Here is a 224,963-nt window from a genome sequence, read left to right as displayed (position 1 = left end):
AGCGACTAATCGTTAATTAGCAGCCATCGTTTGCGCCGTAGCCCTGTACGATGCAGACGGAGCCCGGCGTGTCCTGAAGGACGCTACGGCGGATCGTGTAGGTTTTCGTGCCCTTCTCGACCGGCTTGATCGAGCCGGTGGTGATCATGTCGAAGTCCTGCTTGACCGTTGCCAGCCGCTGCTGGTCGTCGTGACCGGCGAGCATCGGCGTCACGATCAGCGCAAGCGCAACCGCAGCGGTGCCAAACAGCAGAGCAATATTGAGGGCGCCGGTCCTACCGGATCTGTGCTTTGCCCGCTGGCGGGCCTGCACAGTTTTCCAGAATTCGTCTTCCATCGCTGAAAAGCCTCGTCAACGCAGTCACTGATACCCCTGACGATGCCACGATGGGCTGAATTAAAGGTTAACAGGCTCTGAATTCGACTGCGCTAATTCGACTGATCTCGATCAGACAAGATCCTGAATGATCGGGATCAGAGGCTCGTCGGCGGGCGGCATCGGATAGTCCCGAAGCGCGTTCGGCTTGACCCACTTGATCGCCTGCCCCTCGCGCCCGTGCGGAATGCCCTCGAAACGGCGACAGACATAGAGCGGCATCAACAGATGGAAGGTTTCATAAGTGTGGCTCGCAAATGTCAGCGGCGCGAGGCAGGCTTCCTTCGTCTGGATCCCGAGCTCCTCGTCGAGTTCACGGATCAACGTCTCCTCGGGCGTTTCGCCAGGCTCCACCTTACCCCCCGGAAACTCCCAGAGCCCGGCCAGCGACTTGCCCTCAGGGCGCTGCGCAAGCAGGATGCGGCCATCGGCATCGATCAGCGCGCAGGCTGCAACGAGAAGAATTTTCCTCGACATGAGATCGGTCACCCTTTGCGCCAGTAGCGGTATTCATAGACCTTGCGAAAGCCGAACTGGCGATAGAGGGCAATCGCCGGTTCGTTGTCTGCCTCCACCTGCAGCCATGCCGAACGGGCGCCGCTGACGCGGGCCCAGCGCAGTGCCGAGGCAAGTATTTCCGAGCCGATGCCCTGCCGCCGAACCGTTTGCGACACGGCAAACGACATGACGCCCGCAAGATCGTTGTCCTGCACGCAAAGCGCCACGGCGACGGCGCCGTGACGTGGGCTTTCCTTGATGAAGAAGCCCGATTGCGGCTTGATGGAACTGAGGATCTCCGCCAGTGCCGGCTTCAGCGCTGCGTCGTCCTGCCCCACTGCAATGCAGGCATCGACGAAACGGCCGATATCGTGGCTGGGAAGATGACCAAGCGTCGGCGGCAGCGGAAGGTGGGCGAGATCGCCGATCATCACATCTGCGGTCTCGAACATCTGCCAGCCATCATCCTCCAGATGACGGATCAGGTGGGGCGGTGCGAGCGGCGTTTCGCGCACCACCAGCGATCGTCCGTAATCGGCAAAACGCTTGCGGGCCTTCGACAACCGCAGGTCCATGTCCCGGTAATCCGACGGATCGAGCGGCACGATGCAGTTGAGACGCTTCGACGGATGGCTCCCCGTCAGCCGAACCTGCCAGCTGCCGTCATAGACCACGGACGCCGCGGGCCAAGCCCGGAAGCCGACCGCTTCCAGCCTTCGAACCAGGGGCAGATCGGCTTGAACGGGAGATGCGGTCATATCCGTCATCAGCTCCGGTAATCTCCGTTGATGGCGACGTATTCCTTGGTGAGGTCGCAGGTCCAGACGGTGGCGGTGCCGGAGCCAAGTCCGAGTTCGACCTTGACCGGAATGTCCTGTCCCTTCATCACGTTGGACGCGGCCTCTTCCGAATAGGCAGGATCGCGTTCGCCATTGACGGCAACCCGGACATCGCCGAACCAGATCGCCAGCTTGTCTCGGTCCGCGGCTTCGCCGGCCTTGCCGACGGCCATGACGATCCGGCCCCAGTTGGCGTCTTCGCCAGCGGCTGCGGTCTTGACCAGCGGCGAATTGGCGATCGACAGTGCGATCGTCTTGGCGGCGGCATCGCTTTCCGCGCCCGTGACGGTGATCTCGAGCATCTTGGTGGCGCCTTCGCCATCGCGGGCAACCTGGATCGCCAGGTCCTTCAGAAGCGCGTTCAGCGCATCCCGGAAAGCGGCAAGCGCCGGATCGGCGGGATCGGTGATCTGCGTCTGGCCGTCGGAAGCCGCAGCCCCCGTCGCAAACAGCATCAGCGTATCGGATGTCGACGTATCGCTATCGACCGTCATGGAATTGAAGCTTGGCTCGACGCCTGCAGACAGAAGGGACTGCAGCACCGAAGACGAGATATCTGCGTCGGTGACGACAAAAGACAGCATCGTCGCCATATCAGGCGCGATCATGCCGGCACCCTTGGCAATGCCGTTGATCGTCACACTGACGCCGCCGATCTCGGCCGTGCGGGTCGCGACCTTCGGATAGGTATCCGTGGTCATGATCGCCTTGGCAGCCTCCTGCCAGAAATCGCCCGTGGCCGACCCGTGCATATCGCCAAGCACGCCTGCAAATTTCGTGGCATCGAGCGGTTCGCCGATGACGCCTGTCGATGCGAGGTAAATTTCATTCTCGCTGCATCCGACAGCAGCCGCTGCCGATTGTGCGGTAAGTTCCGTTGCCTGGCGGCCCTTGGCGCCGGTAAACGCGTTGGCATTGCCGGAATTGACCACCACGGCCCGCGCGGTGCCATGGGCTAAGTTCGCGCGGCAGAAATCCACCGGGGCCGACGGGCATTTCGACTTGGTGAACACGCCAGCCACCGCTGCCGGTGCGTCGAACACCATCAACAGCACATCGGTACGGTTCTTGTATTTGATGCCGGCGGCGGCCGTCGCCATGCGGACGCCGCGCAGGGCCGGCATTTGGGGATAGGACTTCGGGGCGAGCGGCGAGACGGAAGAGGACATCTGAACAACCTGGCTGAATAGGAAAGGGCCCGGATATACCGGGCCCAGATGCGAATTTTACTGCTGTGCCGGTGCCGGCGCTTCTGCACCGTCCTGCATCTTGCTCACGTCCTCGTAGCCCTTCTTCAGGCCCTCATCCATGATCTCGATCTTCTGGTCGGCCTTCGCCTTTTCGATAATGGCGACATACTTGTCGCGCATCACGAGCTGCTTGACCTGGTCCTCGACCTGGTCGAGTGCCGGCGGAGCGGCTTCGCGCTTGTCGAGAAGCTTGATGACGTGGAAACCGAACTGGGTCTTGACCGGGGTCTTGGTGTAGGCGCCCTTTTCGAGGGCAAACGCGGCCTGCTCGAATTCCGGAACCATGCGGCCCTGGGCAAACCAGCCGAGATCGCCACCTTCGTCCTTGTTCGAATCCTGCGACTTTTCCTTGGCAATGGCTGCGAAATCGCCACCCTTGTCGAGGTCGGCAATCACGGCCTTTGCTTCATCCTCGGTCTTTACCAGGATATGGGCAGCATTGACCTCTTCCTGCTTCGGGATCGACGCGATTTCCTTGTCGTAGCGTGCCTTTACTTCTTCGGGCGTCGTGGCATCGATCACGTGCTTGCGGAAGTAGGCGTTGTGCAGCTCGCGATCGCCGATATAGGCCATGCGCTTCTTGTAGTCCTCGGTGTTACCAAGGCCTTCGGCGGCAGCACCGCTTGCCAGAAGCTTCACGTCGATTGCGCCGGAAAGGGCCGCAACCTTCTTCTGTTCTTCGGGAAGCTGGGCCAGCTGCGGGTCGAGGTTCTGGACCGCGACGTCGAGTTCGGCCTGAGTGATGTTCAGGCTGCCCACCTTGGCGACGACCGTATCGTCAGCGGCGAAAGCCGGGGCCTGGACGAAGATCGCAGCGGCAAGAGCAGCCGATACGAGAAGTTTGTGGCGCAGCATCGAGTTACCTTTCGATTGGTGAACCGGATCCAGAACGTCTGGCACCGGCCGGAAAACCTTCACAAACACCGGATTGTGGCCATTCTGTATCGGCCGTCACCGTTGACATAATTCGGACCCCCTCTTATCTGTCACGCAACTTCGCGTCCAGAAGCTTTGCGGGCGCCACGGGTTGAATTGTCAGAGGCGCCGCCGTCCGACAAGCTCAATCGTGGTCTCGACGAGTGACATCAGGGACTGACATCAGAAAGGGCCATTCGTATGGTCAGCTTTGGCGGCATTGCCCGCAAACTGTTCGGATCTGCAAACGAGCGCCGCGTGCGGGGCTACAAGCCGATGCTCGAGAAGATCAATGCAATCGAGGAAGCCACCAAGGCGCTCACCGATGAGCAGCTCGCCAACAAGACGGCGGAGTTCCGCCAGATGCTGGCAGACGGCAAGACCCTGGAGGATATCCAGATCCCTGCCTTTGCGGTGCTTCGCGAAGCGGCCCTCCGCGTTCTCGGCATGCGACCCTTCGACGTCCAGCTGACCGGCGGCATGATCCTTCACGACGGCGCAATTGCCGAGATGAAGACCGGCGAAGGCAAGACGCTGGTGGGAACCCTGCCCGTCTACCTCAATGCACTGTCGGGCAAGGGCGTGCATGTGGTGACCGTCAACGATTATCTCGCACAGCGCGACGCCAGCATCATGAGCCGCCTCTACGGGTTCCTTGGCCTTTCGACCGGTGTCATCGTCCACGGCCTGTCGGACGACGAACGCCGCGAGGCCTATGCCTGCGACATCACCTATGCGACGAACAACGAGCTCGGCTTCGATTATCTTCGCGATAACATGAAATACGAGCGCGGCCAGATGGTGCAGCGCGGCCACAACTTCGCGATCGTCGATGAAGTCGATTCGATCCTGGTCGACGAAGCCCGCACCCCGCTGATCATCTCAGGCCCGCTGGACGACCGTTCCGATCTTTACAACACGATCGACGCCTACATTCCGTTGCTGTCTCCGGAAGACTACGAAATCGACGAAAAGCAGCGCTCGGCCAACTTTTCCGAAGAGGGAACCGAAAAGCTCGAAGGCCTGCTGCGTCAGGCCGGCCTGCTGAAGGGCGAATCGCTCTACGACGTCGAGAACGTGGCGATCGTCCACCACATCAACAACGCGCTGAAGGCCCACAAGCTCTTCACCCGCGACAAGGACTATATCGTCCGCAACGACGAGATCGTCATCATCGACGAGTTTACCGGCCGCATGATGCCGGGCCGCCGCTATTCCGAAGGTCAGCATCAGGCGCTGGAAGCCAAGGAAAAGGTGCAGATCCAGCCGGAGAACCAGACGCTCTCCTCGATCACCTTCCAGAATTACTTCCGCATGTACGACAAGCTTGCCGGCATGACCGGTACGGCGCAGACGGAAGCGGAAGAATTCGGCAACATCTACAAGCTGGAAGTGGTGGAGGTTCCGACCAACCTGCCGATCCAGCGTATCGACGAGGACGACGAAGTCTACCGGACGTTTGAGGAAAAGTTCAAAGCGATCATCGTGGAGATCAAGGCCGCCAGCGAACGCAACCAGCCGGTTCTGGTCGGTACGACCTCGATCGAAAAGTCCGAACTTCTGGCAACCATGCTGCGCGAGTCCGGTTTTGAGAAATTCCACGTTCTGAACGCCCGCTACCACGAGCAGGAAGCCTATATCGTGTCGCAGGCCGGCGTGCCCGGTGCCGTCACGATCGCCACCAACATGGCCGGTCGCGGTACCGACATTCAGCTCGGCGGCAATATCGACATGCGCCTTGAGCGCGAGCTCGAAGGCATCGAGGACGAGGGCGAACGCGCTGCCAAGGAGGCTGCCGTCCGTGCCGAGGTGAAAGAACTCAAGGCCAAGGCTCTGGCAGCCGGTGGCCTCTACGTAATCGCCACCGAGCGTCACGAAAGCCGCCGCATCGACAACCAGCTGCGTGGCCGCTCCGGCCGCCAGGGTGACCCGGGCCGCTCTAAATTCTACCTGTCGCTCCAGGACGATCTGATGCGCATCTTCGGTTCCGACCGGATGGATTCGATGCTGCAAAAGCTTGGTCTCAAGGAAGGCGAAGCGATCGTCCACCCCTGGATCAACAAGGCGCTCGAGCGGGCCCAGAAAAAGGTTGAGGCGCGTAACTTCGACATCCGCAAGAACCTTCTGAAATACGACGACGTCACCAACGATCAGCGCAAGGTGATCTTCGAACAGCGTATCGAGATGATGGATTCGGAAGACGTATCCGAGACCATCGAGGACATGCGCAACGAAGTGATCGAGGTTCTCGTTGCTAAGCACATCCCTGAGCGGGCCTATGCCGAACAGTGGAGCGTCAAGGAACTGCGCGAAGACGTTGATCGCCTGCTGAACCTTGATCTTCCGATCGAAGACTGGGCGACCGAAGAGGGTATCGGCGAAACCGATATCCGCGAGCGGATCACCGCCGCCGCTGAAGCTTCCGTCAAGGATCGCCGAGAGCGGTTTGGTGCCGACGTGATGAACTACGTCGAACGCTCCGTGGTGTTGCAGACGCTGGACGCCCTGTGGCGCGAGCATATCGTCAATCTCGACCACCTGCGCTCCGTCATCGGGTTCCGCGGCTATGCGCAGCGCGATCCGTTGCAGGAATACAAGGCGGAAGCCTTCGAGCTGTTCCAGGCGCTGCTTGCGAACCTGCGCGAAGCCGTGACCGCCCAGATGATGCGCGTCGAGCTTGTGCAGAACCCCGAGCCGCCGGTACCGCCATCGGTGTTCGAGGAGCATCATTTCGACCCGACGACCGGCGAAGACCAGGTGTCGGGCGCAGACGGCAGCGACTTCATCGCAGCGCCTGCCGATCGTCATCCCGAAGACCAGTCTACCTGGGGGCGCGTCGGCCGCAACGAGGCTTGCCCCTGTGGTTCGGGCAAGAAATACAAGCACTGCCACGGCGCCTTCGAACAGGCCTGATCGGGCAACACCAGTGTTATCGATAGAACGCCGCCTTCGGGCGGCGTTTTTCGTTTGCGGGATCGTCGCCGTCTTAACGTTCGGGTCGGCTGAGCCAACCGTTTCTTAACCCTGCTGTGGCAGATTTGCGAGCATGGCTCCTGTAGCGTAACGAGTATTGCGTGCCCATCATGGCGGTGATCGAAACAGCGGAAAGACTGCTTCCGGCCGGTTTGCGTGCCAGAGTCGCACCGCTGACGGGCAGGATCAGAGCCACTGTGACCGAAAACAGCGATACGGCGCGGGCGCAACGCCAGGCCATGACCGCGTTTGCGATCCGCATTTTCAGCGCCGCTATCGCCTTCCTGTCCCAGATCGTCATGGCCAGGCTGATGGGCGAGTTCGAATACGGGTTGTTCGCCTTCGTCTGGGTGATCGTCATCCTCGTCGGCAATCTCTCCTGCCTCGGCTTTCACACCTCGATCATCCGCTTCATCCACCAGCATTCGGCAGAGGGTGAAAACGGCGAGATCCGCGGCTTGAGCCTTGCCGCCTGCCTTGTCGCGCTCGTCACCTCGACCGTGATCGGCGGCCTCGGCTTCGCCTTCCTCTGGGCATTCGGCAGCAGCATCGAGCCCTACTACATCGTGCCGGTTGCGATCGCTCTTTTCATCATCCCGCTGATCGGCATCGGCGACATTCTCGACGGGCTTGCCCGTACCCATGGCTGGACGATATCGGCGCTGGCGCCAACCTACATCCTCAGGCCCATCCTGATCCTCACTTTCATGACGGCAGCCGTCCTGTCCGATGCGCCGCGCGATGCGCAGACCGCCATGCTGGCCGCGCTTGCCGCCACATACGCCACAACGTTTGCGCATCTGACCCAGCTCATTCTTCGGCTGAAAGGCAGCTACGGCAATGCATCGCGGCGCTACCGGCTTGGCTCATGGATCCGATACTCGATCCCGCTATTTGTGGTCGACGGCATCGGCTTCCTGCTGACCAATGCGGACGTGGTCGTGGTCGGCATCTTTCTGCCGCCGGACGATGTCGGGATCTATTTTGCGGCGTCGAAAACGATCGTCCTCGTGCAGTTCGTCTACTTCTCCATCAAGGCGGCCGCGGCTCCCCGTTTCGCCGCCATCATGGCGGAAGGCGACATGACGGCGTTGGCCACATTCGCGGGCCAGACCGTCCGCTGGACCTTCTGGCCGTCGCTCGTCGTCGGGTTGACCACGCTTGCTGCGGGTGAACTGCTTCTGTCGCTGTTCGGCGACGCTTTCACTTCAGGCTATATCCTGATGGTGATCCTGTTTGCTGGCATTCTGTCCAAGTCGCTCGTCGGCCCCGGAGAAGTTCTGCTCAGCATGGCGGGCAGGCAAAAGCTCTGCGTTGCAGTCTATACGGCAACGCTTGCCGGCAGCATCGTCCTCAATGTCGTGCTGATACCACATTATGGGCTGGTCGGTGCGGCGATGGCGACCGCCGGCGCCATGATGATCGAGGCGACGTTGCTGCACATAGCAGTACGCCGCACGCTCGGAATCGTGCTATTCGCTTTTTCCGATCCACTGCCCAGACCCTCGTTCAAGGTTCGATAGACACAATGGCTCTTCCCCCGAACAGGAGCGAAAAGGAATACGACGACGTCACAATGCCGAACGTCGCGTCGCGTCTTCGTGCAGACCGCCCGGATGCCGATACACGGGTAGAAATCGGCCGGCCCGGCCGCGAATTTTGCCTCTATCCGGCAGGTCTCGGTTACGATCTGCAGGAAGAACTCGAATTTTTGTCTCACCGCGCGATGGAGCCCAACATCTTCTTCTCGGCGCGGCTTCTTGCCCCCGCCATGCCGCGCATCGATGACCGCCAGGTGCGACTGGCGCTTATCCGTGACGAAGGCGAAAGCCATAGCCGCCTTCGCCTTCTGATGCCGTTTACCGTGGAGAAACCAGGCTTTGCCATGGGTGCTCCGATCATCCGCGTCTGGTCCAATCCGTTCGGTCCGCTCGGTACGCCACTGGTGGATTCCGAAGATGCGGCCGAAACCATCGACAACCTCCTGGAGGCCCTGACTGCCCGGGAAGCAAAACTTCCCTCCGTTCTCGTTCTGCCCGATGTGCGCTTAGGCGGCCGCTTTGCCCAGCTTGCGCGCGCCGTTGCCATCGGCCGCGACCTGCCCGTTGCCGTCACCGACAGCTTTCGCCGGCCGATGCTGGAAAGCCTTCAGGACGGCGAAACCTATATGAAGGCCTCCGTCTCGCCGCACCATTACCGCGAGATGCAGCGCCAGTGGCGAAAGCTCGGACAGCTGGGAAGGCTTGAATACGCCGTCGCCCGTCAGCCGGAAGAGGTGCGCCAGCGGATGGAGGAATTCCTGGCGCTTGAATCGACCGGCTGGAAAGGCCGCAAGCGTTCGGCCCTGATCAACGACCGTTACCGCGCAGCCTTTGCTCGCGAAGCGATCACCAATCTTGCCGAAGTGGACGCCGTGCGCATCCACACGATCAATCTCGACGGCCGCGCGATCGCCTCGATCGTGATCTTCTTGATGGCCGGCGAGGCCTATACCTGGAAGACCGCCTATGACGAGAGCCTCAGCCGCTATTCGCCCGGCAAGCTGTTGGTCATGAAGCTGACCGACTGGCACCTTGATGATGCCAACATCCTGCGCACCGACAGCTGCGCCGTGCCCGACCATCCGATCATGAGCAGGCTATGGGAAGAGCGCGAGGAAATGGGAACGCTGGTGATCGGCCTTGCCCGCAACAGCGACCGCGACGTGAGACAGGTGGCGACACAGCTTCACCTCTACCGCAACACCCGCAACATGGCGCGTCTGCTGCGCGAAAAGATCCTGGCGATTGCGGGACGCAATGCCTGACATCGCGGTTTGCAGCGATCCGAATAGTTCTTCTTGCATCCGCCGCCGAGGCCATGTTAGAGGCCTTCACCATACCCTCCGTGCCCCATTGGCGGAACTGGTAGACGCGCTCGACTCAAAATCGAGTTCCGAAAGGAGTGCTGGTTCGATTCCGGCATGGGGCACCACGCACTTTTTTGACCATTGTTTTTACAGTGAAATTTGGTCCTAAACGTCCAGAAAACTTAAACTACCTGAAAAAGCTGGACACTTTTGTTCTTATTTTCCCCCTTTGCTCCTTTCATCGATGTCGTCGAACAGGCTGATCGCGCTCTCCGCCAGTAGCTTCTGATTTGCCGCCTTCGTGTATCGAGAGACCTCTTTCGAGGTGGTATGACCGGTCACCGACATGATCTGTTTTTCGGTGGCGCCTCTCTCAGCTAGCCTCGCCGATGCAGATTTTCTCAGTCCGTGCGCGCTGCAATGTGGAAGGCCCGCATCATTGCACTGCTTGCGAAACCAATTGCCGAACCCTGCGGCGGTGAAGCCCTTGTTGAATTCAGTCACGAGGAACGTGAGATCGCCGACCGGCGATGCATCAATGATCTTCTGCAGCTTCGGATGTACCGGGATCTCCAACGTGATCGGCTTCTTGTTCCGGCCTTTGAACTGCGTGAATTTGAGACTGCCGCTGCTGACATGCTGTCGCCCAAACAGGATGATGTCGCTACGGCGCTGGCCGGTGTAAAGCATCAGCGCCAATGCGAGCCGAGGCTTCGTCCCGATCTTGTGCTTCTCCTCAAACTTCGCAATCTCGTCTTCGGTCCAGGAATGATAACCGTCGCCCTGTTGAGCGAAGAAGGACACGTCCCTGGCAGGGTTCGTCAGCATCAGTTCGACGTCGCTTTTGCACGCCCATGCGAATATCGCACGCAGCGCCTTAATCCGACTGTTCGCCGCCTGAGGTTTCTCCGCCTTGCGGTCCCTTAGAACGCGGACAGCTTTCGCCGTGATGGCAGCGATCGGCATGTCTTCGAATAGCCGGCTGCTGTCCTTCTTCAGTGGTTCGGCCCACATGTGCTCGATGATCAGTTTGCGGACGTGGCGGGTTCTCTGGTCCAAGCGCCTGTATTCGGCCGACTGGAAGTATTGCTCGCAGAGCCAACGAAGAGAGTTCTTCGTGGATAGTTTTGGCCCCCTCGCCTCTTCGGCGATAGTGCCGTTCATAGCGGTATAGTAAGCCTCGTTGAACTCGTCGCTGCCCGGTACGCCTGGTAGCCGGATCTTCTTCTGGCCGCGCTTTCGGAAATAGAAGCGCAGCACGCCATCCGTGCGATCCTCAATCACATACTTCTTTGCGAACTTCTTCGGCATCACACTTCCACTGACCAGTCGTCTGCGTCGTCAGGATCGCCACCGGGCAGACGCGTAAATGCCCGGTCAAGCGCCACGCGGTCCCATATCGTACGGGCGTTCGCTCTCTTTGGCTTAGGCATTCTGCCATCACCAACCATTTCATCAAATAGGCTGGAAGAAACCCCAATGTAAGCGGCTGCCTGCTCACGTGCCAAACCGCGAGGAGGAAGTGAGATTGGCAGAACCTCTACGCGCTGCGCTCTCATCTTTCCTCACCTTCATCATCTCTGGCGAGCGTCGTTGACGGCTCGTCCGAAGCAGTCCATGAGGTACGTGCTTCAAGTTGTGAGAGACGAGAAGTGGTCGGCAGGCTTGCTTCCTTCAACAGTAGCGAGCCTGCCTCCTGGTTCTCGGGTGATGGGCTTTGACCAAGAGCAACGCGATACCGATCCCGCATTTCACGCGACATCATCTCGATATCGAGTTTTATGCTTTTGCCTATGGCGGCTTCCAAGCGTTCGCTCATTCCCGGCTCTTTCGTTTCGGGTGATGGGTTGCGGACGACGCGGCGGAAGTGGTGAGCGTAAGCGCCTACAGCCTTCCAGTACGCTGCCATGGGCCCCTTATTCTTCACCCAGGACTGTTGTGCTCTCGTCCTGGCATCAATGACCAAGTCGCCAAGAATATCGGCAACAATGGCGCGTGTTTCAGGCGAAAGCTCGTCTAGGCGCTTTACGGCAGGCAGAGACAGGACGGGATTGCGAACCTCGCGGCGATTGCTGCGGTCGGTCATGCTCCACCGCCTTGCAAACTCAGCGCGGACTGATCTAGCGTGTCAACGAGATCGGCCTGGAGAAGCAAACCATGAAAATCGACGATGATATGGGCTACTGGATGGGCTGGATCACAGCTGTTGCCGTCGCTGTCTTCTCTATCGCAGCTTTGGGCGTCTTTATGTTCCTGAGGCAAGAATTCTGTACCGGCGCTGAAGACGAACAGTGCGTTCGGGAGTGGACGGCTGCATTGGGAGGGTGGGCGGCTGTTCCCGCCGCGGCCGTAACCGTCATTTTCTTGTCGCGACAGATTGCGTCGGCAGATGCGCACCATCGCGAGAATGCCCGACTGGCAAAGCAACCACTGCATGGGCTTATACGGAGGGCCTTCGACCTGAGTGCAGAGCTCGCCGGACAGTGCGCAGCTGTTTCGGACCTTGCCGATCTGGAGGATCGGCATGAAGCTCTGCAGCGTGCGGTGATGAGTTTTAGGACAATCAAGCAGCTTCTTGAGCGTGGGACATTTCAAGCTCTTGAGAACAACTACGGCTTGATTGCGAGATTTTCTGCAGATTTCCGGCTTAGAGGTGTTGAGGACGTAATCATTCGGCTGGAAAGTTTGACTGGGAAGCCTGTCGATAGATACCCCGCTGAAAGTTGGAAGGCCCTCTATAGTGCGGCGATAGGCTCCGCCCCTGTTGGTGTCCGTGAGTTCGCCGAACAAGTACGGGACCGATGTACCGAGCTGATAATGGAAGAAGACATCGAATTTCGTGGCAAGTAAACACATCCCGCTCATCCTGCCGTGCCCTCCGTGTTGGCGAGGGCCGCACGGCCGGCGTCCGTCAGGCTGTACATCATGCCTCCTAGCTCGATGCCGCGTTCCGCCGCAAAGTGGTTTTCAAGCGCTTCCTTGGTGACCGGGACAAGCTCGATGAAGCCTGCCGCCTCCATGCGGTCGGCGAATATGTCACTGCCTGGGAACGCATCTGCATCGCAGAAGCTTGACCAGTGCTGACGCAACAGCTCGGCGCGCCGCGCGATTATCTCCGGAAGGTCAGACCGCCACGTCGCAGCCTGTTCGGGTTTCATGCCCTGCTGGGTCGCTTCAATCAGCCGATCCATGCTCTTCGGATCGAGGTAGTGGCAGCCTTCCATGGCCCACGAGAACGCGTTCTCGATCAGTTTGTGAATGAAGTCATTGCCCACCAAATGCGTCTCGGGTGCTGGGGTCTTGGTGTTGGTCATGCTGATTTCCTCCTGCGCACCTGCGTCACCGCATGTTTCAGCTTGGCGACGGCCATCATGGTCGGTTTGATTTCGGGCGAGGCCTGGTCGTAGTTCATGCCAAAGCGGCCGGTCAGCCGTGGCAAGACTTCACGCGGGATCAACTCCCAGTTCGAAGGGTCGCAGTTCGTCCTGTCTTCGCCTGTGCACTTGAGCACAAAGCCGTCCGGTATCGGGCCGTGCGCTTTTTCCCAGAGCCAGCGGTGCTTATGAACAGGCCTGGTCGCAGCGCCGGTCCACGGGTTCACCTCATCAACGATAATGATGACGTAACCGTCCTTGCTGTCGACCCGCTCATGACCGGCGCCCTTGAAGGTATGCGGGACCTGTCCGTGTCGGAACTGGGTGCGCTGCGCGTTCGGGTGACGACCGCCCTTGCCGGGTTCGCACGGCACGCCCTTATTGAACGGGGTGCCGCCTTTGGCGAAATGACCTGTGCGGCCTGTTTTCCAGCCCTTCCTCTTGCGCAACGCATGGAGGTTTCCCGCTGAGACGTCGTGGCGCGAGAACTGCTGGCAGAAAGCCGCGTGATACTCGGTGATCGGCAGGAGGCGGTTGGCCTCAAGCCATCCCATCTCAGCGGCACTATACTGGATCCGCGTGCCCTTCATTTTTCGCTCCCATCAGTGAGCGCCTTGCCTTCGATGGTTTCCGGCGGACGGAAGATCGTAGGCAACATCGGCTTGAACCTGTCGCCGTGGTTGGCAACCAGAGTCGCGGCCTTGAGGGAAAGCTCCGAGTTCCTGATCAGCTGCTCGCTAACGGCGACGATAGCGTCCGTGCGCTTCACCTCGTTCTCGATCTGCTCGGTCGTGAGGCTTTCTTCGCTCAAGCGCTCAAGCTGAGAGAACAGGTGATTATTGAGGTCGATAAGCCTATTCTTCATGGTCTGTCTCCGTGGCTGGAGCCGTATCGAAGCCGGCACCTTGTCCGCTCTCGTCGATCGCATACGGCGTGAATACTTGGCCGTGCGCAGCGGCTTCGGAAGGCAGCGAGTGCTTCGGTGCGGGTGCAGGCTGCTCCATGACCTCGCTGTAGAGGTAGGTGTCGACCTTTCCGTCCGGCAGCTCGTCTCCTGTTTCGAGATCGACGACCGGCGAACCTTCCAGGCATTCCGCATGGCAGGTGCCTTCGGTGATGTCGTCGGCGCAAACATCGTCCGCTTTGAAGGGCACGGCGCAAATCGGGCAGCGGTGGATATCGTCAGTCATGGCTCTGAACCTCTTGGCAGACGAGAGCAGCCCTGCGCGCTTCCCATTGGCGCAGGATGTTTCGTTTGCGGGTGACGAGTTGAAGGTGATCCTGCTCGGGCCGCACGCAGAGACGGTTTCGGCAGTAGTGGTCGATCTCTTTCTTTCCAGGGATGTAGCCGTGCTCGTTGGTCCACATGACCAAGTGCACGGCGACCGTCTGCCCGCCTAAAGACATGCGAGGATATCCGGCGCCTCGACCTTCCTTGCCTGATGTCGGGCCAGTCCAAGTCCAGCAGCCGGTGCGATCGTCGATCTGAACACGGGCCATGACCTTCTCGCGGATCTGATCTCTTCGGCTCATGCTGATTCCTTCCATTCGCGGAAGCGTCCGAGTAGGACGTCCCAGCGCTTGGCGGCGGCAGGGTGCGTGTTGAGTTCAGATCGGGACTCGATTGCCAAGACCTTGCGGACACCGGTAGCGAAGCGCTCGCGGTCGTCGGACGGGATGCCGTGCTTTTGCAGCATGAATTGCTTGAACTGCGTGTCCTCGCAGATCCTGCCGCATTCCTTCGCCAAGTCCGGTCGCGGCTGCTCCTGAAGCTTCTGCAGCTCGCGGATCTTTCTGAACGCGTCTGCCAGCATGCGGAGCAGGAACAGAATGTCTCCGTGTGCGTGCAGGAGAAAGTTGCGGTCCTGATACCCGCACTCTTCCGTCAGCGTCACAAGGGCGAGCGCGGGCTGGCTTGGTAGCAAGCGAGCTGTCAGCTGCTCGCCATGAACGGCGCTGTCGATCGCTCTCCAGTCGGTGCTTGCCTCGCCGTGGCGCGCGCGGATGGTGTCGAGCCGTTCTTTGTTCTGGGAGCTGCCCATCATGTCAAACTCCGGCCGGCCGGTTCGAAATCGAAGCCTGCAAGATCGTTGACCGCCGTCGCGACCAGCGCAGCGATCATCTGCACCTTCCGGTCGTCGCGCATGCCGTTGCTGTCGACGGTCAGCACGTCGGCGCCTTCATCGTCGAGGATCACGCCGACGTCCTCGTCGGAGAGGCGCAAGGGAAGCTTGACGCCCTGATCCGCAAAAGCGGCGCGAACTGCATTGGCGGCTGGAAGATCTGCCACGTTCAGGCCTCCCGCTGCGCTAGGCGCGAAAGCAGAAGATCGCGCAGCGGGCGGTCTGCCTGGAGGCATCCACTAAGGGTCAGCGCATGAAAGAGCGCGGCCTCAAGCGAACGCGTGCCTTCGACGATGGATGCCTCGTCGCTCGCGCGGTCGGACAGCATTCTGAACCTGCCTGCGGCATCGTTCAGATTGGCTGCGACTGCGCCGAGCTCGCGCTGAAAGAAGGAGGCCGGACGGGTCTCGACGGCGCGCGGGGCGGGGCGGACTGGCAGGCGTAGGATGGTCGCGCTCATACCGCCTCCCGCGCATAACGTGTTTCAAACTCCCCGACGCGCTGGCCGGCTAGTCCAGCAGCGGCGCACATGCCGATGATCGAGATCACGACGGCGAAAGCGATGGTGAAGCGCGATGGGAGGTATTCGAGGCGGGCGCGTCCCGATCCGGTGATAGCGATCGTCGAAGGACGAACACCCGGATCATCGACAATGAAAGGTGCGTTACGCCGTTCGGCTGCATGGCGGCGGACGATTTCCGCTTCCACTTCCAACCGCATCTCTATCACGATTTCAGCCGATATGCCCCAACGTTCATTGCTGGCGATTTCAGCTGTCCAGAATGCGAGTTCTTCGTTCAGCTGCAGCATCGTCATCTGTGACAATGGCAGTGTAGTAGGCATTTGCTGAGGGTTTTTGACGGCTGACATTGTGGCCTCCGATCCGTTTCGGATGCCGTCTGCGCGGCTCACGCCGGGGGTACGCAGACGGGCACCGAAGCGGATCAGGCGGCAACGCGCTCGTTGCAGAGCTGAGCGTAGATCTCGGCAGCTTTGAGGATATTAGATTCGGAAAGCTGGTCGTCGGTGTAGCCGAGCGCCTTGAACTCGGAACGCGTCAGCGCGTAACCGCGTTCGCGCTGGATCTGTGCCAGTTCGAGCGGAATGTTACGGGCTTTGACGGGGTTGTAGGGCTTCATGCAGATCTCCATCCGTTAGACCGGGATAGCTGATGCGCAGCATGGGCTAGTGCGCATCAGCTTGCCGGAGGGCAATCCAAACACATGCCGTTTGGATGGAGAGTAGGTACAATATGCACCTAATAGGATCAAGCGAAATATAGGTGCCGTTTGCACCTACGCGGTTAAGGCTCTGAATCTAGGTGCGTAATTCACCTTTTACGAAGTGTGATTCGTGCCGGCGAGCGTTTACATTTCAATTATCGACCGTCGAACGCGGCCTATGACGGTGACCGAACCTTCCATCTTTGGTGGTGGAATTTCTTTATAGGACGCCGGCTGGAACGGCGGATCATCGTCAGGGCGATACCGTTTGTAAGTAGCTGCGCCTGTCTCATCGGAAACAACGTAGCAGGCATTTGGAGCTAGTCGTCTATCCTTCCGGTTGACGAAAATGATTGAGTTGGGTGGCGATATTTTGTTCATTGAATCGCCCTCGACCCGCAATGCAATCCAATCGCCGTCTGGCAAGTCCAATGCTGATATGGTTGGCGACTCGCCAAAGGTTATCATTCCGGGCTGCTCGCTAAGTTCGCCTGCGCTCACCCATGAGATTAGCGGAACGTCAGTCGCGATGACCGGTTCGAGGTCGACATCACCTGGCTCGCCAATGCCCATGAATAACCACTGAGCAGAGACCTTGAATGCTTTCGCGTACTTGCGTGCATCGACTAGGCCGAAGCTGCTCTTGGCTTGCTCATGGCTTTTGTATGTGTTTTCGTTCCAGCCAAGCAAATTCGACAGTTTTCGATAGCCGCCCAGCTTGGATAACAGGCGCGCCTCCTTAAGGCGTGCGGCGCGGTTCTCTCGTTCAAGTCGTTCGTTCGCATTCTTCATGGTGCGAGATGTACCCAAAATCTGGGGTGAAAATCACATCCATTGCTCATTGACAAAGTTAGGTGCATGTTGCACCTATTGCGGCCATGACACACGCGGACCTCATCAGCCTTTGGCCCACGCTTAGTGATTTCGCAGCGGACATAGGAGCCGCTTACGAGAGCGCGAAGGCTATGCGCCGCCGTAACTCGATCCCTTCTGGTTACTGGAAGTATATGGTCGACGCTGCTCGTGAGAGACGGATTGAGGGTGTCACTTATGATTGCTTGGCCAACGCCGCTGCGATCTGCAGGGAGGCTGCTGAATGATGGGCCTCTTCTACGATGTTCCCCCTGGTGGCGGCTGTTCCTCCCCGCCCGCCACCAAACACCGCTCGGCGCAGGTATTGCGTTCACGCCGCGCGGCAACTCGGCCGGAGCAGACCCTGTCTGGCGGACCGTTCCGGCCGATTTCTTTTCTTGAGCTTCGCGCATGTGGTCCCCCGTGATCTGATGTCGCGACCGTAGCGGGCGACCTCGCCAGTTTCACGGAATCCTTTCCGATCCTGTTTTTCCTTGACCTCACCCAGGGCTGTTTTCGTGCGCACTATTTCCGACCTTCATGCATCTACCATCAAAGCCGCAACGGCTGCAGCCTATGAGGCCATGGGCGGTGTCAGTCGCGCTGCCGAGGCTCTTGGCGTCGGCTCGTCGACGCTCACCAAGTACGCGTCGACCGGCGCTGAGTGGGGGCAGAACTTCATTCGCTTTGACCTCGCAGCCGAGCTGGATCGCCGCACCGGCCACCCCTTCCTGCTTTCGGCACTTTCGCGGATCGTCTCGCAGGAGCAACCGACCAGTTTCGGGGCTGTGACAGCGGCTGCCATCCTTCGGCTCGACGGCGTGCTCGACGACGTAGTGCGCACCGTGGCTCTCGCGATCGAGGACGACCACATCGACGCCGCCGAGCGGCAGGCCATTCGCCAGCGGATCGTTGCTGCGAAGCAGTACCTGGCGCGCCTCGATGCCATGATGGTTGGAGGGTGCTGATGCCAAGCGAAGAGGAAATGCGCAAAACCTTTATGCAGGCGACAATCGAAAGTCTGCCTTTCGATGATCCCATGAAGGTCACGACTTTGATGCTCACGACGTCGGCTGTCGTCGTCGCATCCTGCGGTTTTGATGACGACCAAGCTATGCGCGGGTTTGCGGCTGCGTTGCAAGAGTGCCGGGCACGCGGTGTCGGTGAGGAGCACCACTGATGGCGCGGGCTCCTCAACGCCAGGTCGGGATCACGCTTTCTATTCCAGAGCGCGCGAAAGTGACGCTCGATCGTCAGGCCAAGGAACGTGGCGTTGGCTCGTCGATCTGGGCTGGTCAGGTGTTCGACCTCGGCTTTGCGGCAGTGTGCGCGCGCGAAAAGGATATGCCGATCACCGACGCGGATCTTGACGCGATCGTCGGCGCCACGCTGCTCCTCTGGGAGCGCGGTGAACGGGATAGCGCATCTATTTCCAAGGGGCTTGGTGTCTCGGAGGCAACTGTCTCCCGCATTCTCGATGGCTGGCGTAGCTATCGGAGGGCGTCATGAGCGCCATCGTCATTCACGACGCTTCGGAACTCGTGACGTCGATAGAGACCGCGCGCGCGTTGCTGGATGCCGGCGATGTCGAGCGCGCGCTCAAGCTTTCGTCCGTGGCCTATGATCAAGCGAAGGCTGTCGCCGGTTCTGCCGAACGTGTGAAGACCTCGCGGGACCTGGTCGACAAGGCGCGGCGGATGCAAGCGGAAGCGCTGAAGATCGAAAGCCTCTGCTATGTGGCCATGGCGGACGCCGTCGACGATGCGCAAGCGAAGGGGCAAATCGCCCGTCCGGGTCGGCCATTAAATATTCCCGACGAGAATATTTTCACTCTCCAAGACGTGGGCTTGGATGCAAAGCATCTCCATGAGGCGCGCAAGCTACGTGACCACGTGCGCGACGAGCCTGACTTCGTGGATCGCGTCATCGAGGTGCGGATGTCCGAAGGGCTGGAGCCGAGCCGCGCGGCACTGAAGAAGGCGGCGCGGCACGCGACGGGCACCAAGACGGCAACCAAGGAAGAACGCGGCCACGATCTCTACGAGACGCCGAGCGAAGCAATGCGGACGCTGCTGGCGCTGGAAAGCTTCACCCTGAACGTGGTGGAACCTAGCGTAGGCAAAGGTGCGATCCTGCGTCCGCTGGAGTCTGCGGGCTACGAGGTGACCATATCCGACCTCGTCGATCGCGGCGTCACGACGCAGCATGGCGAGTGCCAGGGCGTCGGCGACTTCCTTATTTCCGTTGGTCAAGATGGCGGCTGCGACATCGTCACCAACCCGCCCTATGGCGTGGCGAATGCGTATGTCGCGCATGCTTTGCGCGCTCACAAGCCGCCCAAGATGGCGATGCTGCTGAACCTCAACTTCCTTTGTGGTTTCGATGATCCTGACAGGTGCTTCGTGATGGACGAATGCCCGCCATCGCGGGTTTACGTCTTCACCCGGCGATTGCCGATGATGCATCGCGACGGCTGGGAAGGCGACAAGGCCAGCTCTCAGATGAATACGGCCTGGTTCATATGGGAGCGGAACGACGACGGCAGCTATGGCGTCGGTCATCCGCAGCTTATCCGCGTCGACTGGAAAGCCTACGAGACGGCTGACCCACTGACGCCTGGTGCCGGTGGGTTTGTTTCCCCGCTGCTGTTCGATGTTCCGGATGACGAGTTCACCCGCACCACGCCACGCAAGACGCTGGAAGAACGCTGCGATGAAGAGACGGCACGTGCGCTGGTGTGGGTGGCAGAGAACCCGGGCTTTGACGCGGCACGGCTGCGGCGCGGCATTGGTGTTCGGCCATCGCTTTCCGACGCGCTGATTGCGGATCTCGCTGCGAAGGGTCTGATCTGGGCCGGCCACGGTGATGACGGGTGGCAGATCTCTCCAAGTGGCATGGCTGCGCTCAATGCCACGGCTGCGGTGCTGCTCGGCGCGACACTCGACGAGGTGGCGGCGTGAACCCTGACTTCTCACCCGCCATGCTGCGCGGCTTCGTGAACGCACGCATCCAGATGGCCGGGTATCGCGTGGCATTTCCGGACGAACGCAAGAGCGCTCGCCGCAAGGCGCTGAGCTTCGACAAGGCCTGCGCCGCTGAGCGCGCTCACCTCATTCGCCGTGCGGACATCACGCCGGAGCAGCTGGATCTGGTTCTGTCCGGTCGCCGCATTTCGCCGGCGCCGCGCGAGCGGCTTTGGAAGGCGCTGAACGCGGACCCCGGTCGGTTCGGCATCCGCCTCGTCGGCATGACAGAACAGGAGATAATTCGATGATCCCCGAAATCGATCGCGATCGTTTGGCGATGGACACACGCGACTGGCTGAAGTCGACAGGCCTCTCGACGCGCAACGCCTCATCTGCGCATGAAGGACTGAACCCGGCGATGATCTCGCGCGCGTGCAGCTGTCAGGTTTTGTCGGCAGCAAGCCACCTCGCGTTATGCACGGCGATGGGTGTCGATCCTTCCGACTATCTCGTCTTCCGTGATCGAAGCCAGCGGAATCAGGCTGTTACAGCATATGCGCAACGTGAAACACCGAGGGCGGTCCCGTGAATCCCATCCTCGATATTCTGGCGGGACTGCAAAACGACCGGGCGCGGGCTGTATGGCTTTCGACCATTCCGCTCGGCGTCATCCAGCGCGACCACGCCGACATTGCGGCTGTGCTGGGAACTGCCGGCTTCTCAGGCGGGCTCGCCTATCTCGCGGCGCTCGTCGCTCACGTCAATTCGGTGCGGCTGGAGGACGGGTCGATCCCGATCGAGACGCGCCAGATCACGGATCATGCCCGCAAACTGATGTGGGGCGCCGTGAAGCAGGGGGAAATGGTGGAATGACATCTGAGCCCCGTCTCTCGATCATACCGGGATGGATCGTTACGGACCCGCGCTTGAAGGGCAAGGATCTGCAGGTGATCTGCATGCTGGGCCGGAACGCCAACACCCGCCACGGCTGGTGCCGGCGAAGCCAGGTGAAGCTTGCGGAGGCACTGTCGTGCTCGCGCTCGACTGTGCAGGCGGCGATTGATCGTCTCGTGGAAATTGGTGCGCTGGAGCGCCGCAAGGTGGAAAGCGCGAGCGGTCGCGACAGCGCTCATTGGTATCGCGTCATCTACGATTCAGCCGTCGATAGCTCTGCATTTGACGCATGGGACGCCGACGACAAAGAGGAATTTGATCCTAATCCGGCGGCTGCAGCTGGTGCACCCCCTGCCGGTATACCGGCACCCCCTGCCGGTCCAGAGTCGGCACCCCCTGCCGGTTCTGGACCGGCACCTATTAACGCCTCTACCTTAACGCCTCCTGCAAAACGAGAAGAGAGAGAGCGCGCGAGCGAAGACGATGAAGGGGAAGAAAATCCCAAAGCGCTGGAACGGCGTTTTCGGAAATGGTGGTCATCGTGGCCGACATACGCCATCGACGCAGAGATGCCGACACGGCGTGCTTGGCAGGATATGGCGCCGGAGCAGCGTAAAGCCTGTGAGGAACGGACCCCGGATTATCTCGCTGCGGCAAAAGCCAGCGGTCGCAAGTTCTCGAAGGCTGCGGCGACCTATCTCTCGGAACGGGCTTGGGAGCGTCTAGACGACAGGCCTGCAGCTGCGGCGACACCTGAGAGGCACAATCCATATTCGCGCGCCTGGAGTGCGCTGCGGCTTGCGGAGCTATCCAAGCCGCCTGTGCATCTGACGCTGACACCGCTGGAAGCGCAGATCATCGACACGAAGCCTGAAAAGGAAGCGGTGATCTGGCGCGACAAGCGGGAAAAGTTCGGCTGGCCAGAGGCGGTGAAGCTGAACGAAGGCGCTCGTGAGCGTCGGCCTGTCTTCGTTCATCCGCGCATCGTCTCGATCTCGTCGAGCTTCGACAAGGTCGAGGTCGGCGGCAATATCTGGGACGCTTGGAAGCGGCTTCATGCTGATCGTTGCTGGCCGTGGTTGCCAGAGCCGAACGGGCTGCCGTTCGTGCAGTTCCCTGCATTGCCGGATGGCATCGAAGATCCTGATGAGGCGGTGGCTGCTGCCCTTCGCGAGTTCCAGAAGAAGCTGATCGAGAGGCGGGACGATGATGCAGCATAAAACGGTGATCGGATCGCCAATCGCAAACCAAGGCAGAGAGCGCTTCGAAGACAGAATGCGCCGAATCGCAGCTAGAAACCTGAAGGAAGCTTCCATGCAAATCACTGAGCAAAATCCTGATTCGGCCCGCTGGTACTGCCTACACGTGATGAAGGGGCATGAGTTCGCTGTGGAAAAAGAGCTGCAGGCGGCGGATGTTGAGGCTTACGTACCACGCGAAAAGGCATTGCAGGTTCGTCATGGGCGTAAGATTGAAGTCGAAAAGCCATACCTCGGAGGCTATCTGCTCGTCCGATGCGTCCCTTCATCAGCCGCCTTTCACGGGCTGCGGAGGCAACCATTTGTAATCGATATGGTCGGCGGGGTTAATGGCAACTACTACGTCATAACAGATGCAGAAGTAGCTGTATTCAAAGCTCTATTCCATGCGATCGACGTCTCAAGAATGCCTACGAATAAGTCCTTTGAAGATGGAGACAAAGCCGAGGTTACAATCGGCCCTTTTACTGGATTCGGCTGCTTGGTGACAAAGGTAGCGTGGTGCAGAGAAGCTTGGGCGTCTGTCGTGATCGAGGTGTCAGGAAGGGTGTTTCCAATCTCGCGAATCCCTCTTGCGTTCCTAAAGAAGCTGTGAGAGTCATTCATCCACTGGACGAGCAGGAAGTGCACACCCTCAGATGCCGGGACGTTGATCCCGCCAAAGCAGAGTTAGATCTGCAGGGAACAGTGTCTCTTGCCCCAGCCCTACAAGCCCCAAGATTGAGGCGCCGATTCAGGGCAAGTGCTACTGCTATGACTAGACGACGAGGCGGCCGGAAGGTCGCCTTTTGTCGTCTTAGAGTATGCCTCGTCTCAAGTCCCTTCCACCTCGACTGACCTCGATGCCGCCCCGACTAGGGCGTGCGCCTGGTGATGAGAAGGCTCGACTGAGAGAGCGTGAGATCAACACCCCGAACCGCAAATGGTATCACAGCGAACGTTGGAAGCAGCTGCGCCGGGATGTCTTGAAGCGGGACGACTACACCTGCCAGCAGACCGGGGCGGTCTGCCTCGGCAAGCATCCCGCGCCAAACAGTCCGGTGGTCGACCACGTCAAGCCGCATCGCTGGGACGAGCAGTTGTTCTGGGACATCGACAACCTGCAGACCGTGACCAAAGCCTACCACGACAGCGAGAAGCAAAAGCAGGAGCGGGCGCAGCCCGGATGGTGAGACAATGATACGTGCACCCAAGCCCGAGCAGCTTCAGAAGCTCATGACCATTCCAGCTAACAAGATATTCGCTGTCATCGTCGCAGTGTATGGCGAGAAGCTGGCCAACGAACTGGCTGAAGAGCTATTGAACGGCGAGGATCTACCCACCGTTCAATGGCCTCGGTTCTAGCTATTTACCGAACTTCTCCTGAAGCTTCCTTACAAGCCCAGGTATGCGTGCCGTTGCCAAGGTATCCCAGTAACCATCAGCGGCCATAGCCGATGGTGCTTCCGTGCTAGGCGGTAGAGATCTCTGCCTGGTATCGTAGTCACGCATCACATTCGTCTTGAAGAAGCTCTTTGCTTCTGGGCTCTCGGGATCGAGTTCGACCCCTGCTTCTTTGGATGCGATGTAGATCATCAATCCGTTGATCTGCGCCTCAAGCTCAAAGATCTTGTTCGCCATCTCTTGGTTGTTCATACGTTCCTCCCTTGGTTGCAGGGCCATACGATCAGAGATGGCCCGACCTGTCGAGAACGATCGCTGCATCGGTCGATACCATCGACCGGGAGGGGGGGGGGGCGAAAGTCTGGAACCCCTCCGCCTCCTGCACCCGCGTCCCCCTCACGTAGAGATTTTTTTCGGATGAGCGAGATATTTGACCTCTTCGGCCACCCTGTTCCGGACTGGAAGGGGAAGCGAGGTCGCCCGCCTTATGAGGCGACCGAGAAAGACCGAAACAAAATCAAGCTCTTGCTGGCGCTTGGCTGGTCTATCGATCGGATGGCAAACGGGATTGGCATCTCTCCAGCCACGCTGAAGAGGTATTTTAGAGCCGAGCTGAAGCAGCGTGATGCCATGCGGGACAGGCTCGACGCTCGGCGGTTCGAGATCGCGATGGAGCAGTCGAACGCCGGTAACGTCACCGCGCTAAAGGAACTCGGCAAGATGCTCGACAGCAACGATCGCATGGGCATGGACAGCCGGTTGCGCGATGCCCAGCAGAAGCGAGCCGTGGCGAAGGATGACACCGCGCCGCAGGGCAAAAAGGAAGTCGCCAAGGCGGCTGCAAAGACTGCCGGCGAAGACAGCCAGTGGGGCAGTGACCTGCTTCCGGGCATGGCAGGGAAACCGAACTGATGGACACGGCATGGATGCCGGCCGCCGCCTGGTCGACTGCTGTCCTGGACTGGAAAGAACGCATCCGGCTTCAGCATTCGTTAATCCCGGATCTTCCGCTCTTCGACAAGGTCGCGGAAAAGGCGCTCCGGATCTTCAAGCGCCTGCGCGTTCCGGATGTCATTGGCAATCCGACCTATGGCGAAGCCTGCGACGACTGGGTATTCGATATCGTCCGGGTCATCTTCGGGAGTTATGATCCGGACCTGAAGCGGCGCATGCTGCGCGAGTTCTTCTTGCTCGTGCCCAAGAAGAACGGGAAGTCGTCGATCGCCGCCGCCATCATGGTGACGGCCGCCATCCTGAATGAGAGACCTGAAGCCGAGCTGTTGCTGATCGCTCCGACGAAGACGATTGCCGGCATCTCATTCAAGCAGGCTGCCGGCATCGTTCGCCTGGATGCAGAGCTTTCCAAGCTCTTCCACATCCAAGACCACCTGAAGATGATCACCCACCTCAACACGCTGGCGGTGATCATCGTAAAGGCCGCTGCAGCTGACGTGATCACCGGTTCTAAGGCGACCTACATCCTGATCGACGAGACGCATGTCTTTGCCACCATGGCGAAAGCGGCCGACATCTTCGTCGAGATCAGGGGCTCTCTTGCAGCGCGTCCGGACGGGTTCCTGGCGCAGATCACAACACAGTCGAAAACGCCGCCGACGGGCGTCTTCAAGGCTGAACTGAAAAAAGCGCGCGACGTTCGGGACGGCCTTTTCGCATTCCCGATGTTGGCCGTTCTCTACGAGCTGCCGCCAGAGGACGCCGTCGATGGCGGATGGATGCGCCGCGAGCGGTGGGGCTTGGTCAATCCAAACCTCAATCGCTCTGTCGACGAAGATTACCTTGCTGGCGAGATCGCGACCGCTATGCGCGAGGGGCCGGAGAAGCTGGCACTGATCGCGTCGCAGCACTTCAACGTCGAGATCGGCCTCGGGCTGCACGCCGATCGATGGGCCGGCGCTGACTACTGGCTCGCCGCCGCTGTCCCAGGCATGACGCTCGACCGCCTTCTTGCCGACTGCGATGTCGCAGTGGTCGGTGTTGACGGTGGCGGTCTCGATGACTTGATGGCGATTGCTGTCATTGGCCGGCACAAGGAAAGCCGCAACTGGCTGCACTGGGGTCGAGCATGGGCGCATGAAGACGTGTTCCAGCGCCGTCAGGAAATCGCGCCTCGCCTTCGCCAGTTCGAAGATGAAGGCGACCTAGTCGTCTGCAAGGAAGTCGACGACGATGTGAAGGAAATCGCAGACATCTGCGAACGCATTCACGCTTCCGGACTTCTGCCAGAGCGTGCCGGGATCGGCCTGGACTCCTACGGGATCGCAACCCTGCTTGATGTGCTGGCAGAACGTGGTCTTGAGGGGGACCTCACTCTTGCCGTTGGCCAAGGTTGGATGCTTCAGTCGGCAATCACGACACTGCCGCGCAAGCTCAAAGATCGGACGATGGTTCACTGCGGACAGCCGCTCATGGCCTGGGCTGCGGGTAACGCGAAGACGGAGCTTCGGGGCTCTAACTATCTCGTCACCAAACAGGCCGCAGGCGCCTCGAAGATCGACCCGCTCATGGCGCTCTTCAATGCCGCCATGCTGATGTTTCTCAACCCGGAAGCCTCCGGCCGCTCTGTCTATGAGACGCGCGGAATAAGGATGATCTGAGCCGATGGGCATCATGGATTTGTTTCGCGGTAAGGCCGCGGCAGTGACAGCGTCTCAGCCGCGCGCAGAGGCGAGCGGCGGCGCTGGTTTCGTCTCGTTGGACGATCCATTGGTGGTCGAGTACCTGCGCACCGGCATGATGACGGCGAGCGGCTTCACAGTGAACCCGGAAACAGCTCTGCGAAACCCGTCAATGTTTCGTGCCGTCAGTCTCATCTCAAACTCGATCGGGATGCTGCCTCTCCATCTGATCGAACAGAAAACGAAGGAAAAAGCCAAGGGCCATCCCCTCTACCGGATCTTGCACCGCAAGCCGAACGGGTATCAGAGCGCTTTCGATTTCCGGGCGTCGATGCAGATGCGAGCTTTGGTTCACCGGAACAGTTACGCGCGCATCCTGCGCTCGACTGACCTGCGGACCGGTAAACCAACGATCATCGGCTTGATCCCGCTTGAGTCGAAGCGAATGACCGTCACGCTGAGCCCCAGTTGGCGCATGGACTATGTGTACCAGCCGGTATCCGGACCTCGGGTGCGCTATCAGGCGGAGGAAATTTTTCACCTTCGAGGCGCATCGCTAGATGGCCTCAACGGCTTCTCGCTCGTTGAACAGGCAAGGGAGGCCATCGGGCTTGCGCTTAGCGCTGAATTGGCTGCTGGCCGCATGTTCAAGCACGGCACTTTGGTTGGCGGCGCGCTTTCGCACAAAGGGACACTGTCCGATCCCGCCTTCGAACGTCTCAAGGCAAGCCTTGCAGAGAAGGAAGGCGCGGATAACGCCGGCAAGAACCTGATCCTCGAAGAGGGGATGGAGTGGAAGGCGTACGGTTCGAACGCAAAAGACTCGCAGATGACGGAGCTGCGCAAGCTCCAGATCGAAGAGATTGCCCGCGTATCAGGCGTGCCTCGGCCACTGCTGATGGTAGATGAAACGAGTTGGGGCTCCGGTATCGAGGCGCTGGGACAGTTCTTTGTCGCCTATGCTCTTAATCCTTGGTTCGAAGCCTGGCAGCAAGCGATCGAGCGTTGCCTCCTCGACGAAGACGAGGCCGATATCTACGAGGCCAAGTTCAATCCGGGTGCCCTTCTTCGAGGCTCGCTGAAAGAGCAAGGCGAATATCTGTCGAAAGCACTCGGCGCCGGTGGTCATCAGCCTTGGATCCACTACGACGAGGCTCGCGACACCATGGATCTTCCGGCTCGCGAGAAGCCAATCAATCCCATGATGAACCACAATGGCGGGCCACCGCTTGAGGGAGAAGGTAATGAGAACGCAGCGTAGTCGCTTCTTTGCCAAGATGCCCGCCATCGAAGAGAAGTTCTCTCGGCCGCAGGGTTTCAAGTACGAACCGGATCAGCCGTTGGCCGCTGCCTTTCGCGCTCGCTCCGGGGTAGAGAGTGGCGATCGGCCAACGATCAGCATGTTTGATTTCATCGGCGACGAGGGATTCTCGGACGCGCGAATGGCGGCAGCGCTGCGGACAATCGGAGCAGATACCGACGTCACGGTTGAAATTAACTCGCCAGGTGGCGACTACTTTCAGGGCGTCGCGATCTTCAACATGCTGGCGAGGCATCGCGGCAAGGTCACCGTCCATATCATGGGCATAGCGGCGTCCGCAGCGTCATTGGTCGCTATGGCTGCTGATCGTGTTCTTATCCCGTCAAACGGCGAGATAATGATCCACAAGGCATGGGGTATCACGGTTGGAAACTCCGACGATCATTCGTCGACAATCGAGACGCTGAAACACCTCGACCAGGCCATGGCTGAGACATACGCGAAGCGTGCCGGCCGTGAACCGGCTGAGATGCTGCGCATGATGGCAAAGAACTCTGGCGACGGAACGTACCTTCGCGGCCAGGCAGCCGTCGATATAGGCCTGGCCGATGCGCTTCTCGATATTCACGCTCAGGCGCCGGTCTACGCCGAAACGTCTGTTGATCTCCCGGAATCCCTTCGGGGCTGGGATAAGAAACTAGCTGAGGGCGGGAAACTGACCAAAGCCGAGCGCAGATCTCTCTTCAACGACATTCGCGGCACGCAGGACGCTGTCGCACCCGCCATGCAGGACGCTGGCGTTCTCGCGAGCCTTCAAGCTCTCGCATCCACCATATCAATCAACGATTAGGAGACAGTAATGTCGATCATTCATCGCCCGCGTGCTCGCGGGCTTGTTGCTGTGCGTGCTGAAGCACCCGGTGACCTCAAGGCTGCAATCGAAGCCGTTAACCGCGGCTTCGAGACGTTCAAAGCTGAACACACGAAGCAGCTCGACGACCTGAAGAAGGGGAAGGCAGATGTCGTTCTCGACGAGAAGGTCGAGCGCATCAATGCCGATATCGGCACGATGCAGGCCAACATGCAGAAGGCCGTCGACGAACTCAACCTGAAGGTTGCGGCAGCCAGCGGCGGCGTGATCGGTGATATTCCGGGCGATCCGGAATACACGAACGCGTTCAAGGCGCACATGCGCAAGGGCGATATCTCCGCTGCCATGCAGAAGGGCACGGCGGAAGATGGCGGCTATCTCGCTCCAGTCGAGTGGGATCGAACGATTACCGGCAAGCTCAAGCAGGTGTCGCCGATCCGCGCGAACGCCCGGGTGATCACCATCACCGCGGCCGGGTTCAAGAAGAACTTTACAGACCGTGCAGTCGGCTCGGGTTGGGTCGGTGAAACGGCGTCTCGCCCTGCCACGTCGACTCCCCAGATCGGCCAGCTGGACTTCCCACTTGGCGAGATCTACGCAAATCCCGGCATCTCTCAGCAGCTGCTCGACGATGCGGCGATCGACCTCGAAGCCTGGCTTGGCGACGAAGTCGACACTGAGTTCTCGCGTCAGGAAGGGATCGCGTTTCTCTCCGGCAATGGCGTCAATAAGCCTCACGGTGTCCTGACCTACGTCGAGGGCGCCGCGAACGCTGCACGTCACCCGTGGGGGGCGATTGGGGTCGTCAAGTCTGGGGACGCCACGAAGCTGACGCCAGATGGCTTCCTGGATCTCTTCTACTCGATCCCCTCGGAGTTCCGTGCCGGTGCCAAGCTCTTCACGAACCGTCAGTCGCAGGGCGCCATGCGCAAGCTGAAGGACGGCCAGGGCAACTACCTGTGGCAGCCGTCCTACGCGGTAGGCCAGCCGGCAACGTTGGCTGGGGAATCGATCGTCGAAATCCCGGATATGCCTGCCATCGCCGCTGATGCCATCGCAGCCCTCTATGGCAACATGGAAGCAACCTATCTCGTCGTCGACCGAGTCGGCATTCGCGTCCTGCGCGATCCCTTCACCAACAAGCCATTCGTTCACTTCTACACGACGAAGCGGGTTGGCGGCGGCGTCTACAATCCTGAGCCGATGCGCGCTCTCAAGATCGGCGCCAACACCTGACGCTCGCAATGGGCGGATCTGCCGCCCATTGATTTCCACCCGTTATGCCCAAAACTCTAAGGAGGTCATCATGGCCACGAAGAAGGAAACTGCAGCGTCTGCGCCTACTGGTAAAGCTGCTGTGGCAAACCACGAGACTGAAACCGTTTCGGTCACCAATAGCGGCGACCTACCGTCCGTAGCCGACACGACGTCAGCAGTCGATGACGTAAATCGACCTGCAGACATCGCGCCCGCAACGACCGTCGATCCGTCGGGCGCACCGGTGCAGATCGTCCCTGACGTCGATCTGTCCCACCCTGCCGTGGACGCTAATCCGCGTGCCGGCACGACTGTTGCGCAGAACCAGATCGACTTCAACGATCCGACGATTACGGGCTCTCAGGCTGTAGCGAAGGCTCTGCGCGAGCAGGGCGTCGAGATCGTCGAAGATCCCTCCATCAAGTAAGGTCGCACCAATGGCAGACGTCGTCGTCCTGACTACCGGCCCGCTCTACACCCTTGACGAGGTTAAAGAGCACCTTCGCGTCGATGGCAGCGACGACGACGTAACCATTGCGGCCTACATGGATGCAGCTCAAGAGTCCGTGCTGCAATACTGCAACCTTTCCCTCGTTCCAGTGGGGAAGGAAAACACATTCAAGGTCGCGGCGTTGATGTACGTCGCGGCAATGTATGAGAACCGAACCGGTCTCGACGGACTCCCAAAGTCGGCGCAGCTGCTCGTGAACCCTTATCGTTGGATGCGGGTGTAGCGATGGAAGCTGGCAAGCTGAACCGGCGTGTTGCATTCGATGCGCCGAAGAAGGTCAAAGACGGTCATGGCGGCATCAAGAACGGCTTTGCCGACAAGGCCGATGCTACAGAGGTCTGGGCGAATTTCCGCTACCTTCGTGGGGGCGAAACGGTTCAGGCAGCGCGCCTGGCAGGGCGCCAGCCCATAGTTGTGACGGTTCGCAGCAGTTCGCAAAGCAAAGTCATCGATACCAGCTGGCGGATGCGCGACGGCGATGGCGAGATCTACAACATCCGGTCCGGACCTGTTCCTTCGGATGATCGGCTCTATCTCGAATTCACCGTAGAAGGCGGCGTGGCAGTATGAGCGTTTCCGTTGCCTTTCAGGACGTCATCCTTCGCCTGCTTAAGGAGAGTGCCGCCGTTCAGGCTATCGTCGGTGACCGCATTTACGACGGCGTGCCAGACGATGCAGTGTTTCCATACATCAGTTTCGGCCCTTCAGATTACAATCCAGACGATGCAGACTGCATTGATGGTCGCGAGGAAGCGATCCAGCTGGATTGCTGGAGCCGTGATGATGGCCTGAAATGGCCCTGCAAGCAGCTCGTCGATGCTGTGAAATCCGCTCTGCATGACCACGATGATGAACTCACGTCCGGCGCTCTCGTCCAGATGCGTGTCACCTTGGCCCGTGTGCTGGATGATCCCGATCGCATCACGGCGCATGGCGTCGTGCAGGTCACCGCTACCATAGAGGAATAGATCATGGCTCGCGTTAGGTTCACCAAAGATTTCGACTACAAGCCAAAGAGCCAGGTCACCATTGGCTACAAGGCCGACACGGAAATGACTGTGCGGCGAGAGTGCGCCGACGCGGCGATCGCTGCGGGTAAGGCCGTCGAAGTCGATGGCGAAGGCAGAGATGCCTCACCGGTATGAGCGCCAACATAGTCGGGCTTCGTCAGCTTCAAAAGAAGCTCGATGCTCTCCCTCGGATTGCTAAGGTCCGCATCCGAGAAGCGATGGAGCAGGGCGCTAACGAGATCGTCAATATGGCGAAGTCGCTTGTACCGGCAGAAAGCGGCGCACTTCGCGATAGTATCGGTTGGACCTATGGTCGAGCGCCAAAAGGCGCAATGGCTATCGGATCGATTCAGTCTGTCGGCGGCGATCTGACCATCACGATTTATGCCGGGAACAGCGAGGCTTTCTATGCCCGCTGGGTCGAGTTCGGCACATCACAGCATACTGCCGGAGGCAAGTTCGCCGGCGCAACAATCCCCGGCATTCCTGCTAGCCCGTATTTTTACGTCAGCTTTCGAGCAAATCGGAAGCGAGTGCGAGGACGGGTCACGCGAGCCATCAACAGGGCGGCAAAAGAAGTCGCCGCCGGCTGATCACGTCCACCCGCGGCTTGCCGCTGATCCCCGCCATATAGGAGCATATATCAATGGCACCTCCCGTAACTGCCCGATTTGGCAAGTTTCGCGTTCTACTTGGCAATGCTGCCAGCCCTATCGCTTACGCTGCACCCTGCGGCTTCACCTCGAAGTCCCTCTCGCTTGGGAAATCCCTCGCTGAGGTCATCATCCCGGATTGTGATGATCCTGATAAACCGAGCGCGACCGGCCGGGACGTGGAAAGTACAACGGCATCGATCGATGGCGAAGGCGTTCTTGCGGCTTCGGCTGTGACGACATGGCTGGATGCGTATGAGAGCGTCGACTCCATACCGGTCAAGGTTGAGGTCGAGTTCTCGAGTGGCATCGTCACGTGGACCGGCTACATGCATGTCGAAACGCTCGAGATCGGCGCGGAGCAAGGTGGGCGCGTCACCATCAACGTTTCGCTTCAGTCGGACGGCGAACTCGTCCGTACGGACACGTTCGCCTGATGAGCCGGGACGCATCAATCACTCTCACCTGGGCCGATGGCGACTTCAAGTTCCGACTTGGTTGGGGCGAGCTGGAAGAGTTGCAGGAGAAGACGGACGCAGGACCCTATGTGGTCCTGCAGCGCCTCCATAACGGCACTTGGCGCGTTCAAGACATCAGCAATGTCATCCGCATTGGCCTGATCGGAGGTGGCATGGCTCCGGACAAGGCGATACAGAAGATCCGCTTTTATGTGGAGCAGCGTCCTCCGATGGAGAGCATCCATCATGCCATTGCTGTACTCTCTTCTGCCTTACTGGGGGCGCCGGACGAGAAGCTGGGGGAGCCCAAAGCGCCAAAGCGGAAGAAAGGGAGGCGATCGACAGCCTCCCCAACGGAAAGCTCCGGTTTGGCGCCATCTACGGAACAGGCGCCGCTATAGGCTTCAGCCCGCAGCAAGTGCGTCTCATGTCGATGTGGCAATATCAGGCTGGGGTAGAAGGTTACGTCAAAGCCAACTCTGCTGACGACGGCAAGCTTTCCTCTGCAGAAGTGGACGACGTATGGCAGTGGATGCAGTCAAAAGAAGAAGTAGCGCCTACTGGATGACTACGTCGTACGCTGCCCATTTTCGCTGCTTCTCATCGTAGACTACGCGCATTGTGTATGTCGATCGCAGCATGGCGCCAAAGCTGTTCTGAGAGTCTACTTTACCAATGATGTCAAACTCGCAGCGCTTCAGCGCTGTAGCCATTGCACTGTTTGGAAAAGAGGCGCTCGAAGGCGCTTTCAAATATTCCCTCACGAGATCCGTGGATGCTGCGATTGCGTCGCTGCTTTGATCGCAGGGAGATGTCACGGTCGCGTCTTTGGTGGCGCCGCTCATCACGTAGGCCACCAGTCCGATACCCGCAAATCCGGCAATGGCTTTCCAACGTTCGCCCATAGCTAACCGATAAGGTAAACAACGGATGGCTGCAACAGATCTTGAACGCTTGGTAGTGCAGCTATCTGCTGACATCAAGAAGTATGAGAATGCCTTGAACCGCGCCAGCGGAGTGACGAACCGTCAAGCCCGCGCCATCGAAACGCGCTTCGCAAAGATGAACAAGACTATCGAGGCAAGTTCGGCTTCAGCGGCTGCCGGATTTGTGAAAGCCTTCGCCCTGGTCGGTGGCGTCCAAGGCTTTAAGAACCTAAGCGATTCCGCAACCCGTGTTGATAATGCGTTGAAGGTCGCAGGCCTTTCAGGTGCTGAGCTTGAGAGAACATATCAGGCTCTGTTTGCGGCTGCGACGAAGAACGCAGTCCCGATCGAAACGCTGGTGAGCCTCTACAGTCGCCTTTCCCTTGTTCAAGGTGAACTAGGGGTGTCTCAGCAGCAGGTTGTTGCCTTCACCGAGAACATTGGACTTGCGCTGCGAGCCGGTGGCACTTCAGCGCAGGAGGCTTCTGGCGCTCTCACTCAGCTTGCCCAAGCTCTGGGCGGCGGCGTGGTTCGTGCAGAAGAGTTCGCTTCGCTGATCGAAGGTGCTCCAACTATCCTGCAAGCCGCAGCTGCAGGCATTGAACAGGCGGGGGGATCTGTCGCCAAGTTGCGAAAAATCATGCTGGACGGAGAGTTATCTTCGCGAGCGTTGTTTGACGGTTTCCAAGCGGGGTCGGTCATTCTGGAGCAACGAGTGGCGGGCTCGGTTCTCACTATCGATAATCGCCTCACGAATTTGCAGACAGCCCTTATCAATGCCGCGCGCGAATTCAACACCTCCGCCAAGGCAGGGGAGACGTTTGGCAACGCCATCGATCAGGTTTCGGCTTTCGTCAACAGCATCAGCTTTGATGGTCTCATTGGACAGATCCAAGGGGTGGTCGGAGCCGTTAATACGGCCATCGGCGCAGCAAACAGCCTAGCGCAAGCCTATAGTCGACTTTCAGGCTATGAAGGCATTGGACGAGATATCGTCAATATGTTGCCAGGTGACGGTGCACAGAAAAGCTTCTTTGGCGGCGGCTTGACCGTTGGTTCGACCGCAGGAATCACTGATCGCATTAATCAAGCATTCGAAGGTGAGATCCAGAAAGCAGGTGATCTAACCACTGACGCGATCAAGAAGAGTGTTCTAGGCAACGGAGGGGCTGTAACCCCAAGTAAAGCCCCACGCGTTCCGGCTGCGCCGAAGGCTCCGACGATCTCACTTGCAGACCCTAAATACGCTGTTCCGGCAACACCGAAAAAAGGAAGCGGTGGTGGCGGCGGGCGTAAGCGCCGCGGCGCCGGCGGTGGTGCCGGCTCTGCGGACGAGTATCAGCGTGAGATCGAGCAAATCAAAGAGCGGACCATTGCGCTGCAAACGGAAACGACCGCCCTTTCGCAGGTAAATCCTTTAGTCAACGACTATGGTTTTGCACTTCAAAAAGCTCGCACAGAAAGTGATCTGCTTGCGGCGGCGCAGAAAGCTGGCCTTGCAATAACTCCAGCGCTGAAGGCCAATATCGAGCAGTTGGCCACTGGTTACGCGAATGCGAGCGTAGCGGCCGAACAGTTATCTCAGCGTCAGGATAATATTCGGCAAGCTGCCGATGACTTTCGAGATGGTGCGAAGGATGCCGTGTCGGGGTTTATCTCTGATGTCAGAAGCGGCACGAAAGCGACTGAAGCGCTAGGAAATGCCCTTACCCGTATCGGAGACAAGCTCCTCGATTTCGCCCTCGATGGATTGTTCTCCAAAGAAAGCCCGATTGGCTCCATCGTCAGTTCCTTCTTCGGTGGTATTAAACTGGCTGGCGGCGGCAGGGTCAAAGGACGGGGCGGTCCGACAGGCGATAAGATCCCGGCAATGCTCTCGGACGGAGAGCACGTGACGCGGTCTGCCATGGTGAAGAAACATGGCCCGCTACTCGATGCCATTAATGCCGACAGAGTTCCGCACCTTGCAAAAGGAACCCCTCCTATGCGGGCGCCGTCCATACCAAACATCGCTGGTGTTAAGAACCGATCAGCAGCTGCCCTCAACGTTCGAGGTGGCGATGTCATCATTCAGGGTGACGTCCGCAACTCGGCAACTGTGGAAGATATTGACCGGCGTGTTCGGGCGAGCGAAGCCAGGATCGCCTATGCTCAGCAGAATGGGTGGCGGTAGCAATGGTCTCTTACTGGTCTAGCGCCCTCGTTCCTCAGTCGGTCATGTTCCGGCTGAAGCCCATGAACGCGCGCGGCCCCATGACATTCTCTGGCAAGTCTCAGGTTGTTGGAACTGATGCAGGGTTTTGGGTCGCGACGTTATCGAATTTCATCGTTCGGACGCCAGATCATATACGAGAGTGGCGGGCACTTGTTGCCGATCTGCAGGGCGGTTTGAATGACCTGGTCATCGGCGCCTTCGACTGCAAACAGATCCCGCGTGTCGACGGGCTACCCGTAGTGATCCGATCGCCCTTCGCTGAAAACGGCGCACTTGTCGATGGTCCCTGGACCAGCCGTAATTCCATTCGTGTATCAGCGAACGGGGCGGCCAGCATGCGCTCGACCACACTCGTTTTGGAGGTCGGACAGGCCGGCCCGCTGAAGAAGGGCATGTACTTTACTATTCGGACGCTTATCGCAGGTGTGCTGGTTCCGCGTATGTACATGATTACTCGCGAACCTGAGGTGGTTGGTTCCAAGGCGACCGTGCGGTTCCTGCCGCCGCTTCGGCACGCCGTTGATGCTGGAGCTGATGTGGATTTCACGAATCCTGAAGTCGCTATGAACCTGTCGTCAGATGACGAGGGTGAGCTGGATATCCGTATGCGCCGCTTTTCCTCTCCATCTCTCAATCTGCAGGAGAGCTGGAATGGACTTTCCTGAAGCAATCAAGGCGCATCTGGCCGGCCGTGTGGTTCGTAAAGCTCGGCTCCTGGAGCTGAACTTTGTCAGCGAGCCAATGGGGTTGTGGAACGGTTTCGGAAAGCTGGTCACCAAGGATAACAAGGTCTGGCTTGGTGTCGGCGGACTGGGCAAGATTTCCGGCGTTGCCTCGACGATCGGTGGCAAGGCTCCCGAGTTGGTTTTCACGCTGTCAGGGGTAGACGAAACATTCGCGGCCAAGGCCAAAGGTGAGGCTACCGAATATTTCGACCGCGCTGCTGTCGTCTATGACCAGTTCTTTGATGAGGAGTGGGGCCTGCTCGATGCGCCTTACGCTGTGTCGTTCGGGCTTATGCGCAAATTCACGTCGACACGCGAGGCAAGGGAAGACGGCTTCGTTCGGACGGTTTCAATTTCTGCAGAGAGCCCGTTCGCGGCAAAGAAGCGTGCGAAGTTCGCCTACCTCACACCGCAAGATCAGCGAAACCGTCATGCCGGCGATGCCTTTGCTGATGACACGCCGGGTATCGACACCCGCCGGATCACGTTCCCGGATTTTTGATGCTCGAAACATTCCTGGCTGAGGCCGCTCGCTCCGACCATGTTTGGTCGCAGAGCGATTGCGCGATGACTGTTGCCAACTGGTGGCGCTTCAAACACGGCGTCGATCCTGTCCCAAATTTGCGCGGGAGCTATTCGACTGAGGACGAATGCCGTGCAGTCGTTGAGCGTGAGGGTGGCATGCTTGCAGCCATCACCGCGTGTGCGGCTCGCGTGAACGCGATTGAATGCGGCGACCCTCAGCCCGGAGATATCGGTGTCATTGCCGTACATGGCCTGGAGTTCGGCGCAATCATGGGTCCGTCCGGCCGCTGGATGGTCAAGTCGCGGCATGGCATTGCCGGCTATCGCTGCCAACACATCAAGGCCTGGAGAATTTAATGCCTGTCGCAGTTGTCGGCTTTATTGCATCGCTCGGCGTGCCTGGCCTCATCGGTGCAGGTGGCGCCTTGACGTTTGCTGGCAACCTGGTTGCGGGTGCCATTGGCCTCGGTATCAGCTTTGCGGCCAATGCGCTCTTTGGTCCAAAGCCTTCGAACCTTAAGCCTCAAGACGTAAAGTCGACGCTACGCCAGTCCGTGCTTCCCCGTCGCAAGCATCGCGGCATGGTGATGACCAGCGGCGGCTTTGCGTTCTACCGGTCTCGCAATGGCGGGCTGTATATGGTCATCTACCTTGGTGAAGGACCGTCGACAGAGTTCGTTCAGCATTACATCGATGATCGGCAAGTCGAGCTCGATGCGAATGGCTACATTCAGGGCAAGCCGATCAAGGGCAAGATCCGGATAGAGACGCGCGCCGGCCTGCCGATCGAAACCCACTATCAGAGTATTGCAACGGTCTTTCCCGAGATTTGGGGCGTCAACCACAGAGGCGACGGCTGTATCTCGGTCGCGATCACCGCAAGGGGCGCGAAGCAGGAAGATTTCAACTCGATCTATCCGAACCGCATTCCGCAGTACAAGGGGTTGAGGCGAGACGGCGCAGCGCTTGATCCTCGCACCAACATCAGAGCGTGGACTTCGAACCTCAATCTGATCTACCTCGATTATCTGAGTGATGCCGATGGCGCCGGGATCAGTGCCGACTACTTCGATGCGGATGACTTTGCAGTAGCAGCCGACGTTGCGGACGAGATCCTGCAGACAAACGGTGCCGGGACCGTGCATCGCTACCACGGCCAGCTTTCGTACGATCTGACCACAGAGCCCTCCGACATTATCGAACGCCTTGAGACGGCAACAGACAGCCGGATCTATCTCAAGTCGAACGGCAAGATCGGCATTCATCCTGGCGTCTGGGTCGAGCCGACCGTCCGCATTCACGACGGCTGCATCAACAACTTCGAGATGTCTGATTCCAGCGGTCCGTTGCGGGAAGCAAACGAAGTGACGCTTGAGTACACCAACCCGCTGGCAGGTTATTCGAGTTCGTCATGCGATCCCTGGCGGGATGAGGTGGATATCAGTGCGCAGGGCACGCGCACCATCCCGATCGAGGCCTACGAGATCCAGAACCATCATCACGGACGGCGCGTTCAGAAACTAAAATACGAGCGGGCGTCTGCTCGTTGGCAGGGAAAGATCATCACCGACCTGTGGGGAATTCAGGCCCGCGGGGAGCGCCGGATACTTCTTGAGATCAAAGAGCTCGGCATCGACTTTCAGCCATTCGAGATCGAGGATTACCAGGAGGACGACGAGACCATGACGGTGATGATGGAAGTGCGCAGTTGCCGCCCCTCTATGTACTCTCTGTCGTCGCAGGAAGAGGGAACCCCGCCACCTGTGCCGCCAAGCACTGAAGAGTCGGATCTCGATCCACCTTCAAACCTTGTCGTGATCGGGGGGCAGCGGAAAGTTTCGGGCAACAACAAGGTACCCGTCATCACCGCAACATGGGACCCTTATCCTGACAGGGATGACCTCACGGCCTATGCGCAGATTTCAGTTGCTGATCAGAACAAGTGGAACCCGATGAGCCTGGCCAAGAATGGCCTCGGCGCAGAGGCGCTGGGTCTTGAAGACGGGGCGCTCTATGACGTCGCGGTCGAATGGCGAAAGGTTGGCGGGACCGTATCCGAGCAAGCTCTGGTGGAGAACACCCGGGCAATCGCGGACGCAGATAAGCCTGCAATGCCGATTGAGTTGCAGGCTCCCGTCAGTGGGCTGACGGTGACTGTCAGCGCGCGCGCCTTCAACGACAACACCGCTTATCTGTCGTTCCGCCGCGGCACGGCCTTGCAGACTTTCGATCAGGCGACGGACATTTCCGGCAACCTGCGAGTAACCGCAAATGAAGTTCGCGCCTTTGCCGACAATCCCGGCATAGGCACCTGGCGCTATTGGGCGCTCTCGACCAATGGCTCCGGCGTCAAGTCGGATATGCCAGCCGGTCCAGTGACAGTCTCGGTGACATGATGCCTCAGATCGACTGGAGACACGAACAGCGCGCTGCTGAAGCTATGGCGAAGGCAGCAAAAACAGATGCGGACGAGGCGAAGTCCATTGCGCAGGCGACGGACAAAACGATCAAGTCCGCTGCGATCGTATTTGAGAAATACCTATCGATCACAAAGGGACCTCAACTGAGCGTCCTGGCCGCACCGCAAGTGGCGTCCTTCCAGATACCCGAAGTGAAGTTCAACGATATTGTCTTCGTCCACCGGGCTGGCCGTGCGACCAATGGGCCGCCTACTGCTCCTGTTGTGGTGGTAGGTGGCATCTCGCTCGAAAGCACAGGGTACGTGCCTGCCGATGGCGTCGTCGAGGTCTATTACTCAATCCCGACGATCGTCATCGCTCTTGGCGCCTCGCTTATAATTCCTCTGCGGCTACGCGGCTTCCGCGCTTCTTGAGCGCTTTCCTTGCCTGCCTTACGGCCCTGCGCCGGCTCGACACTGATTGGAGAACTGAATGCCTATTGATCCTGTAGGGCTCAACGACACGCAGGCGATCGCAAAGGTCAATGCCGCGATCGACCAAGCCAACAAGGTGGATGCAAAAGCCGACCAGTCCGCGGTCGACTATGCATTTGCGATGGAAGCGCTGGAGCGCGAGGCGGCCGCATCTCTGCTCGCAAGCAAGTTTGCGGCTGGCGACCTGAGCCGACCGGGAGAGGCTGAGATCTTCTGGACGCACCAGGTGGAAGGTGAGCCGGGCGCCGTGTCGCCGGTATCGCCGGACCTGGTGGCGATCGACAGCGACGGCGCGGTTCTTCGGGTTTCAGGCTCGGCATTCATCGGACCGACACGCGTTTATCGGTGCGAGCCCGGTCGTATCTACCGGGTCCGCTTTGTCGTGCGCCGCCGGCAAAACCCTGCTGACCCTGCCAACCACACAGTGCGCCTTGCCCTCCGCTGGCTCGCCCGGGGCAAAGGCGCGCTGAAGGAAAGCATGTCTGTTGTCGGCGATCTCAACGACTTCCTGGTCGCTGATGGTCGCACCGAGATCTCGGCGATCGCTGCGCGTGCGGTCGGGCAAGGCATCGACATTGTCGCGCCGGCTGGCGCTGTCTACTTCCGCCCTTTCGTCCAGACCTATGGCAACGACGGCGTTACCGACATCGAGGCCGTCGATGTTGTCGACGTCACGAACGCGATTGCGGTTCCCTCTGACGTCAGCCAGTTCGAAAGCCGGATGCAGGCTCTCGAATCGGCAGACGCACCGCTCCGGCTTAATGAGATCGAAGCGCAGATCGGCGGCGCGCAGCTGCGCGACTATCTCACGCGTGGCGCGGTAGAGGCTGCGACGATCTCGGAAACCGTCGATGCCATCCGTGTCATCCAGTATGACCTCATGTCCGCACCAGCACCCACGGTCTACGCTAGAGCTGCGATCGAACCAGCTCATGAGTTCAAGCTTCAGTCTGAAGACGGTGCCTGGTGGGCGTTGTCGATGGATCAGGTGTCGTCCGCCAACTTCGGCGGTAACGTTCAGGCGGCCGGTGCCTACGGGCGCAATAGGACCCTGTTCGTTGGCCCCGGTGAAACGGTCGACGTCGCAGCTTCAGGATGGGCCGATGTCAACGCGAAGCTCACGGAAATGAGCCGGTGGCTGATCGCCAAAGGCGGACTCGTCCGGATCGTACTTGCGTCCGGCGTCTACGCGTCCAACGTCAGCGTCAAGATCGATCACCCCTACGCCGATCGCATTGCACTGCAATCGGCTGAGGCAGACATCAGCTACGCTCTTACCGGGCTTGCAGGCGTGACGTCGGTCGGCGCTGGCAATCACGCGGTCAAGTTCTCTGTGGCAGATCCGACTGGCCTTGCCGTGGGAAGGTTCGTGCGCATCTCCAAAACCGTCGGGACGGGCGATCATATTGCCCTGAGAGGTTATCACGAGGTGACGGCCCTCGCGGGTAACCAGGTGACCGTAAAGGTCTGCGATAAGCGCACAGTGTTGCCAGCGATGACGCTGACCAGCGCGTCGATCGTGATGCATCCCTGCGAAGTGCATTTCTCCAACATCGTCGTGCCTGACGGGCAAGACTTCTACGCTCTTGAGCTGCTGACGAATGCCGCAATCGGAGCCTTTGGCGGTATTGGTCTGATCGGCGACGTCTCGATCACCGCCACAAGCGGTATTCGTGTCGGCGATGCGGCTGTCTTCGTCGGCATCCCCGAACGCGTCTCCGTCGCCAACTGGGGCCGCAACGGCATCTGGTCCTTCAGAAATGCGATGACCTATGCGGACACGGCCGTTGCGTCCAACTGTGTCACTGCTGCCTTCAACTCGATCCAGTCGGCGCAGGCAGAACTTATCCGATCGATAGCATCAGGATCTGGTGTCGGATTTTCGGCCGCAAATGCTGCCCGAAACAGTGCCAGCCAGGGCACGGCGACTGGCAACACTATCAACTGCTCGGCCAGCGACTACGGCCTGAACCTGATATCGGCAGGATCGGTCTGGGGCGCCTCGTCGATCGGCTTGCGCGCGACACAGAACGGTTACAACGTTGCCGCGAGCACCGCATTTGGCGAATGCCTGACCGCTGTCCGCGCGCAGTCGGGCGGACGTAACTATGTCACGACCCCAACCTTCACCAACTGCCCGACAACCTTCAATCCTCCTCTCAACCAGCTTGGTGTCGAGGCGGCTTTGAACCACGATGGCACGTCGACAGCGCTGATGCTTACCGAGTTGCGCGTCGGATCTGGTGGAGCAAAGCTATCCAAAATCCTGTTGGCCACCTCGACCTTTACCCTCGGCCAGGTGTTGGCTGATGCCGACAGCGCTGAGACGCAGGTGGCGGTACCTGGTGCAGTCATCGGGGATGAGGTGAGCGTGGAAACGACGGCAGGGGGTAAAGTCGCCAACACCGATATCAAGGGCAAGGTGACGGCGACTGACGTTGTCAGCATCTGGGCGCACAACAGCTCTCCAACGGCACCCGTGACCATCACTGCCAGAACCTACCGCATCACTGTCCGGCGGACCGACCCGTAACCAGAAGGAAAACAACGATGGCTTTGACAGGTCCTTATAGAGCCCCCGAAGGCTTCACCATCCCGAATGCTTACTTTCGCGCAAACGCAACCGGCCGCCTGACCCGACCTCTTGTTACCGTCGATGTTTGGGCTTCGAAGGAAGTCGCGGACGCCGTGGACAGTGGTGCGGAAGGCTCTGAAAGCTACGCTCCGATCACTCAGCTCCCGCTTGGTTTTCGAGAGATCGACCCAAACGAGCCAACGGGTGAGCAAATCTACGCAATTGTTAAAGCGGAAATGCCCGAGCTTCGGGATTCACAATAGTTGCTCTTAGCCGAAACGAATACTGTGTAGAGCGAACCGCGGGCCGGTGGAAAATAGGCCCGCGCCTAGCCTGTGCTGCTGGTGGGGTGCTTAGGTAAGGCAACTCCAAGCTACAGCTACACTATAATCAGTTTGACTCTAGCTCGCCGAAGACGGTCTTCTTCGCTGAATTTCCGAAGAAGCTCTTACTAACGCGTTTCGAACGCATGACCTTCGCTATTTCTTGAATGCTTTCTGAAACCGGCAGGCTTTTGAAGGCTTCAGCACCCTTTGCGTCCTTTGTGATCGTCGAGAAGAACAGACGGGACCCAGAAGACGTATGGCTCACATGCACTACTTTCGTCATATCAACCAAAAGATCGATCCCTGCTGGGGTCGTAAAAGTCACCCACATATTATCACTCCTCCTAATTTAATACATGAGCTTAACATGCCAGATTATTTTTAAAAGAAAAGATAATCTTCGCGGTAAGGATAACGCCGGTAGCGGGAGCTTCAGTTGCAAGGTCCATTGGCCTAAGACATCGCCTTGAACAACCGTACACTGTCACCGCCTCGCTCTAGAATGTGACGCCACTTAACATCGGAGAACATCATGAACACGAACGTGCCCACCGGCGCGGCGCTTGTCGTCGACTATGACGTGGCGATGGAAGTCGCCAGCCATGAGGCGATCATCCGCCAAGCCTATAAGGACAGTGAAGGCGTATGGACCTGGTCCGTGGGTCTCACCTCGGCTACCGGTCATGTCGTCGAGCGCTACATCGGCAAGCCGCAATCGCTCGAGCATTGCCTCCGCGTCTATGTCTGGGCGTTGGACAATTATGCCGACGCGGTCCGGAAGGCCTTCGCAGGCGTCGAGCTGTCGAAAGAGCAGTTTGCCGCGGCGCTGTCATTCCACTGGAATACCGGGAAGATCGGTTCGGCCACATGGGTCAAGCTCTTCAAAGACGGCAAGGTTGCGGAAGCCAAAAAGGCGTTCATGAACTACTCGAAGCCGAAGGCGATCGTTGATCGTCGCCAGGCCGAGCGCGATCTCTTCTTCACTGGCAAGTGGTCGAACACGGGGAAGATGGTTGAATACACCCGCATCACCGCGAAGGGAACGCCGGACTGGGGCAGCGACAAGCGCATCAACGTCGAGAAGGAACTGAAGGCGGCGCTGGCCGGCGAGATCCCGGCCGCTGACAAGGTCATCGTGACTCAGGAGAAGTTGGTGGCGGTCCCGGTCTCGGTCGAGAAGCAGGTCGTGCCACAGAAGGTTGAGGAGAAGGTCAAGGAGAAATCCAACTGGCTGACCTGGCTCACCGGCGGCGGCGGTCTCAGCACGATCGGCTTGGGCTGGCTGACTGGTATGAATTGGCAGGCAGTGCTCGCCGGCGGCATCATCCTGGTCGTCGTCCTGCTGCTGTTCATCCTGCTTCGCAGCCAGATCATCTCGGCCGTTCGCGAGATCAAGGCGGAGGTCGGCTGATGTCGTCCACTCTGCGCATTATCATCGCCTTCGCGATCGTCACCGCCATCATCAGCGCGGCGACCTGGCTCTACACCGCCGGCGGGGCGGGCACTCTCAACTCTATCGAAAGGCAGAACAATGAAGCAGGCAACGCATCTGATCGTGCTCGCAGCAGCTTTGATGAGTGCTTCGACGCTGGCGGGGTGTTCGACAGCAGCTCCGGCAAGTGCAGATGGCCTTAAAAGGGTTGTCGGCACGGACCTGATCGGCACACGCGGGCTGACCACGAAGGATAACCGCAACATTGGCCGCACCGTGGCCTCTCTTTGCGCAGCGTCCGTCTGGACCAAGGATCAGTGCCGACAGCACGACATAGCCATCCAGGCGCCCCATGACTAACTGCAATGAGGTCAGCTTCCCGGAGGAAAGCAACGCAGTCGGAGGGGGATTCACGCGAAGAAAAAGCCTCTAATTGCGGATGAGCCCTTTGAGGAAGCGGCTCCTCAACCTGTGCAGTAGCCCGAACGCAGCCAAGGCCGTTGCGCTCAGAAGGATCAACGCTATCGCAAACGCAATTAGCATGATCCACCAAGATCTAACGGCAGCATACGATAGCCGGCGGCAAATAACGTTGCCTTTGAATGCACCGGACCGAGTCGCTACCACTGTCGCTGCTCGTACGAGTCGGAGGTCTCTGGGTCCTGTCGATACTCCCAGCGCCCATCATTAGACCTTCGGCGCCAGAGTTGGCCGTGTGTGGTTGCTCTTTTGCCGTTTATCAATCGAGGCCTTCTGAATGGAGGCACTACACATTGATGCCATGAAAAAGCATCACCTGGTACAGGAGTTCTCCAGGCTAACAATATAAACTTCAGAACTGACAATGAGAGCGACCTTGGTTCTTGCTGGTCGCAAATTAAGCATGAACATTAGTGTGCTACAATACTACGCTATTGCTTCTTTCATGCCGAACCTGCGATCTTCGTTAGGGGCCAGCCGCTTGCCGGAGGCGTGGCCCCTAGTTTTTCCGCACGCTGGTCCAGCTTCTCGGCAGCCTTTGCCCGCGCGTCTTCGTATGTGTCGGCCGTCACTGTGACGATCCAACGACCGGCCCGAAAACGATACGTGTTCTTCGGAGGATACATCCGGTGTCTGGATCCTGCTACGAATGCCATCCACGCTACGCGCCGATCGATCCCTTTCTTGGTTTCGTCTGGAAGCAAGTCCCACCAGGCATTGAAGCCTGCACTTGTGTCCGATTTCGCCATGATACTCTCACTTACTCTGTTGGTCGTTGTCGCCGGCACTCAACGCAGCATCTCTGCAATCTCGGCCGCTTCGGTGCGCGCCTGGTTCGGTTTGTGCGGGTAATGCTCCCAGCACCACCATTGCGGCTCTCCGCGATTGTTCGAGAAGCCGAAGCCGCCCCAATCCCGGCATAACGGGGTGCTGCACCAATGGACGTAGAGGTTCGTCGGCCCTTTCAAGACAGTCCTGGTCTCGTCGCTCATCGGCGTGGCTCCCAGAGGATGTGTGCTTGCAAAAGGCAGGGAAACCTTGCGCGACATTTCTCAGTCCCGGCGTGCTCGCATCCCATCGCCAGCACGCGCCGGATCTGGACGAACTCCGCGTTGGCTCCGAACTTCTTGACTAGGCTCTTGTGGCTGAAAACGCCCTGCCGAGCGCAGGGGGTGCAGACCATCTCAATGGTCTCGGCGCGATAGTCTCGGAGCGTTGGAAGCGGCATAGCAGGTTTCGTCTGTCGTTCGGACACGGGTTCTCGCTCGCGCACGGTGCACGTGTTCGCCTTCATTGAGGATGGTGAGGCCGACGTCGTGCGGCGTTTTCGTTCTTACTATGTTCTCAATCTTTGACATGAGTCAACACCCGCCATAGGCGGAATTGCCAAGGGCTAGAAACGAATGATAGGGAGAAACGACATGCCAAACGGCAGCTTTGATCCGGAAGCGAAATACGCGCAGCTCGGCGAGCGCGTCGATAACCAGTCGCGGCAGATCGGCGACTTGGATACACGGATGAAGCAAGGGTTCTCCGAGATAGGTTCTCAGATCCGGAGCTTAATCGATGACATCCGCGGCGGCTCAAAGACACAGTGGCCGATCATCATTGGCTTCTGCTCGGTGACGATAACTGTCCTGGGCGGTCTCGGCTTCATGGCGCTGCAGCCCATCAAGGACAACATCACCACGATTCGCGAGGACATGCGCATGCGAGCGCTCGAGACAAAGGACAGCTTGTCGACGATCGTTGCAGGTATGGTCACGCAGAAAGAGATGGAATGGCGAACGGCTCGTGGCCAAGAAGACCGCCAGCGGACCGAAGCTGCTATCAAGGAGCTTCGGGAGGGGCTGGTGCCGAGAGACGAGCACGCTCGCGTCTGGGCCAACTATGACCAGCGGTTTCAAGATCAGCAGCGCCAAGTCGACGAGCTGAAACAGGCGCAAGGCAGTGTCTACGGCGCGAGAGATGTCATCATGGATCTAAGGCAACGCCTCGATCGCGTTGAACGGGAGCGGATCGGTCAGCCTTAGTCGTCACCTGGTTGGTTGTCCCTCAAACGTATGAGCAGATCCTGGAGTGCGTCCTTCTCTCCAAGCATGAGAGCGACCTCGTCGGCAACGTGAATGATAGCAGCCAGAACCTCGCCGTGCTCCCAGCCCGCGACATAGGCGTCCTCGAGTATATTTCGAACGCGGGCCTCGATCGCCTCTTGGCATTCGAGAAACCTGTCAGCTGATCCCAGTCTGGGTGGCTGTATATCGTCCATCACGATTGATTCCCACGATAAAAGGCTGGAACGCCTCTTCGTCATGAACATATCAGTCTTCCACGGTGTTGGCAGCCCGCCAGTGCTTACTTCCACCCTCACGCTCTAACGTAGCAACGCGCCAATCAAGCGTGGGGAATAAAAGATATTGTGACTTACGCTGCATCTAGCCGCGCCTAGTCTCTTGAACGAAAATTTTCGTGTTGGCATCACGGTCGGATTGATGTGCGTCGATAACAAAGTTTCGGTTTGCGACTGATCCGTTAGACAAAATATCGCGGAAAGTTACATCTCCGGCATAGCTGAATCCAAAACTAGGGGAGATACTGAGATTATCGCGCCTAGTGTAGTAGCATGCCATGTGCCGTTCGGTGATAGTTACAGTTTCACCGGGAGGTATGAGGCCGTATCGGAGAGGCCATTTACTTTTAACGAGCAATGCCTCGGGTAGCTCGTCAAATTCCGGAAAGCCGAGGGGTGCGCAATTTCTGTCGACCAACAAAATCCTGCCACAAATTGTGAAATCGAAAATTGGCGTCTTCCCCCAATTTCTAACCTCAAGCGCCGCTTCGCCCAAAAAAAAGAGTTCTTTCAGCCCTCCATCGAATGTTGTTGGGGCGCGTTGCATGGAAATCTCACGTGAGTCGATGGAAATTTTGATACTTTCAACCACGATCCCTGGAGTAAGTTCTGCCTCGGCAACCCTCCGAGAAACAGCGAGGCTCTGTGCGGCAACATCGAGCGAACTTTGGTTTGCAGCGTTTTGAACTTCGCCGATTGATCTAGTGTCGCTCGCCATTTCTTGTGTGGCGATGAGGGTTTTCCATACGAAAAACACGCCCAAGAAGGTTGCAGCAGCCATCCAAATTGTAACGATCAACATGCCAAGCGCCCATGCAGACATATCCTGTTGGGCCTTCAGATCATATTCTGCCTGCTTCTCGCTGCCGTCGGCGCTTAGACTATCAGCGAGACAAGTAAACCAGTCGAAGACGCCGCCTTTCTCCATAACGGCCCCGCAGGTCTCAACGCTGTGCTGCGCGGCGTTAGCATGATAAAAGGCAGCGTCTTTGCGTTCATTGGCTTGGCTATTTTGGTAGTTTGAAAATACTTCCCACGAACGCCACGCTAATATCGCTATTATAAGAATAAATCCAAATTGGTAGAGCAGTCTGCGTGTAAACATTGCAAAATCCTGCGGTAAACATCCCTCTGTTTATTTATTGCGCACATCGCGCCCCCTGTCCTCAATTCTATTTTGCGCTGTCGATTTCACTAGTTGGAAGTATGTCATACGCATGCTTAACTGCGACTTCGTGGTGCCGGGAGCGCCTGAAATTCTCAAGCAAAAACGAACGTGATTTAATACCCCTGAACGCTAGCAGATGCCATTGTTTTAAGTTGTGAAATCCGGCGTCTTTCGTTGTCCAATTGGGGCTCGAATGTTGGTAATCATTCAGTGGGCAAGCGCAGTCCGTCGCCCAGGTCGCGCAAGGAGACCCAGCGCCAATTGTCTGTTAGCTCGTTCCGCGCATGATCGATTAAACCCCGTGCGGGAAGTTGTTTGGATACGTGTCTAGCTGCAGCAACTTGAGCAGCTCGACCTATCCCGCTAAGATTGGGAAATAACTCGCGGGCAGGCTGATAAAACATATCTCCCATCTTCTTGGGATTTATGGCGGCATACCATGATATGAACAGCCCAATCACATAGTGGCTTCGCCCTGATGCCATCGAATAGTCGATACAAGCTGTGAGAATTACGGCATCGACGTCTTCAGAAGAGAGGTCGTCCGACAATGCATCAGGATCACGATCTGCATGTTTTGCGAAGTTTCTCGCAACGTTGATCAACGCTGCAGCTTCCTTCGGGCTCATGCCATGTACCTTCTCGATCTGCTCTCGGATCCGCAGCTTCCCCTCATTCCTCAACAGTGCGTCGCAAATTTCAGCCGCGTTGGCTGCAAGTTGGTTCGCTGCCATCGGCTCCAGGAGAAACCACTGAATATGGATGGCTGCCAAAAGTTGCCGCCTGGCAGCATCGATTTTTGAGATCTGCATCTGAGCGCTCTAAATCGCCCTAGTCAAAAATGTTGGGTTCGACAACTTCTTCATCGAGTAATGCGGCAAGTTTCTCAACTTGGATAGGATCTAGCTTGTGCGAGTGGTCCGCGAGTAGCTTTTGATAAAAGGATCTGACGTCGTCGTCGTTTATGATCCAAGTTACCTGGTTGTTTAGTTCCGCAGCCTCGACCAGTTGAGCTGCCTGAAGCTCACTAAACGCGTCTGTTTTGCTAAGCTTTGCGATCAAAGCATGGGTAGTTGCGTAGCTTCCGCTGGCTGATAGGCGAGCTATTAAAGAGTTTACGGCTACATCACTAGCGAGGTGGACCTGAGGAAAATTGTCCTTCAGGAAGGCAGACATGCTGGTGTAGAAAATGACGGAGCTCCCCTTTCTTTCAGCCCATTCTGCAGCAAGGTATGTGTTGAAGTTAGCTGTGTCATCATCTCTATAGTCAACATCCCCACTGACGATGTAAAGATCCTCGCCATCCTTGACTACAGAAAGGAGAGTTTCCCAATTTATCTCGTCTCCAATAGTCTCTTTCTTTTTGCCAGGGGGATTTCCACGTCTAAAGCGCTCAAGAGCAGCGGCGTATATTGCTTGATCTACGCTAACCAAATTTGCTTTTTCGAAAAGATTTTTTATCAGTGCATCGGCTTCCAGCGAACGAGCGGCGATGTCCTCTGAGACCTTTTTAACAAGCGCTGCATGAGCGGCGTTGGTTTGCTTCAGCAGGTCCCTAAAAGCCTCATATTCAGGGTAATTTTTACAGTATGCGGGGACGCTCTGCTGAAAGCGAAATTTGCGAAACTCATCAAATCCGCTCCTGATTTTGTCGTGCCGATTTCGGAGGAATTCATGCCAAACTTGGTCAGGCAGGACGAATGCAATCTCGCCAACGTCTGACAGTGCATATATTTTACGCAACTGCTCAATGTCCTCGCCGCTATAATGGAAGAAATTGAGAAAGATATTTGTGTCTATGTAGAGGTTCATATGAAGCTCGCTTGAATGAGCTTTATCTATCAGGTGTATTTCCACGCCTTGCAATCAAGTTTTCGGTGATGAGGCAGACGAGCCTGAAGGCCGCTCCTACACACCGCAGATGGTGCGGGCGGTTGCGCAAATAGCACAAGCGAATCAACGGGCTACAATAGCGCCGTGCGGGGATTCTATGTCATTGATTTAGCGACGACATTACACACCGGCATGAAGTCCCACCGGCTACACCAAGGATATCCAAGCCCTCACAACCCTACCGGATCTCGAAGGCCAGAGGGCAAGTGGCCCTGCAAGCAAAAAACCGAACAACGGAGGTCCCATTGTTCGGCGAGTTGAGTGCTGGACGCTGGAAATGGTGTCCACTTCCCGAGGTACAATCTGGACGTTAACTAGAGGTGAAAGGCTGACCCGAATACTTGAGTTCATTCGCCATCTTTAGTCAGACTACGTCGCAACCAACCATCGATTAGCAAGTGGTGGCAGCGGATCCACAGCTGAGCTTCTTCGAAAGGTTTGTGAACTGGTTATTCAGTGCGCCACCGAGCGTGGTCGCCCCGGCGATCAGCGCAACTGAGATAAGAGCGGCAATGAGACCGTATTCGATCGCAGTAGCGCCCGACTCGTCCTTCATGAAACGTGCAAAAACTGACATGCAATCCCCCGTAGTTCGTGTCGTGGAACGGGTTGTCCCAACGTGTCATGTTTCTACCTAGAGAACACATCCGTTCCGTTAATATGATTGGTTAAATTGTAGTTGTGTCGCGGTTTGGGATGCCTCATGCTCGTTCGACACATTTCCTTACGCGTTAGTGCATCTCCGGCGGCGGATAGCTTCGACCGATCGAAACGAGATACTCAGTGATTTCCTCAAGGAGATGGTCGCACTTACCGTAGGCATCCGTGATTTCGGATAGCTTCGGCATCACCTCCTCAAACTGGTCATCAGGAAGGTCCGCATCGCCGATCAGATATCCCACGCCTGCGATCCCCGTGATGTTGCAGCCGGTTGCGGCCACCTCCGCTACAAACGCGGGAATGTCTTCGGACTTCATTCTGTGCATCCTCTTCTCCTTCGGCTTGCTACCGTAGCAGTCGACGCCAGGATGATCGACTAGCAGTTCTGGCAGTGAGAGATCGACTGTACCCGCATGGAGAGCTGCCATCGTTAGTTGGTTGATTCTCGTTGCTCCGAGAATTATTCTTTCCCTGAAGGCATTCCGGCCTTCCCCAAACTAGCCCGCTGTCCCTTAGGGTTTGCGGGCTCTTTTTCGATTATGTCGAGCTACGGTCTGACGGTAGTCGTGCCTTCCCTGCTGCGGTGAGTGTGTACACGATGCCCCCGTTCCGTCCCCGGCCGACTGTTGCAAGGCCGGTTTCCACAAGCGAAGCGATCGCCGTCGCGCCGACCCGTCGAAGGATGAAGTCTCCCTTACTGACATGCTTGTAGCGGGCAAGGATTTTGAGAGCTTCATGAACCTGGTGATCCAGTGGCATTGGTTTCAAGGATGCGGGCGCCTGATACTGTTGGTTCTTAACGGCCAGCCGTACTTCTAGTCGGCATCGATGGCGTCACGAAAAACACTGAGATCTTGCGGCTTCCGCATCGGGGACAACGCAAGCGCTCAGAGACCCTATCGATCGGAAAGTCGCGGCCGCGAGTTGCGACCAAGGTCGTCATGTCGAGGTTGTACTTCCAGTCGCATTTCCGGCTGCTGCTGCCAGTATCGACAAGGCCATGACGGCAGGCGGCAGAGAGCTGCCAACCCTGATTGAATGCGTCGCCTATGGTTCCGATCTCGCTCATGCCGCGAACCTAAATCGGTCGCGTAAAAAGAACAAGGCAAGAACAAACTTAATATGAGACTATCGGCGGCTGTCAGGAAAGAGTGTGCCGGGGGCGCTCCCAGGAGGACGGTGCAGCGCGACGACCCCTGTAGGTGCGAGGAGGGGGCAAGGCCTCGTGCGATTGCGCCAGCACTTCAAGCCAAGCAGCAAGTCCAACGGGAACCTCTTCAGTGCCCGCTTCGAGCGCCTCTATCCAAGACAGATCACATTCCAGCAGAGAGGCGATGTTGATCGGGGTCCACCGTATAACGCGTAGGCATTCCCTGAAACGGTCAGGCGACATTACCCAAACCTCGGCAGTGGTGGTTGCATTGTCCTAAGGAAGACAAGCCTGACACGATTTTGGCGCACGTCAAGTATGCACTATATTACTGCCCGCTGAGAGCGGTCTAGAGTGTGAGGGCGCTGCTGGAGAGAGGGTATCGGCCCCCTCGGTCGACGGCCCTCCGGGTTGCGCCCCGAGTTCAGCGGTCACTCGCTTGAATTTATGTCCTCAACGTCTGGACACTTTTCAAAAAAACATAACGATCGCGTGGCGTCACCAAGTGTCCAGATGCTCACTAACCCCATTGTATTCATTGATTTCAGGTGCGCCGGCATGGGGCACCACTCGCTCTAGAGAGCGTTGATTTTGCATCCCTTCTGGAAATATCCCCCACCTGCATTCCGGCGCGAAAAGTACTGTCTCGATTGACGTCAAGCTGTCTCGAACGTGAACGAACGCGCTGTTTCACTCGTCAAATCGAGCTAGCCTGAGCTTGCCCTTGTCAGCGTCCAGTAGGCATCTCTGCCTGTTTCCACTGCGTCGAAACCGATACCGGACCTTTCATTCCGCTTTGGTTCGCCTATCCCACCGTTTCTCAGGCCGCCGCAGCAAGCATCGCCTTCGCGGAAGCCGGGATGGCGAGGTGTTCGAAGCTTGGCTTGGCGAGCAGGTAGCCCTGGATGAGGGACACGCCCAAATCCCGCAGGGCCGACATTTCGCCGACGGTTTCGACGCCTTCGCAGAGCGGCACGATGTTGAGTTCTTCGAGCATCCGCAACGTGTGCTTGACGATGGTGCGCCGGACCGGATCGGTGTCGATCCCTCTGATCATGTCCATATCCAGCTTGACGATATCGGGCTGGAAATGACTGAGGAGGCCAAGACCGGAGTGGCCTGAACCGAAGTCGTCGATCGCAGTTTTGAAGCCCATATCCCGGTATGTCCGCAGGATGTGAAGGACGTGCTTGGTATCCAACTCCTCGTTCTCGGTGAACTCGAAGATGATGCGATCAAGCGGAAAACCCGTCTTCATGGCCGTGGCAAGCGTCAGGCGGATACACGCCCGCGGTTCGTAGACGGCGTTCGGCATGAAGTTGATCGACAGTTTCACGTCGTCAGCGGGGTCGTAGAGCTGCGCGGCAAGTTCGATCGCCTTGACCCGGCACTGCTGATCGAACGCATAGCGGTTGTCGGCCTGCACCTGCGATAGAACTGACCCGGCACCTTCTCCGTTTAGACCGCGAACAAGCGCTTCGTGGGCGAAAATCTTGCCTGTTGCGATGTCGACGATCGGCTGGAATGCCATCGAGAACGGTAGTTCGAATGCTGCGCCGTCGCGGCAGCCTTGGCAACTCGTCGTCATTATGGAAAAATCTCCGTTTGCATCAGACTTAAGGCTCATCGATTAAACTTCCGTTTCCCGCATGCGTCGAAACCAAAGCGCTTTTCTTGCGTCACACACCCCTGCGGTGATATCCGGGCGGTGCCGTTTTGCGGCCTCCCGCACCCAACTCTGGATCCGGCAGCCTCTTCAATCGCGTGCGGCTCTTGAACGAAACTGTTTGAAGGTCGCAGACCGGGGGTATCCCGAAGACGCAGGAAGCGTATCGCAAGAATGACACCAGCCATTGTCGAGGGCCGCGCGTGCGGAACCTGCACCCTTTGCTGCCGGTTGCCGGACATTGATGATCTCAACAAGCCTGCGGACGAGTGGTGCAGGCACTGCGTTGCCGGACAAGGCTGTTCCATCTACCAGGATCGACCGATGCTTTGCCGCGACTTCGTGTGCCATTGGCTAACGCGCGAAGGACTGGGCGACGAGTGGGCTCCTCAAAGATCCCACCTGATGGTCTATGGGGAAGGACAGCAGATTACGGTCCTTGCCGATCCCGACTATCCCGATCTGTGGCGTCATCCGCCCTATATGCCGCAGTTCAAGGCATGGGCATCCAACGCTGAAGCACGCGGCGGCTATGTTATCGTCTTCTGGCGCGACGAGGTTCTAAAAATATAAGGCCGGAGCATCTGTGGATGCTCCGGCCAGAGTTTTGCATAACGATGCCGAGCGGATCAGCCGACCTGCGGCATGTCCCGCAGCAGCTTGTCGAGCGTGACAGGGTAATCACGGATACGCACGCCGGTTGCGTTGTGCACGGCGTTCGAAAGCGCTGCCGCCACACCGCAAAGGCCGAGTTCGCCAACACCCTTTGCCTTCATCGGCGAGGTGGTCGGATCCGTCTCATCGAGGAAGATGACATCCTGATGCGGAATATCGGCATGGACAGGAACTTCGTAGCCGGCGAGATCATGGTTGACGAAGAAGCCGCGACGCTTGTCGACGGCCAGTTCTTCCATGAAGGCGCCGCCGACGCCCATCGTCATCGCACCGATGACCTGGCTGCGGGCCGTGATCGGGTTGAGAATGCGCCCTGCTGCACAGACGCTCAGCATGCGCCGAACGCGGATTTCAGCCGTGTACATGTCGACGCCGACCTCGACGAAATGGGCACCGAATGTCGATTGCTGCATCTCTTCTGCAAGATCGCCATACTCGATAGTATCTTCCGCAACGACACCATCCTTGCCAGCTGCCTCAGCGAGAGCAATGCTGCGGTTGCCGGAACGGATCTGGCCGTCGGCAAACGTGACATCTGCGGAGTTGAAACCGACCTTTTGCGAGATCGCATCCCGCAGCGCCACGCATGCGGCGTAGACGCCGGCGGTGGAGCTGTTTCCGCCCCACTGTCCGCCCGATCCCGACGACGCCGGGAAGCGGGAATCGCCGAGCTCTACGGCAACCTTATCGATCGTTACGCCCATCATTTCGGCCGCGGTCTGGGCGATGATTGTGTAGCTACCCGTACCGATATCCGTCATGTCGGTTTCGACAGTCACGACGCCTTCGGAATCGAGCCGCACGCGGGCGCCAGACTTCATGTTCATGTTGTTGCGGAACGCTGCCGCAACACCCATGCCAACCATCCAGCGTCCATCCTTGACGCGACCCGTCTCGGCGTTGCGCTTGTCCCAGCCGAAGGTTTCAGCACCCCGGCGAAGACATTCGACCAGCTGACGGTGCGAGAACTTCCGTTCAGGCTTTTCCGGATCAACCTGCGTGTCGTTGATGATCCGCAACTCGACGGGGTCGAGGTTGAGCCGCTCGGCCAGTTCGTCCATAGCGATTTCAAGCGCCATGAGACCAGGCGCTTCGCCCGGTGCGCGCATCGCATTGCCTTCGGGCAGATCGAGTGCAGCAAGCCGCATCGAGGTCATCCGGTTTTCGCCGGCGTAGAGAAGGCGAGTCTGCGCCACGGCTGTCTCCAGGCTGCCACCCGGCAGGTTGCCGTTCCAGCTTTCGTGGGCAATCGCGGTGATCTTGCCTTCCTGCGTCGTTCCGATGCGGATACGCTGGATCGTTGCCGGGCGGTGCGTCGTGTTGTTCATCACGAACGGACGCGGAAGCGCGAGCTTGACGGGGCGTCCCGCCGCTTTCGCACCAAGCGCTGCAAGCACCGCATCCGACCGGAGGAAAAGCTTTGAGCCGAAACCACCGCCCACAAACGGCGACATGATATGGACCTTCTCCGGATCGATGCCGAGCGTGATCGCCATTTCTGACTTGTTCCAGGCAATCATCTGGTTCGAGGTCCAGACCGTAACTTCGTCCCCGTCCCACATGGCGAGAGACGAATGCGGCTCCATCATCGCATGTGACTGGTCGGGTGTCGTGTAGGTCTGGTCGAACTTAACCGCTGCCTCGGCGAACGCCTTGTCAAAGTTGCCGGCAGAAGTGTCTGCGTCTTCACCTTCGGAGCCCTCCGGCTTCTTGGCCGTGTCCTTCGCAGCTTCCAGATCGTAGGAACCGGGAGCGCGAACGTAATCCACCTTGATAAGGCTCGCTGCGGCGCGGGCCTGCTCAAAGGTTTCAGCGACGACGACGGCGATAGCCTGGTGATAATGCGAGATCTCGGGGCCACCGAGAAGCTTGGCCGCATTCATCTTGCCCTTGGAGAGCTTGCCAGCCGTTTCCGCCGTGACGACAGCCAGAACGCCCGGAGCGTTGCGGGCCGCCTGGATATCCATCGAGCTGATCCGACCCTTTGCGATGCCGGCGCCTACGGGATAGCCGTAGGCAACATTGAGGTTGGCGTGGTTCCATTCATAGGCATAGGTCGCCGTGCCGGTGACCTTCTTAGGGCCGTCGATACGCGTGATATGCTGGCCGACCACCTTCATCTGATCGATGGGATTGGTCGTGGCGGGACGATCGAATAGCATGGCTTACCCCTTGGTTTCTTCAAGGATGCCGGCGAGCGTGCGCTCCGCCAGTGTCACCTTGAACGAATTTTCTTCTGTTGGCTTTGCGCCGGCAAAGACCTTGGCCATCACGGCCTTGGATCCCTGCGGCAAGTCGGCTTCCGCCTCTTCGACGCGCCATGGCTTGGGCGCCACGCCGCCAACTGCAACGCGACCGGTGCCGTCAGGCTGGATGATCGCAGCGACCGAGACGAGAGCGAACGCGTAGGACGCACGGTCTCTCACCTTGCGATACACGTGCTTGCCACCCACAGGTGCCGGCAGCGTAACGGCCGTGATGATCTCGCCGCGCTCAAGCGTGGTTTCGATCTCGGGCGTATCGCCGGGCAGTTTATGGAAGTCGGCAATCGGGATCGCGCGTTTTGCGCCATCGGGCTTGACCGTCTCAACGGTTGCATCGAGGGCACGCATGGCGATTGCCATGTCGCCGGGGTGGGTGGCGATGCAGGCATCGCTGACGCCGATCACGCCCAGCTGGCGGGTCACGCCGCCGATGGCTGAACAACCGCTACCGGGCTTGCGCTTGTTGCAAGGCTGGGCGGTGTCGTAAAAGTAAGGACAGCGCGTCCGCTGCAGAAGGTTGCCGGCCGTCGTTGCCTTGTTACGAAGCTGACCAGATGCGCCTGCGAGAAGTGCGCGCGAAAGCACGCCGTAGTCGCGGCGGATGCGCTCGTCCGAGGCGAGATCCGTATTGCGCACGAGCGCTCCGATCCGGACGCCGCCGTCTTCACTCTGCTCGATCTTGTCGAGGTCGAGACCGTTGACGTCGATGAGATGGGTCGGTGATTCGATCTCGAGCTTCATCAGGTCGAGGAGGTTGGTGCCTCCCGCGATGAACTTGGCGTTCTGGTTGTTGGCGGCCTTGGACGCAGCTTCAGCCGGTGATGCGGCGCGTTCATAAGTAAACTGTTTCATGCCTGCCTCCCCGAAACTTCCGTGATAGCCGCAACAATGTTCGGGTAGGCCCCGCATCGACAGATATTGCCGCTCATACGTTCGCGGATTTCCATCTCGGAAACCTGCGTGGGGGCTGTCAGGTCTTCCGTCACATGGCTCGGGATGCCGGCCTTGATTTCTTCAAGAACGGCGACGGAGGAACAGATTTGCCCAGGGGTGCAATAGCCGCACTGGAAGCCATCGTGCTTGACGAATGCCGTCTGCATCGGATGCATCTCGTCCGGTGTGCCAAGGCCTTCGATCGTGGTGATCTCGGAGCCCTCGTGCATGATGGCAAGCGACAGGCACGAATTGATGCGGCGACCATCGACCATGACAGTACAGGCGCCGCACTGTCCGTGATCGCAACCCTTCTTGGTGCCGGTCAGGTGCAGGTTCTCACGCAACGCGTCGAGCAGGGTCGTACGGTTGTCGAGATCGAGATCCTGGCGTGTGCCGTTGACGACAAAACCCACCCGCGACGTCGCCGTCCCCGGCCGGGGAGGCGGTGTTGCCGCCTGCGCATTTGCAGCTCTGTTGCTGTTTGCCACGGCCACAGAGCCGGCAGCGGTTGCGACGAGAAGATCCCGTCGTGACATTTCAAACGAATTCGGACTCGACATGGGGGCTCCATCTTGACGACTACAGTTGACCCAATAACCACCAACTGCCCGAGTCTGTTCCGTCCCAAAGACCATTTCACCGGCGCCTTTTGTCACAGGCGATCACCGCACTCGACGATTTATCGGCGCCGGCAACGCATGGTTAATGTTTGTTTTATATCCAAGGACGTTCGTGTCCCAGATTTGTTCATATGGTTTCATTGGTGGCAATGCGTCTCACAGGCCCGCAATTTCGCGAAACTGACAAGCTGGAAGCCCAGGCTTCCGAACTGCCGGATACCGGCCACTCTCACCCCATAAATCCGCCTGAGCCCCCGAATGCGGGGCAACAGGTGGCTTGCGACATCGTGTCGACAGTCCAGATGCAGGCTCACGAGATCGAGGCGCTGCCGGACTGGCAGAAGGCCTTCATGTTGGGCCCGACCGTTCGCTTTACCCGCACGCCGGAGAAGACCATCTCCAGGCGTGGGGCACCCTCCGGCCCGGAAGCGGAGGGCGAAGCCGTCGCTTCCCACGCCGTCCCCGAGGCTGTCATTCCCCCTATGGCGGCGCGAGCCGTTCAGGAGATTTCCGAGATTACTTTCACCCAAAGACATGACGGCGACGCGCTGTCGACCTCTATCGCTAGCTTCCTGTCGCCTGAACCCGGCGCCCGCAATCTCGTCGGCACTCTCGATCAGGCGCTGAGGGAACGCCGGGCCACGTTTGCCCGGGAAACCGTTGAACCGGTGCTGGTCGCAGTTGCGCCGCCGCAGCCTGAAGCAGTGATTGATGCTCCCGTGATTAGCACTGAAAGACAGTCTCCGATCGCCAACCTGCCGGATCATCTGTTTTTCGAGGTGATGAGCCTTGGAGAGGCCACCGGCGAAGAGTTCGCGCTGACCCCGCCTCCCCCGCCAAAGGTCGAGCAGAGACCTGTGTTCGTTGCTCAGCGTCCGCTCCCGACCTATCCGAAACAGCCGGTCCGGCCCGAACCTGTGCGGGTTGCCCTGAGGGCGCCGGTCATTCGCCAGCCGATCGAGACCCTGACCAAACGTCTGGTCGAAGAAATTCCGGTGGGGCCGTCGCCGCTTGATCTCTATCGTTCGATCACGTTGCGCCAGGCCGGCCACGATGCTGCGCCAAATCCGGTGGTGCCTCCAGTGCAGGATGCGCCCGTCATCGCTGCTGCTGCTCCGGTCGTTCCTGAGCCTGTCATTCCTGAGCCTGTTCTCGTTGCGCCCGTCATCGCTGAGACCGTCATCGAGGCCCCGGCGCCTGCGGTCGCCCCCGTCGTGCCAGTAAAGTCGACGCGGCAGGTTGTCATGGCCACCCGCGCGATCTCTCCGATCCGGCCGTTCAACACCGAACCGCTGCATGCGTCCGACGACTACGAGTTCCCGTCGATCGAATTGCTGCAGGCACCGGTGGATGACCAGATCAGCCCCGTCAGCCAGGAAAGCCTGGAACAGAGCGCGGGGCTTCTGGAAAGCGTGCTGGAGGATTTCGGCATCCGCGGCGAGATCATCGACGTTCGTCCCGGCCCTGTCGTGACGCTCTACGAATTCGCCCCGGCACCCGGCGTCAAATCCTCCCGCGTGATCGGCCTTTCGGACGATATCGCCCGCTCGATGTCGGCGCTTTCGGCCCGCGTAGCTGTCGTTCCCGGTCGCAACGTGATCGGTATCGAACTGCCAAACCCCGTGCGCGAAACCGTCTATCTGCGTGAGCTGATCGAAAGCGGCACCTATGCGGGTACCGGCTTCCGGCTTCCGCTCTGCCTCGGCAAGACGATCGGCGGAGAACCCGTCGTCGCCGAGCTTGCGAAGATGCCGCACCTGCTCGTCGCCGGCACGACCGGTTCGGGCAAGTCGGTCGCGGTCAACACGATGATCCTCTCGCTGATCTACCGTCTGCGGCCGGACCAGTGCAGGCTGATCATGGTCGATCCGAAGATGCTCGAACTGTCGGCCTATGACGGTATCCCGCATCTGCTCACCCCTGTCGTGACCGACCCCAAGAAAGCGGTTCTGGCGCTGAAATGGGCGGTGCGCGAAATGGAGGACCGCTACCGCAAGATGTCGCGTCTTGGCGTTCGCAATATCGACGGCTTCAACGCCCGTGTGGCGGCCGCGTCCGCATCCGGCGAGGTCATCTCGATCAGCGTCCAGGTCGGTTTCGACCGTCAGACCGGCGAGCCGATCAACGAGCAGCAGGACATGGACCTGACGCCGTTGCCCTATATCGTCGTCATCGTAGACGAGATGGCCGACCTGATGATGGTGGCCGGCAAGGAGATCGAAGGTGCGATCCAGCGGCTTGCGCAGATGGCGCGTGCTGCCGGTATCCACCTGATCATGGCGACGCAGCGGCCTTCGGTCGACGTCATCACCGGTACGATCAAGGCGAACTTCCCGACCCGTATCTCTTTCCAGGTGACGTCCAAGATCGACAGCCGCACCATCCTTGGCGAACAGGGCGCGGAAAACCTGCTCGGTCAGGGCGACATGCTACATATGGTGGGCGGCGGACGCATTGCCCGCGTTCACGGTCCCTTCGTGTCGGACCAGGAAGTCGAGCGCATCGTTGCGCATCTGAAGACGCAAGGTCAGCCGCTCTATCTCGGCAGCGTCACGGAAGACGAAGAGGGTGAAGAGGTCGAGGAGGAAGACCAGGCGGTCTTCGACAGGTCCGCGATCAGCGAGGAAGACCGGGACGAGATGTACGAGCAGGCGATCAAGGTCGTCATGCGCGACAAGAAGTGCTCGACCTCCTACATCCAGCGCCGCCTGTCGATCGGCTACAACAGGGCCGCATCGCTTGTCGAACGCATGGAGAAGGATGGGCTGGTCGGCCCGGCCAACCATGTGGGCAAACGAGAGATACTCGACCAGCGCGGTCAGCCGACCGCGGTCGAAGAGCCTGAACAGTAATAGCTCAAAGATATGGCCGGGATTTCCCGGCCATATTGTTTTCGAACGCTAGTGGTGTTTTGTTCTGAAGAACCGCAGAACGATCCAGGTGGCAAGACCGCTGGCGAGACCCGAAAGCAAGGTACCCCAAATGATGTCGGCCACTGAAAGCAGCGTCGACCAGTTCTTCATGACCGCATGGTTGGTGAGATCGTAGGTCATGTACGACATGAACCCGATCGCCGCTCCCTGCCGCACCGCTGCTCCGACACCGCCTGCAATCAGGGCCGGACGCACTGCCATCAGCGTCAGTCCGCCGATGTAGAGAAGGTAGAAGATCACGGCAGGCGCGAGACGGAAACTCGGCAGAAGCATGTCGCCCATGACCGGCCGGTAAAGCAGGCTTGTCATCGTGCTGAGCCAGACGGAGTCTATCGCGCCGAACACGATGAACGTGGTGATGTAGGCAAGAGCCAGCGTCTTCAGCGAGATCTTCGCCATGGGTTCGTTCCCTCTTTCTGTGTCAGTCGATGCGGGACCAGTTGACGGCACGGCAAAGAATACCGCCAGCAACGCAGCCTTTCGTCGTCATCTTCTTTTCCGCGACAACGACCGTGATCTTGAACGTCATGTTGCGTTGCGGATCAAAGGCGGTACCGGAATAGGAGCCGTCAGCTGTCCGGTCGATCGTCATGACCAGCTTGTCGCCGGCCTTCTCGCTTCCCGATCCGGGCTTGATCCATGTGTTGGTGGCGCAGATCTGGGCGCCGCAAGGCGCAATCTCGACCTTGGCATTGCCGTCGCCACGAGCCCAGTTGCCGTCCAGATCAGCGGCAAGAAGCGGCCCTGCCGACAGTGACAAGAGTGCTGCGACAGCACCGCTTCGCAAACCCAGATTACGCATGTTCAATCGTATAGAAGCCAACATTGATCGCTTCCTCCTCGAAGCCAGCCTCGCAATAGCAAAGGTAGTAGTCCCACAACCTACGGAAACGGCCGTCGAAACCGAGTTCCGCAATCTTCGGCCAGGCGGCGTGAAACCGCGTCCGCCACTCGGCCAGCGTCCGCGCATAGGACGCGCCAAAATGTTCGATGTCGCTGACGACAAGCCCGGATTTCTCAACGGCTGCCGTGAACGCGCTGTCCGAGGGAAGAAACCCTCCCGGAAACACGTATTTCTGGATGAAATCCGGATTGCGCCGATAGGAATCGAAGCGGTCCTCGTTGATCGAGATCACCTGCAAAACCGCACGGCCACCGGGCTTCAAACAGCGACGGATGGTGTCGAAATAAGCTGGCCAATAGGCCTCTCCGACCGCTTCGAACATCTCTATCGAGACGATCCGGTCGAATTGCCCTGATGTATCGCGGTAGTCCTGCAGTCGGAGATCGACCTGTCTGTCGACGCCGGCCTGCCGGATGCGCTCGTTTGCAAAGGCCAGCTGCGAAGGAGAAAGAGTAAGGCCGGTGACCCGGGCATTGACGTTCTGTGCGAGATCCAACGCGAGAGCGCCCCAGCCGCAGCCGATCTCCAGCACGCTGTCGCCTTGGCTCATGGCGAGCTTTTCGCGGATACGCTCGAGTTTCTGACGCTGGGCATCTTCGAGAGACTGTCCCTGATGCTCGTAGAGCGCCGAGGAATAGAACATCGAAGGGTCTAGCCACTCAGCGTAGAACTCGTTGCCGAGATCGTAATGCGCCTCGATATTGCGTTTGCTGCCACGCTTGGTATTGGCGTTGAGAAGATGCGACAGGCGAACCGCGATCCGGCCGAGATAGCCCCCATGGGTCGCAAGCGTCAGCCCATGCCGGTTGCGCGCCGCAAACCGGATCACATTGGTAAGGTCAGGTGTCGTCCATTCCTGCTTGAGATATCCTTCCGCAAAACCGATGTCGCCCGCATGCAGAACGCGGCTCAGCATCCGCCAGCGCTTGATGACGATAACGGCGTCCGGCCCTTTTTCCGGCCCGGCCATCTCTATGGTGCGACCGGAAGGCAGCACAACGCGAATGGAACCGTAGCGGATACCGCTCAGCAGCCGGTTCACAACCCGCGCACCGAAGCCGGCAACGCCAGCTCCGGGTTTGCGATCGGTCGTTACGGAGGTGAATTCGTCAGATTGGCTCATGGATTTCCACTTTGCGTAGGGGAGCAGCAGGAGTGACGGAGACGGGGTTTCCCGGTGGCTTTGGACGCTTGCGCAAACGCACGCCCTTGAGCCAGATTTTCAGTGCCTCCCAATGGATGCCGCCGACGACCCGGAGCGTCAGGAAGGGAATGGCGAAGAAGGCCTTCAGAAGCGCCCGGTCTGTCAGATCACGGCGGTGCGCGAGATGACGGGCAGTCAGCATCGGCCCCTCGGCATCGAATGTATCGATCTTGATCGACAGCCGTTCGGACGGCGGCGTCACGCGAAAGGTATAGCGCTGGTCCATGTCCATGAACGGAGAGACATAAAATGCCTTGTCGCAGTGCTGGACGATCTCGCCGCCGACACGATTATCGGCCGGGATGAGGTAGCCATGGCGTTCCCCGAATGTGTTATCCACTTCCCACAGGATCGCCTTCACCTCGCCGTCGCGTCCGTAGCAGAAGAAGATGCTGAGCGGATTGAAGGCCCAGCCGAGTATTCTCGGCATGGTGAGAAGCTTGATCGCCCCGCCATCAGGCTCGAGCCCTGCGGCGCGCATCCATTGCTCTATCTGGCCCCGAAGATCGGATCCCGAGCGGTCGCCGCGATCTCTTTGTCGAAACGAGAATAGATTGAACCGGTCGACGGAAAACAGTTTCAGGCCGCGATCAAGCGCGTCGAGCTCATCGAGATCGATCAGCAGCGAATAGATCCTGTAGGCCAGCCGATGCTCTTTCGGCCGCATGCGTGCATGCGTGACATGACCGGGATAAAGCGCCGACCGAAACGAAGCCGTCATGCCGTGACCTCGATCGGAACGGTAGCGCCGAGCGGCCGGCGCACGATCCGGGCGCTTTCCTCGGCGACCTTCCAGGGGCGCCGAACGCCGCCAAGATCTTCCGCGACCGCCAGGCCTGCCTGGAGGCCGTCTTCATGGAAGCCCGAGCCGAAGTGGGCGCCGCAGAACCATGTGTTGCGAACACCCTGAAGCGACCAGATTTCCTGTTGTGCCCGCTCGGTTGCCATGTCGAAGATCGGATGCTCGTAGATCTCGCGCCGAATGACGGCGTCCTTGCGGGGCTGACGCGGGGGATTGAGCGTCACAAAGGTCGGCGGCGCATCGCCAAGCGGCTGCAGCTTGTTCATCCAGTAGGTGATGGCAGGCTGGACCTGCGCCTCGCCGGTCTTTGCCGAATAATTCCAGCTGGACCATGCGCCCTTGCGCCTCGGCATGAAGCTCTGGTCGCTGTGCAGAATCGCCTCGTTGCGGGAATAGCGGAAGGCACCCAGAATGCGTGTCTCGTGGTCATCAGCGTCCAACAGAAGACGACGTGCCTGATCTGCGTGGGTGGCGATCACCACCTCGTCGAATGCCTGCCATCCGTCCGGTCCGGTGGAAATTTCAACACCGCCACCGGTTCGCCTGATCGCCTGGACGGGCGTCGACAGGCGAATGCGATCGCGAAAGTCAGCTGTCAGGCGATCCACATATTCCCGGCTTCCGCCCGTCACCGTGCGCCAGATCGGCCGGTTCCAGAGTTCGAGCAGCCCGTGATTGCCACAGAAACGGACGAAGTTGACCGCGGGATACTCACCCACCTTACCCGCGGGCATCGACCAGATCGCAGCCGCCATCGGGTAGAGATGGTCGTCGCGGAACGCCCGTCCGTAGTGATGTCGGTCAAGGTAGTCATCGAGTGACAAACCGCCCATCGTCGACAGATCACGGGGAGCATTGCGGTAGAAGCGGACGAGATCGCGCATCATCGACCAGAAGCGTGGGCTGACGATGTTGGACTTCTGGGCGAACAGTCCGAACCCTGTGCCACCAGAATATTCGAAACCGCCATCGTCGAGCGAGACGGCGAAGGACATGCTGGAGGCCGTGGTTGGAACATCCAGATGACGGAACAACGCCGTCAGATTAGGATAGGTCACCTCGTTATAGACGATGAAGCCGGTGTCGACGGAAACGGTTCTTCCCGATGCGTCGAAATCCACGGTATGGCTGTGGCCGCCGATACGATCGGCTGCCTCGAACATGGTAACATCGTGGGCCTTGGCCAGAAGCCATGCAGCGGACATGCCGGATATTCCACTGCCGACAACTGCGATGCGTCGACGTCCCGAGGTCCTATGCGTCTCACGAAATGCCATACAATTCCCCCAGCTCCCAAAGCAATCGATCACCTGCCCTGTGGGCTCTGTAATCATTACGAGAGATTGAGATAGAGAGTTTCACGCAATATCACTTCTTTTTGCGACATTTTTTCCAAGCCCATGAAACTGATTGGCTATGTCAGCCGTAGAGGGACACAAAGAACGTGTCGGGCTTTCTACGTTCGAGGAGACCAATGGATTACATTCACCTCATTTTTCTGGCGATAGGCCTGTCACTGGCCATGGCAATCTCCTGGGCCGTACAACGCGCGACGGGTGCGAGCGGCTGGATAGACACGATCTGGTCGCTGGCCGTCGGCGTCGGCGGCGTGGCTGCGGCCTATCTGGCGGCCGGTCCCGTCGAGCGCCGGGTGACCGCGATCGTCATCGTTGCGGCCTGGTCGCTAAGGCTTGCCTTTCATATTGGCGCCCGCACGCGGCTCGGTGGCGAGGATCCCCGCTACGAAAAGCTTATCAAGGAATGGGGCGATCGCGCTTCCTTCCGCCTTTTCTATTTTCTCCAGATCCAGGCGGTTGCCGCCTTCATTCTGGTGCTTGCCGTCTACTGCGCCGCTTCGAACACGGCGGAGTATCCGCAGGTGGGCGATCTGCTGGCGCTTGCCGTGGCGGCGATTGCCGTTATCGGTGAAATGGTTGCCGATGCGCAGCTTGCCAAGTTTCGGAAGACCCCGGAAGCCAAGCGGGAAATCTGCCAGAAGGGGCTTTGGGCCTATTCCCGCCACCCCAACTATTTTTTCGAATGGCTGTTCTGGTGCAGCTGGCCGCTGATGGCGCTTCCCGCACTGGGCTTTGCCGCGATCGCGCTCCTCGCGCCTGTCATGATGTATTGGCTGCTGGTGCACGTCTCCGGCATTCCGCCGCTCGAGGAACACATGCTGAAATCCCGGGGTGACCAGTTCCGTGCCGTCCAGGCGCGCGTCAACGCATTTTTCCCCGGTCCCCGTCGATCCAAACTCTCAACACAATAAGGGAACGCCACGATGAACATGCTGGCCTTTGCCATCAATACGGCTGAACGAGCACCCTTAAGCGATGGCGTGACGCTTGCCGGGATCGACTTTCTATGCGGTCGCACCAAGCGGAAGCTGGCCTCCACGCCGGCAACCGCCGAGGACGCGTTCGCAAGGTCGATGGCCGACTTTCCGATCGCCACCCATACGGATGATGCCAACCGCCAGCATTACGAACTCCCGCCAGAGTTCTTCAGCCTCGCTCTCGGTCCACAGCGGAAATACTCCTGCGCATTGTATCTGGCTGACGATACCACGCTTGCGGAAGCGGAATCCTACGCGCTGGCCGAGACCGTGCGTCACGCGGAACTGAGTGATGGAATGGACATTCTCGAGCTCGGCTGCGGCTGGGGTTCGTTGTCGCTCTACATGGCCCAGCATTTTCCCAATGCCCGGATCACCTCCGTCTCCAACTCGGCCCCGCAGCGTCAACACATCCTCAGCGAAATCGAGCGGCTGAAGCTCGACAACCTCACCGTCATCACCGCCGACATGAACGACTTTTCGACGGATGAGACCTACGACCGGGTCGTTTCGGTGGAAATGTTCGAACACATGTCGAACTGGCGAGGCCTTATGGAGCGCACAAGAGGCTGGCTGAAGCCCGACGGAAAGCTGTTCCTGCACGTGTTCACCCACAAGGATCGGTCCTACCGGTTCGAGCACGACAACCCAGCGGACTGGATTGCCCACCATTTCTTCACCGGCGGAATCATGCCCGCGCACGACCTGCCGCGGCGTTTCGATGATATTTTCACCGTCGAACAAGACTGGCGCTGGTCGGGTCTCAACTATCGCCGCACCGCGATGCACTGGCTTGAAAATTTCGATCGCGAGATCGGGCAAATCCAGCCGATCCTGAAGGATGTCTACGGCAAGGACGCCTGCCTCTGGCAGCGCCGCTGGCGTCTGTTCTTCCTTGCCACTGCCGGATTGTTCGGCCATGACAAGGGAGAGGTCTGGGGCGTCGGGCATTACCTGATGACACCCAAGCGGTAACATCTGCCGGGGGGTCGCGTTGCGCACATCAAAGGTCATCCACATCGTCAGCTGCCATGCGGAGGGCGAAGTCGGGGACGTCATCGTCGGCGGTGTACTCCCGCCGCCGGGCGATACACTCTGGGACCAGTCCCGCTTCATCGCCCGTGACGAAACGCTGCGCAACTTCGTGCTGAACGAGCCCCGTGGCGGTGTCTTCCGGCACGTGAACCTGCTGGTGCCGCCGAAGGATCCGCGCGCCCAGATGGGCTGGATCATCATGGAGCCCGCTGACACGCCACCGATGTCCGGCTCCAACTCGATTTGTGTTGCGACCGTACTGCTCGACACCGGCATCATTCCCATGACCGAGCCGGTGACACGCATGACGCTCGAAGCGCCAGGCGGCCTGGTCGAGGTCACAGCGGAATGCCGCGACGGCAAGGCCGAACGGATTACGGTGCGCAACGTGCCATCCTTTGCAGACAAGCTCGCAGTGTCGCTGGAAGTGGCCGGCTTCGGAACACTGACGGTCGACACAGCCTATGGCGGAGACAGTTTCGTCATCGTCGATGCGGGTTCACTGGGGTTCGAGGTGAAACCCGACGAGGCACGCGAAATTGCAGAAGCGGGCGTGAAGATTACCGCGGCTGCCAACGAGCAGATCGGCTTTACCCATCCGGACAATGCCGGCTGGGACCACATTTCCTTCTGCCAGATTGTAACTCCCCTCACCCGGGAAAACGGCGTGCTGAGCGGTGCAAACGCCGTCGTCATCCAGCCGGGCAAGATCGACAGGTCTCCCACCGGTACGGGCTGCTCGGCGCGCATGGCGGTTCTCCATGCGCGTGGCGAGATGGCAATCGGCGAGACCGATATCGGCCGCTCGATCATCGGTTCGGAATTCCACTGCCGTATCGAGTCGACGACGCGTGTCGGTGATCGCGAGGCAATCTATCCGCTGATCTCCGGCCGCGCCTGGATTATCGGAACGCATCAATTGATGCTGGATCCGTCGGACCCATGGCCGGGCGGTTACCGTCTTTCGGATACCTGGCCGAAGCTCGGAGCGTGAAGCGGCGTCAAAAAACGACCGGATGGGTTTTGCCTGTCTGGACGTTGACGAGCCCCTCCGGCGCGTAATCGCTCGGGGCGACCAGAACCCAGCGCCAGGGTGCGCAGGTGAGCGTCGCAAAGGCGAGACGCTCCGGGAAACCTGCGGACCAGCGCGGATGAAAACTCGGCTCGAACATCCACTCGACCTTTTCACCCTCGGCATAGAGCGCCTGCATCTCCTCATGCAGAGCGTCGGCCGACCGGCAGCTCATCAGCCCCGCCACCTCGTAGCGAACCCGCGCGACGACCTTTCCATCGCGAACCAGTGCCCAGCCACCATCATTGGCAGCGACGGCGTTAACGGCTGCGGCCATGGCTTCATCCGATGAGCCGACGCACCAGATATTGTGCTTGTCATGTGCCATGGAGCAGGCAAGCCCCGTATCCGGGGTCCGCGGCCCGCAGCCGAGCCAGAACATTTTCGACACCGCTCCCTTGCCCGAAAACCGGTCGATGATCGAGAACTTGGTTATGTTGCGATCGGCATCCCGCTGAACGAGACCATCTTGGACAGGAAGGTCGATGGTCAGGAAATCATCGGTCCAGTGGAACGGCCGCAACACGGCAGCCGTCATCGTCTCGCGTCCGGGGTGAGCGGCGATTGCGAAATCCTCAGCTGTCAGCTCGCGGCCGATATTGATGGTCTTCGTTGCCCAGTCTGGCCAGTCGATTTTGGGCACCTCGGGCAGATAGCGCTTGTCGTCAGAGACCTGGATGCCATCGGCCCAGACCTTGGCTATCTCGAATTTATCGACGTCGGAGAGAAGCACGATATCGGCATAACGTCCGGGCGCGATCGTGCCCACCCACGGCGTAAGGCGCATGTGACGGGCCGGATTGATGGTCACGCACTGGATGGCTATCTCGGGCGCAAGGCCTGCCTCGATGGCGAGGCGAACGTTGTAAGCAGTGGCGCCGAGTTTCAGAGTATCGGAGGCGCTGCGATCGTCGGTCGTCAGGGCGATCTGCGACCAGTCGGCGAGGCCCTTCTCGAGGAGACCTGCGATGACCTCCGGCAAACTGTGCGGGCGCAGTTCCATGAACAGGCCGCGGGTCAGCTTGTCCCAGAACTCCTCGACCGTCCAGGCTTCGTGATCCGATGCCAGACCGGCCGCGGCGAAAGCGTTGATCGTTGGGATGTCGCGAATGCCCGCCGCGTGACCTTCAACGACTCCGCGCTTCTCGAACGTTGCTCGGATCATGCCCCAGAGGCGGTCGTAGGAAGGGCTGGTTCTGTCCCACACGCCCGGCCAGTCCATCACCTCGTCGAGACCCGCAACCATCAGGCTTTCGGTCATGAACTGCTTCTGCTCGTCGTAGCCGAGATAGCCGCCACCGTGCTCATAACCTGTGGGCGGCACGGCCGAGCCGGGCAGCGGAAAGATCTTGAGCGGCGAACCGGCCGCGCGGGCCTTCAGCCAGAATTCGAGCGTCTTTGCACCGTTGACGTTCGAAAACTCATGGCTTGCCTCACAGGTCCAGGTATTGCCGCGGGGAAGAACGAGTGCTGCTTCCCATTCCGGTGTCAAATGCGAGCTTTCGATATGCTTGTGCACCTCTCCAAGCCCTGGAATGGCAGCCAGATCGGGTTCATGCACCCGGTGAGCGACGGTGCCCGGATAGGATCCTGCATCGCCGACATAGGCAATGCGGCGGCCCTTGATGATGATTTCCTGATCGGTGCGCCATGTCCGGGTGCTGACATCAAGCAGCCGCCCTACCCGGAGCGCTGTATCCGCCGGCAGCTTGCCAAGTGCAACGAGCGTCAGTTCCTGGCGAACCGCGATCTCGACATCAGAATCGAGGCCAATATCGTTGATGGCGGGAGTATCCAAGGCGCGTTCTCCTCAAGATGAAATCGTTGCGGATCAACCGGCCGCGCGCTGCAAGCGTCCGAAGAAGATCGCAGCACCGAGAGACATGATTGCGAGCGCAAACCAGGTCAGTGCGTAACTCAGATGGCTGTTGGGAAATTGGATGACGGTCAGGCCGCCGACCGGATAGCCACCCGGGTTCGACGTTGCGTCCGCATCGATGAAATAGGGCATGACGCCCTGAAGACCACGCGACGCGCTGATCGCTGCGACATCGCGCGAATACCAACGCTCGTTGCCCGGATCGTTCTCGCGCAGGAAGCCGCCGCCGGGTTCGGAGAGGCGGACAAGACCTGTGACGGCGGCTTCGCCGACGGTCTGGCTTTCAACCCGGGTTGAGGGATCCCTGCGGTCAGGGGGCACGAAGCCGCGATTTATCAGAATCGTCCTGCCGTCTTCAAGCTTCAGCGGCGTCACGACCCAGTATCCGGGCCCGAGCTTCGTCACGGCCTGAACCAGCGCTTCCTTCGTGTGATCGAAGGACCCGGAGATGGCGACGTGGAGATATTCGATATCGTCAGGTGACTGGCCGGCTGCCGGAGGTGCCACCGGCGTTGCATGCACACGGGCGTCGACCCTTGCGATGAGATCGAGCTTCCAGAACAGGCGCTGAACCTGCCAGGATCCGAGCGCCACGAAAATTAGTGCCGCGAAGACCAGAAATGCCCGCATGATATGGGAGCGAGAACGGGAAAGTGGCGCGGAATGACCCGCGCCACTTTTATTGGTGTCTGTCTCAACCGGTCTCATGACCGCCTCAAGGCATGTTCTTCATCATCTCCGGCGACATGACCATCATGTTTGCATTGAGATGGTGCATGACCCAGAGCGAGCCGGAGAGAGCGATGACCACGATGACGATCGTGAAGATCAGTGCCATCGCCGTCCAGCCGCCTTCGGACTTGGTGTTCATGTGCAGGAAGTAGATCATGTGCACGACGATCTGGATGACGCCGAAGATCATAACCAGAGCGCCGGTGACAGCCTTGTTGTCGAAGACGTCGCCCATCACAAGCCAGAACGGTATCGCCGTCAGGATCACCGACAGGATGAAGCCGGTCGTATAGCTTTTCAGCGAACCGTGGCTCGCCTCGTGCCCGTGGCTATGGGCGTGATGCGCTGCGTGCGCATCTTCGTGCGCGGGTGCTTTGTCGGTCATCCGAGGACTCCCATGAGGTAAACGACGGAGAAGACGCCGATCCAGATGACGTCGAGGAAGTGCCAGAACATCGAGAGGCACATCAGGCGACGGCGGTTTTCCGGGATCAGGCCATGCTTGGAAACCTGCACCATCAGCGTGACCAACCAGATGATACCGAAGGTAACGTGCAGACCGTGGGTTCCGACCAACGTGAAGAACGCCGACAGGAACGCAGAGCGCTGCGGGCCGGCACCTTCGTGCAGGAGATGGCTGAATTCGTAAAGCTCGATGCCCAGGAAGGCGAGACCGAACACGCCGGTCACGCCCAGCCAGAACAGTGTCTCCGCCTTGGCGCCACGCTCCATCTGAAGCATCGCGAACCCGTAGGTGATCGACGAGAACAGCAGCATCGCGGTATTGAGCGCGACGAGCGGCAGGTCGAACAGATCCGCCGGCGATGGGCCGGCCGCATAATTGCGGCCGACGACAGCGTAGGTGGCGAAAAGGATCGCGAAGATCAGGCAGTCGCTCATCAGATAGAGCCAGAACCCAAGATTGGTGCTGTTCTCCGGATGATGATCTTCTTCCAGGTAGAATTGCGGGTTTTCCGCCGTCTCTGTTTTAGAAGCACTCATGGTTATCACACCTGCCTAGCGAGCAGTTCGGTCCGCTTGTTCTCTTCCGCGACAACGTCGTCCGCCGGAATGTAGTAGTCGCGGTTGTAGTTGAACGTATGGACGATCGACACAACGATGATGGCGATGAAGGACAGGGCAGCAAGCCACCACATGTACCAGATCAGGCCGAAGGCGAGTGCCACGCTGATGCCGGAGAGGATCGCGCCGGTGCCGGTGTTCTTCGGCATGTGGATCGGCTTGAAACCCTGAAGAGGACGCGCATAACCGCGGTTCTTCATGTCGTACCAGCTGTCGTGATCGTGGACCACCGGAGTGAAGGCGAAGTTGTAGTCCGGTGGCGGCGACGATGTCGACCATTCCAGAGTACGGCCGTGCCACGGATCGCCGGTTTCGTCCCTCAGTTCATCACGCTTCCAGACGCTGACGCCGATCTGAATGATGAATGAGGCGATACCGATGGCAATCATACCTGCACCGCAGGCTGCGATGATGAACCAGATCTGCAGCGACGGATCTTCGAACTGCGATACGCGGCGGGTGACGCCCATCAGGCCAAGAACGTAGAGCGGCATGAAGGCGAAGTAGAAGCCGACGAACCAGAACCAGAACGATACCTTGCCCCAGAATTGGTTCAGTTTGAAGCCGAACGCCTTCGGGAACCAGTAGTTGACGCCTGCGAGAAGGCCGAACAGCACGCCGCCGATGATGACGTTGTGGAAGTGGGCGATCAGGAACAGCGAGTTGTGGAGCACGAAGTCGGCAGGCGGAACAGCCAGCATGACGCCGGTCATACCACCGATGGCGAAGGTCACCATGAAGCCGACCGTCCAGAGCATCGGGACGTCGTAGCGAATACGACCGCGATACATCGTGAACAGCCAGTTGAACATCTTCGCGCCCGTCGGGATCGAGATGATCATCGTGGTGATGCCGAAGAAGGCGTTGACCGAAGCACCCGAACCCATCGTGAAGAAGTGGTGCAGCCACACGAGGTAGGACAGGATCATGATCACGCAGGTCGCGTAGACCATCGAGGCATAGCCGAACAGGCGCTTGCCGGAGAAGGTCGCAACGATTTCCGAGAAGATCCCGAAGACCGGAAGGATCAGGATGTAGACTTCCGGGTGACCCCAGATCCAGATCAGGTTCACGTACATCATCGGGTTACCGCCGAGGTCGTTCGTGAAGAAGTTGGTGCCGACGTAACGGTCAAGCGACAGCAGCACGAGGGTTGCGGTCAGGATCGGGAACGAGGCAACGATCAGGATGTTGGTGCAGAGTGCCGTCCAGGTGAAGATCGGCATCTTCATGAAGGACATGCCGGGAGCACGCATCTTCACGATTGTCGCGATCAGGTTGATACCCGACAACGTCGTGCCGACACCCGCCACCTGCAGACCCCAGATGTAATAATCGACCCCGACGCCCGGGCTGTAATCGGCGCCCGACAGTGGCGGATAGGCCAGCCAGCCGGTACGTGCGAACTCGCCGATGAACAGCGAGATCATGATGATGATCGCACCGGCCGTCGTCATCCAGAACGAGAAGTTGTTCAGGAACGGGAACGAGACGTCACGCGCGCCGATCTGCAGCGGCACGATATAGTTCATGAAACCGGTAACGAAGGGCATCGCCACGAAGAAGATCATAATCACGCCATGGGCGGTGAAGATCTGGTCGTAGTGGTGAGAGTTGAGGTAGCCCTCGTTGCCGTTGAAGGCGATGGCCTGCTGTACACGCATCATGATGGCGTCGGCAAAGCCGCGGAACAGCATGATGATGGCCAGCACAATGTACATGATGCCGATTTTCTTGTGATCGACACTGCAAACCCAGTCGCGCCAGAATGGCCCCCAGAGCTTGAAGTAGGTCATGAGACCCACCACGCCGATGCCGCCCAGACACACGGCCGCAAACGTCACGATCAGGATCGGTTCGTGAAACGGCAGTGATTCGAAGGACAACCTTCCGAAGATAAACTTCAGGATGTCAGGATTGGAAAACATGGGACAACCCGTTAATTGTTGATCTGCGCAGGCGCCGGATCGGCGTCGCCATTGTTCGTGTCCGGCATCGAGTGGTTGCCGTGACCTTGCTCATTGTGCGGCTGTTCATCGCTCTTGGCAGGTGTGCCAGTCGCGGGGAAAGTCGCGGCGTTTGTACCTTCCGCATCTCCGATACGACGATTGTCATACTGAAGTTTCGCGCGGTTCTCGTGGCTCTCGGTGCCGGCACCACCCATCATGTCGATATGCATCATTTCGTTCATGCACATCTTGCCCGGTTCGGCACACATGTTGAGGATCGCGCTGTAGAGATCCTTGTCGGCCGCCGCGAAGTAGCGGATCGGCTCGCGCTCGGACGGCTTCTCAAGCTTCAGATAGGCATCGCGGTTGAGTGCGGTACCCTGCTGCTTGACCTTTGCGATCCAGCCGTCGAAGCCTTCGGCCGTGTAGCCGTGAAACTTGAAGCGCATGTGCGAGAACCCGGCACCGCTGTAGTTTGCCGAAAGTCCTTCGAACTCGCCTTCCTTGTTGATGACGGCGTGCAGTTTGGTCTGCATCCCCGGCATCGCGTAGATCTGGCCGGCGAGCGCCGGAATGTAGAACGAGTTCATCACCGAGCTCGAGGTGATCTCGAACGTGATCGGGCGATCGACCGGTGCGGCCATCTCGTTGACCGTGGCGATGCCGTATTCCGGATAGAAGAACAGCCACTTCCAGTCGAGCGCCACGACTTGAACCGTCAGAGGCCGCGTTTCGGCGGGAACCGGACGTTCCGCATCGAGGCGGTCGAGAGGACGATACGGGTCGAGACGGTGGGTGCTGATCCAGGTGATCGCACCGAGCGCGACAATGATCGCCAGCGGCGCGGCCCAGATAACCACTTCGAGCCGTGTCGAGTGATGCCATTCCGGATCGTATTTTGCTGTGGTGTTCGCATGACGATAGTGCCAGGCGAAGTAGAGCGTGAGAAACACGACCGGCACGATGATCAGCAGCATCAGAACGGTCGAGACGATAATCAGATCTGCCTGCTGCCTGGCGATATCGCCTGATGGCGACATAACGACGAGGTTGCAGCCCGAAAGGGTGGCCAAAAGCGGCAGCAAAGCGATTTGGATGAGACGTTTCAACATTGGGAACATTGGTCTGCTCGAAACTTTCGATGTGTCCAGTCGGCCTAACGGAGCAAGCAACTGATCTCCATGAGGTGTTTCGTCGCAGTGCAATAACTTTTTCGCGCTGCAATGCAAGCGGGGTGTGTGGATTGATGATGGTCGTTGCAAAAACATCAACTCCGCCTCAATGTCCATCTGTTGCCATGGGTGCCTCAGAAAACACCAAAATCCGCCCAAAATATGCTTTTTGCGCGACGTCTTGATTGACAGCTGGTACGCCCGACATTCTCATGTGGAAACAGACGTGCAGGAGAACACATTCATGAGCCAACTTGCCAATCCTACATCCACAGAGATGGAACGGGATGCCCGGCAGATCCACGACGACAAGCCGGTCGAACCGAGCAATATTGCTATCGGGGTCGTCATCGGCAGAATGTCGGAATTTTTCGACTTCTTCGTGTACGGCCTCGCCTCGGTCCTGGTTTTCCCTCGAGTGGTCTTTCCGTTTGCCGGAGACCCGGTCACCGCCACGCTTTACTCGTTTGCGATCTTCTCGCTCGCGTTCATCGCGCGTCCTGTTGGCTCGGTGGTCTTCATGTGGGTCGACCGTACCTATGGACGCGGCACGAAGCTGACAATTGCGCTTCTCGTGCTCGGTGGCTCGACGGCCTCGATCGCCTTCCTGCCCGGCTATGAGACGATCGGATACTGGTCGCCGGCTCTGCTGGCGCTGTTCCGTCTCGGCCAGGGTTTTGCGCTGGGTGGAGCCTGGGACGGTCTTGCATCGCTGCTGGCACTGAATGCACCCCCGAACCGCCGCGGCCTTTACGCGATGATCCCGCAGCTCGGCGCGCCATTCGGGTTTGCGCTCGCGAGCGTCCTGTTCGGCTATTTCGTCTTCAATCTCTCCGACGCCGACTTCCTGAGCTGGGGCTGGCGCTATCCGTTCTTCGTCGCGTTTGCCATCAACGTTGTGGCCCTGTTTGCTCGTCTGCGCATTGTTGCATCGAAAGAGTTCGGCGATGCGCTCGAAGCGCACGAATTGCAGGCAAAGCCGGTTCTGGAAGTGCTGCGCGTTCACGGGGGCGACGTCGTTCTCGGCGCCTTTGCCCCGCTTGCAAGCTTCGCGATGTTCCACCTTGTAACGATCTTCCCCCTGAGCTGGGTGACACTTTTCGGTGGCCAGAGCGCCGGGAAATTCTTGTTCGTCCAGGTCATCGGTGCTTTGCTCGGTCTCGTTACGGTCGTGATCTCCGGTCTTCTTGCAGACAGGATCGGTCGTCGCCGCCAGTTGATCATTGGTGCGGTGATCATCGCCATCTTCAGCTTTACGGCGCCGTTCCTGCTGAATGCGGGCGGTACCGGCCAGGATGCGTTTATCATCATCGGCTTTGCCATCCTCGGCCTTTCCTTTGGTCAGGCCTCCGGTTCGGTTTCGTCGCGCTTCAGCCAGCCTTACCGTTACACCGGTTCGGCCCTGACCTCCGACCTCGCATGGTTGGTCGGCGCAGGTTTTGCGCCACTGACCGCGCTCGGTCTCGCGAGCCAGTTCGGCATCATCTTCATCGGTGGATACCTGATTTCGGGTGCCATCTGCACGATCGTCGCCCTGATGCTCAGCCGTGCACCCGACAGGTCGGCCGACAGCCCGCAGGGTGTCGCGACCTGATCGAACGGGTTAAAGCCTATAGACAGACGAAAAGGGTCAGCCAGCGCTGGCCCTTTTTATTTCGGGCACAGCTTACCCGGCCAATTACCGTGCCAGGGCGACGGTCTTGATCACCGCATAGACGGGCAGTCCGGTTTGAAGTGCAAGGCGCTGCACCGACAGGCCGGTGATCCGGGCAAGAACCACGTCTTCGCCACACCGGATCTTGACGCGCACCATGCCCTCCCCTTCAGCATCCATCTGGGCGATCTGCCCTTCCAGAATGTTGAGGGCGCTCAGGCCTTCGGGTTTCCTGGTGGCGAGCATCACATCTCGCTCCGGCACATGGAGCCTGACGCTCTGTCCAACCTGCGCCCGCGCGTTCGAAACGACGAGAACTTCGGACGAAAGCCGCACAGTCGCCAAGCCATGCGCCGAATCGATTGCTTCGACGGTTCCGGAAAGCACCACGCCGGCTTCGCGGCGCTCTGTGGCCAGCACTTGGCTGCCGGACAGCACGTCCGACGGTGTGCCTGATATCTCCACCCGACCGTCGCTCATCATCACGACGCGGTCCGAGAGCCTCGCCACTTCCGCGACCGAATGGCTGACATAGACGATGGGCATCGCGGTCTCATCGCGCATCCGCTCCAGATAGGGCAGGATTTCGGCCTTTCGCTCGTCGTCCAGCGCTGCGAGTGGTTCGTCCATCAGGAGCAGTCTGGGTGACGACAAAAGCGCTCGGCCGATCGCCACGCGCTGCTTTTCGCCACCGGAAAGATTGCCCGGCCGACGCTCGAGGAGCGGACCGATGCCGAGCAGTTCGACGACATGCGAGATATTTCCGACCTGCCCTGACTTGGGCGCGAACCATTTTCCGTAAAGAAGGTTCTGACGGACGCTTAGATGCGGGAAGAGCCGTGCTTCCTGGAAGACATATCCGAAGCGACGCCTGTGCATTGGCACGAAGATGCCACGTTCGGTATCCAGCAAGACATCGCCGTCAATCTCGATCCGTCCGCGCTGCGGTTTGGAGAGGCCGGCAATGGCGCGCACCAGCGATGTCTTTCCGGATCCCGAGCGGCCGAACAGCGCCGTCACGCCGCCTGTCGACGTGAAGGATGCGTCGAGCACGAAGCTCTTGAACGACTGCCGCACGTCCACGATCATCGTCATTCGACCGCCACCTTTCGTCCGACCAGATAGGCCATGAATTCGGACGCGAGCAGCGCCGCAAACGAGATCGCGATCGCTACGATGGTAAGACGCATGGCGCCGACATCACCGCCGGGAACCTGCGTGAACGTGTAGATCGCTGCCGACAGCGTCTGCGTTTCGCTGGGGATATTGGATACGAATGTGATCGTCGCACCGAATTCACCCATGGCCTTTGCGAAGGCGAGGATCATACCGGCGATAATGCCGGGAAGAATGAGCGGCAGGGTAACGGTCAGGAAGACCCAGAGGGGACTGGCGCCAAGCGTTCCGGCCGCCTCCTCCAGCTTCCGATCGACAGTCTCGATCGACAACCGGATCGAGCGGACCATCAGGGGAAATCCCATCACCCCGCAGGCAAGGGCGGCACCCGTCCAGCGAAAGGAGAGGACGATGCCGAGATAGTCCGCGAGGAACGAGCCCACCACGCCACGTCTTCCGAAGACGATGAGCAACAGGAACCCGGTCACAACAGGCGGCAGGATCAGCGGCAGAAGCACGATGCCGTTGAGGATCGATTTGCCCCAGAATTTTCCGCGCGCCAAGACATAGGCGACGAGAATGCCGAGGGGCAGGCTGACAAGGACGGCCACGCTCGAGACCCGAAGGCTCAGGCGCACCGCCGTCCATTCCTCCTCGCTGAGTACCAACCAGTCCAACGCTGCTTCCCTTCAGACATCAGCCCAAGGGGCCCAAGTCAAACTGGCTTACTTCAGAACCGTAAAGCCTTCCTTTTCGAAGAAAGGCGCGGCTTTGGCGGACTTCAGGTAATCGAGATAACCCGCGGCATCCGGCGATTTTGAATCCGAGAGAATCGCAATCGGGTAGATAATCGGCGCGTGGCTGTCCGCAGGGAAGGTTCCAACCACCGCGACACCCGGATCGGCAGCGGCATCGGTTGCATAGACGATGCCGTAAGGCGCTTCGCCGCGCGACACCAGCGCGAGCGCTGCCCTCACACTTTCGGCACCGGCGACGCTTTTTTCGACCGAAGACCAAATGCCGAGCTTTTCCAGCGCCGACTTTGCGTATTTGCCCGCAGGCACCGAATTCGGCTCACCCATGGCAAGCTTGCCGCCGTTCAAAAGCCGGGCAAGGTCGAGACCCCTGATGATATCGACCGGTGCGGCATTCTCTTTGGGCGCGACCAGCACGATTTGATTTCCGAGCCAGTTGGACTTTGTGTCTTCCTTCACCAGAGCCTTGCCGGACAGATAGTTCATCCAGTCGAGATCCGCGGAGACGAACACGTCTGCCGGCGCACCGCTTTCGATCTGCTTGGCGAGCGCCGAGCTTGCCGCATAGGAGGCGGTCACCGGCTTGCCATAGGCCTTGTTGGCAGCGTCGAGCGCATTCTTCATGCTGGCTGCAGCAAACACCGTCACCTTCTCATCCGCCGCGGCCGGAGCAGCCAGCACGGCGAGAGACAGGGAGACTACGAGGACGGTCATCAACCCTTGAAAAACATAGCAACGTCGAGTCTTACCATTCATCCAATCGCGCTCCCAAGCATAAGCAAGATATCCATCTCGATATATCGTACGCGGAATTTTTGCCAAGGGATATATTCGGCGAAATATCTCGCTGGGTAAGCCAATCCAGAACGCTCCACAGCAATCGGCCCCAAGCACCAGCATCGAGTGCAGCACCGATGGTCTCTATCACCGGTGCTGCTTTGCGGGTTCAAACAACGCGACCGAGCCGGTGGTACAGGTTCGAGTATTTTACCGCTTCCGGCTGCTCCTTGATTTCCTGCAGATAGTGACTGATCGCGACCCGGATCAGTTCGAAGTCCTGGTTTGAGAAGACGGCTCTCGATCGTTCGGGTTGTGACGTCTTGATCTCAGTATTTGTCGACATTTCAGCTCCTCCGTTGAAAGTGTACCTCGAAGGAGCATCGCTCCTTCGAGGCGTATGATCCTGCAGCTCAAGCTGCAAACTGGTTCATCGTGTTGTGCTCTCCAGCCGCCTTCAGCGCCGCATCGCCACCGAAGTATTCCTTGTGATCGTCGCCCAGATCCGAACCGGCCATATTCTGGTGCTTCACCGCTGCGATCCCCTGGCGAATCTCCTGGCGCTGAACGCCGGCGACGTAGCCAAGCATTCCCTGATCGCCGAAGTAATCCTTCGCAAGATTGTCGGTCGAAAGCGCCGCCGTGTGGTAGGTCGGCAGGGTGATCAGATGATGGAAGATGCCTGCTCGCTTTGCTGCGTCACGCTGAAATGTCCGGATCCGCTCATCAGCTTCTTTGCCGAGTTCCGTACCGTCGTAGTCGACGCTCATGAGCTTCGCACGGTCATACGCCGAAACGTCCCTACCCTGCTCGACCCACGCGTCAAAGACCTGCTGCCGAAAGTTCAGCGTCCAGTTGAAGGAAGGCGAGTTGTTATAGACGAGCTTCGCGTTCGGAACGACATCGCGGATGCGGTCGACCATCCCGGCGATCTGCTCGATGTGCGGTTTCTCGGTCTCGATCCAGAGAAGGTCCGCGCCGTTCTGGAGCGCATTGATGCAATCGAGCACGCAACGATCGGCACCCGTGCCGGGTCGGAACTGGTAGAGGTTCGAGCGGAGGCGCTTCGGACGAAGAACCTTGTCGCCACGGGTCAGCAGGACGTCACCGTTCGATCGCTGGCCCGCGCCGACCTCCTCGCAATCCAGAAACGAATTGTACTGGTCGCCGATATCGCCTTCGGAGACCGAAAAGGCGATCTGTTTGGTCAGCCCGGCGCCCAAAGAATCCGTGCGAGCCACGATGACGCCGTCGTCCACTCCCATCTCGAGAAAGGCGTAGCGCAACGCACGGATCTTCGCGACAAAGTCTTCATGAGGGACGGTAACTTTACCATCCTGATGACCACACTGCTTCTCGTCGGAGACCTGGTTTTCGATCTGCAGAGCGCAGGCCCCTGCCTCGATCATTTTCTTGGCGAGCAGGTAGGTCGCTTCGGCATTGCCGAACCCGGCATCAATATCGGCTATGACCGGGACGACGTGCGTTTGGAAATCATCGATCGCGGAGGTGAGCTGCCGTTCCTTGACAGCATCGCCTGCCTCCCGGGCTTTGTCGATTTGCCGGAATATGTCGCCCAGTTCACGAGCATCGGCTTGCCGCAGGAACGTGTAAAGCTCGTTGATCAATGCCGGTACGGTCGTCTTCTCGTGCATCGACTGGTCTGGCAGCGGCCCGAACTCCGAGCGTAACGCGGCGACCATCCAGCCGGAGAGGTAAAGGTAGCGCCGCTCCGTGCTTTTAAAATGCTTTTTGATCGATATGATCTTCTGCTGACCGATGAACCCATGCCAGCACCCGAGCGACTGCGTGTACTTGGACGGGTCGTTATCATACGCGTCCATGTCTCGCCGCATGACCTTGGCGGTGTATTTGGCGATGTCGAGGCCGGTCTTGAACCGGTTCTGAAGCCTCATCCTCGCAACGGCCTCGGGTGTCATTCCAGTCCAGCATTCATTCCCACCAATCAGGTGCTCGGCTTCTTCGAGTAGCTTTTGATACGACATGAGACCCTCCAATGTTTCTGTCCATGGGAGGATAACAGCCGGTAAGGCCATGGCGAGCCACGCTGAAGTCAAGCTGTCAAACTTTACAGAAGTTCTTCGTAATGCTGTAATGCTTGTATGGATAATCGTGTTTACCTTGGGCCGCGCTTGCGAAGACTTCGCCGGGACTTGGGCCTGAAGCAGGTAGAGATGGCGAGCGACCTCGACATCTCGCCATCCTATGTCGCGCTGATGGAACGCAATCAGCGCCCGGTGACAGCTGAAATACTGCTGCGACTGGCCAAGGCATATAAGATCGATTTTAGCGAATTTACCGCTGACGCAGGCCAGGATCTTGTCGCGCAGTTACGGCTTGCAGCACGAGACGCGATCTTCACTGACATCGATTTGAATGCGGTCGATATCGCGGATATCGCACACAGCTTTCCCGGGTTTGCTGAAGCGCTGCTGCGACTTTACACGGCATACAAAGAGGAGCAGTTCGCTTTAGCCGACCGGCGCCAACACACGACAAACGATGGACGCCCGTTTGAAGGGGATTCCATCGCCGCCGTCAGAAGCTTTCTAGCCGCCCGAAAGAACTACTTCCCGGTTTTGGACACGCTGTCGGAAAAGCTGGCGGGCCGGGTAAGCCAGGGCGGCGGTTTGCCAGCCTTCCTCCAGAACGAGCACGGGTTTAAAGTCCGAAGGCTTCCCGCAGAGGTGATGTCAGGATCCCTCCGGCGACTTGACTGGCATCGCAAGGAACTGCTGCTCAACGAAGCTCTGGATCATTCAAGCCAGAATTTCCAGATGGCGCAGCAGCTCGCCTACCTCGAGTTTGAGAACGAGATTGCAAGCACCGTTGCCGAAGGGAATTTCGAATCGCAGAATTCGGAGCGGCTTGCTCATCGAGCTATCGCTGCCTATTGCGCGGGGGCAATCCTGATGCCGTATGCTGCCTTTGCCAAAGCTGTGGAGGCTCGCCGATACGATCTAGACTCATTAGCTCGTTTCTTCGGGACGAGCTTCGAGCAGACTGCGCACCGGCTCACGACGCTCCAGAAGCCCGGACACGAGAGAGTTCCCTTCTTCTTCATAAAGGTCGACGTTGCCGGAAACGTCTCCAAGAGACTGAACAGCGGCGCCTTTCCCTTTGCACGACACGGCGGCGGCTGTCCGTTGTGGACGGTCCATCAGGTGTTTACCTCTCCAAGGCGGGTCGTGACACAATGGATGGAGCTGCCTGATGGCCAAAGGTTCTTCTCGATAGCTCGAACCGTGCACTCGGGCGGTGGCAGCCACGGCCTTCCGAGCGTCGACCGCGCGATCGCGATCGTCTGTGAGGCTCGATATGCAGACCGGCTTGTCTACGCCTCAGAGCACCCTCAGACACATAAGCCGACGCCTATCGGCATTGCGTGCCAGCTCTGTCAGCGCACAGAATGCACTTCTCGTGCCGAACCGCCGATTGGACGGCAGGTACTTCCGGACAACTATCGGAGGACGGAGGCTCCGTTTGGGTTCTCCGACGCGTAGCCCGACTGAGGACGCCTACGATCCGCTCGACATGAGTAAGAAGGGTAATGGCGCTTTGCAAACTAACGGATGCTGTGAACGTGTCGGCGAGCCGGGCATCCTAACTCGAAGGCTTTCCAACCCTGCTGAACACGGGCTCAGCAGGGCCTTTTTGACAATTGGGTTGGTCCTACAAACCCATTGACAGGCCGGAGCAGCTCTCAGCCGGAACGCCTACTTCTTGGCGAAGGCCAGACCCGGATCGCCCTGTTTCTCGAAGGTCTGGATTTCCTTGTTGAAGTATTTGCCGTCTGCGCCTTTCTCGACGCTGCGCAGATAGATGTTCTGGGTGATGTGCCGGCTGGCCGGATCGATCGTGACGGGTCCACGCGGACTGGTCCATGACAGGCCTTTGACGGCCTCGACGGCCTTGGCCGCATCCTGCTTGCCGCCGGTTGCCTCGATCATTTTTGCGATGACATGCATGCCATCGAATGCGCCGACGGCCGGGAAGGAAAGTTCGGCGGGGTTGCCGATCGCCTTCTGCGCCGCTTCGACGAAAGCCTTGTTTTCCGCAGAGTCATGCGACACCGCATAGTGGAAACTGGTGGTAAGGCCGAGGCCGGCTTCACCGAGGGCGGGAAGATCGGATTCCTGCGTCAGATCGCCCGTCGCGAAGAACTTGATGCCTGCTGCCTTGAGGCCGGTGTCGTTATAGGCCTTCACGAAGGCAAGCGTCGGCGGGCCGGATGGCAGGAAGGTGAACAGCGCCTGCGCGCCGGAATCCTTGATCCGCTGCATCAGGGGTGCGAAATCCGTTGTCGAAAGCGGCATCCGGATGGATTCGACAACCTGCCCGCCCTCTTTCTCGAACGCTGTTTTGAAAGCCGTCTCGGCATCGGCGCCTGGGCCGTAATCGCTGACCAGCGTGATCGTCTTGGTAACGCCGCCGTCCTTGGCGACCTTGGCGAGCGGCGTGGCCGTCTGCCAGGTGGTAAACGAGGTGCGCACCACATAAGGGCTCGCGTTCACGATTGCGGACGTGGCGGCGTTCATGACAACCATCGGCACATTGCCCTGCTGCAGCATGGGGGCCGCCGCCATCGCGTCTGGCGTGAAATAATATCCGGCGAGATACTGGACCTTCTCGCGAACGATCAGCTCCTGCGACATCGCTTTGGACTTGGCGGGATCGGCGGTCGGCACGTCGCGATAGACCACCTCGATCTCGTTATCGCCAACCTTCTTGCCGTTCAGGGCAAAGAAGGCATCGATACCGGCTTTGAAGTTTTTTCCCTGCAGCGCGAAAGGGCCCGAGAAGGGACCGACGACGCCGACCTTGATGGTCTCGGCATAGCTGGCTCCCGACATCAAGGTCAGTGCGAAAACAGTTGAAATCAGCGTCTTCATTAGGCTCTCCCGTGCCATGTGTCGCATCGCCTCCCGATGTAACGTTGCGAGAAGATTGCATGCGGTGCTGCAATGTAAAACCGAAATCGGCGTGTCAGCCGATTGCTATTCGTCAAATATCGCGCGGGGCATCGCGGCCGAGCGCGGTGATGTTGAAAGCGAGCTCGCCGGCCAGCCGCAGGCCCGCACCCGCCGCCATTACGATATGCGGCAGGACCAGCCATTCCAGCGTCCAGGCAGCGCCCGAGCGTTCCTGCTCGTGGACCATGGCGAGTTGCATGCCGGAAAGCTGAACCGCTGTGTAGCGCGAAAGAGCGACAAGCGCTTCGGCCGCCACCGGGTTCTGCTTGTGCGCCATAGCGGACGAGGCCCCCCCGCCAGACAGCGTTATCTCGTCCCCCATCTGCGCGAGAAGGGCGATATCCTGTCCGAATTTGCCGAGGCTTCCAGAAATTGTCGCAAGGATGCCGGCGAACTCGGCAAGCCTGCTCCGCTGGCTCTGCCATTGCGGAGCATCGGCAAGACCAAGCTCGGCGGCCATCATGGCGCGCGCTTGAGCCGCGTGATCACCCAGTTTTTCCAGGGTGCCGACGGCACCGCCAAACTGCAGCGCAAAGCCATCTTCGGCAAAGGCGGCAAGCAGATGTTTCTGCCGGATAAGCGGATGGCGCCAGGCATCCACGCGGTCCGATACCTTGATCGGCAAAGCCGCCTGCATGCGCGTATGCCCCATCATCGCGCGGGAACCGTTCGCCCGGTCCAGTTCACTGAACCGCTCGGCCAGATCCTGCAGTCGCCCTAACAGAAGTGTGGCGACCGATTTCAGGCGCAGCATCAGTGCGGTGTCGATCACATCCTGGCTCGTCGCGCCGAAATGGACATGCGGGGCCGCCTCATCCCCGATCACACTACGCAGCTGTCGGACCAACTCCGGCACGACGACACCGTCGCGGCCGGTCGCCTGCTTCAACTTGGACATATCAGGCGAAAACGACGCGCATGCCGCAGCGATCGCCTGCGCGGATGCATGCGGTATCAGACCGCTTTTTGCCTGCGCGGTGGCGAGAGCCGCTTCGAACGCCACCATCGCCGTGATCTCGGCCTCCGGAGACAGATGCCGAGACACTTCCTCATCGCCGAGCAGACCAGACAGGAAGGGATGTTCGAATGCGGAAACGGTCATGCCGGAATTGTCACCTTGCTGGTCTTTCTCGAAAGTAGCCGTCAGATATCGAAGAATATCGTTTCCTTGTCACCCTGGAGATGGATGTCGAAGCGAACCATATCCCCGTCCCGCTGCCCGATCAGGGTCGGCACCCGCACGCGATGCTCGATGCGGGCAAGGACCGGATCCTCCGTATTGGCGGTTTCCTCGTCGGAGAAATACATCCGCGTCTGCAGGCCAAGATTGATGCCACGCGCCACGATCCAGAACGTGACATGAGGCGCCATCAGCCGGCCGTCCCGGAACGGCACCCGCCCGGGCTTGATCGTTTCGAACGCGAACTCGCCGGTTGCCATATCGCCGGGACAACGGCCCCACCCCAGGAAATTGGGATCGGCTGCACCGCGCGTTTCCGACGGGCTGTTGTAGATCCCGTCCGCGTCGGCCTGCCAGATCTCGATCAGCGCATCCTTCAGCGGTGCGCCGGCACCGTCATAGACAACCCCCCTGATGGTGATCCGTTCGCCCTTGGTCTTGTCGCTGGCCATCGGCCCGGACCCAAGATCTTGGTCGTAGATGCCTTCAAGGCCTGCGAAATTCGGCGTGCAACCGATATGCACGTAAGGCCCGGCGGTCTGGGATGGCGTTTCTTTGAGGTAGTTCAGCGGCTGCGCCATGATCAATTGCCTTCCAGACGATTTTCGAAAAGGGTCGAGCGGCGCCCGCGCAGGATGATATCAAACTTGTAGGCCCGCAGATCGTGCGGGATCGAGGCATTCATGTCGAGCGGTGCGATCAGGCTTTCGATCGCGTGCCGGTCCGGGATCGTCTTGACGATCGGGCAGAGCCAGATCATCGGATCGCCCTCGAAATACATCTGGGTGATCAGGCGCTGGGCAAAACCGTGCCCGAATACCGAGAAATGGATGTGCGCCGGACGCCAGTCGTTGACGCCGTTTGGCCAGGGGTAAGGACCGGGCTTTATCGTCCGGAAACAGTAATAGCCCTCTGCATCCGCGATCGCCCGGCCGAAACCGCCGAAATTGGGATCGAGCGGTGCAAGATAGCTTTCCTTCTTGTGGCGATAGCGTCCGCCGGCATTGGCCTGCCAGAATTCGACGAGAGCCCCCGCAACGCCCCTGCCCCGTTCATCGAGCACACGGCCATAGACCATGATGCGCTCGCCGATCGCGGATTCACCGGGCTTGGCGTAGTTGACGATCAGGTCGTTATCGAATTCGCCGAGAATGTTATGGCCGAACACCGGCCCGGTGATTTCGCTGCGCGTGCCTTCGAGCGAGATCAACGCCCGCTGCGGCGAGCGCAACACCGAGGTCTTGTAGCCTGGTGTGTATGCCGGAGGGTGCCGGTCCCTGTCGCGTGCGAAAAAGGGTGTCGTTTCTGGTGGTGCGTTGCTCATTTCTGCTCCTCCGCAGCAGGCTTTGCCGCATCGATTTCGGCATAGGTGGCCTTGGCGATCTTGAAAGCATGGTTGGCGGCGGGCACGCCTGCGTAGATCGCCACATGCATCAGCGCCTCGCAGATATCCTCGCGCGTCGCTCCCGTATTGGCCGTGGCGCGGATATGCATCGCCACCTCTTCATCATGGCCGAGTGCGGCCAGAAGCGCGATCGTCACCATCGACCGTTCGCGCTTCGACCATTGCTCGCGAGACCAGACGGAGCCCCAGGCGCCTTCGGTGATCAACTGCTGGAACGGCTGGTCGAACGGCGTCTCGTTGGCAAGAGCGCGGTCCACATGCGCCTCGCCGAGAACCGAGCGGCGCGTCGCCAGTCCCTGCTTGTAGCGTTCCGACGGGATGGAAGCTTCTGCCATGTCGTTCAGGACTCCAGTTCTTCGAGAAAGCCGCGGACCAAGGCCGCGTAGGCGCCAGGCGCTTCGATACAGGGTATATGCGCCGTGCCTTCGATGACTTCATAGCGTGCACCGGGAATGAGATCCGCAAGCGACCGCACCAGTTCGGGCGGGGTCGATCCATCTTGATCGCCTGCGATGCAAAGCGTCGGCACCGCGATCCGGGCTGCCTGCTCCGTGTAATCCGCCTTGCTGATCGCAGCACATGTGCCGCTGTAGCCGAGGGCGGGTTGGCGCACCACCATGTTGCAATAGGCCTTGTAGGCGGCATTTCCGGGCTCGCGGAATGCTGCGGTGAACCATCGCTGCATGACAGGTTCGAGAATGCTGCCGATCCCGTTTTGCTCGACGGCGCCGATACGGTCAGCCCACATCTGCGGTGTCCCGATCTTGTGCGCCGTGTTGGAAAGGATCAGCGCGCGAACGAGATCCGGCCGCGACACGTAGAGGCTCTGGGCAATCAATCCACCCACGGAAAGGCCGCAGACGATGACATCGGACAGGCCGAGATGATCGAGCAGCGCTGCAAGCTCTCCGGCGAGGTCCTCGATGGAATAGGGAGGGTTTCCAAGATCCGACAACCCGTGACCACGCTTGTCGTAGGTCAACACGGTGTAGTCGCCTGCCAGCTTGGGGACAACGTGATGCCAGATACGGCTATCCGTACCGAGCGAATTCACGAGCACCACGACCGGCCGGTTATCTCCCGCCCAGTCGATATCGTAGTGAACCGCGACGCCGTCGAGATCGACAAACTGCATGAACCAAATCCTCCTGGGCACAGTGTTCGCACTGGCATGCGGTTAAGTAAAATGATAATTTTTGGCCATTGCTTAACCCATGGGTTATGAATTTGGACAATCTGAAGATCAAGTTCCGCCACCTGCAGACCTTTGTCGAGGTCGCCCGGCAGAAGAGTGTAGTGCAGGCCTCCAAGGTGCTGAATGTCAGCCAGCCGGCGGTGACGAAGACCATTCGCGAGATGGAGGAGGCGCTTGGCGTGACGGTGTTCGAGCGCGAAGGCCGCGGTCTGCGCTTGACGCGATCAGGGGAAGTGTTTCTGCGCCACGCCGGAACCACGCTCGCCTCCTTGAAGAGGGGCATGGATGCCGTCTCCACCACCCGCTTTGGTGACACAATGCCGCTGCGGATCGGCGCGCTCCCGACGGTCGCCAGCAACATCATGCCGCTGGCAATGACGCTTTTCCTTGCCGAGAATGCAGGCGGCCAGGTCAAGATCGTGACGGGCGAGAATGCCGTCCTGATGGAACAGCTACGCCTCGGCGATCTCGATCTGGTGGTGGGACGGCTTGCGGCGCCCGAGAAAATGGCGGGGTTGAGCTTCGAGCATCTCTATTCGGAACAGGTCGTGTTTGCGGTCCGCACCGGGCATCCTCTGCTCGAGGCGAAACAGTCGCTCTTTGAGACGCTCGGTCATTTCCCGATCCTGATGCCGACGCGCGGATCGATCATTCGGCCCGTCGTCGAGCAGTTTCTGATCACCCACGGCATTACCGATCTCCCGGTCCAGATCGAGACGGTTTCCGATACGTTCGGTCGCGCCTTCGTCCAGACCAGCGACGCTATCTGGATCATCTCCCACGGCGTTGTGGCGGCCGATATCGCCCACGGCCTGCTGGCAACGCTGCCCATCGACACGGCGGAGACGAAGGGTCCGGTGGGGCTGACCCTCAAGGCCGAGGCCGGCGTCCCTGCGCCGCTCGATATTCTGATGCAGACGATCCGCCAGGCGGCGCGCGACATTGCAGGGGCGGCGGGCAAACGCGATTGACGACCGCAAGTCACCGTGATCGAACGGACGAATAAAGGCATGAGGGAGCGTGGAATGCAGGATCGGGAATTGTTGGAGGCGATGTTCCGCGCAGCGGTAAAGGCAGCCGATCCTCTAACCGGCATCAGCCGGCACCTGCCAGCGAAGCCGCAAGACGGCCGTACCGTCGTTGTCGGTGCCGGCAAGGGCGCGGCCCAGATGGCCGCTGCGCTCGAAACGATATGGCCCGGCGAACTCTCGGGCGTCGTCGTCACCCGTTACGGCTACGGTTGCGAAACACGGTTTATCGAGGTTCTGGAAGCGTCTCACCCGGTGCCCGATGCGGCCGGTCTCGCCGCTGCCGTCAGGATCACGGAGGCGGTCTCCAGCCTGACGGAACGGGATCTGGTGATTGCACTGGTCTGCGGCGGCGGCTCTGCCCTTCTGCCGGCGCCACCGGAGGGACTGACGCTCGATGACGAGATCGCGCTCAACGAGATCCTGCTGGCATCGGGCGCGCCGATTTCAGCGATGAACGTTGTCCGCAAGCATCTGTCGACGATCAAAGGTGGCCGGCTTGCAGCAGCAACCCGGGCCAGGGTCGTCAGCCTGATCGTCTCCGACATTCCCGGCGACAATCCGGCCTTTGTCGCTTCCGGCCCGACAATCCCTGACGAGAGCACGCGGCACGATGCGCTGGCCATCGTCGAAAACTACGGACTCAATCTTACGCGGGCCATGATGGCGCATCTGACGTCGCCCGCAGCCGATGCTCCCGATCCTTCAGACCCGGTTTTCGCCCGGAACGAGTACCACGTCATCGCCTCGGCCGGCGTTTCGCTGCAGGCCGCCGCCGAGATAGCGCTGGCACATGGCCTGACGCCGCATATCCTGTCGGATTCCATCGAAGGTGAAGCGCGCGATGTGGCGCTCGTTCATGCAGCGATTGCGCGGGAAATTGCAAAGCACGACCGGCCGTTCGCCAAGCCTGCCGTGCTTCTCTCAGGTGGCGAAACGACTGTGACGCTGCGCTCCGACGGCGGACGTGGCGGACGCAACGGCGAATTCGCACTGGCCCTTGCGCTCGCTATCGACGGCCTCGAGATCACTGCGCTCGCAGCCGATACGGATGGGATCGACGGCTCCGAAAACAACGCCGGCGCCTTTTGCGACGGCAGCACGACAAGGCGACTGATCGCGGCCGGACAGGATGGACGCGCGCTTCAGTCACGCAACGACAGCTATACCGGCTTCGAAGCGACCGGTGACCTGTTCGTCACCGGCCCGACGGGCACGAATGTCAACGATTTCAGGGCGATCCTGATCCGGTAATCCGGCTGTCGTTCACTGCAGCTGCGGTTTCAGAAGGAAGTCGTTGCGGTCCGCCGATTTCACGCGAAGCCAGGCTTCGCGGCCGTCACGGAGAACACGCATGGGAATTTCGGCACCGGGCGGACCGCTTTCCCAAACCTTGCGGTAGAAGTCAGCCAACCCGTCGACCTCACCGTCGCGGATTTCCGAGATGACGTCGCCACGCTTGAGCCCTGCCTTTGCGGCCGGGCCATTTTCGGTGACGCTCATGACAACGACGTCGCCATTCGTTTCTGCCGAGAACGCGCCGAGCCAAGGGCGCGGCTGGCGCTTGAATTCGCCGCTGTTGAGCAGGTCATCCAAGATTGGAGCCAGTAGGTTGATCGGGACCACCATATTGATATCGGCGATCTCTCCGCCCTTGCTCATCTGCAGCCGTAGCGAGCCGACGCCGATCAACCGGCCTTCGGCATCGACCATCGCGGCGCCTCCCCAGGAGGGATGCGCCGGCGTGATAAAGATCGCCTCGTCGAGCAGGTACTCCCAGTATCCGGCGAACTCCTGCTTGGCGACGATATTGCCGCGCACATACTGGCCCTCGCCGTCCGCAAAAACGATCGGATCTCCGACAGCAGCATTGTCGGAATCCCCGATCTCGAGCGCAGGCAGTTCCAAGGGCGCCAAGGCCTGCACGAGACCGAAGCCGCTTTCCTGATCGTAGGCGAGAGCATGGCCCGGGACCTTGCGGCCATCACGGCTCGTGATCCACACGTCATCGGCCTCGGTAATCAGATAGCCGATCGTCAGGATAAGACCGTTTTCCCGGATGACCACACCGCTGCCTTCTCGCCGGACGCCGAGAGCATCGGCCGTGAACGCGTTATCGGGAATGGAGGCGCGTACCGCGACGACGGACGCCAAGATTTTTTCTATATCCATGATGCCGATCCTTATCTTGTCGCGGTAGGGGCGCGGCCGCCTAGCCGAATTGATTGATCGCAAACTGCACGCTGTTTCCAAGCGACAGGGTCAAAATATGGTTTTGCGCGGACCGGTTCAAGAGGTTGCTACCAGACATGGAAAGGCCGCCGGAGTTACCCGGCGGCCTTCCAAATGACTTGACGTCTGGCCGATAGATCAGTTGGCTGGGGTCAGCGTAACTGAAGTACCTGTCGCAGCAACGTTCAGGCCGAGCTGACCGGTGATGCTGACGGTCTGGAGATGGATCGAACCGGATGTGCCGCCGACGAGAATGTTGGCGCCGATGCCTGCACCGACAGTCGCTTCAGCCGTTGCGCCCTGGTAGAGGCCGCCGAGCGAGCCGTGGTGATAGCCAGCGGTCGGTGCGAAGACTGCCCAGATCAGGCGGCTGCGCGTGGTAAAGCCGAGATCGACACCCATCTTGCGAATGACGCCGGTGTACTGATCGATCGGCTCACTGCCCATCGTGGACGAGAAGGTGCATTCGGCTTCCTTGGCGGAACCGATGACGTAACCGACGCCACCGCCGACCTGGCAATCGAGATAGCCGATACGGACGCCGCCGCGCTGGTCAGCTTCCTGGTATGGTGCATCCCTGCGCGAAATCACGTCTGCAGAAAAGGCGGTCGTTGCGGTGAGAACGATCGGCAGGGCGGCAACAGCCGCGGCGAAAGTCTTATTCATCCCTGTACTCCATTTAATTCTTCTTTTACCGCGAACTCACCTCTTGGTCGGTCGCAGACAGCGAACATAAACGCACATGACTCCGAATCGATCCCGTCATCGCTACACGAAATGTCACGCCGGATTCCAGAACGTGAGTGGATTGCATTGGCGGCGCCCGTCGAAAAGCCATGGTCGGCTGGCGGCGTCCGTTCAGGGATCGGTGAAGCTGATCGTCCGCAACCGGATCTGATCCTGACGCGGCTCACGGGCGAAAAGGATGGCTCCCGAGGCTTTCGATTGCGCGGGAACGTAATCGAAGGTGACATCCGCCTGTTCGATGGCCGCCTCACCATCCATGACCTCGCCGCGCACGACGACCACTGCCGCCGTTCGGTTAGCGCTGTTGGAAACATCGAACCGGATGCGGTAGCCGCCCTCGACGGGCATGCGTTCGGTGATCTCGATACGGAACGCGGGCGGGACTTTCTCCTCACTTACGGCGCGCCAGCCAACCCAGCCAAGGACGGCCGCAACAATCAGCGTCGAAACGATCGCAGTGACCCATTCGATCCAGTGTGCCTCACCCTTTTCGGTGACCTTGCCGATATCGCTCGTGTCTTTCATCAGGGCCTCGCTAAAGGATCAGTCGGGCCGCGGCAGCGCCGATCGCCCCCGGGAATGAGAGGACGATGACCGAGATCAGCACCGGCGTTGCCGCCATGCCGTCCAGCCGGCCGAAGATCCACAGCACATAGAGACTGACCAGCATCGCGACCATATAACCGGGAAGCGTGTAGCGGAAGAAGATAGGCCAGCGTGAGCTGTCTTCCGGCATTCTGTGCCCGCCGCGAAAAGACACCGCGTAGACGAAACAGTGCATGATGGCGATCGACACCAGGATCGTCAGCACCCCGTGCCAGTTCATCATCTTGTAGGAAATCAGGACGACTTCTTCCGTCGGCGCGACATTGAGGTTGAGAAACAGCGCACCGATCGCCATCAGAAACAGCTCGCGCACGTAGTTCGTCGAAAGACTGTCGGGAACGGCATCTGATGACTGGGACGTCTCGTCGTCCTCGTCGTCAGCGTTATCCTCTCCACCCAGCTGGGAGCGCCCGAGCATGGCGCCGATGCTTGCCGGCACCGCCTGGATGGCGATCTTGCCGATGATGGTTGCCATGGGCATATCGGCCTTCAGCACGCCGAGCATCACAAGTGCCGCACCACTCATGACGATCCCGAGCGCGAAGGCCGTCAACGCGTCGCGCACGGCCTGCCAGAAGGTAGAGGTCCGCTCAAACCCGATGAGATGCGCAAGCACGATCAGGAGCGGGATGTTGAAGAGGAGCAGGATCAGGAGCCGGGATTGCTCGATATAGAAACCCAGTTCCCACAGCTCCATCGTCATCAGCATGGGAATGCCGAACAGCATCGCGCCCGCGGCACCCCGGCCAAGGCCCACGAGAAAGCGCCGCAATTCGCCATCGGCTTGCGTCTTGCTGTTTTCGATACTGGCAGTTCCGCCCAAACCGGTCGCTTTCGCTTACACGCCTGAATGGCATAGATAGGAACATGGCCCCGATTGGCTAGCTATCCGTCTGCCGATAAAAGGACTTATCCTCAGTTTGCGGAAGGGCTTCTTGACGATGGCGACACAATTTCTGATCGATGGACGACAAGACGCGCCGGTGACCATCCTTCTTGCGCATGGCGCAGGCGCCCCGATGGATTCAGGCGCGATGACAGCCGTCACTGAGGCTCTCGCTGCCGAAGGGTTTCGCGTGGCGCGGTTCGAGTTCGCATACATGGCGGCGCGGCGGGAGGGCGGCAGCAAAAGGCCGCCACCGAAAGCCGAACGATTGCAGGACGAATACCGCCAGGCCATCGGCGATCTGGAAGGGAAATCGAAGCTGGTTATAGGCGGAAAATCCATGGGCGGACGCGTCGCCAGCATGATTGCCGACCAGGAGTTTGCCGATGGCAGGATCGCCGGTCTCCTCTGCCTGGGTTATCCGTTCCACCCGCCGGCCAAACCGGACAAGCTCCGCACCGCACATCTGAGCGACCTTAAGACGCCGACGCTGATCTGCCAGGGAACCCGCGACCCGCTCGGCAGCGAAGAGGAGGTCAAAGGCTACGATCTTTCGGACGCGATCGAACTCCTGTGGCTTCCCGATGGCGATCACGATCTGAAGCCGCGAAAAACCGTTTCAGGCTATTCCGCCGACGATCACCTGAAGACGGTTGCGGCCCACGTCAAAAGCTGGTCCGCGCGGCTTTGATGCTTACTGCCCCGTCTTGAGTCCCGGTCTAACGGTCGAAAATGTCCTGCCACTGTTTCTCGCCCATCATGCAATCGCTTTTCGGCCCGGACGCAATCTTCATGACTTTCTCCGGAGGCGTGATGCCGCTCACCTCCATCACCAGCTTGCGGCGCACCGCGACTGCGAAATCCTCGATGCGGTGAACCGGGAGAACGAAGGAGCCCGGACCACCCGTCACGCAATCCGCGTAATACTTGTCCAGGCCGCCCGGTGCACCTGACGGTCGCAGCATCAGAGCTAGACCGTTGATGACGATTCCGGCCTCGACCGCCTTGTTCCTTGCAGGCTCAACCGGGTTGCCGGAATTGTTGGGCCCATCGCCCGAGATATCGATGACCTGCCGCATGCCCCTCAGCGGGTTGGAGACGATCATCGTCGCCCCTTGCGTGATCGCCGCGGAAATCGACGTCCGCCTCTGTGTCTCGATCGGACGCGCTGCCAGTTTTTGCGTAAAGACGAGCGCATCCTGCGCATTTTCGATCACGTGCCAGTCGATGACCGACCCCGGCACGACCCCGCCAGCCCATTCGAAATAGCTGATCGCAATGCGGCCGGTCATGCCTGACCTAACCGCATCGAGAAATTCCCTGTGCTGGAGAGCTTCGATATAGCCTTCGCGTTGGATGGCGACCTCTTCGAAATCCATGGAACGGGAGGTATCGACGGCTAGGACGAGTTCGACATCGACCTCGCCGGACGGACCGCCCGCAGTGGCAGGCGATTGTACGACGGGCGTTGCAGCCGAAGACAGGCTGATCAGCATCGCGAGTGTTGCAAGCATCTGCACTCCAATCACTGCGTTTGTACTGCTGAAAACAGTAACACAGGAATGAAAAGCTTCGATGCCGTTGCGCGAACTCGACTTCAACTCTCAGTGATGAGACTCATTCTGCAGGCGTCACCTCCTGCTGGGTGCCTTGTGTGAGCGCTTCGACAAGGCAATCCATGATCGCTTTTCTGAGCGCGTAGGTGTTTGCGCTGGTTCGCTTGCGGTCAAGGCACTGCGCGGCTTCGATCAGGCTCATACCGTGGTGGACAACAATCTGATGGGCCCTGTTCATGGCCCAGTATTCGACTGAAGAACTCTGGTCTTCAAACCTGTGGCTTACTGCGTCCAATGTGGCCTCACTAGATAAATGCATCGTGACGGCGAATCATTTGCTGAGCAGAATCTAGCGCAACAGTATAGATTCGTGAATCCGGCACGGATTTGCTTCGCGGCAATAAACAGTCCAAATTCTTAAGTGAAAACAATCACTGTTAGTTTTTATGAATGAGATCTTCCGCGTGATATGAATATATATCACGTTTCTGGCGCGAGGCTTGTCGGCATGCCGCCGGCATCGACCAGTTTACCGCGGGACGACCATCGGTTTTCCCGTCACCGGATCGGCAATGATCATTGATTTCAAACCGAAAGCCGCGTCGAGATTGGCTTCCGTCATGACCTGCTCGGGGCTTCCCACATCCACCAGTCCGTTACTGCCGAGCAACACGAGATGATCGGAAAACCGGACGGCTAGATTGAGATCGTGCAGTACGGCCACAACCGTCGTTCCGTGGTTGCGATTGCGCTCGCGCAGCACGGAAAGCACGTCCATCTGGTGGCTGAGGTCAAGCCATGTCGTCGGCTCATCGAGCAAAAGGTAGGGCGTATCCTGTGCGAGCACGAGCGCGATCCAGGCCCGCTGCCTCTGGCCGCCGGACAGTTCGTCGAGCGGCCTGTCAGCGAGATCGGCAAGGCCGACCTGTGACAACGCCCGTTCGCAGGCGATCGCATCGGTCTCGCTCCAGGGCGCGAGCAGTCCGCGCCAGGGTGTGCGGCCTCGCCGCACCAGATCAGACACACTGATGCCTTCCGGGGCCTTGGATGCCTGCGGCAGGATGGCGAGCCTTCGTGCGAGAGCTCTCGTGTCGATCTTCGCAATATCATCCCCGCCCAGCGTCACAGTGCCGTGCAGCGGCGGGATAAGCCGTGCCAACGCTTTCAGAAGCGTCGATTTTCCGCATCCGTTCGGCCCGAGAATGGTCGTGATCTTGCCGTCCGGCAGTGTGAGCGACAGATCCTGGATCACGATCCGGTCGCGATAGCCAAGGGTCAGGAGTTCGGTTTTCAGCGCCTTGCCTGTCACAGGTCTCCAGTCTCCATTTCACGCGAGAGCAGCCACAGTAGATAGGGCGCTCCCATGATCCCTGTCATCACGCCGACCGGTAGCTGCAGACCCGGCACAAGCGAGCGCGCGACGAGATCCGCGAGTACAGTAATTGTGGCACCTGTGACGGCGGCTGCTGCAAGCCGCGATCCCGGACTGCTGGCCTTAGTCATCCGCGAGCCGAGCGGCCCGGCCATCAGCGCCACGAACGGCACCGGCCCCGCCACGGCGACACCGGCGCCGGCCAGCAGCACACCCGTGGCGATCAGCAGATATTTCGACCGGCGCACACGCGCGCCGAGACCCGTTGCAAGCTCATCGCCCAGTTCGAGCAGGCCGAGCGAGCGCACCTGAAAGGCCAGCAAAGCAAACAGAACGCCGCCGGTGGCGGAAACCTGAAGCGCATGTCCCCAGTTGCGGGCGGCCAGAGAGCCTGCAAGCCAGCGCTGCGCATCCGCAGCCTCCTGGAGCGGCAGGCGGGTCATCAGGAAGCTGCTTGCAGCAGAACAGAAAAAACCCATTCCGAGGCCGACGAGAATAAGCGTCAGCGCCGCCTGCGTACCGTGCCGCCGGTAAGAAAGTCCCGCAACAATGACAGCCGCAATCAATCCGCCGGCGGCGGCCAGAAATGGCAGCGGCAGGGAAAGGCCGAAGGCGACGCCGCAGATCACCGCAAGGCCAGCACCTTGCATGAAACCCATCACATCCGGCGCCGCCAGCGGATTGCGCAGCAGGATCTGGAAGATCGTGCCGGACGCGCCGAGAACGGCCCCGACACCGACTGCCGTCGCAATTCCCGGGCCTCGCAGGACACGCAGCGTCAGCGCTCCTGGCCCGGTCCCCGTCCATAGACCGGTCCACAGATCCTGCGGTGTCAAAAAGATCTGGCCGAGCATGAGCGATGCGAGAATGGAGGAAAGCAGCAGGCCAACCAGCAGGACGACGCCAGCCATGCCGCCACCCCTCGCCCGACCATTGTCGCGCGCCGTCACGATGTCGCTCCGGGACGAAGCCGCCGTGCGATGATGACGAAAGCCGGAGCCCCGATCAGCGCTGTCATGATGCCGACGCGAATTTCCGATGGCGCGAGAAGGATACGCCCGAGCGTATCCGCATAGAGCAGGATCGACGCGCCGATGACAGCGGCCGCCATCAGCTCGAACCGCAGGGCGTGTCCGGCGACGCGCCGCGCCAGGGGCGGAACCAGAAGGCCGACGAAAGCGATGGGGCCCGCGACCGCGACCGCAGCACCCGTCGTCAGCGTGATCGCCACGAGAGCTCCGGCCTGCACGCGCGCCGGTTTCGTGCCCAGCCCGCGGGCAAGCGAAGACCCGAGTGAAAGTGCCTCGATGCGCGGCGCAATCAGGAGAGCCACCCCGATACCGATGGCAGCGGCGCTCCCCATGCCGGCGAGCGGACGCGCGCCAGCCTGTGCCAGCGATCCTGTGATCCAGAAACGGAGAATTTCGAGCGTCTCGTTGCGGGCAAGGACGATGGCCGAGACCAGAGACAGAAGCATCGCATTGAGCGCTGTGCCCGCGAGCGCCAGCCGGACGGGGCCTGCATCGCCGCGTAGTCCACCGCCCAGCATGAACACGGCGGCGGCGGCGAGTGCTGCGCCCGGAAAGGCCATGGCAGACATCAAGCCACTATCGGACCGCCCTGTCAGCAAAGCCGCAATCACCACTGCGAAGGCGGCACCGGAGTTGACGCCCATGATGCCGGGATCCGCCAGCGGATTACGAGTGAGCGCCTGCATGATCGTGCCGGCGATACCGAGGCCCGCACCGGCGATCAGCGCCGCGACAAGGCGCGGCATTCGGACGGAACCGATGACGATATGGACCGGATCGCTCTCATCATATGCAAAGATTGCCTGGAACACATCGATAGGCGTGACATCGCGCACCCCGACGCCAAGTGTCAGCACCACGGCGAAGAGGAAAATCAGGCCAAGGACGGCGGCTGATTTCACGGGGCAAGCCCGGCGGCAACGCTTGACGGAACCTGTGTCTCGACTTTCCCGTCCAGAGCCAACCCGATCTCCGCTTCGAGCCGCTCGAGCGCGAACGGCAGGGAAAGAACGCTGCCGAAGGTCAACGCTCCGGCCAGAAGCGCTCCGGCCAGAACCTCACGACCCTCGACATGAGCCTTCAGCGTCTTGCGCATCGGCATTGAGACGATGTCCGGCACGGCATCGGACGTGGAGACCCAGATCAGCAGGTCCGCGTCGAGACTGGAAAGATCCTCCGGGGAAAGCCGGGCGTAAAAACCCTCGTTTGTTTCGAGGTTGGCGAGTGCTGGCGGCGGCCTGAAACCCAATTCCTTCAGGAACGTCGCGCGGGTATCGGTGCCGATGAAGGCACCGGTTTCTCCGCCGAAATTGTAGGCGCAGACAGCGGTCTGTTCCGCCCATTGCGGATGCCGTGTCCTGATGTCCGCAAACCTCGACTTGACGCCTTCGATGAGTTCCTCAGCCTTGCCAGTGTTGCCGACCGCGCGACCGATGACGCGGGTCTGGGCGTCCCAGGTGGTGCCATAGGCGAGATCGCCCTTTTCCTGCATCAGGACAGGCGCAATCTGGGATAGGATATCGTATTCGGCCTGCGAGATACCTGATCCGATGCCGATAATCAGGTCCGGTTGGAGCGAAGCGACGATCTCCATTGACACTTCACCCGAGATGACCTGCGGCTGGGCATCTCCCATCAGCGCCTGGGCCCAAGGCCAGACGTTGTAGGGATAGCCTCCGAACCATTGGCGCGTGGCGACAGGGACGACACCCAGCGCCAGGAGAGGATCATGGGTGGAATACCCGAGCGAGACCACACGCCTGGCCGGCTGCGGCAGTACCGTTTCACCGAAGGCATGAACAAAGCGAAGTTCGTCTTGCGCCATCGCGACACCAGGAAGGCCTCCGGTCGCCGCAGCGGCAAACCCCGACGCGATAGCCGTCAGAACCTGTCGTCTCGTGGGTGCAACGATACCGAAGCCGATCGCTGTCTGGCAGATAGGCATCTGTAAACGGTCCTTTCCACAGTCATGTCTTGGTATAATCAGGTTTCACAGTTCGAGTGCCCCATTGAGGCGAAGCCCGGTTACCAAGTGTATTTCAGCGTTGCGAGAACCGTACGGCGATCGCCGTAATAGGCGGTGTTGCTGAAGCCGTCGATCTGGCTGATATATTCCTTATCGAGCAGGTTCGTGACGTTCGCCGAGAGAGCGACGTTGTCGCGGATCTGATATTTCACGGCTGCGTCGAACAGGACCCTCGAAGGAACGGGATCCGTGTTGGCGTTATCGGCATAGGAACTGCCGACCAGGCGTCCGCCAACGCCGAGCGTCAGATCGCCGCGCGCGCCGTTGCCGGGAAGCGTGTAGTCGAACCATGCCGACGCCATGTGCTTGGGAACGAGATACGGCCGGTTGCCGACGAGAGTGGGGTCGACATCCTCCTCGATCTCTGCATCCAGGTAGGAATATCCGGCGGTAAAGTTGATCCGATTGGACAGCGCGACCTTGGCTTCCAGTTCGAGACCGCGAACGTTGATCTTTCCGACCTGGTACTGAGCCGAATAGTCCGGTGCCCATTGTGCGACGTTGGTCTGCGTCAGGTCGAACAGCGCCGCCGTGAAGAGCGCATCGATGCCGGTCGGCTCATACTTGATGCCAATTTCGTACTGCCTGCCTTCCTGCGGTTTAGGGGTGCCGATGAAGTAGCTGCGATTGGCCGCAACCGGAAGGAAGGATTCCGAGTAGTTGGCGTAGACAGAGACTTCGCTCGTGGCCTTGTAGGTCACACCGGCTCGCTTGGAGAAATTCTCGTCGACCGCGTCGTAGTCGGTGCCGTAGGAGGTACTTTCAGTTTCGGCATGGTCATACCTACCGCCGACGGTAAAGATCAGACGATCGTCGTAGGTCAGCTCTTCCTGAATATAGAGACCCTTGGTCGTGAGATCGGACTCGGACGCAACGCCGGCACCGAATGACACGCAGCTTCGACCGCAGTATACCGGATTGCGGATATCGCCGACGCCGAGTGCAGTACCGTCAAACCGCATTTCCTCGTTGCTGTCGCGACCGTAGTCGAAGCCGAACAGCGTCCGGCTGTCGAAGGCACCAAAGCTCGCCTCGTATTGCAGCTGGTTGTCGATGTGGAAACGCGTGGATTCGCCGTAGACTGCAAGAGCGTTCCGGCTCGTGGCTGGATCAGCCGAATTGTAGACACTCTCGTAGGTGACATCGAGTTTGGTGTACCTGGCGTTCTGGCGGAACTCGAGACCATTGCCGAAATCGTGGCGGAACTGGTAACCGATATTCTTCTCGATTACGTCCATGTTGTCGAAATCTTGCTCGCCGAGATAGGTCTCGGAATCGATGCCGGAGCCGAGCGGAATGCCGTGAGACGTGCTGCCGTCACGCTTGTTGTAGTCCATCAGAAGCGTGAAGGACGTATCCGCGGTCGGAGACCAGGTCAGCGCCGGCGCGACGTAGATGCGATCGTCCTCGGTCTCGTCGATCCCTGCGTCGGCATTCTGCCACTTGCCGGTCAAACGATAGCTCCAGATACCGTCTGCATCCAGCGGGCCGCCGAAATCGGTTCCAGTCTCGACATGACCGTCGCCGAGTGTCGTGTAGACTTCGCCGAATTTCTCGTCCTGCGGAAGCTTGGTCACCGCATTGACGATACCACCCGGTCCCGACAGTCCGAACAGAGACGAGTTGGAACCCTTCAGCACTTCGATGCGCTGCATCGCATAGGGTTCGATACGGTTGGTCGTAAAATCGCCACCCGTGTACATCGGGAGACCGTCGCGATAGGTCGCGTTGCCGGTCGAGTAGAACCCGCGGATCAGATAGTGATCGTAGCGATTATCGGAGCCGTAGATGTCGGTCGAAACACCCGGCGTGTAGGCCAGAGCCTCGTCGAGCGTCGTGACGCCGCGCTTTTCCAGTTCTTCTTCCGTCACGACGGAAACCGAAGCGGGCGCGTCGAGCAGAGGGGTATCGGTCTTGCTGCTGGAACGGGAAGCCTTGGCAACGATCGTCGCATCGGGACCCACTCCACTGCCACCGCTTTCGAGCACAATCGGCGCGAGCGTTGTGCCGGTGGCATCAGCTGTCTGTGCAAGAGCCTGCAGCGGCAGCAGGATTGCCACACTGGAAAGAAGCGCTATCCGTTGGGCGCTTACCCGGCGCCCCATCGAAATCCGTGAAAAACCATTGACTTGAAAAGGTCTTGACCGAAACGCCACGCGAAATTCCCCTCGTACTAAAATTCCTGCCACGAAGCCCCGCCGCTGCAGACCAAGCGGAAAAGAAATCATGATTATTTTGATCAGGAATTATCGGGAGGGCTTTTGCAAGTCAACGGCTGAACTCTTTTGCTCAAAGCAAGAGTTGCCCGGAACGGAAAAGCGGGTCAAACTGTGGCAGGAATGTCATAGCGAGGGTGCTGGCTCTCCGTGTTTCCTGGATAGGACGGCGCTTTCTAAGCTAGCTCCGTTCAGCCAGCGCGTTCAGTTTCGCACCCTCGAGACGGTAGAAGATGTGGGTTTCCTTCCGCTCGCCGCCAAGGTCGTCGTAGAACTTCAAAAGCCGCTGGTTCGTGCGCGCCGCCGTCCAATCGACGCGGCCAAACTTCCGTTCGACGGCAATCGCTGCAAGCCGCTGCATCAGTTTGATACCAACCTCTTGGCCCCGCTCGGAACCTGAGACGAAAAGCTCTTTGAGGAACAGGCCCGGCACCAGGCCGGGACCGGGAAAGATCGAAGCGAAGGCGGCAAAGCCGATCACGCGGCTGGTTCCGGCGACGATGATCTCGGTATTGAGCGGCCGGTTGAGAACCCCCGCGACGATTGCGTCCCGCGGAGGGCAGAACACGCCGTAATAGTCCTGCATTTCCTCGAGCAGTCCCGCAAGTTCATCGGTGTCCCCGGCGCTAAACGGACGAATCTGCATGATTTTTGCCTTATTGCGATACGTGTGATCGTCCGGCAGAAAAATCAATCAGCTCGGATCCTGATATCCTTCCAGCCAAAGCGCGCGACGGTCAAGATCATCCGTGTAAGGGCAGGTGTCCAGCGTGTTGCCGCTTGCCGCGGATCTCCGGCCTTCTTTCACGATGATCAGCCGTTCCGAATCCGTCAGTGTATCAGGCTGGACTGCGGTGCTGTCGATGGCTACTTCCACCCGCACCCCCTGTCCCCGCAACGCATCGATCGAAGAGACGGCATCCTGCGCCGTTGGGAAACTTTCCCGAATGATCTGATCGCCTCGGACGGCCCTTAACTCGTAGGTCATGGCGCATCTCTCCTTGTTGTCAGAAACAGAGGAGATGCGGTTATTGTTCCGGCCGCCTAACGCTTCCGCTGAGCTAATTTTTCTGCCCGACTGAGCGGCCTGCCCCGTCCGGGAACGTTAGCTTGGCATGCGCCTGCGCAATCGGCGCAAGCTTTGCCATCACTTCCGGAGGAGCGACAACGGATTTGCCGGCGCTTGCATCCACATGCAGCATCAGTTGCTCTGCCGTCGCGATGATGCCGTCAGTCTTCGAGTCGTGAATGGTCGAGAAAAATCGGACGCGCTTTTCGTCGACGGACAGGATCTGCAGTGTGGCGTAGATCGCCTGGCCGAGCTTGGCCTCGCCCAGATGCCGGATATGCGTCTCGACCGTGTAATAGCTGTGGCCCGCCTCGACATACGCGAAGTCGACGCCGATCAGGCGCAGCAGGGCATCGGACGTGTCGCCGAACACCTGGAGGTATCGGTGCTCCGTCATGTGGCCATTGTAATCGACCCAGGCGGCGTTGACCTTGGTATCGACCAGCCGCAGCGGGGCCGAGGTGTCGACGGACAGGCTTGTCCCCTTGCCGTTTCCGCCACCTTCGGACCAGAGATGCGTCTCGAACTCGGACAGGATTTTGCCCGCGCCCCAGCCCTTGCCGCCGTCGCCGGCCTTCAGCGCCTGCATGATTCCGACGAGGTTTTCATCCCGGATCCGCTCCAAATCACGGATGCCATAGGCGCCGGACTGGGCATCCGATTGGGCTGCGATCTTGTCGACCAGAGCGTCGTCGAGATCGACCACGTCGGTCAGCTTGGTCCAGGGCCAGGCGAGGCAGGGGCCAAACTGCGCCAGAAAATGCCGCATGCCCGCTTCGCCACCCGCAATGCGGTAGGTTTCGAACAGTCCCATCTGCGCCCAGCGCATGCCGAAGGAATAGCGGATCACATCGTCGAGTGTCTCGGTATCGCAGATATCGTCATGGATCAGCCACAGCGCCTCGCGCCAGAAGGCTTCCAGCAGACGGTCGCCGACAAAGGCTTCGATCTCCTTCTTGAGGATCACGCCCTTCATGCCAATCGGCGCCAGCCGCTCGCGGGCGAGAAGCAGGGTCTCCGGGCTTGTGCGTTCGCCGCCGACCAGTTCGGCCAGCGGCAGGAGGTAGACAGGGTTGTAGGGATGCGCGACGAACATACGCTCGGGATGCCGCATGTCGCGCTGCAGTTGCGTCGGCATCAGTCCTGAAGTGGACGATCCGATCAGCGCCTTCGGATCGGCGGCCGCATCGATTTTCGTCAGCACGCCACGCTTCAGGTCCAGCCGTTCCGGGACGCTTTCCTGGATCCAGTCGGCGCCTGCGACCGCCTCCTCCAGCGTCGCGCAGAACGTGAGTATTCCCCGAGGCGGCAGCGGCGCCATCGTAAGCATGCCATAAGCGCGCTCCGCATTGGCAACCACCTCCGTGACGATGCGCTCGGTATCGGGATGCGGATCGAAGATGGAAACGTCGATGCCGCCAAGCAGGAAACGCGCGGCCCAGGCGCCACCGATGACACCGCCGCCGATACAGGCTGCCTTCTTGATCTTGCTCATGCCGGTCACCTTTTCTGCAGCTTGAGTTTTTCGCGCACCTCGGCCGGGCCGATGATCTTTGCGCCCATGCCCTCGATCACCCCGACCGCTTTTTCGACGAGCTGCGCATTGGTCGCGAGTTGCCCCTTGCCGGCATAGAGATTGTCTTCAAGACCGACCCGCACATTGCCGCCGGCCAGCACCGCTGCCGCCGGATAGGCAAGCGCGTTGCGGCCGATCGAGAAGGCCGAGAACGTCCAGGTTTTCGGAACGTTGTTGACCATGGCCATGAACGTGTTCAGGTCGTCGGGCGCGCCCCATGGAATTCCCATGCAGAGCTGGATCAGCACCGGATCCTCGATCAGGCCTTCCTCGACGAGTTGCTTGGCAAACCACAGATGGCCGGTATCGAAAGCCTCGATCTCGGGACGCACACCGAGCGCCGTCATCTGCCGTGCCATTTCGCGCAGCATCGACGGCGTGTTGGTCATGACGTAATCGCCGAGCGAAAAATTCATGGTGCCGCAGTCGAGCGTGCAGATCTCCGGCAGGCACTCCGCCACATGCGCCACACGCTCGGTCGCGCCGGCCATGTCGGTTCCATCAGGATTGACCGGGAACGGCGCTTCGACATTGCCGAACACGAGATCGCCGCCCATGCCGGCGGTGAGGTTCAGGACCACATCGACATCGGCCGAGCGGATGCGATCGGTCACTTCCCGGTAGAGTTCGATATTGCGGGCCGCGGCACCGGTTTCCGGGTTGCGCACATGGCAGTGAACCACGGCGGCTCCCGCCTTCGCCGCGTCTATCGCAGAATCGGCGATCTGCTTCGGCGTGATGGGCACGTGTGACGATCGTGATGTCGTATCTCCGGCACCCGTCACGGCGCAGGTTATGAAAACCTCGCGGTTCATCTCAAGCGGCATCATATGCTCCTTCTGATTGAGCGTATTACGACCGAGAGGCGGATGGAATGCTTTGCATTATCGGAGCCATTTCATACACTATCGGCAATCAGCACGGATTACGGTGAATGAGCCAAAAGGCCCCCAGTCAGCACTTCGATATCCTTCTTCTGCCAGAGACCAACCTCATCCTTCTGGCGTCTGTGATCGAACCGTTGCGGGCTGCAAATCGCATTGCCGGGGGCGACCTCTATCGCTGGACACTGCATTCTCCTGATGGAACGCCGGTCGACACGACATGCGGAATACCGATCGCGGTGGCTGGCGCGTTTCGACCGGCAAGGGAAACGGACCCGCTGTTCGTCTTGTCGAGTTATGACTGGAAGAAAAGCGTCACGAACGACCTTAAGGCGCAGCTTGCTCGCACAGCGAGACATCGCAGCCTGATCGCGGGTATTGAGACCGGAACCTTCGTGCTGGCAGAGGCTGGCCTGCTGAACGGGTCGCGTGCAACCATCCACTGGGAGGATCTGGAGGCCTTTTCGCTGGTTTATCCGGAGGTCGAGCTTGTTCGAGACCGCTTCGTGATCGACAGCAAGCGCATTACGACAGGCGGACCGGTTCCGACGCTCGACCTGATGCTGGAACTGATCCGCAGGGCCCATGGCCATACGCTTGCGCTCGAAGTGTCCAGGCTGTTTCTCTATGAATACGGTCACCGCCTAGACCGCGAGCATGGTTCGGCCGTCACTTCCGTCAGACAGGGACGCGACGCCAGAGTTCAGGCGGCGGTGCGATTGATGGAGGAGACTGTCGATGCTCCCTTGGTTCTCACCAGGCTCGCAAAGCGCGTAGGTGTAAGCGCCCGGCATCTTCAAGACATGTTCCAGACAACGATGGGTGTGGGACCACACACTCATTATATTGCCCTGCGTCTGAACGCAGCCCGACGAAGGGTCATCGAGACCTCAGGGACGATCGCCGACATAGCCGCCGAGACCGGTTTCAACTCGGCTTCCGCCTTATCGCGCAGCTACAGGGCGCAGTATCGCGAAAGTCCGAGTGAGACGCGACGGCGCGTCAAGCGCCGCGATCCTGTTATTTCTTCAGGATGACCCACAGCGCGTGCACGATACCCGGAAGAAAGCCGCACAGGGTGAGGAGGATGTTCAGCCAGAAGTGGAGGCCGAGGCCGACCTGTAGGAACACGCCAAGCGGCGGCAGGAGGAAGGCAAAAAGGATGCGGATGATGTCCAAAATTATCTCTCCGAATGATCAATGGCGCACGACAACGTGCAGTGCAGCGAAAAGTTCATTTCCCCGCTCTGCGGTCGAGGTGCGTGGCGAGGCGCTTTCGAGCGCCTACCGGGTTAAATTGATGCTGCTGGTTACGACGGTCTTGCCCGTAGTCGGATCCTTGTCGACCGTCTGTAGACGCAGGCTGCCAGCACCGCGCGATTCGATTGTCATATTGGCAGTCCGATCGCCGTTGATGACACGTGCCCAACGGACGGACAGATTGATCCGGTTGCCGGATTGTCTTCCCGAAAGGGTCGAAGGCTGACCGGAAGGGCCGGTATAGGTGCCGCGGTAGCCATTGCCGCTTTCCTGAAGTGTGGCGGATATTTTGCGCTGGACGACCAGCAGGCCGCGGCAGGTGCCATCCATCGAAAACGCCGTGCGCCCACCCGACATATCGAATTTGCACGTCACGTTGATCGGCTTTGCGCCGATGCGCGTCACGACGGTGCCAACGCCGGTCCAGCTGCCCTTGAGCGTCGGAAGAAAGGAAGACTCCTGTGCCGATACGGGCAAGCTGAGAAGGCTGGCGATGCAGGCGATGATCGGGCGGCGAAAGCGCATGGGTTGGCTCCATCTGAGATTGCTACCCAACGTCGCAAACGCGTTTGGAGTTCCCCTCCTCCAAAGCAGGATCCGGCGGAGCCTTAACGAGAACTGTGACGGGCTCGAATGCGGGACGCTGCCCTTGATCCTAGAGCCCCTATTAAGAGACGCCGGCGACCGGGGTCTCTGCATGCGGTCACTTTTGACGTCCGGATTGGGAACCACGATTTACGTTTGCCGTTTGCCCTTCGCTGATTTTCGCGTCGCAGCAAGGAATGTGCTCATGGAATTGAAAACGCAGGTCGCCCTGGTCACTGGCGCCGGATCTGGAATTGGCAAGGCGGCAGCGCTCAAGCTGGCCCAATCGGGAGCCAGAATCGGGCTTCTCGGCCATACGCGCAGCGAACTGGAAGAGACGGCTGACGAAATCACGGCCGGAGGCGGCGACGCCCTCGTGCTGGATGCCGACGTTGCGGACGAAGCCGCAATGAGAGCAGCGGTTGATCATCTGGTCGAAGCCTATGGCCAACTGGACATCGTTGTGATCAACGCCGGTATCAATGGCGTCTGGGCCCCGATCGACGACATGAAACCGGACGAGTGGGACACCACGATCCGCGTCAACCTGCGCGGCACCTACCTATCCTTTCACGTCACCGTGCCGCATCTCAAGAAACAGGGCGGGTCGGTCGTTGTAATCTCCTCGATCAACGGCAACCGCACGTTCACAACGCCGGGCGCTACCGCCTATTCGGCCACCAAGGCTGCCCAGGTTGCGATGGTGCAGCAACTGGCACTCGAACTTGGCAAGCACAGGATCCGCGTGAATGCGATCTGCCCGGGATCGATCGGGACAAGCATCGACGACAATACAAGCCTTCGCGGCAAGGACGAAACGGCTGTCCCTGTCGTTTTCCCGGCAGGTGAAATTCCGATCACCGGAGGAAAGGCAGGCGAAAGTGATGATGTTGCTGACGTCGTGCTGTTTCTCGCGTCCGATCGCTCACGCCACATCACGGGGACGCCGATCTTCGTCGACGGCGGGCAAAGCCTTCTTCGCTAAGATATAAAGGCGTGGAACCAGTCGATGACATTCGCGTTACTGTCCGCCATCAAGGAGGGCAGGAAACGTGAAGAATTTTATTATCGCAGCCGCTATTGCTATTACATCGACTGTATCATTTGTACCTTTTGCACAGGCTCAGAGCGTTACGATCGTTACCGACGACCGTCGTGGACCCCCGCCGCCGCGCATAATGCGCGAACGTGACCGTCATCATCAGCGCCGCGGTTGCGTCGTGAAGAAGGTCAAGACGATGCGTCACGGTGCCGTGATCATCAAAGAAACGAAGGTTTGCCGCTAACACCAAGTGCTGGCCGCAGGTTTTCTGCGATACAGCGATAAGTCCTGCCGCGCTTCCCAAGAGCGCGGCATTTTCTATGGAATAGGCACGTCAGTATGGGAGCGGACACTTCGGACCCATGCAGCAGAACGGGGTCCGCAATGCGATAATGGCGTTGCTAAAGCCGGCAGACATGGCGGTCTCGACCTTGAACCGGAATAGTACGCATGCTAACTAATGGTCATCATAAACTTAGCACACTAACCTTTTATGGATCAGGATCTCGCAAGCTCTGATTTTCTGGAATCGCTTACCAAGGTAAGCCGGAAAATCCGCACGGCGTTCAATCAGCAGGTCACCGCCCAAGGACTGACCTATCCGCGCGCCCGTGCGCTGTTTCGGCTGACTAAAAAGCAGAGCATGACACAGACCGAGCTTGCTTTTGAGCTTGAGCTCGAGCAGGCGACACTGGTCCGGCTGCTTGACCGCATGGAACAGAACGGCCTGATCGAGCGCAGGCCCGATCCCGGCGACCGACGCGCGAAACTGATCTCGCTGACGTCCCACGGCAAGGAGCAGGCAGACTTCGTGCGCTCCCTCGCGGACCAGATCCGGAAACAGATTTTTGCAGGCCTCGACCACGACGATATCCGCCGTGCCAACGACCTTCTGGACGCGATCGGCACCAATCTTGCCGATCTGGAGAGCTTCAATGTCATCACGTGACACAACAGTCGTGAAAGACGACGTCGAAAATTCAGATGCGAGCCCCGATGCGGGGCGATCGGCCGCCTCAGCTGTGCAGGATGCGGCCCCTGCCGTTGCGCCGCCTGTAGCCCCCCCGGCTTTCGTTCCGAAACCGCTTCCGATTGCGCTCCTCTATGCATTCGCGTCGATTGCCGCGGCGGTCATGCAGGGCCTAGGCACAAGTCTGATTTCGGCCAACCTCCAGCAGATTGCCGGCCCGATGGAAGCGACCCAGACCGAAGCGTCCTGGCTGGTGGCCGCCTATCTGTTTCCCAACGCCAGCCTTGGTCTGTTCCTGTTCAAGGTCCGGACGCAATACGGTATCCGCAACTTCTGCGAAATCGCCATTATCCCTTACGTGATCATCAGCCTGGCACATCTGTGGGTGAACGATCTCAGCGTTGCCATTGCCCTCCGGTTTTTTGCGGGAGCCGCGGCCGCGCCTGTCTCCTCCATCGCAATTCTCTACATGCTGGAGATCTTTCCGCCGGAGAAGAAGCTGAATATCGGTATCTGTCTGGCGCTGATCGGTCTGCTTCTGGCAACGCCGATTGCCGGTCTCGTGTCGCCATCGCTGCTCGACGAGCGCGACCTTCAGGGCCTCTACCTTCTGGAACTGGGCCTCGCACTGATCGTGTTCGGCCTTGTGTTCCTGCTGCCACTCACCTCGCCTCCAAGAGCCAAGGTGATCGCGCCGCTCGACTTTGTCAGTTATGCGCTTCTGGCCACCAGCATGGGATGCCTTGCCGTCGTCTTCACCATGGGCCGCCTGTATTGGTGGTTGGAAGCGGACTGGCTCGGCTGGCTGCTTGTCGTCGCGATCGTCACCGGCGTTCTGATGACGATCATCGAACTCAACCGCAAGACAAACCTCATCGACGTGCGCTGGATCACCTCTCGCGAGATCATCCATTTTGCAGGCGTTCTCCTGGTCTTCCGCATGCTTTTGACCGAGCAATCCACAGGCGCGATCAACTTCTTCAAACAGCTCGGGCTGTTCAACGAACAGATGGCTGGGCTCTACTGGGCGATCCTGATTGCCAGCGTGATTTCAGGCCTCGTCTGCGCGCTTGTGATGAAGCCCGGCCGGGAAGGCTTCATCCACCTCGTCGCGTTGATCCTGATTGCGGCGGGATGCTACATGGACAGCCAATCCACAGTCCTGACCCGTCCCGAACAGATGTATGTCAGCCAGGCCATGATCGCATTCGGAAGCGGTCTGTTTCTACCGCCGGCCATGGCGGTGGGTTTTGCCGCCGCGCTGAAGAAGGGCCTGACCTACGTCATCAGCTTTATCGCCGTCTTCCTGTTTACCCAGAAGGTCGGCGCGTTCCTCGGCAGCGGCTTGTTCGGCACCTTTGTCACCTGGCGCGAGCAATATCACTCGTCGATCCTGACATCCCGCCTGCTGCCGACCGATCCGATGGTGACGGCGAGAATCCAGCAGTATGTCGGCGCCTACGCGCGGTCGACATCCGATCTGACCCAGCGCACGATCCAGGGCACCACGACCTTCGCCAAGGCCGTTCAGCAACAAGCCTATGTGCTCGCCTATAACGACGCCTTCTACGTGACTTTCCTGATCGCAATCGGCGCGATCGTGATGCTTGTATGCCATCTCGCGTGGACCCACCGCGATCGGCTCATACCGCATGCGTCTGCCTCCACGCAGGCCTGACCGTCAATTCGATACACTTTAGAAAAAGAACAGAGCTATGAACGCTGCCTTCAGATCCATTTCCACATACGTCGCGCTGATCGTCGGGATCGTCGGCGTGTTTATCGTGCTTTACGCCTGGAACCTGCCCCCCTTCCACGGCACGGTCGAGACCACGAACGATGCCTATGTCCGCGGACAGGTGACGTTGCTCAGTCCGCAACTGGCGGGCGTCATCGTCGACGTGCCGGTGCAGGACTACCAGAAGGTGAAGAAGGGCGATCTGATCGTCAAGATCGATGACCGCATCTATGCCCAGAAGCTCGAACAGGCAGAGGCGCAACTCGCCACCGCTCAAGCTTCGCTCGACAATTCCGAGCAAAGCCGCAAATCGGCGGAGGCCAATATCGTCTCGGCAAAGGCCGGCATCGAAAGTGCGCAGGCAGCACTTAACGCGGCCAAGCTGACCTATGAGCGCACCGAGACTTTGCTCAAAAACAACGTCACCACCCAAAGCGAGTCGGAGAAGAACCGCGCCGCCTATGACCAGGCGCAGGCGAGCCTCCACCAGGCACAGGCGACCGAACTGGTGGCTGAACAGGACCTCAACACGATCGTGGTCAGTCGTCGTTCGCTGGAAGCGAGCGTCGGAAGCGCCAAGGCAGCGGTCGAACTCACGCGGATCGACCTGCAAAACACCAGGATCATCGCACCGCAGGACGGAACCCTTGGAGAGGTGACCGGCCGCATCGGTCAATATGTTTCCGTTGGGACACAGGTCGCTTCGCTCGTGCCCAATCACGTTTGGGTGGTCGCAAACTTCAAGGAAACCCAGCTGGAGAACATGACCGTCGGCCAGCGCGTGACATTCACGGTCGATGCTCTGGGTCATCAGGCGTTCACGGGAACGATCGAGCGTTTCGCCCCGGCGACAGGCTCGGAATTCTCCGTGATCAAATCCGACAACGCGACCGGCAACTTCACCAAGGTCGCTCAGCGTATTCCGGTGCGCATTGCCATCGATACCGATCAGGCCCTGACGGACCGCCTTGTGCCCGGCATGTCCGTCGTGGCCAAGATCGATATCGCTCAGGAGGGTGCCGCAGCTGCGGAGGTAGAGACGCGCTAAGCCGAAGTGGCGATGGCGTCAGCGGAACCTGCATATCCCGGATAGCAAAACGCCCCGCATCAGACGCTGACGCGGGGCGCTCGCCGATTATCGTCTGAAGTCGATCCCCTCAGTTGCGGGCGACCCAGTCATGCCAATCACCCTCGCCGCCGCGGAAGACGTTGAGATCGATCTTACCCTCGACGCCCTGCGAGAGGCCGGATCCGGAATACTGCCAGAACACCCATCTGCGATCGGGATAGACCACCGACGGATGCTGAGCGACCGCGCGCAGCCAGAATGGGTAGTTGAGGAATTCGCCGCGCAGGTTGTCCTTGTAGAAATCCGGCGCCGTGTAGATCACCGGCCGCTTGCCGTAATGACGCTCCAGCATGTCCATGAAGACCTGCATCTTTTCGAGCACCTTGGCGCGCGATAGACGCATTTTGCAGCTCGACTCGCCGTTATATTCGACGTCGATCACAGGCGGCAGAGCGTCGGGATCTTTCGGAACATTGCGGATGAACCATTCGGCCTGGTCGCTCGCAACGCGGCACCAGTAGAAGAAGTGGTAGGCGCCACGCTTGACGCCGGCCTCCTTGGCCTTGCGCCAGTTGGTCTTGAACATCGGATCCAGATGATCGCCGCCGTCGGTCGCCTTGATATAGGCAAAGTTGGCGCCCTGCGTCCGCAGCTTTGCCCAATCGATATCGCCCTGCCAGCGAGAAACGTCGACGCCGTGAACGGACATCTTTCGTGGCGAGACCTTGCCGAAATTGATCGGTTTGGCATCGCGGAAGCTGTGGCTGTAGATCCGCGAGCGGCCACCCGGCGAAACCCCGAGGCCTGGCCTCATGTCGGGCAGGGAAACCGGAGTGAGCGCCGATACGGGCCGCTGAGCCGGCATCGGCATGCCGACGGTGGTGACCATCGGATTGCCTGGCGCTTCGACCGAAGGACCCGGCGCGATGTTGCGGAACGCCGGCGACTGCGGCACAGGCCCGCCCCACGCCAATGGCTTTTGCGGTGGTGACGGAATGCCGGCCGTCGTCCCGACGTCGACAGCGGGAACCAGCGGAGCCGTTCTTGCAGCCAGACGGGACGTCTTTGCAGACCCGGATGAAGCGGGCACAGCGGATTCCAGATCGCTGCTGGAGGTACATCCAGTCGCAGCGAGGGCCAGAACGAGCAGTGATACAGCCGTAAGACGCATAAGGAACCCGTACTCGATACAAAACGGAATCCGTGCAGCAGACGATCAGCGCCGCACGTTTACTAACGGGACCTTACCGGGAAATACTGAATGCAATCTTTACGGAGGTGCTCAGAGCCCTGCAGGATGACGTCTAGAGAGGCGAAATCGATAACACTTCAGTCACGAGGTCGTCAGGTGAGGGCAATGAGCCCGCGAGGGGCGCCACACGATCGTCCAGGCAGTCTTGATTTGATCCGGAAGACGCTCGTTTGGAACTCTCCATGCGGCGTTGGCGTTCGGTTGTCGAATATATCTCAAGGAGACATGGATGGACCAGTTACGGGATCAGCTCGAGGATCAGCTGGCAGCACTTGTCCAGGAAGCGGCGCCACCCCTCGAACGGCAGTGGTGGCATAGCTCGACCGTCTACCAGATCTATCCGCGCAGCTTCTGCGATCTGAACGGTGACGGCATCGGCGATATTCCGGGCATTATCTCGAAACTGGATTATATCGCGTCCCTCGGCATCGACGTCATATGGCTCTCCCCGATCTTCAAATCGCCGATGGATGACAACGGTTACGACATATCGGACTATCGCGATATCGCGCCGGAATTCGGAACGCTTGCCGATTTCGATCTGCTGGTTGCCGAGGCTCGGCGCCGGGGCATCGGCATCCTGCTCGATCTGGTTGTCAATCACACGTCCGACGAACACCCGTGGTTTCAGAACTCACGAGCCTCTCTCGACAATCCGTTTCGTGACTTCTACGTCTGGCGCAAGCCGGGTCCTGACGGCGGACCGCCCAACGATCTCCAGTCGACATTCGGCGGCCCCGCCTGGACGCTCGACGAGACGACCGGCGAATACTACCTGCATCTCTTCTCGCGCCGCCAGCCCGATCTGAACTGGGAAAACCCTAAGGTCCGTGCCGAAGTTCATGACATGATGAACTGGTGGCTGGAACGCGGCATTTCCGGTTTCCGGATGGATGTCATCGACTACATCGGCAAACAGGTGGACCAGGGCGTGGTGACCGACGGTGCGCACCTGCACGAATATCTGCAGGCGATGAACCGCGAGACCTTCGGTGGCCGCAACGTCCTGACCGTCGGCGAGGCGTGGAGTGCCACACCTGCATCGGCACTTCTCTATTCCGGTCGCGAGCGGCAGGAACTCTCGATGGTGTTCCAGTTCGAACACGTGACCCGCCAATGGGATGAAACCTACGGCAAATGGCAGCCGAAAACCTTCGACCTCGTCGAACTGAAGTCGGTGCTGACCAAATGGCAGAACGCGCTGGCCGACGACGGCTGGAATTCCCTGTTCTGGGGCAATCATGACCTGCCGCGTGCCGTTTCGAAATATGGTGACGCTACAGGCTTTCCCGTCGGATCCGCCAAGATGCTGGCGACGGTCCTGCATCTGCTGAAAGGCACGCCGTTCATCTATCAGGGCGAGGAAATCGGCATGACCAACATGCCGTTTAGCGCGATCGAGCAGTACCGCGATATCGAGACGCTCAACATGTATCAGCTGCATGTGGATGCCGGCCGTTCGCCTGAGGATTTCATCATGGGCGCCAACGCGAACGGCCGCGACAACGCCCGCACGCCGATGCAGTGGAACAGCGCAGCTTATGGCGGTTTTTCCACCGTAGAACCCTGGATCGGCGTCAATCCGAACTATGCGTCGATCAATGCGGACGTGGCGATGAGCGACGAGCGTTCGGTCTGGAACCATTACCGCCAGCTGATTGCCTTGCGGAAATCCCATCCGGTCATCGTCTACGGCAAATACCAGTCGTGGCTCGACGACAATCCCGACGTCTTTGTCTACACCCGCAAACTGGACAGGGACCTGCTGGTCGTCATCGGCAGTTTTTCAGCCCGCGAGGTAAGTCTGGATCTGCCGGAAGAGCTGCGCGTATCCGGCAGTTGCCTCATCTCCAACGAACAGCCGATCGAAGCGCTCTCGGAGACGATCGTTCTCAAGCCGTATGAAGCCTTCGCCATCCTGCACCGGATGCCATGACGAAAAGTTTTCAGTCTTAGAGAGCCCTGCGCCCGGAGGCGTAGGGCTCTCATCTACTTCCGCAACAGCCTCAGCGCATTGATCGTGACCAGCACGGTTGCGCCGGTGTCGGCGAGGATCGCCGGCCAGAGCCCGGTTATGCCGATCACCGTCGTCACCAGAAACACCGCCTTCAGACCGAGCGCGATGGTGATGTTCTGATGGATGTTGCGCATCGTCTTCTTCGACAGGGCAATCATTGCTGCGATATCGGCCACCCGGCCATGCAGCACAGCGGCGTCGGCGGTTTCGAGCGCAACATCCGTGCCGCCGCCCATGCCGATGCCGACATCTGCCGCCGCCAAGGCCGGTGCGTCGTTGATCCCGTCCCCGACCTTGCCGACGACGAAACCGTCACGCTTCAGTTCGCCGACGATACGGCTCTTGTCTTCCGGGAGCAGGTCAGCGCGGACCTCGATCCCCAGCTCCTGCCCGATTGCAACTGCCGTGCGCGCATTGTCGCCGGTCAGCATGACCGTTTTCACGCCCGCTTCGGTGAGAGCCAGAAGCCCAGCCTTGGCATCGGCGCGCGGCTCGTCGCGCATGGCGATCGCACCGGCGAGCACGCTGCCGACGATCAGCACGGAGACGGTTTTGCCCTCGTCGTTGAGCGCTGCGACCCGGCGGCTGTGCGCCATCGACATCGACACCCGCTCGGCGGCAGCCTTGGGAGAGCCGAAGAAGACGTCCTGTCCCTCGACCTCTGCTGTCAAACCTTTTCCGCCGAGCGCCTTGCCATCACTCGACTGCGGAATGACAACTTCGTCTTCTTCAGCTTTCGCGAGGATGGCCTTTGCAAGTGGATGGCTGGAGCCGATTTCCAGCGCGGCCGCAAACCGCAGCACTTCATCGGCACTGTGGCCGAAAGCAATGACATCGGTGACCTGCGGCCGTCCCTCGGTCAGCGTGCCGGTCTTGTCGAGGGCGACGGCGGTCAGCTTTCCGAGTGTCTCGAGCACCGCACCGCCCTTGATCAGGAGGCCACGGCGGGCACCGGATGAAAGCGACGCAGCGATCGCCGCAGGCGTCGAGATGACAAGTGCGCAGGGGCAACCGATCAGCAGAATGGCAAGCCCTTTGTAGATCCACTCGTTCCAGTTACCACCGGCAATGAGCGGCGGCAGGATGGCGACCAGAGCGGCAACCGCAACGACGCCGGGCGTATAGTACCGCGAAAAGCGGTCGATGAAGCGTTCGGTCGGCGCCTTCTTTTCCTGCGCCTCCTCAACGAGGCGAACGACGCGGGCAATCGTGTTGTCTTGCGCAGCGGCGGTGACACGCACCCGAAGCGCGCCATCGGTGTTGATGGTGCCGGCAAACACGACATCGTCGACGCCCTTGGCAACCGGCGTGCTTTCGCCCGTCACGGGCGCCTGATCGACCGCGCTCTGGCCCGACATGATGACGCCATCGGCGGATATCCGGTCGCCGGGCCTGACCAGGATGATCGAACCGATCGCAAGGCTTTCGGCCGGCACGGTTCGCGTCTGGCCCCCCTCCTCCAGGAGCGCTTCCTTCGGGACCAGAGCGGAGAGGCTTCTGATGCTGTCGCGTGCCTTTCCGGCCGCAACGCCTTCCAGCAATTCACCGACGAGAAACAGGAAGACGACCGCCGCTGCTTCCTCCGATGCATCGATCACAACGGCGCCGACAGCTGCGATCGTCATCAGCATTTCGATCGAGAACGGCGTGCCGGCGAGCGCTGCCATGATCGCGCGCCGCGCGATCGGCACGAGACCGGTCAGCATCGCGGCTGTGAAAATATAGGTCTCGTAAGCGGGAAACAGGTGGCCGAGCCCATAGGCAACTGCAAATGCCAGGCCTGCCATAATGGTCAGTCGACCCTTGGCAGATTTCCACCATGGGCCCTCCATCGGACCGTGGTCATGGCCGTGCAGGCCCTCAGTGGCGGCTGTCTCCCGCTTATGATGGGAATGATCGTGCTTGCTTCCATCATCGTGAGCATGAGGGTCGGCGTGATCCGCAACGGGGATGACCAGCTCGTCCGAGCGGTTTCGCTGCGAAAGCTGTCTCAGCGGATAACCGAGACCGGAAACACGCTTTTCGACGGCGCTAAGATCGACGCTGTCATTGTGGCTGACCGTCATCGTGCCCGCGGCAACCGATACCGAAACATCCTCGACGCCGGCCATGCGGCGTACAGCCGTGTCGATCTTGGTGGCGCAGCTGGCGCAGTCCATACCGCCGACCTTGTATCGCGCCTGATTTACTGCCGTCATCGTGCTGGTTCCCTGCCGTTCCTCTCAGATCACCTCTCGTGTCTACAACCTCTAGCCACTAGAGCTGCAAGAGGGAAAACGCCCACACGTGCGTTCCTATTGCAGTGCGTATCCACATGGATATTGCGCGTGCACAATTATTGAGCTTGCGGGGAAAGCGATGAAAAAATACTGTCGTACTACGCTCGGCGCTGTCCGAGCAGCCAATTCAACACCGATTGTTCGACAAAGGATCACCTCATGAAGGCTCATCGCCTCACCAAGTTTGCAGCGCTTGCAATTCTTGCCACGTTTTCCGGCGTCGCCTCGGCCAGTGCCCAGACGAAGACCTTCACCATTTCCTGGTGGGGCTATAACGGCGACAAGATGAAGGCCAACATCATCGAGCCCTTCAAGAAGATCTGCGGCTGCGACATCGTTTTCGAAACAGGCAACAATGCCGACCGGCTGAACAAGCTGAAGCTGCGCGACGGCAAGGGCGTGGACGTGATCTACCTCTCGGACAGCTTCTCCCAGCTCGGCGTCGCACAGGGCCTGTTTCAGGAAGTCGACGCGTCCAAGATCCCGAACCTTTCGGAAATCTACGAACTCGGCCGCAATCCGCAGGGCAAGTATGGTCCGGCCTACACGATCGGCCGCGTCGGTCTCGTCTATGACAGCGCCAAGGTGGATCCGGCGATCACCTCCTGGGCCGATCTCTGGCGCGCCGACATGAAGAGCTCGGTCTCGCTGCCGGGCATCACCACCACGGCCGGCCCGATGGTCGTGTTGCAGGCCGGCAAGCATGCGGGCGTCGATGCCTATGAGGATTCCGAAAAGGCCTTCGAGGCGATCAGCGAGTTGAAGCCCAATGTAGTGAAGAACTACAATACGGGTTCCGAACTGGTGAACCTGATCTCGACCGGCGAGGTGCGCGTGGCCCTGGCGCAGGATTTCACACTTGCTTCGATGCAGGCCGCCGTCAAGACCATGACCTGGGCGACGCTCAAGGAAGGCGATATCGCCACGCTGAACATGGTCAATATTCCGAAGGGCTCCGAGAACGTCGAGCTGGCGCACCAGTTCATCAACTTCGTTCTGTCCAAAGAAGTCCAGCAGAAGGAAGCGGAACAGGGCGTCGATGCGCCGATCAACAGCAAGGTCGAGCTTTCGCCGGAACAGGCCAAGATGTGGACCTATGGCGCTGACCAGGTCTCAAAGCTCGGCCGCATCGATTACGCCAAGCTGAACGACGCCAAGACCGACTGGATCGACCAGTGGAACGAGGTTTTCGGCCAGTAATCCCACTCGCAGATGACGAGCCCTCTCCTCGATCCAAGGAGACGGCTTTGCCTGATCCGGGCAGGGAGTGCGGAGCACATCCGCTCTTCAAGACAGCCGCGGCCTGACGGCGGTGGCGGCAGCCAGGGACTTTGAAAGACTACACATGAAGCGTTTTGCCAAATGGGGGCTGACGATGCCGGCGACGATTGCTGTCGTCGTCGCTCTCGTTATTCCGGTTCTCTTGACCATCGCCACCACGTTCGGTGAGCCGAAAGGCGCCTTTTCGACCTACACCGCCTTCTTCAACAGCGGCTTCCGCACCAATATCCTCTACCGTACGCTGCGTATCGCCCTCATCACCACCGCGATCTCGCTGGTCATCGGCTTTCTGACGGCTTACGTGATCGCCCGCATGCCGGGGCGGCTGAAGTCTGTCGCCATCATCGCTGCGGTTTTCCCGCTTCTGACCGGCGTCGTGGTTCGCTCATTTGCCTGGCTGATCATCCTCGGCAAGAACGGCATCGTCAACGACACGCTGCTCTCGCTCGGCATCATAAGCGAACCGCTGTCGATGCTCTATACCGAGGGATCGGTGATCGTTGCGATGGTCTATCTGTTCGTGCCGCTGATGATCCTCACCCTGACCGGTGTGCTCGAGGGCATTCCACGCGAAGTGGTCGAAGCCTCAACCTCTCTGGGTGCCACGCCGATCGCCACATTCTTCCAGGTCATCCTGCCGCTTGCCGTGCCGGGCCTCATCGTCGGCGCGGTCCTCGTCTTTACCGGCAGCTTCACCTCCTACGCGACGCCGCAGCTGCTTGGCGGCGAGCAGATGATGATGATGGGAACGCTGCTCTATCAGCGCGCCATGGTCACCTTCGACTGGGTGGGTGCGTCCACCATCGCAGCGATCATGGTGGTCATCACCATCGCCGTGGTGACGATCATGAGCCGCATGGCGCGGCGCCTCAACCCGATGGCGGTATGACAAGATGACCACACGCATCCATCCCCTCCTCGGCGCCTTCGCCGCCCTCGTCTTCCTTTTCCTGCTCGCGCCGCTAGTCATCATCGTCGGCGCCTCGCTTTCCGACACGTCCTACCTGACGTTTCCGCCGCAGGGTCTGACCCTGCGGTGGTTTGCCAATATCTTCGAGATCTCCGCCTTCCGGAACACGGCGATCACCAGCTTCCAGGTGGCGATCCTCGGAACGGCGCTGTCGCTGCTGATGGGTATTCCTGCCGCCTATGCGCTGAACCGGTACCGCGTCGAACTGCCGAAATGGCTTTCCACGCTGTTCGTCCTGCCGATCCTGGTCCCGGAAATCGTGTTCGGCTTCTCGCTTCTGAAGTCGATTACCATCGGCTTCGGCCTGCCGGTCTATCCGAGCCTGATCCTCGGTCATGCGCTTCTGGTGCTGCCCTACTCCGTTCGCGTCGTCGGTGCGAGCCTTGCTGCCTTCGACTTCTCCGTCGAAGAAGCTGCGATCAGCCTTGGTTGCCCGCCGCTCAAGACCTTCATGACGGTGGTGCTGCCGAACATTCGCGCCGGCGTCATTGCCGCCTTCATCCTCGCGTTCATCACCTCGATCAACGACGTGTCGATCTCGGTGTTTCTGACCGGTCCCGGGATTTCCACACTGCCGATCCAGATTCTTGCCCATATGGAGCAGTTCTTCGACCCCACCATCGCCTCCGTCTCCGTGCTCTTGATGCTGGTGACGGTTGGCGTCATGGCCATAGTCGAAGCCACGCTCGGCCTCACCTTCCTGACCAAGTAAGACGAGTAGAACCCTTTTGACCGTATCGCTCACCATCGAAAACCTTTCCGCCCATTACGGATCGACACAAGTCCTCAAGGACCTGTCGATCTCGGTCGCGGCCGGCGAACTCGTGTCGCTGCTTGGCTCATCCGGCTGCGGCAAGACGACGACACTACGGATCGTCGCCGGCTTCCTGGAGCCGACCAGCGGCCGCGTGCGACTTGGCGATCGCGACCTCACCACGCTTCCCGCTCATGCCCGCGATATCGGGCTCGTGTTCCAGAACTACGCACTCTTCCCCCACCTGACGGTGATGGAGAACGTTGCCTTCGGTCTGAAACAGCGCGGCATTGCCAAACCTGATCGGGCCAAGCGGGCAGGGAGCATGCTCGACCGCGTCGACCTTTCACACCTGGCCGACCGCCTTCCGTCGGCGCTGTCAGGCGGCCAGAAGCAACGCGTGGCACTGGCCCGCGCGCTCGTCATCGAACCACCGCTCCTGATGTTCGATGAGCCGCTTTCGAACCTCGATGCCAAACTGCGCGTGGACATGCGCGTCGAAATCCGCCAGTTGCAGAAGGCGAACGGCACGACGTCGCTTTATGTCACCCATGATCAGGAAGAAGCCTTCTCGATCTCCGACCGCGTGGCGATCATGAATGCAGGCCGCATCATGCAGCTCGACACGCCCGAAGTCCTCTACCGCAAACCGGCCAACGCCTTCGTCGCCAGTTTTGTCGGGTTCGAGAACCTCATTCCGATGAAGGTGGTCTCCCGCGACGGCGCAACCGTCACAGCCGAGGCTGCCGGCGGCGCGAAACTGTCGTTCTCGCAGGATGTCTTCGGTCCGATCAAGGACGATTTCGTTCTGGCCACCCGCGCCGACGGCCTTGTTGCCCGGCAGTCCGGCGACGGTATTCCCGCGACCCTTGGCACCCGCACCTATCTCGGCCGCGCCTACCAGTATAAATGCGAGACCGTCGCTGGAGAGATCACTGCGAATGGAGCGCTGTCCGAACCCTTCAACCCTGGTACAAGTGCCGTTCTGGTGCCTGTACCGGAACAGTGCTGCATCCTCGATCCCGAAGCCTAAGACTCGATTTACAAACCTCAAGCCCCTCCTCAAAAGTATGACTTTTCGCAGCACTTACTCTCGACAAGGCGGGCCTGCCCGCGCTATCGAAGGCCAAAATGTTCGGGGAGGAAACCGAGAGATGCCAGAGCCTAAGTCGATCATCCTAGATTGGGGCACGAGTTCGCTCCGTGCCGCGCTCGTATCTGAAACGGGCGAAACGCTCGATACCCGGGATACGACAAGCGGCGGCATCCAGTTCGTTAAGGATGGGGCCTTCGAGGCCGCCCTGATGGAAACGGTCGGGGCATGGTTCGACGCGCACGGCGCAATCCCAGTCCTCGCGAGCGGCATGATCACCAGCCGCAATGGCTGGATCGAGGTGCCTTACGTCGATGCGCCCGCGGGTCTTGCCGAACTGGCAGCCGGCACGCGGCAGATCACGCTTGCCAACGGCGCCATCGTCACCTTCCTGCCCGGCATGCGCGATCCCGCGGCACAGCCGTTTCCGGACGTGATGCGCGGTGAGGAAACGCAGATCGTCGGCTTCGGGCTGGACAAGAACCGGACCCTGGTTCTGCCGGGCACCCACAGCAAGTGGGCGCGCGTCGAGAACGGCCGCATCGCCGGTTTCCAGACCTATGCGACGGGTGAAATCTTCGCACTGCTGACCAAGCAATCCTTCATCGCCAAGGCATCCGAGCCGATGCCCGGCGCCGAGCCGCGCTGGGAGGCATTCGACCGGGGTGCCGGGTTTGCCGCAAGCGACGCGCGTGCTGCCGACGCATTTCTCTCTGCCGTCTTCAGCGCCCGCACGGGTGTACTGGCCGGCGTTCTCACGCCCGAAGATATCGGCGACTACGTTTCCGGTCTCGTCATCGGTTCGGAGTTCCGTCAGGCCCGCGCGGCAGGCTGGCTGAAACCCGGTGAAGCCATCGGCATCGTCGGCAACAACGTGCTGAACAGCCGCTACAGCCGAGTCGCGCCGCTATTTGATCTAGATATAGAGCCAGGCCCAACCGATGCCGCCAAGCGCGGCGTCCAGTTGATCGCCGGACAATTGCAACTGACGAATGAAGGATAGATCGATGACGTTCCAAGACGCGCTGCAAGCCTGCAATCTGGTTGCCATCCTGCGCGGCATCACGCCTGACGAGGCCGAGCCGATCGGCGAGGCGCTGATCGAAGCCGGCTGGCGGATCATCGAAGTTCCGCTCAATTCGCCGGAACCGCTGAAGAGCATTGAAAAACTGCAGAAGCGGTTCGGTGACCGGGCGCTGATTGGTGCGGGAACGGTGCTGACGACCGCTCAGGTCGCAGACGTTGCCTCGACGGGTGCAACTGTCATCATCTCGCCGAACGCGAACCTCTCGGTCATCGAAGCGAGCGTTTCGCGCGGCATGATCAGCCTGCCGGGCGTTGCGACGCCGTCTGAAGCCTTTGCGGCGATCGGCGCCGGTGCGACCGGCATCAAGGCCTTTCCGGCGGAAGCGATCCCGCCCATGGTCATCAAGGCCTGGCGGGCGGTTCTGCCCAAGGATATGCCGGTTCTGGCCGTTGGCGGGATTACGCCTGACAACATGAAATCCTTTATCGACGCCGGCACGAACGGCTTCGGCATCGGCGGATCGCTTTACAAGCCGGGTGACGATGTTGCGTCGGTGGCGGCCAAGGCCAAGCTATTTATCGAGGCGATGCGCCGCATCTGATACCGAATCAACGCCATGCGCCAATCCGCGCATGGCCTTTTTCGACCAATCGGCGTAAAGCAGCGGTTCTTGAATCAGCAATGCACCGCATCCTTATGAAAATCCTTCCTGAAGAGCAGTTTTCCGAAGACGAACCGCAGTTCGAGGATGACATGGGCGAAGACGAACTTGTCCAATCTGCGTATTTCCTGATCGAGGCGCTGACCTTCGCCCCGGTGGCGAAACCGGGCACGCCCGAAGAGCCGTCGAAACCATCGCCAAATCAACGCTTTCGGACCGAAGGTTCCGTGTCCGATGCGGCCTGCAACCGGTTGACCGTACGTCGGAACTTGGCCTAGGCATAGTTCCCCGCCATACTCAGCCGAGATTCGCATGACGATCATCCGACCCGACATCAGCGCCCGCGCTGCGGCCGCTCCGCGTAGCGGTATTGGCGAAATCGTCACCTATGCACGCGGTCGTGACAACCTCATGCCGCTGTGGATCGGCGAAGGCGACCTTGCGACGCCCGACTTCATCACCCGCGCGGCCAGCGACGCGCTTCTCGCAGGCGAGACATTCTATACCTGGACGCAAGGGATCCCGGAGCTTCGCCAGGCAATCCTGCGCTACTACCAGCGCCACTACACGGCCGATCTCTCGGTCGACAACATCTATGTCACCGGATCGGGCATGCAGTCGATCGTGCTGGCGATCCAGACGGTCGCATCGGCCGGCGACGAGGTGATCTATTTGTCACCGGCTTGGCCGAACGCTGCCCATGCCGCGAGTGTTTCCGAGGCAAAGGCTGTGCCTGTCGTCCTCGATTTCATCGATGGCCGGTGGGTGCTCGATGCGGGCCGACTGGAAGCTGCGATCACGCCGAAAACCAGGGCGCTGTTTATCAACACGCCATCCAACCCGACGGGCTGGACCGCGACGAAGGATGATCTCGAGGCAATCCTTAGCCTTGCGCGCCGCCATGGTCTCTGGATCATCGCCGACGAGATCTACGGGCTCTACTATTTCGAAGGCACGCGGGCACCGTCGTTCATGGATGTCATGGACGCGGAAGACCGCATCATCTTTGCCAACTCGTTCTCGAAGAACTGGTGCATGACCGGCTGGCGTATCGGCTGGGTGGTGGCGCCGGCGGAGATCGGCCAGACGCTCACCAATCTCATACAGTATTCCACGTCAGGCGTTGCGCAGTTCATGCAGAAGGGCGCGATTGCGGCACTCGACCTTGGCGACGAGTTCATTCGCTCCAATGTCGAGCGGGCCCGAACCTCGCGCGACATTCTGTGTGACGCGCTGGTCGCCACCAACCGTGTCGAAACGCGAAAGCCCGAAGGCGCGCTCTATGCATTCCTGAAGATCGACGGCGTAACAGACAGCCGCGCCGAAGCCTTCAGGATTGTCGATGAAACCGGCGTCGGCATGGCGCCGGGCACCGCATTCGGCCCCGGCGGCGCCCCCTTCATGAGAGCCTGTTTTCTGCGCGACCCGAAGCAGATCGAAGACGCGGCCGAGCGGCTATTCGCCTATATCCGCCGACGCTGACCGCACGAGCTCGTCAAGATTGGCGATGGGCGAATGCCGGTTTCGCACTCCACCCATCGGGGATCTTAAGAGATCGACGTCAGTTGCACTGACCGGCCTGGTTGAGGGCTGCGGTCACGCCGCTGAGCGAGAACGTGTAGGATGTGCGGGTGCCTCTCCCCGAGACCGCCTGAAGGGTCATATTGCTTCCCGTACGCATGGCGTCGATCATCGCGGAATCATTGCTTTCCTGCTGCGTCCAGCCGGAGTTGCCCCGCGGCGTCATGGCAAAGGATTTGCCATCGATCGTGACCGTTATCTGTGAGCTGTTTTGAAGATCATATCCCATGATGGCCTGCGGATAATATCCGCTGCCCGAAGGCTTGGGCGCCACGAGGAAGAAGTTATCGCCGTGGTTGACGCTTGCGGGCGTCGCCTGTTTCGGAATGGTCAGGACGTAGCAGCTTTTCGAAGCTCCCGCCTGATAGGAATAGACGTTCCAGTCGCCGAACTGCCTCAGCATCGTCGGGCTCGGCTGGGCAAATGCCGGCAGGGCAATCACGGCTGCAAAGAGAGGCGCAAGGGCGAAAGGTTTGAAGGACATCTCGTCTCCTGTTGGGAATGGCAAGGGAAATACGGGTACGAATGCATCCGTAAGTGATCCCATAGGGGGAGGAGGCGGTTACCGGAAAGTTAAAACTTTCAGCTTCTGCGCCGTCGCCTCCGCCAAACCCGGTCTGGAACCGGTCAGATGTGATCACCCGAAAGAGACGAAATATCGCGTTTCCGGTTCTTTAGCGCGATCGCTGTGGCCAGCCTCACGGCATCTTCACAAATGCGTCAAACCTGTAACGAAACCGAGGCTTTTTGCCGTGAGGCGATGCGGACAAGAAAAGTCCGGCTTGATGGCGCCTGACTAAGTTCGATCTCCGAATCGCCCGGATGCAGCAGGATCGCATCATACGCGCCAAGCAATGTGCCGTCTTTCAGAACCAAATCCGACGTCGGCAGAACCAGGGTCACGTCCGAACCGTTCGACGTAATGACGCGTTGACTGACGGAGAGCATCGTCACGCCGTGAATAAACTTTCCGCGCCGGGTCATGACATTGAGATCGGTGATCGGGCCAGAGAGTAGCCTTGCGCTGGTCACTGCATCGGCCGGAAACGCGTGGGGCGGCGTGTCGAGGCGCAGGACACGATCGGGCTCGCCCTCAACCGAAAGCTCGATCCCGTCGCCCGTCAAAATGCTGAGGGTCCGGTCTATGTCCGCGAACACAGAGAACGGGCCGTCCTCGGCCACCGTCGCCATGCTGATACGCCAGTCGAAATCATCGACCGACGCAGCCTCGGGAAAGACGGCGATCTCCACCGTCTCGCCCTTGCCGTTCTTCCAGGGCATCCGCTTATGGTCCGATGCAGGCAGGATGCGCATGCGCGTCAGTTCCCGAGGATGCCGGGAAGGCGAAGACCCTTGTCTTCGGCGCAGTCGATCGCGATCTCGTATCCCGCATCGGCGTGGCGCATGACGCCGGTCGCAGGGTCGTTCCACAGGACACGTTCGATCCGCCGGGCTGCATCATCCGTTCCGTCGGCGCAGATGACCATGCCGGAATGCTGCGAATATCCCATGCCGACACCGCCGCCATGATGCAGCGACACCCAGGTGGCACCCGATGCGGTGTTGAGCAGCGCGTTGAGAAGCGGCCAGTCGGAGACGGCGTCAGACCCGTCCTTCATCGCTTCCGTCTCGCGGTTCGGCGACGCGACGGAGCCGCTGTCGAGATGGTCGCGGCCGATGACAACAGGCGCGGACAGTTCACCGCTTCTCACCATCTCGTTGAAGGCGAGACCGAGCTTGTGGCGATCCCCCAGACCCACCCAGCAAATCCGCGCCGGAAGTCCCTGGAAGGCGATGCGCTCACGCGCCATGTCCAGCCAGTTGTGCAGGTGAGTGTTGTCAGGCAGCAGCTCCTTCACCTTCGCATCGGTCTTGTAGATGTCCTCAGGATCGCCCGACAGCGCCGCCCAGCGGAACGGGCCGATGCCGCGGCAAAACAGCGGACGGATATAGGCCGGGACGAAGCCCGGAAAGGCAAAGGCATTTTCCAGGCCTTCGTCCTTGGCGACCTGGCGGATGTTATTGCCGTAGTCGAGCGTCGGCACGCCGGCATCCCAGAACGCGACCATCGCTTCCACATGCGCCCTCATAGATGCGCGGGCCGCGACCTCCACCGATTTCGGATCGCTTTCGCGCTTGGCTTTGGCTTCCTCGACGGTCCAGCCGACCGGCAGGTAGCCGTTGCGCGGGTCATGGGCGGATGTCTGATCGGTGACGATATCCGGGCGAGCGCCTCCGGCCTTCATGCGGGCGACCAGTTCGGGGAAGATTTCGGCAGCGTTGCCGAGCAGACCGACCGATTTCGCTTCGCCCGCCTTGGTCCATTGGTCGATCAGCGCCAGCGCTTCGTCCAGCGTCTTCGCCTTGGCATCGACATAACGGGTGCGCAGACGAAAATCGATGCGGGTCTCATCGCATTCGACGGCGAGGCAGCAGGCGCCTGCCATGACCGCGGCAAGCGGCTGTGCGCCGCCCATGCCGCCGAGGCCGCCGGTCAGGATCCACTTGCCCTTGAGGCTGCCGCCATAATGCTGGCGGCCAGCTTCCACGAAGGTCTCGTAGGTACCCTGAACGATGCCCTGTGTGCCGATATAGATCCACGATCCGGCGGTCATCTGGCCGTACATGGCCAGGCCCTTCTTATCGAGTTCGTTGAAGTGATCCCAGGTTGCCCAATGCGGCACGAGGTTCGAGTTGGCGATCAGAACGCGCGGCGCATCCTTGTGGGTGCGGAACACGCCGACCGGCTTGCCGGACTGGACGAGAAGCGTCTCCTCCTCCGTTAGCGTCTTCAAGGTCGCGACGATCTTGTCGAAGTCGTCCCAAGTGCGGGCGGCCCGGCCGATGCCGCCATAGACCACGAGTTCATGCGGGTTTTCCGCAACATCGGGATCGAGGTTGTTCATCAGCATCCGAAGCGGCGCTTCGGTCATCCAGCTTTTCGCATTGAGCTCACTGCCCTTGGGCGAGCGGACATCGCGAATGTTGTGGCGTGGATTGGTCATGACGTGGCTCCCCAATTTCTTCTGATAATCAAACTTCAAGGACCGGCAGGATGCCCGGCGAGATGGCCTGGGCGAAGGCGCCGGATGCGACCAGTTCGCTTGCGGCCTTGAGATCCGGCGCCATGTAGCGGTCATCCTCGAGCGCAGGGACGGAGGCCCGCAACACTTCGACGGCCTTTTCGAGTTCAGGACTGGTCTTGAGCGGCCCGCGCAATTCCACGCCCTGGACGGCCGTCAGCGCTTCGATCCCCAGAATGCCGAACAGGTTTTCGGTCATGCCGAGCAGGCGGCGGGCGCCGTGGCAGGCCATCGACACATGGTCCTCCTGATTGGCGGAGGTCGGCGTCGAATCCACCGAGGCGGGATGCGACATCTGCTTGTTCTCGCTCATCAACGCCGCCGATGTGACTTCGGCGATCATCAGGCCCGAGTTCAGACCCGGCTTCTTCGAGAGAAATGCCGGCAGTCCATAGGAGAGGGCAGGATCGACCAGAAGCGCGATACGCCGCTGAGCGATCGCACCGATCTCGCAGATCGCGAGCGCGGTCTGATCCGCGGCAAAGGCGACCGGCTCGGCATGAAAGTTGCCGCCGGAGACGACGGAATTGTCAGACAGAACCAGCGGATTGTCGGTGACGGCATTCGCCTCGATTTCCAGCGTCCTTGCCACGGACCGCAACAGATCGAGGCAGGCGCCGTCGACCTGTGGCTGGCAACGGATACAATAGGGATCCTGAACCCGCTCGTCGCCTTCGATGTGGCTCGCACGGATTTCGGAGCCTTCCAACAGGTTGCGAAGTGCGGCACCGGCATCGATCTGTCCCTTGTGGCCGCGCAGGGTGTGGATGTCGGGATGAAACGGCGCGGAAGAGCCCATAGCCGCGTCTGTCGACAGGGCGCCTGTAACAAGTGCCGTCTGGGCGGCGCGATGCGTGCGAAACAGGCCCGCAAGCGCCAGTGCGGTGGAGGTCTGGGTACCGTTGATCAGCGCCAGCCCTTCCTTGGCAGCGAGCACGACTGGTGTCAGACCCACCTTGGCGAGCGCATCGGCAGACGCCAGTCGTTCTCCCTGCAGGAAGGCTTCTCCTTCGCCCATCATCGTCGCGGCCATATGGGCAAGTGGTGCCAGATCGCCGGATGCGCCGACCGAGCCCTTTTCCGGAATAACCGGGATGACGCCCTTTTCCAGCATGCCCTCGATCAGGCGGACCAACTCGATCCGGACACCGGACGCGCCGCGGCCGAGCGAGATCAGTTTCAGCGCCATGATCAGCCGCACGACATTTTCCGGCAGCGGCGCGCCGATGCCGCAGCAATGCGACAGGATGAGATTGCGCTGCAGGGTGGCGAGATCGGCACTGTCGATCTTGATCGAGGCAAGCTTACCGAAGCCGGTGTTGATGCCGTAGACCGGTGCGTTTCCGGCAGCGATTTCCGCAATGCGTCGCGCCGCCTTTTCGATGCCGGCATCGAAGGAGCGATCGAGAACCGCCGAACCATTGTTCCAGTAGAGATCGGAAAGCTCGGCCAGAGTAACGCTGCCGGGGTGAAGCGTGATCGTCATAGCTGTTGACCTCTAAAGACGTTCGAATGAAGCGGGTTGAAGCCGATGCGGTAAACCAGCTCGGCGGGTCGCTGGATGTTCCAGATGGCGAAATCCGCGGATTTGCCAGCCTCCAGCGTGCCGGTTTCGGAGAGAAGACCGAGCGCCCTCGCCGCCTCGCGCGTCGCACCGGCGATGCATTCCTCGACGGTCAGCCGGAAGAGTGTCGCCGACATGTTCATCGTCAGCAGCAGCGAGGTGAGCGGCGACGTGCCGGGATTGCTATCGGTCGCAATCGCGATCCGGACGCCGGCATCGCGCAGCAGCTGGACCGGCGGCTTCTGCGTTTCGTTGATCGCATAAAACGCGCCCGGCAGCAGAACCGCAACCGTGCCCGACGCCGCCATCGCGGCCGCACCTTCGGCATCGAGGTATTCGAGATGATCGGCGGACAAGGCATCGTAGGATGCAGCCATCGCAGCACCACCGAGATTGGAAAGCTGTTCGGCGTGCAGCTTTACGGGCAGGCCGAGAGACGTCGCGTGATCGAACACACGCCGCATCTCCGCAACCGAGAACGCGATGCCTTCGCAGAAACCGTCGACTGCATCCACCAGACCCTCCGCATGGGCAAGGTTCATTGCCGGCAGAACGACATCGGCAATGTAGTCGCCGTTGCGTCCGCGGTACTCGACCGGCGTTGCGTGGGCGCCGAGGAACGACGTGACGACGCGGACCGGGCGGATCTTTTCGAGCGCCCGGGCGGCGCGCAGCATGTTCAGTTCGCCCTCGATCGATAGGCCGTAACCGGATTTGATCTCGAGCGTCGAAACGCCTTCTGCGAGCAGCGTATCGACCCTTGACAAGGCCGCCTTCACAAGCCCGTCGACGGAAAGAGCGTTGGTCGCCTTGACGGAGGAGACGATGCCGCCGCCTGCGCGCGCGACCTCTTCATAGGTGGCCCCTTCGAGCCGCATTTCGAATTCCATCGCGCGATCGCCGCCGAAGATCAGATGCGTATGGCAGTCGATCAGGCCAGGCGTGATCACCCTGCCCTCCACGTCGATGATCTTGTCGGCTCCCAGAAAGGTCGACGGCAGATCGGACTGGGGACCAGCGAACACGATCCGGCCATCCTCTACGGCAATGGCACCGTGCTCGATGAGTGCAAGGCCTTGCGCCTCGTCGGCAAGCGTGAGCAGCCGGGCGTTGCGCCACAGCGTTCTGGTTGGCGCCACCGGTGAATTATCACTATTCTCGACCACGAAGCCTTCCTCTTTTTGTTTTAATGTATATACATAAAAACCCATGGCAAGAAGAATTTGCAGGCGCCTGCTGGACGCAGACGGGACCGACGAGTGGAGTTGGCAGTGAACACCATTTTTGCAGAAAGCGCACTGATCGGCGGGGAATGGGCGAGCAACACTCGCCTGAAGATCGAGCATGGCACCGTGCAGTCGATCGAGCGTAGCGCCATGCCTGCGGCCACCGACGAGCGGCACCGGCTGATCGTGCCCGGCATGGCCAATCTCCACAGCCACGCTTTCCAGCGCGCCATGGCAGGACTGACGGAGGTTCGCGGATCGACAAGCGACAGCTTCTGGAGCTGGCGCACGCTGATGTACAAATTCTCCCTGTCGATGACACCTGACGATATCGAGGCGGTCGCAGCGCAGCTCTATATGGAAATGCTGGAGGCGGGCTTTACCCGCGTCGGCGAGTTTCATTACCTGCATCACGACCGTGACGGGCGCCACTACGCCAATATCGCGGAGCACGCGGCGCGGATCGGTGCGGCAAGTGCTGCGACCGGGATCGGCCTCACCCTGCTGCCAGTCTTCTACGCCCGCTCCGGTTTCGGGGGAATGGCACCGACGGAGGGCCAGCGACGCTTCATCAACTCGGTCGAGAGCTTTTCCACGTTGATGGAGGAATGCCGGAAGATTACTTCATCACTTCCCGGCGGCCAACTCGGCATCGCGCCGCACAGCCTGCGGGCCGCGACGCCGGAAGAACTGCGGGACGTTCTGCCGATGGCAGGTGGAGGCCCGATCCACATCCATATCGCCGAGCAAACGAAAGAGGTCGAGGACTGTATCGCGTGGTCGGGCGCACGTCCCGTCGAATGGCTGCTCGCCAACATGCCGGTCGATGAGCGCTGGTGCCTGATCCACGCTACCCATATGACCGAGGCGGAAACGCGCGACATGGCACGCCGAGGAGCCATCGCCGGTCTCTGCCCCATCACGGAAGCCAATCTCGGCGACGGCATATTTCCGGCGCCGGCATTCCTCGAGGAAGGCGGCCAGTTCGGCGTCGGCTCGGACTCGAACATCTCGATTTCGGTCGCGCATGAACTTCGGCAGCTCGAATATTCGCAGCGTCTTGGACTACGCTCGAGAAACGTCGTGGCACTACCGCAGCAATCGACGGGTGCGCGCCTGTTCCAGGAAGCGCTGAAAGGTGGCGCCCGCGCATTGCAGTCGCAGGACGACATCGTATCAGGTGCATCGGCGGATTTCGTTTCGCTCGACCTTGAGGCCGCCCCCTACCTTTCGGCAGATCAGGTTCTCGACCAGTGGATCTTCGCTGATACGATCAAGGTGGATTGCGTCTGGGCGGCGGGCAAGAAGCTGGTGACGGGCGGTCGGCATGTGAGCCGAGAGACGATCCTGCCGAGGTTCCAGGCAGTGATGGCCGCTCTGCTTGACGCCGGCTGACCGGATATGGTGGAGAACCCTTTTGACGCAGAGAGCCGAAGGACTTCGCCTTGACCGGAGAAAAAGAGATCAAGGCGACGCGTGCGGTGGGCACACTGCACCAGAAGATCCTGGGCGACATCGAGAACAATATCGTCAGCGGCGAATGGCCCCCGGGATACAGGATCCCTTTTGAGGTCGAGCTCGCCAAGCACTACAATGTCTCGCGGATGACCGCGAACAAGGTTCTGACCCAGCTTGCCAATGCCGGGCTGATCGAGCGGCGCAAGAAATCGGGCTCCTTTGTTGCCCAGCCGCGCAACCAGGCTGCCATTCTTGAGATCTACGACATCGAAGATGAAGTCCGCGCCCTGAACAAGGACTACCATTTCCGGATGGAGGAATGCCGGGAGCGGAAGACTGTGGCAACGGACCGGCTGCGCCTGAGCGTCGCCGGCAAGGAAAAATCCATCTACGTCGTCTGCCTGCATTTCGCCGACGGGAAGCCGTTCTGTCTCGAGGAACGACTGATCAATCTGAAGACCGTGCCGCAGGCAAAGGACATGGATTTCTCGACGGTTTCACCGGGCAAGTGGCTGATCGCGCAGATACCATGGACCGCTGCGGAACATCGGATCTTGGCCCAGCTTGCGGACGAACAGCTGGCAAGGCGGCTGGAAATCCCGCCGCAGTCTGCCTGCCTCGTGGTAGAACGCAAGACCTGGGACGTTTCCGGCCCCGTGACGTCGGTGCGGTTCAGCTACCCTTCCGACAGCCATGCGATCACTGCACGCTTTGCTCCGGCCTCGAGCTGAGACCGGTTTGCCCACCCCAAGCCTCCCCCCGCCCATTCAGGCTTGAAATGCGGTCTGTCGCAGCAGGCTCGCCATTTCGCGTTGGACTTCGGGGGCTCAACGTGACCTAGTCATATGGTTCGTCGGCATAGGATGCCATCGATCCGGCGTTTGGAAAATTGGCGGCGCTGCCTCAATACGGACTGCGGGACCAAAAAAGCCGGTTACCTGCGAAACGTCACTGGGCTTGTTATCATCGACTAAGCGGATGGCAGCAAGATACCCGACATGCAAACGTGGTAGTCCGACATTCGGAGCCATGCTGACGACAGAGGCTGCCATGACACTTTCTTTCCCAAATCCCGCGCGCAGTTACGATGAATCGAAAAGGCGCGTCCGCTTTCTGGGTCATGACGGCATGTTCGAGGTTCGGTTCTTCGTCGCTGCTGAAGTTCTCAGCAGCAACCTTGTTGAAAGAACTGCCGTCAGCGATGATTATCTTGCCTCTTTCGATGCGCTACGACCGAAGATCCTGAAGGCGGCCCAGGCTGCCTACAAGGCGAAAAACGCACAATCCATCATGCTAGATCTCGAGAATTTCAAATGAACAGACTTCTGCTGAGCGCCATCGCTCATCGTCCCGACATGATGTACTTTTCCGATCTGACCCAATGTCAGTCGAACTCGGCTCGGTGATCGCATGACGATCTTTTCGGTTCGTCACCTTACGTCCTACCAGTATCATAAGCCGGTCGAGTTCGGCGAACACAGGCTGCTGTTCCGACCAAGGGACAGTTTCGACCAGACGCTGCTCGTGTCGCGCCTCGAGGTCTTTCCAAAGCCTGCCTATGTCCGCTGGATCCATGACGTGTTTGGGAACTGCGTGGCGCTGGTCGGTTTTGAGGGTGCGTCTCAGAAGCTCCAGTTCGAAACGACCATCAGGCTCGATCATACGCCGCAGCTCGCGATGGATTTTCAGATCGACGAGGAAGCCCTCACCTATCCCTTCACCTATGACCCGGTGGAAGCGTTCGATCTGGAATGCACCATCCGTCGCCATTACCCGGATGCCAACGACGAGGTTGGCAAATGGGCGCGGCAGTTCGTGAAACCCGGCCAGCCGACCGAGACCGGCCGATTGCTGATGACGCTCTGCTACGCGATCCGTGAAAGCTTCGTCTATGCCCGTCGCCATGAGCACGGCACCCAGGCTCCGCTCGAGACGCTGCAGCTGCGTCGCGGGACCTGCCGCGACTTTGCGCTTTTGATGATGGAAGCCGCACGGGCCCTCGGCCTCGCTGCACGTTTCGTCACCGGCTATATCTACGTTCCCGATCGCGACGGATCGACGACGCTTGGAGGCGGGTCTACCCACGCGTGGTGCCAGGTCTACCTGCCGGGAGCCGGATGGGTGGAATTTGATCCGACCAACGGCATTGTCGGTAACCGCGACCTCATTCGCGTCGGCGTCGCCCGCGACCCGAAACAGGCTATCCCGCTTCGTGGCAGCTATGACGGTGAGGCGGAAGATTTCAAAAGCATGTCAGTGCAGGTCAACGTCACGACCGACGAGTTCCAGGCCAAACTTCATGGCTAAACGGAACCGTATCAACGCCCGGGCATTGCCGCATTGCTGCCATCTCGTCAACGGTATTTAGGAGACATCGCTTCATGAGGATACGCGCCGGTTTTCATTTGGGCTATGAATGCCAACAGCCGACTGCCATGCTTCTGGCGTTGAATATCCACCCCTCCCGTCGCGTAGATCTATTGACCGAACAGGTGCTGACTTTCGACAGACCGATCGAAGCCTGGGGTTATCAGGATGTCTTCGGGAACGCCTGCAGCCGCATCGTTGCACCGCCCGGCCTGACGACGATCTCGACCGAGTTCGAGATCTATGACACCGGGCTCCCGGACCCGATCCCGGAAGATGCGCAGCAGCATCTCATCCAGGATCTACCCGACGACGTTCTGGTGTTCCTGCTGGGCAGCCGTTATTGCGATACGGACCGTCTGTCAGACTTCGCCTGGAACACGTTTTCCTCGACTGATCTGGGCTGGCCGCGCGTCAAGGCCATTCTTGATTTCGCGCACAACCGCATTGCGTTCAACTATCAGAACGCTGATTCGCTGCGGACCGCGTTCGGCGGCTTCAACGACCAGACGGGCGTGTGCCGGGACTACGCGCATCTGGCGATCACCCTGTGCCGGTGCATGAACATTCCCGCACGCTACTGCACAGGGTATCTCGGTGACATCGGTGTTCCCAAGGATCACAATCCGATGGACTTCAGTGCATGGTTCGAAGTCTATCTCGGCGGCCGCTGGCACACTGTCGATGCCCGTCACAACAAACCTCGTATCGGCCGGATCCTGATGGCGACCGGTCGCGATGCGACCGATGTCGCGTTGTCGACGGCCTTCGGCCCGGCGATCCTGGCAAGGTTCGAAGTGATCACGGATGAACTGCCGCTGGGTGGCGACGGGCAGGCGGAATAGCCGCGCCGAGTTTCTGACCCTTTGAGCTTTATGACGTCGCGCCCGGTTGCGAGAGCAACTAGCGCGGCGACGTAAGCTTGCCGATCTGTTCCGCCAGCTGTGCCTGCGTATACGGCTTTCCGAGCCGCGCAACCTCGAGATCAACGCCAGGCGGAAGATCCGCGTAGCCGGAGGCGATCAGGATTGGCAATTCGGGCAGCAAGGCTCGTGCAGCCTTCGAGAGTTCGCCCCCGGTCATGCCAGGCATGGAGTAGTCGGTGATCATCAGATCGAACTTTGGTCCCTTACCCAGATGCTCCAGCGCCTCCTTGCCGGAATGGGCTTCGACAACGTCGTGTCCGAGATCCAGCAGCATGTCGGCGGAACTCATGGCGATGAGGACGTCGTCGTCGACAAGCAGGATACGCTTGGGTCCGCCCTGATATTCTGCCGGAGGCAATGGTGCCTCGGCCTGCCTCGGCTGCTCGGCAGCGGAAGAGACCGGAATCCACAATTCGGCGGTAGTGCCGGAACCGATCCTGCTCGACAACTTCAACTCTCCCTTTAACTGGGACGCCAGGCCGTGGATCATCGACAATCCGAGGCCCGTTCCCTTGCCCAGTTCCTTCGTTGAGAAAAACGGTTCGATGGCTTTCTGCAGCGTCGCCTCGTCCATGCCTTGGCCTTCGTCCTTGACCGAGAGCACGACGTAACGCCCGGCTGCAAGCGTATCGTTTGAGAACCTCTGCTCTTCCTGGCTGAGGCTGATCCGCAGCGTGCCACCGTCGGGCATGGCGTCACGCGAGTTGACGGCAAGGTTGAGAAGCGCCAGTTCGATCTGGTTGGCATCTGCCGAAACCTTCGGCAGATGATCCGGTATCGAGGTCTCGACGAGGATGGTCGACCCGACCGAGCGTTCGAGAAGGTCGCGCATGCCACCGATCAGGGCGCCAAGGTCAACCGGACCGATCTGCAGATCCTGGCGGCGGGCAAAGGCGAGCAGCCGCTGGGTCAACGACGCCCCGCGTCTTGCACCCTGAAGGGCGCCATCGATCAGGCGTTCGGCTTTAGGATCGCCCGCAACGAGCTTGCGGAGCAATTCGAGATTGCCGAGCACTGCCATCAACAGATTGTTGAAATCGTGGGCGACGCCGCCGGTCAGTTGGCCGATCGCCTCCATCTTCTGCGCCTGGCGCAGTTGATCTTCCGCCCGCTCACGCTGCGACACCTCGTCCATCACGACCGAATGGGCCTGTTCAAGTTCACGCGTCCGCTCGGCGACACGCTCTTCAAGCAGTTCGTTGATCTGCCGCTGCTGCTTCTCGTTGATGACCCGGTCGGTAATGTCGGCGGATACGCCGACCAGCTTGACCGCCTTGCCCGAGTGGTCGCGGTAGAGCTGTGCCCGCACCTCTGCCCAGCGCACGGTGCCGTCGCGCCAGACGGTGCGGTATTCGACAGAATAATCCTCACCGCTCTCGGCTGTTGCGGTATGAGCATCCTGTACGCGTTGCCGGTCATCGGGATGGATGCTGGCAAAAAGGTCCTGATAGGTGAACGCCTCTTCCGGACCGCGTCCGAAAATGCTCTTGCAGGTCGCAGACGTGCTCAGGACATCGGTTGCAAGATCCAGTTCCCAAGCGCCGAGCCGACCGGCCTCGAGTGCTGTCTGCAAACGCCGCTCTCCTTCGTCGAGAGCTTCCATCCGCAGACGTGCATCATATTGGCGCCGACGCCCGCGTGCGGCAGAACGGGCAACGCTGATGAATGTCGTTGCGTGGAAAGGGCGCTCGATGAAGCTGACATTGCCAAGGACCTCCGACAGCCGCGCAGCTGCGGGATTACGCTCCGGACCACCGCCGCGGTTTGTCAGAATGACGAAAGGTAGATCCGACCAGCTCGGCTGGTTCTCGATCCACTGGGAGATGGCGCGCAGGTCGGCGGAGCGCAGAGCTTCCTCGGTGATGACAGCGAGCGCGATGTTGTCGTCAAGGCTGTCGACGAAACCGGACAGGTCCGGGGCCGCCTTCGAAGCGATACCGGCTTCCTTCAGGAGGGATGCCGCAATCTGCGCATCGCGACCGTGTGGGGCATGAATGAGGCCGACGGCATCTCTGTTAGGAATGGCTTTCGTCCTCGTTTGAAAGCTCCAGCAGTTGCTGCTTTTCGCCGACAAGCGTCGGTACACCGCGCAACACGCCCTGGAAACCGGAAAGCGGATCGCCCAGTGTCAGCCCTGCATCGGTGATGCGAAACTCGCGGATGGTTTCTTCGTGCCGACCGGTTCGCTTCTTGATGACCGAGACTGCACGCCGAACCCTGCCCAGTGCCTCGAAATAGCGCAGCAGGATAACTGTATCGGCGAGGTAGGTGACATCGACCGGGGATTTCATGTCTCCGACGAGCCCGTGCTGGGCAACTGTCAGAAACGTATTGGCGCCTTGCCGATTGAGGTATTGCAGCAGTTCATGCACGTGCAGGATCAGCGCGTTTTCCTCGGGCATCGACGCCTGGTAGCCGTTCACGCTATCGATCACGACTGTCCCGGCCTTGAAGGTCGCCACGCGATCCCGCACGCGTTGCGAAAATTCCCCCGGCGAAAGCTCGGCCGCATCCAGCTGCTCGATGTGAATAGCGCCGTCGTCGCGCATCTTCTCGAGCTCGATCCCCATTGCTTTCGTACGCGAGAACAACAGGCCGAGCTCCTCGTCGAATATGAAGACGGCTGCTTTCTCACCGCGCTTCACGGCAGCTGCTACAAACTGGAGCGCGAACAGGCTTTTGCCGGTACCGGCAGGTCCGATGAGCAGCGTGCTCGAGCCGCGCTCTATACCACCGCCAAGAAGATCGTCGAATTCGGCAATGCCGCTTTTCAAAATAGCTCGGTCGAATGCCGTCTTGTGCTCGATCGCACGCAGCCGCGGAAAGACCGAGACGCCTCCGGTCTTGATGACGAAATCATGATAGCCGCCGCGGAACGCCTGGCCGCGATATTTGATCACCCGCAGGCGGCGGCGTTCCGAACCATAGTCGGGAGCCAGCTGCTCGAGATGAAGAACGCCGTGAACGACGCTGTGGACGGTCTTGTCGAGATTGTCCGACGTCATGTCGTCGAGCAAAAGGACTGTGGCGTCGGATCGAGAAAAGAAATGCTTCATGGCCAGGATCTGGCGGCGGTAGCGGAGAGAACTCTGTGCCAACAGACGGATTTCCGACAAGCTGTCGATCACCACACGCTGCGGTTTCAAACGCTCGAAGGCCTCGAAGATCAGCTTGGTGGTTTCGCCGAGCTCCAGATCTGAGGAGTAAAGCAGGCTTTGCTGCTGGTCTGCGTCAAGCAGGCTTTCCGGGGGGACGAGCTCGAAGATTTCGATCGAATCCCCGAATTCGATACCGTGCGAAAGCGCGCTTTCCCGCAGTTCTTCCTCACTCTCCGACAGGCTGATATAAAGACAGCGCTCCTTGAGTGTTGCGCCTTCCAAAAGAAATTGCAGGGCGATCGTAGTTTTGCCCGTGCCCGGCGTCCCTTCGAGCAGGAAAACATGGCGGCGAGTCAAACCGCCCGATAATACATCGTCCAGTCCCCGAACGCCTGTCCTCGCCTTTGTACTCAAGCCGTCGATCATGTTTTTTCCTTTTGCGACTTTTGACTTAGCGCAAACTGGCGTGGAAACAAGAGATGGACGGGTTGGGTACGGTAACTGTGACGAACGAGATGTTTCCGGCTGTCCTTTGATTCTAGCAGTTGCGCAGGGAAGCGGCGGCGCGAAGACCTGAAATGCGTCCGAGCGCCACTGCAGTCAGGAGACCGTTCCCGGACAGGTAGCCGCTCGCTTTGCTGCCCGATACGCCACAGGCGGCGCCTCCGGCGGCAAAAAGGTTTGCGATGGTCGAACCGTCGCGTCGAACCACACGTGCCTCGCCGTCAACAACAAGCCCGCCCTGGGTGTGGAAGAGTGCGCCGGTGACCCTTACCGCTTTGAAGGGTGCTCGGAGCGGTGGGACGTCCGCTAAAGAGCGACCGTATGGGTCCGTCCCACTCACAGCTTTGCATTTCTCGAAAGCGCGGAAGCTCGCCACCAGGTTCTCCGGCGAGACCTGCATCCGCTCCGCAAGCGCCTCGATCGTATCGGCCTCGATGATCGCATGCATACGCTCGGCGCTTCTGAAATCCTCGAACTGGCCGGCAATCTCGGCGATCCGCGTGTCGAACACGGTCCATGCGATCCCTTCCGGCTGGGCAAGCACGTTGGACGCCTGCTCGGAATACCCCTTCGCCTCGTTGGAAAAGCGTTCGCCTGCGACATTCACCTGGAAGCCGCCTTCCATCACGGTCGCCCAGGTGATCAGGATCCCGGCAGGATGGGCGACCGATCCATGGCCCTGATGACCACTCAGATGCCGCGTCGCAGCACCCAGCGCGTCACCCCACACGATCGCATCGCCCTGGTTGCCCGGGTGGCCGAAATAAAGAGCATCCCGCATCTCCGGAATGTGGTGGGCGACCAGTGCCGGATTGCCGCCATAACCGTTACAGGCAAGGATCAACGCCTCACAGCCGATGTCTTCCCGGGACCCATCCGGTCGTGACAGGGTCATGCCGCGCGGTTTGCCGTCGGAACCGACGACAAGTGTGTCCACATGCGCTTCCGTCAGGATATCGATGCCGGCTTCTTCCGCGGCGTCGCGCAGACGATCGATCAGTTCCTCGCCGGACCGGGAGGGAAGACCATGCATTCGAAGGTGCGAGTGACCGGGATACCGGAAGTTGTCGACCAGCGAAAACGCCAGACCGTGGTCCTCCGCCAGCCATTCCAGCGTTGGTCCGACTGTTTCGGTGACCAACCGAACGAGATCCACATCCGGCTCGCCATCCGCCTTGTGCAGGATATCCGCCCCGAAGGCTTCCGGCGTGTCCTCGACACCGATCGCGCGCTGCCAGCGCGTGCCTGCTGCCGGAATGAGGCCGGCCGAGAGCGCCGTCGAGCCGCGCGGCAGCGGATCGCGCTCCAGCACAAGCACATCGACGCCTTCCGTCTTGGCGGAGAGCGCTGCAATCATGCCGGCGGCACCTGCGCCGATCACGACAAGCGGCACCATCACCTCGAATTCCCGGTCCGAGACTTCGACCTTTCTCATCGCGCGTCGAACTCGGCGATCATGTCTTCGATCGTCGCGATCCGGCTCACCGGTTTCAGTGCTGCGATCGCGGTCTCATGCGTTTCCTGCGAAAAGGCGGCCGAACCATCTGACAGAGTGATCGTCTCGAAGTCGCGGACATGCGCATCGCGAACCGTGGATGCGACGCCGCCATTTGTGACGATGCCGCCGACCACCAGCTTCTCGATGCCGCATTTGCGCAGGACCCATTCGAGGCGGGTCATGTAGAACGCCGAATAGGCGACTTTCTCGACAACGAGATCGGCCGGCGCCAGATCGTCGATCAGGCTGTTGCCCCATGTGCCGGGCGCAAAATCGCCCTTGCCGAGAAAGGGCCGAAGTTCTCTTAAGTGCGGCGAGATGATCGGCTCGCCACCCTTGGCCGGCACCAGCGTGAACTGCGCCGAGATGATATAGCCGCCTTTTGCGCGCATCACGTCCACAAGTGGCTTGATGCGTTCCGGCAATGCCGCGATCTCAGGCGCCCCTTGCCCGGCCCGGCCATAGGCGCCGTCGGGGGCCAGAAAATCATTGGTCAGATCGACGATGATCAGACCCGTCTTCTCGATGGGTATCGAATGTCCGCTCATGATTTCCGCTCCACGATGATATTTCCGTAGAGATCCACGCGCGCCTTGAATTCCGGCGACACGACGGTCGTGGCATCCGGCTGCTCGAGGATCGCCGGGCCCTGGATTTCCGAACTCTCCGGCAGTTGCAGGCGATCGTAGATCGTCGTTTCATGCCAGGCGCCGTCGAACCAGACCTGTCGCGAGCCGGTCGTTGCGGAGGCAACTGTCGTGTCGGTTGGTGCGGCCAGCGCCTTCAGATCGAAGCTCGGACGAATGCCGATCGCGCTGGTGCGAAGATTGACGATCCGCATCGGAACGCCCTGCAGAAGCCGGCTGAAACTTGCCTGATAGGCATCCTCGAAAGCCTGCTGGATCATCGCCTGGCTGACATCGGTTTTGCTTCCGCTGATCGTTGCCGGCAGTGTGACGCGAACCGTATGGGTCTGACCGACATAGTGCATGTCGAGCTCGAACAGCGTATCGATCCGCTCGACCGTCAGATGAGCATCCTCGACGACGGCGCGCGCCTTGCCGGCCTCCTCGACCATGCGGGCATCGATCGCCGCAACGTCGATGCCCTCGAGCGAGAGGTTCAAGGTCTGGACCTGGTCGTGGCGGATGTCGGCGATGACGCAACCGAGAGCAGATGTCACGCCAGGATAACGCGGCACAAGCGCCGCCTTCAGCCCGACTTCGCGGATCAGCGCCGAGACATGCAGCGCTCCGCCGCCGCCGAAGGGAACGGCCGCGAACTTCTGCGGATCGTGACCGCGCTCGATCGACATCAGCCGGATCGCACCAGCCATACGGCTGTCGGCGATCTTCACGATGGCTTCGGCCGCCTCCATCACACCGAGAGCGAGCGGCTTTGCCACATGCTGGTCGATCGCGGCCTTGGCGGCCTCCACGTCGAGACGGGCAAGTTTGCCGCCGATCGGCCGGTCCGCGTTGATACGGCCGAGCACGACATTGGCGTCCGTCAGCGTCGGACGGGTATTGCCCTGACCGTAGCAAACTGGGCCGGGCCGTGAACCGGCACTTTCGGGGCCGACCTGCAGCAGGCCGCCCGCATCCACATGCGCAATCGAACCGCCGCCGGCACCGATCGTGGTGATCTCGATCATCGGTGTGCGGATGACGAGGCCGAAATCGATCGTCGTCTGGGCCGCGAGTGCCGCCTTGCCGTCGGCAATCAGCGAGACATCGAAGGACGTACCGCCGAGATCGCCGGTGATGACGTTCGGAAAGCCTGCCGCCTTTGCGATCGCGGCTGCGGCGATGACGCCTGCCGCCGGACCGGACAGCGCTGTACGGGCCGGAAGCCTGCGCGCTGTCTCCGTCGACATGACGCCGCCGTTCGACTGGACGATATGGAAGCGGCCGGCGAAGTCCTCGCTTGCCAGTGCCGTTTCCAGCTTGCCGAGATAGGAGCCGACGACCGGCTGCAGGTACGCATTGAGAACCGTTGTCGACGTGCGCTCGAACTCGCGGATTTCGGGCAGGATCTGCGTCGAGCAGGCGAGGTTTTCGTTGTCCCAGACCGCACGGGCGGCTTCCACCGCACGCTCTTCATTTTCGGGATTGGCATAGGCGTTGACGAAAACGATCGCGAGCGCCTCCGCACCCATCGCCTTCAGCTTTTCGGCAGCGACGCGGACGGCATCGACATCGACGCCCAGACGGATCGTTCCGTCGGCGAGCGTGCGTTCCGCCACTTCCAGACGCATGTCGCGTTCGACGACGGGGATGAAATCGCCCCACAGGCCCCAGGTATTGGGCCGGTCCCGGCGTCGCATTTCCAGTACGTCACGAAAGCCTTCGGTGGTGATCAGACCGACCCTGGCGCCCTTGCGCTCAAGAAGAGCGTTGGTGCCGACGGTCGTGCCGTGCACGATCGAGGAGAGGTCAGCGATGGCGCCGAAACCCTTCAGACCATCGAGGAAGCCCACAGCTTCATCGCCGCGGTTGGAGGGGACCTTGTTGGTGCGGAATTTCGCCGAAGCTTCATCGAAATAGAAGAGATCGGTAAAGGTACCGCCGACATCGACGCCAACGATCCTGCCCAATCCCGACTGGCCCAGTTTTTCATTTTGTTGTTTTGTTGTTCCCAGATCGCTCACGCGGCCACTCCCTTGCGCAGCTTGTCGGTTGCTTCGTGATCGATCTCGCCATCTGCGCCGATCACCACGCCGTACAGGGCTTCCGCCTGACTGGTGCTGACGAAGCCGAGGCGCACGTCATGCAGAACCTTGTCCGGGTCGCGCCCATGCGGATCGCCCCAGCCGCCACCTCCCGGCGTTTCCAACCGGATCCGCTTGCCGGGCTTCAGCCTCAGATCGGTGATCTTCGACGCCATCGGCGGAACGGCTTCGCCGCCGTCTTCCGTCTGCCAGGAGAACCGGTTCAATGCCGCTGACTCTCCGCCGACGACGCCGAACGGCGCGCGTCTGCCGCGTTCGCCGAGCAGCGCCACGTCGCCGCCGGTGAGAAGCTCCAGTTCATAGATAGAACCGACGCCGCCGCGATGGGTGCCGGCACCGGCCGAATCCGGCCGCAGCGCCCATTGCGTGAACATGACGGGATAGGCGGCTTCCAGGATCTCGACCGGTGGAATGGTGGCCGTCGAAATCGGGTTGTTGGCATGGTTCAAGCCGTCGGACATCGGATTGCCGCCGAGACCGCCACCGAAGAACGAGAACATCACCCATCGCTTGTGGTCTGCCCTGTACCCGGCGAGCGACAATGCGTTGATCGTGCCGAACGGGGCAGCAGTTGCACGCGCCGGATCAGCCTGGGCAATGGCGCCGAGAACGACGCCGATCAGGCGCAGGATGGTTTCCGTATAACCGGCAACCGGCTTTGGAGCATTTGCGCCGAGCAGGGAATTATCGACGATGGTGAACGAGATCGGGCGAAGGCAACCCGCATTCGCCGGCACTTCGGTAAAGATGTGCTTCAGCGCCACGTAGCAGGCGGCAATCGTCGTCGAGCGCGAGATATTGATCGGACCCTGGGCCGACTGGGTGGACCGCGAAAAATCGAGCGCCATCGTGTCGCCGGAAATCGTCAGGTCGAGCGCCACCGTCAGCATCTCGTCGGTGATGCCGTCATTGTCGAGCACGTCTTCGAACGAATAGGTGCCATCCGGGATCGAAGCGATCGCCGAGCGCATCAGCGCTTCGGCGCGGTTCGAGAAAGCCTCGAAAGCCGCATCGACTGTCGTTGGACCATATTCACCGAGAAGAGCGCCAAGCCGTTTCTCGCCGAGATCGAGCGCATTGAGCTGACCATTGAGATCGCCCCAGTTCGACATCGGAACGCGGGAATTGGCGGACAGGATTTCGATGATGTCGTTGTTCATCGTGCCCGCGGAGATCAGCTTGACGACCGGGATCCGCACACCCTCCTGGAAGCTTTCGACCGCCTTCGGATTGTAGCTGCCGGCGACGTTACCGCCGATGTCGAGCCAGTGACCGACCGAGGCCATCCAGCAGAACAGTTTGCCGTCTCGGAAGATCGGTCGCACCAGACGGAAATCGTTGAGATGCGTCCCGCCTTCATAAGGGTCGTTGAAGATGAACGTATCGTTCTCCTGCAAGCCACCTTCCCGCTCAACCTTGGAGATGACGGCGCGCACGGCAAACGCCATGGCTCCGACGAAGATGGGCAGGCCGGACGTGCCCTGCACCAGCGTGTCGCCGGTCGTGGCGTGATAGATGCCGTGGCAGGCATCCTTGGCTTCGGCAATTGTCGGGTTGAAAGCCGAGCGATAGAGCGTCGCGTCCATTTCGTCTGCAATCTGCTCCAGCCGGCCCTTAAGGACCGCCAAAGTCACGGGATCAAGCGTCCCGGCATCGGTCGTGACGGTAGCTTGCGAGCTCATGCCGCATCCTCTTCATGTCTGTCTTTTCCATCGGCATCTTCGTAGGTTCTGCCGAGCGCGAGCATGTCGGGCGTGCCGATCAGCGCATTGAGCCCGTTGAAATCGAACATCCGGTCGGCGAACGGCGCGTTGGATCCGGCAGCGGCCAGCGAGGCGTAATAATCGACCGCGGTCTTCGCCATTGCCCGGACGATACCGCCCGGGAAGATGACGATCTGGAAGCCGAGGTCGGACAATTCAGCCGCGTTGTGGATCGGCGTCGTGCCGCCCTCGACCATGTTGGCGACCAGTGGCCTGACGCACTTCAGCGCCCCGGCGATGTCGCCCAGCTGCTCGCCGCTCTTTGGTGCCTCGACGAACAGGATGTCGGCACCGGCTTGCGCATAAAGATGCGCGCGTTCCAGCGCCCGATCGATGCCTTCCATCTGCAGCGCATCGGTGCGCGCGATGATCAGCGTCTGTTCGTTGGCGCGGGCGTCGACGGCCGCCTTGATCTTTCCAACCATCTCTCCGGTGGAGACGACCGACTTGTCGTTCAGGTGCCCGCAGCGCTTCGGCGTGGTCTGGTCTTCGAGCTGGATGCCCTGGGCGCCCATCTTTTCAAACAGCCGCACCGTGCGCTGGACGTTGAGCGCATTGCCGTAGCCCGTGTCGGCATCGACGATGACAGGCACGGTCATCCGGTCGCAGATCATCGCGATCCGGTCGGCCACTTCCGCCATCGACACGAGGCCGATATCGGGTCGCCCAAGATGGGTGTAGGCGATGGCCGCGCCGCTCAAATACACTGCGCGAAAGCCGGCGCCCGCTGCGATCGACGCCGTGAGGGCGTCAAACACTCCAGGCGCGACAATCGGAATGCCGCTCTTCAAATCCTGGCTGAGACTCATGGTATGTTTCCTTGTTCTTGCCGGCCTCTCTGGGCCGTGTGCTTGTCGCTCAAAGGCCGAGATAAGCCCGTTTCAATTCAGGATTGTCGCGAAGTTCGGCGGCATCGCCTGATAGTGCGACCGAACCGTTCTCCAGGATGTAAGCCCGGCTCGCGAGGTCCAGCGACTGCATGACGTTCTGCTCCACCAGCATGATCGGCAGGCCATCGTCGCTCAGGCGGCGGATGAGCGAGAACATCTCCTCGACCAGAAGCGGCGACAGGCCGAGCGAAGGCTCGTCGAGGATCAGCAGCTTCGGCTCGCTCATCAGGCCGCGGCCGATCGCCAGCATCTGCTGCTCACCGCCTGAAAGCGTGCCCGCGTACTGCCGGGTCCGTTCCTTCAGCCGCGGAAAGATCGAGAACACCTTTTCGATATTGCCGGCCCGGACCCGCTTCGGCCGGCAATAGCCACCGAGTTCGAGATTTTCCAGAATGGTGAGGTTGGGGAAGATCTTGCGACCTTCCGGCACGTGGATGAGGCCGGATGCGACGATATCGCGAGCGCTGGTGCCCAGTATCTCACGGCCGTCGAAACGCACCGAGCCGCTGCGGGCGGGCTGTACCCCTGACAGAACCTTGTTGAGCGTGGTCTTGCCGACGCCGTTCGATCCGAGCACGGCGACCACCTCGCCCTTGCCGACGGAAAGGCTGAGGCCGCGAAGGACTTCGGTTCCGCCATAGCCGGCGCGCAGGTCTGCGATCTCAAGCATGGGCTGCCCCTTCCGCCTTGATGCGCGCTGCAGCGCCGTGGCCGAGATAGGCCTCGATGACAGCCGTATCGGTACACACCAAACGCGGCTCGCCGCTTGCAATCATCTTGCCCTGCGAGAGCACGTAGACGGTGTCGCAGAGGTTCATCACCGCCTGCATGATGTGTTCGATCATCAGGATCGTGACACCCTCCTCGCGGATCTGCCGGATGATCGGCAAAACATCGCGGATTTCGGATGGATTGAGACCCGCCAGCACCTCGTCAAGCAGCAACAGCTTCGGCTTCGTCGCCAGCGCCCTTGCCAGTTCGAGCCGCTTGCGGCCGGCAATCGTGAGGCCCGAGGCAAGCTTGTCGAGTTCGTGGCCAAGACCGACTTTCTCAGCCGTCAGGGTCGCAAGACGTCTCGCCTCGGCCGGATCCTTGGTGTGAAGGAAGGCACCGACGGCGATGTTGTCGCGAACGTCGAGACCCGCAAAAGGCTGGACGATCTGGAACGTGCGCGCCAATCCGCGACGCGCCCTCAGGTGCGGCTTCTCGCCGGTAATGTCCTCGTTCTGAAACGTGACCGTTCCCGCATTGGGGCTGAAGAAGCCGGCGATCATTGCAAACAGTGTCGTCTTGCCGGCCCCGTTCGGACCGATCAGCCCGGTGATCGAACCCTCCGCCACATCGATCGTTGCATCGTCGACGGCGAGAAGCCCGGAAAATCGCTTGGTGAGATTGTGCGCTTTCAACATGGTCATGCCCCTCACATCGCCTTGCCGCGGCTTTTGCGCCGATACCAGAGATCCGCCACGAAACCCCTGATCCCGTTCGGCGCGAAAGCGACGCAGAGAATGAGGATGATGCCGAACACGACGAGATCGACGCCGGCGATGCCGCCAGAAAACGACTTGGTGATTTCGCCGAGACCCAAAAGCAGGACCGAGCCGATCAGCGGCCCGAGCATCGTGCCTGCGCCACCGACGATCGCGGCAAACAAGGCCTCGATAGAGATCCAGGAGCCGTAGGCCACATTGGCATCGATGAAGAGGAAGTTCTGCACATAGAGGCAGCCGGCGAGCGCGGTGATTGCGGCAGACAGCGTGATCGCCTGCATCTTGATCTTGAAGATATCAACGCCGAGCGCCTGTGCCGCCTGATCGTTTTCACGAAGCGCAATGAGATAGGCGCCAAAAGCGGATCGTTCCAGCCAACGGGTCAGAAGCAGGCCGCCTGCCACGAAGCCGATGAGGATCAGCAGGAACCAGCGGCGGTCGGAAAATTGCAGATAGGCGAAGCCGTTGTTGATCGAGACCAGCATGCCGGCAGCGCCACCGGTGAAATCCCAGCTGTTGGCGAGGATGCGCAGCACTTCCGCAAATGCCAGCGTGATCAGCGCGAAATAGGATCCTTTTAGGCCTGCCCGGAAGCTCAGAAAGCCGATCAGGGCGCCGACGGCCGCACCGAGGATGACGCCGCAGACAAGGCCGACCCAGGCATTGATGCCGAAGCTGGTCTGCAGGATCGTCGTCGTATAGGCGCCAGTACCGAAAAAGGCCGCGTGTCCGAAGGAGGAGAGCCCGCCATAGCCGCCGAGAACATTCCAGCCCTGCGCCGTCAGCGCGATGATCATCATGAAGATCAAGAGGTTGAGAATATTGCCCGGCAGCCCGGCAATGGCGGCGATGCCGACCACGCCGAGAAAGGCAAGGGCCGCGATAAATTCGAAGTTCTTCTTCATGCGCGTGCTCCAAACAGGCCGGTGGGCTTCACCAGAAGCACGAGAATGAAAATAAGGAAGATACCGATCTGGCCGAGGCTATCGCCGAGGAAGAGGCTGGAAATGGCTTCGACGACGCCGATCAGAAGGCCGCCGATCAGGGCGCCGGGGATCGATCCCATGCCGCCGAGAACGACAATGGTGAAAGCGACGAGAACAAAGGCCGCCCCTGTCGTGGGGCTAACATAGAACGAGGGCATCAGCAGGCCGCCAGCAATCGCCAGGCAGGCGGTGCCGATCGCAAACGTCATGGCGTAGACATGCGCGACATTGATCCCAACAAGGCTGGCCCCGAGTTTTTCCTTGGCAACGGCGCGGATCGCCTTGCCGATATCGGTGCGGTTGAGGATCGCCCACAGAAGTACGGCGGTCACGACCGAGACTCCGAGCCCGATCACTCTCGGCAGCGAGAGAAGGAGCGGACCGAGCGGCACGATCTCGAACGCGTAATCTGTCGCAATCGTGCGGGTGTCGGAATTGAACCCGGCGAGAAGCAGGTTCTGGATGACGATCGAAAGACCAAGGGTGGCAAGCAATATGCCGTTGTCGGAGCCGCGGCTGGCCGGACCGATAATGAAGCGCTGCAGACAATAGCCGATCGCGAACATCATAGGCGTGACGACGAGGATGGCCACGTAGGGATCAAGGCCGAACCTGTCAGAGGCCAGCCAGACGAGATACATCGCGACCGTCAGCAAGGCGCCGTGGGCGAAATTGACGATGTGCAGCACGCCATAGATGAGGGTGAGCCCGAGGGCGATCAGCGCATAGACGGCACCGAGCATCAGGCCGTTCATCAACGCTTCGAAAATGATTGTCGGCGAATACATGATTTTCCTTCGAAGAAGGGCTTGCCGGAATGGCCCGGGACAAAAACGCCGCCCCGGGACTGCCGCACTCGCTGGGTATGGATTAGCCGTTGGCCGGGAACTTGGGCTTGGCCTGGGCGAACTGGTCCGGATAGATGACCTTGATCTGGCCACCCTGAACCTGGGTATTGAGCGGAAGCGCGTTGACGTTCTGGCCGGTCGCATCGAACTTCGACTTGCCGTAGGGCATCACGCCGCTGTCGAACTCGTTCTTCTGCAAGGCTTCGATGATCGCGCCGCTTTCGGCACTCTTTGCAAATTCCAGCGCCTGCGCTGCGACCTTGACAACCGAATAGTTGATCGGCGCGTTGTAGGCGTAGAACTTGCCGGCGGCCTGAACGGCCTGCATCAGCTTGTCGTTGGTGGGGTTCTTGGGATCGCCCCAGTGGTTGACGTCCATCACGCCTTCAGCCGCTTCCGGGAATTCCTTGACGAACCGGTAGCTGGAAGCCGCACCGCCGAAGAGAGCATAGATGCCGCCCTTCGGCTTGACCCGCTGCTGTTGCAGTGTGCGGGCGAACAGCACGAATTCGTTGAAGTAATGCGAGGGAATGATGAGGTCGGGCTGCAGCGAACGCAGGCGCAGAACCACATTCGACATGTCGCGCGCCGGTGTCGGGTGCGAGATCGCCTCGACCACTTCGAAGCCGAGGGCAGGCAGGCGAGCCTGCATCAGCTTGGCGAGGCCCGAGCCGAGAAGACCGTCTTCATGGACGATCGCCACAGTCTTTGCGGCCTTGCCGGAAGCGTCGTTGATAGTTACGAGGTTCTTCAGCGCGACGTCGGCCGCCATCGAGAAGCTCGGGTTGAAACGGAAGACGTTTTTGAGGTTGCGGGTCATCAGCGCGTCGGAGACGGCGCAGTCGATGATGAAGGGAAGCTCGTAGCGGGCCGCGGCCTGGGTCGCGGTCATGGAAATGCCGCTGGCAAAACCACCGACGACGATCGCAGCGCCATCCGCCTTCAGCTGTTCGGTCGCCTGGGCGCCGGCTTCGGCATTCGAACGGCTGTCGCCGATCAGAAGTTCGAGCTTGGCGCCGCCGAGCGACTTGATGCCGCCGGCATCGTTGATTTCCTTGATCGCATATTCCGCGCCGATCCGTGCCAGATCGCCGTCTCCGGCAAAGCCACCGGTCATCGGCTGCAGCAGACCGATCTTGACCGTCGGTGCCTGTGCCCGGCTGAGACCGGGTGCCGCAAGGACCATCGCCGAGACACCGCCAACTTTCAGCACCGTGCGCCGGGAGACCGAGTTCGTGAGCTTCTTCATTCCTTCACCACCCTCTTAGGATTGCGGGGGCCGGATGCCCGCTCGTTACGGTAGACCTCGGACGTAGGGCTCCAGTGCCGGCTCCCTTCAGTGCCCTTGCGTACGAGGTTCATTTGCAGGCTGTATCTATCGGGACGGTAGAGCGCTTGGAGATACTCCATGCCGCGCCCTCCCTTGCCGTAGACGACGCGGGTCAGCGCGATGAGGGGCGAGCCCACACCGATACCCAGCGCCTCGGCCACTTCCGGATTGGCAAGAACCGCACCCACTTCCTGCCACGCCGTTTCAGCACGCAGGCCGGCTCTTTCCATCAGCTCAAGGAGAGCCATATGGGCAAGGTCTTCACGCGAATATTCTCGACCGACACGTTCGGGCACGTAGGCTGTCAGGTACGAGAAGGGAAGGTCGTCGAAGGAGCGCACGCGCACCGACTTCTGAACCCGCTCGTCGTCTTCGAGATGCAAGGCCTCGGCAACCTTCTCGGGCGCCTCGATATAGTCAAAAGAGATCAGCTTGACCGCCGTTGTCCGCCCCATTTCTATGAGGTGCGCAAAGGCATTCGACAGGTCGGCCGTGGCCATCTGGGCAAAGTTGGAGCCCCGCACATAGGTGCCGGATCCGACCCGCTTGTCGACCAGGTCTTCGGCGGAAAGTAGATCGAGCGCGAGCCGGACTGTGACCCGCGAAACCCCGTATTGTTCAGCCAACGCAAGCTCGCTCGGCAGGCGCATGCCGGCCTTCAGCTCGCCCGAAACGATCTTGTCCCGCAGCAGAAGATAGACCTTCTGAGTCTTCAAGGGTTCGGTCGCCGGCCTCAACGTGAGCTCCCAATCTATCTTATTTTTAATACAGGTTTTGTATAAAACGGCTGACAGATCTCGTCAATGCCCATAAAACACTCAGCAGACGTATTTGCCTATATGCAGTGCAACATGCGAGATTGTGCGATGCAAGAGAGATCTGCCGGAACCGAGTTTTCACGTGCGATGGCGCCGCTTGCCGTGGGCAATCTCACGTTTCGCAACCGCATTCTCGTTCCGGCGCACACGACCAATTTCGGCGAAAACCACCTGCCGAGCGAGCGCCACCTTGCCTATCACCGTGAACGTGCGAGGGGCGGTGTCGGTGCGATCATCTTTGAATCCATCCGCGTTCACGCGAACTCGCTTGGCCGGCCGCAGGCAGTCTGTGGCTTCGACCCTGCCTGTATCGAACCGTTCCGCAGGATCACCGACGCTGTCAAAGCGGAAGGCGCGCGCATCCTTGGACAGATCATCCATCTCGGCCGGCAGGTTGAGGGCGATTTCGAGCGGACCGTCTCCTTTGGACCGTCGCCGATTCCGTGGGCGAGATCCGCTCTGCCCCCGCGCCCGATGGATCGCGCCGACATGGATGCGGTCATCGACGGGCATGTGCTGACCGCGCGCCATCTCGTGGCGGCTGGCTTCGACGGGATCGAGCTGCAGATGGCGCATGGGCACCTTCTGCAGCAGTTCCTGTCCCCGCTTTCGAACACACGTGACGACGCGTATGGCGGCTCGCCGGAAAACCGGATGCGCTTTCCGCTGGAGGTGCTTCAGGCTGTCCGGGCGGAAGTCGGCCGCGATTTCTGTCTCGGTATTCGCCTCAGTGGTGATGAGTATGTTGAGGGCGGGATCACCATCGATCAGGCCGAGAGGACCGCGGTGTCACTTGCGGGGGCCGAGAAGATCGACTTCTTCAATGTTTCGCATTCCGCCTATCACGCCTCCTATTCGCTCGCTTCGCAGATGGCCGACATGGCAATCGATCCGGAACCATTCCGGTCGTTGCCGGCGCGGATCCGCATCGCTTTACGCGGCGAAGGCCACGACATTCCCGTCTTCGCCGTCTGTCGATTCAACACACTGGCGGAAGCCGACGCGATCATTGCGGCCGGTGGCGCGGATGCGGTGGGTATGGCGCGTGCCCACCTTGCCGAGCCGGCCATCGTCAACAAGACGGTCGAAGCCCGAATGAACGAAATCCGCACCTGCATTGCCTGCAATCAGGGTTGCGCCGGGATGCTGGAAAAGAACCTGCCGATCCGCTGTCTGGTCAATCCACGTGCCGGGCTGGAAGGCGAATGGGCGGAACTTGCCGCGACAGGCGCACAACAACCCAAACGCTTGCTTGTGGTCGGCGGCGGGCCGGCCGGGCTGGAGGCGGCGCGTACGGCAGCGGAGCGCGGCCATATCGTGACGCTGTGGGAAAAGCAGGACGATCTCGGCGGTCAGTTTCGCGACGCGGTGAAGATGCCGAAGCGCGCTGAGTTCCGAACGCTGATGGAGGACCAGATTGCCGATCTGGGTCGGTTCGGTGTGACGGTTATAACAGGCAAGCATGCCGATGCCGCATCGATTGCCGGTTTTGCCGCCGATTCAGTGTTTCTGGCGACAGGTTCGATGCCGGTTCGCGCAGAACTTGCCGGTGGCGGAACGGCCTTCACGATCGTCGAGGCCCTCGCTGATCCGGCAGCGCTCGGAAGCGACGTGGCTCTGTTCGACCGCACTGGCGAATGGGCCGCACTGACGCTTGCGGAACATCTCGCCGACATCGGCAAAACGGTGACGTTCTTCTCGCCGGCTGGCGGCATCGCCTGGCGCACGACCATATACTCGACACTCGCAAACCTGAAACGGCTGCGCGAGAAAAAGGTGAGGCTCTCAACGCTCCGGAAGGTTACAGCCTTCGACGGCGAGACCCTGACGGTTGAGGATCTTTCGACCGGCGAGAGCGAGCTGCATATGGGGTTCACCGGTCTCGTTGCAGCCGAGCACAATTTCGCGGACCAGTCCCTGTTCCAGCAGCTCCGTCATCTTGACGTGCCCGTCCGGCAGATCGGCGACAACCTTGCGCCCCGCACGGCCCTTGAAGCCGTCTATCACGGCCATCTTGCCGCTCGACACCTATGAGATCTGGAAGGAGTAACACTCGATGAGCATTCTGATAACGGGTGCCGGTGGCTTCCTCGGGTTGAACCTGATCGAGGTGCTGAATGCCTTTGGCGAACCGGTGGTTGCCCTCAACGATCGCGCCCTTCCCGCAGCCTTTGCCGCAAAGCCGGGTGTCGCGGTCGAATTGGCGGACGTCCGCGATCGCGTGGCGATCGCTGACATTCTCTCGCGCCACGACATTAGCTGCATCATCCATGCCGCCGCGATTACCCTTGGGCCAAACAGCGCCATCGCATCGGCAAGCGACGCCTTCGACGTCAATACGGTCTCGGTCGCGATCCTGCTTGAGGAGGGTCGAAAAGCCGGCATCCGCCGCTTCGTCTACCCGAGTTCATCCGCCGTCTACGGCGCGGCACCCTTCGATGGTACAGCCGTGACCGAAGAGACGAACCCGATGCCCGCGACGCTTTACGGCTTTACCAAGCTTGCCAGCGAGAGACTGGTTGTCGAAGCGGGGAAAAGTTTTGGCATGTCCACTGTGCGGGCGCGCATCACGGCGGTGTTCGGGCCGCACGAGCATGAAACCGGCGTGCGCGAAACGATGAGCCCGCCGTTCCAGATCGCCGCCAAGGCCGTGGCGGGTGAGGATGTTCTCCTGCCTATAGGCGGTGCCCGAGACTGGACGAGCAGCCGAGACATAGCAAAAGCGCTTGCGCTGCTTGCAACGCGGGAAAGCCTACCGTCCGATCTCTACAATCTCAGTGTTGGCGAAACCTGGCATGTAAGCCGACTCAGTGCGCTTCTGGCGAAAGCCTATCCGGGCTGGTACTATGCTGACGGAAAGGCAGATGGCAGCGACAGCGCGATCGCCTTCAACGACGATCTCTCCCGACGTCGCCATGCGGTCTCGGCCAAGAAATTCGAAACGGATTTCGGCTTCCGCTTCATGGCGCCGGACGAGGCCTGCGCAGACTATGTCCGCTGGCTTGCCGATCAGACCAATGCCTCGTGAACTACCGCGCCGTATAACCGCCGTCGGCCAGCACGTCGGTGCCGGTGATGAAGCTTGCATCATCCGAGACGAGGAAAAGCGCCGTCGCGGCAATTTCCTGCGGTGTGCCGATCCGGCCGATCGGATGAAGCGGAGCAAGCGCTTCGATGACCGCCGCCTCGCTGCCGGCCTGTCGGGTGACGCGGCTCGTCAGCACCGCACCCGGCGAAAGACTGACGGCACGAATGCCCTGGTCGGCATGATCGAGCGCAAGACTGCGAGTGAGCGAATGCAGACCGGCTTTGCTGGCCGAATAAGCGGCACGCCCGGGCGTCGTCACATGTCCGAGCTGGGACGCGATATTGAGGATGACCCCGCCCTGTTTAGCGAGATGCGGCACGCCGAATTTGCAGATCAGGAAGGCGCCCGTGAGATTGACATCCAGTGTCTTGCGCCAGCCTTCGAACGGTATGTCGCAGACGGTGCCAAGCGGGGTTTCGGTTGCGGCGTTGTTGACGAGAATGTCGATACGGCCGAAGCGGCTCGCGACCGCGTCGATGCAGGCCTCGACCGAAGCCGGATCGGCAACATCGCATGGCATTGCAAGGCAGCGATCCGGGTCAAAACCGTCGGTTGGAACGGCGTCGAGATCGAGCATTGCGACGCTTGCGCCCGCCCCGGCGAACCTCTTGGCGATCGCTCGCCCGATGTCGCCGCCGGCTCCGGTGATGATGGCGACGCGGCCTTCAAGGCATTGAGGAGAAAACATGCATCACCCTTCACGAGAATTCGAACACTTCGGATCGTCTGTCATCATCGCTTGATTTGCAAATTGAATCTGTCTTAATCTCAATACAGGTTTTGAGGGCCTTAGCCGGCCTTGAGGAGTTGATAATGCCGAGGGAACACCGTCCACAGACACTGTTCGACAGGATCTGGCAGAACCACGTGATCGCATCACAGACCGATGGTCAGCAGTTGCTGTTCATCGATCGGCACCTGGTTCACGAAGGGTCGTTCCACGGTTTCAACAAGCTGAAGGACAAGAACGCGCGGGTCTCCCGGCCGGACCTCACCTTCGGTATCGTAGACCATTACGCGCCGACGCGGGTACGCGACATGTCCAAGATCGATGCCGCCATCGCGGGGATGATTACCCAGCTGGAGGAGAACTGTCTTGCCAACGATGTCCGCATCTTCGGACTAAACGACCCGCGCCAGGGCATTGTCCATGTGGTCGGCCCGGAGCAGGCGATCACGCTGCCCGGCGCCACAATCGTGTGCGGCGACAGCCACACCTCGACGCATGGCGCCATCGGTGCAATCGCTTTCGGCATCGGCGCTTCGGAAGTGGCGCATGTCCTGATGACGCAGACCCTGTGGCAGAAAAAGCCGAAATCGATGCGGGTCCGCTTCGACGGCAAGCTTGGGCCCGGTATCACCGCCAAGGACATGGCTCTAGCGATGATCGCCGCGATCGGTGCCGATGGCGCCCAGGGCCATGCGATCGAATACACCGGCTCGGCGGTCGAGGGGCTGTCGATGGAGGGTCGGCTGACACTCTGCAACCTCTCGATCGAAAGCGGCGCGCGTTGCGGCCTTATCGCCCCAGACATTACGACGGTGAATTTCCTGCGCAACCGTCCGCTCGCACCGAAGGGCGATCTCTTCGAACGTGCAGCCGAAGCCTGGCTTTCCCTGCGCGGCGACGGCGACGCTTCCTTCGAGCGCGAGCTGGTGATTGACGGCAGCGAGATTGCACCTGTTGTCACCTGGGGGATCAGCCCCGAAGACGCGCTGCCGATCACATCCGCGGTACCCATGCCGGACGCGATGACCGACGAGTCACGCGCTGCCCATACGCGCGAAGCGATCGACTATATGGGACTGAGACCCGGCATGCCTCTGACGGAAATTCCGGTCGACCGCGTCTTTATCGGCTCTTGCACCAACAGCCGCATCGAAGACCTCAGAGCAGCCGCAGCCGTGCTTTCCGGCCGAAAATCTGCCGTTCCGGGCCTGGTATCGCCAGGATCGTCGCTTGTCAAACACCAGGCCGAACAAGAGGGCCTCGACCGGATCTTCGTGGATGCCGGATTGGAATGGGTCGATTCCGGCTGTTCGATGTGTGTCGGCATGAATGGTGATCTCGTTCCACCGGGCGAACGCTGCGCCTCCACCACCAACCGAAATTTCAAAGGCCGACAGGGGCCGAAGTCACGCACGCACCTGATGTCGCCGGCCATGGTCGCCGCGGCAGCGGTGACCGGTCACCTGACCGATGTTCGTGATCTGATGGGAGGCCGCAGTTGAGACCGTTCAAGACCCTCGACGCAAAAGCTGCGCCACTGCCTTTTGCAAGCGTCGATACCGATCAGCTGATCCCGGCGCGCTTCATGAAGCGCTCGCGATCGGAGGGCTACGGCCAGTACCTTCTGTATGACATGCGCTTCGACGGGGAAGGCAATCCGATCCTGGATTTCCCGTTGAACGACCCTGCCCGCGCAGGCGTCGAAATCCTCGTGGGACGCCGGAATTTCGGCGCAGGTTCCTCGCGGGAGGCCGCCGTTTACGCGCTTGTCGACTACGGTTTTCGCTGTGTCATCGCACCGAGCTTCGGCGACATTTTTGCGTCCAACTCCGTCAACAACGGCCTCTTGCCGGCGCGGGTGACCGAAGAGGATGCGGAGACCATTCTTTCCCTGCTGGAAAATGGACAGGACCGTGCCTTTGTCGATCTCGACACCTGCGAAATCCGGCTCGCCAACCATGTCTTCCGCTTCGAGATCGAGCCCGTCTGGCGCACCAAGCTCCTCAACGGCTGGGATGATCTCGACCTGACGGCAAGCTATGCCGATGACATAGCCCGCTACGTGGTCTCGGACAGAGACCGTCACCCGTGGCTTCAGGAGATACCGGCTTCGGTATGAGCGACTAGATTGGTTGCTTTGACCGGAAAGCCTCATGCTCCGTGTCTCTCGCCCGTCAGGCCTGCTCAAACTCAATCAGCGCGCCTTGAAAGTCCTTTGGGTGAACGAAGATCACCGGTTTGCCGTGTGCGCCTATCTTCGGCTGACCGTCACCTAGAATCCGTGCGCCCGTCTCGATGATCCTTGCTGAGGCGTCGTTGATGTCGTCGACCTCGAAGCAGAGATGGTGAATGCCGCCGGACGGGTTCTTGTCCAGGAAGCTCGTGATCGTTGACGTCTCTCCGAAAGGGTGAAGAAGCTCGATCTTGGTGTTGGGCAGTTCGACGAACACGACAGTCACGCCGTGCTCGGCCAAATCCTGCGGTGCGGAGACCGAAGCACCGAGGCCGCGATACTGATCGGCTGCCGCGGCCAGATCCGGTACCGCGATCGCCACGTGATTAAGCTTCCCGATCATTGTGCCTCACACATTCCGGCGTTTTCCTTCGAGGAGATCGATCACGGCGTTGGCGGCATCGAGGACGTTTGTGCCGGGCCCGAATACGGCAGCGACGCCGTTTTCGAGGAGGTAGTCGTAGTCCTGTCGCGGAATGACGCCGCCGACTACCACAATGGTATCCTTCGCACCCTTGCGCCTGAGCGCCTCGACCAGTTGCGGGGCAAGCGTCCTGTGTCCGGCGGCCAGCGACGACATGCCGACCACCTGGACCTTTTGCTTTATCGCCAGATCCGCAGCTTCGTCCGGAGTCTGGAACAGCGGGCCGGCCAGAACCTCGAAGCCGATATCGCCGAAGGCCGAGGCGATGACCTTTGCGCCACGATCGTGGCCGTCCTGGCCAAGCTTTGCGACCATGATCCGCGGCTTGGAATTGGACGATGTGTATTCGGCAAGGCGCTTCGTCAGCGTCTCGTATTCCGGGTCGCCCTTATAGGCGGGGCCATAGATATCGCTGACCACGTCAGGCACGGCCGCATGATCGCCGAACGCCTTGCGCATCGCGTCCGACATCTCACCGACCGTGGCACGCGCGCGCGCTGCCTCGACCGCAGCCGCCAGAAGATTGCCGCGGCCCGACGTCGCGACGTCGCCAAGGGCTGCAAGCGTCGTTGCCACCTTTTGCGGATCGCGCTTGCGGCGCACGTCTTCCAGCCGCTCGATCTGGCCGTTGCGCACGGCCGTATTGTCGATGGCGAGGATGTCGATATCGTCTTCTGTCTCAAGCCTGTACTTGTTGACGCCGACGATGATTTCCTCGCCGCGGTCGACCTTGACCTGGCGCAGCGTCGCCGCCTCCTCGATCAGCCGTTTCGGCAGACCGTCGGCCACAGCCTTGGTCATGCCGCCGAGCGCCTCGATCTCCTCGATCAGCGCCCAGGCCTTTTCCGCAAGCTCGCTGGTCAGGCTTTCGACATAATAGGAGCCGGCCAGCGGATCGACGACCTTGGTGACGCCTGTCTCGTGGGCGAGGATCAACTGCGTGTTGCGCGCGATGCGGGCGGAGAATTCGGTCGGCAGCGCCATCGCCTCGTCGAGCGCGTTGGTGTGCAGCGACTGGGTGCCGCCGAGCACGGCCGACATTGCCTCGTATGCCGTGCGGATGACGTTGTTGTACGGGTCCTGCTCTGCAAGAGAGACACCTGACGTCTGGCAATGGGTGCGCAGCATCAGCGAGCCCGGCTTCTTCGGCGCGAACTCCTCCATGATCCTCGACCACAGAAGGCGGGCGGCGCGCAGCTTCGCCGCCTCCATGAAGAAGTTCATACCGATCGCGAAGAAGAAGGACAGGCGTCCGGCGAACTCGTCGACATCGAGGCCCTTGGCGATCGCGGCGCGCACATATTCGCGACCGTCGGCCAGCGTGAAGGCCAGTTCCTGGACCAGCGTCGCACCCGCCTCCTGCATGTGATAGCCGGAAATGGAGATCGAGTTGAAGCGCGGCATTTCTTTTGCGGTGTATTCGATGATGTCCGCAACGATCCGCATCGAGGGTTCGGGCGGATAGATATAGGTGTTGCGGACCATGAACTCCTTGAGGATGTCGTTCTGGATCGTGCCCGAAAGCTGCGAGCGCTCGCAACCCTGTTCCTCGCCGGCGACGATGAAAGAGGCAAGGATAGGGATCACCGCACCGTTCATGGTCATCGACACGGACATGTCTTTCAGCGGAATGCCGTCGAACAGGATCTTCATGTCCTCGACCGAGTCGATCGCGACGCCGGCCTTGCCGACATCGCCCTCGACGCGCGGATGGTCGCTGTCGTAGCCGCGGTGGGTGGCAAGGTCGAAGGCGACGGACAAGCCCTTCTGGCCGGCAGCCAGATTACGCCGGTAAAAGGCATTGGAAGCCTGCGCCGTCGAAAAACCGGCATATTGGCGAATCGTCCAGGGTCGACCGGCATACATGGTCGCCCGCGGACCGCGCACGAAAGGCTTGATCCCAGGCATCGTATCGAGATGCGAGATCCCCTCGAGATCGTCAGCCGTGTAGAGCGGCTTGATGTCGATGCCTTCCGCTGTGTGCCAGACCAGCGTGTCAGGTGAAGCCTTCAGCTCCCGCTCGGCAAGAGCTTTCCAGGCCTGGGTCTTTTCCCCGGTATCTTTTGACAAAAGCATCCCCCTCAGCGCTTCGTTTCAATCGACAGCCTATCAGGTATCGCCTCAGCCAGCCGGGTCAAGCCTTTCGAAAGAACTACGGGTTCAGCTTTTCGAGATGAAGGAGCAATCCGCTGTGATCGAGCGGCCCGCCGCCGCCCTCGACGAAATCGGTAAACTCTGTCCTGACGCCACTGGTCAGAGGCAGCGTGAGGGAAAGGGCGTCGGCCACGTCCATGACGGCGTTGAGATCCTTCAACTGGTTCTTTGCCGTACCACCCGGCTCGAACGCCCGCTCCACCATACGGCGGCCATGGATTTCGAGAATACGGCTATCGGCAAAGCCGCCGCGGATCGCGTTGCGAAAGGCTTCGCGGGAAGCACCACCGGCCTCGACAAGGATCATGGCCTCGGCGACCGCACCGATCGTGACCGCAACGATCTGCTGGTTGGCGAGCTTACAGATCTGTCCCGCTCCGCTCGGGCCCACATGCGTTACCCGACCCATTGCCGTGAACACTTCTTGGAGGCTTGCGACCACATCCGCATCGCCGCCCGCCATGATCGCCAGCGTGCCAGCCTCCGCTCCGACGACACCACCGGACACCGGCGCGTCCACATGGGCGATGCCCAATGCCTCAAGCTTTGCGGCATGTTCCTTGGCAATGGCAGGCGCAATCGAACTCATGTCGATCACCTTGGCGCCCTTAGCCAGACGCTCGGCACAACCGCTTTCGAACAGCACGTCGCCGACGGCCTTGCCATCCGTCAGCATGGTGATGACGATATCTGCGCCGTCGACGGCCTCTGCCGGAGACGGCGCGACCGTCGCGCCATCGCTTTCCAGCGCCTTGGCCTTATCCGGATTGCGGTTCCAGACGGTGAGAGAATATCCCGCCTGAAGCAGCCGGCGCGCCATCGGCGCACCCATCAGACCTGTTCCGAGGAAGGCGATCTTTTTCGAGGGGTTTGCGACAGTCATGGCAGCCTCCCCCCAAGTTCATCCTCGATATGGACCTGGATGATCTCGTCGAAGTTGTTCTCTGCCGTAAACCCCAGTTCGATTGCGCGTTTTGCCTCGAAACCCGGAGCCCAGCCTGCGACCATCTTCATGATCATCTCGTTCGGCTCGCGCCGGATGAGGCTGACCGCCTTGTCGCCCGCAATGCGCCGCAATGCTTCGATCTGCTCGCCGACCGTGGCGCTGACGCCGGGCATGGAAAGGCTTCTCTGCGACCCGAGCTGCGCCAGATCGAGATCCGCCGCATGGACAAGATACCCGACCGCCGAGCGCGGCGACGTGTGCCAGTGGCGGGTGCTTTCAGGCACCGGCAGAATGGCTTCCTCACCGATCAGCGGTTCGCGCAGGATGTTCGAGAAGAAGCCGGATGCGGCCTTGTTCGGCTTGCCCGGGCGAATGCAAACGGTCGGCAGGCGAATGCCGATGCCGTCGAAAAATCCCCGACGCGAATAGTCTGCCAGAAGCAGTTCAGACATCGCCTTCTGGGTGCCGTAGCTGGTGAGCGGCGTCAGGTGGAAATCGTCCGGGATCGACAGCGGCAAGGGCGCGCCGACCACGGCGATGGACGATGTGAAGACCACGCGCGGCTTGTAGCCGTCAGCCTGGTGGGCCAGGCGGATCGCATCGAACAGATAGCGCGTGCCGTCGAGATTGATCCGGTAACCCTTGTCGAAATCGAGTTCGGCTTCGGCCGAGACGATGGCTGCGAGATGATAGATCAGATCCGGGCGACCTTCGACCAGGGTTTCGGCGACGCCCGGCGTCGACAGATCCACCGCGAAACTGTCGATCGCCACGGTGGTTTCGGGTTTTTCCGGACTGACCACGTCGACCAGCGTCAATTTTTCGATCGCGGCGCCACCGACCGCTCCCTCCCGAAGCAGCCGCGTCGTCAGTTTGCGCCCGACCATTCCGGCCGCGCCGATAATCAAGATATGCATGGAACCTCCCTTTTCCGAAGAGTTCGCAGAGCGTTGCGAACCCGGTATGATTTTTCTTGTACGGTTGTCTGATAACCTTATATGGTTTGTCCAGCCTTACCGGGTGAAAAAGAGGTTATCAAGAAGCCGCGCCTTTCCAAAGAGCGGACGGATGAGCCCAAGGGAGAGACACCATGGCATTGGATCTTGAGGATAGCCCGGCCATGTCGCTGACCGCCTCGTTGGGCAGCGACATCGTGATCCGCGACGAGACCGAAATTGCGCGCTACTGCCGCGACTGGCACGGCGACGTTTCCAGCAGCGCCGTTGCAGTTCTCCGGCCGCGCTCGACGCAGGACGTCGCCGCCTGTGTGAAGGCCTGTCACGCGTTGAACCTGGCGATCGTTCCGCAGGGCGGCAATACCGGGCTCGTGCTCGGCGGCATACCGGACGATCCGGTACGCCAGGTCGTCATCAGTCTCGAGCGGATGAACGCGATCCGCAATATCGACGCGGACGATTTTTCCGCCGTCGTCGAGGCCGGGTGCATCCTCTCCGAACTCAAGGACGCGATCGCCGACAAGGCGATGTTCTTTCCGCTTGCGCTTGGTGCACAGGGCAGTTGCCGGATTGGAGGCAACGTCTCGACCAATGCCGGCGGCATCAACGTGCTTCGCTACGGCATGACCCGCGAGCTTGTGCTCGGGCTTGAGGTGGTGCTGCCCGACGGCTCGATCCTCAACGGGCTCTCGACCCTGCGCAAGGACAACCGCGGCATTGACCTCAAGCAGCTGTTCATCGGCGCCGAGGGCACGCTCGGGATCATCACCGCCGTCTCGGTAAAGCTTACCCCCTACCCCGATCAGGTTGCGACTGCGCTGCTCGGCCTTGCCTCACTCGAGGACGTCATTACGCTTTACCGTCGCGCCCGCCGGGATTGCTGCGACCTGATGTCGGCCTTCGAATTCATGCCGCCTCTCGCCTTGACGCTCGCGAGAGAAGCGATCCCCGACCTGCCGTTGCCGATGTCGGGCGATTATCCGGCCTATGTCCTGATGGAGATATCCGGATGCGGCCTTGTCGACATCCAGGACCTGATGGAGCGCTTTCTGGAAGGCGTGATGGAGGACGGTCTCGTCCTCGACGGGACACTCGCATCCTCTCAGGCGCAGGCAAAAAACCTCTGGCTGATCCGCGAGGGCATGAACGAGGGACAGGCAAAGCGGGGCGCGCATATGCGAAGCGATGTCTCCGTGCCACTGTCGCAACTGCCCACCTTCGTCCGTGATGCGGAAGATGCGATCCATGCCGCCCTGCCCGATTGCATCTGCGTGTCCTACGGACATGTCGGCGATGGCAATGTTCATCTCAACTGTTTGCCGCCTTCGGATCTTTCGGCAGCGGACAAAGCTGAACGGATCTATCGATCCAAGACCGTGCTCAACGAGGTGGTGGACCAATATTCCGGCAGCATCAGCGCCGAACACGGCATCGGCCGCCTGAAGCAGATGGATTTCGATACCAGACTGCCCGATGTAAAACGCAGGTTGCTGACTGCGATCAAGCGGGCGATCGATCCCGACCTCGTGATGAACCCGGGATGCCAGTTGAATTTATCGGCAGAGTCGTAGAAATCATCCGGAACAGGAAGGCGGCCTTGGCTTTGACGGATTTCAACCAGATCAGGCGCAACGCGCATCTACCGGCCCGGATCGCCGCGGAAATCGGACGCGAGATCGTCGAGGGACGGATCGCGTCCGGAGAAAAGCTGCCGACCGAACATCTTCTTGCCCAGACATTCGGCGTTAGCCGGTCGGTCGTTCGCGAAGCCATCGCACAGTTGCGCAACGAAGGACTGGTGGAGACACGCCAGGGCGTCGGTGCCTTTGCAACGGAAAAGGATCGTCGCCAGATGATCCGCGTCGAGCCGGCTGACCTCTCCGATCCCGAGAATTTCCGCGACCTGTTCCAGCTGCGTCTCGCGCTCGAAGTCGAGGCGGCGGCGCTTGCGGCCGTCAGCCATACGCCTGATGATCTGAAGCGCCTCGACGAGGTTCTGGCGCAGATGACCGGTGCCGCCAAATGGACCGAGGAAGGCATCGCTGCCGATCTCGCCTTCCATCGCGCTGTCGCGGCCGCGACCCACAATGATTATTTTATCCAGTTCATCGGCTTCATCGCCGAGCGTATCCAGCTCACCATCAACGCCGCGAGGGCGAAGGCGGTGCTGGAGGAGATCGTGGAAGTCACGATCGCAGAACATGTGGCAATCCGCGACGCGATTGCGGCCCGCGACGCGTCCCGTGCCAGAAGCGCCATGCGCGATCATCTCGATGGCGCATCCGGCCGTCTCAATCTGGAACTCACGGTTCCCTAAGGGCGGACCTCAAAAGGCCAGAGCGGGGAAGTGTCCCTCCCCGCCCCTTTCGACGTTATTCTGCCGCGATAGCTGCGGTGCGGTCGTTCAGGGCCATAAGGCCTTTCGCCCGTTCCAGACTTGCAGGCTGTTCGGCATGGTAGCGGCGTCCGATTTCCATCATCAGCACGGTGCCGGGCAGGAAGGTCAGTTCCGAGAAGATATCTTCCCAGTCGATGTCACCCCAGCCGAGCGGCATGTGCAGATCGCCGATGCCGAGCGCAGTGTTTTCCTGCACGTGGAAACCCTTGTAGAAAGCCTGCGGGCGGCCGAAGCTGTCATGAACATGCAGATGGCCGGCGACAGGCGCCATGGCACGCAGTTCCTCGCGGAAGTTCAGGCCGCGATAGGTCGATTCGATATAGGCGTGGCTGAAGTCGATCAGCGCCACGAGGTTTGGATGCCCGACCGTCTTCACCGTTTCGGCGATCTGGGTGGGCGTCTGGCGATACTGGCCGGGCTCCGTGGTGAAGATGTTTTCAAAGGCGACCCGAACACCGTAAGGCTTGCAGAATTCGGCGAGTTCGAACAGCGCTTCGCGTTCGCGGGCGTCGGCTTCGGCGCGCTCGAAGATCTGCTCGGCACGGAGGTTACCGCCGTGCTGGACCAGGATGCCGGCACCGATCCGGTCGCAGATCTGCGCAAGCGCCTTGGCGGCGTCGAGCTGGTAGCGGCAGGTTTCCGGCTCCATGAAGTTGGAGGACACCAGGCCATGAACCGTGTAGCGGAAGTCGAACTGCTTCGTCAGCGCGACGAGGCGTTCTGCGCGTTCTTCGATGATCCGTCCGCCAGCGATTAGATCGAGGCTGGTCAGGCCGAGTTCGACGGTATCGACGCCGATCTCGCTCAGGATGCGAAGTTCCTTTTCTAGGCTTTCAAGTTCTCCATTGGTGGAGCCGGCGTTGAAGCCTGTGCCGATGATGTGGCTCATTGTCGTATTCCTTTTCAGGCAGGTTCGGATTGGATCTGGATCTCGCGTCTCAGCTTGAGCGCGAGGTCCGGGCTGTCGGTGGTCAGGTGACCGATGCCCCGTTCGAGCCAGCGCCGGATCAGCGCCTCGTCGTTCAGGGTCCAGACGCAAAGGCACTCAAGCGGAAGCTTGCCGGTGATAAGCTCCCATTCGGCATCCATCAGTTCGTGATGGACAGCGATGATATCGCCGAGACCGTCGACCTTCTCGAGAAAGAGTTCGAGGCCGCCCTGCTTGTCGGCCCATTCCGCATTGACGGACACGAGGCGCGCAATATCAGGAGCAATGCGCTGGCATTCCTCGAGAACGGAGAGGTCGAAGGAGGTCAGATGGCAGCGATCTGCCAGACCGAACCGCTCGATCTCCGCGACGACTTTTTCCGCAATGCCCGGATAGGGCTGCTTTGCTTCGTCGGACTTGATTTCGACATGCAGCTGCTTGCCCTCGGATTTCGAAAGGACGGCAAGGACGTCGGCCAGCGTCGGCACCGTGTCATCAGAACCGTCGAGATGCGTTTCGCCGCGCATGTCCGGTGTCAGCAAGCGGACCGGGCCGGTCTTGTCCGTCGTGCGATCGAGCGTCGCGTCGTGGATGACGACCAGTTCGCCGGCATCGGTCAGATGCACGTCGAATTCGATCGCATCCACACCGAGATCCAGCACGTTGCGAAAGCCGGTCATGGAGTTTTCAGGCCAGAGATTGCGGGCTCCCCGGTGGCCGGTGATCTTCGTCATTGTGGGCTCCTCAGATGTGATCAGCGAAGTGTCGGGTCGAGCTTGTCGCGCAGCCAGTCGCCGACGAGCGAGATGGAAAGTGTCGTCACCATGATGACGAAGGCCGGCGCCAGCATGATCCACGGCGCCCGTGTCAGGTATTCGCGGCCGAAGCCGACCATGTTGCCAAGGCTGGTTTCCGGCGGCTGCACACCGAGCCCCAAAAACGAGAGCCCGCTCTCCATCAGGATGATTTCCGGAAAGGTCAGCGTCATCGAGACGATCAGCGTCGAGGCCACGTTCGGCAGGATGTGGTGAAGATAGACGCGTCCAGGCGTAGCACCGAGCTGCACAACGGCAGACGCATAGCCTTGCGCGCTGGCCAAAATCGCGAGACCTCGGGCGATGCGGGCATAGCGTTCCCAGCCATAAAAACCCATCAAACCAATCAAAAGCGGCATCGACGAACCGAAGAAGGCAAGCACGGCGAGCGACATGATCAGGAACGGAAGGGCCGCCTGGAAATCGGCGAGAACGAGGACAAGATGCTCGACCGCGCCCCGAAACTTTGCCGCGGCAAAGCCGAGCACGGTACCGAACACGGCGGAGATGATCGTTGCACCAAAGGCGATCGCCAGCGACACACGGATCGACTGAAGCAGGCGCGACAGGACATCGCGCCCCAGCTCATCCGTACCCAGCAGATGCGCGGGATTGCCCGGCAGCGACAGACGGGCGCGCAGATCCATGGCGGTAATGCCATAGGGGCGGATGACATCTGCGAACACTGCAACCAGGACCATCCCGATCAGCCAGACGATGCCGAAGGAAACGGAGAACGGAACCTTGCGGACCTGCTTGATGAAGCGGGTGAAGAGAGACAGGTTGGGCGATTGTGGGCGGGCGATATCAGTAACAGTCATGACCGGCCTCCTCTCTAGTGAGCGCTCTGGGCGCGAAGCCGTGGATCGAGAAAGCCGTAAAGCAGGTCGACGATAAGGTTCGACACGACCATGGTTGCGGCGACCAGGAGCAGGATGCACTGGACCACAGCGAGATCCCGGTTGCTGACCGAGACGACCAGCAGGCGACCGATGCCGGGCCAGGAGAAGATCGATTCCACCACGACCGCGCCGGCGATCAACGTGCCGACCATGAACCCGACGATGGTGACGATGGGAACTGCCGCATTCGGCAGCGCATGCTTCCAGACGACATCCTGCCACTTCATCCCCTTGGCAGATGCCGTGCGGATATAGGGCTGGCCCATCACCTCGATCATCGCACTTCTCGAAAAGCGCGCGAGAATGCCGATACCGCCGATGCTCATCGTCAGCGTCGGCAGGATGCCGTGCTGCCACGTGTCCTGCCCACCGGATGGAAGCAGCCCGAGCGTGATCGAAAAGATCAGCACCAGAAGCAGGCCCATGACGAAGGACGGAATGGTGAAGCCGAAAATGGCAGCCAGAATAACGCCGCGATCGATCGCGCTCTGGCGATGCAGGGCCGCATAGACGCCGGCCGGGATGCCGATCACGACCTTCAGGAACAGCGCCGGGATCGTTAGTTGCAGGGTTGCCGGAATGCGCTCGATCACCAGCTGCATGGCGGAGGCCTTGTCACGCATGGAGACGCCGAAATCGCCGGTGAAGATCGCCCGGATATAGGAGAGGTACTGGATCCACAGCGGCTGATCGAGGCCCCAGGCCTTGCGGAAGGCATCGACGGATTCTTGCGGAACATCGGGACCAAGCATGACCTGGGCCGGATCACCCGACAGCCGCAACACGACGAAGGCAAAGGTGATGACGGCAAGGATGGTGATGAGCGCGCGAAGGAGACGGATGGAAGCGAAACGAAACATCAGGAATTCCTTTAGGCCGCGACCGACGTCTCGGCGCGGGTCACCATATGACAGGCCGCGGTTCGGCCGTCGGCAACCGACAGAAGCTTCGGCACGCTGGTACGGCAGATATCGGCGGCAAGCGGGCAGCGGGGATGGAAGGCACAGCCGGATGGGCGGTTGGCAGGGTTCGGCGGCTCTCCCTGCAGGATGACGCGGCCTTGAAGCAGCTTGCCCGGCACCGGCACACTGGAAACCAGCGCCTTGGTATAGGGATGCAGCGGCGTCTTGAAGATGACGTCCGAGGATGCTTCTTCGACGATGCGACCGAGATACATGACGGCGACGCGATCAGCGATATTGCGGACCACTTTCAGATCATGGCTGATGAACACCATGGCGATGTGGTTTTTCTCCTGCAGGTCGCGCAGCATGTTGACCACTTGCGCCTGGATCGACACGTCGAGCGCCGAAACTGGTTCGTCGCAAACCAGAAGCTTCGGCCGCGACGCAAGCGCCCTCGCGATGACGGCGCGCTGACGCTGACCGCCCGAAAGCTCATGCGGATAGCGACCCGCCTGATCGGGTCTCAGACCCACAGCCGACATCAACTCGGCGACGCGCGTTTCCCGATGGGGCTTCGGCACGAGATTGTGGATGGCGAGCGGCTCGCCGATCTGCTCGGAAATCGTCAGACGGCGGTCGAGCGCTGCCAGCGGATCCTGATAGACGAACTGCATTTTTGCGCGCAATGCACGCCATTCCGGCGTTGCGAGCTTCGGCATCGGTTTGCCTTCGAAGAGAGCCTGCCCTTCCTGCGGCGGATCGATGCCGAGCAGCATGCGGCCGAGCGTCGACTTGCCGGATCCGGATTCACCGACGATGCCGAGCGTCTCTCCCGGCATGACCTTCAGATCAATGCCATCAACGGCGCGCACCGGTGTCGCGCGTCCGAACATGCCCTGGCGAACCTCGTAGGTTCGGACCAGACCTTTCGCTTCGATGAGCGGCGTTTTGAAACGGTCGTTCATGACAGCGGCTCCAGAACGCGTGCCTCGACGGGATGCGTGACGCCGATCGGAGGATGGGAACCGACGGGATGGTGACAGGACAGAAGCCGCCCATCATCCGTGGACTGAAGAGCCGGCATGCGGGTCCGACAGTCGATTGCGGCATGCGAACAGCGCGGCGAGAAAGCGCAGCCTTCCGGCAGGTCGCGTGGATTGGGAACCGTGCCGGGAATGGGGATCAATCGGTCGCGCGGACCATCCAGACGCGGAATGGCATCGAAGAGACCGCGCGTGTAAGGATGGCGCGGGTTGTCGAACAGGGCCTGGATCGTCCCCTGCTCCACGATACGGCCGGCATACATGACGCAGGCGCGCTCGCAGACCTGCGAGACGGCGCCGAGATCATGGCTGATAAAGATCGTCGCCATGCCGGTTTCGGCGCGCAACGCGATGAGAAGATCAAGGATCTGGGCCTGGATCGTCGCGTCGAGAGCCGTTGTCGGCTCGTCGGCAACGAGAAGATCGGGTTCGCCGGCAAGGGCCATGGCGATCATGACGCGCTGACACTGGCCGCCGGAGAATTCGTGTGGAAAGAGATCGATGCGCCGGCGTGCATCCGGAATGCCGACCATGTCGAGCAGCCGCAGCGCTTCGGCTTTTGCCGCCTCCCCGTGAAGGCCGCGATGGATCGCCAGTGCTTCTGTGATCTGGCGACCGACGCGCAGAACCGGATTGAGCGAGCTGGACGGATCCTGAAAGATCATTGCGATCCGCTTGCCGCGTACGCCTTCGAGCACGTGTCGTGGCTGTGCGAGGATTTCCTGTCCGTCGACGCGGACTGATCCGCTGACCGTTGCTTTTCCGGGCAAAAGCCCGAGTGCCGCGAGCCAGGTGACGGACTTGCCGCATCCGGATTCACCCACAAGGCCGATCGCCTCTCCGCGGGCGATATCGAGATCGATACCATGCAGTACCTGAACGCCGTCGAAAGCGACCTTCAGGCCGCGCAGTTCCACAAGGTTTTTCACCATGGAACGCACCTCCATTTTATAAGCAGATGCGCCGGCCGCGATTTTCGCGGCCGGCGTGAGACATCAGAACGATCAGGCGTTCCAGTTGGCTGTACGGAAGTCCATGGCGAAGGCAGGTGCTGCCTTCCACTTCAGAGACTTCTTCATGCCGGTAAAGACGGCGTTCTGGTGCAGGACCTGATAGGCCGGGTCTTCGCGCTCGCAGATTTCCAGCATACGGGCAAAAGCCTTGTGGCGCTGGGCGCGGTCGGTCGAGGTTTCCATGATGACGGAAAGCTTGTTGACCTCCTCGTTCGTCCAGTCCTTCTTCTGCTGCGCTTCGCCGTTTGGTCCGAACTGGACGACGAGTGGCGTGATCGGATCGTTGATCGAGTTGGAAGCCGACCAGTCGCGCACACCCTTGACACCTGCAGGATCGTGGATCTGTGCCCAGTTTTCCTTCATCTGGATCTCGACGTTGAGGCCAACCTGCTTCCACATCTCGACCATGATCTGCGCGTTTGCAGTCTGGTTGGTGTAGTAGTTGTTGAGAAGGCGATACGGGATCGCGTCGCCCTTGTAGTTGGCTTCCTTGAGAAGCTTCTTAGCAAGATCGGGGTTGAATTCCGGAGCAGCCCAGCCTTCGACATACATGTTGGATGTTTTGAAGGAGTCGAACTGAAGGCCGGCTGGAACAACAGTCTGTCCAGCCCACAGTGCTTCCACGATCGCCTGACGGTCGATCGAATGCGTCATCGCGCGACGGACCAGCGGGTTGGCAAGAACCGGGTTCTGCGTGTTGAACGTGGAAATGCGGTGGTTCCAGATGGTCGAGCTCTGCACTTCGAGGCCCGGAGCGGCCTTGATTGCGGAGATCTGATCCGGCGGCAGGTCGCAGGCGAAGTCGTATTCACCGGAGAGCAGGCCGTTGACGCGGGAAGCGACTTCCGGAACCTCGACGAAGCGGATGTGCTGCAGCGGCGGACGGCCACCCCAGTATTCATCGAACGCAACGAGCGTCAGTGACACGTCGGGTTTGAATTCCGAGACCATGTAAGGACCGGTCGTGACCGGCTTGCGAGCCCAATCCGTATAGCTCTTGGCTTCGTCCCAGGCGCGGCGGTTGGTGATCTGGCTGCCGAAGGAATAAAGGCGGCCTTCCAGCGTGATGTCGGGCGTTGCATTGTGGAAACGCACGGTGTGCTTGTCGACGACTTCGACACCGGCCAGTGCCGGCCAGAGGCGACGAGCGACACCGGGAACGATCGCCGGCAGTTCCTTGACCGTGGTCGGCTTGTTGTCGGCTTCAAAGACGGTCTTGCCGCCCTTCGGCTCGGTGTTACCAAACAGGCGTTCCTTGGAGAAGGAGAACGCAACATCTTCAGCGGTCAGTTCGTCGCCGTTGTGGAATTTCACGCCCTGACGCAGCTTCAGTTCGAGCGTCTTGTCGTCGATGCGCTTCCATTCGGTCGCGAGGCTAGCAACAGGCCCCTGATTGCCCATCCAGTCGCGGCCGATCAGGCCTTCCCAGAGGTTGGGGAAGAACACGCGTTCGCCAACGTTCGACTGTTCGTTCCAGACATCAAGCGTGTTGTTGTTGGTAATCTTCTGAACGGCAATCGTCACCGATGGGCGTGTCGACTGGCTGAAAGACATGCGTGGAAGGACAATGGTGCCGGTTGCGGCTGACATCAGCCCCAGAGCATGGCGACGGTTGATAGAAAGCATTGGATCTCTCCTGTGGGCGAGTGAATGCATTCACGGAAAACACAAGGGGTTCCGCGTCAGATGCCACTCGAAATCGACAAACAAATTTGAGCCGGCTGGCCGCGTGTTTCGGGAGGACCTCAACCGCGCCGCTGACTTGGCGTAGCTCTAGGGGACCAATGTTACGCGGATGTGACGTTTGCCTGTGTGTTCGATTTACACTCGTTGACGCGATCTCCAGACGCGCTGGCCGTCAGGAAGGAGAGGTTTCTCTTTGTTTCACAAACTCCGAACGATGGTTCCGCGGACCTCTTTGTCGACGGTGATCGACCGGAAATTCCCCGGTGTCATCATCAGCAAACCCAAGCGGTTTTGGTCGGGCCTTGTCGGGGTGAGGTCGTGCTTGGGTATGTTTCAGGCTTCGATCGACTGCCTCTCATCAGAGCCATCAGCATCGGCGCGGTCGCGAATTCACCCTTCTCTGCCCGGCGTGTCAGGTCTCTCAGATAGCCTCCAGCAGACGTGATATGCTCAGAGCGTTCGAGCATGCAGGCAAGCACTGTTGCGGCGTTCTCAGGCCCCATCACGATTGCTGCGCGTTCATAGACAGCTGGCGTGATGTCGAGAGTGGAACGAACAACATAGGCTGCCGTAATCAGATCCCTCCAGGACGCGATCCCACCTCTTGGCCCATAATCGTTGATCTGGGTGCAGGCTTGCAGGACGAATGGGAGTGGTAGAGCTTTGTGTGTGGTGATCGAGCTCAAACAAGGGCGCTTTTGTCGAGTATCGCGTTGATCGTCAATCTCTTCGATTGCTGTGCCGTTCGCCAAAGTGTGTTCCGGTGCTTGTTCGGTTGAAAGCCCTTTCGACACTGGTTCAGATTCAGGAATGATATTTGTTTTTGAATCCTGTATGTGGCGCTCACTTTGAGATTCATTGGCGCTCATCTCTGGTGATTTCATATTTAATTTCAATTGGTTGACGACGTCTTCACGAAGTACCGAGAGTTTTGTGAGGAGCGGCTCTGCGATATCGAGAGTGAGGACGCGCGGAATTGCCTGTAGGACGCATTGAAGATTTGTCTGTGCCTGCTCCCAGTCACCGGAAATCTTTTCATCCACGGCAAAAGTAATCAGCTTTGCGAGATCTCTTCGGCAAAGAGTAATTCTCTCTTTTGCAGCCTTGAGTTGTTCACGGCTAAGAGCGATCTCCGCTGCCATCGTTTCGATCTCTCGTGCGCGTGCCAGAAGTGGTGCGAGACTGAAGCCGAAAGCATCATCGAGTTTGCCACCTGAACTGCGGCGCGCATAGCGTTTGCCGTTCGGGCTGTCCTTGCGCAGGATTAGTCCGGTTTCCACTAGCACCGAGAGATGGCGCCGAAGTGTTGCCGGTGCCATTCCACGCGCTCGAAGCGACAACTGGGCATTGGACGGGAAGACGACGAGATTGCCATCTTCGCTAAGTTCATCGCCCGGATAGAAGGTCAGGAGCGCGTCGAGCACAGTCAGTGCCCGGTCACTGATCCCGAGGGACGACCTTGATTCGCAGATCGATCGAAACAGTTTCCACTTCGATCTCTTGATTCCGGATGTGATTTCGCTGGCTTTTTGTTGGTTTGCCAACAGTCCATACGACATCGCCCGCCGCCCAAAGGGCGTCGTTACAGTTCCACTCTCCATTTTCTCTCACCTTTTTTCAGGCAAAAGAAAGCCGCTCACCGAAACGGTGCCAAAGACTCTTGACTGTGATTCATGGAAGTGCGATTCTCGATCTTGCTAGAAATCGGAGAGAGGCTTCCACGACCTTGGTCGTTCGGGGGCCTTTTTCTTTTGCTGATCAAACTCCCTTGTTGCGTTTATATTCTGCGAAAAGCTCTGTGAGCCGTTCGCTGACGAAGTCGTCAAAACCCGGCGCGCTTTTCGCATCGAACACGAATGTCGACCGGTTTCCCGATTTGCGCATGACGACCGGCAGACCGCTCAGCTGTGCTTGAGCCGGCTTGCCACTATCTTCAGGTTTCACGGACAACTGTGTAAACGCGAGCTGGAAACGCTCGTCGCTTGTCTTTCCCTCTGCCCTGCCCTTCTGAAGGGACGAGAGCAGCCTTGGAATGTTTCCGGCATTGAGCTTTTCCGACAGCTCCGTCCACCGCCTGCGGCCAACCTCAGGTGCCGGACCGATCGCATCGATGATTTCCATCGGAATCGCCCGGACCAGGCTGATCATTTTTGACAAGGCTGCCTTGTCGACGCCAAGTGCTGCCATGATGATATCGCGCGTGAACGAACGATCCTCGAGACGGGTGGCGAACATGGCGCGTTCGATATGCGAGAGGTTCGTGCGGGCGTTGTTTTCCTGACCCTGGCTGACGACCAGCTGGTCATCGGTCAGAACGCGGACAACCGCCTTGACCTTGAGGCCCAGCTGTCGGACGGCTGCAAGTCGGCGGTGACCGTAGGCGACCTGGAACCTGCCCGACTGGTCGGGATGAGGCCGCACGAGGATCGGCACCTGCTGTCCATGCTCGCGAACCTGCTCGACCAGTTGGGAAAGCGCTTCGCCATCGATCAGCATACGGTCGGAAACAAAGGAACTGTCGATCAGCGATGGATCCAGTTCAACGACGGAAAGCCCTTCCGAAAGCTGCCGCTCGAGATCCTGCGCCCTTTCCATCTTCTGCGTGATGCTGCCAAGCGTTCTCGTGATGCCACCAACTGGGACACCGCTGCGCACGGCCGGTGCCATTCCGGCCAATGGACGTGACGATTGAGCAGCCGGGGGTGCGGCAGGTGTCGGCGCTGGTGCTGAACTGTTGTCCGGCGCCGGAGGCTCGAAGATGCCGATCAGGTTTTTACGTGCCATCTGTTAGCGCCTCCCCCACACGGACCGGATCAATTCTTCAATCTCGAGGTTCACGGCATTGAGCGAATCCATCGCGCGGTCGTAAGTGCCTCGCGTGAACTGATTGCGCTCGACCTCATACAGTGTCTGTTTCGTGACGCCGGCATCGGAGATCGCTGTCGACTTCAACATGGCGTTGTGAAGCATACGATTGCCGAAGATGGCGCGCATAAAGCCCGTCATCTGGCTCTGTGGGCCGTCATTGGGTTCAAACCGCGTCACAAGATAACGCATCCAGTCATAGCTTGTCCGCCCCCCTGCCCGCTCAACAACCGACATCAGTTCGCTGGTCATCGAGAGAAACTGCGACATCGACATGACGTCGAGCATTTGCGGGTGAACGGTAATCAAGGTCGATGTCGAGGCGCAAAGCGCCGACATGGTCAGGAAGCCGAGCTGCGGCGGGCAATCGATGACGACGACATCGTAAAGGTCTTCAATATCGGCAAGAACTTCGCCGATGCGGGCAAAGAACATCGTCGCAACCTGTCCCGACGCCATGGCCTTTGGTGTTTCGTGCTCGAACTCCATCAGCTCGAGGTTGCCCGGCAGGATATGCAGGTTCGGTGTGTAGGTGGAGCGGACAATTTCCGAAATAGGGCGCGGATCCTCATAGCGGATCGCACCATAGAGCGTCTCGCCTTCGCCCACATCGAGCTCGGGTTGATGCCCGAACAACGCCGACAGAGACGCCTGCGGATCGAGATCGATCGCGAGCGTCTTATAACCACGAAGGGCAAGATACTGGGAGAGATGCGCGGACGTCGTCGTCTTGCCGCTTCCGCCCTTGAAGTTCATGACGGAAATGACCTGCAGCTTTTCGCCAGGACGGCGGGCCGGTACGTATTTCGCCACGCCGTTCTTTTCGTCGAGAACCTGACGAATACGATCCATGTCGGTCGGAAGATAAACACGCCGACCGTTCGCCAGCGGCTCGGGTCCGTATCCTTCTGCGGCAACCTGACGGAGATAGCCTTCTCCGATGCCGATGAAGCTCGCGGCTTCGGCTGGCTGGAAGGGCCGGATCGTCTTTTGAGATGTCGGTGCGAAGATTTTCGCTTGATGCATCTGAAGTTGATGCGCAAGCTCCTGGGCATCTGTTGCCAGAGTCGTTGGCAAGTGCTCCTGAGGTTCGTCGACTTTCAAGCTTGGCTGCGGCATCTTTCTCTCCAACTGCGCAATTGGCGAAGTTCTTCGGAAAACTGCGCAGTTGAATATGCCCCGATTCGCACGATTTGTACAAATGATTCAATGCAAATGAATTTTGCGCCTGTGGAGAGCAAAAGTCGCGCTCGTTGTCCGCGGACAACGAGAAGTGGGGCAGGGGTAAGGTATCAGATTTTGCTGAGTGGATCGCTAAACGTTTGCCATCTTTAACTTGTCTATAAGTGTTTATGGTGCTTGCTTATCATCATACAGATGCTAGCTTGATCCATCACGCCAGAAACTAAACGGTTCCATCTCACGGATGCATCCATCTTGTGTCCGGTAGCGAAACCGAACGTGACGCTAGCTTTCACAACGGCATTGAACTATAACGCTTTCAATGCGTTACGATCTCTCGAAAATAGACTTTGGTGAGTTGTTCGGACCGATCTCCGCAGCGACAGCCGGCGTTGTACGACTCGATGAGCGGATCGCTAGTTCCCCCGTACGGCAAGGCTGGATCGGTCGCGCCCAATTCTCGGACGCCTGCTCGTCCCTGTGGATCGACGGGGAACTTGTCCATATCGAAGACCTTGTTCTTCATGACGCAGGGATGGCAGTTCGAGCCTCCACTCACGAATTGACAGTTGCCCATGACGTACTGCGAACGCGTCGGCGAATTGCGGCGAGCGAACCGGAATGGGCATTGAGCGCCGTTGGTCTTGCTGCGCTGAGGTCCGGTCGTCATGACGAGGCTCAAGACATTGAGATCAAGGCGGCACCGAGAGGTCCCGCAACGATCTCGCGTGTCGATGATTTCGAGGATCCCTTAGCAGCTATCGATGCTGTTCTCGCGCGAAGCCAGGCGTTGCTTGCGGACGCCGTAAGCGTTCGTGCGATGAAGATACCAGGCCGGGACGCTCTCATCTATGACGAGGACTGGGACGAGGACGCTCGTCTGTCGGAATGGCGGGTGGTGTTGGACGAAACGCAGTCCATGCCGCCCCTCCTCAGGGCCGCCGTTGCGTGGGACGCTTGGTCTAACCTGCAGGTGTCGAAGCATGCGCCATGGCTTGGACGTTTGCTGGCGAGCGCGGTGTTGCGCGAAGCCGGGTTAACCGAAACGCAGTTGTCCGCGGTCAACTTCGGTCTCCGGCAGGTGTCGCGGGAGCGCAGAATGAGCAGGAACCGCATGGTGAGGCTTCTCGCTTTCACGGAAGCAATTGCGCTCGCGTCGGAGCATGGCATGAAAGAGCACCAGCGGTTGTTGCTTGCTAAGCAGCAACTCGAGCGCCGTCTGGTGGGTCGGCGACAGTCGTCGCGGCTTCCCCAGCTAATCGAACTTGTCTTATCGCGCCCGCTTGTTTCGAGCGGGATGATTGCCGACGCACTGGAGATAACCCCGCAGGGCGCGCTGAAAATTGCTGCTGAACTCAATCTTCGTGAATTTACCGGGCGAGGGCGCTTTCGCGCCTGGGGAATACTTTGATCTGACGGGTTAACGCGTTGCAAATAAAGACAAAAGCGAACTGAAACGAGTGTTCCCGGCCTTTCTATCGTCCAAACGATCCCCTAATGATGAGGGTATGTCGTGGAGGACATTAAGGGAGGTATCAATGAAGATCACGAAACTCGAAACCGTGCGAGTTGCAGAGCGCGCAAACCTGATCTGGGTTCTGGTTCATACGGATGAAGGCCTGACCGGTCTCGGCGAGACGTTCTTCGGGGCAGAGACGGTCGAAAGCTACATTCACGAATATGTTGCACCGCGGGTGCTCGGCCGCGATCCGCTTGCCATCGATCTTCTCGCACAGGACCTCGTGGGCTATGTCGGGTTCCGATCCTCGGGTGCCGAGGTGCGTGGCAACTCGGCTTTCGACATCGCGTTGTGGGATCTGTTCGGGAAGGTCACGGGCCAGCCGATCGCGCAGTTGTTGGGCGGCTTCAGCCGCAAGGAAATCCGCACCTACAATACCTGCGCCGGCACCGAGTATATCAAGAAATCCACTGGCCAGACCACGGGCAACTATGGCCTGTCGACCGGCTCGGACTACGACGATCTCAACGGGTTTCTCAACCGGGCGGACGAATTGGCACATTCGCTGCTGGCGGAGGGGATCACGGCGATGAAGATCTGGCCCTTCGATGCCGCCGCCGAAAAGACGAGGGGACAGTATATTTCACCTTCCGATCTCAATGCAGCGCTTCAGCCATTCGAAAACATCCGCAACGCTGTCGGCGACAAGATCGACATCATGGTGGAGTTTCACTCCATGTGGCAGCTCCTGCCAGCGATGCAGATCGCCAAGGCGCTAACGCCCTACAGCACGTTCTGGCATGAAGACCCGATCAAGATGGATAGCCTTTCGAGTCTGCGTCGTTATGCCGACGTATCGCCCGCACCAATCTCGGCATCTGAGACCTTGGCAACGCGCTGGGGTTTTCGGGATTATCTCGAAACGGGTGTCGCCGGCATCGTCATGCTGGACATCTCCTGGTGCGGCGGCCTTTCGGAAGCACGCAAGATTGCATCGATGGCGGAGGCTTGGCATTTGCCGATCGCTCCGCACGATTGCACAGGCCCGGTTGTCCTCGGCGCATCGACGCACCTGTCGCTTAACGCACCCAATGCGCTGGTGCAGGAAAGTGTGCGCGCCTTCTACAAGACGTGGTACCGCGATCTCGTCACCGCACTGCCTGAGGTGAAGAACGGCATGATCACGGTTCCGCCTGGTCCTGGCCTCGGAATGGACCTCAATCCAGACCTGGACAAGGTCTTCACCGTAACACGGCGTTTCTCAAACCTCGCAGACATGTAGGGCATCGCGGCATGATCGCATCCATCTCCAAGCAAATCGTCTCGGCGCGCATGGCCGGGCCCCTCATCATGCTGCTCGGCATGGTCATGTTTGCGCTTAACGACGCCATGGGGAAGTGGCTCGTTTCGAGCTATGGCCTTGGACAGGTCGTGCTTCTGCGCAGCCTCGCCGCGCTTGTCATCTTGCTGCCTTTCCTGTTCTTTCAGGGATTCGGCTCGCTGCTGAAGGTCGAACGACCCGGCATGCAGGCGCTTCGGGTGTTCTGCTCCACCGCCGAGGTTTTCTGCTTCTACTATGCCGTGATGTATCTTCCGCTCGCAGACGTCATGACCTACTGGCTCGCAGCACCGATCTATGTCGCCGCGGCCTCGCCACTGCTACTGGGCGAAAAAGTCGGCTGGCGTCGGTGGACTGCAATCGGCATCGGCTTTATCGGTGTCGTCATCACGCTCGAACCGTCGAGCGCGATGATCAGTCCGCCAGCGATCGTATCCATCTTCGGCAGTGCCGCCTTCGCGTTCATGATGATTTCAGGTCGTTTCCTGAGGGCCACCCCAGACCGGACGCTTGTCTTTTTCCAGATCGTCGGTGCGGCACTTGCAGGCCTTGCTTTCGCGCCTTTCGACTGGTCGCCGATCGCTTCTACCCGCGATTTTGGCCTGCTTGCATTGCTCGGTATAGTAGCAATGACCGCTCATGTTCTCGTTAACAGAGCATTGAAGATCTCGGATGCGGCAACGGTCGCTCCCCTACAGTACACGCTTTTGCTCTGGGCGGTTCTGTTCGGCTGGCTGTTCTTTGGCGATATGCCGAGATTCGGAATGCTGATCGGTGCAGCACTGATCGTCGGTTCCGGCGTCTTCATCTTCCTGCGCGAGCAGACGTTGAAGAAGCGCCAAAGGGTGCAGCCGATCGCGATCGAATAGCCATGAAAAAAGCCCGCGACGGTAACGTCGCGGGCTCGTCTGCCGAAGGCTGATGCTTACTTACGGACTTCCTTAAGTTCCGCCAGGATGCCATCAACCACATCGGCACCAATCTGGTCCTTGTGCTTTTCATAGACAGCAAGCGACTTTTCACGAATGCGAGCCTGCTCCTCAGGCGACAGCGTGTTCACTTCCAGGCCGGCGGCCTTGATCTTTTCCAGAGACTTCTTGTTGAGATCGCCGATCACCTGGCGCTCCACATCGCGACCGACCACTGCGCATTCACGCAGTGCAGTCTGTTCTTCCGGCGAATAGGTGTTGAAGATCGCCTTGGAGAAGAGGAAGAGGAAAGGCGTATATGCGTGGTTGGTCTCGGTGACGTATTTCTGCACTTCGAAGAACTTCGACGTGTCGATTGTCACATAGGGGTTTTCCTGCGCGTCGATCGCGTTGGTCTCGAGCGCCGAATAGACTTCGCCGAAGGCCATCGGGGTCGCGTTCGCACCAAGGTTCTGGAAGGTGTCGAGGAAGATGTTGTTCTGCATGACGCGAACCTTCATCCCCGAGAAATCTTCCCACTTGGTGACGGCGCGCTTGGAGTTCGACAGGTTGCGGAACCCGTTTTCCCAATAGGCAAGATTGACCAGACCGGCGCCGTCGAGCTTCTTGTTCATCTCGTCGCCAAATTTGCCGTCGAGTACCTTGTAGGCCTCAGGCGCATCGCGGAACAGGAACGGCAGGTCGAAGACGCCGAGTGCCGGAATGATGCCGACGAGCGGAGATGAGGATGTGACGACGGCTTCCTGAACGCCCGAGCGCAGGGCCTGGGTTGCCTGAAGGTCGCCGCCAAGAGCGCCGCCCCAGAAAGCGGTCAGCTTCAGCTTGCCGCCGGACTTCTGGTCCAGGCATTCCTGCATGGCCTTGATGCCGTTACCGACCGGATGGTCGGCATTGATGCCGTTAGAAACGCGAATGTTGCGGCTCTTGAATTCGGCGAAGGCCGGTGCTGCTGTGGAGCAGGCAAGCGCGATCGCTGTAGTGGCAAGAAGCAGTCTCTTCATAGTAGTCCTCCCAGTTGGACGTTGATGTGAACAGGTTGAATGGCAGGCCGTCAATGCAACCAACGTGCGGGCACGATCACAAGATCGGGAAACAGCACGAGCAGGAAAAGCACGAGCGACTGCGCCAGAAGGAACGGCCACACGCCGGCCGTAACCTTGCCAAGCGGTATTCTCCCGACACCGCTGACGACGTTGAGCACAACACCGACCGGCGGCGTGATGAGGCCGATCGAGTTGTTGATGATAAAGAGCACGCCGAAATAGACCGGATCGATTCCCGCCTGCTTGATGATCGGCATGAGAACCGGCGTCAGGATCAGGATGGTCGGCGTCAGATCGAGTGCCGTACCGACAACCAGAACCAGGATCATGATGACGAACATCAACAGCGTGGGGCGATCAATCAGCGGTTCAATATAGCCGGCGATTTCTGCAGGAATGTTCGCAGCCGTGATGAGCCATGCCGATACGAGTGCCGCGCAGACGAGGAACATGATGACCGAAGTCGTCTTGGCGGCCTGCAGAATGACGTGCGGAAGGTCTCTGGGCTTCAGTTCCTTGTAGATTACCATGCCGACGAACATCGCATAGACGGCGGCAACGACGGCAGCTTCGGTCGGCGTCACGATGCCGATCTTGATGCCGCCGAGGATAATCACAGGCATGCCGAGCGCCCAGGCAGCGCGTCCGGTTGCGTGCAGTCGTTCCTTGTAGGTGGTTTTTGGAAGCGCCTGGACGTTATCCTTGCGCACCACGATCAGCCAGGTAATGATCAGTGAGACGGCCATCAGGATGCCGGGGAAGATGCCCGCCATGAAGAGCTGGGTGATCGACACGTTCGCGGCAACGCCGAATACGATAAACGCCATCGACGGCGGAATGACCGGGGCGATGATGCCGCCGGCAGCGATCAGACCGCCAGAGCGGGGAATATTATAGCCTGCCTTGGCCATCATCGGGATGAGGATGGCGGCAAGGGCGGCCGTATCGGCAGCGGCCGAACCCGAAATGCTGGCCATGATGAGCGCTGCAAAAATCGCAACGATCCCGAGACCACCTCTGATGTGACCGACGCAGGCGATCGCGAAATCGATGATACGCTTCGACAAACCGCCGGAATTCATCAATTCGCCGGCGAGAATGAAGAAGGGGATGGCGAGCAGGGTGAATGTATCTGCACCGGCAATCATGTTCTGCGCGATGATCTGGCTGTTGAACATGTCCATGTGCCACATGAGCACGACGCCGCAGAAAATCAGCGAGAAGGCCACGGGTACGCCAACGGCCATCGCCCCAAGCAGCGATCCAACAAAGACGAAAAGAGTCATTTAGGTCCGCTCCGCCAGTTGTTCGATCGTCATGTTTTCACCCGTGAAGGCTGCGATTTCCGCGTCGGTGACACGACCGGTGATCAGGCGAAGCAGCCGTTCAAGCGCGATCAGCACGCATCCTCCACCGGTGAAGAAGCCGATGCCGTAGACCCACGCCATGGAAAGCCCGGTCACAGGTGCGACCATGCTGGCGTTGATCGGCAGTTGGACCCATGTGCCCCAGAAGAAAATTGCCGAACACAGGATGATCAGCAGGTTCGAAATGATCATGCAGGCGATACGGCCCGAGCGACCGAGCATGGCGACCAGCGACTCCACACCAAGGTGGGAATGTTCGCGAAACGCAACGACAGCACCGATAAAGGTCAGCCAGACGAAGAAGTAGCGCGACAGCTCTTCCGATATGTTGAGGCCGGAGTTGAAACCGTAGCGCAGCACCACGTTGAGGAACACCATGATTGCCATGCCTGCCAAAAGCAGGATCAGCAGCAGTTCCAGAAAGCGGTAAAAGAGATCGTTTATTCGTTGCATCGGGTTCCTCCTCCCATCAACCGCGGCGGCTACAAGAGCTTGCGCTTCGCGAGGTTCTTCATCAAAGCCGTCAGCCCGAAGTCCCAAGGCGGGCAGGCTTCACTATTTTCCACCCAATTCACCAGGCGCCCGAGCCTTGGCGACGATATCTCGACGCGGTCGCCGATCTCGTGGGTAAAGCCCAGACCCTTGCCGCGCCGATCCTTGACCGGCGCAAACATGGTGCCAAGAAACAAAACGGCGCCATCAGGGTATTGATGGTTGCGGTTGAGAAGCTGCGACACGAGATCTTCCGGCGTACGGCTGATGGCCTGCATCGGGCTAACGCCCGTCATCTCGAAACCTTCAGGGCCCTCGACCACAAGCGAGATCTCCGATTTCTTGACGTCTTCGAGCGAAAATTCGCCGTCGAACAGTCGGATGAAGGGACCGAGAGAACAGGATGCGTTGTTGTCTTTTGCCTTGCTGAGAAGCAGGGCGGACCGTCCTTCGAAATCGCGAAGATTGACGTCATTGCCAAGCGTCGCACCGACAATCGCACCCGTGGATGTGACAGCAAGCACCACTTCCGGTTCGGGATTGTTCCAATCCGACTTCGGGTGAATGCCGACCAGCGACCCGCAGCCGACGGCCGACATGGGTTGAGCCTTGGTGAAGATTTCCGCATCCGGACCGATCCCGACTTCGAGATACTGCGACCAAAGCCCCATATCCTGCAACAGCGCCTTCACGCTTGCTGCCTTTTCCGAGCCGGCCACAAGCCCCTTCAGGCTGTCGCCCAGCACCGGCGCCAAGCGACCACGGATCTCCTGGGCCCGAAGCGGATCGCCCTTGGCCTGTTCCTCGATGACCCGTTCCAGCATGCTGTCTGCGAAAGTTACGCCTGCGGCTTTGATCGCCTGCAGGTCAACAGGCGCCAGCAGCGTTCCGGCAGTGCCGTCTAGGAAGTCATTGAGAGAGCCGAGATCCGTCCAATCGGTAGCGGCCGTCAGGCGCTCCACCAGGCCGTCGATCTCAAGCAGTGCTGACAGCGTCGCAGCGAGCGACGAAAGATCCAGAAGCCTGCCATTCCGGTAAAGGACAGGGCAGGGGCCGTCCGCAGCCTTCGACCAGACACGACCAACGAGAGTGGCGGTCTCGGAATCCTGCGGCAAAATCAGTTCGGGCGTCAGCCCGCCATGTATAGTCATTATGATCCTCCAAGCGGCCGATCGATCAGGCCTCCACCCGTCAATCTGTTGTCCGATGTCTGACAACGTCGCTTCAGCTTTCTACTGAGTGTTTTTCTTCGTGTCCAGTACTGCAACCCTGTCAATTCTGGGGATCATCTATACAATATACGCGGGCAAAGAACGCCGACGCACGGTGTCGTTCCGGTGCGCCCCAATGAAGTCGATGCAAGCTGACCAGGCGACGGATGAAGGATCATCCTACCTCGAGCGGTGACGGACGATCCAAAAGGATCCCGGTAAAACCTGCGGCTGTTTGCGCACTGGCGCGGATCTGGAGCGGGGCAACGGCGTCGGTAAACTTCATTTGAAATCGCTCGGCGCTTGCTAGGACGGAGGTTCAGCCTAAGTGTTGCGCATGGGCAATTTAAAAGAAGGCGTTCTCAACGCGATGGCTGCCGACCAAAGTGCAACGGGCTGGCAGTCGGATCCCGAACGAAGTCCCGACTTCCAATATTCCGGACTTCCAGTCCGGTGGCGCCGTCGTATTGTTCTGGCGCTCAACCTCGCAACGATCGCGGGGCTTGGGTATGTCGTCTACCGACTTCTTTCCCCAGATGGCATTGATGGTGCGGAAGCCGTCATGCTGATCGGGTTCATGCTGGCAACGCCGTGGACGGTGCTTGGGTTCTGGAACGCCGTGATCGGGATCGTCCTCCAGCACGGCCCCGGCGACCCCTCCAAAAGCATCTACCCCTTCTATCCGCAGGGTCAGGGAAGCCAGCCGATCGCTTTGTCGTCGCGGACAGCGCTGACGATATTCCTGCGCAACGAAGATCCGCGGCCCGTCTTTGCCCGGATAGAGGCGATGCAGAAGAGCCTTCAGGCGACCGGCCTTCAACGCCACTTTCGGTTCTTCGTCCTCAGCGACACGTCCGAGCCCGACATCATCCAGTTGGAAGAAGCGGGCTTCGATCTCGTTGCCGCTCATGTCGTGGCGGATGGCGGTAACCGGCCGGTCTATCGTCGTCGTGCTGACAATGCCGGTTTCAAGGCGGGCAATATTCAGGACTTCCTGAAGGAACACGGAAGCCGCTACGACTTTTTCCTGCCGCTGGATTCCGACAGCGTCATGTCCGGCGACGTGATGATACGGCTGGTGGCTGCCATGGAGGCACGACCTGAGCTCGGGATTCTGCAGACCCTGGTCGTCGGAGTGCCCGCCGAAAGCGGCTTTGCCCGGATGTTCCAGTTCGGTATGCGTCACGGAATGCGGTCTTTCACGCTCGGCTCCGCATGGTGGAGCGCTGATTGCGGGCCTTACTGGGGGCACAACGCACTGATCCGCGCCGCGGCATTTGAGGCCCACTGCAATCTGCCCGTTCTCCCGGGATCGCCGCCATTGGGCGGCCATGTGCTGAGCCACGACCAGCTGGAAGCGACCTATATGCGTCGGGGCGGCTACGAAGTTCGTGTGCTGCCGATCGAGACACAGAGCTTCGAAGCCAACCCACCGACCTTGCTGGAGTTTGCCAAGCGAGATCTGCGATGGTGCCAGGGCAACATGCAGTATTGGCGTTTCCTTTTTGAGCCGGGCCTCAAGCCGCTGAGCAGGTTCCAGCTTTTTCAGGCGGTCCTGATGTATGTGGCACCGCCGGCCTGGATCGTCGCGACGTTTGCCGCCGCATGGAAGGGTGTGACCGGCGGCTTTGATGCGACCTATATCGAACTCGGCTTCTGGTCGTTCATCACCATCTTTCTTCTGTCGGTCACCCCCAAGATCGCCGGCGTCGTCGATGTGCTGCTTACCCCCGGCGCGATCCGCTCCTATGGCGGACCATTGCGCTTCGGTCTGTCGGCGGTGATCGAACTCCTGGCCTCGATGATCATGGCGCCCATCGTTGCCGTCTATGTCTCGGTGTTCCTCATCGGTCTTCTGTTTGGACGTTCGGTCACCTGGAGCGGTCAGAACCGCGACCGGCTCGGCGTTACGCTTGGCACCGCCGTCAAGGCGATGGGCCTTCAGACATTGATCGGCGTTGTCCTCGCAACGATCATAACGGGCCTGATCGGTGGGTACGCGATCTTCTGGGCTCTGCCTGTGGTCGCCGGTCTCTGTCTGGCGATCCCGTTCACGGTCTTCACGGCCTCGCAGCGGTTCGGTTACTGGACGACCCGCCTCGGACTGTTCGCAATTCCCGAGGAGGGCTGTCTTCCGCGGGTCCTCACCCGCCTCGTTCCGCATGAAGCCCGTCTCTGGCGTCGTCCGTCCGTCAGAGTTGAAGGCAAGTTTCCCAAGCCGGCACGCGATGGCCAGGCATGACGATAGCGCAAGCATTGTGGCTGGTGCGAGAAAACCAGCCTGAATTGCGGGAGACGCCGCTTGGTCCGCTCGGGCACGGCGATGTTCTGGTGGAGAGCCTGTTCGGCGCCATCAGCCGCGGCACGGAATCGCTGGTGGCAGCCGGTTCGGTCCCCGAAAGCGAATACGACAGCATGCGGGCGCCGTTGCAGGATGGCGAATTCCCGTTCCCGATCAAGTATGGCTACGCTGTTGTCGGGACCGTAAAGGACGGCCCGGAAGCGCTTGTCGACCGTACTGTGTTCTGCCTCTATCCGCATCAGGACGTCTTTCACGCGCCGGCGGAGATGGCGGTGCCTGTTCCCGATGGCGTTCCGGCCTCCCGCGCCGTGCTAGCAGCCAATATGGAGACGGCCCTCAATGGCGTTTGGGATGCCGGCATTCTTCCTGGAGACAAGGTCGCGGTCGTCGGTGCAGGGCTCGTCGGGCTTCTGATTGCCTATCTCGCCGCAAGGATCCCGGGCACCGAAGTCACCGTCGTGGACGTCAATGGCGATCGCCGCGGTCTTGCCGAAGATTTCGGATGCCGGTTTGCATCACCCGAACAGGCGAACGACGGTGACGGCGGATGCGATGTGGTGATCCACACGTCGGCCACGGCCGCAGGTCTTGCCACATCCATTGCGCTCGCCGGCTTCGAGGCGCGGATCGTCGAGATGTCGTGGTATGGCGAAGGCAGCGTGAATATTCCGCTAGGTGGTCGTTTCCACAGTCAACGCCTGTCGATCGTCGCTTCGCAGGTCGGCAACGTACCGGTTCACAGGCGCGCAAGGTGGCCGTTTTCGCGACGTCTGGCCGCGGCACTTGCATTGCTTGCGGATGACCGCCTCGACAAACTCTTCTCCGGCGAGACGGACTTTCCCGACCTTGCCCAAGACTATTGCCAAATTCTCGCCGATCCCGGCACCCTTTGCCACCGTATCCGATACCGTTAGTCTGAAAGGACATTCCCCGCATGTTTGCAGTTGAAGTTCGCGACCACATGATGATTGCCCATAGCTTGCCACGGGAGGTATTCGGCCCGGCCCAGGCGATGCATGGCGCGACCTTTATTGTCGATGCCGCCTTCATGACCGAAGATCTCGACGAAAACGGGCTCGGCGTCGATATCGGCCTTGCAACGACGGTGCTGAAAGCAATCGTTGCGCCGCTCAACTACCAGAACCTCGACGAACTCGAAATCTTTCGCGGCAAGGTCACCACGACGGAGGTGCTCGCCAAGCACGTCTTCGATCAGCTGAAAGCCGGTATCGCTGCCGGCGATCTTGGTCCGGGTGGCGTGCGCATCCGCCGCCTCAAGGTAACCCTGCATGAAAGCCATGTGGCCCGAGCCTGGTATGAGGCTGCGATTTGAACGCCGCATCAAGGGAGCGACGGCTGGTATTCGCCATCCCCGGCGATATCGACACCCGCAGCGGCGGGTATGGCTATGACCGGCGGATGATCGAGGAGCTTAGGGCAATCGGCTGGACAGTCGAGCACCTGCAGCTTCCCGGCGGCTTTCCGGAACCGAGCGAAAGTGAGCTTGCCGAAACAGCCGAAAAACTCGCAGCCCTCGCCGACGATAGTCTCGTTCTGATCGATGGCCTTGCATTTGGGGCAATGCCGGCAACTGCCATGGAGGAGGCGACCCGCCTCCGCATGATTGCGCTCGTCCATCATCCGTTGGCACTCGAAAGCGGCATTCCGGCCGGCGTTGCCGAGCGGTTGCGAAAAAGCGAGATGACAGCGCTAGGTGCAGCTAAAGGTGTCGTCGTCACAAGCCCCAGCACCGCCCGGACATTGCTGTCGCAATTCCGCGTGGCGCCGGATCTCGTGCGTGTCGCCGTGCCTGGAACGGAGCAGGCAAAGCCTGCATCGGGCAGCACCGGCGGGGACGGGGTGATGATCCTGTCGGTCGGATCGCTGACGCAGCGCAAGGATCATGCGGCGTTGATTTCAGCGCTCGAGCGCATCTCCGATCGCCCATGGCAGTGCCGGATAGCAGGCAGCGATGACATGGATCGTCAATGCGCTGCCGATCTGCGACGACAGATCGAGGCGTGCGGGCTCTCCGACCGGGTGACTTTGACGGGCGCGCTTGATGATGTGGCGGTCGAATATGCCCAAGCGGATATTTTTGCACTCGCCAGCCAATATGAAGGCTACGGCATGGCCTTTGCGGAAGCCATGGTGCGCGGCCTGCCGATCGTTGGCTGTCGCGGCGGGGCGATACCGGATTTGGTGACTGACGATGCCGGGATCCTCGTGGAACCGGGCGACATTGCCGGGCTCGCCGAAGCTCTGGCGCTGCTGATCGACCAGCCGGAAACGCGACAAGCTTATTCTGCGGGCGCACTTGCCGTGGGCCAGCAGCTGCCCGATTGGCCCGCAACGGCAAAGGTGCTTTCCGACTTCCTGGAGGAAATGCGATGAGTGGCTTCGACACAGTCTGGCTCGATCTGCGCGAGCCCGCGGACAATGCTGCGCGTGAACCCGAGCTCCGGCGGTCTGCCATCGAAAGTGTGACCGCAGACGGGAACGGCGCGACGGTCGTCGATCTCGGTTGCGGAACCGGCTCCACTGTCCGCGCACTTGCGCCCCAGAGTTCGTCCTGGCACTGGCGGCTTGTCGACAACGATCTGCAACTGCTCGAAGAAGCCGCAAACAGGCTCGACATGCCCGACCAGATGAAATGCCTGCAGGCCGACCTTAGCCGGTTGGCGCCTGAGCTCTTCACGGATGCGAGGCTGGTGACAGCGTCGGCGCTTTTCGACTTGGTCTCTGCTGAGTTTCTGGAGCGTCTCCTGCATCTCCTTTGGGAGCGGGAGATCGGCCTCTATACGGCGCTCAATTACGATGGCGTCTGCAGCTGGGAGATCGCGCACGAGGCGGATGCCTTGGTTGTCGAAGCGTTCAATACCCATCAACGCCGCGACAAGGGCTTTGGACCGGCGCTTGGTCCAACGGCGGAACCGGTCTTGTCCCGGTTGGCAGAGCAGGTGGGCTTCAAGGTTCTCACCGGTCAGAGCCCCTGGCGCCTCGGCGGCGATCAAGCCGAATTGCAGCGGCAATTCATTGACGGCATGGCAAACGCTGCGTCTGAGACGGACCGAATAGAGAAGGCGATTCTGGACGACTGGCTACGGATGCGTCTCGAGATGGCATCGCGTTCGGCCTGCGAAGTCGGGCACTGGGATATGCTTCTCCTCCGCTGATTGGTTGCCACCCCGATCATCCCGCTGTCGGGGTGGAAAGAAGCCAGAGGCCGAAGACGGTATAGCCTATCATCGCAAGGGCCAGAAAAGCCTGACTGATGGTGGCGCTTGCCGGTTTCACGAAGTGCTTGAGCGCAATCATGTGGGCGATCAGAATGCCGATGCAGTGCCCGGTGACGATGATCGCGGTCTGTGCCATCCAGAGCTTTTCGACACTGCTGATGTCGATCAGCATCGATGCCGTTACGTGCCGATCCGCGGTGCCGAACAGATCCCAGCCAAGCGCAAACGGATCCGAGATCGCCGCGTAGAGATACTGCCCGTTGATCAGAAGCAGGGTGAGATAGTGGGCTGCGTGGAAGGCAATCGCTATCGGAATGATCGAATAGACCAGATGCGTGATCAGCTTTCGATCAGCGACTAATCGTGCCTCTCCGGCAAGCCGGGCTCCTGCTATGACAGCCGTAAAATAGATCACTGCGAGCACCGCCGGAGCGGCGATCAAGCCGAGCGTATTCGGCAGGGTCACAGCGCTGCGGCCGGGAAATTCCAGCGGGTTCACCCCGATCATCGAGAGCCAGGTGAAGGTCTCTGCAAAGCCATCGAAGGACGCCGTTCCGAGCGTCAGCAGCAGAAACAGGGCGGCGCTGATCGGCGGCGGCTCCGCCGCGACGTAGTCTTGTCCTGGCCAGCGGAACCGGACACTCGCCCATATTCCTGATTTCGGCGGCTTGATCTCAAACGGCGCGATCATGCCGATCATGCGGAAATACATCGAGAATGGTTCGCCCCGCTCTGTCCAATCTCGCTCTCCGAAAACCAGCATGGCGATGAAATTGAGAACCCAGTAGACCGAGACAGCGATGGCGAGACGGGGAGGGTCCTCCGGAGCGAGCGAAACCAGCTCGTACCAGGCAAACATCAGAAACAGGAGGATCGCGGGGATGTAACCGACGGCCTCCGGCAGCTTCAACAGGGGAGCTTCACCAAGCCGACCGCCTGTCGCTCGCCGCAGGATACGGAGAGGTCCCATCCAGGGATTGAGCCATGGCCACAGGTTCCCGACCAGCGCCTGCAGCAAGGTCAGGCCGACCCAGAACAGCGTCCAGACGACAAGCGGCAAAGGATTTTCGAGCGGATCGGCTGTTGAGTAGCGGCCGGCGGCGATCAGTACCAGCAGAAGCAGGAAGCTCAGCGTGCTGACGATCGCGATCGGCGGCACCGGCCGGCGATCGAGCGTGATGGAGGCACTGCCGGCCTGTGTGAACCAGCGCGACGGAACCAGCAGCAATGCGACGAAGGTAACTGCGACGACGATCGCGCCGCCTGTCAGGTAATATTCGGTCGGCAGCAGCATCACCAGCCCGCGTTCCGTCCCGTGCGCGCTGGCCGTGCAGGGCATGAGCGTCCACAAGAGAGCTGCCGTCGCCGATGGACAGGCCGGCAACCGGTGTTTTCGGGGAAATGACGGCAACGGGTTCATCCTGCGTCTGGTGGCGTGATCGGCTGAAACATCATGCCGGGATGGAGAAGCGTATTCCATACCACGACATCTTCGCTCAGACTGGGCCTCGTGCCGCTCCTGTCAGGTCTCCTGATCAGCGGAATTCTTTGCTATAGGACATGGTAGGGCTCTTATTGTCGGTGGCACCTGGTAGACCATCGACTATCGCATCAGCATGATGGGCGTCAGTACCGTTGAGAGGAAAATTTCGAATGACCGACAAGACTTCAGCACCGAAATCCTCGGTGACCCGCCGGACGACCCTTCTTGGAATGGGCGCGGCAACGGGTGCGGGCATTCTTTCTTCCGTCTCGCCGGGCTTCGTCCGATACTCGCACGCCCAGACCTCCGCCCCCATCAAACTCGGCTTTGAATGCCACCGCACCGGTATCGGCGCATCCTATGGTCGCTGGTACGAGCGTGTCGCACGGGCTGCCGTCAAAATCATCAACGAGGAGGGCGGCATCAACGGTCGTCCCGTGGAACTGATCGTTGAAGACGATGGCACGGATCCGAAACGAGGCGCCGAAGTTGTCGAGAAGTTCGCGACCCAGCATAAGGTCGATGCTGTGTTCGGGACGCTGTTTTCACACGTCGTCGTCGCCGCCGCGCCGCGGGCGGGCGAGTTGAAGATGCCCTATCTCGTGGTATCGGAAGGCACGCACGTATCCTCGGGCAGCCTCAACCGCTATTGCTTCCAGCCCGGCATCACCGACGTTCGCAGCCAGGTCACGTCAGTAGCACCCTGGATCACGCAAAACCTCGGCAGGAAGGTCACGATGATCTTCCCCGACTACGCCTTCGGCTACGACCACCGCGATAATCTGCCGCCCGCCATCAAGGCTCAGGGCGGTGAGGTCGTGGAGATGATCGCCGTTCCGCCGACGGAAACATCGTTTACGCGCTACCTGCCACGTATTCCCGCAGATACCGATGTGCTCTACCACATCATGGTCGGTCCGGCGGTTCTCACCTTCGTCACCGAGCTCGGTCAGTTCTACGGCTCTCAGCGACCCCAGATCTTCGGCTTTATCGATAGCGTCGAGGCCGTCGATCTCTCGACGCCGCAACTGGGCTTCCTCGATGGTACCTACTTCTGGGAGGGCATGCCCCGTTATGCCCAGAAGGACCAGAGCGAATGGGACAAGTTTTATCGCACGGCCGTGGGCGTCAACCAGAATGGCGCAAGCACCGCCGATCCGAAGGACATCGCCACCTACGCCCACATGTACGGTGTGTGGGAAACGCTGTTCACCATCAAGCAGGCGATGCAGACATCGGGATATAACGGTCCGCAGGACAAGGCCAAGTTCATCGAAGCGCTCGAAGCGATCGAGACATTCGAGGAAGGCCGAGACCATCCGCAGGGCAACAAGATCTTCAACGGCAAGAACCATCAGGTTTACGGCCACCAGAACATCTCCAAGGTCGAAGGCGGCCGGATGGATGTCGTGCACCGGACCTCGATCGAAGACGGCATGTACGAGGTGACGGCGGACTACACGAAGATGTCCCTCTGACCCCTGCTTTCGGAAGGGATCGGTTGACCGGTCCCTTCGCTCTTCACCCCGCGTCGTTTTTCCTGTCTAACCGCAGCAAATCAGGCGAGGGGACAGTCGTGTCCGTGCATAGGAGCTAGGGTTTGGCGTTCGGTCCGTTTCTGCTGTTGGCGACACTGGAAGGACTGCTCCAGGCCGCGGTCCTCACATTGACGGCGCTTGGCCTTTCTCTGGTGTTCGGCGTCATGCGCGTCGTCAATGTCGCCCATGGCGAATTCTATATGCTCGGCGCCGTTGTCGCCTGGTGGGTGGCGTCGATGTTCTCGCTGCATCCGGCAGTCGGCTTTTTCGCGGCGCTCGTCATCAGCCCGTTGATTGTCGGGGCGATCGCATTCGCCAGCGAGCGGCTGATCCTGAAGCGCCTGAATTACGATCCGGAATCGACCATCGTCGCCACGATCGGCATGCTCTACATCATCCAGCAGACGGTCCTTTTGACCTACGGTCCGGATGCGCGTCCGGTGTCCGCGCCGTTCTATTACCGTATCCAGCTGCCGTGGTTCGGCTATTCCGGTTACAATCTCTTCGTCATCGCAGCGGCGATCGTGTTGCTGCTGGCGGTCTGGTTCGTGCTCAGCCGTACACGGCTCGGCCTCATCATGCGCGCCACGCAGTTCGACCGCGAGATGGCGCAGGCCTTCGGCATACCGATCGAACGGGTCTATGCCTTCGTCTTTGCCGCCGGCGCCATGCTGGCGGCGATCGCTGCGGTGCTGATCGTGCCGATCCGCCAAGCCCATTACCTGATGGGGCTCGATCCGCTGCTTCTCTCCTTCATCGTCGTCATCCTTGGCGGCCTCGGCAGTCTGCGCGGCACCGTCATCGCAGCCCTCCTGATCGGACTGAGCGACGGCATCATTTCGGTGTTCTTCTCACCAACGCTTGCAAAGATCATCTCGACCCTGCTTGTCGCCCTTGTGCTGGTGTTCAAGCCGGAAGGTCTGTTCGGGGCAAAGGCGCGATGAGAAGCGAAAACACCATCCGCGTCATCGCGCTTCACGTGGGCGTGCTGGCAGCCCTCTTTCTCGTCCAGTTCTTGCTGCCCGATTATCACCACCTCGCCATGACCCGCGTCATGCTGTTGGCGATCTATGCCATGGGCTACAACATGCTGTTCGGCTATACGGGCCTGCTGAGCCTCGGACATGCGATGTTCTTTGCCGCCGGTCTCTACGGCGCCGGCATGACGGCCTATTACACCGATCTCGGCGTGCCACTCGCGTTTCTCATCGGAATTGTCTGTGGTGCCGCCCTGTCGCTCGTCATCGGCGTGATTGCTCTGCGAACGACCGGCGTCGCCTTCATGATTGTCACCATGATGTTCGGCCAGGTTGCCTATCTCACGATCACCTACTTCACCGACTATACCCGCGGCGAAGAAGGCCTGACGATGCCGGCAGCCGCCCGCAGTTTCGATCTCCTCGGACTCCACATCGACCTGACGAATGCCGTGCAGCGCTACAACACGGCGCTCGGCCTTCTGGCTTTGACACTGCTCGTCATCTTCATCGTCGTCCGCGGACCGATCGGCAGGGTGCTGATCGCGATCCGCGAAAACGAGACGCGCACGCTGATGCTGGGCTTCGACACATTCAAGCTGAAGCTCGGTGCGCTCGTCCTGTCAGGCACGATATCCGCCATTGCCGGTGCCGCCTACGGGCTGATGTTCGCCTATGTCGGCGCAACCTTTGCCACGATCCAGTATTCGATCGAAGCGCTGCTCTTCACGTTGCTCGGCGGTGCCGGAACGATCCTTGGTCCGCTGCTCGGCTCAATCCTCATGTTCTACATGATCGACATCACCAGCGAATACACCCAGGCCTATCTGCTCGTGACCGGCGTCGCGCTTGTGGTTCTGGTCCTCTTCTTTCCGAAAGGCATTCTCGGGACGATCCGCGAAAGGTGGCTGTCATGGCTTCCGTGAGCCTGCTTTCGACAAAAGGTCTCAGCCGCCATTTTGGAGGGCTGAAAGCCGTCGACAATGTCGACTTTACCATCAGAGAAGGCGAGATCCGCGCGCTGATCGGTCCGAACGGTGCCGGAAAGACGACTTTCGTCTCGTTGCTGGCCGGTCGTATCGCGCCGAGCGCCGGTTCGATCGAGTTCCTGGGCAAGGACATCACCAACCTACCGGCGCATAAGCGCGTGCGCGACGGCATCGCCTATACATTCCAGATCACCAGCATCTATCCGACGCTGACCGTGTTCGACAACGTGGCGCTGTCGGCACAAAGCGCTTTAAGGCGTCACCCCGGCTCGAAACGGTCTGATATTGCCGAGAAGGCGCAGGAAGCCCTGGACCGCGTTGGCCTTGCGGATCGAATGGGAGAGAAGGCCGGGACCATGGCCTATGGCCACCAGCGGCTTCTCGAAGTCGCGATGGGACTGGCGCTGGAGCCGAAACTCCTGATCCTGGATGAGCCGACGCAAGGCTTGTCGGATAGCGAGATCGAAAGTTTCTGCCGGCTGGTCAAGGAAATCGCCACGTCTGCAACGGTCCTTCTGATCGAGCACAACATGCCCGTCGTCATGCAACTCGCCGACACGATCACGGTTCTCAACCACGGTCAAATCCTCGCCGAGGGGTCGCCCGGAGACATCCGTGCCAACGCAGCCGTGCAGGCCGCCTACCTGGGAACCGGTTGATATGCTCGAAGTCTCCAATCTCGATGTCTATCACGGCAGCAGCCAGACGCTGCAGGGTATGTCGCTGACTGTGGTGAAGGGCGAGGTTCTCTGCCTGCTCGGCCGAAACGGCGCGGGCAAGACGACGACCCTGCGTGCCATCATGGGTCTCGCAACGGCCGGTGCCGGTAGTATCCGACTGGACGGCACCGAAATTTCGGCGCTGCCGGCGCATGAAAGGCCACGCTTCGGCATCGGCTATGTGCCGCAGGGGCGCCGGTTGTTCTCCGAGCTGACCGTGCGGGAAAATCTCGAAATCGGCATGATGACGCGGCGCAGTCCGCAGCGCGTGCTCGACGAAACGCTTTCGCTGTTTCCCCGGCTGCAGGAGCGCCTCGGCCAGGTTTCCGGAACGCTGTCTGGCGGCGAACAGCAGATGCTGGCCACCGCGCGCGCCTTGTGCCTCGATCCCAAGGTCATCCTATTGGACGAACCGACCGAAGGGCTGATGCCCTCAATGATCGCGACGATCCGCGATGTCGTGCTGACGCTGCGAAATCAGGGGAAAGCAATCCTGCTGGTCGAACAGCGGGTGGAAGCCGTGTTATCGATCGCCGATCGCGTCTGTTTCGTCGAGAACGGCAAGGCGCAGGCAGTGATGCCGGTAGAGGCGCTGAGGGCCGATCCGTCTCTTCTGTCCCGCTACGTCGGTATCGGCTAGTCCGAGTTCTTGAGCGTCAGTTCGATTGTGATCACTACGTCACCAGTCAGACCATGCCGACCTGGCCGGAATGCAGCCGGTTATATGCGCCCCTGCGTTCGATCAGGTCCTGATGAGTGCCCTGTTCGGCAATCCCAGAATCGTCAATGACGACGATGCGATCGGCGCCCTGGATCGTGGCGAGTCGGTGGGCGATGATCAGCGTGGTCCGCCCCTGCGATAGTTCGGCAAGAGAACGCTGGATCGCACGCTCGGTTTCCGTATCGAGCGCGGAGGTCGCTTCGTCGAGGATCAGGATCGGAGGGTTTTTGAGGAACATGCGGGCAATCGCGACCCGCTGCTTCTGGCCGCCGGACAATTTCACACCACGCTCACCGATGACCGTATCGAGACCCTCCGGCAGGTTTGCCAGCATGTCCTCCAAACGTGCGCGGTGCGCGGCTTCGACAATATCAGCCTCGGAAGCGCCCAGTCTTCCATAGGCGATATTTTCCCGCAGCGTACCACCGAACAGGAAGACATCCTGCTGCACGATGCCGATCTGCTGGCGAAGGGATTCCTTCGTCATCTTGCGGATGTCGATCCCGTCGATCGTGATGCTCCCCGACACGACTTCGTAGAACCGCGGAAGAAGCGAGCATATGGTTGTCTTGCCGGCGCCCGAGGGCCCCACGAACGCGATCGTCTCGCCAGCGCGGATATCGAGGTTGATCTCTTCGAAGACAGTCTTTGCCGCGGTGTAACCGAAGGTCACGGACCGGTACGCAATCTCGCCTTTCAGGTGATCAACGGCGACCGCATCCCGTGCGTCGGCAATATCGGGCTCCGTGTCGATCAGTTCGGTAAACCGCCTGAAGCCGGCGATCCCCTTCGGATAGGTCTCGATCACCGAATTGATCTTTTCCACCGGACGAAAGAAGATGCCGACGAGAAGCAGAAAACCGATGAAGCCGCCCGCCGTCAGCTCGCCGGCGAGCACGAAATAGGCGCCGGTCACCATCACCACCATCTGGGTCAGCCGCATGCTGAGGTAACTCATGGAGCTGGTGGCGGCCATCAGCTTGTAGGCTTCCAGCTTCACGCGGCGATAGCTTTGGTTGTCCTTTTCGAACAGCGCGCGCTCGTGACCCTCGTTGGCGAAAGCCTGCACGACACGCATACCACCGACGTTTTCCTCAATGCGTGCGTTGAACTCGCCGATCCGGCTGAAAAGCCGATGGAAATTTTCAGTCATGCGGCCGCCAAAATGGCTTGTTGCCCAGGCGGTCACAGGAACGATGGTCGCAGTGATGACCGCCATCTGCCAATTGACTGAAAACATCAGCAGCAGAGCGCCGATAAAGGTCATCAGCGCAATGAACAGGTCTTCAGGCCCGTGATGCGCGACTTCGCCGATTTCCTCCAGGTCCTTGGTCAGGCGCCCGACGATATGACCGGTTTTTTGATTGTCAAAATAGCCGAACGACAGCTTCTGCAGGTGGTTGAACGCCGCCCGCCGCATGTCTGTCTCGATATTGATGCCGAGCATATGGCCCCAATAGGTGACGACGGCCATCAACCCGGTATTGAGGACATAGATGACGAGAAGGCCAGCCGACGCGAGGATGATCAGCAGCCATTCCTGGCTCAGCAGAAGCCTGTCCACAAACAGCTTCACCGCCATGGGAAATCCAAGCTCGAGGAGGCCGGACCCGATGGCGCAGCCGAAGTCGAGGAGGAATAGGCCTTTATAGGGCTGATAATAAGAGAAGAAGCGGCGAAGCATGCTGACCTGCAGACGATGTCACATCTGGCCTGCAGCGATGCAGGCCGGATGTGAGAACATGAGTAACCTTCTCATATTCGAAAAGCCGCCGGAAAGGATAGTGCCGTTATGCCACGGCACGCCATTCACTTCGCTCAGGCGGTCTGCAAGCAGCACGTCGCCGTCTGCGGGGTCTTGATCAGCCCCGTCCGAACTCGTCGACGATGCGGATAATGTCGTCTTCCCCAAGATAGGAACCGGTCTGGACCTCGATCATTTCAAGCATGATCTTGCCGGGGTTGGCCAGGCGATGGACTTCACCCTGTGGAATGTACACGCTCTCGTTTTCGCGGACCGTCTGCACGGTGTCACCGATCGTCACCTCGGCCGTGCCCTTGACGCAGATCCAGTGCTCCGAGCGGTGGTGATGCTTTTGGAGAGAGAGCTTCTTGCCTGGCGTCACAAACAGCCGTTTCACCTGGAACCGATCGCCGTTGAGGATCGAGGTATAGCCACCCCAGGGGCGGTAGGAGGTTGGATGTGTTTCGGTGAGAGCCGAAGTCGCCTTGGCGGCGGCGAGTTGCTTGACGATGTTGCCGACGTTCTGACTGTCGTCGAGGCGGCCGACATAGACAGCGTCCTCGCTGGCGATGACGGCAATTCCATCCACACCCTGCACGGCCATATGACCGTGGCGCGACAGGACGAGCGAGTTCTTCGTGTTGATCAGCGTCGCGTTGCCGAGCGCGACATTGCCATCGGCATCCTGCTCGCCCAGCTTCCAGACCGCATCCCAGCTGCCCATGTCTGACCAAGTGAAGGACGCCGGCACGACAGCAGCGTTTGCTGTCTTTTCCATGATCGCATAGTCGACCGAGATGTTCGGGCTGGCCGAAAACGATGCCTCGTCGAGGCGCAAGAAATCGAGGTCACCGGATGCCTTTGCAACGGCAGCGCTTGCAGCTTCAGCAACAGCGGGCGCAAAGCGGGCGAACTCGCTGAGAACCACGCCGGCCTGGAACATGAAGATGCCGGAGTTCCAGACAAAACCACCGCTCGCCAGCATCTTTTCAGCGTCCGGCAGGGCAGGCTTTTCGACGAAGCGCTTTACTGTGTTCGCACCGCTTGAGAGCTGGTCACCGATCTCGATATAGCCATAGCCGGTCGAAGGCTCGGTCGGTGTAATGCCGAAGGTGACGAGCTTGCCGCTTGCTGCCGTCTTGCGTGCGGTCTGAATGGCATCGAAATAGGCCTTGCCCGCTTCGATTTCGTGGTCGGAGGCCAGCACCTGCAAGATCGCGTCGTCGCCGAACTTCTCGGCGACGAAGGCAGCGGCTGCGGCAACGGCCGGTGCCGTGTTGCGCGCGGACGGCTCCAGCATGATCGCCGTGAGTGGCAGGCCAAGCTCGCGTGCCTGTTCGGCGGCAAGGAAGCGGAAATCTTCGTTGGTGATGACGATTGCAGGCTCATAGAGCGTCTCGTCGGCAACACGCGCAAGCGTGGACTGGAACAGCGTCTGGTCGCCGACGAACTGTATAAACTGCTTTGGTGCAGAAGACCGTGACAACGGCCACAGCCGCGTGCCCTTGCCGCCTGCCATGATTACGGGAATGATCTTGCCAACCATAGTCTCAGTCTCCACTGACGCTTTTGCTTTTGAGATTTGTCATCGGTTACGTTCTGCCGCCCAACGCCGAATGAGATCAAGCCCTTGAGCCAACAATTCCAAGGCGGCCCGTTCATCCGGCGCTTCGACGTAGCAGCGCATTTCCGGAGCATTGCCAGACGGCCGAAGATGGATGATGCGCCCGTCCTCAAGTGTCACGCGAAGCCCGTCTATTTCGCTTTTCGCAGTGACCGAGCCGATGGGCGCGAGGAAAGCGAAAAGATTGTCGTCGGATGCCCGCAGATGCGCCATCAGTGCCGCACTCGTTTCCACGGGGAAGTTTTCCAGCCGGTCTGCCGCTGCAAAAGCAAGCGGATGATCGGCAACGATGCGCGATAGCGGTTGCTTGGCGTTCGTGAGAAGCGAAAGCGTCGCGAGCGCCGGAAGGAAGCTGTCGCGAGTTGGCAGCGCTTGCAATGTGCCTCCGGCAACTGTGAAATCGGAGCCGGTCAGCGTGCCGCCATTGGCCTCGAACCCGACGATCGCCGTTTTGCCATCCTTGGCTGCCGCCTGCATGGCGGCAATGACGAATGGTGAGCCGACCTTTGTTCTTACAACCGTATAGTCGCCGGCAGCCTCTATCCGTGAATTGGACGTGACTGGAGTGGCGACCACTTCGGCATGGAGGAAGTTTGCCGTGATCAGGCCCAACAGATCGCCTCTGAGCGGCTGCCCCTTTTCGTCTGCGACGAGCGGGCGGTCGCCATCACCATCCGCGGAGACGATCGCGTCGAGATGATATTGTGGGGCCCAACCCTGCAGCAGCGCAATCGTCTCGGCAGAGACGGCTTCCGTATCGACGGGAATGAAACGCTCAGAGCGTCCGAGCGGCAAGACCTGCGCCCCCAGCTTTTCAAGAACCTGAACGAAGAGATCGCGCGCGACTGTGGAATGCTGATAGACACCGATAGTCAATCCGGCCAATGCATCCGGAGCAAGCAGCATGACGTTCCGTTCGACGAAAAGTGCTTCGGCCTCCACGTGCTGATCCGAAGCTTCGCCCGGAGTGGCGTCGATCTCTTCATCTGCCATGGCGCCGGCGATCGCCGTGATCCGGATCTCGTCCTGTTTGTCGATCTCACCATCGGCACGGTAGAATTTGATACCGTTGCGATCATCCGGGATATGCGATCCAGTGATCATCAGGCCGGCAGCCGAGAGCTTCATACCGTAAAGTGCCAGCGCGGGAGTGGGTATGGCCCCACAATCGATGGCGTTCAGTCCTGCCCGCTGCAAGGCGCCGATACAGGTTGCCGCAATCCTCGGGCTTGAGGCGCGGAAATCACGTCCCACCAGAACCGGATCCCCCGGCTTGGCAAGACCGGCCTCTAAAAGATGGCGTGCGAACGCTGTGGTGTAGAGCGCCGACGCTCTGCCTTCGAGATCAGTGACAAGACCGCGAAGGCCGCTTGTTCCAAATTTCATGATGCGTCTGTTTCGATTGGTCGGATAGCAATGATTGTGGGAGCCAATACCATAAAAATATGGAACGTAGCTATAGACGCTTGAACGGTAAAAGCGAGAGTATATGTAGGCGTATAGTTAAATCATCACAAGTCATATTTCCGCTTTGATTCGAAAGACCGTGATAAACTACTAAAATATACTTTGCTCTGGATGTGGTATTGCTAAAGCATTCCCAGTGTTGGGCGTAATTTGGATTGGGGCTAATATGAAAGATTTCCGCGGGGGGTGGCTGCCAAAGAACGCTGTCTATAGATCAATTGTTTTTATCCACTGGTCAGCACTCGCCTTAGCGCTTTTGAATTTTGGCGCCGTGCAGATTTCCACTGTCGCTATCTACGGATTGGCAAGTGCTCTCCTACTTTGTATCGCCGTCTTCGTCCGAGGGATCCCCAAGGCAGGGGAGCCGGCCGTGAAAGCCGCTATCGTATTGGCTCTGGTCGCCTTCGCATGGGTAATCTTCCAGACTACTCCGCTGCCTGAAGCAATCTTCAGTCAACCGTCGTGGAGAGACCTCGTCGAGTTTCAGCTCGATGCTTCCCCGGTAATATCCTTGACGCCTGCGGATGACTGGGCATCTTTGTTTCGTTTCCTCGTGCCGGTTGAGGTCTTTCTGCTCGGGATTATTTTGTGCGACAGCGACGAACGAGCGATCGCCACCCTCAAAGGCCTGGCGATAGCAGGAGCCGTTGTCGCTCTTCTCTCCATCGCCCAATTCCTGATCGCGCCCAAGACACTCCTCTTCATCGCAAAGACGGCTTACCTCGACAGCCTAACCGGCTTCTTTGTCAATCGGAACACCGCCGCAACCTATTTCGGGATTGTCGCCATCCTGAACTATGGAATCCTTTCGTCTCACCTGCGGTGTGTTGGGGTCCGGCGAATTCTCACGTCGCTGGATCAAGGCAGGGGTCTTCCATTCGATCAACGAAAGGCAGTTCGAGGAGCACTAAGCTTTGCGATACTGTTTATGGTATCGGTCACGGCTCTTGTGCTGACGAAGTCCCGGGCCGGGGTTGCGGCAAGTTTTGCCGCGCTTCTGTTGATGACCCTGTTGTTCGTGTTCAGATCTTCGCAGAACAAGCATCCTGTCCCTGCGCTTCGGAGTACCGGCCTTAGATCCATCCGCGTTGGCGCATTTCTGATAGCGATTGCTTTAACCGGCCTATTCGCAGCAGGCTTCCTGTCGTTTTCTGGCAGAGCTTTGCTCCGAGCAGAAGTGCAGGGCGCAAGCGACGGCCGCTTTTGCATCATGCCGGGATTGGGCTCGGGGGTATCCGATCATTTTCCGTTCGGGACCGGACTGGCAAGTTTCGAAACCGCTTTTACAGCGTATCGCGATCCGGACTGCGGCGTCTATACGGTTTGGAATCGTGCCCACGATGTCTATCTCGAAGCGGTCTTCGCGTTGGGCGTCGCCGGCATATTCATTATCGCGTTTGGACTGGCCTTTATCTTATCGTGCCTCGTCAGAGGAATGGCAGCGAGGCGTCGCCTTCGTTATGTCCCGGAATCCGGCTTCGCGGTGGTGTTGCTGCTTCTCGTTCACTCCGCCTTCGACTTCTCAATCCAGATCTCCGGCCTCGCCATTTTCGTGGCTGCGACCTTGGCGCCGATCGTCGTTGTCTGCGTTGCCGATCTAAAAGTCGGGTCGAAAAACAGGCGAAATCGAACGATCCAAACAAGTGTGGCGGGGCAATTGCCGTCGGCGGCCAGCCTGCGAGATAAACAGTTGCCTGCTGCTTGAGATATGCAGCTTATCCAAAACATCTACATTAGTAAGATAAATTCTATTGTACTATTTTATAGCTTAGTCACAAATAATATATATAATTATTAGTTAAATATGTGATTTATCAGCAACAAATCTTCGTTTCGTTCCAGATTTATTTGTTACGTTCCAATCTAAACTAGAAATAAATAATCTCGTGTGCAATTTTCGCTTGGGGCTTCTAAGGGGACACACGTGAAAATCAAAACCGCATCGACTTTTGTTCTTGTGGCGACGTCATTCCTGTCGGGATGCACAGCGCTGCCAAACTCTGGACCGGATTCTCGGCAGGTGGAGGCGCAGGCAACTGCAAAGGTTACATCAGCCAAAAAGGCACAGGCAGTCGGGATCGACTATGCTCTCGTCGACATTAGTAAATCTGTGCTTGCTTATGTAGAGGATACCAAGGCGACATCCCTTAAAGGGGGGTTCGGCGGCGGCCGTGGCGGAGCCCCGAGCTTGCCGCTCGGCGTTGGTGACGTCGTTCAGGTCTCTGTCTTTGAATCTCAGTCCGGCGGCCTGTTTATTCCCAACGACGCCGGGAGTCGTCCTGGTAACTACGTGTCGCTACCGAACCAGACAATCGATCGGGAGGGCACGATCAGCGTCCCTTACGCCGGCCGTATCCCGGCCGCCGGGCGTCCGGTGGAGGACGTCCAGCGACAAGTTGAGGATGCACTTGCTAACCGTGCGATTGAGCCGCAGGTGTTGATCACGAAGGTCAGCAGCCGGTCTGCTCAGGTCGCGGTTCTGGGCGACGTACGCTCGCCTGCGAAGATAGAGTTGACGGAAGCTGGTGAGCGCGTGCTTGACGTCGTTTCCGAAGCCGGCGGCTTGAGCTCGCCCGGCATCGAAACCTATATTACGCTGCAAAGACGCGGAAAATCGGCGACTGTCCTTTACGATTATCTGGTCGCCACGCCGTCTGAAAACATCTATGTCGCACCTGGCGACACCATTCTGGTCGATCGTGAACGTCGAACCTACCTTGCATTTGGCGCCTCGGGTCTCAATGGCAGGTTTGACTTCGAGGAATCGAAGCTGACCCTTGGTGAAGCACTGGGGAAGGCGGGCGGATTGCTGGACTCGCGTGCAAATCCGGCGCAGGTCATGCTCTACCGCACAGTCAAGAAAGACTTCCTGGCTAAGCTGGGCGTAGATACCAGTCGGTTCAGCGGCGAAATGGTTCCCGTCATCTTCAGAGCCAATATGAGAGATCCTTCGGCTCTCTTTGCTGTCCAGAAGTTCCCGATGCAGGATAAGGACACGATCTATGTGTCTAACTCCGACTCCGTCGAAACGCTGAAGTTCCTCAACATCCTGAATTCTGTGACTTCGACTGTCGCTGGTGTTCCGTCGGATGCCATCGCCACCCGCGATGCTGTTCGAGAACTCGCCCCGTGAGTTGTCGCTTCAAATTCACAAGTTAACAGTAATTTAATCTCTCTATTGATGATTTTTTACTTCTGTGCGATGGATTGATTAGTTTAGTAATCTTCGGGAGACAGTCATGCCTAAGGTTTTTATAAGTAATATTGCAGGTATCGCGCTTTCCACTGCTCTAGTTTCAGGTATTGCTGACCTTTCTTCGGCTCATGCACAGTCGGCTTTGCCAACGGCGGGATGCTTCGTCGCGCCGGCCCGGATGTCTGATGCCGAGATCAGCGCGTTTCTCGCAGCTCCAGAAAGTCTGTTGTCGCAGTTCTCGTCTGGCGGACTTCCACTGTCCAATCAGGCTCGTTCGCTCGCCGGATCCAGCGCCGACGCACTGTCCCCGCTGATTGCCATCGCTGCAAAGGCTAATGCCGGTCAGGCTGCCGCGATCGGCGCGGGGCTTGCTCGTGCCGCAAGGGCCTGCGCTACCGTCAATCCCGAATATGCCTCCCGTATCCAGGATGCTATCGCGGACAGCGGCAATCGCGCCCTCGAGACAGCGTTTCTCGCGGCCAACAGCGAAACGCAGACTGCGTCTCTTGGCGGCGGCCTCAGCGGTGGCGGCTCGGCAACCGGTGGCGCTGGCGCGATTGGCGGCGGCGGCACGCCAGGTGGCGGCAGCAATGGTGGCGCTGGAACGACTGCGTCGACCGGCTCGGGCTCGTCCAGCTTCTCTTCCGGCGGCGGTAGCGGATATTACGCGAGCGAAGACGGCGGCTCGACGACGATCGTCGAAGGCAGTTCGTCCACGGCGTCGTTCTGAGGCGGCTACTGTCTGGCATTTCATTGAGCGAGGTTTTTCTTGCAGATTCATAACAAGAGTTTCTCTGGTGGCCTGCAAGGCGACGATGTCGATCTAGAGCGCTCCGTTCAAGGAATTGATTTCGACGCTGTTTTAGCGATCGCCAGACGACAATGGATGATCGTAGCGGCCGCAGTGGCGGCCGCTATTGTCCTAGGATTGGCGTATATATTCACGGCAGTTCCTCTTTATACGTCCAACGTCAGCGTCTTGATCGACCAAGGCAATAGAGAAGTCGTTCAGCAGCTTTCGACAATTGGTGGCGTGGTCGACGACGAGGGTTCCGTTCTCAGTCAAGTTGAACTCCTGAAATCGGACACGATTGCCTTGTCCGTCGTGGATAAGCTCGACCTTACGAATGATGCGGCGTTTGCGAGTGCCGGAGGGTCTGTCATTGGAACAATGGCCGGAACGCTCCGGTCGCTGGCAAATGTCTCTTCGTGGTTCGTTGTTGAACCCGAAACCAGCGATCGGGTGGAGGCGAAACGCCGCGCCGCTGCGAACACGCTCCTTTGGAACATGGAGATCAGCCGCGTTGGTCGCACTTATGTTTTGAGCATCAGCTACACCTCTCCATCGTCTTCTCTCTCTGCGAAGATCGCCAACGCGATCGGAGAGGCCTATCTGGTTGACAAGCTCAATTCGAAATATGAGGCAACCAGGCGCGCAAGCGGCTGGCTGCAGGATCGCATAGCCGAACTGCGCCAGAAGGCTTTGGACTCGGATCTTGCCGTCCAGAAGTTCCGCAGTTCCAACGGCCTCGTTGCTGCCGGCTCGGTTCTGGTTGCTGACCAGCAGTTGTCCGAACTCAACAGCGCATTGATCGTCGCGCAGTCCGATACCGCAAAAGCTGAGGCGCGCCTGCAGCGGATCGCGCAGATCATCGCTTCGGGCCAAGGAGACGCGATCGTTACGGATGTTCTCGACAGTTCCATTTCCAACGAACTGCGCCAGAAATATCTCGATGCCTCCAAGCGGGAAGCGCAGATATCCGATCGTCTCGGAGTGAATCATATTCAAGCGATCAGGCTGCGCAGCGAAATGACGGAATACAACCGTCTGATGTTCGAAGAGGTCAATCGTATCGCCGAAAGCTACAAGAGCGATCTCAACGTTGCCAAGGCCCGGGAAAAGAGCCTGACGGATTCGGTCGCGCAGGCCACAGGCATCAGCGCCACCGCGAGCGAGACCCAGGTACAGCTGAGAGAACTCGAGCGGGAAGCTGACACCTACAAGAACATGTACCAGACCTTCCTGCAGCGGTATCAGGAGGCCATACAGCAACAGTCCTTCCCGGTCACCGAAGCACGTATCATCACGCGAGCGGCTGCACCCGACAGTCCGAGCCATCCCCGCAAGCCATTGGTACTGGCGCTGTTCGTGATCATCGGTGCCGCGGTCGGGAGTGGCCTTGGCGCGTTTCGCGAGTTCCGGGACCGTTTCTTCAGAACCGGCGAACAGGTTCGCGACGTTCTCAATCTGGAGTTTCTGGGCATCGCGCCAATAGTGGCTCCCGGAAAGGCCGTCGATGCTCCGGATAGCTCTGACGGTCGTGGCTTTGGCCAGGTTCGAAAGACCCATGCCGTTTCGAATTACGTCATCGATCACCCACTCTCCGCCTTCGCGGAAACGCTTCGAAGCGCCAAGATTGCTGCAGACCTCGCGCTTACCGGCAAGAGTTGCAAGATCATCGGCGTCGTTTCGTCATTGCCTGGAGAAGGCAAGTCAACGATTGCGGTGAATTTTGCCGAGTTGCTGGCGGGGCAAGGAAACAGAACCGTCCTGATCGACGGCGATTTGCGCAACCCGGGCGCGACGCGGGCGATCGGGAGACATGCGGAATCCGGCCTTCTCGAAGTGCTCATCGACAACAAGGATCCGCAGTCGCTTTTCCTCCGAAACGATCGGACTAAACTTGCGTTCTTGCCTGCAGTTGTCCGTCACCGCATTCCGCATTCGTCCGAACTGCTGTCGTCCGCGCGCATGCGTCAGGTGCTCGCAGACATCAGCAATACCGCAGACTATATCATTATCGATCTGCCGCCTCTTGGCCCGGTCGTCGATGCCCGCGCCATTGCAGGCCGAATTGACGGGTTCATCTTCGTCACCGAATGGGGCAAGACAGCACGCCGGGTCGTTCGTCAGGTTCTCGCTTCCGATCCCTATGTCCGCGACAAGTGTCTTGGTGTCGTGCTGAACAAGGTCGACCAGGAACGGATGAAGCTCTACCGAGCCTATGGCTCCAGCGAATATTATTACTCGCGATACTCCCAGTACTACCAGGAAGGCTGAGAATGACGCGGCGTGGTCGCAGACCGCTTCTCATCGGAGCGGTCGTCCTGCTCTGCATGGGAAGCCTGACGATCTCGGTAACACAGATCTCACGTTACGCCCGGTTCGGGACCATGCGACACATCGCGGCCGAGATTGAACGCGACAGACCGGTCTCGCGGGAGTTGCTCGAAGGAACTCTACCGCAGATGAGACTGCTTCTCAGAGACGATGTTTGCCAAAGCGAGTTCGTCAAAGCAGCTGTAACGGTTGCGCTCGTCCGGCTGGATACGCAAAGCCCGGATGTCGAATACGACAACTGGTCGAGCGCGCTTGGGGAGGCAGAGACCGTGGTGCGCTTTGCGCTTCACTGCCTCCCGAGTGATGGAAACTTCTGGGTCCGGTATGCAATGGTCAGGCAAGCGGTCGGGGAACAGCCAGAGGAAATCGCAAAGCTCGTCACGCTGTCGCAGCTTTACGCCCCCGCAGAAGAAAACACGATTGCGGCGCGGTTCCGCTTGTACAATCGCCTGACGCAGCCGAGCCTTACCCTCGCGGCAGCACCGCTGAAAGCGGATCTTGCGGTGGTATGCTCCTTGAAAGGCGCTGCCCTGCGGCGGCGTTTGCCTTTGGCGAACCCAGTCCTTGCCCATGAGGTCCTATCTTACGCGCAAGATTGTCATCTCGGTCGATCGTTGCGCGACAAAACGGGGAGATAGGTTCGTCCATCCGGACCGGGCGGCAGATCGTTCGAGGACGGTCGGTCGCGACCAGTTCTCGAAGGAACAAGTGAACCCGGTTCGCCTCTGCCCTGTTTTTCCTTCCGAGAGCGGAGGACCATTCCGCATGATCCCGGCTCACTCTTGCGGGTAGAGACACGGAACCCGTCGGCGATCGGATCCATTCATTCTGCGAGGGCGCTCCTCAGATGCTCCGTCGCCGGCCTATTTCCACACGGTCAAACATGGCTTCCGTCATCCAGTTTCCCGAGAAATGCAGAAGCACTGTTGCGATAGGCCTGCTGCGTTCCTGCCGACATCCGTCGCCATGACGCATACATCTGCGCCAAACGGTGGTTGCCCGACAGTGACTCGGCATTACGGGCGAGGAAATCCCAGTACAAGGCGTTGAAGGGACAGGCTTTCTCGCCAGTTTTCTGCGACACGTCATACCGGCAGCTTTCGCAGTAATTGGACATACGAGAAATATACGCGCCGCCTGCGGCGTATGGCTTGGAGGCCATAAACCCACCGTCGGCAAACTGGCTCATTCCGATCACATTGGGCAGTTCAACCCATTCGTAGGCGTCGGCATAGACTTCCAGATACCAGCGATGGACCGCGTAGGGATCAAGACCTGCCAGCATCGAGAAATTTCCGACCACCATCAGACGCTGGATATGATGCGCGTAGGCATGGGTAATCGTCTGTTTGATCACTGTGGACATACAGGCCATGTCCGTTTCACCGCTCCAGAAAAAGTCCGGCAGGGGACGGGATGCGGCGAAGAAATTGCTTGTCTCGTATCCCGGCATTTTCAGCCAATAGATGCCGCGGATATATTCGCGCCAGCCGATGATTTGGCGGATGAAAGCCTCGACCGCATTCAGCGGCGCGTGTCCTTCGAAATACGCGCGCTCCGCAGCCCGGCATAGTGCGAGCGGATCGAGCAGTCCAACATTGATGTAGAAGGAGAGAAGCGCGTGGTTCAGGAACGGCTCTTCGGCCAGCATCGCGTCCTGCGTTTCGCCGAAATTCGGTAGGAAATCGCGGATGAATCCATCGGCTGCCTTCTCCGCATCGGTGCGGGTCACTGCAAACGAGAAATTCTCCGTCGAACCCATATTGTTCGGGAACGTGCGCTCGACGAGCGCAAGAACCTCCTGCGTTGCTGCGTCGGGCGGAAAGACATGATGCTTCGGGCGAAACAGGTCGGGTTTGGCAGGTTTGCGATTTTCACTGTCGAAATTCCACCGGCCACCTTCGGGGTGGTCACCGTTCATCAACAGGCCGGTCTTGCGCCGCATGTCCCGATAGAAATACTCCATCGTCAGAGCCTTGCGGTCCTTGGCCCAGGCTTTGAACTCCGTCGTCGAACAGATAAACCGCGTGTCCTGCCGCACCTCTACCGGCAGATTTACCAAACCTTGCCAGTCTTCCATGGCGGAAAGAACGCGCCACTCGGCAGCTTCGGTGACGATGATCGATCGGGGTGACGTCTCTGCAATCGCGCGCAAAAGCTCGGTCGTGAAGGAGCCTGAATTGTCGCGATCATCAAGCCGCACGTACCGGACGCAGAAGCCTTTCGCACGCAGCTCATCGGCAAAATGGCGCATTGCGGAAAAGATGAAGGCGAGTTTCAGTTTGTGATGCTCGACATAGGTCGCCTCCTCCACCACCTCGCACATCAGGATCATATCCTGCGTGGGATCGGCACCCTCAAGGCTCGGTAGCGACAAGGATAGCTGATCGCCAAGAATGAAAATGAGGTTGCGGGTTGGCTTCACAGCTTGCTTTGACCCTCTTCTATAATGACGGATACCGTGCCTTTCCGCCAAACCCCTGCAAGAGCGGAGGTCGGGATCGAAGAGGGAGCATGTCGATCTTGTCTATCCGGTGAATGCCGACGGGGTCGAAGCGTTGCATTGCTATACGCGAAAATCACAGGCCAATGATGACGGCGCGAGTGTACGCGCCGCCGCCTCCCATTTCGCTCGTCGATTGTCCAATCTCTGATCGGACCGCAGCTGTGCGCAGGCAGGCTTGCCCGTCGGTCCAGCCCCCGAGTTCGAACGCTCCTCACGCCGCCCCCGCTTCAGTCCCGAAGGCTACTGGTCCAGCACCTTCCGTATTTTATCAGCAAGCTGATCGAGGCTGAAGGGTTTTTGCAAGAGGTGCGTTCCCCCCTCCAGCACGCCGTTATGGACAACGGCGTTGCGGGTGTAGCCAGTCGTATAGAGAATACTCAATTCCGGCATCAGAACCTTGGCGGCGTCGGCCAATTCTCGGCCTGTCATCCCCGGCATCACGACATCTGTAAACAACAAGGTCGGCTTGAGACCTGCCCTGATCAAGGTGAGCGCCTGCTCGCCCGATGCGGCTTCGACGACGGTATATCCCAGTTCCCGAAGCGCCTCGGTGGAGAAAACGCGCACGCGCTGGTCGTCCTCTACGACAAGGATCGTCTCGGAAACGCTGCCCCGGCCCGGCTGCTTGACGACGCCCTGGATGTTTACGGGAGCTTCAACCTCACCGTGATGCCGCGGCAGGTAGATCTTTATGGATGACCCGACGCCTTCTTCCGAATAGATTTTGACGTGCCCGCTCGACTGCCTGACGAAGCCGAAGATTTGGCTTAGCCCCAGACCCGATCCCTTGCCGACCTCCTTGGTGGTAAAAAACGGATCGAAAGCCTTCGCCATAACCTCGGGCGTCATCCCCGTTCCGGTATCCGATACGGCAATCATGACATATTGCCCGGCTGCCACTGCATTGTCCTGCGCGTATTCGTCGGAAAGATACGAGTTTGCGGTTTCGACCGTCAGGTTGCCGCCGCGGGGCATGGCATCGCGGCCATTGACGGCGAGGTTGAGAATGGCGTTTTCCAGCTGACTGCTGTCGGCATAGACTTTCCACAGTCCGGCCGCCAAGACGGTTTCCACGGAAACATGCTCTCCGAGCGTGCGGGTCAGCAATTCCGACATTCCGGCAATCATGCGATTGGGGTCGATCACCTCCGGCTGAAGCGGTTGCCGTCGCGAGAAAGCGAGCAGGCGGTGCGTCAGCGACGCAGCTCTCGTTGCGCCATCCTTTGCGGCCTCGATGTAGCGGCCGACATCGACCTCACCGCGCGCCAACCGCTTTTCGAGCAGGCTGATCGAACCCAGTATGACGGCCAGCATATTGTTGAAGTCATGCGCGATGCCGCCCGTGAGCTGACCAACGGCTTCCATTTTCTGCGCCTGGCGCAACTGGTCCTGCGCGTCGACCAGCTTCGCGGTTCTTTCTTCTACTTCACGCGCCAGTTGCTCGCGGGACTTCGACAGAATATCGCGTGCATCGACGATGTCCTGGATATCGGTGCATGTCCCGAACCAGCGGCTGATTTCGCCATCCTCCTTCCGCACAGGCTGCGCGCGGCCGAGAACCCATCGATAGTTACCGCTACGATGTCGGAGGCGGTACTCGATGTGGTAGGGCTCTCCTGTGACGAGGCTGCGACGCCAGGTGGACCAGGCGCGATCCTGATCGTCAGGGTGGAATACGCCGTTCCATTCCTCGCCGTCTGTCGAGCCTTGCGGGACGCCCGTGAAGTCGTACCAACGCTGGTTGTAATAATCGTGGTGGCCGTCGGGTTGCGTGGCCCAGATCATCTGGTCGATCGAATTGGTGATCGCACGGAAGCGTTCCTCGCTCTCCCGCAGCGCGATTTCGACAACGCGGCGATCGGTGATGTCAAATGACACACCCGGAAACCGCAATGGTGTACCGTCCGGCGCAAGCGTGACGCGGCCTTGGGCAGTCACCCACCGGACGGAACCATCCGCGTCGACGAGCCGGTATTCCTGCGAAAATATAGTGCCCGTCTTCAGCGCTTCGTCGATCGCGGATTGAAGGGCCGGCAGATCATCGGGATGAACCAGACGGAAAAAAGCACCGATCGGAGCGCCGCTGGCGGCAACGCTCCGCTCAACGCCGTAGATCTTGGCAAATCGCGCGTCGGCCACCACGCTGTCGTTCGGGATGTCCCAGTCCCACGTCCCGACAGTTTCTGAGGCGCCGAGTGCGTATTCCAGTCGCTCTTCGCTCGCCCGCAACGCCCGTTGCGCAGAGAGGCGGGCGGTCGTCTCGGTACCTTGGTTGAAAACCCCGACGACACGACCTTCCGCCGAAAAGATCGGTGCGAAGCTGTAGTCCCAATGCGTATGCTGAACGCGTCCGCCGCGAAGCATCGGCAGCATTTGATCGGCCACACGAAAACCCTTGCCCGTCTCGACGACGGCCATGAGTTGCGGTTTTATGATATCCCAGATGTCCGCCCAGACGGTCGACGCGGGGCGACCCAATGCCCACGGGTGTTTCTCTCCAGCGATCGGCGACCACGCATCGTTATAAAGGAGACGCATTTCGTCTCCCCAGTAGATGGCAGTTGGCAGGTCGGTATTGAGGCACAAGGCCAGCGTGGTCTGCAGCTCTATCGGCCAGTCCTCGATAGGTCCTAAGCTGGTTGTGTTCCAATCGACCGCGCGAATCCGCGAAGCCATTTCGCCTTCTATCTCTGAAAGGATCTGCATCACGTCAGAGGCTCACTGGCTGTTCGGCACATGAAGGCTACGCTCATTTCAGTTTAATGGCTTCAGTCTGGAGATCGGGTCTAACAGAAAACGGGAGGGGTGGGGAGACGGTGTTTGACGCGTGGAGGATGGTGGCCACAGTCTGTGTTCAACCTCTAAGGCGAAGCGTTGTTTCCGCATAATATTCCCGAGAAGCCGGTCTTCTCGCGCAACTGCTGTCTCCGGCAAAACCAGAGGCGGCGTCTTGGCGGACCGGTATGAGTCAGCGAGCCCTCGGTACGGCGCAAGAGGTCACCGAATTAACCACACCGCCAAAAGACCAACAGCGACGACTGTTGTTGCGGCACCGTAGCCGTAAAACGATTCAAGCAATTTGCGGTGCATGGGTTTCGTATCTCCATCCCGTGCGTCGGACGGGGCCCCGGTCATTGTCATTTATGCAAAGGTCTCAGTCGAATTCGTCGCCTCAAGCAATCCCTCGCGTCGTAACGGTAAACGCGGAGTCATCCCTTGGTCGCTCTGCATAACGCCGTTTGCGCAAAATGGTTCCATAAGAGCATGTCAAAGCATACACTCTCTGATGCTCTGGAGAAGTACGCCCGGCCCATGGGGTTTGGGGATAAAGCGTTCTGCAAACGTAAGCTCGGATTGTTGAAGGGTCCAGTTTCCCGACGTGAGGATGATCCGGATCGGGGGCCATCTATCGCGCACCATCCGAGCGAGTTCCACGCCTTCACCCTCGGCAAACAGGTCGATATCCGTCAGGAGAAGTTGGATATCGAAGTTGCTCTCCAGGATGTCTATGGCTTGGGCTGCATCGACCGCGGCGAACACCTCGTACCCGGCATCCTGCAACTCCTCCACCAATATAAATCGGAGGACGGGCTCATCTTCAACGACGAGAATAACTCCGGCTTGGCTCATTTCGGACCTCGGCATCACATTCTCTGTACGTTACCGTACAATTGAACATTTTGGCGAGGCATCAGTTCCGACTTTTACACAGGCGTTGCCTGAATCTGAGCCGAACTCTCATTCACATCCTCTACGGCTTGATGATCGGGCGAACGAGAAGTCGCGACAAGACGTTTCGGCCGCGTGTGTAAGGCGCGAGATCGACGTCGCTAACCAGCCTTGCCCCGCCCTCCCGGCGCTCGAGCGTGATCTTCCGGCTGTGAAACTGTTCGAGCTCTACGCGGTGTGCCACGCTCAGGATTGTGGCATTGGGCAGCTCGTCGATCATCATCTCCATGATTTTGTCCTGCGTCTTTTCGTCGAGAGCGGAGGTGGCTTCATCAAGGACAATGATGTCAGGGTCGTTGAGGAGAAGCCGGGCAAACGCCAACCTCTGCTTCTCTCCTCCTGACAGCGTGTGGTCCCATGGCGCTTCGTCCTCGATCCTGTCGCGCAGGTGCCCGAGCCCGACTTTGTCGAGGGCAACATGAATTTCTTCTGCCGACCACGTGTCTGCCGGTTTCGGGTAGGCGACGGCGCGACGTAGTGTGCCCGAGGGGATGTATGGTTTCTGGGGCAGCATGAACAGTTCCTGGCCCTTGCGGAAGTTGACACTTCCTTCTCCCCATGGCCACAGCCCCGCAATGGCTCGCACCAGCGTACTCTTGCCCGAACCGGATTCACCCGCCACGAGGACGCGTTCGCCAGGCCCGATCTCCACCTGCGTTTCCTTGACAACGGCAGTGCCGTCGCCAAGCGAGACGGAGACCTCGTTCAGGCTGAGCATGGTGTCGCCCTCAGTTTCGCCATGCTTGATCCGTCCGACAGTTTCGTTCTGTTCGGCCTGTTCCAGACCATCAAGCGAAACCATCAGCGAGGCTACGCGACGGGCGCAGGCATTCCAGTCGGCGAGACGGGGATAGTTGTCGACCAGCCATCCAAACGCACCTTGAACGATTGTGAATGCCGATGCCGCCTGCATGACCTGACCCAGTGACATGCTGCCATCGAGGAACTTTGGGGCACAGAGTAGGACCGGAACGACCGGTGCAATGAGCATCGATCCGTGCGAGACCAAGGACGTGCGCATATATTGCCACGCAAGCAGCCGCCACTGCTGACGGACATTTGCGAAGGTCCGATCGAGATCGTTGCGCTCTTCCTCTTCGCCGCCCAGCAGCGCGATGCTCTCGCCGTTTTCGCGCACGCGGGTCAGCGTATAGCGGAACTCCGCTTCGACCTGGTTCTTATTCTCGGACACTTTCACAAAGTTCCGGCCGATGACCGCGATCGAACTCGATGTGATGATGGCATAGACGACCGCCGCAATCACGAGGAAGCCGGGTATGGTGACGTAATTTCCGGCGATCGGAATCGTCAGCGCGCCACCGATCGTCCACAGGACGACGATGAAGGTCGACGCCGACACGAAAGCCGAAATCACCCCTGACGTGAAATCCACGGGCGATTCCGTCGCGATCCGCATATCCTCGGAGATGCGGGCTTCCGGGTTCTGGTGATCGCCTCCGATCAGGTTCAGCTGGTAGTAGCGTCCATTCGTAAGCCACCGCGAGATCAATGATTTCGTGAGCCACGAGCGCCAGCGGCGCTGCATCAGCATGCGCAGATAGACCTGCGAACTGACGAGCGCGACGCTTCCAAGCACGAGGGGCGGAAACAGAAGGCCTAGCGAATAGACCTGATCGGCATTCCGCTGTTCGATCGCATCGAACAGTCCGCGGTTCCAGACATTGATACCATACTGGAAAGCGACGTTGACACCGATGAGCGCGAGAAGCGTTATCGAGCATACCCAGGCGATCTTGTCGCCATCGCGACCCCAATAGCCGCGAGCGCTGACCCAGAAACGTTTGAGAAGATAGGCGCGTCGTGCCTGTTCTGCCTGTTCCGGGGTAAGGGTGGCGGCTGTTGCGCCTGGCTTGGTCGAGGTGGTTTCTGACATTGACACTCCGGTCGAGATCGTCCGCTGGGCAGCGCACTTAGAAACTGTAGAAAGATTGACGGAAACGGAAAGCAGGTGGGGTAGGTGTGGCCTATGCCTGCGGATCGAATGGCGCGGCTAAAGCGACAAGCTGCGCTGCGGCCATCGCTCTCGTGTCAAACATGATTTGCTTTGCTGGAGTTTCAAAGTGGCGTTGTGCGAAAACGCTATGTTCAATCATCGTTTCTCCTCCCCTGATACCCGCAGGTGGCGCAGAAACGTAGTTTGGAACATTAAGGTTCCTACCGCCGGAAAGACGATAGACACTAGGATTTTTGAGGGGTGTGGGGACTAGGTTTCCAGTCGCCCGTAGGCCTGCCCGTTGAGCGAGCTTCGACGGGGTATGGCCGCGGAAAAGGACACGTGAATCTTGTGTCGACATCTGTCAGTCGGGGAGGAGGGCGTGACCGGACATTGTCCGGTCACGGAAAAGGTTCAGCGGGCGTTGTACTTCCCGTCTACCTCGTTGATCGCCTGGACATTTCCGGCCGAGCGACCGTTCTCGTCAAAAGTCTGCGCCAGAAAGGCGTCCGCAATCGCCTTGGCCAGTTCGGTGCCGATCACGCGGGCGCCCATGGTAATGATCTGAGCGTTGTTGGAGAGGGCGGCGCGTTCAGCCGAATAGGTATCATGTGTCAGTGCGGCGCGGATGCCGGGGACCTTGTTGGCCGAGATGCAGACACCGATGCCGGTTCCGCAAACCAGGATGGCCTTGTCATAGGTGCCGTCGATGACACCGGAGGCGACCCGGTCGGAAAGCGTCGCGTAGAACGCATCGGGACCGGCATCGGTACGCGATACTTCGTGCACGTCGAAACGGTCCTTCAGATGATCAGCGAGAACCTTTGCCAGGCCTTCGCCGGCGCTGTCTCCTGCAATTGCAAGCTTCATGGTCATGTCTCCTCAGAGTTTGGCGGCACATTTTGCCAGGATGTCGAGATAGCCCTCGGCATTCCAGGCGGAACGGCCAATGAAGAGCCCGTCGATATGAGGGCTCGAAATCAGTTCTTCGCAATTGCCGGGATTGACCGACCCGCCATAGAGGCAGGGGATGCGGCGTCCAAGGATGGACTGCGCCACATCGATGATCTCGGCATGGCGGGCGGATGCGTAATCTGCGGTGGCGGGAATGCCATTCTCGCCGATCGCCCAGACCGGTTCGTAGGCGAGCAGGATCTCGGCATTCTTCTGGTCGCCCGACAGTTTGGAAAGGGCACCGCGAACCTCATCCGCAAGGACCTGCTGTGCGTTGCCGCTGTCGCGATCGGCGAGCGTCTCTCCGATGCAGATCAGCGGGATGAGCCCGTGGCGAACCGCTGCTTCGGTTTTCAGCCCGACGGTTTCATTCGTCTCGCCGAAATGCTCGCGCCGCTCGGAATGGCCGAGCTCGACGATGTCGAGCTTGCAGTCCTTCAGCATCAGCGGCGAGATCTCGCCGGTCCATGCACCCTGATCGGCCCAGTGCATGTTCTGCGCGCCGACCTTGACGGAGGTTCCGGCAAGCGCAGCCTTGACCTCGCGCGTGGCGGTATATGGGGGAATGACGAAGCGCTGGATGCGTGAATCCCTGTCTTCATCGGCTGCCTTCACGGCGGCCGCGAACTCCAGAGCTTCGGCAAGCGTCTTGTTCATCTTCCAGCTGGTGCCGATCCAGAAGCTTGGCGATGTGGTCATGGATGTGATCCTCCCGACGATGCGATGGTCAGTGTGACGCCCGTGTCTTCGATGTCTCGAAGCAGTTGGGCCTCAGGCTGATTGTTGGTGATGACGGCGGCGAATTGATCGAGACCGGCAAGGACATGCAGCGCCGTGTGGCCAATCCGCTCGTGGTTGACGAGCAGGTAAGCGCGCGCCGACGATGCCATCATCGCCCGTTTTACCCGGATCACGGCGTCGTCCATGTGATAGGCCTGCCCCGATGCGACGGCCGGGGTTGAGATGAACGCAACGTCGGCTCGCAGCCGCGATAAAGCCTCTTCCGTGACCACGCCGAAGAATGCGTTGAACTTGGGCGAATAGACGCCGCCGAGGGCGATCAGCGTTATGCCGGTCTCGGTTTTCAGCCGCTCCATGACGGCGGCGTTGTTGGTAATAACCGTCAGCGGACGTTTGTCGGCCAGTGCCTCGCCGAGCACGGCCGCCATCGATCCGTCATTGACCATGACGGTCATACCGGGTTCGACCAAATCGACAGCCGCCTTGCTGATGGCGTGCTTGGCGGCATGATCCTGACGTTCGCGGATCCGAAAATCGCTCTCGAACTGGGTACCTGCGTCGATCGTTGCGCCGCCGCGCACTTTGCGAAGCACCCCTGCCTGCTCAAGCTCGTCCAGATCACGGTGAACGGTCATCTTGGAGATGGCAAAAAGCTCCGCCAGATCGTCGAGATCGACGGTTCGCTTTTCGATCAGCAGATTGATGATCCGTTGGTGTCGTTCTTCGCGCTTCATCCGAGACCGTCCGCGTGGGATGAAACGGATATAACACCTATATTGTTATAATCAACATTATGGATGTGATTTTGTGGCAGCCATGTTGGCTCTGGAGATTTCGACTTGCGCTATATCGCGTCTTTGACGCGCTGCCACGCATTGAGCAAATGAAGCCCCAATACCTTGGACAAGGTTTCTCCGTCCCGCGCTTCGAGCGCGACGATCATCTCCTCATGCTCGGCCATGGCCGCCGACCACTTGTCCGGACCCTCGTGGCCGATGAACCGGATTCTCTTCAAGCGCGACTGCAGTTGCGCTTGAACGCTGCTAAGTGCCTGGTTGTCCGCGATCCGACAGATTTCGGTATGGATGGCCTGGTTGAGCTTGTAGTAGCGCAGGCGATCCTTCACGTCGTAGCAGGCCCGCATCTCGTCATGCAGTTGCCTGACCCGGGCGATATCGTCATCCGTCGCGGTCTCGCAGGCAAGGCTTCCGGCAAGCTCCTCCAGGTTCTTCAGAACGATGAGCATGTCGTGCACATCCTTGCCGCTGAACCTTTTGACGATCGCGCCGCGGCTTGGAATGAGTTCGACGAGCCCTTCGCTGGCAAGGTACTTGATCGCTTCCCGCAGCGGCGTGCGCGAAACGCCCAGCTGTTCGCCGAGCTGGCTTTCGTGCATCCGCGAACCGGGGGCAAGCTCTCCCTCGATGATCATGTCGCGCAACCGAGTGACGAGCGTGTCGTGCAAGGCCGTGCGCCGGATGGGGCCGGATGGCGAGACAGGCGATTCGGGCAGTGTATCACTCATTTTGAAAGCTCGATTTCTGGACCGCCGTGATGATCAAAGCGTCTCGCCAGGATTATACCAGAACCCGAACGGCACCAAACGTAAAAATGCTGCATACAAAATGCAAAAGACTTGTCCTGCGATTCCGGATGGCTTAGAAACGTCCTCACCGAGGTAGGAGAATTGACCCATGGATATCACCAAGCATCACGATAGCCGTCCAACCATTGCGCTTGCGATGGGAGACCCGGCCGGTATCAGCCCCGAACTGACCGCACAGCTTCTGGCTTTGGATGACATCAGAGAGCAGGCCTATATCGTTGTGATCGGCGATCGGCGCATTCTCGATAAGGGCGCGCAGGAAGCAGGCGTTCAGCCAGATCTGATCTCGGCTTCGCTCGATGATCTTTCGGGTCTCGATCGCTCGAAGCACGCATTTATCGATTTGGGCCATCTCGCTCCGGAAGAGGTGGAGCGCGGCGAAGCGACGCTGGCCGGCGGCACGTTCGCCACGCGCAACTTCCGCACCGCCCTTGAGCTCGCCCATGCCGGAAAGGCCGATGCGGTCTGCTTCACGCCGTTCAACAAGAAGGCGATGCGCTTTGCCTATCCGGGCTACGATGACGAAATCCGTTTCGTCTCGGACGTTCTGTCGTTCACCGGCAAGATCCGCGAGTTCAACGTTCTCGAAAAGATCTGGAACGCACGTGTCAGCTCGCACATCCCGCTCAAGGAAGTGGCTGCCAACCTGTCCGTGGACCGGCTTCTGTCGGAACTCGAACTGACTGTTTCTTGCCTGAGGGCCGCCGGTATCGATGAGCCGCGCGTCGCGGTCGCCGGTCTCAACCCGCATGCGGGCGATGGCGGCAGCTTCGGAATGGAAGAAATCGAGATTATTGAACCCGCCGTTGCCGAAGCAAAGGCGCGCGGTTACGGCGTCGAGGGTCCGTTCCCGGCCGATACCGTGTTTCTTCGCGCCATGAAGGAAGGCTATCACGCCGTCCTCACCATGTATCATGACCAAGGTCAGATCGCCATGAAGCTGATTGGCTTCGACAAGGGCGTGACGATGATGGGTGGCCTGCCATTCCCGCTTTGCACGCCGGCTCATGGCACGGCCTATGACATCGCAGGCAAGGGAATAGCCGATATCGGCGCGACCCGTGAAGCGATCCTGCTTGCGACTCGTATGGCAAAGCGCCAGCGCCTGGCAGCACAGGCCGCGTGATCACTTGATCATAAATGACCGGCCGTGAATGGCCGGTCATCTCAGCCCGAGAGGACGCGGGCTTGGCGCATGTCGGTCGGCTTGAACGCCGGCTGCCAAATGTCAGAGTGTGCGGCTTCCCTGCGCCATCAAGAGCGCGGTGGCGTCGCGGTTGGAGGACGACAATGACAAGTTCAGCTCCCAAGTGGACGCGTGAGACCTGGCCGATCGCGGCCGCAATGATTCAATACCCCAATATGTTGCCGGACGGTCGTTCGGTTCAGGATCAGACCGTCGAGGAATGGGCCAAGACTGTCGCCGAAGTCGCAGATGCAGGCTTTACCGAACTCGATCCCACGGACAGCTGGCTCCGCGTCGCCGATCTTTCGGCTGATCGCCGTCGTGCGTTCTGCGAGGTCGTGAAAGATGCAGGCATGACCATCCCGGCGATCTCGACATCGCGGCGCAGCGTCATCGACGAGAAACACGGCGACGAGTATCTCGCCTACAGCCACCGCGTCATCGAGACTGCCGCTGAGATCGGCGCGCAGAGCGTTTCCTTCGGCTTTTTCGAGCCGCTGACGGGCAAGCAGAAAAGCGCGTTGTGGTTCTGGACCGAGCAGGGTGCCAAAAACCCCGATGACCCCGCGACGTGGAACAAGGCTGTCGCCCGCATTGCCGAACTCGGCAGGCACGCCGCAGAGGTCGGCATCGACGTTTCCCTCGAAATGTACGAGGACACCTATCTCGGAACGGCGGACAGTTCTGTCCGCTTCGTCGAGGAAGTCGATCTGGCCAACGTCGGCATCAACGCCGATCTCGGCAATCTCATCCGTCTCCATCGGCCGGTCGAGCACTGGCTGCAGATGATGACGAAAGTCGCGCCTTTCGCCAAATACTGGCACGTCAAGAACTACATGCGGATCGAGGACGAGCAGGCGGGCCTCATCGCCAGCCACCCGGTTCCGCTCGAATCCGGCTTGATCAACTATCGCACAGCAATCAAGCTTGCGTTGGAACACGGCTTCAACAGCCCGTTCCTGTGCGAGCATTATGGTGGCGACGGCCTTTCCGTCAGCGCGACCAACCGCGACTATCTCCGGCGCATTCTGCCGCGTACTTGAGGACCGCTTAAATGACGACGATCTTTGATGCCCCAGACGAATTCGCCTCGACTGCGCTTGCCGGCTTTTGTCAGATCTATCCCAACCACGTACGCCTCATCACCAGCGGTGTCGTGCGAGCCACGACTGTGCCTGATGGCAAGGTTTCGGTGGTTGTCGGCGGTGGCTCGGGTCATTATCCGGCTTTCGCGGGCTATGTCGGCCAGGGTATGGCCGATGCAGCGGTTGCAGGTGACGTGTTTGCGTCTCCATCGACGGCAGCGGTTGCACGTGTCTGCCGCCATGCCGACAATGGCGGCGGCATCATTCTCGGCTTCGGCAATTATGCAGGCGACGTGCTGAATTTCGGGGTCGCTGCAGAGCGTCTTCGTGCCGAAGGCATCGATGTGCGCATCATTGCCGTGACCGATGACGTTGCGAGTGCGTCGGCTGACGAACACGCCAAGCGCCGCGGCATCGCCGGCGACCTCATGGTCTTCAAGATAGCGGGAGCGGCGGCGGAAGCGGGGCTTTCGCTTGACGAGGTGGAGCGTATCGCCCGGCATGCCAATGAACGCACGGTTTCGTTCGGCGTCGCCTTTGCAGGCTGCACCCTTCCAGGTGCAAAGCAGCCGTTGTTCACGGTCCCGAAAGGCCGGATGGCTCTCGGCCTCGGCATTCACGGCGAACCTGGCATTAGCGAGCAGGATATCGCGAGCGCGACGGATCTTGCGGATGTGCTCACGGACAAACTGTTGGCCGAAAGGCCGCAGGGCTGCACGCGCGTCGCAGCCGTTCTCAACGGTCTGGGTTCGACAAAATACGAAGAACTCTTCGTGCTGTGGACCGCCGTCCAGAAGAAACTCACCGGGTCCGATCTTCAGATCGTCCTGCCGGAAGCCGGGGAATTCGTCACCAGCCTCGATATGCAGGGTTGCTCGCTGACGCTGACGTGGCTCGATGAAGAGCTTGAGCGCTATTGGGCGGCACCCTGCGATGCGCCGGCATTTCGTCGCGGACGGCCTGAAGTCGCTGAATTGCGTACCGACGTACTCTCCGATGACGAGGCTGCCCCGGTGATCCCGGCGGCCTCCGAAGCGTCGCAGACGTCGGCTGCCTGCATATCCGATCTGTTTGGCAGGATTGCCGCCATGCTCAGGGATAAGGAGTCCGAGCTTGGCCGCATCGATGCGATCGCCGGCGACGGCGACCATGGGCAGGGGATGCAGCGCGGTTCCGATGCCGCGGCCAAGGCGATGGCCGCCGCCGTATCGGCGGGAGCCGGCGCGCAGACGACGCTTGCGCTTGGCGGCGATGCCTGGGCTGACCGGGCCGGCGGCACATCCGGCGCGATCTGGGGATTGCTGCTGCGCTCGTGGAGCAGCGCCTTGAGCGATAACGACGTGCCTGATGAAGCGGCGATTGCCGAAGGCGCGCGCAGGGCGCTCGATGCCGTAACCACGCTCGGCCGTGCCCGGATCGGCGACAAGACGCTTGTGGACTCACTTATCCCGTTCGTTGAGACGCTGACGGAGCAGACCGCGGCCGGCAAGTCACTGCCGGAAGCCTTCAAGGCTGCCGCTGACGCTTCGAGCGCGGCTGCCGAAGCAACAGCCGCACTTACGCCGCGGCTGGGCCGTGCGCGTCCGCTTGCGGAAAAGAGCATCGGCCATCCGGATGCTGGCGCTGTATCGCTGTCCATGGTGGCGCAGCTTGCTGCCGGCTTTATCGCCGACCGCGGCTGACCCTGAAAAGGTCTATTCGGTTTCAGCCGAACAGACCGACACATGTCAGCCAAAGGCCGGATGCCAGGGTAATGGCATCCATCATCAGGCCAAACTTGCGCTCGGACATGCTGACGACATAGCGTTTGGCAAAGAACGTTCCGGCCATCAGTGACGAACCAATCACGAGACCACTGATCACGAGATCATGGGTCAGCGCACCTGCCTGATAGAACGTGAAAACCTTTGCCGCCTGCACGAAAATCGAGGCCGCCGCTTCCGTCGACAGGAAGGCGCCCTTGGTCAGCCCGAAGGCCAGAAAGGCTGGAATGCTGAGTGGGCCGGTGGACAGAAACATCCCGGTCAGAAACCCGACTCCGGCACCGGCGATTGCCATTCCACCGAGCCCAATGGTCATGTTGCGGTGGCGAATGTATCGCCGGAACGGGACGAGCAGCATGATGAAGAGGCCGAGCAAAGTGCCGCTGATGGCTGCCGGCAGATGGACCAGGCTGACAGCGCCCAAGGACGCTGCCGGCATGCCGGGGAGCGCATAAGCGAGAACAGCCCACCAATTGACATGCCTGTGCCAAGCCATCACACGCGCGGCATTCGCCATCAGCCCGGCGATCGCCATGACGGGAATGGCGCGCGCGGGGTCAAACATCGGAACAAGAACGGGCAGGAGAATGAGGCTGGCGCCGGTGCCGATCACCCCGCTCAGGCAACCGGCGACAAAGCCTATGGCGCAGACGAGGATATAGGAGAGCAAGGCTTATCCTCGAAGCGAGTTCGGCCACAGGGCCGTAGAGAAGCGCGGCCAGCTTTCGCGCCGGCCGCGCATTGCCTTGGGAGGCTTAGAAGAATGCCTTGTCCTGCTCGCGCCGCAGTTCGAGCAATGCCGATGCCTCGTCGAGTTCGACATCGCCGCAAAGGATCGGCTGGCCCGCCCTGACCGCTCTCTTCAGGGTGCGATTGGCTGCCAGATAGAAGGGAACGGCCCTGTCATCCGAGAGCGGGCCGGCCGGGATCATGCGCGCCGAAACGTTGACGATCGAGTGATGGTGGCCGCTTGCCGTCAAAACTGTTCCGGCTTCGATATCGGCATCTGCATGCGCGACGAGGTCGATCACCGGCCGCGGCTCGGCCGCACCACTGGAGACGCCGCGCACGCCGACTTCCAGAATGCTCGTTGCAGCCTCGACGCCCAGAAGATGGCGTGGAATGTAGAGCATGGCGACATCGCCCTTGCGGCTCACGACATGGCCTTTTTCCGCCAGCATCTGCCAGGTCTCCGCGTCGTCGCAACGCACCGTCACGAAGACGCCGCCGGCAAAGCTCAGTTCGCCGGGAAGCCGTAGGCAGTGGAAGACGTCGAGCACCTTTGGCGCGCCGAGCAACCCGCCGCTCGAACGCTCGGAAAAGAAATCGGCAACTTCGGTGATCCGCGCGATGGGAACATGCAGGTCGGCCCGGTCGACCAGGAAGCCCGTGGCATTGGCAACCAGCGTCATTTCACACAAGTCCGGAACTGCCCGCTGCGGAAACTCCGCTGCGATTTCCGATCGTCTTGCCGCGATGGTCGACAGGTCCAGTGTTGCCGGTTCGATCCAGTCGCCAAAATCATGTGCAGACGCGGTCTTGCCGTTGGAGCTCAGCGTCTTCTGTTTTGGGTCGTAGACGAAATCGTATTCGCTGGCCTTGCCGGCGGCGATGATATCCAGTCCGAGCACTTCCGCCCAGGTCACCAGACCCATCAACAGGCTCGGCTGATCGCCATCGACCGGGGTCACGATGACATTGTTGTTGCGGGCGCGCAGCGCAAGGCCTGGACCGACGACGCTATCGACTTCCTTGGAGACGAGCGCGACATGCTTGCCCGCATCGATCGCAAGCCGGCTGTGTTTCGCCCCGGCTTCCGGATGACCGGTTGCTTCGACCACCACGGAGATCGGAAGGTCGAGGACGAGGGAAAGGTCTCCCGCCGCAATATACAGGCCGTTCTCCCAGGCCGTCTTCGCCTCGCTCGCGGTTGCGCATTGGGCAATCTTGGCCGGATCGATCCCAAGGCCCCGCAGAACGTCTGTCGCGGTTTGCGCCTTCAGATCGACCGCGACGCGGGTACTGACCAGCGGCGTCTTCAAACTCTGTGCGATGAAGCTGCGGCCAAAGCCGCCGGTGCCGACGATGCAGCATTCCACCGGGTCGGACTCTCTGCCGAAATAGGTGTGATAGTTCATGGTGTTCCCCTCCTAAACCGAAACGAAAAACTCGTGGGCGCGGCTTATGCCGCCGCGTCCACGCTTCTGTGGCTTCTGAGGTACTTGATGAACTTCAGGCTCTGCGGAATGATGAGAAGCGCGAGTGCCACTGTCATGATCGAGCCGACCAGATAGTTCGAGAAGAAGATCCCGAGCGATCCGTCGGAGGCGATCATCGACTGGTGGAACGAGCTTTCCGCCTTGCTGCCGAGAACCATGGCGAGAACCAATGGTGCCAGCGGAAATTCCAGCTTGTTGAAGACGAAACCGACGACGCCGAAGATCAGTACGAGCCAGAGGTCGGAGGTCGAATTCGCCACCGTATAGGCGCCAACGAAGCAGATCGCCACGATCATCGGACCAATGATTGCAAACGGGATGCGAAGCAGCGCTGCAAAGAACGGAACGGTCAACAGGACCAGAATGACACCGACGAAGTTGGAGATATACATGCTGGCGATCAGGCCCCAGACGAAGTCTGGCTGCGTGGTGAAAAGCATCGGTCCCGGCGTCAGGCCCCAGATCATCAGGCCGCCCATCATAACGGCTGCGGTTGCAGAGCTTGGAACGCCAAGGGCA

Annotated in this window: 225 protein-coding genes and 1 tRNA gene (1 of these 226 cut by a window edge); 97 read left to right on the top strand and 129 right to left on the bottom strand. The window is 59.8% G+C overall.

Features of this window, described 5'->3' with window-relative positions:
- Positions 1-16: 16 nt before the first annotated feature.
- The 5 genes from J3A65_RS01905 to J3A65_RS01885 form a co-directional block, all read right to left on the bottom strand.
- On the bottom strand, positions 17-337 hold the full coding sequence (locus tag J3A65_RS01905) for a hypothetical protein (protein ID WP_062454284.1): 321 nt from the start codon (positions 335-337) through the stop codon (positions 17-19).
- A gap of 111 nt (positions 338-448) precedes the next feature.
- A complete protein-coding gene (gene mutT / locus J3A65_RS01900; RefSeq protein WP_062577544.1) occupies positions 449-853 on the bottom strand; it encodes an 8-oxo-dGTP diphosphatase MutT in 405 nt (134 codons plus the stop codon).
- Positions 854-861: 8 nt separating this feature from the next.
- A complete protein-coding gene (locus tag J3A65_RS01895) occupies positions 862-1,632 on the bottom strand; it encodes a GNAT family N-acetyltransferase (protein ID WP_062454968.1) in 771 nt (256 codons plus the stop codon).
- 8 nt (positions 1,633-1,640) lie between these two features.
- Positions 1,641-2,882 (bottom strand): bifunctional glutamate N-acetyltransferase/amino-acid acetyltransferase ArgJ, encoded by a 1,242-nt coding sequence (gene argJ / locus J3A65_RS01890; RefSeq protein ID WP_209898945.1) that lies wholly within the window; start codon positions 2,880-2,882, stop codon positions 1,641-1,643.
- A 57-nt stretch (positions 2,883-2,939) separates the two neighbouring features.
- Positions 2,940-3,818, bottom strand: coding sequence for a peptidylprolyl isomerase (locus J3A65_RS01885; protein WP_209898942.1), 879 nt, complete (start codon positions 3,816-3,818; stop codon positions 2,940-2,942).
- Positions 3,819-4,079: 261 nt separating this feature from the next.
- Here J3A65_RS01885 and secA point away from each other — a divergent pair, with 261 nt between their 5' ends.
- The 4 genes from secA to J3A65_RS01865 all read left to right on the top strand — a co-directional run bounded on the left by secA (position 4,080) and on the right by J3A65_RS01865 (position 9,824).
- Positions 4,080-6,791, top strand: a complete 2,712-nt coding sequence (gene secA, locus J3A65_RS01880; RefSeq protein ID WP_209898938.1) for a preprotein translocase subunit SecA — start codon at positions 4,080-4,082, stop codon at positions 6,789-6,791.
- Between the two features lie 170 nt (positions 6,792-6,961).
- On the top strand, positions 6,962-8,374 hold the full coding sequence (locus J3A65_RS01875; protein WP_209899909.1) for a lipopolysaccharide biosynthesis protein: 1,413 nt from the start codon (positions 6,962-6,964) through the stop codon (positions 8,372-8,374).
- A 53-nt stretch (positions 8,375-8,427) separates the two neighbouring features.
- Positions 8,428-9,657, top strand: coding sequence for a GNAT family N-acetyltransferase (locus tag J3A65_RS01870; RefSeq protein ID WP_245341453.1), 1,230 nt, complete (start codon positions 8,428-8,430; stop codon positions 9,655-9,657).
- An 82-nt stretch (positions 9,658-9,739) separates the two neighbouring features.
- A tRNA-Leu gene (locus tag J3A65_RS01865) sits at positions 9,740-9,824 on the top strand.
- 91 nt (positions 9,825-9,915) lie between these two features.
- Here J3A65_RS01865 and J3A65_RS01860 read toward each other — a convergent pair.
- The 3 genes from J3A65_RS01860 to J3A65_RS01855 are packed head-to-tail and all read right to left on the bottom strand — an operon-like array spanning position 9,916 to position 11,785.
- Complete coding sequence (locus J3A65_RS01860) at positions 9,916-11,010, bottom strand: tyrosine-type recombinase/integrase (protein ID WP_209898932.1); 1,095 nt, start codon at positions 11,008-11,010, stop codon at positions 9,916-9,918.
- Entirely contained in the window at positions 11,010-11,258 is a 249-nt protein-coding gene (locus J3A65_RS23285) for a hypothetical protein (RefSeq protein WP_113110265.1), read from the bottom strand. The genes J3A65_RS01860 and J3A65_RS23285 overlap by 1 nt, the downstream gene beginning before the upstream one ends.
- Positions 11,255-11,785 carry a hypothetical protein gene (locus J3A65_RS01855; protein ID WP_209898929.1) on the bottom strand — a complete coding sequence of 177 codons (531 nt, stop codon included), beginning with the start codon at positions 11,783-11,785 and terminating at the stop codon, positions 11,255-11,257. The genes J3A65_RS23285 and J3A65_RS01855 overlap by 4 nt, the downstream gene beginning before the upstream one ends.
- Before the next feature lie 71 nt (positions 11,786-11,856).
- On the opposite strand from J3A65_RS01855, the gene J3A65_RS01850 reads away from it, so the two are divergent.
- Positions 11,857-12,549, top strand: a complete 693-nt coding sequence (locus tag J3A65_RS01850) for a hypothetical protein (protein ID WP_209898926.1) — start codon at positions 11,857-11,859, stop codon at positions 12,547-12,549.
- Between the two features lie 11 nt (positions 12,550-12,560).
- Here J3A65_RS01850 and J3A65_RS01845 read toward each other — a convergent pair whose 3' ends face one another.
- From J3A65_RS01845 to J3A65_RS01795, 11 genes are all read right to left on the bottom strand, one after another.
- On the bottom strand, positions 12,561-13,013 hold the full coding sequence (locus tag J3A65_RS01845; protein ID WP_209898922.1) for a hypothetical protein: 453 nt from the start codon (positions 13,011-13,013) through the stop codon (positions 12,561-12,563).
- A complete protein-coding gene (locus tag J3A65_RS01840; RefSeq protein ID WP_209898919.1) occupies positions 13,010-13,663 on the bottom strand; it encodes an HNH endonuclease signature motif containing protein in 654 nt (217 codons plus the stop codon). Before J3A65_RS01840 ends, J3A65_RS01845 begins: the two co-directional genes overlap by 4 nt.
- Positions 13,660-13,938: a hypothetical protein gene (locus J3A65_RS01835; protein WP_209898917.1), complete on the bottom strand. Its 279-nt coding sequence runs from the start codon at positions 13,936-13,938 to the stop codon at positions 13,660-13,662. The genes J3A65_RS01840 and J3A65_RS01835 overlap by 4 nt, the downstream gene beginning before the upstream one ends.
- On the bottom strand, positions 13,928-14,263 hold the full coding sequence (locus J3A65_RS01830; protein WP_209898914.1) for a hypothetical protein: 336 nt from the start codon (positions 14,261-14,263) through the stop codon (positions 13,928-13,930). The genes J3A65_RS01835 and J3A65_RS01830 overlap by 11 nt, the downstream gene beginning before the upstream one ends.
- On the bottom strand, positions 14,256-14,606 hold the full coding sequence (locus J3A65_RS01825; protein WP_113110261.1) for an HNH endonuclease signature motif containing protein: 351 nt from the start codon (positions 14,604-14,606) through the stop codon (positions 14,256-14,258). Before J3A65_RS01825 ends, J3A65_RS01830 begins: the two co-directional genes overlap by 8 nt.
- Positions 14,603-15,118 carry a hypothetical protein gene (locus J3A65_RS01820; protein ID WP_245341408.1) on the bottom strand — a complete coding sequence of 172 codons (516 nt, stop codon included), beginning with the start codon at positions 15,116-15,118 and terminating at the stop codon, positions 14,603-14,605. Before J3A65_RS01820 ends, J3A65_RS01825 begins: the two co-directional genes overlap by 4 nt.
- Positions 15,115-15,363, bottom strand: coding sequence for a hypothetical protein (locus J3A65_RS01815; protein WP_209898910.1), 249 nt, complete (start codon positions 15,361-15,363; stop codon positions 15,115-15,117). The genes J3A65_RS01820 and J3A65_RS01815 overlap by 4 nt, the downstream gene beginning before the upstream one ends.
- 2 nt (positions 15,364-15,365) lie before the next feature.
- The gene (locus J3A65_RS01810; RefSeq protein ID WP_209898907.1) at positions 15,366-15,656 is read right to left on the bottom strand and encodes a hypothetical protein; all 291 of its coding nucleotides are present in this window, start codon (positions 15,654-15,656) and stop codon (positions 15,366-15,368) included.
- Entirely contained in the window at positions 15,653-16,066 is a 414-nt protein-coding gene (locus J3A65_RS01805; protein ID WP_209898905.1) for a hypothetical protein, read from the bottom strand. Before J3A65_RS01805 ends, J3A65_RS01810 begins: the two co-directional genes overlap by 4 nt.
- Positions 16,067-16,140: 74 nt before the next feature.
- Entirely contained in the window at positions 16,141-16,335 is a 195-nt protein-coding gene (locus J3A65_RS01800; RefSeq protein WP_209898901.1) for a hypothetical protein, read from the bottom strand.
- A 228-nt stretch (positions 16,336-16,563) separates the two neighbouring features.
- Entirely contained in the window at positions 16,564-17,211 is a 648-nt protein-coding gene (locus tag J3A65_RS01795) for a S24 family peptidase (RefSeq protein ID WP_209898899.1), read from the bottom strand.
- 578 nt (positions 17,212-17,789) lie between these two features.
- Between J3A65_RS01795 and J3A65_RS01790 the strand changes: the two genes are divergently transcribed.
- The 10 genes from J3A65_RS01790 to J3A65_RS01745 all read left to right on the top strand — a co-directional run bounded on the left by J3A65_RS01790 (position 17,790) and on the right by J3A65_RS01745 (position 23,562).
- Entirely contained in the window at positions 17,790-18,239 is a 450-nt protein-coding gene (locus J3A65_RS01790; RefSeq protein WP_209898897.1) for a hypothetical protein, read from the top strand.
- Positions 18,239-18,451: a hypothetical protein gene (locus J3A65_RS01785; protein ID WP_209898894.1), complete on the top strand. Its 213-nt coding sequence runs from the start codon at positions 18,239-18,241 to the stop codon at positions 18,449-18,451. Before J3A65_RS01790 ends, J3A65_RS01785 begins: the two co-directional genes overlap by 1 nt.
- Positions 18,451-18,780, top strand: a complete 330-nt coding sequence (locus J3A65_RS01780) for a hypothetical protein (protein WP_209898891.1) — start codon at positions 18,451-18,453, stop codon at positions 18,778-18,780. The genes J3A65_RS01785 and J3A65_RS01780 overlap by 1 nt, the downstream gene beginning before the upstream one ends.
- A complete protein-coding gene (locus J3A65_RS01775) occupies positions 18,777-20,231 on the top strand; it encodes a hypothetical protein (protein ID WP_209898888.1) in 1,455 nt (484 codons plus the stop codon). The genes J3A65_RS01780 and J3A65_RS01775 overlap by 4 nt, the downstream gene beginning before the upstream one ends.
- Positions 20,228-20,545: a hypothetical protein gene (locus J3A65_RS01770; RefSeq protein ID WP_209898886.1), complete on the top strand. Its 318-nt coding sequence runs from the start codon at positions 20,228-20,230 to the stop codon at positions 20,543-20,545. The genes J3A65_RS01775 and J3A65_RS01770 overlap by 4 nt, the downstream gene beginning before the upstream one ends.
- Entirely contained in the window at positions 20,542-20,826 is a 285-nt protein-coding gene (locus J3A65_RS01765; protein ID WP_209898883.1) for a hypothetical protein, read from the top strand. Before J3A65_RS01770 ends, J3A65_RS01765 begins: the two co-directional genes overlap by 4 nt.
- Positions 20,823-21,110 (top strand): hypothetical protein, encoded by a 288-nt coding sequence (locus J3A65_RS01760; protein WP_209898880.1) that lies wholly within the window; start codon positions 20,823-20,825, stop codon positions 21,108-21,110. The genes J3A65_RS01765 and J3A65_RS01760 overlap by 4 nt, the downstream gene beginning before the upstream one ends.
- A complete protein-coding gene (locus tag J3A65_RS01755) occupies positions 21,107-22,351 on the top strand; it encodes a helix-turn-helix domain-containing protein (protein WP_209898877.1) in 1,245 nt (414 codons plus the stop codon). The genes J3A65_RS01760 and J3A65_RS01755 overlap by 4 nt, the downstream gene beginning before the upstream one ends.
- A 94-nt stretch (positions 22,352-22,445) precedes the next feature.
- The gene (locus J3A65_RS01750) at positions 22,446-22,985 is read left to right on the top strand and encodes a transcription termination/antitermination NusG family protein (RefSeq protein ID WP_245341406.1); all 540 of its coding nucleotides are present in this window, start codon (positions 22,446-22,448) and stop codon (positions 22,983-22,985) included.
- Positions 22,986-23,232: 247 nt separating this feature from the next.
- Complete coding sequence (locus tag J3A65_RS01745) at positions 23,233-23,562, top strand: HNH endonuclease (protein ID WP_245341404.1); 330 nt, start codon at positions 23,233-23,235, stop codon at positions 23,560-23,562.
- A 172-nt stretch (positions 23,563-23,734) separates the two neighbouring features.
- On the opposite strand, the gene J3A65_RS01740 is transcribed toward J3A65_RS01745, so the two are convergent.
- Entirely contained in the window at positions 23,735-24,025 is a 291-nt protein-coding gene (locus J3A65_RS01740) for a hypothetical protein (RefSeq protein WP_209898868.1), read from the bottom strand.
- A gap of 165 nt (positions 24,026-24,190) precedes the next feature.
- On the opposite strand from J3A65_RS01740, the gene J3A65_RS01735 reads away from it, so the two are divergent.
- From J3A65_RS01735 to J3A65_RS01670, 14 genes are all read left to right on the top strand, one after another.
- Positions 24,191-24,685 (top strand): AraC family transcriptional regulator, encoded by a 495-nt coding sequence (locus tag J3A65_RS01735; protein WP_209898865.1) that lies wholly within the window; start codon positions 24,191-24,193, stop codon positions 24,683-24,685.
- Positions 24,685-26,388, top strand: coding sequence for a terminase large subunit (locus J3A65_RS01730; RefSeq protein ID WP_209898862.1), 1,704 nt, complete (start codon positions 24,685-24,687; stop codon positions 26,386-26,388). The genes J3A65_RS01735 and J3A65_RS01730 overlap by 1 nt, the downstream gene beginning before the upstream one ends.
- A gap of 4 nt (positions 26,389-26,392) precedes the next feature.
- Entirely contained in the window at positions 26,393-27,670 is a 1,278-nt protein-coding gene (locus J3A65_RS01725; RefSeq protein WP_245341402.1) for a phage portal protein, read from the top strand.
- On the top strand, positions 27,654-28,520 hold the full coding sequence (locus J3A65_RS01720) for a head maturation protease, ClpP-related (RefSeq protein WP_209898858.1): 867 nt from the start codon (positions 27,654-27,656) through the stop codon (positions 28,518-28,520). The genes J3A65_RS01725 and J3A65_RS01720 overlap by 17 nt, the downstream gene beginning before the upstream one ends.
- Positions 28,521-28,529: 9 nt before the next feature.
- Positions 28,530-29,777, top strand: coding sequence for a phage major capsid protein (locus tag J3A65_RS01715; RefSeq protein ID WP_209898855.1), 1,248 nt, complete (start codon positions 28,530-28,532; stop codon positions 29,775-29,777).
- Positions 29,778-29,847: 70 nt separating this feature from the next.
- Positions 29,848-30,225, top strand: a complete 378-nt coding sequence (locus tag J3A65_RS01710; RefSeq protein ID WP_209898852.1) for a hypothetical protein — start codon at positions 29,848-29,850, stop codon at positions 30,223-30,225.
- 10 nt (positions 30,226-30,235) lie between these two features.
- The gene (locus J3A65_RS01705; RefSeq protein ID WP_209898849.1) at positions 30,236-30,532 is read left to right on the top strand and encodes a head-tail connector protein; all 297 of its coding nucleotides are present in this window, start codon (positions 30,236-30,238) and stop codon (positions 30,530-30,532) included.
- 2 nt (positions 30,533-30,534) lie between these two features.
- Positions 30,535-30,879 (top strand): head-tail adaptor protein, encoded by a 345-nt coding sequence (locus J3A65_RS01700; protein WP_209898846.1) that lies wholly within the window; start codon positions 30,535-30,537, stop codon positions 30,877-30,879.
- On the top strand, positions 30,876-31,277 hold the full coding sequence (locus tag J3A65_RS01695) for a DUF3168 domain-containing protein (protein ID WP_209898843.1): 402 nt from the start codon (positions 30,876-30,878) through the stop codon (positions 31,275-31,277). The genes J3A65_RS01700 and J3A65_RS01695 overlap by 4 nt, the downstream gene beginning before the upstream one ends.
- 3 nt (positions 31,278-31,280) lie before the next feature.
- Entirely contained in the window at positions 31,281-31,454 is a 174-nt protein-coding gene (locus J3A65_RS01690; protein ID WP_209898840.1) for a hypothetical protein, read from the top strand.
- The gene (locus tag J3A65_RS01685) at positions 31,451-31,912 is read left to right on the top strand and encodes an HK97-gp10 family putative phage morphogenesis protein (protein ID WP_209898837.1); all 462 of its coding nucleotides are present in this window, start codon (positions 31,451-31,453) and stop codon (positions 31,910-31,912) included. Before J3A65_RS01690 ends, J3A65_RS01685 begins: the two co-directional genes overlap by 4 nt.
- Before the next feature lie 53 nt (positions 31,913-31,965).
- Positions 31,966-32,409: a phage tail tube protein gene (locus J3A65_RS01680; protein WP_209898834.1), complete on the top strand. Its 444-nt coding sequence runs from the start codon at positions 31,966-31,968 to the stop codon at positions 32,407-32,409.
- On the top strand, positions 32,409-32,831 hold the full coding sequence (locus J3A65_RS01675) for a gene transfer agent family protein (protein WP_209898831.1): 423 nt from the start codon (positions 32,409-32,411) through the stop codon (positions 32,829-32,831). Before J3A65_RS01680 ends, J3A65_RS01675 begins: the two co-directional genes overlap by 1 nt.
- Before the next feature lie 26 nt (positions 32,832-32,857).
- Complete coding sequence (locus tag J3A65_RS01670) at positions 32,858-32,998, top strand: hypothetical protein (protein WP_209898828.1); 141 nt, start codon at positions 32,858-32,860, stop codon at positions 32,996-32,998.
- Here J3A65_RS01670 and J3A65_RS01665 read toward each other — a convergent pair.
- A complete protein-coding gene (locus J3A65_RS01665; RefSeq protein ID WP_209898825.1) occupies positions 32,988-33,335 on the bottom strand; it encodes a hypothetical protein in 348 nt (115 codons plus the stop codon). The genes J3A65_RS01670 and J3A65_RS01665 overlap by 11 nt on opposite strands.
- A 25-nt stretch (positions 33,336-33,360) precedes the next feature.
- On the opposite strand from J3A65_RS01665, the gene J3A65_RS01660 reads away from it, so the two are divergent.
- Genes J3A65_RS01660 through J3A65_RS01625 form a run of 8 tightly spaced genes read left to right on the top strand, consistent with a single transcriptional unit; the run spans position 33,361 to position 42,552 of the window.
- Positions 33,361-35,529 carry a tape measure protein gene (locus J3A65_RS01660; protein ID WP_209898822.1) on the top strand — a complete coding sequence of 723 codons (2,169 nt, stop codon included), beginning with the start codon at positions 33,361-33,363 and terminating at the stop codon, positions 35,527-35,529.
- Positions 35,530-35,531: 2 nt separating this feature from the next.
- The gene (locus tag J3A65_RS01655; RefSeq protein ID WP_209898818.1) at positions 35,532-36,236 is read left to right on the top strand and encodes a hypothetical protein; all 705 of its coding nucleotides are present in this window, start codon (positions 35,532-35,534) and stop codon (positions 36,234-36,236) included.
- Complete coding sequence (locus tag J3A65_RS01650) at positions 36,223-36,798, top strand: hypothetical protein (protein WP_209898814.1); 576 nt, start codon at positions 36,223-36,225, stop codon at positions 36,796-36,798. Before J3A65_RS01655 ends, J3A65_RS01650 begins: the two co-directional genes overlap by 14 nt.
- The gene (locus tag J3A65_RS01645; RefSeq protein ID WP_209898811.1) at positions 36,798-37,178 is read left to right on the top strand and encodes a hypothetical protein; all 381 of its coding nucleotides are present in this window, start codon (positions 36,798-36,800) and stop codon (positions 37,176-37,178) included. The genes J3A65_RS01650 and J3A65_RS01645 overlap by 1 nt, the downstream gene beginning before the upstream one ends.
- Positions 37,178-39,217, top strand: coding sequence for a hypothetical protein (locus tag J3A65_RS01640; RefSeq protein ID WP_209898807.1), 2,040 nt, complete (start codon positions 37,178-37,180; stop codon positions 39,215-39,217). Before J3A65_RS01645 ends, J3A65_RS01640 begins: the two co-directional genes overlap by 1 nt.
- Positions 39,214-39,654 carry a hypothetical protein gene (locus J3A65_RS01635; protein ID WP_209898804.1) on the top strand — a complete coding sequence of 147 codons (441 nt, stop codon included), beginning with the start codon at positions 39,214-39,216 and terminating at the stop codon, positions 39,652-39,654. Before J3A65_RS01640 ends, J3A65_RS01635 begins: the two co-directional genes overlap by 4 nt.
- A gap of 58 nt (positions 39,655-39,712) precedes the next feature.
- Positions 39,713-42,247 (top strand): hypothetical protein, encoded by a 2,535-nt coding sequence (locus J3A65_RS01630; RefSeq protein WP_209898800.1) that lies wholly within the window; start codon positions 39,713-39,715, stop codon positions 42,245-42,247.
- A gap of 17 nt (positions 42,248-42,264) precedes the next feature.
- Positions 42,265-42,552 (top strand): hypothetical protein, encoded by a 288-nt coding sequence (locus tag J3A65_RS01625; protein WP_209898797.1) that lies wholly within the window; start codon positions 42,265-42,267, stop codon positions 42,550-42,552.
- Between the two features lie 127 nt (positions 42,553-42,679).
- Here J3A65_RS01625 and J3A65_RS01620 read toward each other — a convergent pair whose 3' ends face one another.
- On the bottom strand, positions 42,680-42,946 hold the full coding sequence (locus tag J3A65_RS01620; protein WP_209898794.1) for a hypothetical protein: 267 nt from the start codon (positions 42,944-42,946) through the stop codon (positions 42,680-42,682).
- Between the two features lie 201 nt (positions 42,947-43,147).
- Here J3A65_RS01620 and J3A65_RS01615 point away from each other — a divergent pair, with 201 nt between their 5' ends.
- The 3 genes from J3A65_RS01615 to J3A65_RS23280 are packed head-to-tail and all read left to right on the top strand — an operon-like array spanning position 43,148 to position 44,407.
- A complete protein-coding gene (locus J3A65_RS01615) occupies positions 43,148-44,026 on the top strand; it encodes a hypothetical protein (protein WP_209898791.1) in 879 nt (292 codons plus the stop codon).
- Entirely contained in the window at positions 44,026-44,250 is a 225-nt protein-coding gene (locus J3A65_RS01610) for a hypothetical protein (protein WP_209898788.1), read from the top strand. The genes J3A65_RS01615 and J3A65_RS01610 overlap by 1 nt, the downstream gene beginning before the upstream one ends.
- Positions 44,189-44,407: a hypothetical protein gene (locus J3A65_RS23280; RefSeq protein ID WP_245341400.1), complete on the top strand. Its 219-nt coding sequence runs from the start codon at positions 44,189-44,191 to the stop codon at positions 44,405-44,407. The genes J3A65_RS01610 and J3A65_RS23280 overlap by 62 nt, the downstream gene beginning before the upstream one ends.
- Before the next feature lie 908 nt (positions 44,408-45,315).
- Here the strand turns inward: J3A65_RS23280 and J3A65_RS01605 are convergent.
- Positions 45,316-45,519 carry a hypothetical protein gene (locus tag J3A65_RS01605; protein WP_209898785.1) on the bottom strand — a complete coding sequence of 68 codons (204 nt, stop codon included), beginning with the start codon at positions 45,517-45,519 and terminating at the stop codon, positions 45,316-45,318.
- A 429-nt stretch (positions 45,520-45,948) separates the two neighbouring features.
- On the opposite strand from J3A65_RS01605, the gene J3A65_RS01600 reads away from it, so the two are divergent.
- Positions 45,949-46,560 (top strand): hypothetical protein, encoded by a 612-nt coding sequence (locus J3A65_RS01600; protein ID WP_209898782.1) that lies wholly within the window; start codon positions 45,949-45,951, stop codon positions 46,558-46,560.
- Here the strand turns inward: J3A65_RS01600 and J3A65_RS01595 are convergent.
- The 8 genes from J3A65_RS01595 to J3A65_RS01565 form a co-directional block, all read right to left on the bottom strand.
- Positions 46,557-46,847 carry a hypothetical protein gene (locus J3A65_RS01595; protein WP_209898779.1) on the bottom strand — a complete coding sequence of 97 codons (291 nt, stop codon included), beginning with the start codon at positions 46,845-46,847 and terminating at the stop codon, positions 46,557-46,559. The two genes, J3A65_RS01600 and J3A65_RS01595, sit on opposite strands and share 4 nt — an antisense overlap.
- A gap of 115 nt (positions 46,848-46,962) precedes the next feature.
- Positions 46,963-47,982, bottom strand: a complete 1,020-nt coding sequence (locus J3A65_RS01590; RefSeq protein ID WP_209898776.1) for a hypothetical protein — start codon at positions 47,980-47,982, stop codon at positions 46,963-46,965.
- Positions 47,983-48,248: 266 nt separating this feature from the next.
- Positions 48,249-48,857 (bottom strand): hypothetical protein, encoded by a 609-nt coding sequence (locus tag J3A65_RS01585; protein ID WP_209898773.1) that lies wholly within the window; start codon positions 48,855-48,857, stop codon positions 48,249-48,251.
- A 19-nt stretch (positions 48,858-48,876) separates the two neighbouring features.
- On the bottom strand, positions 48,877-49,857 hold the full coding sequence (locus J3A65_RS01580; RefSeq protein WP_209898770.1) for a PIN domain-containing protein: 981 nt from the start codon (positions 49,855-49,857) through the stop codon (positions 48,877-48,879).
- A gap of 472 nt (positions 49,858-50,329) precedes the next feature.
- Positions 50,330-50,515 carry a Flp family type IVb pilin gene (locus tag J3A65_RS01575; protein WP_062581247.1) on the bottom strand — a complete coding sequence of 62 codons (186 nt, stop codon included), beginning with the start codon at positions 50,513-50,515 and terminating at the stop codon, positions 50,330-50,332.
- A 154-nt stretch (positions 50,516-50,669) separates the two neighbouring features.
- Positions 50,670-50,924: a hypothetical protein gene (locus J3A65_RS01570; RefSeq protein ID WP_245341398.1), complete on the bottom strand. Its 255-nt coding sequence runs from the start codon at positions 50,922-50,924 to the stop codon at positions 50,670-50,672.
- 815 nt (positions 50,925-51,739) lie between these two features.
- The gene (locus tag J3A65_RS23275; protein ID WP_245341396.1) at positions 51,740-51,991 is read right to left on the bottom strand and encodes a hypothetical protein; all 252 of its coding nucleotides are present in this window, start codon (positions 51,989-51,991) and stop codon (positions 51,740-51,742) included.
- Between the two features lie 577 nt (positions 51,992-52,568).
- Positions 52,569-53,336, bottom strand: a complete 768-nt coding sequence (locus J3A65_RS01565) for an EAL domain-containing protein (RefSeq protein WP_113110206.1) — start codon at positions 53,334-53,336, stop codon at positions 52,569-52,571.
- A gap of 252 nt (positions 53,337-53,588) precedes the next feature.
- Between J3A65_RS01565 and J3A65_RS01560 the strand changes: the two genes are divergently transcribed.
- Positions 53,589-53,987: a hypothetical protein gene (locus J3A65_RS01560; RefSeq protein WP_062577462.1), complete on the top strand. Its 399-nt coding sequence runs from the start codon at positions 53,589-53,591 to the stop codon at positions 53,985-53,987.
- Between the two features lie 56 nt (positions 53,988-54,043).
- Here J3A65_RS01560 and paoC read toward each other — a convergent pair whose 3' ends face one another.
- The 3 genes from paoC to paoA are packed head-to-tail and all read right to left on the bottom strand — an operon-like array spanning position 54,044 to position 57,849.
- On the bottom strand, positions 54,044-56,251 hold the full coding sequence (gene paoC / locus J3A65_RS01555; protein WP_174197363.1) for an aldehyde oxidoreductase molybdenum-binding subunit PaoC: 2,208 nt from the start codon (positions 56,249-56,251) through the stop codon (positions 54,044-54,046).
- 3 nt (positions 56,252-56,254) lie between these two features.
- Positions 56,255-57,205, bottom strand: a complete 951-nt coding sequence (locus tag J3A65_RS01550) for a xanthine dehydrogenase family protein subunit M (RefSeq protein WP_184656026.1) — start codon at positions 57,203-57,205, stop codon at positions 56,255-56,257.
- Complete coding sequence (gene paoA / locus J3A65_RS01545; protein ID WP_062454375.1) at positions 57,202-57,849, bottom strand: aldehyde dehydrogenase iron-sulfur subunit PaoA; 648 nt, start codon at positions 57,847-57,849, stop codon at positions 57,202-57,204. Before paoA ends, J3A65_RS01550 begins: the two co-directional genes overlap by 4 nt.
- 362 nt (positions 57,850-58,211) lie before the next feature.
- On the opposite strand from paoA, the gene J3A65_RS01540 reads away from it, so the two are divergent.
- Complete coding sequence (locus J3A65_RS01540; RefSeq protein WP_209899899.1) at positions 58,212-60,761, top strand: DNA translocase FtsK; 2,550 nt, start codon at positions 58,212-58,214, stop codon at positions 60,759-60,761.
- A 48-nt stretch (positions 60,762-60,809) separates the two neighbouring features.
- Here J3A65_RS01540 and J3A65_RS01535 read toward each other — a convergent pair whose 3' ends face one another.
- The 5 genes from J3A65_RS01535 to J3A65_RS01515 are packed head-to-tail and all read right to left on the bottom strand — an operon-like array spanning position 60,810 to position 65,029.
- On the bottom strand, positions 60,810-61,241 hold the full coding sequence (locus J3A65_RS01535; protein WP_092664551.1) for a DUF2177 family protein: 432 nt from the start codon (positions 61,239-61,241) through the stop codon (positions 60,810-60,812).
- Between the two features lie 22 nt (positions 61,242-61,263).
- Positions 61,264-61,644: a DUF2147 domain-containing protein gene (locus tag J3A65_RS01530; RefSeq protein ID WP_113110204.1), complete on the bottom strand. Its 381-nt coding sequence runs from the start codon at positions 61,642-61,644 to the stop codon at positions 61,264-61,266.
- On the bottom strand, positions 61,637-62,869 hold the full coding sequence (locus J3A65_RS01525; protein ID WP_209898766.1) for a cyclopropane-fatty-acyl-phospholipid synthase family protein: 1,233 nt from the start codon (positions 62,867-62,869) through the stop codon (positions 61,637-61,639). Before J3A65_RS01525 ends, J3A65_RS01530 begins: the two co-directional genes overlap by 8 nt.
- Complete coding sequence (locus tag J3A65_RS01520) at positions 62,856-63,671, bottom strand: DUF1365 domain-containing protein (protein WP_184656022.1); 816 nt, start codon at positions 63,669-63,671, stop codon at positions 62,856-62,858. The genes J3A65_RS01525 and J3A65_RS01520 overlap by 14 nt, the downstream gene beginning before the upstream one ends.
- On the bottom strand, positions 63,668-65,029 hold the full coding sequence (locus tag J3A65_RS01515) for an NAD(P)/FAD-dependent oxidoreductase (RefSeq protein ID WP_209898763.1): 1,362 nt from the start codon (positions 65,027-65,029) through the stop codon (positions 63,668-63,670). The genes J3A65_RS01520 and J3A65_RS01515 overlap by 4 nt, the downstream gene beginning before the upstream one ends.
- 197 nt (positions 65,030-65,226) lie before the next feature.
- On the opposite strand from J3A65_RS01515, the gene J3A65_RS01510 reads away from it, so the two are divergent.
- From J3A65_RS01510 to J3A65_RS01500, 3 genes are read left to right on the top strand one after another with little or no spacing between them, the layout of a single operon-like run.
- On the top strand, positions 65,227-66,021 hold the full coding sequence (locus tag J3A65_RS01510) for a DUF1295 domain-containing protein (protein ID WP_209898760.1): 795 nt from the start codon (positions 65,227-65,229) through the stop codon (positions 66,019-66,021).
- Between the two features lie 12 nt (positions 66,022-66,033).
- The gene (locus J3A65_RS01505) at positions 66,034-67,062 is read left to right on the top strand and encodes a cyclopropane-fatty-acyl-phospholipid synthase family protein (protein WP_062577449.1); all 1,029 of its coding nucleotides are present in this window, start codon (positions 66,034-66,036) and stop codon (positions 67,060-67,062) included.
- 19 nt (positions 67,063-67,081) lie between these two features.
- Positions 67,082-68,116, top strand: a complete 1,035-nt coding sequence (locus J3A65_RS01500; protein WP_209898756.1) for a proline racemase family protein — start codon at positions 67,082-67,084, stop codon at positions 68,114-68,116.
- Between the two features lie 7 nt (positions 68,117-68,123).
- Here J3A65_RS01500 and J3A65_RS01495 read toward each other — a convergent pair whose 3' ends face one another.
- The 6 genes from J3A65_RS01495 to cyoA all read right to left on the bottom strand — a co-directional run bounded on the left by J3A65_RS01495 (position 68,124) and on the right by cyoA (position 74,949).
- Positions 68,124-69,992: an adenine deaminase C-terminal domain-containing protein gene (locus tag J3A65_RS01495; RefSeq protein ID WP_209898755.1), complete on the bottom strand. Its 1,869-nt coding sequence runs from the start codon at positions 69,990-69,992 to the stop codon at positions 68,124-68,126.
- A gap of 33 nt (positions 69,993-70,025) precedes the next feature.
- Positions 70,026-70,703, bottom strand: coding sequence for an SURF1 family protein (locus J3A65_RS01490; RefSeq protein ID WP_209898752.1), 678 nt, complete (start codon positions 70,701-70,703; stop codon positions 70,026-70,028).
- A gap of 85 nt (positions 70,704-70,788) precedes the next feature.
- Positions 70,789-71,190 carry a cytochrome o ubiquinol oxidase subunit IV gene (cyoD, locus tag J3A65_RS01485; RefSeq protein ID WP_062454400.1) on the bottom strand — a complete coding sequence of 134 codons (402 nt, stop codon included), beginning with the start codon at positions 71,188-71,190 and terminating at the stop codon, positions 70,789-70,791.
- Positions 71,187-71,807 (bottom strand): cytochrome o ubiquinol oxidase subunit III, encoded by a 621-nt coding sequence (cyoC, locus tag J3A65_RS01480; protein WP_062454402.1) that lies wholly within the window; start codon positions 71,805-71,807, stop codon positions 71,187-71,189. The genes cyoD and cyoC overlap by 4 nt, the downstream gene beginning before the upstream one ends.
- A gap of 5 nt (positions 71,808-71,812) precedes the next feature.
- A complete protein-coding gene (cyoB, locus tag J3A65_RS01475) occupies positions 71,813-73,816 on the bottom strand; it encodes a cytochrome o ubiquinol oxidase subunit I (RefSeq protein WP_062454404.1) in 2,004 nt (667 codons plus the stop codon).
- Positions 73,817-73,827: 11 nt separating this feature from the next.
- The gene (gene cyoA / locus J3A65_RS01470; protein ID WP_244473942.1) at positions 73,828-74,949 is read right to left on the bottom strand and encodes a ubiquinol oxidase subunit II; all 1,122 of its coding nucleotides are present in this window, start codon (positions 74,947-74,949) and stop codon (positions 73,828-73,830) included.
- A 304-nt stretch (positions 74,950-75,253) separates the two neighbouring features.
- Between cyoA and J3A65_RS01465 the strand changes: the two genes are divergently transcribed.
- On the top strand, positions 75,254-76,603 hold the full coding sequence (locus tag J3A65_RS01465) for an MFS transporter (RefSeq protein WP_062454408.1): 1,350 nt from the start codon (positions 75,254-75,256) through the stop codon (positions 76,601-76,603).
- An 84-nt stretch (positions 76,604-76,687) separates the two neighbouring features.
- Here the strand turns inward: J3A65_RS01465 and modC are convergent, their stop codons facing one another.
- The 5 genes from modC to J3A65_RS01440 all read right to left on the bottom strand — a co-directional run bounded on the left by modC (position 76,688) and on the right by J3A65_RS01440 (position 81,317).
- Positions 76,688-77,758: a molybdenum ABC transporter ATP-binding protein gene (modC, locus tag J3A65_RS01460; RefSeq protein WP_092664531.1), complete on the bottom strand. Its 1,071-nt coding sequence runs from the start codon at positions 77,756-77,758 to the stop codon at positions 76,688-76,690.
- Positions 77,755-78,456, bottom strand: coding sequence for a molybdate ABC transporter permease subunit (gene modB / locus J3A65_RS01455; RefSeq protein ID WP_092664528.1), 702 nt, complete (start codon positions 78,454-78,456; stop codon positions 77,755-77,757). The genes modC and modB overlap by 4 nt, the downstream gene beginning before the upstream one ends.
- Before the next feature lie 48 nt (positions 78,457-78,504).
- Entirely contained in the window at positions 78,505-79,248 is a 744-nt protein-coding gene (gene modA / locus J3A65_RS01450; RefSeq protein WP_184656013.1) for a molybdate ABC transporter substrate-binding protein, read from the bottom strand.
- 232 nt (positions 79,249-79,480) lie between these two features.
- Positions 79,481-79,657: a hypothetical protein gene (locus tag J3A65_RS01445; protein ID WP_209898748.1), complete on the bottom strand. Its 177-nt coding sequence runs from the start codon at positions 79,655-79,657 to the stop codon at positions 79,481-79,483.
- A 67-nt stretch (positions 79,658-79,724) separates the two neighbouring features.
- On the bottom strand, positions 79,725-81,317 hold the full coding sequence (locus J3A65_RS01440; RefSeq protein ID WP_209898745.1) for an isocitrate lyase: 1,593 nt from the start codon (positions 81,315-81,317) through the stop codon (positions 79,725-79,727).
- A gap of 117 nt (positions 81,318-81,434) precedes the next feature.
- On the opposite strand from J3A65_RS01440, the gene J3A65_RS01435 reads away from it, so the two are divergent.
- On the top strand, positions 81,435-82,835 hold the full coding sequence (locus J3A65_RS01435; protein ID WP_209898742.1) for a short-chain fatty acyl-CoA regulator family protein: 1,401 nt from the start codon (positions 81,435-81,437) through the stop codon (positions 82,833-82,835).
- 213 nt (positions 82,836-83,048) lie between these two features.
- Here the strand turns inward: J3A65_RS01435 and J3A65_RS01430 are convergent, their stop codons facing one another.
- The 6 genes from J3A65_RS01430 to pcaD all read right to left on the bottom strand — a co-directional run bounded on the left by J3A65_RS01430 (position 83,049) and on the right by pcaD (position 88,025).
- Complete coding sequence (locus J3A65_RS01430) at positions 83,049-84,224, bottom strand: ABC transporter substrate-binding protein (RefSeq protein ID WP_113166552.1); 1,176 nt, start codon at positions 84,222-84,224, stop codon at positions 83,049-83,051.
- 112 nt (positions 84,225-84,336) lie between these two features.
- Positions 84,337-85,407: a 3-carboxy-cis,cis-muconate cycloisomerase gene (locus J3A65_RS01425; protein ID WP_209898739.1), complete on the bottom strand. Its 1,071-nt coding sequence runs from the start codon at positions 85,405-85,407 to the stop codon at positions 84,337-84,339.
- Between the two features lie 41 nt (positions 85,408-85,448).
- Positions 85,449-86,066, bottom strand: coding sequence for a protocatechuate 3,4-dioxygenase subunit alpha (gene pcaG, locus J3A65_RS01420; RefSeq protein WP_209898736.1), 618 nt, complete (start codon positions 86,064-86,066; stop codon positions 85,449-85,451).
- A 2-nt stretch (positions 86,067-86,068) separates the two neighbouring features.
- Entirely contained in the window at positions 86,069-86,809 is a 741-nt protein-coding gene (gene pcaH / locus J3A65_RS01415) for a protocatechuate 3,4-dioxygenase subunit beta (protein ID WP_209898731.1), read from the bottom strand.
- Positions 86,806-87,225: a 4-carboxymuconolactone decarboxylase gene (gene pcaC / locus J3A65_RS01410; protein ID WP_209898727.1), complete on the bottom strand. Its 420-nt coding sequence runs from the start codon at positions 87,223-87,225 to the stop codon at positions 86,806-86,808. The genes pcaH and pcaC overlap by 4 nt, the downstream gene beginning before the upstream one ends.
- A gap of 5 nt (positions 87,226-87,230) precedes the next feature.
- The gene (pcaD, locus tag J3A65_RS01405; RefSeq protein WP_209898724.1) at positions 87,231-88,025 is read right to left on the bottom strand and encodes a 3-oxoadipate enol-lactonase; all 795 of its coding nucleotides are present in this window, start codon (positions 88,023-88,025) and stop codon (positions 87,231-87,233) included.
- A 92-nt stretch (positions 88,026-88,117) separates the two neighbouring features.
- Between pcaD and pcaQ the strand changes: the two genes are divergently transcribed.
- Positions 88,118-89,056: a pca operon transcription factor PcaQ gene (gene pcaQ, locus J3A65_RS01400; RefSeq protein WP_192078738.1), complete on the top strand. Its 939-nt coding sequence runs from the start codon at positions 88,118-88,120 to the stop codon at positions 89,054-89,056.
- A 54-nt stretch (positions 89,057-89,110) separates the two neighbouring features.
- The gene (locus J3A65_RS01395) at positions 89,111-90,367 is read left to right on the top strand and encodes a glycerate kinase (RefSeq protein ID WP_209898720.1); all 1,257 of its coding nucleotides are present in this window, start codon (positions 89,111-89,113) and stop codon (positions 90,365-90,367) included.
- Between the two features lie 12 nt (positions 90,368-90,379).
- Here the strand turns inward: J3A65_RS01395 and J3A65_RS01390 are convergent, their stop codons facing one another.
- From J3A65_RS01390 to J3A65_RS01375, 4 genes are all read right to left on the bottom strand, one after another.
- Positions 90,380-91,285: a S1C family serine protease gene (locus J3A65_RS01390; protein ID WP_062454437.1), complete on the bottom strand. Its 906-nt coding sequence runs from the start codon at positions 91,283-91,285 to the stop codon at positions 90,380-90,382.
- Positions 91,286-91,483: 198 nt separating this feature from the next.
- Positions 91,484-92,011 carry a DUF992 domain-containing protein gene (locus J3A65_RS01385; protein WP_062454438.1) on the bottom strand — a complete coding sequence of 176 codons (528 nt, stop codon included), beginning with the start codon at positions 92,009-92,011 and terminating at the stop codon, positions 91,484-91,486.
- A 192-nt stretch (positions 92,012-92,203) separates the two neighbouring features.
- Positions 92,204-92,617 carry a TIGR02588 family protein gene (locus J3A65_RS01380; RefSeq protein ID WP_209898715.1) on the bottom strand — a complete coding sequence of 138 codons (414 nt, stop codon included), beginning with the start codon at positions 92,615-92,617 and terminating at the stop codon, positions 92,204-92,206.
- A 10-nt stretch (positions 92,618-92,627) separates the two neighbouring features.
- Complete coding sequence (locus tag J3A65_RS01375) at positions 92,628-93,521, bottom strand: TIGR02587 family membrane protein (protein WP_245341392.1); 894 nt, start codon at positions 93,519-93,521, stop codon at positions 92,628-92,630.
- Between the two features lie 118 nt (positions 93,522-93,639).
- Between J3A65_RS01375 and J3A65_RS01370 the strand changes: the two genes are divergently transcribed.
- Positions 93,640-94,275: an alpha/beta family hydrolase gene (locus J3A65_RS01370; protein WP_209898711.1), complete on the top strand. Its 636-nt coding sequence runs from the start codon at positions 93,640-93,642 to the stop codon at positions 94,273-94,275.
- A 28-nt stretch (positions 94,276-94,303) separates the two neighbouring features.
- Here the strand turns inward: J3A65_RS01370 and J3A65_RS01365 are convergent, their stop codons facing one another.
- The 11 genes from J3A65_RS01365 to J3A65_RS01315 form a co-directional block, all read right to left on the bottom strand.
- Positions 94,304-95,098 carry a DUF1194 domain-containing protein gene (locus J3A65_RS01365; RefSeq protein ID WP_062454443.1) on the bottom strand — a complete coding sequence of 265 codons (795 nt, stop codon included), beginning with the start codon at positions 95,096-95,098 and terminating at the stop codon, positions 94,304-94,306.
- Positions 95,099-95,201: 103 nt separating this feature from the next.
- Positions 95,202-95,378 carry a hypothetical protein gene (locus tag J3A65_RS01360; protein ID WP_209898707.1) on the bottom strand — a complete coding sequence of 59 codons (177 nt, stop codon included), beginning with the start codon at positions 95,376-95,378 and terminating at the stop codon, positions 95,202-95,204.
- A 291-nt stretch (positions 95,379-95,669) separates the two neighbouring features.
- Positions 95,670-96,449, bottom strand: a complete 780-nt coding sequence (locus tag J3A65_RS01355) for an ABC transporter ATP-binding protein (protein WP_062454446.1) — start codon at positions 96,447-96,449, stop codon at positions 95,670-95,672.
- Positions 96,446-97,462 (bottom strand): iron ABC transporter permease, encoded by a 1,017-nt coding sequence (locus tag J3A65_RS01350; RefSeq protein ID WP_209898700.1) that lies wholly within the window; start codon positions 97,460-97,462, stop codon positions 96,446-96,448. The genes J3A65_RS01355 and J3A65_RS01350 overlap by 4 nt, the downstream gene beginning before the upstream one ends.
- Positions 97,459-98,445 carry an iron ABC transporter permease gene (locus tag J3A65_RS01345; RefSeq protein WP_209898694.1) on the bottom strand — a complete coding sequence of 329 codons (987 nt, stop codon included), beginning with the start codon at positions 98,443-98,445 and terminating at the stop codon, positions 97,459-97,461. Before J3A65_RS01345 ends, J3A65_RS01350 begins: the two co-directional genes overlap by 4 nt.
- Positions 98,442-99,488, bottom strand: coding sequence for an iron-siderophore ABC transporter substrate-binding protein (locus J3A65_RS01340; protein WP_082476207.1), 1,047 nt, complete (start codon positions 99,486-99,488; stop codon positions 98,442-98,444). Before J3A65_RS01340 ends, J3A65_RS01345 begins: the two co-directional genes overlap by 4 nt.
- Before the next feature lie 80 nt (positions 99,489-99,568).
- Positions 99,569-101,674, bottom strand: a complete 2,106-nt coding sequence (locus tag J3A65_RS01335) for a TonB-dependent siderophore receptor (protein WP_174197389.1) — start codon at positions 101,672-101,674, stop codon at positions 99,569-99,571.
- A 292-nt stretch (positions 101,675-101,966) separates the two neighbouring features.
- On the bottom strand, positions 101,967-102,431 hold the full coding sequence (locus J3A65_RS01330) for a GNAT family N-acetyltransferase (protein ID WP_245341390.1): 465 nt from the start codon (positions 102,429-102,431) through the stop codon (positions 101,967-101,969).
- 48 nt (positions 102,432-102,479) lie between these two features.
- Positions 102,480-102,773, bottom strand: a complete 294-nt coding sequence (locus tag J3A65_RS01325; RefSeq protein WP_209898690.1) for an Rmf/CrpP family protein — start codon at positions 102,771-102,773, stop codon at positions 102,480-102,482.
- Between the two features lie 73 nt (positions 102,774-102,846).
- Positions 102,847-104,349: a carnitine 3-dehydrogenase gene (locus J3A65_RS01320; RefSeq protein WP_209898686.1), complete on the bottom strand. Its 1,503-nt coding sequence runs from the start codon at positions 104,347-104,349 to the stop codon at positions 102,847-102,849.
- Positions 104,350-104,354: 5 nt separating this feature from the next.
- Positions 104,355-105,257, bottom strand: coding sequence for a 3-keto-5-aminohexanoate cleavage protein (locus J3A65_RS01315; protein ID WP_062454994.1), 903 nt, complete (start codon positions 105,255-105,257; stop codon positions 104,355-104,357).
- Positions 105,258-105,364: 107 nt separating this feature from the next.
- On the opposite strand from J3A65_RS01315, the gene J3A65_RS01310 reads away from it, so the two are divergent.
- Positions 105,365-106,351, top strand: coding sequence for a GlxA family transcriptional regulator (locus J3A65_RS01310; RefSeq protein WP_209898682.1), 987 nt, complete (start codon positions 105,365-105,367; stop codon positions 106,349-106,351).
- Here the strand turns inward: J3A65_RS01310 and J3A65_RS01305 are convergent.
- Entirely contained in the window at positions 106,335-106,493 is a 159-nt protein-coding gene (locus J3A65_RS01305; protein ID WP_082471680.1) for a YqaE/Pmp3 family membrane protein, read from the bottom strand. The two genes, J3A65_RS01310 and J3A65_RS01305, sit on opposite strands and share 17 nt — an antisense overlap.
- A 105-nt stretch (positions 106,494-106,598) precedes the next feature.
- Complete coding sequence (locus J3A65_RS01300; protein WP_113110179.1) at positions 106,599-107,099, bottom strand: hypothetical protein; 501 nt, start codon at positions 107,097-107,099, stop codon at positions 106,599-106,601.
- A 265-nt stretch (positions 107,100-107,364) separates the two neighbouring features.
- On the opposite strand from J3A65_RS01300, the gene J3A65_RS01295 reads away from it, so the two are divergent.
- The 5 genes from J3A65_RS01295 (at position 107,365) to J3A65_RS01275 (ending at position 111,957) form a co-directional block, all read left to right on the top strand.
- The gene (locus J3A65_RS01295; protein ID WP_062454456.1) at positions 107,365-108,144 is read left to right on the top strand and encodes an SDR family NAD(P)-dependent oxidoreductase; all 780 of its coding nucleotides are present in this window, start codon (positions 107,365-107,367) and stop codon (positions 108,142-108,144) included.
- 67 nt (positions 108,145-108,211) lie between these two features.
- Entirely contained in the window at positions 108,212-108,445 is a 234-nt protein-coding gene (locus tag J3A65_RS01290; protein ID WP_209898678.1) for a hypothetical protein, read from the top strand.
- A 249-nt stretch (positions 108,446-108,694) separates the two neighbouring features.
- The gene (locus J3A65_RS01285) at positions 108,695-109,150 is read left to right on the top strand and encodes a MarR family transcriptional regulator (RefSeq protein WP_062454458.1); all 456 of its coding nucleotides are present in this window, start codon (positions 108,695-108,697) and stop codon (positions 109,148-109,150) included.
- Positions 109,137-110,849: an MFS transporter gene (locus tag J3A65_RS01280; RefSeq protein ID WP_062454460.1), complete on the top strand. Its 1,713-nt coding sequence runs from the start codon at positions 109,137-109,139 to the stop codon at positions 110,847-110,849. Before J3A65_RS01285 ends, J3A65_RS01280 begins: the two co-directional genes overlap by 14 nt.
- A 37-nt stretch (positions 110,850-110,886) precedes the next feature.
- Positions 110,887-111,957: an HlyD family secretion protein gene (locus J3A65_RS01275; RefSeq protein ID WP_209898673.1), complete on the top strand. Its 1,071-nt coding sequence runs from the start codon at positions 110,887-110,889 to the stop codon at positions 111,955-111,957.
- 109 nt (positions 111,958-112,066) lie between these two features.
- Here the strand turns inward: J3A65_RS01275 and J3A65_RS01270 are convergent, their stop codons facing one another.
- The gene (locus tag J3A65_RS01270) at positions 112,067-113,149 is read right to left on the bottom strand and encodes a GH25 family lysozyme (RefSeq protein WP_062576737.1); all 1,083 of its coding nucleotides are present in this window, start codon (positions 113,147-113,149) and stop codon (positions 112,067-112,069) included.
- Between the two features lie 310 nt (positions 113,150-113,459).
- Between J3A65_RS01270 and J3A65_RS01265 the strand changes: the two genes are divergently transcribed.
- Positions 113,460-115,166: an alpha-glucosidase gene (locus J3A65_RS01265; protein WP_209898670.1), complete on the top strand. Its 1,707-nt coding sequence runs from the start codon at positions 113,460-113,462 to the stop codon at positions 115,164-115,166.
- A gap of 53 nt (positions 115,167-115,219) precedes the next feature.
- Here the strand turns inward: J3A65_RS01265 and J3A65_RS01260 are convergent, their stop codons facing one another.
- Positions 115,220-117,445, bottom strand: a complete 2,226-nt coding sequence (locus J3A65_RS01260; RefSeq protein ID WP_209898667.1) for a heavy metal translocating P-type ATPase — start codon at positions 117,443-117,445, stop codon at positions 115,220-115,222.
- A 240-nt stretch (positions 117,446-117,685) separates the two neighbouring features.
- Between J3A65_RS01260 and J3A65_RS01255 the strand changes: the two genes are divergently transcribed.
- The 8 genes from J3A65_RS01255 to J3A65_RS01220 all read left to right on the top strand — a co-directional run bounded on the left by J3A65_RS01255 (position 117,686) and on the right by J3A65_RS01220 (position 124,794).
- Positions 117,686-118,726 carry an ABC transporter substrate-binding protein gene (locus tag J3A65_RS01255; RefSeq protein WP_062576733.1) on the top strand — a complete coding sequence of 347 codons (1,041 nt, stop codon included), beginning with the start codon at positions 117,686-117,688 and terminating at the stop codon, positions 118,724-118,726.
- 145 nt (positions 118,727-118,871) lie between these two features.
- Entirely contained in the window at positions 118,872-119,696 is an 825-nt protein-coding gene (locus tag J3A65_RS01250; RefSeq protein WP_209898664.1) for an ABC transporter permease, read from the top strand.
- A gap of 4 nt (positions 119,697-119,700) precedes the next feature.
- A complete protein-coding gene (locus tag J3A65_RS01245) occupies positions 119,701-120,489 on the top strand; it encodes an ABC transporter permease (protein ID WP_062576729.1) in 789 nt (262 codons plus the stop codon).
- Positions 120,490-120,505: 16 nt separating this feature from the next.
- The gene (locus tag J3A65_RS01240) at positions 120,506-121,564 is read left to right on the top strand and encodes an ABC transporter ATP-binding protein (RefSeq protein ID WP_209898661.1); all 1,059 of its coding nucleotides are present in this window, start codon (positions 120,506-120,508) and stop codon (positions 121,562-121,564) included.
- A gap of 121 nt (positions 121,565-121,685) precedes the next feature.
- Positions 121,686-122,627 carry a 2-dehydro-3-deoxygalactonokinase gene (locus J3A65_RS01235; RefSeq protein ID WP_209898657.1) on the top strand — a complete coding sequence of 314 codons (942 nt, stop codon included), beginning with the start codon at positions 121,686-121,688 and terminating at the stop codon, positions 122,625-122,627.
- Positions 122,628-122,631: 4 nt separating this feature from the next.
- Positions 122,632-123,252, top strand: a complete 621-nt coding sequence (locus tag J3A65_RS01230; protein ID WP_062458450.1) for a 2-dehydro-3-deoxy-6-phosphogalactonate aldolase — start codon at positions 122,632-122,634, stop codon at positions 123,250-123,252.
- 80 nt (positions 123,253-123,332) lie between these two features.
- Positions 123,333-123,590 carry a hypothetical protein gene (locus J3A65_RS01225; RefSeq protein WP_062576720.1) on the top strand — a complete coding sequence of 86 codons (258 nt, stop codon included), beginning with the start codon at positions 123,333-123,335 and terminating at the stop codon, positions 123,588-123,590.
- A gap of 34 nt (positions 123,591-123,624) precedes the next feature.
- The gene (locus J3A65_RS01220; protein ID WP_062458457.1) at positions 123,625-124,794 is read left to right on the top strand and encodes a pyridoxal phosphate-dependent aminotransferase; all 1,170 of its coding nucleotides are present in this window, start codon (positions 123,625-123,627) and stop codon (positions 124,792-124,794) included.
- A 79-nt stretch (positions 124,795-124,873) separates the two neighbouring features.
- Here J3A65_RS01220 and J3A65_RS01215 read toward each other — a convergent pair whose 3' ends face one another.
- The 5 genes from J3A65_RS01215 to hutI form a co-directional block, all read right to left on the bottom strand.
- Positions 124,874-125,377: an invasion associated locus B family protein gene (locus J3A65_RS01215; RefSeq protein ID WP_062576716.1), complete on the bottom strand. Its 504-nt coding sequence runs from the start codon at positions 125,375-125,377 to the stop codon at positions 124,874-124,876.
- A gap of 236 nt (positions 125,378-125,613) precedes the next feature.
- Positions 125,614-126,207 carry a HutD family protein gene (locus J3A65_RS01210; protein ID WP_113165004.1) on the bottom strand — a complete coding sequence of 198 codons (594 nt, stop codon included), beginning with the start codon at positions 126,205-126,207 and terminating at the stop codon, positions 125,614-125,616.
- A gap of 5 nt (positions 126,208-126,212) precedes the next feature.
- On the bottom strand, positions 126,213-127,898 hold the full coding sequence (hutU, locus tag J3A65_RS01205) for a urocanate hydratase (RefSeq protein WP_113165005.1): 1,686 nt from the start codon (positions 127,896-127,898) through the stop codon (positions 126,213-126,215).
- 28 nt (positions 127,899-127,926) lie between these two features.
- Positions 127,927-129,462, bottom strand: a complete 1,536-nt coding sequence (hutH, locus tag J3A65_RS01200; protein WP_209898654.1) for a histidine ammonia-lyase — start codon at positions 129,460-129,462, stop codon at positions 127,927-127,929.
- A complete protein-coding gene (hutI, locus tag J3A65_RS01195; protein ID WP_348635242.1) occupies positions 129,459-130,706 on the bottom strand; it encodes an imidazolonepropionase in 1,248 nt (415 codons plus the stop codon). Before hutI ends, hutH begins: the two co-directional genes overlap by 4 nt.
- A 105-nt stretch (positions 130,707-130,811) precedes the next feature.
- Between hutI and J3A65_RS01190 the strand changes: the two genes are divergently transcribed.
- The 5 genes from J3A65_RS01190 to J3A65_RS01170 all read left to right on the top strand — a co-directional run bounded on the left by J3A65_RS01190 (position 130,812) and on the right by J3A65_RS01170 (position 135,436).
- Positions 130,812-132,161: a formimidoylglutamate deiminase gene (locus J3A65_RS01190; protein WP_209898648.1), complete on the top strand. Its 1,350-nt coding sequence runs from the start codon at positions 130,812-130,814 to the stop codon at positions 132,159-132,161.
- A 68-nt stretch (positions 132,162-132,229) separates the two neighbouring features.
- Positions 132,230-132,955: a histidine utilization repressor gene (gene hutC, locus J3A65_RS01185; protein WP_209899889.1), complete on the top strand. Its 726-nt coding sequence runs from the start codon at positions 132,230-132,232 to the stop codon at positions 132,953-132,955.
- A 319-nt stretch (positions 132,956-133,274) separates the two neighbouring features.
- A complete protein-coding gene (locus J3A65_RS01180) occupies positions 133,275-133,541 on the top strand; it encodes a DUF1488 domain-containing protein (protein WP_062458477.1) in 267 nt (88 codons plus the stop codon).
- 93 nt (positions 133,542-133,634) lie between these two features.
- Positions 133,635-134,531, top strand: coding sequence for a transglutaminase family protein (locus J3A65_RS01175; protein ID WP_062458480.1), 897 nt, complete (start codon positions 133,635-133,637; stop codon positions 134,529-134,531).
- Positions 134,532-134,605: 74 nt separating this feature from the next.
- The gene (locus J3A65_RS01170; RefSeq protein ID WP_209898645.1) at positions 134,606-135,436 is read left to right on the top strand and encodes a transglutaminase family protein; all 831 of its coding nucleotides are present in this window, start codon (positions 134,606-134,608) and stop codon (positions 135,434-135,436) included.
- 58 nt (positions 135,437-135,494) lie between these two features.
- Here the strand turns inward: J3A65_RS01170 and J3A65_RS01165 are convergent, their stop codons facing one another.
- The 13 genes from J3A65_RS01165 to J3A65_RS01105 all read right to left on the bottom strand — a co-directional run bounded on the left by J3A65_RS01165 (position 135,495) and on the right by J3A65_RS01105 (position 151,371).
- Positions 135,495-137,540 (bottom strand): hybrid sensor histidine kinase/response regulator, encoded by a 2,046-nt coding sequence (locus J3A65_RS01165; RefSeq protein ID WP_209899885.1) that lies wholly within the window; start codon positions 137,538-137,540, stop codon positions 135,495-135,497.
- The gene (locus J3A65_RS01160) at positions 137,533-139,041 is read right to left on the bottom strand and encodes an ATPase domain-containing protein (protein WP_209898642.1); all 1,509 of its coding nucleotides are present in this window, start codon (positions 139,039-139,041) and stop codon (positions 137,533-137,535) included. The genes J3A65_RS01165 and J3A65_RS01160 overlap by 8 nt, the downstream gene beginning before the upstream one ends.
- A gap of 112 nt (positions 139,042-139,153) precedes the next feature.
- Positions 139,154-140,554, bottom strand: coding sequence for an FAD-dependent oxidoreductase (locus J3A65_RS01155; RefSeq protein WP_209898639.1), 1,401 nt, complete (start codon positions 140,552-140,554; stop codon positions 139,154-139,156).
- Positions 140,551-141,165, bottom strand: a complete 615-nt coding sequence (locus J3A65_RS01150; RefSeq protein ID WP_209898635.1) for a cysteine hydrolase — start codon at positions 141,163-141,165, stop codon at positions 140,551-140,553. The genes J3A65_RS01155 and J3A65_RS01150 overlap by 4 nt, the downstream gene beginning before the upstream one ends.
- Positions 141,162-143,258: a hydantoinase/oxoprolinase family protein gene (locus J3A65_RS01145; RefSeq protein ID WP_245341448.1), complete on the bottom strand. Its 2,097-nt coding sequence runs from the start codon at positions 143,256-143,258 to the stop codon at positions 141,162-141,164. The genes J3A65_RS01150 and J3A65_RS01145 overlap by 4 nt, the downstream gene beginning before the upstream one ends.
- Before the next feature lie 5 nt (positions 143,259-143,263).
- Positions 143,264-145,030: a hydantoinase B/oxoprolinase family protein gene (locus J3A65_RS01140; RefSeq protein WP_209898632.1), complete on the bottom strand. Its 1,767-nt coding sequence runs from the start codon at positions 145,028-145,030 to the stop codon at positions 143,264-143,266.
- A complete protein-coding gene (locus J3A65_RS01135; RefSeq protein WP_209898629.1) occupies positions 145,027-145,920 on the bottom strand; it encodes an isocitrate lyase/PEP mutase family protein in 894 nt (297 codons plus the stop codon). Before J3A65_RS01135 ends, J3A65_RS01140 begins: the two co-directional genes overlap by 4 nt.
- A gap of 49 nt (positions 145,921-145,969) precedes the next feature.
- Entirely contained in the window at positions 145,970-146,671 is a 702-nt protein-coding gene (locus J3A65_RS01130) for an ABC transporter ATP-binding protein (protein WP_192078711.1), read from the bottom strand.
- Entirely contained in the window at positions 146,664-147,410 is a 747-nt protein-coding gene (locus J3A65_RS01125; protein ID WP_209899879.1) for an ABC transporter ATP-binding protein, read from the bottom strand. The genes J3A65_RS01130 and J3A65_RS01125 overlap by 8 nt, the downstream gene beginning before the upstream one ends.
- Positions 147,411-147,421: 11 nt before the next feature.
- Positions 147,422-148,396, bottom strand: a complete 975-nt coding sequence (locus tag J3A65_RS01120) for a branched-chain amino acid ABC transporter permease (RefSeq protein ID WP_113165015.1) — start codon at positions 148,394-148,396, stop codon at positions 147,422-147,424.
- Positions 148,393-149,265 (bottom strand): branched-chain amino acid ABC transporter permease, encoded by an 873-nt coding sequence (locus tag J3A65_RS01115; protein ID WP_092664425.1) that lies wholly within the window; start codon positions 149,263-149,265, stop codon positions 148,393-148,395. The genes J3A65_RS01120 and J3A65_RS01115 overlap by 4 nt, the downstream gene beginning before the upstream one ends.
- 82 nt (positions 149,266-149,347) lie before the next feature.
- Entirely contained in the window at positions 149,348-150,574 is a 1,227-nt protein-coding gene (locus tag J3A65_RS01110; RefSeq protein ID WP_092664423.1) for an ABC transporter substrate-binding protein, read from the bottom strand.
- On the bottom strand, positions 150,571-151,371 hold the full coding sequence (locus tag J3A65_RS01105; RefSeq protein WP_244473911.1) for a GntR family transcriptional regulator: 801 nt from the start codon (positions 151,369-151,371) through the stop codon (positions 150,571-150,573). Before J3A65_RS01105 ends, J3A65_RS01110 begins: the two co-directional genes overlap by 4 nt.
- 150 nt (positions 151,372-151,521) lie before the next feature.
- Between J3A65_RS01105 and J3A65_RS01100 the strand changes: the two genes are divergently transcribed.
- Complete coding sequence (locus tag J3A65_RS01100; protein ID WP_209898625.1) at positions 151,522-153,507, top strand: FAD-dependent oxidoreductase; 1,986 nt, start codon at positions 151,522-151,524, stop codon at positions 153,505-153,507.
- A 22-nt stretch (positions 153,508-153,529) separates the two neighbouring features.
- A complete protein-coding gene (locus J3A65_RS01095) occupies positions 153,530-154,501 on the top strand; it encodes an NAD-dependent epimerase/dehydratase family protein (protein WP_209898621.1) in 972 nt (323 codons plus the stop codon).
- A gap of 1 nt (position 154,502) precedes the next feature.
- On the opposite strand, the gene J3A65_RS01090 is transcribed toward J3A65_RS01095, so the two are convergent.
- Entirely contained in the window at positions 154,503-155,249 is a 747-nt protein-coding gene (locus J3A65_RS01090) for an SDR family oxidoreductase (RefSeq protein ID WP_209898619.1), read from the bottom strand.
- 125 nt (positions 155,250-155,374) lie between these two features.
- On the opposite strand from J3A65_RS01090, the gene leuC reads away from it, so the two are divergent.
- Positions 155,375-156,793: a 3-isopropylmalate dehydratase large subunit gene (gene leuC, locus J3A65_RS01085; protein ID WP_209898616.1), complete on the top strand. Its 1,419-nt coding sequence runs from the start codon at positions 155,375-155,377 to the stop codon at positions 156,791-156,793.
- Entirely contained in the window at positions 156,790-157,410 is a 621-nt protein-coding gene (gene leuD, locus J3A65_RS01080; RefSeq protein WP_062576678.1) for a 3-isopropylmalate dehydratase small subunit, read from the top strand. The genes leuC and leuD overlap by 4 nt, the downstream gene beginning before the upstream one ends.
- A 55-nt stretch (positions 157,411-157,465) precedes the next feature.
- Here leuD and mce read toward each other — a convergent pair whose 3' ends face one another.
- The 4 genes from mce to denD form a co-directional block, all read right to left on the bottom strand.
- Positions 157,466-157,867: a methylmalonyl-CoA epimerase gene (gene mce / locus J3A65_RS01075; RefSeq protein ID WP_092664412.1), complete on the bottom strand. Its 402-nt coding sequence runs from the start codon at positions 157,865-157,867 to the stop codon at positions 157,466-157,468.
- Between the two features lie 6 nt (positions 157,868-157,873).
- The gene (gene scpA, locus J3A65_RS01070) at positions 157,874-160,018 is read right to left on the bottom strand and encodes a methylmalonyl-CoA mutase (protein WP_245341382.1); all 2,145 of its coding nucleotides are present in this window, start codon (positions 160,016-160,018) and stop codon (positions 157,874-157,876) included.
- An 82-nt stretch (positions 160,019-160,100) separates the two neighbouring features.
- Positions 160,101-160,985 (bottom strand): NAD(P)-dependent oxidoreductase, encoded by an 885-nt coding sequence (locus tag J3A65_RS01065; protein WP_209898610.1) that lies wholly within the window; start codon positions 160,983-160,985, stop codon positions 160,101-160,103.
- Positions 160,982-161,965, bottom strand: a complete 984-nt coding sequence (denD, locus tag J3A65_RS01060) for a D-erythronate dehydrogenase (RefSeq protein WP_092664406.1) — start codon at positions 161,963-161,965, stop codon at positions 160,982-160,984. The genes J3A65_RS01065 and denD overlap by 4 nt, the downstream gene beginning before the upstream one ends.
- Before the next feature lie 173 nt (positions 161,966-162,138).
- Here denD and J3A65_RS01055 point away from each other — a divergent pair, with 173 nt between their 5' ends.
- Together J3A65_RS01055 and J3A65_RS01050 are read left to right on the top strand one after the other, a co-directional pair.
- The gene (locus J3A65_RS01055) at positions 162,139-163,575 is read left to right on the top strand and encodes an FAD-binding oxidoreductase (RefSeq protein ID WP_209898607.1); all 1,437 of its coding nucleotides are present in this window, start codon (positions 162,139-162,141) and stop codon (positions 163,573-163,575) included.
- 26 nt (positions 163,576-163,601) lie between these two features.
- Positions 163,602-164,321 carry a FadR/GntR family transcriptional regulator gene (locus J3A65_RS01050; protein ID WP_209898604.1) on the top strand — a complete coding sequence of 240 codons (720 nt, stop codon included), beginning with the start codon at positions 163,602-163,604 and terminating at the stop codon, positions 164,319-164,321.
- A 55-nt stretch (positions 164,322-164,376) separates the two neighbouring features.
- Here J3A65_RS01050 and J3A65_RS01045 read toward each other — a convergent pair whose 3' ends face one another.
- The 10 genes from J3A65_RS01045 to repA all read right to left on the bottom strand — a co-directional run bounded on the left by J3A65_RS01045 (position 164,377) and on the right by repA (position 175,678).
- A complete protein-coding gene (locus J3A65_RS01045; protein ID WP_209898601.1) occupies positions 164,377-165,291 on the bottom strand; it encodes a TIM barrel protein in 915 nt (304 codons plus the stop codon).
- 14 nt (positions 165,292-165,305) lie between these two features.
- Positions 165,306-166,064 (bottom strand): glycerophosphodiester phosphodiesterase family protein, encoded by a 759-nt coding sequence (locus J3A65_RS01040; RefSeq protein WP_209898598.1) that lies wholly within the window; start codon positions 166,062-166,064, stop codon positions 165,306-165,308.
- Positions 166,065-166,084: 20 nt separating this feature from the next.
- Complete coding sequence (locus J3A65_RS01035) at positions 166,085-166,966, bottom strand: ABC transporter permease (RefSeq protein ID WP_209898595.1); 882 nt, start codon at positions 166,964-166,966, stop codon at positions 166,085-166,087.
- 14 nt (positions 166,967-166,980) lie between these two features.
- Positions 166,981-167,907, bottom strand: coding sequence for an ABC transporter permease (locus J3A65_RS01030; protein ID WP_062458560.1), 927 nt, complete (start codon positions 167,905-167,907; stop codon positions 166,981-166,983).
- An 11-nt stretch (positions 167,908-167,918) separates the two neighbouring features.
- A complete protein-coding gene (locus J3A65_RS01025; protein ID WP_209898591.1) occupies positions 167,919-168,917 on the bottom strand; it encodes an ABC transporter ATP-binding protein in 999 nt (332 codons plus the stop codon).
- Complete coding sequence (locus tag J3A65_RS01020; RefSeq protein WP_209898588.1) at positions 168,914-169,927, bottom strand: ABC transporter ATP-binding protein; 1,014 nt, start codon at positions 169,925-169,927, stop codon at positions 168,914-168,916. The genes J3A65_RS01025 and J3A65_RS01020 overlap by 4 nt, the downstream gene beginning before the upstream one ends.
- A gap of 72 nt (positions 169,928-169,999) precedes the next feature.
- Complete coding sequence (locus J3A65_RS01015) at positions 170,000-171,634, bottom strand: ABC transporter substrate-binding protein (RefSeq protein WP_209898585.1); 1,635 nt, start codon at positions 171,632-171,634, stop codon at positions 170,000-170,002.
- A 332-nt stretch (positions 171,635-171,966) separates the two neighbouring features.
- The gene (repC, locus tag J3A65_RS01010; protein ID WP_209898581.1) at positions 171,967-173,295 is read right to left on the bottom strand and encodes a plasmid replication protein RepC; all 1,329 of its coding nucleotides are present in this window, start codon (positions 173,293-173,295) and stop codon (positions 171,967-171,969) included.
- A gap of 157 nt (positions 173,296-173,452) precedes the next feature.
- The gene (gene repB, locus J3A65_RS01005; RefSeq protein ID WP_209898578.1) at positions 173,453-174,478 is read right to left on the bottom strand and encodes a plasmid partitioning protein RepB; all 1,026 of its coding nucleotides are present in this window, start codon (positions 174,476-174,478) and stop codon (positions 173,453-173,455) included.
- A gap of 3 nt (positions 174,479-174,481) precedes the next feature.
- The gene (gene repA / locus J3A65_RS01000; protein WP_062458574.1) at positions 174,482-175,678 is read right to left on the bottom strand and encodes a plasmid partitioning protein RepA; all 1,197 of its coding nucleotides are present in this window, start codon (positions 175,676-175,678) and stop codon (positions 174,482-174,484) included.
- 385 nt (positions 175,679-176,063) lie between these two features.
- Here repA and J3A65_RS00995 point away from each other — a divergent pair, with 385 nt between their 5' ends.
- From J3A65_RS00995 to J3A65_RS00985, 3 genes are all read left to right on the top strand, one after another.
- Positions 176,064-177,152 carry an RHE_PE00001 family protein gene (locus J3A65_RS00995; RefSeq protein WP_209898575.1) on the top strand — a complete coding sequence of 363 codons (1,089 nt, stop codon included), beginning with the start codon at positions 176,064-176,066 and terminating at the stop codon, positions 177,150-177,152.
- 127 nt (positions 177,153-177,279) lie between these two features.
- On the top strand, positions 177,280-178,482 hold the full coding sequence (locus tag J3A65_RS00990) for a mandelate racemase/muconate lactonizing enzyme family protein (RefSeq protein WP_209898572.1): 1,203 nt from the start codon (positions 177,280-177,282) through the stop codon (positions 178,480-178,482).
- An 11-nt stretch (positions 178,483-178,493) separates the two neighbouring features.
- Complete coding sequence (locus tag J3A65_RS00985; protein WP_245341380.1) at positions 178,494-179,408, top strand: DMT family transporter; 915 nt, start codon at positions 178,494-178,496, stop codon at positions 179,406-179,408.
- 56 nt (positions 179,409-179,464) lie between these two features.
- On the opposite strand, the gene J3A65_RS00980 is transcribed toward J3A65_RS00985, so the two are convergent.
- From J3A65_RS00980 to J3A65_RS00965, 4 genes are read right to left on the bottom strand one after another with little or no spacing between them, the layout of a single operon-like run.
- The gene (locus tag J3A65_RS00980) at positions 179,465-180,469 is read right to left on the bottom strand and encodes a TRAP transporter substrate-binding protein (RefSeq protein ID WP_062458586.1); all 1,005 of its coding nucleotides are present in this window, start codon (positions 180,467-180,469) and stop codon (positions 179,465-179,467) included.
- A gap of 50 nt (positions 180,470-180,519) precedes the next feature.
- On the bottom strand, positions 180,520-181,797 hold the full coding sequence (locus tag J3A65_RS00975; protein WP_174197429.1) for a TRAP transporter large permease subunit: 1,278 nt from the start codon (positions 181,795-181,797) through the stop codon (positions 180,520-180,522).
- Positions 181,798-182,331, bottom strand: a complete 534-nt coding sequence (locus J3A65_RS00970; RefSeq protein WP_209898569.1) for a TRAP transporter small permease — start codon at positions 182,329-182,331, stop codon at positions 181,798-181,800.
- A gap of 29 nt (positions 182,332-182,360) precedes the next feature.
- Positions 182,361-183,521 (bottom strand): fumarylacetoacetate hydrolase family protein, encoded by a 1,161-nt coding sequence (locus J3A65_RS00965; RefSeq protein ID WP_062576644.1) that lies wholly within the window; start codon positions 183,519-183,521, stop codon positions 182,361-182,363.
- A gap of 397 nt (positions 183,522-183,918) precedes the next feature.
- On the opposite strand from J3A65_RS00965, the gene mdoH reads away from it, so the two are divergent.
- Genes mdoH through J3A65_RS00940 form a run of 5 tightly spaced genes read left to right on the top strand, consistent with a single transcriptional unit; the run spans position 183,919 to position 189,059 of the window.
- Complete coding sequence (mdoH, locus tag J3A65_RS00960; protein WP_209898566.1) at positions 183,919-185,823, top strand: glucans biosynthesis glucosyltransferase MdoH; 1,905 nt, start codon at positions 183,919-183,921, stop codon at positions 185,821-185,823.
- Entirely contained in the window at positions 185,820-186,797 is a 978-nt protein-coding gene (locus J3A65_RS00955) for a zinc-binding alcohol dehydrogenase (RefSeq protein WP_245341378.1), read from the top strand. Before mdoH ends, J3A65_RS00955 begins: the two co-directional genes overlap by 4 nt.
- Before the next feature lie 20 nt (positions 186,798-186,817).
- Positions 186,818-187,216 (top strand): 6-carboxytetrahydropterin synthase, encoded by a 399-nt coding sequence (locus tag J3A65_RS00950; protein ID WP_062458601.1) that lies wholly within the window; start codon positions 186,818-186,820, stop codon positions 187,214-187,216.
- Positions 187,213-188,277, top strand: a complete 1,065-nt coding sequence (locus J3A65_RS00945; protein WP_245341376.1) for a glycosyltransferase family 4 protein — start codon at positions 187,213-187,215, stop codon at positions 188,275-188,277. The genes J3A65_RS00950 and J3A65_RS00945 overlap by 4 nt, the downstream gene beginning before the upstream one ends.
- A complete protein-coding gene (locus J3A65_RS00940) occupies positions 188,274-189,059 on the top strand; it encodes a class I SAM-dependent methyltransferase (protein WP_209898563.1) in 786 nt (261 codons plus the stop codon). The genes J3A65_RS00945 and J3A65_RS00940 overlap by 4 nt, the downstream gene beginning before the upstream one ends.
- A 16-nt stretch (positions 189,060-189,075) precedes the next feature.
- Here J3A65_RS00940 and J3A65_RS00935 read toward each other — a convergent pair whose 3' ends face one another.
- The gene (locus tag J3A65_RS00935) at positions 189,076-190,473 is read right to left on the bottom strand and encodes a hypothetical protein (protein WP_209898559.1); all 1,398 of its coding nucleotides are present in this window, start codon (positions 190,471-190,473) and stop codon (positions 189,076-189,078) included.
- Positions 190,474-190,775: 302 nt separating this feature from the next.
- Between J3A65_RS00935 and J3A65_RS00930 the strand changes: the two genes are divergently transcribed.
- The 5 genes from J3A65_RS00930 to J3A65_RS00910 all read left to right on the top strand — a co-directional run bounded on the left by J3A65_RS00930 (position 190,776) and on the right by J3A65_RS00910 (position 195,468).
- Positions 190,776-192,083, top strand: a complete 1,308-nt coding sequence (locus tag J3A65_RS00930) for an ABC transporter substrate-binding protein (RefSeq protein WP_209898557.1) — start codon at positions 190,776-190,778, stop codon at positions 192,081-192,083.
- A gap of 122 nt (positions 192,084-192,205) precedes the next feature.
- Positions 192,206-193,087, top strand: a complete 882-nt coding sequence (locus J3A65_RS00925; protein WP_209898554.1) for a branched-chain amino acid ABC transporter permease — start codon at positions 192,206-192,208, stop codon at positions 193,085-193,087.
- Positions 193,084-194,046 carry a branched-chain amino acid ABC transporter permease gene (locus J3A65_RS00920; protein WP_209898551.1) on the top strand — a complete coding sequence of 321 codons (963 nt, stop codon included), beginning with the start codon at positions 193,084-193,086 and terminating at the stop codon, positions 194,044-194,046. The genes J3A65_RS00925 and J3A65_RS00920 overlap by 4 nt, the downstream gene beginning before the upstream one ends.
- Positions 194,034-194,768, top strand: a complete 735-nt coding sequence (locus tag J3A65_RS00915) for an ABC transporter ATP-binding protein (RefSeq protein ID WP_174197437.1) — start codon at positions 194,034-194,036, stop codon at positions 194,766-194,768. The genes J3A65_RS00920 and J3A65_RS00915 overlap by 13 nt, the downstream gene beginning before the upstream one ends.
- Before the next feature lies 1 nt (position 194,769).
- The gene (locus J3A65_RS00910) at positions 194,770-195,468 is read left to right on the top strand and encodes an ABC transporter ATP-binding protein (protein ID WP_209898547.1); all 699 of its coding nucleotides are present in this window, start codon (positions 194,770-194,772) and stop codon (positions 195,466-195,468) included.
- Between the two features lie 46 nt (positions 195,469-195,514).
- Here J3A65_RS00910 and J3A65_RS00905 read toward each other — a convergent pair whose 3' ends face one another.
- The 3 genes from J3A65_RS00905 to J3A65_RS00895 form a co-directional block, all read right to left on the bottom strand.
- Positions 195,515-197,233, bottom strand: a complete 1,719-nt coding sequence (locus J3A65_RS00905) for an ABC transporter ATP-binding protein (protein WP_209898544.1) — start codon at positions 197,231-197,233, stop codon at positions 195,515-195,517.
- 178 nt (positions 197,234-197,411) lie between these two features.
- Entirely contained in the window at positions 197,412-198,839 is a 1,428-nt protein-coding gene (locus tag J3A65_RS00900) for a mannose-1-phosphate guanylyltransferase/mannose-6-phosphate isomerase (RefSeq protein ID WP_184655292.1), read from the bottom strand.
- Between the two features lie 39 nt (positions 198,840-198,878).
- Positions 198,879-200,303 carry a phosphomannomutase gene (locus J3A65_RS00895; protein WP_209898541.1) on the bottom strand — a complete coding sequence of 475 codons (1,425 nt, stop codon included), beginning with the start codon at positions 200,301-200,303 and terminating at the stop codon, positions 198,879-198,881.
- A 247-nt stretch (positions 200,304-200,550) separates the two neighbouring features.
- Here J3A65_RS00895 and J3A65_RS00890 point away from each other — a divergent pair, with 247 nt between their 5' ends.
- The 4 genes from J3A65_RS00890 (at position 200,551) to J3A65_RS00875 (ending at position 206,641) form a co-directional block, all read left to right on the top strand.
- Positions 200,551-202,089, top strand: coding sequence for an O-antigen ligase family protein (locus J3A65_RS00890; protein WP_209898538.1), 1,539 nt, complete (start codon positions 200,551-200,553; stop codon positions 202,087-202,089).
- 219 nt (positions 202,090-202,308) lie between these two features.
- Positions 202,309-203,517: a polysaccharide biosynthesis/export family protein gene (locus J3A65_RS00885; protein WP_092664360.1), complete on the top strand. Its 1,209-nt coding sequence runs from the start codon at positions 202,309-202,311 to the stop codon at positions 203,515-203,517.
- Between the two features lie 241 nt (positions 203,518-203,758).
- Positions 203,759-204,310 carry a hypothetical protein gene (locus tag J3A65_RS00880; RefSeq protein WP_113110122.1) on the top strand — a complete coding sequence of 184 codons (552 nt, stop codon included), beginning with the start codon at positions 203,759-203,761 and terminating at the stop codon, positions 204,308-204,310.
- Positions 204,311-204,382: 72 nt separating this feature from the next.
- A complete protein-coding gene (locus J3A65_RS00875) occupies positions 204,383-206,641 on the top strand; it encodes a polysaccharide biosynthesis tyrosine autokinase (RefSeq protein ID WP_245341447.1) in 2,259 nt (752 codons plus the stop codon).
- A gap of 179 nt (positions 206,642-206,820) precedes the next feature.
- Here the strand turns inward: J3A65_RS00875 and J3A65_RS00870 are convergent, their stop codons facing one another.
- From J3A65_RS00870 to J3A65_RS00830, 10 genes are all read right to left on the bottom strand, one after another.
- Positions 206,821-207,273 carry a hypothetical protein gene (locus J3A65_RS00870; protein WP_209898532.1) on the bottom strand — a complete coding sequence of 151 codons (453 nt, stop codon included), beginning with the start codon at positions 207,271-207,273 and terminating at the stop codon, positions 206,821-206,823.
- A 305-nt stretch (positions 207,274-207,578) separates the two neighbouring features.
- Positions 207,579-209,126: a cryptochrome/photolyase family protein gene (locus J3A65_RS00865; protein ID WP_209898529.1), complete on the bottom strand. Its 1,548-nt coding sequence runs from the start codon at positions 209,124-209,126 to the stop codon at positions 207,579-207,581.
- A gap of 321 nt (positions 209,127-209,447) precedes the next feature.
- Complete coding sequence (locus J3A65_RS00860; protein ID WP_209898526.1) at positions 209,448-211,883, bottom strand: PAS domain-containing protein; 2,436 nt, start codon at positions 211,881-211,883, stop codon at positions 209,448-209,450.
- A gap of 591 nt (positions 211,884-212,474) precedes the next feature.
- On the bottom strand, positions 212,475-212,837 hold the full coding sequence (locus J3A65_RS00855) for a response regulator (protein WP_209898522.1): 363 nt from the start codon (positions 212,835-212,837) through the stop codon (positions 212,475-212,477).
- Positions 212,838-212,958: 121 nt separating this feature from the next.
- Positions 212,959-214,830, bottom strand: coding sequence for an ABC transporter ATP-binding protein/permease (locus J3A65_RS00850; RefSeq protein ID WP_062458656.1), 1,872 nt, complete (start codon positions 214,828-214,830; stop codon positions 212,959-212,961).
- 91 nt (positions 214,831-214,921) lie between these two features.
- Entirely contained in the window at positions 214,922-215,050 is a 129-nt protein-coding gene (locus J3A65_RS23445) for a hypothetical protein (protein WP_281064457.1), read from the bottom strand.
- Positions 215,051-215,304: 254 nt separating this feature from the next.
- Positions 215,305-215,760 (bottom strand): RpiB/LacA/LacB family sugar-phosphate isomerase, encoded by a 456-nt coding sequence (locus tag J3A65_RS00845; RefSeq protein WP_062460374.1) that lies wholly within the window; start codon positions 215,758-215,760, stop codon positions 215,305-215,307.
- A gap of 12 nt (positions 215,761-215,772) precedes the next feature.
- Positions 215,773-216,543 carry a triose-phosphate isomerase gene (locus J3A65_RS00840; protein WP_192087920.1) on the bottom strand — a complete coding sequence of 257 codons (771 nt, stop codon included), beginning with the start codon at positions 216,541-216,543 and terminating at the stop codon, positions 215,773-215,775.
- Positions 216,540-217,319 carry a DeoR/GlpR family DNA-binding transcription regulator gene (locus tag J3A65_RS00835; RefSeq protein ID WP_209898518.1) on the bottom strand — a complete coding sequence of 260 codons (780 nt, stop codon included), beginning with the start codon at positions 217,317-217,319 and terminating at the stop codon, positions 216,540-216,542. The genes J3A65_RS00840 and J3A65_RS00835 overlap by 4 nt, the downstream gene beginning before the upstream one ends.
- 110 nt (positions 217,320-217,429) lie before the next feature.
- A complete protein-coding gene (locus tag J3A65_RS00830; RefSeq protein ID WP_092664351.1) occupies positions 217,430-218,110 on the bottom strand; it encodes a GntR family transcriptional regulator in 681 nt (226 codons plus the stop codon).
- A gap of 169 nt (positions 218,111-218,279) precedes the next feature.
- Between J3A65_RS00830 and J3A65_RS00825 the strand changes: the two genes are divergently transcribed.
- The 3 genes from J3A65_RS00825 (at position 218,280) to J3A65_RS00815 (ending at position 222,144) form a co-directional block, all read left to right on the top strand.
- Complete coding sequence (locus J3A65_RS00825) at positions 218,280-219,317, top strand: 4-hydroxythreonine-4-phosphate dehydrogenase PdxA (RefSeq protein WP_209898515.1); 1,038 nt, start codon at positions 218,280-218,282, stop codon at positions 219,315-219,317.
- 164 nt (positions 219,318-219,481) lie between these two features.
- Entirely contained in the window at positions 219,482-220,420 is a 939-nt protein-coding gene (locus J3A65_RS00820; RefSeq protein ID WP_209898513.1) for a sugar phosphate isomerase/epimerase family protein, read from the top strand.
- Between the two features lie 11 nt (positions 220,421-220,431).
- On the top strand, positions 220,432-222,144 hold the full coding sequence (locus J3A65_RS00815; RefSeq protein WP_209898510.1) for a dihydroxyacetone kinase family protein: 1,713 nt from the start codon (positions 220,432-220,434) through the stop codon (positions 222,142-222,144).
- Positions 222,145-222,166: 22 nt separating this feature from the next.
- Here J3A65_RS00815 and J3A65_RS00810 read toward each other — a convergent pair whose 3' ends face one another.
- The 3 genes from J3A65_RS00810 to J3A65_RS00800 all read right to left on the bottom strand — a co-directional run.
- Positions 222,167-222,895, bottom strand: a complete 729-nt coding sequence (locus J3A65_RS00810) for a sulfite exporter TauE/SafE family protein (RefSeq protein WP_209898507.1) — start codon at positions 222,893-222,895, stop codon at positions 222,167-222,169.
- Between the two features lie 85 nt (positions 222,896-222,980).
- Positions 222,981-224,363, bottom strand: a complete 1,383-nt coding sequence (locus J3A65_RS00805) for a flagellar biosynthesis protein FlgA (RefSeq protein ID WP_209898504.1) — start codon at positions 224,361-224,363, stop codon at positions 222,981-222,983.
- A gap of 44 nt (positions 224,364-224,407) precedes the next feature.
- Positions 224,408-224,963 carry the end of a tripartite tricarboxylate transporter permease gene (locus tag J3A65_RS00800; RefSeq protein ID WP_209898501.1) on the bottom strand. It continues 959 nt past the right edge of the window, so only the last 556 of its 1,515 coding nucleotides appear in the window; its start codon lies beyond the right edge, outside the window; the stop codon is at positions 224,408-224,410.

This window comes from Rhizobium sp. PvP014, from assembly GCF_017876855.1.
Classification (GTDB): domain Bacteria; phylum Pseudomonadota; class Alphaproteobacteria; order Rhizobiales; family Rhizobiaceae; genus Neorhizobium; species Neorhizobium soli.
The sequence above is the reverse complement of the archived record's forward strand: the minus strand, read 5'-3'. Positions and strand labels throughout refer to the sequence as shown.

What these genes read in the sequence shown, in the direction of transcription:
- J3A65_RS01905 (WP_062454284.1), bottom strand. Translation starts at nt 337, where the DNA reads ATGGAAGACGAATTCTGGAAAACTGTGCAGGCCCGCCAGCGGGCAAAG.
- mutT (WP_062577544.1), bottom strand. Translation starts at nt 853, where the DNA reads ATGTCGAGGAAAATTCTTCTCGTTGCAGCCTGCGCGCTGATCGATGCC.
- J3A65_RS01895 (WP_062454968.1), bottom strand. Translation starts at nt 1,632, where the DNA reads ATGACCGCATCTCCCGTTCAAGCCGATCTGCCCCTGGTTCGAAGGCTG.
- argJ (WP_209898945.1), bottom strand. Translation starts at nt 2,882, where the DNA reads ATGTCCTCTTCCGTCTCGCCGCTCGCCCCGAAGTCCTATCCCCAAATG.
- J3A65_RS01885 (WP_209898942.1), bottom strand. Translation starts at nt 3,818, where the DNA reads ATGCTGCGCCACAAACTTCTCGTATCGGCTGCTCTTGCCGCTGCGATC.
- secA (WP_209898938.1), top strand. Translation starts at nt 4,080, where the DNA reads ATGGTCAGCTTTGGCGGCATTGCCCGCAAACTGTTCGGATCTGCAAAC.
- J3A65_RS01875 (WP_209899909.1), top strand. Translation starts at nt 6,962, where the DNA reads ATGGCGGTGATCGAAACAGCGGAAAGACTGCTTCCGGCCGGTTTGCGT.
- J3A65_RS01870 (WP_245341453.1), top strand. Translation starts at nt 8,428, where the DNA reads ATGCCGAACGTCGCGTCGCGTCTTCGTGCAGACCGCCCGGATGCCGAT.
- J3A65_RS01860 (WP_209898932.1), bottom strand. Translation starts at nt 11,010, where the DNA reads ATGCCGAAGAAGTTCGCAAAGAAGTATGTGATTGAGGATCGCACGGAT.
- J3A65_RS23285 (WP_113110265.1), bottom strand. Translation starts at nt 11,258, where the DNA reads ATGAGAGCGCAGCGCGTAGAGGTTCTGCCAATCTCACTTCCTCCTCGC.
- J3A65_RS01855 (WP_209898929.1), bottom strand. Translation starts at nt 11,785, where the DNA reads ATGACCGACCGCAGCAATCGCCGCGAGGTTCGCAATCCCGTCCTGTCT.
- J3A65_RS01850 (WP_209898926.1), top strand. Translation starts at nt 11,857, where the DNA reads ATGAAAATCGACGATGATATGGGCTACTGGATGGGCTGGATCACAGCT.
- J3A65_RS01845 (WP_209898922.1), bottom strand. Translation starts at nt 13,013, where the DNA reads ATGACCAACACCAAGACCCCAGCACCCGAGACGCATTTGGTGGGCAAT.
- J3A65_RS01840 (WP_209898919.1), bottom strand. Translation starts at nt 13,663, where the DNA reads ATGAAGGGCACGCGGATCCAGTATAGTGCCGCTGAGATGGGATGGCTT.
- J3A65_RS01835 (WP_209898917.1), bottom strand. Translation starts at nt 13,938, where the DNA reads ATGAAGAATAGGCTTATCGACCTCAATAATCACCTGTTCTCTCAGCTT.
- J3A65_RS01830 (WP_209898914.1), bottom strand. Translation starts at nt 14,263, where the DNA reads ATGACTGACGATATCCACCGCTGCCCGATTTGCGCCGTGCCCTTCAAA.
- J3A65_RS01825 (WP_113110261.1), bottom strand. Translation starts at nt 14,606, where the DNA reads ATGAGCCGAAGAGATCAGATCCGCGAGAAGGTCATGGCCCGTGTTCAG.
- J3A65_RS01820 (WP_245341408.1), bottom strand. Translation starts at nt 15,118, where the DNA reads ATGATGGGCAGCTCCCAGAACAAAGAACGGCTCGACACCATCCGCGCG.
- J3A65_RS01810 (WP_209898907.1), bottom strand. Translation starts at nt 15,656, where the DNA reads ATGAGCGCGACCATCCTACGCCTGCCAGTCCGCCCCGCCCCGCGCGCC.
- J3A65_RS01805 (WP_209898905.1), bottom strand. Translation starts at nt 16,066, where the DNA reads ATGTCAGCCGTCAAAAACCCTCAGCAAATGCCTACTACACTGCCATTG.
- J3A65_RS01800 (WP_209898901.1), bottom strand. Translation starts at nt 16,335, where the DNA reads ATGAAGCCCTACAACCCCGTCAAAGCCCGTAACATTCCGCTCGAACTG.
- J3A65_RS01795 (WP_209898899.1), bottom strand. Translation starts at nt 17,211, where the DNA reads ATGAAGAATGCGAACGAACGACTTGAACGAGAGAACCGCGCCGCACGC.
- J3A65_RS01785 (WP_209898894.1), top strand. Translation starts at nt 18,239, where the DNA reads ATGCCAAGCGAAGAGGAAATGCGCAAAACCTTTATGCAGGCGACAATC.
- J3A65_RS01780 (WP_209898891.1), top strand. Translation starts at nt 18,451, where the DNA reads ATGGCGCGGGCTCCTCAACGCCAGGTCGGGATCACGCTTTCTATTCCA.
- J3A65_RS01775 (WP_209898888.1), top strand. Translation starts at nt 18,777, where the DNA reads ATGAGCGCCATCGTCATTCACGACGCTTCGGAACTCGTGACGTCGATA.
- J3A65_RS01765 (WP_209898883.1), top strand. Translation starts at nt 20,542, where the DNA reads ATGATCCCCGAAATCGATCGCGATCGTTTGGCGATGGACACACGCGAC.
- J3A65_RS01755 (WP_209898877.1), top strand. Translation starts at nt 21,107, where the DNA reads ATGACATCTGAGCCCCGTCTCTCGATCATACCGGGATGGATCGTTACG.
- J3A65_RS01750 (WP_245341406.1), top strand. Translation starts at nt 22,446, where the DNA reads ATGCAAATCACTGAGCAAAATCCTGATTCGGCCCGCTGGTACTGCCTA.
- J3A65_RS01745 (WP_245341404.1), top strand. Translation starts at nt 23,233, where the DNA reads ATGCCGCCCCGACTAGGGCGTGCGCCTGGTGATGAGAAGGCTCGACTG.
- J3A65_RS01740 (WP_209898868.1), bottom strand. Translation starts at nt 24,025, where the DNA reads ATGAACAACCAAGAGATGGCGAACAAGATCTTTGAGCTTGAGGCGCAG.
- J3A65_RS01735 (WP_209898865.1), top strand. Translation starts at nt 24,191, where the DNA reads ATGAGCGAGATATTTGACCTCTTCGGCCACCCTGTTCCGGACTGGAAG.
- J3A65_RS01730 (WP_209898862.1), top strand. Translation starts at nt 24,685, where the DNA reads ATGGACACGGCATGGATGCCGGCCGCCGCCTGGTCGACTGCTGTCCTG.
- J3A65_RS01725 (WP_245341402.1), top strand. Translation starts at nt 26,393, where the DNA reads ATGGGCATCATGGATTTGTTTCGCGGTAAGGCCGCGGCAGTGACAGCG.
- J3A65_RS01720 (WP_209898858.1), top strand. Translation starts at nt 27,654, where the DNA reads ATGAGAACGCAGCGTAGTCGCTTCTTTGCCAAGATGCCCGCCATCGAA.
- J3A65_RS01715 (WP_209898855.1), top strand. Translation starts at nt 28,530, where the DNA reads ATGTCGATCATTCATCGCCCGCGTGCTCGCGGGCTTGTTGCTGTGCGT.
- J3A65_RS01710 (WP_209898852.1), top strand. Translation starts at nt 29,848, where the DNA reads ATGGCCACGAAGAAGGAAACTGCAGCGTCTGCGCCTACTGGTAAAGCT.
- J3A65_RS01705 (WP_209898849.1), top strand. Translation starts at nt 30,236, where the DNA reads ATGGCAGACGTCGTCGTCCTGACTACCGGCCCGCTCTACACCCTTGAC.
- J3A65_RS01700 (WP_209898846.1), top strand. Translation starts at nt 30,535, where the DNA reads ATGGAAGCTGGCAAGCTGAACCGGCGTGTTGCATTCGATGCGCCGAAG.
- J3A65_RS01695 (WP_209898843.1), top strand. Translation starts at nt 30,876, where the DNA reads ATGAGCGTTTCCGTTGCCTTTCAGGACGTCATCCTTCGCCTGCTTAAG.
- J3A65_RS01690 (WP_209898840.1), top strand. Translation starts at nt 31,281, where the DNA reads ATGGCTCGCGTTAGGTTCACCAAAGATTTCGACTACAAGCCAAAGAGC.
- J3A65_RS01685 (WP_209898837.1), top strand. Translation starts at nt 31,451, where the DNA reads ATGAGCGCCAACATAGTCGGGCTTCGTCAGCTTCAAAAGAAGCTCGAT.
- J3A65_RS01680 (WP_209898834.1), top strand. Translation starts at nt 31,966, where the DNA reads ATGGCACCTCCCGTAACTGCCCGATTTGGCAAGTTTCGCGTTCTACTT.
- J3A65_RS01675 (WP_209898831.1), top strand. Translation starts at nt 32,409, where the DNA reads ATGAGCCGGGACGCATCAATCACTCTCACCTGGGCCGATGGCGACTTC.
- J3A65_RS01670 (WP_209898828.1), top strand. Translation starts at nt 32,858, where the DNA reads ATGTCGATGTGGCAATATCAGGCTGGGGTAGAAGGTTACGTCAAAGCC.
- J3A65_RS01665 (WP_209898825.1), bottom strand. Translation starts at nt 33,335, where the DNA reads ATGGGCGAACGTTGGAAAGCCATTGCCGGATTTGCGGGTATCGGACTG.
- J3A65_RS01660 (WP_209898822.1), top strand. Translation starts at nt 33,361, where the DNA reads ATGGCTGCAACAGATCTTGAACGCTTGGTAGTGCAGCTATCTGCTGAC.
- J3A65_RS01655 (WP_209898818.1), top strand. Translation starts at nt 35,532, where the DNA reads ATGGTCTCTTACTGGTCTAGCGCCCTCGTTCCTCAGTCGGTCATGTTC.
- J3A65_RS01650 (WP_209898814.1), top strand. Translation starts at nt 36,223, where the DNA reads ATGGACTTTCCTGAAGCAATCAAGGCGCATCTGGCCGGCCGTGTGGTT.
- J3A65_RS01645 (WP_209898811.1), top strand. Translation starts at nt 36,798, where the DNA reads ATGCTCGAAACATTCCTGGCTGAGGCCGCTCGCTCCGACCATGTTTGG.
- J3A65_RS01640 (WP_209898807.1), top strand. Translation starts at nt 37,178, where the DNA reads ATGCCTGTCGCAGTTGTCGGCTTTATTGCATCGCTCGGCGTGCCTGGC.
- J3A65_RS01635 (WP_209898804.1), top strand. Translation starts at nt 39,214, where the DNA reads ATGATGCCTCAGATCGACTGGAGACACGAACAGCGCGCTGCTGAAGCT.
- J3A65_RS01630 (WP_209898800.1), top strand. Translation starts at nt 39,713, where the DNA reads ATGCCTATTGATCCTGTAGGGCTCAACGACACGCAGGCGATCGCAAAG.
- J3A65_RS01625 (WP_209898797.1), top strand. Translation starts at nt 42,265, where the DNA reads ATGGCTTTGACAGGTCCTTATAGAGCCCCCGAAGGCTTCACCATCCCG.
- J3A65_RS01620 (WP_209898794.1), bottom strand. Translation starts at nt 42,946, where the DNA reads ATGTGGGTGACTTTTACGACCCCAGCAGGGATCGATCTTTTGGTTGAT.
- J3A65_RS01615 (WP_209898791.1), top strand. Translation starts at nt 43,148, where the DNA reads ATGAACACGAACGTGCCCACCGGCGCGGCGCTTGTCGTCGACTATGAC.
- J3A65_RS01610 (WP_209898788.1), top strand. Translation starts at nt 44,026, where the DNA reads ATGTCGTCCACTCTGCGCATTATCATCGCCTTCGCGATCGTCACCGCC.
- J3A65_RS23280 (WP_245341400.1), top strand. Translation starts at nt 44,189, where the DNA reads ATGAGTGCTTCGACGCTGGCGGGGTGTTCGACAGCAGCTCCGGCAAGT.
- J3A65_RS01605 (WP_209898785.1), bottom strand. Translation starts at nt 45,519, where the DNA reads ATGAGCGACGAGACCAGGACTGTCTTGAAAGGGCCGACGAACCTCTAC.
- J3A65_RS01600 (WP_209898782.1), top strand. Translation starts at nt 45,949, where the DNA reads ATGCCAAACGGCAGCTTTGATCCGGAAGCGAAATACGCGCAGCTCGGC.
- J3A65_RS01595 (WP_209898779.1), bottom strand. Translation starts at nt 46,847, where the DNA reads ATGTTCATGACGAAGAGGCGTTCCAGCCTTTTATCGTGGGAATCAATC.
- J3A65_RS01590 (WP_209898776.1), bottom strand. Translation starts at nt 47,982, where the DNA reads ATGTTTACACGCAGACTGCTCTACCAATTTGGATTTATTCTTATAATA.
- J3A65_RS01585 (WP_209898773.1), bottom strand. Translation starts at nt 48,857, where the DNA reads ATGCAGATCTCAAAAATCGATGCTGCCAGGCGGCAACTTTTGGCAGCC.
- J3A65_RS01580 (WP_209898770.1), bottom strand. Translation starts at nt 49,857, where the DNA reads ATGAACCTCTACATAGACACAAATATCTTTCTCAATTTCTTCCATTAT.
- J3A65_RS01575 (WP_062581247.1), bottom strand. Translation starts at nt 50,515, where the DNA reads ATGTCAGTTTTTGCACGTTTCATGAAGGACGAGTCGGGCGCTACTGCG.
- J3A65_RS01570 (WP_245341398.1), bottom strand. Translation starts at nt 50,924, where the DNA reads ATGCACAGAATGAAGTCCGAAGACATTCCCGCGTTTGTAGCGGAGGTG.
- J3A65_RS23275 (WP_245341396.1), bottom strand. Translation starts at nt 51,991, where the DNA reads ATGTCGCCTGACCGTTTCAGGGAATGCCTACGCGTTATACGGTGGACC.
- J3A65_RS01565 (WP_113110206.1), bottom strand. Translation starts at nt 53,336, where the DNA reads ATGACGACGAGTTGCCAAGGCTGCCGCGACGGCGCAGCATTCGAACTA.
- J3A65_RS01560 (WP_062577462.1), top strand. Translation starts at nt 53,589, where the DNA reads ATGACACCAGCCATTGTCGAGGGCCGCGCGTGCGGAACCTGCACCCTT.
- paoC (WP_174197363.1), bottom strand. Translation starts at nt 56,251, where the DNA reads ATGCTATTCGATCGTCCCGCCACGACCAATCCCATCGATCAGATGAAG.
- J3A65_RS01550 (WP_184656026.1), bottom strand. Translation starts at nt 57,205, where the DNA reads ATGAAACAGTTTACTTATGAACGCGCCGCATCACCGGCTGAAGCTGCG.
- paoA (WP_062454375.1), bottom strand. Translation starts at nt 57,849, where the DNA reads ATGTCGAGTCCGAATTCGTTTGAAATGTCACGACGGGATCTTCTCGTC.
- J3A65_RS01540 (WP_209899899.1), top strand. Translation starts at nt 58,212, where the DNA reads ATGCAGGCTCACGAGATCGAGGCGCTGCCGGACTGGCAGAAGGCCTTC.
- J3A65_RS01535 (WP_092664551.1), bottom strand. Translation starts at nt 61,241, where the DNA reads ATGGCGAAGATCTCGCTGAAGACGCTGGCTCTTGCCTACATCACCACG.
- J3A65_RS01530 (WP_113110204.1), bottom strand. Translation starts at nt 61,644, where the DNA reads ATGCGTAATCTGGGTTTGCGAAGCGGTGCTGTCGCAGCACTCTTGTCA.
- J3A65_RS01525 (WP_209898766.1), bottom strand. Translation starts at nt 62,869, where the DNA reads ATGAGCCAATCTGACGAATTCACCTCCGTAACGACCGATCGCAAACCC.
- J3A65_RS01520 (WP_184656022.1), bottom strand. Translation starts at nt 63,671, where the DNA reads ATGACGGCTTCGTTTCGGTCGGCGCTTTATCCCGGTCATGTCACGCAT.
- J3A65_RS01515 (WP_209898763.1), bottom strand. Translation starts at nt 65,029, where the DNA reads ATGGCATTTCGTGAGACGCATAGGACCTCGGGACGTCGACGCATCGCA.
- J3A65_RS01510 (WP_209898760.1), top strand. Translation starts at nt 65,227, where the DNA reads ATGGATTACATTCACCTCATTTTTCTGGCGATAGGCCTGTCACTGGCC.
- J3A65_RS01505 (WP_062577449.1), top strand. Translation starts at nt 66,034, where the DNA reads ATGAACATGCTGGCCTTTGCCATCAATACGGCTGAACGAGCACCCTTA.
- J3A65_RS01490 (WP_209898752.1), bottom strand. Translation starts at nt 70,703, where the DNA reads ATGCGGGCATTTCTGGTCTTCGCGGCACTAATTTTCGTGGCGCTCGGA.
- cyoD (WP_062454400.1), bottom strand. Translation starts at nt 71,190, where the DNA reads ATGACCGACAAAGCACCCGCGCACGAAGATGCGCACGCAGCGCATCAC.
- cyoC (WP_062454402.1), bottom strand. Translation starts at nt 71,807, where the DNA reads ATGAGTGCTTCTAAAACAGAGACGGCGGAAAACCCGCAATTCTACCTG.
- cyoB (WP_062454404.1), bottom strand. Translation starts at nt 73,816, where the DNA reads ATGTTTTCCAATCCTGACATCCTGAAGTTTATCTTCGGAAGGTTGTCC.
- cyoA (WP_244473942.1), bottom strand. Translation starts at nt 74,949, where the DNA reads ATGTTGAAACGTCTCATCCAAATCGCTTTGCTGCCGCTTTTGGCCACC.
- J3A65_RS01465 (WP_062454408.1), top strand. Translation starts at nt 75,254, where the DNA reads ATGAGCCAACTTGCCAATCCTACATCCACAGAGATGGAACGGGATGCC.
- modC (WP_092664531.1), bottom strand. Translation starts at nt 77,758, where the DNA reads ATGACGATGATCGTGGACGTGCGGCAGTCGTTCAAGAGCTTCGTGCTC.
- modA (WP_184656013.1), bottom strand. Translation starts at nt 79,248, where the DNA reads ATGACCGTCCTCGTAGTCTCCCTGTCTCTCGCCGTGCTGGCTGCTCCG.
- J3A65_RS01445 (WP_209898748.1), bottom strand. Translation starts at nt 79,657, where the DNA reads ATGTCGACAAATACTGAGATCAAGACGTCACAACCCGAACGATCGAGA.
- J3A65_RS01440 (WP_209898745.1), bottom strand. Translation starts at nt 81,317, where the DNA reads ATGTCGTATCAAAAGCTACTCGAAGAAGCCGAGCACCTGATTGGTGGG.
- J3A65_RS01435 (WP_209898742.1), top strand. Translation starts at nt 81,435, where the DNA reads ATGGATAATCGTGTTTACCTTGGGCCGCGCTTGCGAAGACTTCGCCGG.
- J3A65_RS01430 (WP_113166552.1), bottom strand. Translation starts at nt 84,224, where the DNA reads ATGAAGACGCTGATTTCAACTGTTTTCGCACTGACCTTGATGTCGGGA.
- J3A65_RS01425 (WP_209898739.1), bottom strand. Translation starts at nt 85,407, where the DNA reads ATGACCGTTTCCGCATTCGAACATCCCTTCCTGTCTGGTCTGCTCGGC.
- pcaG (WP_209898736.1), bottom strand. Translation starts at nt 86,066, where the DNA reads ATGGCGCAGCCGCTGAACTACCTCAAAGAAACGCCATCCCAGACCGCC.
- pcaH (WP_209898731.1), bottom strand. Translation starts at nt 86,809, where the DNA reads ATGAGCAACGCACCACCAGAAACGACACCCTTTTTCGCACGCGACAGG.
- pcaC (WP_209898727.1), bottom strand. Translation starts at nt 87,225, where the DNA reads ATGGCAGAAGCTTCCATCCCGTCGGAACGCTACAAGCAGGGACTGGCG.
- pcaD (WP_209898724.1), bottom strand. Translation starts at nt 88,025, where the DNA reads ATGCAGTTTGTCGATCTCGACGGCGTCGCGGTTCACTACGATATCGAC.
- J3A65_RS01395 (WP_209898720.1), top strand. Translation starts at nt 89,111, where the DNA reads ATGCAGGATCGGGAATTGTTGGAGGCGATGTTCCGCGCAGCGGTAAAG.
- J3A65_RS01390 (WP_062454437.1), bottom strand. Translation starts at nt 91,285, where the DNA reads ATGGATATAGAAAAAATCTTGGCGTCCGTCGTCGCGGTACGCGCCTCC.
- J3A65_RS01385 (WP_062454438.1), bottom strand. Translation starts at nt 92,011, where the DNA reads ATGAATAAGACTTTCGCCGCGGCTGTTGCCGCCCTGCCGATCGTTCTC.
- J3A65_RS01380 (WP_209898715.1), bottom strand. Translation starts at nt 92,617, where the DNA reads ATGAAAGACACGAGCGATATCGGCAAGGTCACCGAAAAGGGTGAGGCA.
- J3A65_RS01370 (WP_209898711.1), top strand. Translation starts at nt 93,640, where the DNA reads ATGGCGACACAATTTCTGATCGATGGACGACAAGACGCGCCGGTGACC.
- J3A65_RS01365 (WP_062454443.1), bottom strand. Translation starts at nt 95,098, where the DNA reads ATGCTTGCAACACTCGCGATGCTGATCAGCCTGTCTTCGGCTGCAACG.
- J3A65_RS01360 (WP_209898707.1), bottom strand. Translation starts at nt 95,378, where the DNA reads ATGAACAGGGCCCATCAGATTGTTGTCCACCACGGTATGAGCCTGATC.
- J3A65_RS01340 (WP_082476207.1), bottom strand. Translation starts at nt 99,488, where the DNA reads ATGCCTATCTGCCAGACAGCGATCGGCTTCGGTATCGTTGCACCCACG.
- J3A65_RS01335 (WP_174197389.1), bottom strand. Translation starts at nt 101,674, where the DNA reads ATGGGGCGCCGGGTAAGCGCCCAACGGATAGCGCTTCTTTCCAGTGTG.
- J3A65_RS01330 (WP_245341390.1), bottom strand. Translation starts at nt 102,431, where the DNA reads ATGCAGATTCGTCCGTTTAGCGCCGGGGACACCGATGAACTTGCGGGA.
- J3A65_RS01325 (WP_209898690.1), bottom strand. Translation starts at nt 102,773, where the DNA reads ATGACCTACGAGTTAAGGGCCGTCCGAGGCGATCAGATCATTCGGGAA.
- J3A65_RS01320 (WP_209898686.1), bottom strand. Translation starts at nt 104,349, where the DNA reads ATGAGCAAGATCAAGAAGGCAGCCTGTATCGGCGGCGGTGTCATCGGT.
- J3A65_RS01315 (WP_062454994.1), bottom strand. Translation starts at nt 105,257, where the DNA reads ATGCCGCTTGAGATGAACCGCGAGGTTTTCATAACCTGCGCCGTGACG.
- J3A65_RS01310 (WP_209898682.1), top strand. Translation starts at nt 105,365, where the DNA reads ATGAGCCAAAAGGCCCCCAGTCAGCACTTCGATATCCTTCTTCTGCCA.
- J3A65_RS01300 (WP_113110179.1), bottom strand. Translation starts at nt 107,099, where the DNA reads ATGCGCTTTCGCCGCCCGATCATCGCCTGCATCGCCAGCCTTCTCAGC.
- J3A65_RS01295 (WP_062454456.1), top strand. Translation starts at nt 107,365, where the DNA reads ATGGAATTGAAAACGCAGGTCGCCCTGGTCACTGGCGCCGGATCTGGA.
- J3A65_RS01285 (WP_062454458.1), top strand. Translation starts at nt 108,695, where the DNA reads ATGGATCAGGATCTCGCAAGCTCTGATTTTCTGGAATCGCTTACCAAG.
- J3A65_RS01280 (WP_062454460.1), top strand. Translation starts at nt 109,137, where the DNA reads ATGTCATCACGTGACACAACAGTCGTGAAAGACGACGTCGAAAATTCA.
- J3A65_RS01275 (WP_209898673.1), top strand. Translation starts at nt 110,887, where the DNA reads ATGAACGCTGCCTTCAGATCCATTTCCACATACGTCGCGCTGATCGTC.
- J3A65_RS01270 (WP_062576737.1), bottom strand. Translation starts at nt 113,149, where the DNA reads ATGCGTCTTACGGCTGTATCACTGCTCGTTCTGGCCCTCGCTGCGACT.
- J3A65_RS01265 (WP_209898670.1), top strand. Translation starts at nt 113,460, where the DNA reads ATGGACCAGTTACGGGATCAGCTCGAGGATCAGCTGGCAGCACTTGTC.
- J3A65_RS01260 (WP_209898667.1), bottom strand. Translation starts at nt 117,445, where the DNA reads ATGACGGCAGTAAATCAGGCGCGATACAAGGTCGGCGGTATGGACTGC.
- J3A65_RS01255 (WP_062576733.1), top strand. Translation starts at nt 117,686, where the DNA reads ATGAAGGCTCATCGCCTCACCAAGTTTGCAGCGCTTGCAATTCTTGCC.
- J3A65_RS01250 (WP_209898664.1), top strand. Translation starts at nt 118,872, where the DNA reads ATGAAGCGTTTTGCCAAATGGGGGCTGACGATGCCGGCGACGATTGCT.
- J3A65_RS01245 (WP_062576729.1), top strand. Translation starts at nt 119,701, where the DNA reads ATGACCACACGCATCCATCCCCTCCTCGGCGCCTTCGCCGCCCTCGTC.
- J3A65_RS01235 (WP_209898657.1), top strand. Translation starts at nt 121,686, where the DNA reads ATGCCAGAGCCTAAGTCGATCATCCTAGATTGGGGCACGAGTTCGCTC.
- J3A65_RS01230 (WP_062458450.1), top strand. Translation starts at nt 122,632, where the DNA reads ATGACGTTCCAAGACGCGCTGCAAGCCTGCAATCTGGTTGCCATCCTG.
- J3A65_RS01225 (WP_062576720.1), top strand. Translation starts at nt 123,333, where the DNA reads ATGCACCGCATCCTTATGAAAATCCTTCCTGAAGAGCAGTTTTCCGAA.
- J3A65_RS01220 (WP_062458457.1), top strand. Translation starts at nt 123,625, where the DNA reads ATGACGATCATCCGACCCGACATCAGCGCCCGCGCTGCGGCCGCTCCG.
- J3A65_RS01215 (WP_062576716.1), bottom strand. Translation starts at nt 125,377, where the DNA reads ATGTCCTTCAAACCTTTCGCCCTTGCGCCTCTCTTTGCAGCCGTGATT.
- J3A65_RS01210 (WP_113165004.1), bottom strand. Translation starts at nt 126,207, where the DNA reads ATGCGCATCCTGCCTGCATCGGACCATAAGCGGATGCCCTGGAAGAAC.
- hutU (WP_113165005.1), bottom strand. Translation starts at nt 127,898, where the DNA reads ATGACCAATCCACGCCACAACATTCGCGATGTCCGCTCGCCCAAGGGC.
- hutH (WP_209898654.1), bottom strand. Translation starts at nt 129,462, where the DNA reads ATGACGATCACGCTTCACCCCGGCAGCGTTACTCTGGCCGAGCTTTCC.
- J3A65_RS01180 (WP_062458477.1), top strand. Translation starts at nt 133,275, where the DNA reads ATGACACTTTCTTTCCCAAATCCCGCGCGCAGTTACGATGAATCGAAA.
- J3A65_RS01175 (WP_062458480.1), top strand. Translation starts at nt 133,635, where the DNA reads ATGACGATCTTTTCGGTTCGTCACCTTACGTCCTACCAGTATCATAAG.
- J3A65_RS01170 (WP_209898645.1), top strand. Translation starts at nt 134,606, where the DNA reads ATGAGGATACGCGCCGGTTTTCATTTGGGCTATGAATGCCAACAGCCG.
- J3A65_RS01160 (WP_209898642.1), bottom strand. Translation starts at nt 139,041, where the DNA reads ATGATCGACGGCTTGAGTACAAAGGCGAGGACAGGCGTTCGGGGACTG.
- J3A65_RS01155 (WP_209898639.1), bottom strand. Translation starts at nt 140,554, where the DNA reads ATGAGAAAGGTCGAAGTCTCGGACCGGGAATTCGAGGTGATGGTGCCG.
- J3A65_RS01150 (WP_209898635.1), bottom strand. Translation starts at nt 141,165, where the DNA reads ATGAGCGGACATTCGATACCCATCGAGAAGACGGGTCTGATCATCGTC.
- J3A65_RS01140 (WP_209898632.1), bottom strand. Translation starts at nt 145,030, where the DNA reads ATGAGCTCGCAAGCTACCGTCACGACCGATGCCGGGACGCTTGATCCC.
- J3A65_RS01135 (WP_209898629.1), bottom strand. Translation starts at nt 145,920, where the DNA reads ATGAGTCTCAGCCAGGATTTGAAGAGCGGCATTCCGATTGTCGCGCCT.
- J3A65_RS01130 (WP_192078711.1), bottom strand. Translation starts at nt 146,671, where the DNA reads ATGCTTGAGATCGCAGACCTGCGCGCCGGCTATGGCGGAACCGAAGTC.
- J3A65_RS01125 (WP_209899879.1), bottom strand. Translation starts at nt 147,410, where the DNA reads ATGTTGAAAGCGCACAATCTCACCAAGCGATTTTCCGGGCTTCTCGCC.
- J3A65_RS01120 (WP_113165015.1), bottom strand. Translation starts at nt 148,396, where the DNA reads ATGAAGAAGAACTTCGAATTTATCGCGGCCCTTGCCTTTCTCGGCGTG.
- J3A65_RS01115 (WP_092664425.1), bottom strand. Translation starts at nt 149,265, where the DNA reads ATGTATTCGCCGACAATCATTTTCGAAGCGTTGATGAACGGCCTGATG.
- J3A65_RS01110 (WP_092664423.1), bottom strand. Translation starts at nt 150,574, where the DNA reads ATGAAGAAGCTCACGAACTCGGTCTCCCGGCGCACGGTGCTGAAAGTT.
- J3A65_RS01100 (WP_209898625.1), top strand. Translation starts at nt 151,522, where the DNA reads ATGCAAGAGAGATCTGCCGGAACCGAGTTTTCACGTGCGATGGCGCCG.
- J3A65_RS01095 (WP_209898621.1), top strand. Translation starts at nt 153,530, where the DNA reads ATGAGCATTCTGATAACGGGTGCCGGTGGCTTCCTCGGGTTGAACCTG.
- J3A65_RS01090 (WP_209898619.1), bottom strand. Translation starts at nt 155,249, where the DNA reads ATGTTTTCTCCTCAATGCCTTGAAGGCCGCGTCGCCATCATCACCGGA.
- leuC (WP_209898616.1), top strand. Translation starts at nt 155,375, where the DNA reads ATGCCGAGGGAACACCGTCCACAGACACTGTTCGACAGGATCTGGCAG.
- mce (WP_092664412.1), bottom strand. Translation starts at nt 157,867, where the DNA reads ATGATCGGGAAGCTTAATCACGTGGCGATCGCGGTACCGGATCTGGCC.
- J3A65_RS01065 (WP_209898610.1), bottom strand. Translation starts at nt 160,985, where the DNA reads ATGACTGTCGCAAACCCCTCGAAAAAGATCGCCTTCCTCGGAACAGGT.
- denD (WP_092664406.1), bottom strand. Translation starts at nt 161,965, where the DNA reads ATGCATATCTTGATTATCGGCGCGGCCGGAATGGTCGGGCGCAAACTG.
- J3A65_RS01055 (WP_209898607.1), top strand. Translation starts at nt 162,139, where the DNA reads ATGGCATTGGATCTTGAGGATAGCCCGGCCATGTCGCTGACCGCCTCG.
- J3A65_RS01045 (WP_209898601.1), bottom strand. Translation starts at nt 165,291, where the DNA reads ATGAGCCACATCATCGGCACAGGCTTCAACGCCGGCTCCACCAATGGA.
- J3A65_RS01040 (WP_209898598.1), bottom strand. Translation starts at nt 166,064, where the DNA reads ATGACGAAGATCACCGGCCACCGGGGAGCCCGCAATCTCTGGCCTGAA.
- J3A65_RS01035 (WP_209898595.1), bottom strand. Translation starts at nt 166,966, where the DNA reads ATGACTGTTACTGATATCGCCCGCCCACAATCGCCCAACCTGTCTCTC.
- J3A65_RS01030 (WP_062458560.1), bottom strand. Translation starts at nt 167,907, where the DNA reads ATGTTTCGTTTCGCTTCCATCCGTCTCCTTCGCGCGCTCATCACCATC.
- J3A65_RS01025 (WP_209898591.1), bottom strand. Translation starts at nt 168,917, where the DNA reads ATGAACGACCGTTTCAAAACGCCGCTCATCGAAGCGAAAGGTCTGGTC.
- J3A65_RS01020 (WP_209898588.1), bottom strand. Translation starts at nt 169,927, where the DNA reads ATGGTGAAAAACCTTGTGGAACTGCGCGGCCTGAAGGTCGCTTTCGAC.
- J3A65_RS01015 (WP_209898585.1), bottom strand. Translation starts at nt 171,634, where the DNA reads ATGCTTTCTATCAACCGTCGCCATGCTCTGGGGCTGATGTCAGCCGCA.
- repC (WP_209898581.1), bottom strand. Translation starts at nt 173,295, where the DNA reads ATGGAGAGTGGAACTGTAACGACGCCCTTTGGGCGGCGGGCGATGTCG.
- repB (WP_209898578.1), bottom strand. Translation starts at nt 174,478, where the DNA reads ATGGCACGTAAAAACCTGATCGGCATCTTCGAGCCTCCGGCGCCGGAC.
- repA (WP_062458574.1), bottom strand. Translation starts at nt 175,678, where the DNA reads ATGCCGCAGCCAAGCTTGAAAGTCGACGAACCTCAGGAGCACTTGCCA.
- J3A65_RS00995 (WP_209898575.1), top strand. Translation starts at nt 176,064, where the DNA reads ATGCGTTACGATCTCTCGAAAATAGACTTTGGTGAGTTGTTCGGACCG.
- J3A65_RS00990 (WP_209898572.1), top strand. Translation starts at nt 177,280, where the DNA reads ATGAAGATCACGAAACTCGAAACCGTGCGAGTTGCAGAGCGCGCAAAC.
- J3A65_RS00985 (WP_245341380.1), top strand. Translation starts at nt 178,494, where the DNA reads ATGATCGCATCCATCTCCAAGCAAATCGTCTCGGCGCGCATGGCCGGG.
- J3A65_RS00980 (WP_062458586.1), bottom strand. Translation starts at nt 180,469, where the DNA reads ATGAAGAGACTGCTTCTTGCCACTACAGCGATCGCGCTTGCCTGCTCC.
- J3A65_RS00975 (WP_174197429.1), bottom strand. Translation starts at nt 181,797, where the DNA reads ATGACTCTTTTCGTCTTTGTTGGATCGCTGCTTGGGGCGATGGCCGTT.
- J3A65_RS00970 (WP_209898569.1), bottom strand. Translation starts at nt 182,331, where the DNA reads ATGCAACGAATAAACGATCTCTTTTACCGCTTTCTGGAACTGCTGCTG.
- J3A65_RS00965 (WP_062576644.1), bottom strand. Translation starts at nt 183,521, where the DNA reads ATGACTATACATGGCGGGCTGACGCCCGAACTGATTTTGCCGCAGGAT.
- mdoH (WP_209898566.1), top strand. Translation starts at nt 183,919, where the DNA reads ATGGGCAATTTAAAAGAAGGCGTTCTCAACGCGATGGCTGCCGACCAA.
- J3A65_RS00955 (WP_245341378.1), top strand. Translation starts at nt 185,820, where the DNA reads ATGACGATAGCGCAAGCATTGTGGCTGGTGCGAGAAAACCAGCCTGAA.
- J3A65_RS00950 (WP_062458601.1), top strand. Translation starts at nt 186,818, where the DNA reads ATGTTTGCAGTTGAAGTTCGCGACCACATGATGATTGCCCATAGCTTG.
- J3A65_RS00940 (WP_209898563.1), top strand. Translation starts at nt 188,274, where the DNA reads ATGAGTGGCTTCGACACAGTCTGGCTCGATCTGCGCGAGCCCGCGGAC.
- J3A65_RS00930 (WP_209898557.1), top strand. Translation starts at nt 190,776, where the DNA reads ATGACCGACAAGACTTCAGCACCGAAATCCTCGGTGACCCGCCGGACG.
- J3A65_RS00920 (WP_209898551.1), top strand. Translation starts at nt 193,084, where the DNA reads ATGAGAAGCGAAAACACCATCCGCGTCATCGCGCTTCACGTGGGCGTG.
- J3A65_RS00915 (WP_174197437.1), top strand. Translation starts at nt 194,034, where the DNA reads ATGGCTTCCGTGAGCCTGCTTTCGACAAAAGGTCTCAGCCGCCATTTT.
- J3A65_RS00910 (WP_209898547.1), top strand. Translation starts at nt 194,770, where the DNA reads ATGCTCGAAGTCTCCAATCTCGATGTCTATCACGGCAGCAGCCAGACG.
- J3A65_RS00905 (WP_209898544.1), bottom strand. Translation starts at nt 197,233, where the DNA reads ATGCTTCGCCGCTTCTTCTCTTATTATCAGCCCTATAAAGGCCTATTC.
- J3A65_RS00900 (WP_184655292.1), bottom strand. Translation starts at nt 198,839, where the DNA reads ATGGTTGGCAAGATCATTCCCGTAATCATGGCAGGCGGCAAGGGCACG.
- J3A65_RS00895 (WP_209898541.1), bottom strand. Translation starts at nt 200,303, where the DNA reads ATGAAATTTGGAACAAGCGGCCTTCGCGGTCTTGTCACTGATCTCGAA.
- J3A65_RS00890 (WP_209898538.1), top strand. Translation starts at nt 200,551, where the DNA reads ATGAAAGATTTCCGCGGGGGGTGGCTGCCAAAGAACGCTGTCTATAGA.
- J3A65_RS00880 (WP_113110122.1), top strand. Translation starts at nt 203,759, where the DNA reads ATGTCTGATGCCGAGATCAGCGCGTTTCTCGCAGCTCCAGAAAGTCTG.
- J3A65_RS00870 (WP_209898532.1), bottom strand. Translation starts at nt 207,273, where the DNA reads ATGGGCAAGGACTGGGTTCGCCAAAGGCAAACGCCGCCGCAGGGCAGC.
- J3A65_RS00860 (WP_209898526.1), bottom strand. Translation starts at nt 211,883, where the DNA reads ATGGCTTCGCGGATTCGCGCGGTCGATTGGAACACAACCAGCTTAGGA.
- J3A65_RS00855 (WP_209898522.1), bottom strand. Translation starts at nt 212,837, where the DNA reads ATGAGCCAAGCCGGAGTTATTCTCGTCGTTGAAGATGAGCCCGTCCTC.
- J3A65_RS00850 (WP_062458656.1), bottom strand. Translation starts at nt 214,830, where the DNA reads ATGTCAGAAACCACCTCGACCAAGCCAGGCGCAACAGCCGCCACCCTT.
- J3A65_RS23445 (WP_281064457.1), bottom strand. Translation starts at nt 215,050, where the DNA reads ATGATTGAACATAGCGTTTTCGCACAACGCCACTTTGAAACTCCAGCA.
- J3A65_RS00845 (WP_062460374.1), bottom strand. Translation starts at nt 215,760, where the DNA reads ATGAAGCTTGCAATTGCAGGAGACAGCGCCGGCGAAGGCCTGGCAAAG.
- J3A65_RS00840 (WP_192087920.1), bottom strand. Translation starts at nt 216,543, where the DNA reads ATGACCACATCGCCAAGCTTCTGGATCGGCACCAGCTGGAAGATGAAC.
- J3A65_RS00835 (WP_209898518.1), bottom strand. Translation starts at nt 217,319, where the DNA reads ATGAAGCGCGAAGAACGACACCAACGGATCATCAATCTGCTGATCGAA.
- J3A65_RS00830 (WP_092664351.1), bottom strand. Translation starts at nt 218,110, where the DNA reads ATGAGTGATACACTGCCCGAATCGCCTGTCTCGCCATCCGGCCCCATC.
- J3A65_RS00825 (WP_209898515.1), top strand. Translation starts at nt 218,280, where the DNA reads ATGGATATCACCAAGCATCACGATAGCCGTCCAACCATTGCGCTTGCG.
- J3A65_RS00820 (WP_209898513.1), top strand. Translation starts at nt 219,482, where the DNA reads ATGACAAGTTCAGCTCCCAAGTGGACGCGTGAGACCTGGCCGATCGCG.
- J3A65_RS00815 (WP_209898510.1), top strand. Translation starts at nt 220,432, where the DNA reads ATGACGACGATCTTTGATGCCCCAGACGAATTCGCCTCGACTGCGCTT.
- J3A65_RS00805 (WP_209898504.1), bottom strand. Translation starts at nt 224,363, where the DNA reads ATGAACTATCACACCTATTTCGGCAGAGAGTCCGACCCGGTGGAATGC.